Source organism: Curtobacterium sp. Curtsp22 (genome assembly GCF_059492135.1).
In genome coordinates this window covers 2,367,451-2,588,385 of record NZ_CP168519.1, presented here as the reverse complement: position 1 = coordinate 2,588,385, position 220,935 = coordinate 2,367,451, and the positions used below count along the sequence as shown (strand labels likewise).

Annotated in this window: 231 protein-coding genes, 3 tRNA genes and 3 pseudogenes (2 of these 237 cut by a window edge); 102 read left to right on the top strand and 135 right to left on the bottom strand. The window is 71.5% G+C overall.

The features are described 5' to 3' along the window. A protein-coding gene (locus ACEN8D_RS12575; protein WP_309777425.1) for a TetR/AcrR family transcriptional regulator crosses the window boundary here: on the top strand, positions 1-120 show its 3' portion. It extends 426 nt beyond the left edge of the window; 120 of the gene's 546 nt are visible here — the last part of the coding sequence; its start codon lies beyond the left edge, outside the window; it ends in the stop codon at positions 118-120. Here ACEN8D_RS12575 and ACEN8D_RS12570 read toward each other — a convergent pair. Next, positions 102-1,025, bottom strand: a complete 924-nt coding sequence (locus ACEN8D_RS12570; RefSeq protein WP_070419344.1) for a LysR family transcriptional regulator ArgP — start codon at positions 1,023-1,025, stop codon at positions 102-104. The two genes, ACEN8D_RS12575 and ACEN8D_RS12570, sit on opposite strands and share 19 nt — an antisense overlap. A gap of 69 nt (positions 1,026-1,094) precedes the next feature. Between ACEN8D_RS12570 and ACEN8D_RS12565 the strand changes: the two genes are divergently transcribed. Continuing rightward, complete coding sequence (locus tag ACEN8D_RS12565; protein ID WP_309777429.1) at positions 1,095-1,829, top strand: LysE/ArgO family amino acid transporter; 735 nt, start codon at positions 1,095-1,097, stop codon at positions 1,827-1,829. Positions 1,830-1,979: 150 nt separating this feature from the next. On the opposite strand, the gene ACEN8D_RS12560 is transcribed toward ACEN8D_RS12565, so the two are convergent. From ACEN8D_RS12560 to ACEN8D_RS12540, 5 genes are all read right to left on the bottom strand, one after another. Beyond that, positions 1,980-3,455: an APC family permease gene (locus tag ACEN8D_RS12560; RefSeq protein WP_413399235.1), complete on the bottom strand. Its 1,476-nt coding sequence runs from the start codon at positions 3,453-3,455 to the stop codon at positions 1,980-1,982. 144 nt (positions 3,456-3,599) lie between these two features. Further along, positions 3,600-4,481 carry an HAD family hydrolase gene (locus ACEN8D_RS12555; RefSeq protein ID WP_413399236.1) on the bottom strand — a complete coding sequence of 294 codons (882 nt, stop codon included), beginning with the start codon at positions 4,479-4,481 and terminating at the stop codon, positions 3,600-3,602. A gap of 17 nt (positions 4,482-4,498) precedes the next feature. Beyond that, a complete protein-coding gene (locus tag ACEN8D_RS12550) occupies positions 4,499-5,317 on the bottom strand; it encodes an alpha/beta fold hydrolase (RefSeq protein WP_413399237.1) in 819 nt (272 codons plus the stop codon). A gap of 159 nt (positions 5,318-5,476) precedes the next feature. Continuing rightward, complete coding sequence (locus tag ACEN8D_RS12545; protein WP_070417632.1) at positions 5,477-5,989, bottom strand: methylated-DNA--[protein]-cysteine S-methyltransferase; 513 nt, start codon at positions 5,987-5,989, stop codon at positions 5,477-5,479. Further along, positions 5,986-7,545 (bottom strand): Ada metal-binding domain-containing protein, encoded by a 1,560-nt coding sequence (locus ACEN8D_RS12540; protein WP_495601027.1) that lies wholly within the window; start codon positions 7,543-7,545, stop codon positions 5,986-5,988. The genes ACEN8D_RS12545 and ACEN8D_RS12540 overlap by 4 nt, the downstream gene beginning before the upstream one ends. A 110-nt stretch (positions 7,546-7,655) precedes the next feature. Here ACEN8D_RS12540 and ACEN8D_RS12535 point away from each other — a divergent pair, with 110 nt between their 5' ends. Continuing rightward, on the top strand, positions 7,656-8,225 hold the full coding sequence (locus tag ACEN8D_RS12535; protein ID WP_495601026.1) for an MOSC domain-containing protein: 570 nt from the start codon (positions 7,656-7,658) through the stop codon (positions 8,223-8,225). Between the two features lie 127 nt (positions 8,226-8,352). Here the strand turns inward: ACEN8D_RS12535 and ACEN8D_RS12530 are convergent, their stop codons facing one another. The 5 genes from ACEN8D_RS12530 to folE form a co-directional block, all read right to left on the bottom strand. Further along, the gene (locus tag ACEN8D_RS12530; protein ID WP_092385362.1) at positions 8,353-8,895 is read right to left on the bottom strand and encodes a type 1 glutamine amidotransferase domain-containing protein; all 543 of its coding nucleotides are present in this window, start codon (positions 8,893-8,895) and stop codon (positions 8,353-8,355) included. 100 nt (positions 8,896-8,995) lie between these two features. Beyond that, complete coding sequence (locus ACEN8D_RS12525) at positions 8,996-9,649, bottom strand: HAD-IA family hydrolase (RefSeq protein WP_071302454.1); 654 nt, start codon at positions 9,647-9,649, stop codon at positions 8,996-8,998. Between the two features lie 58 nt (positions 9,650-9,707). After that, entirely contained in the window at positions 9,708-10,475 is a 768-nt protein-coding gene (locus ACEN8D_RS12520; protein ID WP_413399852.1) for a pyrimidine reductase family protein, read from the bottom strand. After that, positions 10,472-11,473, bottom strand: coding sequence for a dihydropteroate synthase (gene folP, locus ACEN8D_RS12515; protein ID WP_309777439.1), 1,002 nt, complete (start codon positions 11,471-11,473; stop codon positions 10,472-10,474). Before folP ends, ACEN8D_RS12520 begins: the two co-directional genes overlap by 4 nt. Beyond that, positions 11,470-12,081, bottom strand: a complete 612-nt coding sequence (gene folE / locus ACEN8D_RS12510; RefSeq protein WP_309777440.1) for a GTP cyclohydrolase I — start codon at positions 12,079-12,081, stop codon at positions 11,470-11,472. Before folE ends, folP begins: the two co-directional genes overlap by 4 nt. A gap of 145 nt (positions 12,082-12,226) precedes the next feature. On the opposite strand from folE, the gene ACEN8D_RS12505 reads away from it, so the two are divergent. Further along, positions 12,227-13,699 carry an NCS2 family permease gene (locus ACEN8D_RS12505; protein ID WP_071295179.1) on the top strand — a complete coding sequence of 491 codons (1,473 nt, stop codon included), beginning with the start codon at positions 12,227-12,229 and terminating at the stop codon, positions 13,697-13,699. A 142-nt stretch (positions 13,700-13,841) separates the two neighbouring features. On the opposite strand, the gene ACEN8D_RS12500 is transcribed toward ACEN8D_RS12505, so the two are convergent. Then, positions 13,842-14,309: a hypothetical protein gene (locus tag ACEN8D_RS12500; RefSeq protein ID WP_070417626.1), complete on the bottom strand. Its 468-nt coding sequence runs from the start codon at positions 14,307-14,309 to the stop codon at positions 13,842-13,844. Between the two features lie 74 nt (positions 14,310-14,383). Here ACEN8D_RS12500 and ACEN8D_RS12495 point away from each other — a divergent pair, with 74 nt between their 5' ends. After that, complete coding sequence (locus ACEN8D_RS12495; protein WP_261646728.1) at positions 14,384-14,899, top strand: DUF1697 domain-containing protein; 516 nt, start codon at positions 14,384-14,386, stop codon at positions 14,897-14,899. Then, positions 14,896-15,282 (top strand): VOC family protein, encoded by a 387-nt coding sequence (locus tag ACEN8D_RS12490; RefSeq protein WP_413399536.1) that lies wholly within the window; start codon positions 14,896-14,898, stop codon positions 15,280-15,282. Before ACEN8D_RS12495 ends, ACEN8D_RS12490 begins: the two co-directional genes overlap by 4 nt. Before the next feature lie 30 nt (positions 15,283-15,312). Here ACEN8D_RS12490 and budC read toward each other — a convergent pair whose 3' ends face one another. The 7 genes from budC to hxlB all read right to left on the bottom strand — a co-directional run bounded on the left by budC (position 15,313) and on the right by hxlB (position 22,777). Continuing rightward, complete coding sequence (budC, locus tag ACEN8D_RS12485; protein ID WP_413399537.1) at positions 15,313-16,080, bottom strand: meso-2,3-butanediol dehydrogenase; 768 nt, start codon at positions 16,078-16,080, stop codon at positions 15,313-15,315. A gap of 105 nt (positions 16,081-16,185) precedes the next feature. Then, entirely contained in the window at positions 16,186-18,696 is a 2,511-nt protein-coding gene (locus tag ACEN8D_RS12480; RefSeq protein ID WP_413399538.1) for a glycoside hydrolase family 65 protein, read from the bottom strand. Between the two features lie 79 nt (positions 18,697-18,775). Further along, positions 18,776-19,543, bottom strand: coding sequence for an HAD family hydrolase (locus ACEN8D_RS12475; RefSeq protein ID WP_413399695.1), 768 nt, complete (start codon positions 19,541-19,543; stop codon positions 18,776-18,778). 130 nt (positions 19,544-19,673) lie between these two features. Further along, on the bottom strand, positions 19,674-20,414 hold the full coding sequence (locus ACEN8D_RS12470) for an alpha/beta hydrolase (RefSeq protein WP_413399696.1): 741 nt from the start codon (positions 20,412-20,414) through the stop codon (positions 19,674-19,676). A 14-nt stretch (positions 20,415-20,428) separates the two neighbouring features. Beyond that, positions 20,429-21,499 (bottom strand): GNAT family N-acetyltransferase, encoded by a 1,071-nt coding sequence (locus ACEN8D_RS12465; RefSeq protein WP_413399697.1) that lies wholly within the window; start codon positions 21,497-21,499, stop codon positions 20,429-20,431. 67 nt (positions 21,500-21,566) lie between these two features. After that, entirely contained in the window at positions 21,567-22,205 is a 639-nt protein-coding gene (gene hxlA, locus ACEN8D_RS12460) for a 3-hexulose-6-phosphate synthase (RefSeq protein WP_070417617.1), read from the bottom strand. Positions 22,206-22,216: 11 nt separating this feature from the next. Then, positions 22,217-22,777: a 6-phospho-3-hexuloisomerase gene (hxlB, locus tag ACEN8D_RS12455; protein WP_413399698.1), complete on the bottom strand. Its 561-nt coding sequence runs from the start codon at positions 22,775-22,777 to the stop codon at positions 22,217-22,219. Positions 22,778-22,887: 110 nt separating this feature from the next. Between hxlB and ACEN8D_RS12450 the strand changes: the two genes are divergently transcribed. Beyond that, complete coding sequence (locus ACEN8D_RS12450) at positions 22,888-23,760, top strand: helix-turn-helix transcriptional regulator (RefSeq protein ID WP_413461415.1); 873 nt, start codon at positions 22,888-22,890, stop codon at positions 23,758-23,760. On the opposite strand, the gene ACEN8D_RS12445 is transcribed toward ACEN8D_RS12450, so the two are convergent. Both ACEN8D_RS12445 and ACEN8D_RS12440 read right to left on the bottom strand, forming a co-directional pair. Next, positions 23,744-24,451: a response regulator gene (locus tag ACEN8D_RS12445; protein WP_092385376.1), complete on the bottom strand. Its 708-nt coding sequence runs from the start codon at positions 24,449-24,451 to the stop codon at positions 23,744-23,746. The genes ACEN8D_RS12450 and ACEN8D_RS12445 overlap by 17 nt on opposite strands. 13 nt (positions 24,452-24,464) lie before the next feature. Beyond that, a complete protein-coding gene (locus ACEN8D_RS12440) occupies positions 24,465-26,957 on the bottom strand; it encodes an ATP-binding protein (protein ID WP_413461414.1) in 2,493 nt (830 codons plus the stop codon). Positions 26,958-27,190: 233 nt separating this feature from the next. On the opposite strand from ACEN8D_RS12440, the pseudogene ACEN8D_RS12435 reads away from it, so the two are divergent. Next, positions 27,191-27,664 (top strand): annotated as a pseudogene (locus ACEN8D_RS12435) (Abi family protein); the annotation flags it as partial. A 322-nt stretch (positions 27,665-27,986) separates the two neighbouring features. Here the strand turns inward: ACEN8D_RS12435 and kdpC are convergent. The 5 genes from kdpC to ACEN8D_RS12410 are packed head-to-tail and all read right to left on the bottom strand — an operon-like array spanning position 27,987 to position 32,659. Beyond that, entirely contained in the window at positions 27,987-28,592 is a 606-nt protein-coding gene (kdpC, locus tag ACEN8D_RS12430; protein ID WP_413398476.1) for a potassium-transporting ATPase subunit KdpC, read from the bottom strand. Beyond that, entirely contained in the window at positions 28,589-30,703 is a 2,115-nt protein-coding gene (gene kdpB / locus ACEN8D_RS12425) for a potassium-transporting ATPase subunit KdpB (RefSeq protein WP_413398477.1), read from the bottom strand. Before kdpB ends, kdpC begins: the two co-directional genes overlap by 4 nt. Positions 30,704-30,714: 11 nt before the next feature. After that, complete coding sequence (kdpA, locus tag ACEN8D_RS12420; protein WP_309886532.1) at positions 30,715-32,400, bottom strand: potassium-transporting ATPase subunit KdpA; 1,686 nt, start codon at positions 32,398-32,400, stop codon at positions 30,715-30,717. Then, positions 32,400-32,489: a K(+)-transporting ATPase subunit F gene (gene kdpF / locus ACEN8D_RS12415; protein ID WP_070417610.1), complete on the bottom strand. Its 90-nt coding sequence runs from the start codon at positions 32,487-32,489 to the stop codon at positions 32,400-32,402. Before kdpF ends, kdpA begins: the two co-directional genes overlap by 1 nt. Then, positions 32,486-32,659: a hypothetical protein gene (locus tag ACEN8D_RS12410; RefSeq protein WP_309777464.1), complete on the bottom strand. Its 174-nt coding sequence runs from the start codon at positions 32,657-32,659 to the stop codon at positions 32,486-32,488. Before ACEN8D_RS12410 ends, kdpF begins: the two co-directional genes overlap by 4 nt. A 161-nt stretch (positions 32,660-32,820) precedes the next feature. Here ACEN8D_RS12410 and ACEN8D_RS12405 point away from each other — a divergent pair, with 161 nt between their 5' ends. Next, entirely contained in the window at positions 32,821-33,801 is a 981-nt protein-coding gene (locus tag ACEN8D_RS12405) for an Abi family protein (RefSeq protein WP_413398478.1), read from the top strand. On the opposite strand, the gene ACEN8D_RS12400 is transcribed toward ACEN8D_RS12405, so the two are convergent. Continuing rightward, positions 33,802-34,755, bottom strand: coding sequence for a helix-turn-helix transcriptional regulator (locus ACEN8D_RS12400; RefSeq protein ID WP_413398479.1), 954 nt, complete (start codon positions 34,753-34,755; stop codon positions 33,802-33,804). Positions 34,756-34,816: 61 nt separating this feature from the next. Between ACEN8D_RS12400 and ACEN8D_RS12395 the strand changes: the two genes are divergently transcribed. Continuing rightward, positions 34,817-35,224, top strand: coding sequence for a VOC family protein (locus ACEN8D_RS12395; RefSeq protein WP_092385390.1), 408 nt, complete (start codon positions 34,817-34,819; stop codon positions 35,222-35,224). A 50-nt stretch (positions 35,225-35,274) separates the two neighbouring features. Then, positions 35,275-35,778, top strand: a complete 504-nt coding sequence (locus ACEN8D_RS12390; RefSeq protein ID WP_413398480.1) for a hypothetical protein — start codon at positions 35,275-35,277, stop codon at positions 35,776-35,778. Positions 35,779-35,785: 7 nt separating this feature from the next. Here ACEN8D_RS12390 and ACEN8D_RS12385 read toward each other — a convergent pair whose 3' ends face one another. Beyond that, a complete protein-coding gene (locus ACEN8D_RS12385; RefSeq protein ID WP_413398481.1) occupies positions 35,786-36,595 on the bottom strand; it encodes a putative RNA methyltransferase in 810 nt (269 codons plus the stop codon). Positions 36,596-36,630: 35 nt separating this feature from the next. Between ACEN8D_RS12385 and ACEN8D_RS12380 the strand changes: the two genes are divergently transcribed. The 4 genes from ACEN8D_RS12380 (at position 36,631) to ACEN8D_RS12365 (ending at position 39,635) form a co-directional block, all read left to right on the top strand. Continuing rightward, positions 36,631-37,386, top strand: a complete 756-nt coding sequence (locus ACEN8D_RS12380) for an SDR family NAD(P)-dependent oxidoreductase (RefSeq protein ID WP_413398482.1) — start codon at positions 36,631-36,633, stop codon at positions 37,384-37,386. 18 nt (positions 37,387-37,404) lie between these two features. Beyond that, the gene (locus ACEN8D_RS12375; RefSeq protein WP_413398483.1) at positions 37,405-38,016 is read left to right on the top strand and encodes a CG0192-related protein; all 612 of its coding nucleotides are present in this window, start codon (positions 37,405-37,407) and stop codon (positions 38,014-38,016) included. A 126-nt stretch (positions 38,017-38,142) separates the two neighbouring features. After that, positions 38,143-39,081, top strand: coding sequence for an aldo/keto reductase (locus tag ACEN8D_RS12370; protein ID WP_092385400.1), 939 nt, complete (start codon positions 38,143-38,145; stop codon positions 39,079-39,081). A 23-nt stretch (positions 39,082-39,104) separates the two neighbouring features. Continuing rightward, positions 39,105-39,635 carry a GNAT family N-acetyltransferase gene (locus tag ACEN8D_RS12365; RefSeq protein WP_495601025.1) on the top strand — a complete coding sequence of 177 codons (531 nt, stop codon included), beginning with the start codon at positions 39,105-39,107 and terminating at the stop codon, positions 39,633-39,635. Between the two features lie 273 nt (positions 39,636-39,908). Here ACEN8D_RS12365 and ACEN8D_RS12360 read toward each other — a convergent pair whose 3' ends face one another. The 15 genes from ACEN8D_RS12360 to ACEN8D_RS12290 all read right to left on the bottom strand — a co-directional run bounded on the left by ACEN8D_RS12360 (position 39,909) and on the right by ACEN8D_RS12290 (position 55,921). After that, the gene (locus ACEN8D_RS12360; RefSeq protein WP_139201893.1) at positions 39,909-40,112 is read right to left on the bottom strand and encodes a hypothetical protein; all 204 of its coding nucleotides are present in this window, start codon (positions 40,110-40,112) and stop codon (positions 39,909-39,911) included. 46 nt (positions 40,113-40,158) lie between these two features. Further along, a complete protein-coding gene (locus ACEN8D_RS12355; RefSeq protein ID WP_413399855.1) occupies positions 40,159-40,395 on the bottom strand; it encodes a hypothetical protein in 237 nt (78 codons plus the stop codon). A 34-nt stretch (positions 40,396-40,429) separates the two neighbouring features. Further along, positions 40,430-43,594 (bottom strand): GH92 family glycosyl hydrolase, encoded by a 3,165-nt coding sequence (locus tag ACEN8D_RS12350; protein ID WP_413461818.1) that lies wholly within the window; start codon positions 43,592-43,594, stop codon positions 40,430-40,432. A 47-nt stretch (positions 43,595-43,641) separates the two neighbouring features. Then, complete coding sequence (locus tag ACEN8D_RS12345) at positions 43,642-45,267, bottom strand: serine/threonine-protein kinase (protein WP_495601024.1); 1,626 nt, start codon at positions 45,265-45,267, stop codon at positions 43,642-43,644. Positions 45,268-45,277: 10 nt separating this feature from the next. Next, positions 45,278-46,084 carry a phosphatase PAP2 family protein gene (locus ACEN8D_RS12340; protein ID WP_413399888.1) on the bottom strand — a complete coding sequence of 269 codons (807 nt, stop codon included), beginning with the start codon at positions 46,082-46,084 and terminating at the stop codon, positions 45,278-45,280. A 41-nt stretch (positions 46,085-46,125) separates the two neighbouring features. Next, positions 46,126-47,316, bottom strand: coding sequence for a Fic family protein (locus ACEN8D_RS12335; protein WP_070417600.1), 1,191 nt, complete (start codon positions 47,314-47,316; stop codon positions 46,126-46,128). Between the two features lie 95 nt (positions 47,317-47,411). Next, entirely contained in the window at positions 47,412-49,097 is a 1,686-nt protein-coding gene (locus ACEN8D_RS12330) for a bifunctional 3'-5' exonuclease/DNA polymerase (RefSeq protein WP_413461278.1), read from the bottom strand. A 25-nt stretch (positions 49,098-49,122) separates the two neighbouring features. Continuing rightward, entirely contained in the window at positions 49,123-49,302 is a 180-nt protein-coding gene (locus tag ACEN8D_RS12325; RefSeq protein ID WP_070417598.1) for a YegP family protein, read from the bottom strand. Positions 49,303-49,393: 91 nt separating this feature from the next. Beyond that, positions 49,394-49,636, bottom strand: a complete 243-nt coding sequence (locus tag ACEN8D_RS12320) for a hypothetical protein (protein ID WP_070417597.1) — start codon at positions 49,634-49,636, stop codon at positions 49,394-49,396. Then, entirely contained in the window at positions 49,633-50,457 is an 825-nt protein-coding gene (locus ACEN8D_RS12315; protein WP_413461279.1) for a hypothetical protein, read from the bottom strand. Before ACEN8D_RS12315 ends, ACEN8D_RS12320 begins: the two co-directional genes overlap by 4 nt. A 95-nt stretch (positions 50,458-50,552) precedes the next feature. Continuing rightward, the gene (locus tag ACEN8D_RS12310; RefSeq protein ID WP_071295636.1) at positions 50,553-51,413 is read right to left on the bottom strand and encodes a carbohydrate ABC transporter permease; all 861 of its coding nucleotides are present in this window, start codon (positions 51,411-51,413) and stop codon (positions 50,553-50,555) included. After that, on the bottom strand, positions 51,410-52,399 hold the full coding sequence (locus tag ACEN8D_RS12305; protein ID WP_229084884.1) for a carbohydrate ABC transporter permease: 990 nt from the start codon (positions 52,397-52,399) through the stop codon (positions 51,410-51,412). The genes ACEN8D_RS12310 and ACEN8D_RS12305 overlap by 4 nt, the downstream gene beginning before the upstream one ends. A 10-nt stretch (positions 52,400-52,409) precedes the next feature. Then, on the bottom strand, positions 52,410-53,735 hold the full coding sequence (locus ACEN8D_RS12300) for an ABC transporter substrate-binding protein (protein WP_092385414.1): 1,326 nt from the start codon (positions 53,733-53,735) through the stop codon (positions 52,410-52,412). Positions 53,736-53,757: 22 nt separating this feature from the next. Then, entirely contained in the window at positions 53,758-54,966 is a 1,209-nt protein-coding gene (locus tag ACEN8D_RS12295; RefSeq protein WP_092385416.1) for a Gfo/Idh/MocA family protein, read from the bottom strand. A 166-nt stretch (positions 54,967-55,132) separates the two neighbouring features. Next, on the bottom strand, positions 55,133-55,921 hold the full coding sequence (locus ACEN8D_RS12290) for a DeoR/GlpR family DNA-binding transcription regulator (protein WP_070419335.1): 789 nt from the start codon (positions 55,919-55,921) through the stop codon (positions 55,133-55,135). 132 nt (positions 55,922-56,053) lie between these two features. Between ACEN8D_RS12290 and ACEN8D_RS12285 the strand changes: the two genes are divergently transcribed. From ACEN8D_RS12285 to ACEN8D_RS12265, 5 genes are read left to right on the top strand one after another with little or no spacing between them, the layout of a single operon-like run. Further along, positions 56,054-56,932, top strand: coding sequence for an SIS domain-containing protein (locus ACEN8D_RS12285; RefSeq protein ID WP_070417591.1), 879 nt, complete (start codon positions 56,054-56,056; stop codon positions 56,930-56,932). Next, entirely contained in the window at positions 56,932-57,837 is a 906-nt protein-coding gene (locus tag ACEN8D_RS12280) for an ROK family protein (protein ID WP_413398133.1), read from the top strand. The genes ACEN8D_RS12285 and ACEN8D_RS12280 overlap by 1 nt, the downstream gene beginning before the upstream one ends. Beyond that, the gene (gene nagA, locus ACEN8D_RS12275) at positions 57,834-58,982 is read left to right on the top strand and encodes an N-acetylglucosamine-6-phosphate deacetylase (protein ID WP_413398132.1); all 1,149 of its coding nucleotides are present in this window, start codon (positions 57,834-57,836) and stop codon (positions 58,980-58,982) included. The genes ACEN8D_RS12280 and nagA overlap by 4 nt, the downstream gene beginning before the upstream one ends. Next, positions 58,979-59,980, top strand: coding sequence for a 1-phosphofructokinase family hexose kinase (locus tag ACEN8D_RS12270; protein ID WP_413398131.1), 1,002 nt, complete (start codon positions 58,979-58,981; stop codon positions 59,978-59,980). Before nagA ends, ACEN8D_RS12270 begins: the two co-directional genes overlap by 4 nt. Then, positions 59,977-60,813: a class II fructose-bisphosphate aldolase gene (locus tag ACEN8D_RS12265; RefSeq protein ID WP_413398130.1), complete on the top strand. Its 837-nt coding sequence runs from the start codon at positions 59,977-59,979 to the stop codon at positions 60,811-60,813. Before ACEN8D_RS12270 ends, ACEN8D_RS12265 begins: the two co-directional genes overlap by 4 nt. An 18-nt stretch (positions 60,814-60,831) precedes the next feature. On the opposite strand, the gene ACEN8D_RS12260 is transcribed toward ACEN8D_RS12265, so the two are convergent. After that, on the bottom strand, positions 60,832-62,205 hold the full coding sequence (locus ACEN8D_RS12260; RefSeq protein WP_413398129.1) for an L-serine ammonia-lyase: 1,374 nt from the start codon (positions 62,203-62,205) through the stop codon (positions 60,832-60,834). 34 nt (positions 62,206-62,239) lie between these two features. Continuing rightward, positions 62,240-62,431 (bottom strand): PspC domain-containing protein, encoded by a 192-nt coding sequence (locus tag ACEN8D_RS12255; protein WP_070419334.1) that lies wholly within the window; start codon positions 62,429-62,431, stop codon positions 62,240-62,242. Positions 62,432-62,566: 135 nt separating this feature from the next. On the opposite strand from ACEN8D_RS12255, the gene ACEN8D_RS12250 reads away from it, so the two are divergent. After that, on the top strand, positions 62,567-63,388 hold the full coding sequence (locus ACEN8D_RS12250) for a shikimate 5-dehydrogenase (RefSeq protein WP_413398128.1): 822 nt from the start codon (positions 62,567-62,569) through the stop codon (positions 63,386-63,388). Here the strand turns inward: ACEN8D_RS12250 and trpS are convergent. Next, positions 63,369-64,439 (bottom strand): annotated as a pseudogene (gene trpS, locus ACEN8D_RS12245) (tryptophan--tRNA ligase). The gene ACEN8D_RS12250 and the pseudogene trpS sit on opposite strands and share 20 nt — an antisense overlap. A gap of 201 nt (positions 64,440-64,640) precedes the next feature. Between trpS and ACEN8D_RS12240 the strand changes: the two are divergent. Beyond that, entirely contained in the window at positions 64,641-65,003 is a 363-nt protein-coding gene (locus ACEN8D_RS12240; protein ID WP_070419333.1) for a hypothetical protein, read from the top strand. 107 nt (positions 65,004-65,110) lie between these two features. Here the strand turns inward: ACEN8D_RS12240 and ACEN8D_RS12235 are convergent, their stop codons facing one another. From ACEN8D_RS12235 to ACEN8D_RS12190, 10 genes are all read right to left on the bottom strand, one after another. Next, positions 65,111-65,275 (bottom strand): hypothetical protein, encoded by a 165-nt coding sequence (locus ACEN8D_RS12235; protein ID WP_156794816.1) that lies wholly within the window; start codon positions 65,273-65,275, stop codon positions 65,111-65,113. A gap of 30 nt (positions 65,276-65,305) precedes the next feature. Beyond that, positions 65,306-65,464 carry a hypothetical protein gene (locus ACEN8D_RS12230; RefSeq protein ID WP_156794815.1) on the bottom strand — a complete coding sequence of 53 codons (159 nt, stop codon included), beginning with the start codon at positions 65,462-65,464 and terminating at the stop codon, positions 65,306-65,308. 71 nt (positions 65,465-65,535) lie between these two features. Next, complete coding sequence (locus tag ACEN8D_RS12225) at positions 65,536-65,703, bottom strand: hypothetical protein (protein WP_022905510.1); 168 nt, start codon at positions 65,701-65,703, stop codon at positions 65,536-65,538. Continuing rightward, the gene (locus ACEN8D_RS12220; protein ID WP_413398127.1) at positions 65,700-66,302 is read right to left on the bottom strand and encodes a hypothetical protein; all 603 of its coding nucleotides are present in this window, start codon (positions 66,300-66,302) and stop codon (positions 65,700-65,702) included. The genes ACEN8D_RS12225 and ACEN8D_RS12220 overlap by 4 nt, the downstream gene beginning before the upstream one ends. Then, on the bottom strand, positions 66,299-68,107 hold the full coding sequence (locus ACEN8D_RS12215) for an alpha/beta fold hydrolase (protein ID WP_413398126.1): 1,809 nt from the start codon (positions 68,105-68,107) through the stop codon (positions 66,299-66,301). Before ACEN8D_RS12215 ends, ACEN8D_RS12220 begins: the two co-directional genes overlap by 4 nt. Next, positions 68,104-68,835 carry a class I SAM-dependent methyltransferase gene (locus ACEN8D_RS12210; RefSeq protein ID WP_413398125.1) on the bottom strand — a complete coding sequence of 244 codons (732 nt, stop codon included), beginning with the start codon at positions 68,833-68,835 and terminating at the stop codon, positions 68,104-68,106. Before ACEN8D_RS12210 ends, ACEN8D_RS12215 begins: the two co-directional genes overlap by 4 nt. Positions 68,836-69,083: 248 nt before the next feature. Then, entirely contained in the window at positions 69,084-69,593 is a 510-nt protein-coding gene (locus ACEN8D_RS12205) for a hypothetical protein (protein ID WP_413398124.1), read from the bottom strand. A gap of 122 nt (positions 69,594-69,715) precedes the next feature. Further along, positions 69,716-70,159 (bottom strand): SRPBCC family protein, encoded by a 444-nt coding sequence (locus ACEN8D_RS12200; RefSeq protein WP_413400307.1) that lies wholly within the window; start codon positions 70,157-70,159, stop codon positions 69,716-69,718. Between the two features lie 2 nt (positions 70,160-70,161). Beyond that, positions 70,162-71,607 carry a phytoene desaturase family protein gene (locus ACEN8D_RS12195; protein ID WP_071294161.1) on the bottom strand — a complete coding sequence of 482 codons (1,446 nt, stop codon included), beginning with the start codon at positions 71,605-71,607 and terminating at the stop codon, positions 70,162-70,164. A 365-nt stretch (positions 71,608-71,972) separates the two neighbouring features. Then, a complete protein-coding gene (locus tag ACEN8D_RS12190; RefSeq protein WP_071294162.1) occupies positions 71,973-72,644 on the bottom strand; it encodes a hypothetical protein in 672 nt (223 codons plus the stop codon). Between the two features lie 103 nt (positions 72,645-72,747). Here ACEN8D_RS12190 and ACEN8D_RS12185 point away from each other — a divergent pair, with 103 nt between their 5' ends. After that, a complete protein-coding gene (locus tag ACEN8D_RS12185) occupies positions 72,748-73,023 on the top strand; it encodes a hypothetical protein (protein WP_413399464.1) in 276 nt (91 codons plus the stop codon). A gap of 32 nt (positions 73,024-73,055) precedes the next feature. Here ACEN8D_RS12185 and ACEN8D_RS12180 read toward each other — a convergent pair whose 3' ends face one another. Genes ACEN8D_RS12180 through ACEN8D_RS12170 form a run of 3 tightly spaced genes read right to left on the bottom strand, consistent with a single transcriptional unit; the run spans position 73,056 to position 75,612 of the window. Beyond that, positions 73,056-73,583, bottom strand: coding sequence for a GNAT family N-acetyltransferase (locus ACEN8D_RS12180; protein WP_070417574.1), 528 nt, complete (start codon positions 73,581-73,583; stop codon positions 73,056-73,058). Between the two features lie 26 nt (positions 73,584-73,609). Next, positions 73,610-74,887: an ABC transporter permease gene (locus ACEN8D_RS12175; protein WP_413399465.1), complete on the bottom strand. Its 1,278-nt coding sequence runs from the start codon at positions 74,885-74,887 to the stop codon at positions 73,610-73,612. Next, positions 74,884-75,612, bottom strand: coding sequence for an ABC transporter ATP-binding protein (locus ACEN8D_RS12170; protein ID WP_070417572.1), 729 nt, complete (start codon positions 75,610-75,612; stop codon positions 74,884-74,886). The genes ACEN8D_RS12175 and ACEN8D_RS12170 overlap by 4 nt, the downstream gene beginning before the upstream one ends. Positions 75,613-75,692: 80 nt before the next feature. Here ACEN8D_RS12170 and ACEN8D_RS12165 point away from each other — a divergent pair, with 80 nt between their 5' ends. Beyond that, positions 75,693-76,322, top strand: a complete 630-nt coding sequence (locus ACEN8D_RS12165; protein ID WP_413399466.1) for a TetR/AcrR family transcriptional regulator — start codon at positions 75,693-75,695, stop codon at positions 76,320-76,322. Here the strand turns inward: ACEN8D_RS12165 and ACEN8D_RS12160 are convergent. From ACEN8D_RS12160 to ACEN8D_RS12125, 8 genes are all read right to left on the bottom strand, one after another. After that, a complete protein-coding gene (locus ACEN8D_RS12160; protein ID WP_413461280.1) occupies positions 76,309-77,391 on the bottom strand; it encodes a glycine betaine ABC transporter substrate-binding protein in 1,083 nt (360 codons plus the stop codon). The genes ACEN8D_RS12165 and ACEN8D_RS12160 overlap by 14 nt on opposite strands. Then, the gene (locus ACEN8D_RS12155; protein ID WP_309777509.1) at positions 77,388-78,149 is read right to left on the bottom strand and encodes an ABC transporter permease; all 762 of its coding nucleotides are present in this window, start codon (positions 78,147-78,149) and stop codon (positions 77,388-77,390) included. Before ACEN8D_RS12155 ends, ACEN8D_RS12160 begins: the two co-directional genes overlap by 4 nt. After that, the gene (locus ACEN8D_RS12150; RefSeq protein ID WP_413399644.1) at positions 78,146-79,414 is read right to left on the bottom strand and encodes an ABC transporter ATP-binding protein; all 1,269 of its coding nucleotides are present in this window, start codon (positions 79,412-79,414) and stop codon (positions 78,146-78,148) included. The genes ACEN8D_RS12155 and ACEN8D_RS12150 overlap by 4 nt, the downstream gene beginning before the upstream one ends. Continuing rightward, positions 79,401-80,048: an ABC transporter permease gene (locus ACEN8D_RS12145; RefSeq protein ID WP_070417568.1), complete on the bottom strand. Its 648-nt coding sequence runs from the start codon at positions 80,046-80,048 to the stop codon at positions 79,401-79,403. Before ACEN8D_RS12145 ends, ACEN8D_RS12150 begins: the two co-directional genes overlap by 14 nt. Positions 80,049-80,256: 208 nt before the next feature. After that, positions 80,257-80,952: a DinB family protein gene (locus tag ACEN8D_RS12140; protein ID WP_413399643.1), complete on the bottom strand. Its 696-nt coding sequence runs from the start codon at positions 80,950-80,952 to the stop codon at positions 80,257-80,259. Beyond that, positions 80,949-81,560 (bottom strand): DUF6197 family protein, encoded by a 612-nt coding sequence (locus tag ACEN8D_RS12135; RefSeq protein WP_413399642.1) that lies wholly within the window; start codon positions 81,558-81,560, stop codon positions 80,949-80,951. Before ACEN8D_RS12135 ends, ACEN8D_RS12140 begins: the two co-directional genes overlap by 4 nt. A 60-nt stretch (positions 81,561-81,620) precedes the next feature. After that, positions 81,621-82,499, bottom strand: coding sequence for an aminoglycoside phosphotransferase family protein (locus tag ACEN8D_RS12130; RefSeq protein ID WP_413461281.1), 879 nt, complete (start codon positions 82,497-82,499; stop codon positions 81,621-81,623). 129 nt (positions 82,500-82,628) lie between these two features. Next, positions 82,629-83,291, bottom strand: coding sequence for a ScbR family autoregulator-binding transcription factor (locus ACEN8D_RS12125; protein WP_413399721.1), 663 nt, complete (start codon positions 83,289-83,291; stop codon positions 82,629-82,631). A gap of 90 nt (positions 83,292-83,381) precedes the next feature. On the opposite strand from ACEN8D_RS12125, the gene ACEN8D_RS12120 reads away from it, so the two are divergent. Continuing rightward, positions 83,382-83,807, top strand: coding sequence for a hypothetical protein (locus ACEN8D_RS12120; protein WP_413399720.1), 426 nt, complete (start codon positions 83,382-83,384; stop codon positions 83,805-83,807). Positions 83,808-83,856: 49 nt separating this feature from the next. Here the strand turns inward: ACEN8D_RS12120 and ACEN8D_RS12115 are convergent, their stop codons facing one another. Beyond that, positions 83,857-84,987: a GAF domain-containing protein gene (locus ACEN8D_RS12115; RefSeq protein ID WP_413399719.1), complete on the bottom strand. Its 1,131-nt coding sequence runs from the start codon at positions 84,985-84,987 to the stop codon at positions 83,857-83,859. Beyond that, positions 84,984-85,760, bottom strand: coding sequence for a ThuA domain-containing protein (locus ACEN8D_RS12110; protein WP_309777520.1), 777 nt, complete (start codon positions 85,758-85,760; stop codon positions 84,984-84,986). The genes ACEN8D_RS12115 and ACEN8D_RS12110 overlap by 4 nt, the downstream gene beginning before the upstream one ends. Positions 85,761-85,849: 89 nt before the next feature. Here ACEN8D_RS12110 and ACEN8D_RS12105 point away from each other — a divergent pair, with 89 nt between their 5' ends. Next, positions 85,850-86,305 (top strand): DUF3817 domain-containing protein, encoded by a 456-nt coding sequence (locus tag ACEN8D_RS12105; protein ID WP_413399718.1) that lies wholly within the window; start codon positions 85,850-85,852, stop codon positions 86,303-86,305. Between the two features lie 84 nt (positions 86,306-86,389). Here ACEN8D_RS12105 and ACEN8D_RS12100 read toward each other — a convergent pair whose 3' ends face one another. Further along, a complete protein-coding gene (locus tag ACEN8D_RS12100) occupies positions 86,390-88,600 on the bottom strand; it encodes an NADP-dependent isocitrate dehydrogenase (protein ID WP_092385460.1) in 2,211 nt (736 codons plus the stop codon). 191 nt (positions 88,601-88,791) lie between these two features. Here ACEN8D_RS12100 and ACEN8D_RS12095 point away from each other — a divergent pair, with 191 nt between their 5' ends. Beyond that, positions 88,792-89,157 (top strand): hypothetical protein, encoded by a 366-nt coding sequence (locus ACEN8D_RS12095; protein ID WP_309777522.1) that lies wholly within the window; start codon positions 88,792-88,794, stop codon positions 89,155-89,157. Between the two features lie 28 nt (positions 89,158-89,185). Then, the gene (locus ACEN8D_RS12090; RefSeq protein ID WP_413399451.1) at positions 89,186-90,877 is read left to right on the top strand and encodes a cation:proton antiporter; all 1,692 of its coding nucleotides are present in this window, start codon (positions 89,186-89,188) and stop codon (positions 90,875-90,877) included. Between the two features lie 3 nt (positions 90,878-90,880). Here the strand turns inward: ACEN8D_RS12090 and ACEN8D_RS12085 are convergent, their stop codons facing one another. Beyond that, positions 90,881-91,375, bottom strand: coding sequence for a hypothetical protein (locus tag ACEN8D_RS12085; protein ID WP_070417557.1), 495 nt, complete (start codon positions 91,373-91,375; stop codon positions 90,881-90,883). A gap of 162 nt (positions 91,376-91,537) precedes the next feature. Here ACEN8D_RS12085 and ACEN8D_RS12080 point away from each other — a divergent pair, with 162 nt between their 5' ends. From ACEN8D_RS12080 to ACEN8D_RS12070, 3 genes are all read left to right on the top strand, one after another. After that, positions 91,538-92,527, top strand: a complete 990-nt coding sequence (locus ACEN8D_RS12080) for a M23 family metallopeptidase (RefSeq protein ID WP_495601023.1) — start codon at positions 91,538-91,540, stop codon at positions 92,525-92,527. A gap of 83 nt (positions 92,528-92,610) precedes the next feature. After that, positions 92,611-93,870 (top strand): hemolysin family protein, encoded by a 1,260-nt coding sequence (locus ACEN8D_RS12075; protein WP_261645911.1) that lies wholly within the window; start codon positions 92,611-92,613, stop codon positions 93,868-93,870. A 164-nt stretch (positions 93,871-94,034) separates the two neighbouring features. Beyond that, complete coding sequence (locus ACEN8D_RS12070) at positions 94,035-94,940, top strand: helix-turn-helix transcriptional regulator (RefSeq protein ID WP_070417554.1); 906 nt, start codon at positions 94,035-94,037, stop codon at positions 94,938-94,940. 18 nt (positions 94,941-94,958) lie between these two features. On the opposite strand, the gene ACEN8D_RS12065 is transcribed toward ACEN8D_RS12070, so the two are convergent. Continuing rightward, positions 94,959-95,195, bottom strand: a complete 237-nt coding sequence (locus ACEN8D_RS12065) for a hypothetical protein (RefSeq protein ID WP_413399064.1) — start codon at positions 95,193-95,195, stop codon at positions 94,959-94,961. Between the two features lie 38 nt (positions 95,196-95,233). Here ACEN8D_RS12065 and ACEN8D_RS12060 point away from each other — a divergent pair, with 38 nt between their 5' ends. The 4 genes and pseudogenes from ACEN8D_RS12060 to uraH all read left to right on the top strand — a co-directional run bounded on the left by ACEN8D_RS12060 (position 95,234) and on the right by uraH (position 97,655). Further along, entirely contained in the window at positions 95,234-95,971 is a 738-nt protein-coding gene (locus ACEN8D_RS12060) for a class I SAM-dependent methyltransferase (protein WP_495601022.1), read from the top strand. A 180-nt stretch (positions 95,972-96,151) separates the two neighbouring features. Then, on the top strand, positions 96,152-96,634 hold the full coding sequence (locus ACEN8D_RS12055) for an FBP domain-containing protein (protein ID WP_309886495.1): 483 nt from the start codon (positions 96,152-96,154) through the stop codon (positions 96,632-96,634). 223 nt (positions 96,635-96,857) lie between these two features. Next, positions 96,858-97,316 (top strand): annotated as a pseudogene (uraD, locus tag ACEN8D_RS12050) (2-oxo-4-hydroxy-4-carboxy-5-ureidoimidazoline decarboxylase); the annotation flags it as partial. Then, a complete protein-coding gene (uraH, locus tag ACEN8D_RS12045) occupies positions 97,317-97,655 on the top strand; it encodes a hydroxyisourate hydrolase (protein ID WP_413399071.1) in 339 nt (112 codons plus the stop codon). A gap of 220 nt (positions 97,656-97,875) precedes the next feature. On the opposite strand, the gene ACEN8D_RS12040 is transcribed toward uraH, so the two are convergent. Continuing rightward, entirely contained in the window at positions 97,876-98,862 is a 987-nt protein-coding gene (locus tag ACEN8D_RS12040) for an aldo/keto reductase (protein WP_413399066.1), read from the bottom strand. A gap of 130 nt (positions 98,863-98,992) precedes the next feature. On the opposite strand from ACEN8D_RS12040, the gene ACEN8D_RS12035 reads away from it, so the two are divergent. The 4 genes from ACEN8D_RS12035 to ACEN8D_RS12020 are packed head-to-tail and all read left to right on the top strand — an operon-like array spanning position 98,993 to position 101,974. Then, complete coding sequence (locus tag ACEN8D_RS12035) at positions 98,993-99,580, top strand: thioesterase family protein (RefSeq protein WP_413399067.1); 588 nt, start codon at positions 98,993-98,995, stop codon at positions 99,578-99,580. Then, complete coding sequence (locus tag ACEN8D_RS12030; RefSeq protein ID WP_413399068.1) at positions 99,577-99,813, top strand: hypothetical protein; 237 nt, start codon at positions 99,577-99,579, stop codon at positions 99,811-99,813. Before ACEN8D_RS12035 ends, ACEN8D_RS12030 begins: the two co-directional genes overlap by 4 nt. Beyond that, the gene (locus ACEN8D_RS12025) at positions 99,810-101,348 is read left to right on the top strand and encodes an FAD-binding oxidoreductase (protein WP_413399069.1); all 1,539 of its coding nucleotides are present in this window, start codon (positions 99,810-99,812) and stop codon (positions 101,346-101,348) included. The genes ACEN8D_RS12030 and ACEN8D_RS12025 overlap by 4 nt, the downstream gene beginning before the upstream one ends. A gap of 44 nt (positions 101,349-101,392) precedes the next feature. Further along, complete coding sequence (locus ACEN8D_RS12020) at positions 101,393-101,974, top strand: YdeI/OmpD-associated family protein (RefSeq protein WP_413399070.1); 582 nt, start codon at positions 101,393-101,395, stop codon at positions 101,972-101,974. A gap of 102 nt (positions 101,975-102,076) precedes the next feature. Here ACEN8D_RS12020 and ACEN8D_RS12015 read toward each other — a convergent pair whose 3' ends face one another. Then, positions 102,077-102,997, bottom strand: coding sequence for an endonuclease/exonuclease/phosphatase family protein (locus ACEN8D_RS12015; protein WP_413461915.1), 921 nt, complete (start codon positions 102,995-102,997; stop codon positions 102,077-102,079). Between the two features lie 86 nt (positions 102,998-103,083). Between ACEN8D_RS12015 and ACEN8D_RS12010 the strand changes: the two genes are divergently transcribed. From ACEN8D_RS12010 to ACEN8D_RS11990, 5 genes are all read left to right on the top strand, one after another. Further along, positions 103,084-103,965, top strand: a complete 882-nt coding sequence (locus ACEN8D_RS12010; RefSeq protein WP_070417544.1) for an aldo/keto reductase — start codon at positions 103,084-103,086, stop codon at positions 103,963-103,965. Positions 103,966-104,098: 133 nt separating this feature from the next. Beyond that, entirely contained in the window at positions 104,099-104,677 is a 579-nt protein-coding gene (locus tag ACEN8D_RS12005; RefSeq protein ID WP_309777544.1) for a PadR family transcriptional regulator, read from the top strand. Then, entirely contained in the window at positions 104,674-105,405 is a 732-nt protein-coding gene (locus ACEN8D_RS12000; protein ID WP_413400270.1) for an ABC transporter ATP-binding protein, read from the top strand. Before ACEN8D_RS12005 ends, ACEN8D_RS12000 begins: the two co-directional genes overlap by 4 nt. Continuing rightward, positions 105,402-108,239 (top strand): FtsX-like permease family protein, encoded by a 2,838-nt coding sequence (locus ACEN8D_RS11995; protein WP_495601021.1) that lies wholly within the window; start codon positions 105,402-105,404, stop codon positions 108,237-108,239. Before ACEN8D_RS12000 ends, ACEN8D_RS11995 begins: the two co-directional genes overlap by 4 nt. Positions 108,240-108,370: 131 nt before the next feature. After that, the gene (locus ACEN8D_RS11990) at positions 108,371-109,168 is read left to right on the top strand and encodes an SGNH/GDSL hydrolase family protein (RefSeq protein ID WP_070417540.1); all 798 of its coding nucleotides are present in this window, start codon (positions 108,371-108,373) and stop codon (positions 109,166-109,168) included. Positions 109,169-109,230: 62 nt separating this feature from the next. Here ACEN8D_RS11990 and ACEN8D_RS11985 read toward each other — a convergent pair whose 3' ends face one another. Both ACEN8D_RS11985 and ACEN8D_RS11980 read right to left on the bottom strand, forming a co-directional pair. Then, positions 109,231-109,896, bottom strand: coding sequence for an SDR family NAD(P)-dependent oxidoreductase (locus tag ACEN8D_RS11985; RefSeq protein ID WP_413400170.1), 666 nt, complete (start codon positions 109,894-109,896; stop codon positions 109,231-109,233). Beyond that, positions 109,893-111,128, bottom strand: coding sequence for a multidrug effflux MFS transporter (locus ACEN8D_RS11980; RefSeq protein ID WP_495601020.1), 1,236 nt, complete (start codon positions 111,126-111,128; stop codon positions 109,893-109,895). The genes ACEN8D_RS11985 and ACEN8D_RS11980 overlap by 4 nt, the downstream gene beginning before the upstream one ends. Positions 111,129-111,258: 130 nt before the next feature. On the opposite strand from ACEN8D_RS11980, the gene ACEN8D_RS11975 reads away from it, so the two are divergent. Together ACEN8D_RS11975 and ACEN8D_RS11970 are read left to right on the top strand one after the other, a co-directional pair. Continuing rightward, a complete protein-coding gene (locus tag ACEN8D_RS11975; protein ID WP_309887335.1) occupies positions 111,259-112,410 on the top strand; it encodes a PQQ-dependent sugar dehydrogenase in 1,152 nt (383 codons plus the stop codon). Between the two features lie 82 nt (positions 112,411-112,492). Continuing rightward, complete coding sequence (locus ACEN8D_RS11970; protein WP_413399977.1) at positions 112,493-113,371, top strand: helix-turn-helix transcriptional regulator; 879 nt, start codon at positions 112,493-112,495, stop codon at positions 113,369-113,371. Between the two features lie 78 nt (positions 113,372-113,449). Here the strand turns inward: ACEN8D_RS11970 and ACEN8D_RS11965 are convergent, their stop codons facing one another. Further along, positions 113,450-114,334: an aldo/keto reductase gene (locus ACEN8D_RS11965; protein WP_309887333.1), complete on the bottom strand. Its 885-nt coding sequence runs from the start codon at positions 114,332-114,334 to the stop codon at positions 113,450-113,452. Between the two features lie 87 nt (positions 114,335-114,421). Here ACEN8D_RS11965 and ACEN8D_RS11960 point away from each other — a divergent pair, with 87 nt between their 5' ends. Genes ACEN8D_RS11960 through ACEN8D_RS11950 form a run of 3 tightly spaced genes read left to right on the top strand, consistent with a single transcriptional unit; the run spans position 114,422 to position 116,684 of the window. Beyond that, a complete protein-coding gene (locus ACEN8D_RS11960) occupies positions 114,422-115,294 on the top strand; it encodes a helix-turn-helix domain-containing protein (RefSeq protein WP_309887332.1) in 873 nt (290 codons plus the stop codon). Beyond that, on the top strand, positions 115,291-115,497 hold the full coding sequence (locus tag ACEN8D_RS11955) for a hypothetical protein (protein ID WP_413399393.1): 207 nt from the start codon (positions 115,291-115,293) through the stop codon (positions 115,495-115,497). Before ACEN8D_RS11960 ends, ACEN8D_RS11955 begins: the two co-directional genes overlap by 4 nt. A gap of 14 nt (positions 115,498-115,511) precedes the next feature. Beyond that, complete coding sequence (locus tag ACEN8D_RS11950; RefSeq protein WP_071294342.1) at positions 115,512-116,684, top strand: MFS transporter; 1,173 nt, start codon at positions 115,512-115,514, stop codon at positions 116,682-116,684. Positions 116,685-116,792: 108 nt separating this feature from the next. Here ACEN8D_RS11950 and ACEN8D_RS11945 read toward each other — a convergent pair whose 3' ends face one another. The 3 genes from ACEN8D_RS11945 to ACEN8D_RS11935 all read right to left on the bottom strand — a co-directional run bounded on the left by ACEN8D_RS11945 (position 116,793) and on the right by ACEN8D_RS11935 (position 119,524). Further along, a complete protein-coding gene (locus ACEN8D_RS11945; protein WP_413399392.1) occupies positions 116,793-117,764 on the bottom strand; it encodes an NAD-dependent epimerase/dehydratase family protein in 972 nt (323 codons plus the stop codon). A gap of 102 nt (positions 117,765-117,866) precedes the next feature. Further along, positions 117,867-119,039, bottom strand: coding sequence for an FAD-dependent monooxygenase (locus ACEN8D_RS11940; RefSeq protein WP_413461394.1), 1,173 nt, complete (start codon positions 119,037-119,039; stop codon positions 117,867-117,869). Then, a complete protein-coding gene (locus tag ACEN8D_RS11935) occupies positions 119,036-119,524 on the bottom strand; it encodes a DUF4126 family protein (protein ID WP_070417531.1) in 489 nt (162 codons plus the stop codon). The genes ACEN8D_RS11940 and ACEN8D_RS11935 overlap by 4 nt, the downstream gene beginning before the upstream one ends. 70 nt (positions 119,525-119,594) lie before the next feature. On the opposite strand from ACEN8D_RS11935, the gene ACEN8D_RS11930 reads away from it, so the two are divergent. Genes ACEN8D_RS11930 through ACEN8D_RS11920 form a run of 3 tightly spaced genes read left to right on the top strand, consistent with a single transcriptional unit; the run spans position 119,595 to position 121,732 of the window. Next, a complete protein-coding gene (locus ACEN8D_RS11930; protein ID WP_309887326.1) occupies positions 119,595-120,242 on the top strand; it encodes an SDR family oxidoreductase in 648 nt (215 codons plus the stop codon). 45 nt (positions 120,243-120,287) lie between these two features. After that, a complete protein-coding gene (locus ACEN8D_RS11925; protein ID WP_413399555.1) occupies positions 120,288-121,031 on the top strand; it encodes an SDR family NAD(P)-dependent oxidoreductase in 744 nt (247 codons plus the stop codon). Next, positions 121,028-121,732 carry an alpha/beta hydrolase gene (locus ACEN8D_RS11920; RefSeq protein ID WP_413399556.1) on the top strand — a complete coding sequence of 235 codons (705 nt, stop codon included), beginning with the start codon at positions 121,028-121,030 and terminating at the stop codon, positions 121,730-121,732. Before ACEN8D_RS11925 ends, ACEN8D_RS11920 begins: the two co-directional genes overlap by 4 nt. Here the strand turns inward: ACEN8D_RS11920 and ACEN8D_RS11915 are convergent. The 3 genes from ACEN8D_RS11915 to ACEN8D_RS11905 all read right to left on the bottom strand — a co-directional run bounded on the left by ACEN8D_RS11915 (position 121,680) and on the right by ACEN8D_RS11905 (position 123,673). Next, positions 121,680-122,243, bottom strand: a complete 564-nt coding sequence (locus tag ACEN8D_RS11915) for a DUF6611 family protein (protein WP_413399557.1) — start codon at positions 122,241-122,243, stop codon at positions 121,680-121,682. The genes ACEN8D_RS11920 and ACEN8D_RS11915 overlap by 53 nt on opposite strands. Beyond that, positions 122,240-122,770 (bottom strand): hypothetical protein, encoded by a 531-nt coding sequence (locus tag ACEN8D_RS11910; RefSeq protein ID WP_309777567.1) that lies wholly within the window; start codon positions 122,768-122,770, stop codon positions 122,240-122,242. The genes ACEN8D_RS11915 and ACEN8D_RS11910 overlap by 4 nt, the downstream gene beginning before the upstream one ends. A gap of 201 nt (positions 122,771-122,971) precedes the next feature. After that, complete coding sequence (locus ACEN8D_RS11905) at positions 122,972-123,673, bottom strand: SDR family oxidoreductase (RefSeq protein ID WP_309777568.1); 702 nt, start codon at positions 123,671-123,673, stop codon at positions 122,972-122,974. Positions 123,674-123,759: 86 nt separating this feature from the next. Here ACEN8D_RS11905 and ACEN8D_RS11900 point away from each other — a divergent pair, with 86 nt between their 5' ends. Continuing rightward, positions 123,760-124,146: a MerR family transcriptional regulator gene (locus tag ACEN8D_RS11900; RefSeq protein WP_070417522.1), complete on the top strand. Its 387-nt coding sequence runs from the start codon at positions 123,760-123,762 to the stop codon at positions 124,144-124,146. Between the two features lie 35 nt (positions 124,147-124,181). Here the strand turns inward: ACEN8D_RS11900 and ACEN8D_RS11895 are convergent, their stop codons facing one another. Together ACEN8D_RS11895 and ACEN8D_RS11890 are read right to left on the bottom strand one after the other, a co-directional pair. Further along, positions 124,182-125,129 (bottom strand): AraC family transcriptional regulator, encoded by a 948-nt coding sequence (locus ACEN8D_RS11895; RefSeq protein WP_413400121.1) that lies wholly within the window; start codon positions 125,127-125,129, stop codon positions 124,182-124,184. Continuing rightward, positions 125,126-125,656, bottom strand: a complete 531-nt coding sequence (locus tag ACEN8D_RS11890) for a P-loop nucleotide/nucleoside kinase family protein (protein ID WP_413400122.1) — start codon at positions 125,654-125,656, stop codon at positions 125,126-125,128. Before ACEN8D_RS11890 ends, ACEN8D_RS11895 begins: the two co-directional genes overlap by 4 nt. An 82-nt stretch (positions 125,657-125,738) precedes the next feature. Between ACEN8D_RS11890 and ACEN8D_RS11885 the strand changes: the two genes are divergently transcribed. Beyond that, complete coding sequence (locus ACEN8D_RS11885) at positions 125,739-126,359, top strand: copper resistance CopC family protein (protein WP_413461393.1); 621 nt, start codon at positions 125,739-125,741, stop codon at positions 126,357-126,359. A gap of 19 nt (positions 126,360-126,378) precedes the next feature. Here the strand turns inward: ACEN8D_RS11885 and ACEN8D_RS11880 are convergent, their stop codons facing one another. Together ACEN8D_RS11880 and ACEN8D_RS11875 are read right to left on the bottom strand one after the other, a co-directional pair. Then, positions 126,379-126,618 (bottom strand): hypothetical protein, encoded by a 240-nt coding sequence (locus tag ACEN8D_RS11880; RefSeq protein WP_070417518.1) that lies wholly within the window; start codon positions 126,616-126,618, stop codon positions 126,379-126,381. Positions 126,619-126,658: 40 nt separating this feature from the next. Next, positions 126,659-127,027, bottom strand: a complete 369-nt coding sequence (locus ACEN8D_RS11875) for a VOC family protein (RefSeq protein ID WP_070417517.1) — start codon at positions 127,025-127,027, stop codon at positions 126,659-126,661. 60 nt (positions 127,028-127,087) lie between these two features. Here ACEN8D_RS11875 and ACEN8D_RS11870 point away from each other — a divergent pair, with 60 nt between their 5' ends. Next, positions 127,088-127,537 carry a MarR family winged helix-turn-helix transcriptional regulator gene (locus tag ACEN8D_RS11870; RefSeq protein WP_413399288.1) on the top strand — a complete coding sequence of 150 codons (450 nt, stop codon included), beginning with the start codon at positions 127,088-127,090 and terminating at the stop codon, positions 127,535-127,537. Between the two features lie 6 nt (positions 127,538-127,543). On the opposite strand, the gene ACEN8D_RS11865 is transcribed toward ACEN8D_RS11870, so the two are convergent. Continuing rightward, a complete protein-coding gene (locus ACEN8D_RS11865; protein ID WP_413399289.1) occupies positions 127,544-127,975 on the bottom strand; it encodes a bleomycin resistance protein in 432 nt (143 codons plus the stop codon). A 112-nt stretch (positions 127,976-128,087) separates the two neighbouring features. On the opposite strand from ACEN8D_RS11865, the gene ACEN8D_RS11860 reads away from it, so the two are divergent. The 7 genes from ACEN8D_RS11860 to ACEN8D_RS11830 all read left to right on the top strand — a co-directional run bounded on the left by ACEN8D_RS11860 (position 128,088) and on the right by ACEN8D_RS11830 (position 134,922). After that, on the top strand, positions 128,088-129,638 hold the full coding sequence (locus tag ACEN8D_RS11860; RefSeq protein ID WP_413399290.1) for an MFS transporter: 1,551 nt from the start codon (positions 128,088-128,090) through the stop codon (positions 129,636-129,638). Continuing rightward, positions 129,635-130,603: a hypothetical protein gene (locus tag ACEN8D_RS11855; protein ID WP_413399291.1), complete on the top strand. Its 969-nt coding sequence runs from the start codon at positions 129,635-129,637 to the stop codon at positions 130,601-130,603. The genes ACEN8D_RS11860 and ACEN8D_RS11855 overlap by 4 nt, the downstream gene beginning before the upstream one ends. A gap of 133 nt (positions 130,604-130,736) precedes the next feature. Then, positions 130,737-131,714, top strand: coding sequence for an alpha/beta hydrolase (locus ACEN8D_RS11850; protein ID WP_413399292.1), 978 nt, complete (start codon positions 130,737-130,739; stop codon positions 131,712-131,714). A gap of 8 nt (positions 131,715-131,722) precedes the next feature. Next, the gene (locus tag ACEN8D_RS11845) at positions 131,723-132,682 is read left to right on the top strand and encodes an NAD-dependent epimerase/dehydratase family protein (protein WP_413461392.1); all 960 of its coding nucleotides are present in this window, start codon (positions 131,723-131,725) and stop codon (positions 132,680-132,682) included. A gap of 393 nt (positions 132,683-133,075) precedes the next feature. After that, the gene (locus ACEN8D_RS11840; protein ID WP_495601019.1) at positions 133,076-133,612 is read left to right on the top strand and encodes an RNA polymerase sigma factor; all 537 of its coding nucleotides are present in this window, start codon (positions 133,076-133,078) and stop codon (positions 133,610-133,612) included. Then, the gene (locus ACEN8D_RS11835; protein WP_413398032.1) at positions 133,609-134,391 is read left to right on the top strand and encodes a hypothetical protein; all 783 of its coding nucleotides are present in this window, start codon (positions 133,609-133,611) and stop codon (positions 134,389-134,391) included. Before ACEN8D_RS11840 ends, ACEN8D_RS11835 begins: the two co-directional genes overlap by 4 nt. A gap of 75 nt (positions 134,392-134,466) precedes the next feature. Further along, positions 134,467-134,922 (top strand): anthrone oxygenase family protein, encoded by a 456-nt coding sequence (locus tag ACEN8D_RS11830; RefSeq protein ID WP_413398033.1) that lies wholly within the window; start codon positions 134,467-134,469, stop codon positions 134,920-134,922. A 39-nt stretch (positions 134,923-134,961) separates the two neighbouring features. Here ACEN8D_RS11830 and ACEN8D_RS11825 read toward each other — a convergent pair whose 3' ends face one another. Together ACEN8D_RS11825 and ACEN8D_RS11820 are read right to left on the bottom strand one after the other, a co-directional pair. Then, positions 134,962-135,444, bottom strand: a complete 483-nt coding sequence (locus tag ACEN8D_RS11825; protein WP_413398034.1) for an alpha/beta hydrolase family protein — start codon at positions 135,442-135,444, stop codon at positions 134,962-134,964. Between the two features lie 54 nt (positions 135,445-135,498). Further along, a complete protein-coding gene (locus ACEN8D_RS11820) occupies positions 135,499-135,864 on the bottom strand; it encodes an alpha/beta fold hydrolase family protein (protein ID WP_413398035.1) in 366 nt (121 codons plus the stop codon). Between the two features lie 82 nt (positions 135,865-135,946). Between ACEN8D_RS11820 and ACEN8D_RS11815 the strand changes: the two genes are divergently transcribed. The 4 genes from ACEN8D_RS11815 to ACEN8D_RS11800 all read left to right on the top strand — a co-directional run bounded on the left by ACEN8D_RS11815 (position 135,947) and on the right by ACEN8D_RS11800 (position 139,635). Beyond that, complete coding sequence (locus ACEN8D_RS11815; RefSeq protein WP_413398036.1) at positions 135,947-136,366, top strand: NUDIX domain-containing protein; 420 nt, start codon at positions 135,947-135,949, stop codon at positions 136,364-136,366. 49 nt (positions 136,367-136,415) lie between these two features. Then, positions 136,416-136,733, top strand: coding sequence for a hypothetical protein (locus ACEN8D_RS11810; protein ID WP_413398037.1), 318 nt, complete (start codon positions 136,416-136,418; stop codon positions 136,731-136,733). A gap of 308 nt (positions 136,734-137,041) precedes the next feature. Further along, positions 137,042-137,572, top strand: coding sequence for a hypothetical protein (locus ACEN8D_RS11805; protein WP_413398038.1), 531 nt, complete (start codon positions 137,042-137,044; stop codon positions 137,570-137,572). 1,538 nt (positions 137,573-139,110) lie between these two features. Then, a complete protein-coding gene (locus tag ACEN8D_RS11800) occupies positions 139,111-139,635 on the top strand; it encodes a hypothetical protein (protein ID WP_413398039.1) in 525 nt (174 codons plus the stop codon). Positions 139,636-140,702: 1,067 nt separating this feature from the next. Here the strand turns inward: ACEN8D_RS11800 and ACEN8D_RS11795 are convergent. The 8 genes from ACEN8D_RS11795 to ACEN8D_RS11760 all read right to left on the bottom strand — a co-directional run bounded on the left by ACEN8D_RS11795 (position 140,703) and on the right by ACEN8D_RS11760 (position 147,786). Further along, positions 140,703-140,969, bottom strand: coding sequence for a hypothetical protein (locus tag ACEN8D_RS11795; RefSeq protein WP_413398040.1), 267 nt, complete (start codon positions 140,967-140,969; stop codon positions 140,703-140,705). Positions 140,970-141,002: 33 nt separating this feature from the next. Further along, a complete protein-coding gene (locus ACEN8D_RS11790) occupies positions 141,003-141,308 on the bottom strand; it encodes a hypothetical protein (RefSeq protein ID WP_261645879.1) in 306 nt (101 codons plus the stop codon). A 1,239-nt stretch (positions 141,309-142,547) separates the two neighbouring features. Beyond that, complete coding sequence (dnaB, locus tag ACEN8D_RS11785) at positions 142,548-143,915, bottom strand: replicative DNA helicase (protein WP_413398041.1); 1,368 nt, start codon at positions 143,913-143,915, stop codon at positions 142,548-142,550. Positions 143,916-144,473: 558 nt separating this feature from the next. Next, entirely contained in the window at positions 144,474-144,926 is a 453-nt protein-coding gene (gene rplI, locus ACEN8D_RS11780) for a 50S ribosomal protein L9 (RefSeq protein WP_069712629.1), read from the bottom strand. 14 nt (positions 144,927-144,940) lie between these two features. After that, a complete protein-coding gene (gene rpsR / locus ACEN8D_RS11775; RefSeq protein ID WP_017887834.1) occupies positions 144,941-145,198 on the bottom strand; it encodes a 30S ribosomal protein S18 in 258 nt (85 codons plus the stop codon). A gap of 47 nt (positions 145,199-145,245) precedes the next feature. Further along, positions 145,246-145,815, bottom strand: coding sequence for a single-stranded DNA-binding protein (locus tag ACEN8D_RS11770; RefSeq protein ID WP_413398042.1), 570 nt, complete (start codon positions 145,813-145,815; stop codon positions 145,246-145,248). A 3-nt stretch (positions 145,816-145,818) separates the two neighbouring features. Beyond that, positions 145,819-146,190: a 30S ribosomal protein S6 gene (rpsF, locus tag ACEN8D_RS11765; RefSeq protein WP_022907088.1), complete on the bottom strand. Its 372-nt coding sequence runs from the start codon at positions 146,188-146,190 to the stop codon at positions 145,819-145,821. A gap of 159 nt (positions 146,191-146,349) precedes the next feature. Further along, complete coding sequence (locus ACEN8D_RS11760) at positions 146,350-147,786, bottom strand: CCA tRNA nucleotidyltransferase (protein ID WP_413398043.1); 1,437 nt, start codon at positions 147,784-147,786, stop codon at positions 146,350-146,352. Positions 147,787-147,910: 124 nt separating this feature from the next. Here ACEN8D_RS11760 and ACEN8D_RS11755 point away from each other — a divergent pair, with 124 nt between their 5' ends. The 6 genes from ACEN8D_RS11755 (at position 147,911) to ACEN8D_RS11730 (ending at position 156,509) form a co-directional block, all read left to right on the top strand. Beyond that, positions 147,911-151,912 (top strand): DUF6049 family protein, encoded by a 4,002-nt coding sequence (locus ACEN8D_RS11755; protein WP_495601018.1) that lies wholly within the window; start codon positions 147,911-147,913, stop codon positions 151,910-151,912. Positions 151,913-151,991: 79 nt separating this feature from the next. Further along, positions 151,992-152,990, top strand: coding sequence for a thioredoxin-disulfide reductase (trxB, locus tag ACEN8D_RS11750; protein WP_070417477.1), 999 nt, complete (start codon positions 151,992-151,994; stop codon positions 152,988-152,990). Positions 152,991-153,053: 63 nt separating this feature from the next. After that, positions 153,054-153,380, top strand: a complete 327-nt coding sequence (gene trxA / locus ACEN8D_RS11745; RefSeq protein ID WP_017887828.1) for a thioredoxin — start codon at positions 153,054-153,056, stop codon at positions 153,378-153,380. Positions 153,381-153,549: 169 nt separating this feature from the next. Continuing rightward, entirely contained in the window at positions 153,550-154,854 is a 1,305-nt protein-coding gene (locus ACEN8D_RS11740) for an aminotransferase-like domain-containing protein (protein ID WP_413398045.1), read from the top strand. Between the two features lie 46 nt (positions 154,855-154,900). Continuing rightward, positions 154,901-155,863, top strand: coding sequence for a D-alanine--D-alanine ligase family protein (locus tag ACEN8D_RS11735; protein WP_413398046.1), 963 nt, complete (start codon positions 154,901-154,903; stop codon positions 155,861-155,863). Between the two features lie 97 nt (positions 155,864-155,960). Continuing rightward, a complete protein-coding gene (locus ACEN8D_RS11730; protein ID WP_413398050.1) occupies positions 155,961-156,509 on the top strand; it encodes an ElyC/SanA/YdcF family protein in 549 nt (182 codons plus the stop codon). An 859-nt stretch (positions 156,510-157,368) separates the two neighbouring features. On the opposite strand, the gene ACEN8D_RS11725 is transcribed toward ACEN8D_RS11730, so the two are convergent. The 8 genes from ACEN8D_RS11725 to rpmH form a co-directional block, all read right to left on the bottom strand. Next, entirely contained in the window at positions 157,369-158,349 is a 981-nt protein-coding gene (locus ACEN8D_RS11725; protein WP_309777623.1) for a ParB/RepB/Spo0J family partition protein, read from the bottom strand. Then, entirely contained in the window at positions 158,349-159,242 is an 894-nt protein-coding gene (locus ACEN8D_RS11720) for a ParA family protein (RefSeq protein ID WP_071294225.1), read from the bottom strand. The genes ACEN8D_RS11725 and ACEN8D_RS11720 overlap by 1 nt, the downstream gene beginning before the upstream one ends. A gap of 81 nt (positions 159,243-159,323) precedes the next feature. Further along, a complete protein-coding gene (gene rsmG / locus ACEN8D_RS11715; RefSeq protein WP_092385580.1) occupies positions 159,324-159,968 on the bottom strand; it encodes a 16S rRNA (guanine(527)-N(7))-methyltransferase RsmG in 645 nt (214 codons plus the stop codon). After that, a complete protein-coding gene (locus ACEN8D_RS11710) occupies positions 159,965-160,480 on the bottom strand; it encodes a Jag family protein (protein ID WP_413398047.1) in 516 nt (171 codons plus the stop codon). The genes rsmG and ACEN8D_RS11710 overlap by 4 nt, the downstream gene beginning before the upstream one ends. Continuing rightward, positions 160,481-161,455 (bottom strand): membrane protein insertase YidC, encoded by a 975-nt coding sequence (gene yidC / locus ACEN8D_RS11705; RefSeq protein ID WP_070417471.1) that lies wholly within the window; start codon positions 161,453-161,455, stop codon positions 160,481-160,483. Between the two features lie 8 nt (positions 161,456-161,463). After that, positions 161,464-161,838, bottom strand: coding sequence for a membrane protein insertion efficiency factor YidD (gene yidD, locus ACEN8D_RS11700; RefSeq protein ID WP_413398048.1), 375 nt, complete (start codon positions 161,836-161,838; stop codon positions 161,464-161,466). Then, positions 161,835-162,197: a ribonuclease P protein component gene (gene rnpA / locus ACEN8D_RS11695; RefSeq protein WP_070417469.1), complete on the bottom strand. Its 363-nt coding sequence runs from the start codon at positions 162,195-162,197 to the stop codon at positions 161,835-161,837. Before rnpA ends, yidD begins: the two co-directional genes overlap by 4 nt. 39 nt (positions 162,198-162,236) lie before the next feature. Then, the gene (gene rpmH, locus ACEN8D_RS11690; protein ID WP_058724833.1) at positions 162,237-162,374 is read right to left on the bottom strand and encodes a 50S ribosomal protein L34; all 138 of its coding nucleotides are present in this window, start codon (positions 162,372-162,374) and stop codon (positions 162,237-162,239) included. A 504-nt stretch (positions 162,375-162,878) separates the two neighbouring features. Between rpmH and dnaA the strand changes: the two genes are divergently transcribed. The 10 genes from dnaA (at position 162,879) to ACEN8D_RS11640 (ending at position 174,263) form a co-directional block, all read left to right on the top strand. After that, positions 162,879-164,345 carry a chromosomal replication initiator protein DnaA gene (gene dnaA, locus ACEN8D_RS11685; RefSeq protein WP_070419317.1) on the top strand — a complete coding sequence of 489 codons (1,467 nt, stop codon included), beginning with the start codon at positions 162,879-162,881 and terminating at the stop codon, positions 164,343-164,345. 473 nt (positions 164,346-164,818) lie between these two features. Further along, positions 164,819-165,964: a DNA polymerase III subunit beta gene (gene dnaN / locus ACEN8D_RS11680; RefSeq protein WP_070417468.1), complete on the top strand. Its 1,146-nt coding sequence runs from the start codon at positions 164,819-164,821 to the stop codon at positions 165,962-165,964. Between the two features lie 70 nt (positions 165,965-166,034). Then, positions 166,035-166,922, top strand: a complete 888-nt coding sequence (gnd, locus tag ACEN8D_RS11675) for a phosphogluconate dehydrogenase (NAD(+)-dependent, decarboxylating) (protein WP_092385584.1) — start codon at positions 166,035-166,037, stop codon at positions 166,920-166,922. 30 nt (positions 166,923-166,952) lie between these two features. After that, on the top strand, positions 166,953-168,203 hold the full coding sequence (recF, locus tag ACEN8D_RS11670) for a DNA replication/repair protein RecF (protein WP_413398049.1): 1,251 nt from the start codon (positions 166,953-166,955) through the stop codon (positions 168,201-168,203). Continuing rightward, the gene (locus ACEN8D_RS11665; RefSeq protein ID WP_336696745.1) at positions 168,203-168,703 is read left to right on the top strand and encodes a DciA family protein; all 501 of its coding nucleotides are present in this window, start codon (positions 168,203-168,205) and stop codon (positions 168,701-168,703) included. Before recF ends, ACEN8D_RS11665 begins: the two co-directional genes overlap by 1 nt. A gap of 132 nt (positions 168,704-168,835) precedes the next feature. Then, on the top strand, positions 168,836-170,839 hold the full coding sequence (gyrB, locus tag ACEN8D_RS11660) for a DNA topoisomerase (ATP-hydrolyzing) subunit B (protein ID WP_070417464.1): 2,004 nt from the start codon (positions 168,836-168,838) through the stop codon (positions 170,837-170,839). Positions 170,840-170,956: 117 nt separating this feature from the next. Further along, positions 170,957-173,605, top strand: coding sequence for a DNA gyrase subunit A (gyrA, locus tag ACEN8D_RS11655; RefSeq protein WP_070417463.1), 2,649 nt, complete (start codon positions 170,957-170,959; stop codon positions 173,603-173,605). Next, a complete protein-coding gene (locus tag ACEN8D_RS11650; protein WP_070417462.1) occupies positions 173,598-174,005 on the top strand; it encodes a DUF3566 domain-containing protein in 408 nt (135 codons plus the stop codon). The genes gyrA and ACEN8D_RS11650 overlap by 8 nt, the downstream gene beginning before the upstream one ends. Before the next feature lie 76 nt (positions 174,006-174,081). Continuing rightward, positions 174,082-174,158: transfer RNA gene (locus ACEN8D_RS11645), tRNA-Ile, on the top strand. Positions 174,159-174,190: 32 nt separating this feature from the next. Beyond that, positions 174,191-174,263 (top strand) — tRNA-Ala (locus ACEN8D_RS11640). 463 nt (positions 174,264-174,726) lie between these two features. On the opposite strand, the gene ACEN8D_RS11635 is transcribed toward ACEN8D_RS11640, so the two are convergent. Continuing rightward, complete coding sequence (locus ACEN8D_RS11635) at positions 174,727-175,299, bottom strand: hypothetical protein (protein ID WP_083295136.1); 573 nt, start codon at positions 175,297-175,299, stop codon at positions 174,727-174,729. Between the two features lie 117 nt (positions 175,300-175,416). Here ACEN8D_RS11635 and ACEN8D_RS11630 point away from each other — a divergent pair, with 117 nt between their 5' ends. Both ACEN8D_RS11630 and ACEN8D_RS11625 read left to right on the top strand, forming a co-directional pair. Next, complete coding sequence (locus ACEN8D_RS11630) at positions 175,417-175,956, top strand: peptidylprolyl isomerase (protein WP_070417461.1); 540 nt, start codon at positions 175,417-175,419, stop codon at positions 175,954-175,956. Between the two features lie 8 nt (positions 175,957-175,964). Beyond that, positions 175,965-176,819 (top strand): rhomboid family intramembrane serine protease, encoded by an 855-nt coding sequence (locus ACEN8D_RS11625; RefSeq protein WP_413398452.1) that lies wholly within the window; start codon positions 175,965-175,967, stop codon positions 176,817-176,819. Between the two features lie 340 nt (positions 176,820-177,159). Here ACEN8D_RS11625 and ACEN8D_RS11620 read toward each other — a convergent pair whose 3' ends face one another. After that, positions 177,160-177,414: a cell division protein CrgA gene (locus ACEN8D_RS11620; protein WP_070417459.1), complete on the bottom strand. Its 255-nt coding sequence runs from the start codon at positions 177,412-177,414 to the stop codon at positions 177,160-177,162. 82 nt (positions 177,415-177,496) lie between these two features. Here ACEN8D_RS11620 and ACEN8D_RS11615 point away from each other — a divergent pair, with 82 nt between their 5' ends. Continuing rightward, on the top strand, positions 177,497-178,141 hold the full coding sequence (locus ACEN8D_RS11615) for an anthranilate synthase component II (RefSeq protein ID WP_309777642.1): 645 nt from the start codon (positions 177,497-177,499) through the stop codon (positions 178,139-178,141). 148 nt (positions 178,142-178,289) lie between these two features. Here ACEN8D_RS11615 and pknB read toward each other — a convergent pair whose 3' ends face one another. From pknB to ACEN8D_RS11580, 7 genes are all read right to left on the bottom strand, one after another. Further along, entirely contained in the window at positions 178,290-180,086 is a 1,797-nt protein-coding gene (gene pknB / locus ACEN8D_RS11610; RefSeq protein ID WP_413398453.1) for a Stk1 family PASTA domain-containing Ser/Thr kinase, read from the bottom strand. A gap of 121 nt (positions 180,087-180,207) precedes the next feature. Beyond that, positions 180,208-181,959 (bottom strand): protein kinase domain-containing protein, encoded by a 1,752-nt coding sequence (locus tag ACEN8D_RS11605; RefSeq protein WP_413398454.1) that lies wholly within the window; start codon positions 181,957-181,959, stop codon positions 180,208-180,210. Further along, complete coding sequence (locus tag ACEN8D_RS11600; protein WP_413398455.1) at positions 181,956-183,413, bottom strand: peptidoglycan D,D-transpeptidase FtsI family protein; 1,458 nt, start codon at positions 183,411-183,413, stop codon at positions 181,956-181,958. Before ACEN8D_RS11600 ends, ACEN8D_RS11605 begins: the two co-directional genes overlap by 4 nt. Further along, positions 183,410-184,846 (bottom strand): FtsW/RodA/SpoVE family cell cycle protein, encoded by a 1,437-nt coding sequence (locus ACEN8D_RS11595; protein WP_413398456.1) that lies wholly within the window; start codon positions 184,844-184,846, stop codon positions 183,410-183,412. Before ACEN8D_RS11595 ends, ACEN8D_RS11600 begins: the two co-directional genes overlap by 4 nt. Further along, on the bottom strand, positions 184,843-186,195 hold the full coding sequence (locus ACEN8D_RS11590) for a Stp1/IreP family PP2C-type Ser/Thr phosphatase (RefSeq protein WP_070417453.1): 1,353 nt from the start codon (positions 186,193-186,195) through the stop codon (positions 184,843-184,845). Before ACEN8D_RS11590 ends, ACEN8D_RS11595 begins: the two co-directional genes overlap by 4 nt. Positions 186,196-186,201: 6 nt before the next feature. Next, complete coding sequence (locus ACEN8D_RS11585; protein ID WP_070417452.1) at positions 186,202-186,753, bottom strand: FHA domain-containing protein FhaB/FipA; 552 nt, start codon at positions 186,751-186,753, stop codon at positions 186,202-186,204. Then, the gene (locus ACEN8D_RS11580) at positions 186,750-187,430 is read right to left on the bottom strand and encodes an FHA domain-containing protein (RefSeq protein WP_070417451.1); all 681 of its coding nucleotides are present in this window, start codon (positions 187,428-187,430) and stop codon (positions 186,750-186,752) included. Before ACEN8D_RS11580 ends, ACEN8D_RS11585 begins: the two co-directional genes overlap by 4 nt. An 86-nt stretch (positions 187,431-187,516) precedes the next feature. Here ACEN8D_RS11580 and ACEN8D_RS11575 point away from each other — a divergent pair. Beyond that, positions 187,517-187,603, top strand: a tRNA-Leu gene (locus ACEN8D_RS11575). A 56-nt stretch (positions 187,604-187,659) separates the two neighbouring features. Here ACEN8D_RS11575 and ACEN8D_RS11570 read toward each other — a convergent pair. Beyond that, on the bottom strand, positions 187,660-188,100 hold the full coding sequence (locus ACEN8D_RS11570) for a hypothetical protein (protein ID WP_413398457.1): 441 nt from the start codon (positions 188,098-188,100) through the stop codon (positions 187,660-187,662). Between the two features lie 86 nt (positions 188,101-188,186). On the opposite strand from ACEN8D_RS11570, the gene ACEN8D_RS11565 reads away from it, so the two are divergent. Continuing rightward, complete coding sequence (locus ACEN8D_RS11565) at positions 188,187-188,855, top strand: NUDIX domain-containing protein (RefSeq protein ID WP_413398458.1); 669 nt, start codon at positions 188,187-188,189, stop codon at positions 188,853-188,855. Here the strand turns inward: ACEN8D_RS11565 and ACEN8D_RS11560 are convergent. Together ACEN8D_RS11560 and ACEN8D_RS11555 are read right to left on the bottom strand one after the other, a co-directional pair. Continuing rightward, the gene (locus ACEN8D_RS11560; RefSeq protein WP_413461276.1) at positions 188,821-189,462 is read right to left on the bottom strand and encodes a TetR/AcrR family transcriptional regulator; all 642 of its coding nucleotides are present in this window, start codon (positions 189,460-189,462) and stop codon (positions 188,821-188,823) included. The genes ACEN8D_RS11565 and ACEN8D_RS11560 overlap by 35 nt on opposite strands. A gap of 20 nt (positions 189,463-189,482) precedes the next feature. Continuing rightward, positions 189,483-191,015, bottom strand: a complete 1,533-nt coding sequence (locus ACEN8D_RS11555) for a PucR family transcriptional regulator (RefSeq protein WP_413398657.1) — start codon at positions 191,013-191,015, stop codon at positions 189,483-189,485. A gap of 92 nt (positions 191,016-191,107) precedes the next feature. Between ACEN8D_RS11555 and gabT the strand changes: the two genes are divergently transcribed. The 3 genes from gabT to ACEN8D_RS11540 are packed head-to-tail and all read left to right on the top strand — an operon-like array spanning position 191,108 to position 195,365. Further along, the gene (gabT, locus tag ACEN8D_RS11550; protein WP_413398658.1) at positions 191,108-192,472 is read left to right on the top strand and encodes a 4-aminobutyrate--2-oxoglutarate transaminase; all 1,365 of its coding nucleotides are present in this window, start codon (positions 191,108-191,110) and stop codon (positions 192,470-192,472) included. Further along, positions 192,469-193,998, top strand: a complete 1,530-nt coding sequence (locus tag ACEN8D_RS11545) for an NAD-dependent succinate-semialdehyde dehydrogenase (RefSeq protein WP_413398659.1) — start codon at positions 192,469-192,471, stop codon at positions 193,996-193,998. The genes gabT and ACEN8D_RS11545 overlap by 4 nt, the downstream gene beginning before the upstream one ends. Then, the gene (locus ACEN8D_RS11540) at positions 193,995-195,365 is read left to right on the top strand and encodes a flavin monoamine oxidase family protein (RefSeq protein ID WP_413398660.1); all 1,371 of its coding nucleotides are present in this window, start codon (positions 193,995-193,997) and stop codon (positions 195,363-195,365) included. Before ACEN8D_RS11545 ends, ACEN8D_RS11540 begins: the two co-directional genes overlap by 4 nt. A gap of 57 nt (positions 195,366-195,422) precedes the next feature. Here ACEN8D_RS11540 and ACEN8D_RS11535 read toward each other — a convergent pair whose 3' ends face one another. Further along, positions 195,423-195,953 (bottom strand): GNAT family N-acetyltransferase, encoded by a 531-nt coding sequence (locus tag ACEN8D_RS11535; protein WP_413398661.1) that lies wholly within the window; start codon positions 195,951-195,953, stop codon positions 195,423-195,425. Between the two features lie 54 nt (positions 195,954-196,007). On the opposite strand from ACEN8D_RS11535, the gene ACEN8D_RS11530 reads away from it, so the two are divergent. After that, positions 196,008-196,502: a GNAT family N-acetyltransferase gene (locus tag ACEN8D_RS11530; protein ID WP_413398662.1), complete on the top strand. Its 495-nt coding sequence runs from the start codon at positions 196,008-196,010 to the stop codon at positions 196,500-196,502. A 52-nt stretch (positions 196,503-196,554) separates the two neighbouring features. Next, complete coding sequence (locus ACEN8D_RS11525) at positions 196,555-196,707, top strand: hypothetical protein (RefSeq protein WP_495601017.1); 153 nt, start codon at positions 196,555-196,557, stop codon at positions 196,705-196,707. Positions 196,708-196,731: 24 nt separating this feature from the next. On the opposite strand, the gene ACEN8D_RS11520 is transcribed toward ACEN8D_RS11525, so the two are convergent. Together ACEN8D_RS11520 and ACEN8D_RS11515 are read right to left on the bottom strand one after the other, a co-directional pair. Then, positions 196,732-197,385, bottom strand: a complete 654-nt coding sequence (locus tag ACEN8D_RS11520; RefSeq protein WP_413461275.1) for an HAD family hydrolase — start codon at positions 197,383-197,385, stop codon at positions 196,732-196,734. A 38-nt stretch (positions 197,386-197,423) separates the two neighbouring features. Then, positions 197,424-198,002 carry a TetR/AcrR family transcriptional regulator gene (locus ACEN8D_RS11515; RefSeq protein ID WP_413398666.1) on the bottom strand — a complete coding sequence of 193 codons (579 nt, stop codon included), beginning with the start codon at positions 198,000-198,002 and terminating at the stop codon, positions 197,424-197,426. Positions 198,003-198,079: 77 nt separating this feature from the next. Between ACEN8D_RS11515 and ACEN8D_RS11510 the strand changes: the two genes are divergently transcribed. Then, positions 198,080-198,814 (top strand): SDR family NAD(P)-dependent oxidoreductase, encoded by a 735-nt coding sequence (locus ACEN8D_RS11510; RefSeq protein WP_413398667.1) that lies wholly within the window; start codon positions 198,080-198,082, stop codon positions 198,812-198,814. 120 nt (positions 198,815-198,934) lie between these two features. On the opposite strand, the gene ACEN8D_RS11505 is transcribed toward ACEN8D_RS11510, so the two are convergent. Further along, on the bottom strand, positions 198,935-199,387 hold the full coding sequence (locus ACEN8D_RS11505) for a hypothetical protein (RefSeq protein ID WP_309777674.1): 453 nt from the start codon (positions 199,385-199,387) through the stop codon (positions 198,935-198,937). Between the two features lie 71 nt (positions 199,388-199,458). On the opposite strand from ACEN8D_RS11505, the gene ACEN8D_RS11500 reads away from it, so the two are divergent. Together ACEN8D_RS11500 and glgX are read left to right on the top strand one after the other, a co-directional pair. Next, positions 199,459-199,755, top strand: a complete 297-nt coding sequence (locus ACEN8D_RS11500) for a hypothetical protein (protein ID WP_309777677.1) — start codon at positions 199,459-199,461, stop codon at positions 199,753-199,755. Between the two features lie 57 nt (positions 199,756-199,812). After that, entirely contained in the window at positions 199,813-201,831 is a 2,019-nt protein-coding gene (glgX, locus tag ACEN8D_RS11495; protein ID WP_413398668.1) for a glycogen debranching protein GlgX, read from the top strand. Between the two features lie 89 nt (positions 201,832-201,920). Here glgX and ACEN8D_RS11490 read toward each other — a convergent pair whose 3' ends face one another. The 4 genes from ACEN8D_RS11490 to ACEN8D_RS11475 all read right to left on the bottom strand — a co-directional run bounded on the left by ACEN8D_RS11490 (position 201,921) and on the right by ACEN8D_RS11475 (position 205,487). Further along, a complete protein-coding gene (locus tag ACEN8D_RS11490) occupies positions 201,921-202,325 on the bottom strand; it encodes a PIN domain-containing protein (protein WP_309777681.1) in 405 nt (134 codons plus the stop codon). Then, the gene (locus ACEN8D_RS11485; RefSeq protein ID WP_261645853.1) at positions 202,322-202,552 is read right to left on the bottom strand and encodes a type II toxin-antitoxin system VapB family antitoxin; all 231 of its coding nucleotides are present in this window, start codon (positions 202,550-202,552) and stop codon (positions 202,322-202,324) included. The genes ACEN8D_RS11490 and ACEN8D_RS11485 overlap by 4 nt, the downstream gene beginning before the upstream one ends. Before the next feature lie 119 nt (positions 202,553-202,671). Then, positions 202,672-204,057 (bottom strand): NAD-dependent succinate-semialdehyde dehydrogenase, encoded by a 1,386-nt coding sequence (locus tag ACEN8D_RS11480; protein WP_413399844.1) that lies wholly within the window; start codon positions 204,055-204,057, stop codon positions 202,672-202,674. A gap of 17 nt (positions 204,058-204,074) precedes the next feature. Continuing rightward, positions 204,075-205,487, bottom strand: coding sequence for an APC family permease (locus ACEN8D_RS11475; RefSeq protein ID WP_413399845.1), 1,413 nt, complete (start codon positions 205,485-205,487; stop codon positions 204,075-204,077). 303 nt (positions 205,488-205,790) lie between these two features. Here ACEN8D_RS11475 and ACEN8D_RS11470 point away from each other — a divergent pair, with 303 nt between their 5' ends. Further along, positions 205,791-206,915 carry an alpha/beta hydrolase gene (locus tag ACEN8D_RS11470; protein ID WP_495601016.1) on the top strand — a complete coding sequence of 375 codons (1,125 nt, stop codon included), beginning with the start codon at positions 205,791-205,793 and terminating at the stop codon, positions 206,913-206,915. A gap of 3 nt (positions 206,916-206,918) precedes the next feature. On the opposite strand, the gene ACEN8D_RS11465 is transcribed toward ACEN8D_RS11470, so the two are convergent. Beyond that, positions 206,919-207,938 carry an agmatine deiminase family protein gene (locus tag ACEN8D_RS11465; RefSeq protein ID WP_413398959.1) on the bottom strand — a complete coding sequence of 340 codons (1,020 nt, stop codon included), beginning with the start codon at positions 207,936-207,938 and terminating at the stop codon, positions 206,919-206,921. Beyond that, positions 207,935-208,969, bottom strand: a complete 1,035-nt coding sequence (locus tag ACEN8D_RS11460; RefSeq protein ID WP_413398960.1) for a nitrilase-related carbon-nitrogen hydrolase — start codon at positions 208,967-208,969, stop codon at positions 207,935-207,937. Before ACEN8D_RS11460 ends, ACEN8D_RS11465 begins: the two co-directional genes overlap by 4 nt. A 59-nt stretch (positions 208,970-209,028) precedes the next feature. Between ACEN8D_RS11460 and ACEN8D_RS11455 the strand changes: the two genes are divergently transcribed. The 3 genes from ACEN8D_RS11455 (at position 209,029) to ACEN8D_RS11445 (ending at position 210,660) form a co-directional block, all read left to right on the top strand. Next, positions 209,029-209,469: a VOC family protein gene (locus tag ACEN8D_RS11455; RefSeq protein ID WP_413398961.1), complete on the top strand. Its 441-nt coding sequence runs from the start codon at positions 209,029-209,031 to the stop codon at positions 209,467-209,469. A 70-nt stretch (positions 209,470-209,539) separates the two neighbouring features. Next, positions 209,540-209,752, top strand: a complete 213-nt coding sequence (locus ACEN8D_RS11450; protein WP_413398962.1) for a PLD nuclease N-terminal domain-containing protein — start codon at positions 209,540-209,542, stop codon at positions 209,750-209,752. Between the two features lie 89 nt (positions 209,753-209,841). Then, positions 209,842-210,660, top strand: a complete 819-nt coding sequence (locus ACEN8D_RS11445; RefSeq protein WP_413398963.1) for an SDR family oxidoreductase — start codon at positions 209,842-209,844, stop codon at positions 210,658-210,660. A 12-nt stretch (positions 210,661-210,672) separates the two neighbouring features. Here ACEN8D_RS11445 and ACEN8D_RS11440 read toward each other — a convergent pair whose 3' ends face one another. Continuing rightward, positions 210,673-211,515: a helix-turn-helix transcriptional regulator gene (locus tag ACEN8D_RS11440; protein ID WP_071302268.1), complete on the bottom strand. Its 843-nt coding sequence runs from the start codon at positions 211,513-211,515 to the stop codon at positions 210,673-210,675. 127 nt (positions 211,516-211,642) lie between these two features. On the opposite strand from ACEN8D_RS11440, the gene ACEN8D_RS11435 reads away from it, so the two are divergent. Continuing rightward, complete coding sequence (locus ACEN8D_RS11435) at positions 211,643-212,575, top strand: SDR family oxidoreductase (RefSeq protein ID WP_413398964.1); 933 nt, start codon at positions 211,643-211,645, stop codon at positions 212,573-212,575. On the opposite strand, the gene ACEN8D_RS11430 is transcribed toward ACEN8D_RS11435, so the two are convergent. Next, positions 212,568-213,221: a hypothetical protein gene (locus ACEN8D_RS11430; RefSeq protein WP_413398965.1), complete on the bottom strand. Its 654-nt coding sequence runs from the start codon at positions 213,219-213,221 to the stop codon at positions 212,568-212,570. The two genes, ACEN8D_RS11435 and ACEN8D_RS11430, sit on opposite strands and share 8 nt — an antisense overlap. Positions 213,222-213,305: 84 nt before the next feature. Beyond that, on the bottom strand, positions 213,306-214,388 hold the full coding sequence (locus ACEN8D_RS11425) for a VanZ family protein (protein WP_413398966.1): 1,083 nt from the start codon (positions 214,386-214,388) through the stop codon (positions 213,306-213,308). 136 nt (positions 214,389-214,524) lie between these two features. Here ACEN8D_RS11425 and ACEN8D_RS11420 point away from each other — a divergent pair, with 136 nt between their 5' ends. Continuing rightward, positions 214,525-214,971, top strand: a complete 447-nt coding sequence (locus ACEN8D_RS11420; protein ID WP_413461273.1) for a hypothetical protein — start codon at positions 214,525-214,527, stop codon at positions 214,969-214,971. Between the two features lie 16 nt (positions 214,972-214,987). Here ACEN8D_RS11420 and ACEN8D_RS11415 read toward each other — a convergent pair whose 3' ends face one another. The 4 genes from ACEN8D_RS11415 to ACEN8D_RS11400 are packed head-to-tail and all read right to left on the bottom strand — an operon-like array spanning position 214,988 to position 219,604. After that, positions 214,988-216,325 (bottom strand): flavin monoamine oxidase family protein, encoded by a 1,338-nt coding sequence (locus tag ACEN8D_RS11415; protein ID WP_413461272.1) that lies wholly within the window; start codon positions 216,323-216,325, stop codon positions 214,988-214,990. After that, on the bottom strand, positions 216,325-217,689 hold the full coding sequence (locus ACEN8D_RS11410) for an NAD(P)/FAD-dependent oxidoreductase (RefSeq protein ID WP_309887274.1): 1,365 nt from the start codon (positions 217,687-217,689) through the stop codon (positions 216,325-216,327). Before ACEN8D_RS11410 ends, ACEN8D_RS11415 begins: the two co-directional genes overlap by 1 nt. A gap of 2 nt (positions 217,690-217,691) precedes the next feature. Beyond that, complete coding sequence (locus tag ACEN8D_RS11405) at positions 217,692-219,125, bottom strand: aspartate aminotransferase family protein (RefSeq protein ID WP_413399121.1); 1,434 nt, start codon at positions 219,123-219,125, stop codon at positions 217,692-217,694. Then, a complete protein-coding gene (locus ACEN8D_RS11400) occupies positions 219,122-219,604 on the bottom strand; it encodes an Lrp/AsnC family transcriptional regulator (protein WP_070417426.1) in 483 nt (160 codons plus the stop codon). The genes ACEN8D_RS11405 and ACEN8D_RS11400 overlap by 4 nt, the downstream gene beginning before the upstream one ends. 113 nt (positions 219,605-219,717) lie before the next feature. Between ACEN8D_RS11400 and ACEN8D_RS11395 the strand changes: the two genes are divergently transcribed. Next, positions 219,718-220,935, top strand: partial view of a gamma-aminobutyraldehyde dehydrogenase gene (locus tag ACEN8D_RS11395; RefSeq protein ID WP_413399120.1) — the 5' portion only. The gene runs 225 nt beyond the window's last position; only the first 1,218 of its 1,443 coding nucleotides appear in the window; its start codon is at positions 219,718-219,720; the stop codon falls past the right edge of the window.

Sequence of the window (220,935 nt, the reverse complement as noted above, 5' to 3'; positions counted from 1 at the left end):
GACGCGCAGCAGCTCCTGCACGCGGTGGCCGACCTGTGCCACGGGGCTCCGACGATCGAGCAGAGCCAGCTGCTCGTCGGGCTGCTCGTGGACGGGCTCCGCTACCGCGCGACGGCCTGACCGGCGGGGTGGAGCCGCTCGGCCGCGGTCGCCCGGACGGCCTCGGTCACGCGCTCGAGCAGCGGTGAGGCCAGGTTCCAGCGCTGCCACCAGAGCGCCACGTCCGCCCGACGGCCGGGGGTGAGCTCGACGAGGTCACCCCGGTCGAGGGCATCGAGGCACTGCGCCTCCGGCAGCATCCCCCAGCCGAAGCCGAGCGACACCGCACGGGCGAAGTCCGCCGAGGTCGGGACGAAGTGCCGCGGCCCGGACGGTGCGTGGCCGAGCACCCGCCGCAGGTACCCCTGCTGCAGGTCGTCGTCGCGGTCGTAGTCCACGAGGGGCACCCGGTCGAGGAGCCGTGTCATCCGCTGCTCGCTGTCGACACCCGGCAGGTACCGGGCGACGAACGACGGGGAGGCGACGGCCCGGTACCGGTCGATCCCCAGCGGCACCGAGGAGCACCCCTGCACCGGCTCGGCCTCGGCCGTGACCGCCGCCATCACGGTGCCCGCGCGGAGGAGTTCGGCGGTGCGGTCCTGGTCCTCGCGGTGGAGGTCGAACACGACCTCGGTGTCGGCACGCACGAGGGCGAGCGCGTCGAGGAACCAGGTGCCCAGCGAGTCGGCGTTCACCGCGAGCGGGATCGACGGGACGACCGAGTCGCCGCCGCCGAGCGCCCGGGTGGTCTCCTCGTCGAGCAACCGGGCCTGCCGTGCGTGGCGGAGGACGACCTCGCCGTCGGGGGTCGGGCGGACCGGCGTCGTCCGCTGCAGGAGCACCCGGCCCACCTGCTGCTCCATCGACTTGATCCGCTGCGACACCGCCGACGGCGTGATCGACAGCGCTCGGGCCGCGGCGTCGAGCGTCCCGTGGTCGACCGCGGCGAGCAGGGTCTCGAGGTGTTCGCGCTGCAGTCGTGGCATGCAGCTGAGCTTACGCAGCATCAGGAACGTGAGCTGTCCTACACGTGGCCGCGGCCGTACGGTCGGACCGTGACCACACTCCTCCCCCTGCTCGCCGGCCTCGGTACCGGGCTCGCGCTCATCGTGGCGATCGGTGTGCAGAACACGTACCTGCTCCGGCTCGCGGTGACCTCGTCGGTACGGGTCGTCGCAGCGGCGGTGGTGGTCTGCGCGCTCTCGGATGCCGTGCTGATCCTCGCGGGGGTGCTCGGCGTCGGGGTCGTGGTGGAGCGGTTCCCGGTGGCGCTCGTGGTGATCCGCTTCGTCGGTGCGGCGTTCCTGGTGACCTACGGGGTGCTCGCGGCTCGTCGGGCGCTGTGGCCGTCCGGCGCGGCGATGCGGGTGGAGTCGGCGGCGACGGACGACGGCGTGCCGGTGGCGACCGCGGCGGTGGGACCGGCCACCTCGGCGACGGTGGGTGCGGGGCGGACGCGCACCGCGCCTCCAGGACCCCGACGAACCGACCGCGCCGTCACCATGCGGACGGCCGTCGTGACGATGCTGCTGTTCACGTGGGCCAACCCGCACGTCTACCTGGACACGCTCGTGTTCCTCGGGTCCGTCGCGAACCAGCAGGGGCCGGCGGAGCGGTGGTGGTGGACGGTGGGGGCGGTCCTCGCGAGTTGCCTGTGGTTCGGCGCGCTCGGGTTCGGCGGACGGCTGCTGCGACCGTTCTTCGCGAAGCCGCTGACGTGGCGCGTCTTCGACGGGCTCGTCGCGCTCGTCATGCTCGGGTTCGGCGCGGCGCTTGCACTGGGTGCCTGACGCGGCGCGCGGCGGCGCTCACGCCCGCGCCCACGCCCGCGTGGAACCACGTTCCCGACACCGAACCAGCCCCCGCGCGTGGTTCGGTGTCGGAAACCTGGTTCGACCCGCCCGCCAGCGCCCGCGCCAGCGCCAGCGCGCCCGCCCGCGCTACTGCAGGCCCTTGCCCACCCGGCTGTTGCGACGGCTGTACCCGAAGTAGATCGCGAACCCGACCACGAGCCAGATGACGAACCGGAGCCACGTCTCGACCTCGAGGTTCAGCATCAACCAGAAGCACAGCACCGCCGAGACGATCGGCAGCACCGGCGACCACGGCACCCGGAAGGCACGCGGCGCGTCGGGACGCGAACGACGGAGCACGATGATCCCGATCGACACGAGCACGAACGCGGACAGGGTGCCGATGTTGATCATGCCCTCGAGCTTGTCGACCGCGGTGAAGCCGGCGAGCAGCGCGACGACGACACCCGCGACGACCTGGACGCGCACCGGCGTCTGCGTCTTCTCGTTCGTCTTCGAGAACCAGCGCGGCAGCAGGCCGTCACGGCTCATCGCGAAGACGATGCGGGACAGGCCGAGCAGCAGCACCATGACGACCGTCGTCAGACCGATCAGGGAGCCGATCGCGATGATGCCGGCGGCCCACGGCAGCCCGACGATGTCGAAGGCCGACGCCAGCGACGGCGTCTTCTCCTCGGCCAGGCGCTGGTACGACACCATGCCCGTGATGACGACGCTGACGCCGACGTAGAGCAGCGTCACGATGCCGAGGCCGATGAAGATGCCGCGCGGCAGGGTCTTCTGCGGGTTCTCGGTCTCCTCGGCGCTGGTCGCGACGACGTCGAAGCCGATGAACGCGAAGAACACGAGGGAGGCCGCGGCGAGCAGGCCGAAGACGCCGTACTGGGCGGGCTCCGAGCCGGTGAACCAGGACACGAGCGACTGGGTCCAGACGCTCCCCTCCGAGCCGCGGGCGGGCGACGCCGGCGGGATGAAGGGGGTGAAGTTCGCGGCCTTGACGAAGAACGCTCCGGCGACGATGACGAACACGACGATGGCGACCTTGATGACCGTGATGACGGCCGAGACCCGCGACGACAGGCGGGTGCCGAACGCGAGCAGCACCGTGAAGATGCCGACGATCAGGACCGGGCCCCAGGTGAAGGGGATCGGGCCGAGCTGGATCGTGCTCGGAAGCTCGACGCCGAACACCTCGAACGCGGTGCTGAGGTAGATGCCCCAGTACTTCGCGATGACGGCGCTGGCGGTGAGGGTCTCGAGGATGAGGTCCCACCCGACGATCCAGGCGAGCAGCTCGCCCATCGTGGCGTAGGTGAACGTGTACGCGGAGCCGGCGACGGGGATCGTCGAGGCGAACTCGGCGTAGCACATGATCGCGAGGCCGCAGGTGACGGCGGCGAGCAGGAACGAGATGATGACGCCTGGTCCGGCGAAGTTCGCGGCGGCGTTCGCACCGACCGAGAAGATGCCGGCGCCGACGGCGACCGCGATCCCCATCGCGGCGATGTCGAACGTCCTCAGGGAGCGTTTCAGGGACCGGCCCTGCTCCTCGGAGTCGGCCAGTGAGGCCTCGATCGACTTGATGCGGAGCTTCTGTGCCATGGGGTGGATCCCGTCATCGGCTGGCGGCGGACCCCGCGACATTACTGGTGTACCACCCCGACACGCAAACACCGCGGACGGGCGTGGCCCGGCAGCGCGGCCTCCGACAGCGCGTGGTCCGGGGCCCGGGAGGCGCGGCTCGGCTCAGACGGACCGGCGCCAGTCCGACAGGAACCGCGCTCCGGCGTCGTCGTGGATCACGCCGTCGGGTGCCGTGAGCACCGGGTACGGCGTCGCCGGGACCCCGTCGGACGGGCGGACGTCGACGTGCGCCACCTCGTGGCCGTTCGCGTGCAGCCAGTCCGCCATCGCGTAGTCGCTCCGGGAGTCGCCCATCGTCCGCCACGCCAGAGGCAGCTCGCCGTCCTGCGCGAGGAGCTCGAGCGACCGCTCCGCGCCCATGTCCTTGCCGCTGCGGTCGGACTCGACGTCGGTCGAGATGATCGTCGGGTCGATCCGCCACTGCACGGCACCGTCCGCGTCGGGGCGGACGTCGTCGAGCCGGCGGACCCCGAGTCCGCGGCGCTGGAGTGCGGCCATGGCCTTCGCGTCGAACTCCGGCTGGCGGTCGAGGTACGTGGCGTTCGGCACCTCGACGCGCTGCTCGATCGAGACCATCGCGCGCTTCGTCTCGTCGAAGAAGACCAGGTCGGCGTACTCGTCGCGGACGAGCTCGCGCATCTCGTCGGCGTAGTCCCGCGGCAGCGCCAGGTCCTCGGCGACGGTCAGCTCGCCCATGCCGCCCTCGTACTGCGGGCCGATCGAGCACCAGACGGCGCCCTTCTCGCACACGGCGTGCACGCGGCCGCCCGCGGCGAGACCGCCGGCGAGCAGGGGTCCGACGACCTCCTGCCGGATGAAGGCGTCGCTCCGCCCCGTGTTGAACACGACGGGGATGCCCTCGGCCGCGAGCGCGACGAGGTCCTCGATGATGCTCGGGATCGCGATGGTGCGCGAGACGGGGCTGGCGATGGGCCCGTCGACGTCGAGCAGGAGTCCGAGGCGAGGTGCGTTCACGACGACCATCCTTGCAGCCCCGGTGGTCAGCGCCGTGCGGCCGTCCGCGCGGTGAAGCGGTCGAGCAGCTGGCCGAGGGCCTCGGGCGCGGGCACGTGTCCCTGGCCCGGCACCTCGGCGTACTCCGACCCCGGGACGGCCTCGACGACCGCCCGGGCCGCCTGCCGCATCCACTCGAGGCCGTCACCACCGGCCGCGACGAGGACGGGCACGCCCACGGCTGCGGCCACCCGCTCGGGGATCGCGAGACCGTTGAGGACCCGGACGTCACGGCTCAGCACGTGCGCGTCGACGACCAGGGACCGCCACAGCGCACCCTTCAACCGGAGTGCGGTGATCTGGCCCATGGGGACGCCGAGGACGTGCGCGAGGAACGCCCGGACGGCCTGGGCGCGACGCCCGCCGATGACGTGCTCGTCGAGGACGTCCGCGAACACGACGTCGTCGGCGTGCGGGTCGACGGTGGCGCGGTAGGGCGGCTCCCAGAGCACGGCGGCGTCGAGTCGGACCCCGCCCGCGAGGCCGTGCAGCACCACGCCCGCGCCCACGCAGAGGCCGACCGCCGTGACGGGACCCTCGACGTCGGCGACGACGGCCGCGAGGTCCTCGACCTCGCGCTCGATCGCCCACGGGTCGGTGTCGCCGCTCGCGCCGCGGCCGCGTCGGTCGTAGGTGATGACCCGGTAGCGGTCCTGCAGGGCCGCGGTCAGGCCGGTGACGAACGGGGTGCCGTGGTGGTCGAACGCCCCGCCGACGACGACGAGCGCGGGGCCGGTCCCGGCGTCGGACACGGCGAGCACCGTGCCGTCCGCGGAGACGACCGTGCGGTCGACGTGCTGGTCCATGGGGTCCTCGAAGGTGGGTCGACCGCGGTGCGCCGCTGGCGCGCGTGGGGTCCTTCGGGTCTGGTCCTTGGCGGGTCGGTTGTGTCGAGCATGACAGCCCCGTGCCCCCGCGTCGACACCCGCAACCAGGGGGAGAACGCCGGTCCGGCCGCTCTCGACTCAGACGAGTGCCGTCGTGCCCACCGACTCCCGCTCGAGCAGGGACCGCTTCACGTCGAGCCCCCACGCGAAGCCGCCGAGCGTGCCGTCGGTCCGCAGCACGCGATGGCACGGCACGAACAGCGCCGGGGCGTTCCGCGCACACACGCTCGCCGCGGCCCGGACGGCGTCGGGTCGCCCCATCGCGGCGGCGAACCCGGTGTAGGTCAACGTCCCGCCGGCGGGGATCAGTCGGAGCTGCCGCCAGCCCTCGGCGAAGAGCTCGGTGCCGAACTGGCGCACCGGCACCTGCATCGCGTGCTCGACCTCGCCCGCGTAGAACGCGTCGACGGCGTCCGCCGAGGCCACCCGGCCGTCGACCACGCGTTCCGGTCGGTGCCGGTCGGCGAGGCGCGCGAGGATGCGCTCCGCGTCGTCCGTCCAGCCCGAGGCGAGGACACGGCCCTCGGTGTCCTCGAGCACGGTGAAGGGGCCGTCGGGAGTGTCCAGCGTCTGGATCGTCGCATCGGTCATCGTTCGTCCTTCCGGGCGGCCGGAGCCGCGGTCGTGTGGGTCGCACCGGTCGTCGCCGTCGCGCGGTCGATGATCGGTCGCCAGCAGTGCATCGTGAGGTAGCTCCGCCACGGCGCCACCTGCTCCGACCATAGGGAGAGCTCGCGCGCCGAACCGGGCAGACCGAGTTCCTGTGCACCGTTGCGCACCGCGAGGTCGCTGTGGAGGAAGACGTCCGGGTGGTGGCGGACGCGGAGCGCGACGTAGTCGGCCGTCCAGGGCCCGATGCCCTTCACCGCGAGGAGTCCGGCGCGCAGCTCGTCGAGCGACTGCCCGCCGTCGACCACGAGCGACCCGTCGGCGAGCGCGGCGGCCACCCGGAGGATCGTGTCGACGCGGGCAGCCGGGCCACGGAGCACCTCGTGCCCGCTGGCCGCGATGACGGCGGCGGACGGGAACAGCAGGCCGTCCGGCGCGATCGCGGACGGCACGGGTGCACCGAGCGCCGCGACCAACCGCGTCTGCGCCGTCCGGGCCGCGGCGACGGACACCTGCTGACCGATGAGGGTCCGGAAGACGATCTCGTGCGGGTCCACGGCGCCGGGCAGCCGGATGCCGGGGACCCGGGCGACGGCGTCGGCCAGCTCGGGCACCGCGCCGAGCACGGCGTCGACCGCTTCCGGATCGGCGTCGAGGTCGAAGTACGAGCGCACCCGCGCCACGAGCGTCGGGAGGTCGGAGAGGTCCGTGACCCGCACGCACAGGTCGATCCCGGTCCCCCGCCCGGCCACCCCGGGGACGGCGGCCGAGGCGCTGAACCAGGCCGCGCCTCCTGGCAGGTCGAGCACCCGTCCGTACGACGTGACCCGCCCGGTGTCGTCGACCTCCACCTGCTCCGTGCCCGCCAGGGCGTGCAGCGCGTGCCAGTCGAGGAGCCCCTGCGCGTCGAACGGCGCGCGCGCCGGCAGGTGCACGTGCAGTGCTCCGTCCGCGACCGGTCGGAGCGTGCGGCGTGCGCGGAGCTCGGTCGGCGTGACCGCGAAGACCTCGCGTACGGTCTCGTTGAACTGGCGGACGCTCGCGAACCCGGCGGCGAACGCGACGTCCGCGACGGGCAGGTCGGACGAGGTGAGCAGCGTCCGCGCGGTCTGTGCGCGGTGCGCCCGGCTGAGCGCCTTGGGCCCGGCACCGAGCTCGGCGGTCATGATGCGGTTGAGCTGCCGCTCGGAGTACCCGACGCGGGCGGCGAGGCCGGGCACGCCGTCGCGTTCGACGACGCCGTCGAGGACGAGGCGCATGGCGCGTCCGGCGACGTCCTCGCGGAGGTCCCACTCGGGGCTGCCCGGCGTCGCCTCGGGCAGGCAGCGCTTGCAGGCGCGGAAGCCGGCGAGGTGCGCGGCGGCACTGGTGCGGTAGAAGGTGACGCCGGACTCCCGGGGCGTCCGGGCCGGGCACGACGGGCGGCAGTAGATGCCGGTGGAGTGCACGGCGGTGACGAACTGCCCGTCGAACCGGGCATCGCGGGAGGCGACGACCCGGTAGCGCTCGGCGTGCAGTGCCTCTGGTGCGGTGGACATGCCCACAGCCTGACACGGCTCACCGACATCGACTGGCGGAAATCAGACAGGGCAGCGGACGTCCGTCGGTGCGGGGACGGCGGCCTGGAGGCGCGGCTAGCGTGGGGTGCGTGACCGACGTGGACGACGTGGCCGGCTCCGGCGACCTGCCCTACCGGACCGACGTCGAGATCGCGCTGCTGCTGGTGTCCCGGCGGCACCGCTACGAGGGGCGACCGGCGGACGGGGCGCTGCCCGCCCTGGACGGCGAGCCGGACGACCTGCGCGAGCGCGTCGAGCTGCGCGCGGGACTCGGGATCGTCGGCGACCGGTACTTCGCGTCGCGGGCGCACGTGCACGCCTCGGTGACCGTGATCGGTCTCGAGGGGCTGGACGCCGTCGCCGCCGAACTCGGTGCGGCCGTCGACCCGGTCGCGACCCGGCGGAACGTGTTCCTCCGCGGGGTGGACGTCGAGGCGCTCCGGGGCCAGCCGTTCGCGCTCGACTCCGGGCAGGGGGTGGTCCGCTTCCGCGGGTACCGGCCGGCGAACCCGTGCGCCTGGATGGACCACGAGGTGGCCCCGGGGGCGTTCCGGGCGATGCGCGGGCGGGGCGGGGTGCGGTGCGACCCGGAGTCCGACGGCGTCCTCGCCCTCGGTCCCGCGGTGCTCCGCACGGCCCGCCCCGTCGCGCTCCCCTGACGCGCCGGCGCGCCCTGCGCGCCCTGCGCGCCCTGCGCGCTCGGGGCGCCGAGACTCGGGCCCGCGGACTCTTTCGCGCTGCCGCAGCCCACGCCGAGTCCGCCGAGCCGAGACTCGGCCCAGCCTCCTACGCGGTCAGTGCGGACTCGATCGCGTCGACGAACGCCGGCAGGTCGTCCGGGTTCCGCGAGGTGATGAGCCCGCCGTCGACCTGGACCTCCTGGTCGACCCACTCGGCCCCGGCGTTCCGCACGTCGGTCTGCAGCGACGGGAACGACGTGATCGTCTTCCCCGACACGACGCCGGCCTCGATGAGGGTCCACGGCCCGTGACAGATCGCGGCGACCGGCTTGCCGGCCTCCGCGAACGCCTGCACGAGGGAGACCGCCTGCTGGTCGGTGCGGAGGGTGTCGGCGTTGATCGTGCCCCCGGGGACGACGAGCGCGTCGAACGAGCCGGCATTGACACCGGCGATGGTGGTGTCCGGGTCGACGTTCTTGCCCGGGTCCTTGTCGCCGACGAGGGTCGCGATCGCGCCGGTCTCCTGCGCCGCCACCGTCACGGTCGCGCCGCGCTCGCGGAGCTGGTCGATCGGGACGACGATCTCGTCCTGCTCCACGCCGTAGTTCGTCGCGATGACGAGGATCTTCTTGCCGTCGAGTGCTGCCATGGTCGTTCCTTCCGCGGCCCGGTCGTTCCGGCCGCATGACCAGCGTCGTCGGGGAGCGCTGGAAGCGTCCGCAGGTGGACAGCCGTGGGCGGCGGTCGGGTCAGCCGCGGATGCGGAAGGCCGTTCCCTCGCGCTCCACGGAGATGCCGTCGTAGCCGCCCACCCGGTACAACCCCGCGGTGACGTCGGCCTCGAGCGTCCCCACGACGACCGTGGTCGCCCCGGAGGCGATGGCGGCCTCGAGCCCGGCGGGTGCGTCCTCGAAGGCCACGCAGTCGGCGGCGTCGACACCGAGCAGCGCCGCACCGCGCAGGTACCCGTCCGGGTGCGGCTTGCCGTGCTCGACGTCCTCGGAGGCGACGAGCGCCTCGGGCACGTGCACCCCGGCGGCCTGCATCCGCTCCACCGCGAGGTCGCGGGGCGCACTCGTGACGATCGCGACCGGCACCCCGGCGTCGACCAGGCGGGACACGAACGCCCCGGCGCCCGGGACCTCCGAGATGCCCTCGGTGCTCTCGCGCTCCTCGGCGACGAGCCCGGCGGCGATCCGCAGCTGCTCGTCGTGGTCGAGGTCGGGCAGGAAGCGCTGGATCGTGCTGATCGCCTGGCGGCCGTGCGAGAAGGCGAGGATCTCCGCGGGGTCGATGCCGTGCTCGACACCGAACCGGGTCCAGGTCGCCTCGACCACCGCGGTCGAGTCGACGAGCGTCCCGTCCATGTCGAAGAGGACCCCGGACGCCACGATGTCGATCACGCGCCCGACCCTAGCGTGCCGCCCCGGTCACTCGCCGGGGTCCGGCGCGCGGCCCCGGTCACTCGCCGGGGTCGGGTGCCCGCACGTACCGGGTGAGCAGCACTCCGTCACGCCCGAGGAGCACGTGGGCCGGCCGGAAGCGCCGGAGGTCGGGCGAACCGCCGTGGGTGATGCGTGGGCCGGCGCCACCCTCGAGCGACGGGTCGACCGTCAGCGTGAGTTCGTCCACGAGGTCCGCCGCCACGAGCGCCCCGAAGAACGTCGGTCCGCCCTCGCAGTGCACCGTGCCGAGGCCGCGCGACACCAGGGCGTCCCGCAGGGCGACGAGGTCGACCGTGTCCGGGTCGTCGTCGGAGCTGCACGGCACGACGTCCGCGACCGCCGCGAGCGCCGCGGCCCGGGGCGACGACGACGCGGTCGTCGAGGTGAGGACGATCGGACGCACCGGCGCCTCGGTGAACACCCGGGACGCCGGGTCGAGGGACAGCGAGCCCGAGACGATCGCGAACACCGGGTGGTCTGGCAGCCCGTGTGCCCGCCGCCAGGCCACGTCGGCGTCGTGCAGCACCATCGGCCCGTAGCCCTCGTCACGGACCGTCCCCGCGGCCACCAGCACCGCGTCGGCCACCCGGCGCAGCAGGTCGAACACGCGCAGGTCGTCCGGCCCGCCGAGCGATCCCGAGACCCCGTCACCCGCGGCCGTCGCCGAGCCGTCGAGCGTCGTCACGAAGTTCACCCGCAGCCAGGGCGCGACCGCCCCCGCCGTGTACAGCTCGAGCAGCTCGTCGTCGGACAGGTCGGCGATCGACGGCGGGAGGACGCTCACGTGTTGTGCCGCGCTTCCACCGGTGCCCGCCAGCCGAGCGTCGCCTCGACCATGCGCATCGCGTCCACGCTCTCGGCGACGTCGTGCATCCGGACGATCCGCGCGCCGAGCATCGCGCTCACCGTCGCGACCGCCAACGACCCCGCCAGTCGCTCACCGCGGGGACGCCCGAGCGACTCCCCCACGAAGTCCTTGTTCGAGACCGCCGCGAGCACCGGGTAGCCGAGCGCGACCACCTCGGGCAGGCGTCGGGTGAGCTCGAGCGTGTGCACCGTGTTCTTGTTGAGGTCGTGCCCCGGGTCGACGATGATCCGCGACTCCGGGATGCCGGCCGCGAGGGCCCGGTCGACCCGTTCGCGCAGGAACCCGACGACCTCGGTCGTCACGTCGCCGTACTGCGGCGGGGCCGGCAGCGGACGACGGGGCTCCGCCAGCGAGTGCGTGACCACGATCGTCGCGTCGGAGTCCGCCACGACGGCCGCCATCCGGGGGTCGGACAGCCCGGTCGTGTCGTTCACCACGCTCGCACCGGCCTCGATCGCCGCTGCGGCGACCTCGGGCCGGAAGGTGTCGACGCTGATCGTCACGTCGGACTCCTGCGCGAGCTGCCGGACGACGGGGACGACGCGGTCGATCTCGTCGGCGGCGGGCAGCTCCGGCCCCGGCGCGAACTTCACGCCGCCGATGTCGACCCAGTCCGCGCCCTGCTCGGCCGCGTGCACGGCGGCCTCGACGGCACGGTCGAGTGCGAACGTCGCGCCGCGGTCGTGGAACGAGTCGGGCGTGCGGTTCACGATCGCCATGACGGCGATGCGGTGGTCGAAGTCGAAGGTCCGGCGGCCGATGGTGCGCACGGGCTCGCGCAGGTCGGGGACGACCCACCCGGGTGCGGTGGCAGCAGGGCCCTGGCGCGCCCCGCTCAGCGGCGACGCGAAGCGTTGCGCGGGGCGCGCCGACCGAGCCTGCGAGGGAGGCGACCCGCCTCGCTCGGTCGTCACGCGTCCGCCCCGCGGCCGGCTCCGACATCCGCGCCTGCACCGATCAGGGCGATCGCCTCGGCCCGTCCGGCGGCCTCGGCCAGGGTGCCGGTCGCTGCCACGGTCACGGTCGTCGACCCGGTCTGCCGCTCCCCGCGGGTCGTCACGCACTGGTGCTGCGCGTCGAGGACCACGAGGACGCCGGCGGCCCCGAGCCCCTCGGCGATGGTCGCCGCGACCTGCTCGCCGAGCCGCTCCTGCAGCTGCGGACGGGAGGCCACCGCGTCGAGCACGCGCGACAGCGTGCCGAGGCCGATGAGCCGGTCCCCCGGCGCGTACGCGAGGTGCGCCACACCGAGGAACGGGAGCAGGTGGTGCTCGCAGACGGACCGGAACTTCACGTCGCGCACGATGACGAGCTGCCCGCGGTCGCCCGGTTCGGCGTGGACCGTGCCGTCGCGGGCGATCGCCACCGCGTCCGTCCCGATGCCGGAGAAGAACTCGGCGTACGACTCGGCCACACGAGCGGGCGTGCGGGCGAGCTCCGCACGGTCGGGATCCTCGCCGATCGCGAGCAGGAGCTCCCGCACCGCGGACTCGATGCGCGCACGGTCCAGACGTTGGTTCACCCGTCCATCCAACACCAGCCCTGGCCGCAGAACGCGACCGGCCACCGGGCGTGACGTACCCCGTCGAGGCGAGCCGCGCCTCCAGGAAATCCCCTGGAAGGAAGCTGTGACGTGCCGGAAACCCAGCGCCCTTTAAGCTTGTTCGGTGAGCGCCCCGCAGACCGACACCACGCCCCGGAACCGCTTCGCGACCGGCCTCGACCGCTTCTTCTCCATCACGCACCGCGGATCGACGATCCCCCGCGAGATCCGGGGCGGCCTCGTCTCCTTCGTGACGATGGCCTACATCGTCATCCTCAACCCGCTCATCCTCGGTGGGTTCAGCCAGGACCAGGCGCCGCAGGACGTCCTCGGCGGCTGGCTGCAGAACGCCCAGGTCGCCGCGGCCACCGGACTCGTCGCCGGGCTCATGACGATCGCGATGGGCCTCATCGCGAACCTGCCGTTCGGCATCGCCGCGGGGCTCGGGATCAACTCGTTCCTCGCCGTCAGCGTCGTGCACCAGGTCACCTGGGCCGAGGCGATGGGCCTCGTCGTCATCAACGGCGTCGTGATCGTGATCCTGGCGTTGACCGGCATCCGGACGATGATCTTCACGGCCGTGCCCGCGCAGCTCAAGGCGGCCATCACCGTCGGCATCGGCCTGTTCATCGCGTTCATCGGCCTGGTCGACTCCGGGTTCGTCCGCACCACGAAGAACGCCTCCCCGCCGCTGCAGCTCGGCGAGGACGGCTCCATCGCAGCACTGCCGACCATCGTCTTCCTGATCGGCCTCGTCATCATCGGCACGCTGATGGCCCGCAAGGTCCGGGGCGCCCTGCTCATCGGCATCGTGGCGACCACGGTCATCGCGATCATCCTGCAGGCGATCTTCAAGGTGCCGACCTCGGTCGACTCGCCCACCGGCTGGAACCTCAACGCGCCGGGGCTGCCCTCCGCGCTGTTCGCGGTGCCCGACCTGTCGCTCGTCGGCCACGCGGACGTCTTCGGCGCCTTCACCCGCATCGGTCCCATCGCCGCGTCGATGCTCGTCTTCACGCTCGTCTTCACGAACTTCTTCGACGCCATGGGCACGATGACAGGCCTCGCGAAGGCCGCCGGTGTCGCGAACCCCGACGGCACCTTCCCGCGCCTGAAGTCGGCGCTCGTCGTCGAGGGTGCCGGTGCCATCGCCGGTGGTGGCGCCTCGGTGTCGTCGAACACCGTGTTCATCGACTCCGCCGCCGGCATCGGCGAGGGCGCCCGGACCGGCATGGCCTCCGTCGTCACGGGCCTGCTGTTCCTGGCCTCGATGTTCCTCACGCCGCTGACGCAGGTCGTCCCGCTCGAGGTCGCCGCCGCCGGGCTCGTGGTCGTCGGTGCGCTCATGGTGGCGCAGGTGAAGGACATCGACTGGACCGACTTCGGGGCGGCGCTGCCGGCGTTCCTGACGATCGTGATCATGCCGCTGACCTACTCGATCGCGAACGGCATCGGTGCGGGCTTCATCAGCTGGGTGCTCATCAAGCTGCTGTCCGGCCGCGGCCGTCAGGTGTCGTGGCTGCTGTACGTCGTGGCGGCGGGCTTCCTGCTGTACTTCGCGCGGGGGCCGCTCGAGGTGCTGCTCGGCGTCGGCTGAGGCGCGGCGCGGGCGCGCTGCGCGGCGCGGCGCGCTTGCGTTCGCTCGCGTTTCGCACAACGAAAGTCGCCCCGAACCACGGACAGTCGTGGTTCGGGGCGACTTTCGTTGTGCGCGGGCGCAGGGCCCGGGAGGCGCGGCCTCAGTCCGCCAGGTCGGCCGGCGTCGCCTCGTGGTGGCGTCGGCCCCGGGAGCGCCGGTCCTCCTTCATGCCCGCCTCGAACAGGTGCTTCCGTCCCTGCACGAGCTCGTCCCGCGCGGTCCGTTCGAGCTCCTTCGCGAGGGCGTAGTACCCGTCGTCGTAGTCCTCGACGACCTGGAACGTCCACCGGCCGGCGATGACGTTGCGTCCGACGAGCTCCGAGTCGATGCGGTCCGCCAGCTCGGTGTGGCCCGCGTCCCGGAGCTGCTCGACGGCCTCGCCGAGGTTCAGGTCCGCCATCCCGGTCAGTCGGTGGAAGCCGTAGAGCAGTCCGCGGGCGTGCTCGATCACCTCGACCGCTGCCGACAGGGTGCCGAGCGCCTCGACCGTGGCGTCCGAGACCCCCTCGGGCACGCGGTGCTGCTCGTCGGGGCCCTGTGCGTCGTCGTGCGGTGCGTCGTTCGTCATGGGTCCCGTCTACCGGACCACTGCTCCCACCGCTCCGAGGTGCCGGGGTCGGCCGCGGGCGGTACGGTTCGGGCATGACCAGGTGGGTCGCGCTGCTGCGCGGGGTGAACGTCAACGGGATCACGATCAGGAGCGCCGAACTCGCGGCGCTGTTCCGGGAACGCGGCTACCAGGACGTCCGGACCGTCCTCGCCTCGGGGAACGTGGTGTTCGGCTCGGACGGCACGGCCGCCGCCCTGAAGACCGACATCGAGCAGTCGCTCCGGGACCGCTTCGGCTACGACGCCTGGATCGTGCTCGTCCCCCACGACGACCTCGCCGCCGTCGTGGACGGCTTCCCGTTCCCCGCCGCCGAGGACCGCCACGACTACGTCGTGTTCGGCTCCGACGAGGACGCCCTCGACGACCTGCTGGCCGATCTCGAGGTCGACGAGTCCGTCGAGCGCGTTGCCCGAGGTGCGGGAGTCGTCTACTGGTCGTGCCCGAAGGGGTCGAGCACGGACACGGTGTTCGCGAAGCGGGCCGGTGCCGCACGCTTCAAGCGGACAACGACGACCCGCAACGCGAACACGCTCCGGAAGCTCCTGTGAGCCGGGGTGGTCTGCACCACGTCGAACTGCGCACCGCCGACCTCGACGCGTCCGGTCCCGCGTGGGACTGGCTCCTGACCGAGCTCGGCCACGAGCCCTTCCAGCGCTGGCCCGACGGGCGCAGCTGGCGGCTCGGCGACCTGTACGTCGTGCTCGAGACCGCTCCGCTGCCGGGCGAGCACGATCGACGACGCCCGGGCCTGAGCCACCTCGCGTTCCACGCCGGTGGCACCGACGACGTTGCCCGGATCTGGGCTGCCGCGACCGCGCACGGATGGCGACGCCTCTACGAGGACCGCCATCCGCACGCCGGCGGGCCGGACCACCACGCGGCGTTCCTCGAGGACGCCGAACGGTTCAAGGTCGAACTCGTCGCCGACTGAGCGGCGACGACCGGCCGCGGACTGCCACGGTCAGGACTGCGGCGGCTGCCCGTTGCTCGCGGTGGTGCCACCGTCGACCGGCAGGATCGCCCCGGTGATGAACGACGCCGCGTCACTCGCCAGGAACAGCACGGCCGCCGCGACCTCGTACGCACGACCCGCGCGGCCGAGGGCGATCCGTTCCTCGAACTTCTCCTGCAGTTCCTCGTCCTCCGCCTGGTCCTGCGTGAGGTCTGTCCACACGAGCCCCGGCGCCACGGCGTTCACGCGGACGCCGAACTGCCCGTTGTCGAGCGCGGCGGCCTTGGTGAAGTTCGAGACCCCGCCCTTCGCCGCGTTGTAGGGGCTCATCCGCCAGTCCGCGTCCTCGCCGGACACCGACGAGGTGTTCACGATCGACCCCTTCGTGGCACGGAGGAACGGCAGCGCCGCGCGCGTGCCGTAGAACACGCTGGAGAGGTCGGTCTCGATCACGCGGTGCCACTCGTCCGGCGTGATGTCCGTGATGTCGCCGGAGCTGAAGGTGCCGGCGTTGTTCACGAGCACGTCGATGCGGTCGAACCGCTCGATGGCCGTGTCGACGACCCGCTGCCAGTCGGCGGGGCTCGCGGCGTCGGCGTGGAGCGCCACGACCCGGTCGCTCGGCAGGCTGTCGCCCACCGCTCGCACCTTCTCGTCGACGCTGTCGGTCAGGACGACGGACGCGCCCTCGTCGACGAACGCCCGCACGGTCGCCTCGCCGATGCCGGACCCGGCACCCGTGACGATCGCCACCTTGCCCTCGAACCGGTTGCCCATGGTGTCTCCTCTCGTTGCACGATCCGTGCCCGGGGAGACGCCATCGGCCCGGCGGGGCACGGCGAGCCATGGTGCCCGCACCCGCCTGGGCGCGTTCGGAGGGACTCAGGCGGTCGCTTCGTCCGGCTCCAGGTCGCGGTCGAGCGAGATGGTCGGGATCGACGCCGTGATGACCGATCCGTCGGCTCGGAGGGTGCCCTGGATGTCGGCCGTCGTCGGCGTGCGCCCGGACATCCGCGGGCCCTGGTGCGGCAGTCGCACGACGGTCGGCTCGCCGGCCGTGACGTCCCACTGCTGGTTGTGCACCCACGCCGTGAACCCGGAACCCGTCTCGACCGTGAAGGTCATGGCGTCCTGCTCGAGGTCGACGCGCACCCGTGACCCGCGCACGGTGAGCCGGTAGGTGATCCGCTCCCAGTCCTTCGGCAGCCGCGGGTTGAAGGTCATCCGGCCGCCGTGGTCCCGCATGCCGCCGAACCCGTTCACGACCGCACCCCAGATGCCGCCCGTCGAGGCGATGTGCACCCCGTCGGTCGTGTTGCCGTGCAGGTCGGCGAGGTCGACGTACAGCGCCGTCTGGAAGTACTGCAGCGCGAGGTCGTGGTACCCGACCTCGGCCGCCATGATCGACTGCACGACGGCCGACAGTGTGGAGTCGCCCGTCGTGAGGGCGTCGTAGTAGTCGAAGTCGCGACGCTTCTCGGCAGCGGTGAACTCGTGCCCCTGCAGGAACAGCGCGAGCACGACGTCGGCCTGCTTGAGCACCTGGAACCGGTAGATCACCAGCGGGTGGTAGTGGAGCAGCAGCGGTCGCTTGCTCTCGGGGGTGTTGTCGAGGTCCCAGAGTTCCTTGTCGAGGAACTGGGCGTCCTGCGGGTGGATGCCACGGTGCGGGTCGAACGGGATCTCCATCGACTCGGCCGCGTGCTCCCAGTCGGTGACCTCTTGCGCCTGCAACCCGGTCCGCCGCACCATGCGGTCGTACTCTTCCGGGTCGTCGGCTGCGAGCTCGCGGCAGGCGTTCACGGCGAACCACAGGTTCGCCCGGGCCATCACGTTCGTGTAGAGGTTGTCGTCGACGACCGTCGTGTACTCGTCGGGGCCGGTGACGCCGTCGATGTGGAACTTCTTGTCGCCGTTCGACCGCCAGAACCCGAGGTCCTCCCACAGGCGGGCGGTCTCGACGAGGATGTCGATCGCTCCGCGCTTGAGGAACTCGCGGTCGTCCGAGGCGCGGACGTACTGCATGAGCGCATGCGCGATGTCCGCGTCGATGTGGTACTGCGCGGTGCCGGCGGCGTAGTAGGCGCTGGACTCCTCGCCGTTGATCGTCCGCCAGGGGAACAGCGCGCCGTGCTGGTTCAGCTCGCGGGCGCGGGACCGTGCTGCGTCGAGCATGTTGTAGCGGAACCGCAGGGCGTTCCGGGCGACGATCGGCGCCGTGTACGACAGGAACGGCAGGACGTAGATCTCCATGTCCCAGAAGTAGTGGCCGCCGTACCCGGAGCCCGTGACGCCCTTCGCCGCGATGCCGTGCCCGTCGGTCCGGGCCGTGGCCTGCGCGAGCATGAACAGGTTCCACCGGACGGCCTGCTGGAGCGCGGGCTGCCCGACGATCTCGACGTCGCTCCGCGCCCAGAAGTCGTCCATCCACTCGGCCTGCCGCGCGAAGGCCGCGTCGACGGACTCGGCCCGCGAGCGGTCGAGGGTCCGCTCGCAGCGGTCGGCGAGTTCGCGCGCCGGGACCCCGCGGGACGTGTGGTAGACCACGTGCTTCGTCAGGCGGATCGGTTGCCCGGCGCGCGCCTGCACGCGGTAGACGTGCTTCGCCAGGTCGTCCTCGATCGACGAGGACTCGTCCCAGCTGTTCTCGGTCTCGAGGTGGTGCTCGACGCCGACGCAGATCGTCATGCCCGAGCTCGCCGCCTGGTAGCCGAGCAGCGAACGGCCGCCGGTGCTGCGCTTGAGCTTCGGCTCGAGCACCCGCTCGGTGAACGCCTCGGCCTTGCGCGGGTCGAACGCGTTCGCCGCCGCACGCATCCCCGCGTGGTACTCGTCCTGCACGTCCTGCCGGTTGAGGATCTGGCTCGACAGCAGGATCGAGGCGTCCGCGTCGAGCACGGTCACCTCGTAGTCGATGACCGCCAGGTGTCGGTCGGTGAACGACACCAGCCGCCGCGACCGGATGAGCACGCGCTTGCCCGAGGGTGTCGACCACTCGGTCTCGCGGAACAGGTACCCGCCCCGGAAGTCGAGCCGCCGGGTGTGCCGGAGGATGTCCGCCTCGGCCAGGACGAGCGGTTCGTCGTCGACGTAGAGGCGGATCACCTTGGCGTCGGGCGCGTTGATGATCGTCTGCCCGGTCTTCGCGAAGCCGAAGGCGTCCTCGGCGTGGCGGATCGGCCAGGTCTCGTGGAAACCGTTGATGTACGTGCCGTACTGCACGCCGCCACGACCCTCGTCGAGGTTGCCGCGCAGGCCCAGGTACCCGTTGCCGACGGCGAAGTTCGTCTCGGCGACGCCCTGCTCGTCGGGCGCGTACTCGGTCTCGACGAGGGCCCACTCGTCGATCGGGTAGCGGACGCGGTCCAGCGGGTCGGAGGTGATGGGGTTCATGGTGCTCCGTGGGGGAGGAGGGTGTTCGTGGGGAGGGTCGGGAGGGCCTGGAGGCGCGGATCGCCTCGGCCGCTGGCGCCTACGTCGTGCTCGTGGCCGGTTCCGGCAGCTCGTCGACGAGGTCGTCGAGGTCGCCGACCACGACGTCGGCACCGTGCGCCCGGAGCGCGTCGGCCCCGGCTCCGCGATCGACGCCGATCACGAGCCCGAAGGCACCGTTCCGTCCCGCCTCGACCCCGCTCGTGGCGTCCTCGACCACGACGCACTCGGCAGCGGTCAGGCCGAACCGGCTCGCGGCGTCGAGGTAGGTGTCGGGCGCGGGCTTGCCGGCCAGACCGTCTTCGCGGGCGACGAGGCCGTCGACCACCACGGGGAAGCGCTCGAGGATGCCGGCCGTGCGGAGCACCTGCACGGCGTTGGCGGAGCTCGACACGACGGCGACGGACAACCCGGCGTCGATGGCGGCGACGAGGAACCGGAGCGAACCGGGGTAGGGCTCCACCCCGTGCTCGGTCAGCTCGGCCGTGAACTCGGCGTTCTTCCGGTTGCCGAGCCCGCACACCGTGTCGGCGTCCGGCGGGTCGTCCGGGGTGCCCTGCGGCAGGTCGATGCCGCGGGACTCGAGCAGGGAGCGCACCCCGTCGTACCGGGGCTTGCCGTCGACGTACGCGAAGTAGTCCTGTTCCGTGTACGGAGCGACGCCGTGCTGGGCGAGGTAGGGCGTGAACAGCCGGCTCCACGCACGCATGTGGACGTCGGCGGTGGGGGTGAGGACACCGTCCAGATCGAACAGGAGCGCTCGCTGGTCAGCGAGTCGCGCGGGTGTGAGCCGGTCCGGCGTCGTCATGTGCTGCCCTCCGGGGGACGGGGTCGTCGACGTTGCTTCCGGACGAGTCTAGGACCGCTCCAGGACCGATGTTCAGGCGCGCCGGGCCCCTGTGGAAAGAGTTCACACACTCGTTCGCTGTGCAGGAGGTTCAGCGCAACGCGGCGCCCGACGGCAGCGTCCGCACCCACTCCTCGATCGCCGAACCGATCTGCTGCCGGGCGTCGGTCCGCGAGATCGTCGCGGTGTCGTCCCCGGGCTGCGCACCGTACGCGCCGAAGTCGGCGTGGTTCGCGCCCTGCACCTCGACCGTCATCGCGTTCGACGGCAGCAGGTGCCGCGCGGCGTCGACCTTCTCGGGGGTGGACAGCCCGTCCCGCGACCCCGAGACGCTGAGCACGCTGATGTACGACTTGCTGATGTCGTTCGCGCAGTAGCTGCCGAGCAGGAGCAGCCCGTCGGCGTCCGGCGCGAGCTGGCACGCGCGCACGCCACCGAGCGAGTGACCGCCGACCGCCCAGGACCGGACGTCGGGGGCGTGGGACTCGAACGTCGACAGCGGGCGGGTGTCGAAGAAGGCGAGGTGCAGCGTCGGCTTGGTGATGACGACGGTCGTCCCGCCGGCGACCACCTGCCGGAACGTCGCCATGTACGCGTACGGGTCGACCTTCGCGCCCGGGATGAACACGATGCCCGCGCCGTTCGCGGTGCCGGTCGGCGTCATCACCACGGCGTTCCCGGCGTCCCGGACCGCCACACGGTCGTCCCGCCAGACCTGCAGCGCCGCGCTCCGGGTGCCCTGCATGACGATGTTCGCCCAGACGAGGAACACCACCGCGATCAGCACGACCACGGCGACGACCCAGGCGGTCCAGCGGAGTGCTCGGTTCATGGTCTTCCTGCTTCCTACGGGCGTCGGGCGGTGACGGTGAGCCAGCGCTCGTCGGCACCCGGGCGCGTGGTCTCACGGACGTCGACGTCGGTCCAGCCGGAACCGGTGACGACCTCGGCCAGGGGTCCCGGCGTCCAGTAGGTGAAGTGTCGCGCGAGGTCGAGCTTCCGCGTGCTCCACGCGTCGCCGTCGCCGAGCTTCACGGTGGCGGCCAGCACACCGCCGGGGTGCACGGCGTCGCGGAGCCGCACGAGGACGCTCTCGAGTTCCGTCCGCCCGACGTGCAGCAGCACGGCGTTCGCGAACACGGCGTCGTACGGGCCGCCGAACGCGTCCGAGCGCACGTCGACGAGGCGCGCCTCGTGCCCCGCCGACCGCAGCGCGTCGACGAACGTCCGCGCTCCGTCGGTCCGGTCGACGACGAGTCCGGCCGCCTCGAGCGCGAGGGCGTCACGCCCCGGGCCCGACCCGAGCTCGAGCACCCGCGCCCCGACCGGGACGAGTGCGAGCAGGTCGTCGACGAGCCCGGCACGGTGGTCGACGGTGCGCTCGGCGTAGCGGTCGGCCGCACGCTCGTAGGCGTTCAGCGTGCGCTCGGCCGTGAGGTCACGACGCATCACGACCTCGTGCCGACCGTCGGGCAACGGGTCACCGGGCTCGTCGGCCGCGGTGAAGCCACAGCGCTCGTACGTGCGACGGGCCGTGGCGTTGTCCGGCATGACCGACAGTTCGAGGGTGTCGGCCCCGGCGCTCGCGGCCCAGGTCGCGACCGCACGGATGAGCGCGGCCGCGACCCCTCGGCCGCGGGCGGCGGGGTCGACCCACATCGAGATGAGTTCGGCGGTGCCGGGGTCCTCGCCCGGGACGCCGCTGGCCATGCCGACGACGGACTCGTCCTCGGCGTGGGCGAGCAGGTCGAGCGCTCCGGGGATCGAGAGCCGTGTCCGCCACCGGTGCTCGGGCGCGTCGGCCCAGTCGGCGAGCGTGGACCCGAAGGCCTCCGGTGCGTCCGCGAGCGCCGCGAGTCGGACCGGACGCCAGGTCTCCCAGTCGTCCGCCGTCACCCGGCGCAGCGCGATCGTCACGCCCCGACGCTACCGCCCGCGGGTGCGAGCCGACCCTGCCGGGCCGACCCGCGCCTCCTGGATCGGATCAGACCGCCGCAGCCTCCGTGACGGCCGCACGCAGCTCCGCCGCCGCGGCTGCGACGTCGTCCGCACTGTAGATGGCGCTCCCGGCGACGGCGATGATCGCTCCGGACGCCTGCACGGCCGCGATCGACGACGCGTTCACGCCGCCCGCGATCGAGAAGGGGACGCCGGAGGCCTCGCCGGCCTCGAGCAGGGTGGAGAAGGTGAAGCCCTCCTCGGCCTGCTCGTCGAGCCCCGCGTGCACCTCGACGAACTGCGCGCCGAGGGCGACGACCTCACGGGCCCGTGCGGGCTTGTCCGCGACGCCGATGAGGTCGACGACGACGCCCTTGCCGTGCTTCTCGGCAGCGGCGACCGCGCCCGCGATGGTGGAGTCCCCGGCGACGCCGAGGACGGTGACCAGGTCGGCGCCCGCGGCGAACGCGATGTCCGCCTCGAGCTCGCCGGCGTCCATGGTCTTGAGGTCGGCGAACACGGTCTTGTCCGGGTGCGCCTCCTTCATCGCGGTGATGACGGAGAGCCCGGCGCTCTTGATGAGCGGCGTGCCGAGCTCGAGGACGTCGACGCTCGGGGCGGCCTTCGCGGCGAGGTCGAGCGCGGCCTCGGTGGTGAGGGTGTCGATGGCGAACTGGATCTGCATGGGTGTGCCTTTCACTCGAGGTTGGCGTGGCTGGGCCACAGGTCGTCGGCGGAGCGTCCGCTCCGGGTCCACAGGGCGTGGAAGAGTGCGTCGCCGAGCAGGACCACGGCCTGCTCGAAGCGGCTGCCCGCGTACTGCTCGGAGGCGCTGCCCGATCGGTCCGTCTTCGTCGCGGCGGGCACGACGAGGGTGACCGCGGCGAGCGCGCCGAGCGGCGAGTCGTCGGTCGTCGACACGGCGAGCACGTCAGCGCCGACGTCGACCGCGGTGCGCGCCGCCTGGACGATGCCGGTGGTCGTGCCGGAGCCGCTCGCGACGAGCAGGACGTCCCCCGTCCGGATGGCCGGGGTCGTCACCTCGCCGACGACGTGCACGTCGAGTCCGAGGTGCATGAGCCGCATGGCCGTCATCCGCAGCGCGAGGCCGGAGCGGCCGGCCCCGTGGACGAACACGCGCTCGGCACCGCCGAGCAGCTCGAGCGCGGCATCGGTGTCGCCCCGGACCGTCTCGGCGAGGTCGGCGGACTCGCGGACGATCAGGGCGAGGGCGTCGGTCACGGAGTCAGCGGGCATGCAATCGATCGTCGTCGGGACGCGGGTCCGCCGCCGCTACCCGACACGGCGGGGTCCCCATCCGATCGGGTGGCCCCACCCGCTCGGGTGGGAGTCGTACGGTTGGTCACGTGACCGACAACGTGCGCGACGACGGGACGGCGGCTCCGTCGGCCGTCCAGGAGGCGCGGCGCGACCCCGCAGGACGCCTCGCCGCCGCCGACCACGCGCGCACCGTCGCGGAGCAGGCGGACCGGCACGCACTCACCCTGGAGTCGGTGCTCGCCGTGCTCCGGTCGCCGCGCGTGGGCGACGCCGCCGCCCGTGCCGAGGCCGTCGAGATCGCGTCGGCAGCGCTCGTCGACCTCCGGACCGTGACGGACCGGCAGCGCGGCGCGTTGCTCGAACCGGTCACGGGGGCGTTCTCGCGGCTGCGAGCCGACCTCCGTCCGCTCGTCCGGTTCGGGGACCTCGACGTGCAGTTCGTGGAACCGCCGGCGACCGGTCGAGCACTCCCCGGCGACGTCGCCCACAGCGCCCGGGCGATCGTGCGGACGGCGGTGCTCGCCCTCGTCGACGAGGGAGCTGCGCGGCGCGTCCGGATCCAGTGGGACTGCGACGGCCGGAACCTGCTCATGCAGCTCCGCGACGACGGAGCCGGCACGCTCGACGTGCACGACGACACCGTCCGGCCGATCGCCGAGCGGGTCGCGACCCTCGACGGCGAACTGCACGTGGCGTCCACGGCGGGCTGGGGGTCCGTGCTCGACATCGCGATCCCGCTCGACCCGCCGGCGGGGAAGCCGGTGTCGTCGGAGGCGTCCGACCTCACGCCGCGGGAGCAGGACGTGCTGCGGCTCGTCGCCACCGGGATCGGCAACCGGGAGATCGCCGACGGACTCGGGATCAGCCCGAACACGGTCAAGTACCACGTGGCGAACCTGCTCCGGAAGCTCGGCGCGCGGACCCGGGCGGAACTCGCCGCGGTCAGTTCCCGGGCGTGATCCCGGCGGGGCTGAAGCGGTAGCCCATGCCCGACTCGGTCACCAGGTAGCGCGGGTGTCCCGGGTCCGGCTCGAGCTTCCGCCGCAGCTGGGCCATGTACAGCCGCAGGTACCCGGAGTCGTTGCCGTGCGACGGTCCCCACACGTCGGTGAGGAGCATCTCGCGCGTCATGAGCCGGTCGGGGTTCGTCACGAGGACCTCGAGCAGCCGCCACTCGGTCGGGGTCAGTCGGATGGCCGGACCGGACGGCGGCGTGACCTGCTTCGCGACGAGGTCGACGACGAGGTCCCCGATCGACACCGAGGGCGTCGCACCCGCGGCCGACGCTGCCGCGACCTGCCGCCGTCCGAGCGCCCGGAGCCGAGCGAGCAGCTCGTCCATCTGGAAGGGCTTCGTGACGTAGTCGTCCGCGCCGGCGTCGAGTGCGTCGACCTTGTCCGACGAGTCGGTCCGACCGGACAGCACGAGCACCGGGACCTGCGACCAGGCCCGGATGCCCTCGAGCACCCCGATGCCGTCGAGCCGGGGCATCCCGAGGTCGAGCAGCACGAGGTCGGGCCGCTCGGTGATGACCGCGTCGATCGCGGCCCGGCCGTCCCGGGCGGTGACGACGTCGTACCCGCGGGCGGCGAGCGTCACGGCGAGCGCCCGGACGAGCTGCACGTCGTCGTCGGCGATCAAGACCTTCATCGCGCACGGACCTTCATCGGATCTCCACTCCCAGGTGTCCGGCGATCGGCAGCCGCACCACGACGGTGAGTCCGCCGCCGGGGGTGTCGTCGACCTCGATCGTGCCGCCCATGCCCTCGGTGAACCCGCGAGCGAGGGCCAGTCCGAGTCCGAGTCCGGTGTCGTTGTCGGTGTCGCCGAGTCGCTGGAACGGCTGGAACACCTCGTCGACGCGGTCCGACGGGATGCCGGGACCCCGGTCGGCCACGCGGAGCTCGACGCCGCCGCCGAACGCGCTCGCGGCGATGCGGACCCGGGTGTCCTCCGGGGCGTACCGCACGGCGTTGGCGAGGAGGTTCACGACGACGCGCTGCAGCAGCACGGCGTCGGCGAGCACCGGCGGGAGGTCGGCGGGCAGGTCGAGGTCGACGTCGTCCGGACCGAGCTCGAGCTCGTCGAGCGCGGGGGCGACCACCGTCTCGAGGGCGAGCGGCACCGGCGTCACGGCGAGCACCCCGGCCTGCACGCGACTGACGTCCAGCAGGTCCGCCAACAGCACCGCGAGCTGACGCAGGCTCTCGTCGGCGGTGGCGAGCAGCGCCTCCTGGTCGTCCGCCGACAACTCGATGTCCGGCGCCCGCAGCGTCTGCACGGCCGCCGAGGCGGCCGCGATCGGCCGCCGCACGTCGTGGCCGACGGCCGCGAGGATCGCGCTCCGCACCCGGTCCACCGCCGCGATGCGCTCGGCGTCGACGGCCGCGCGGGTGAGGTCGCGGTGCTCGACGGCGGCGTCGAGCTGCTGCTCGACGACGCGCAGCAGTCGGCGCTGGGTCGGGTCGTCGGGGGCGCCCGCGAACTCCAGGACGGCGCCGGACGGGAGGGACGTGGCGGCGTCCGGCGTCTCGCCGAACGTCCCGGACGTGGCCGGCACCTCGTCGCCCTGCCGGATCCGGACGCCGGCGAAGCCGAAGGCCTCGCGCGTCCGGTCGAGCAGCGCCTGCAGGGCGTCGTCGCCACGGAGCACGCTGCCGGCGATCCCCATGAGGAGGCCCGACTCGGCGGCGGCGCGGCGGGCGGCTCGCGAGCGACGGGCCGAGCGGTCCACGACGAAGCTCACGAGCACGGCACTGATGACGTACATGACGAGGGCGACTAGGTGCCACGGCTGCTGCACGGTGACCCGGTGCAGGGGTTGCACGAAGAAGAAGTCGAGGCTCAGCCCGGACAGCACGGCGGCGAAGACGGCCGGCCACATCCCTCCGACGAGCGCCACCACGAGCACGAGCAGCTGGTAGGCGAGCACGTCCACGGTGATCGAGTCGGGGTCGGTGCTGAACGACAGCAGCCAGGTGAGCAGTGGACCGGCGACGAGGGAGAGCACGAACGCGGCGACGATCCGGCCGCGGGACAGGCTGCCGCCGAGCCTCGGCAGGGCGAAGCCACCGCCCGCCCGCTCGTGGGTGACGACGTGGACGTCGATGTCGCCGGACTCGCGGATGACGGTGTTGCCGATGCCCGGGCCCGTGATCGCCGCGGCGAGCCGACTGCGGCGGCTCACCCCGATGACGATCTGCGTGGCGTCGATCGACTTCGCGAACCGCACCAGGGTCGTCGGCACGTCGTCACCGACCACCTGGTGGTACGTCCCGCCGAGCTGTTCGAGCAGGGTGCGCTGCTTCCCGAGTGCCCCCGGGTGGCGCTCGCGGAGGCCGTCGTTCGTCGTGACGTGCACGGCTGCGAGCTCGCCGCCGGCGCTGCGGGCGGCGATCCGGGCGCCGCGGCGCAGCAGGGTCTCGCCCTCGGGGCCGCCGGTCAGGGCGACGAGGACGCGTTCCCGGGTCTCCCACCGGTGGTCGATGCCGTGCTCGGCGCGGTAGGCCTTGAGCGCGTCGTCGACCTCGTCGGCGAGCCAGAGCAGGGCGATCTCGCGCAGGGCGGTGAGGTTGCCGAGCCGGAAGTAGTTCGACAGCGCCGCGTCGATCCGGGTCGCCGGGTAGACGAGCCCGTCGGACAGCCGCTCGCGCAGCGCCGCCGGGGCGAGGTCGACCACCTCGATCTGGTCCGCGGCGCGCACCACGGCGTCCGGGACGGTCTCGCGCTGGACGGTGCCGGTGATCTCGCGGACGACGTCGCCGAGGGACTGCATGTGCTGCACGTTCACGGTGGAGATGACGTCGATCCCGGCGTCCCGCATCGCCTCGACGTCCTGCCAGCGCTTCTCGTTCGTGCTGCCGGGCGCGTTGGTGTGGGCGAGCTCGTCGACGAGGGCGATGTCGGGCCGGCGGGCCAGCACGGCCTCGAGGTCGAGGTCGTCGAGCTGGACGCCGCGGTGCTCCACGATGCGTCGGGGGACGACCTCGAGCCCGTCGACCAGTGTGGCCGTGGCTGCGCGGCCGTGGGTCTCGACGACGGCGACGACCACGTCGCGGCCCTCGGCGCGCAGTCGGTGCCCCTCTTCGAGCATCGTGAACGTCTTGCCGACACCGGGCGCCGCACCGAGCAGGACCCGCAGCTTCCCGCGCTTCACGTGCTCATCCTCTCGCGTCCACCCTTGCTCCACGACCGATCGACTGATATTCTCCTCACAACCGTTCCCACCAAGGCTCGAGCATCAGCTTCCTCAAATCGGGTGGGACTGTCCCGTCCCGCGCCCGTCTCGGACGCGGGACGGTGTTCTTCCCCGCTCACGTTCGTTCCCTGCGCTGTAGTTGCTGCCGGCTTGCCCGAGATCACACGTTCCCCCGATCTCGGAGCCGATCGATGCCAGACCCAACGGTCGCGATGTCCCGCTACCGCCACGCGCAGTTCCGGCAGGCGTTGCACGCGCAGGGGCTCGATGACTCCGCGTCCTCGGTCTGGCGGGTGCACGACTTCGACAGCTCGCTGCGATCGGTCACGCTCGGTCTGGTCGAGCAGGTCGAACTCGCGCTCCGTGGTCGGCTCGACGTCGCAGCCGGAGCCCGTTTCGGATCGCGCTGGTACGTCGACCCGCGGTCCTTCCGCGCGACGTTCGACCACGGTGCGATGCTCCGCCGCGTCCGATCGGCACTCGAGCACGCGGCCGATCCCGCCGTCGGGTCGGCTTGGCGCGAGCGGCGGTTCGAACGCGTCCCGTTCGGGATGCTCGCAGAAGCGCTCAGCCTCGGCGAGCTGTCCCGGATCGCCGCAGGTGTCGAGCCGGCGACCCGCGACGAGATCGCCGCAGCGTTCCGGCTCCCACCCGCGACGCTCCGCCCCTGCCTGCAGCACCTGACGCACGTGCGCAACTGCTGCGCGCACCACACGCGGATCTGGGCCCGGAAGTTCCGGATCCCGCCGCCGACGTTCGGCTCTCCACCCGACCTCGTCGCACGACTGTCGGGCCTGCCGAAGCGGACCCCGGTGCACTCGCTCGAGCTCCTGGCCCACCTCGCCGAGACGGTCGGACCGTGCGACCGCCACGCCGCAGCCGTCCGGCGCCTCGTCGACGAGCACGACGACCTGGTCGTCGGCATCGGCGGGCGGCCGACCTGGGCATCGGCGGGCGGCCGACCTGGGCAGCGGCGTGACGGCACGGTCAGGACGCCTTCGCGAGCGCCAGGTTCAGCTCGAGCACGTTCACCACGGGCTCGCCGAGGAACCCGAGCTGCCGCGCCTCGGTGTGCTGCTCCACGAGCGTCCGCACCGCCGACTCCGACATCCCCCGCGCAGCGGCCACGCGGGACACCTGCTGCAGCGCGTACTCCGGGCTGATGTCCGGGTCGAGGCCGGAGCCCGACGCCGTCACCGCGTCCGCCGGCACCTCGGAGGCGGGGACCCCGTCGGCCTTCGCGACGGCGGCCTTGCGCTCCTCGATCGCCTTGCGGAGGTCGGGGTTCGACGGCCCGAGGTTCGACCCGCTCGACGACCCGGCGTCGTAGCCCTTCTTCCCCGCGGCGCTCGGCCGCGACTGGAACCACCGGTCGGCTCCGCGGCCGTCGAACGACTGCCCGATGAGCGACGACCCGACGACGGTGCCGTCCGACGACGTCACCATCGAGCCGTTCGCCTGGTCGTGGAACGCGGCCTGGCCGACGCCCCACACCGCGAGCGGGTAGGCGATGCCGAGCACCACGGTGCTGAGGATGGTGAGCCGGACGGCCACCCCGATTGAGCGGAAGGAGGAACGAGATGCAGACGTCATGAGGAGAACCCCGGGATGAGACCGACCACGAGGTCGATGAGCTTGATGCCGATGAAGGGGACGACCACACCGCCGAGCCCGTAGAGGAGCAGGTTCCGGCCGAGGATCGACGATGCCGAGGCGGCGCGGTAGGCGACGCCGCGGAGGGACAGCGGGATGAGCGCCACGATCACGAGCGCGTTGAAGATGACGGCGCTGAGGATCGCGGACGCGGGACTGTGCAGCCCCATGACGTTGAGCGCGGCGAGCCCGGGGAACGCCATCTGGAACATCGCGGGGATGATCGCGAAGTACTTGGCGATGTCGTTCGCGATCGAGAACGTCGTGAGCGCCCCGCGGGTGATGAGCAGCTGCTTGCCGATCCGGACGACGTCGATGAGCTTCGTCGGGTCCGAGTCGAGGTCGACCATGTTGCCGGCCTCCTTCGCCGCGGTCGTCCCGGTGTTCATCGCCACGCCGACGTCCGCCTGCGCCAGGGCCGGGGCGTCGTTCGTGCCGTCACCGGTCATCGCGACGAGGTTCCCGCCCTCCTGCTCCTTGCGGATCAGGGCGAGCTTGTCCTCCGGCGTGGCCTCGGCGAGGAAGTCGTCCACACCGGCCTCGGCGGCGATCGCCTTCGCGGTGCGCGGGTTGTCGCCGGTGATCATCACCGTGCGGATCCCCATCTCGCGCAGCTCGGCGAACCGCGCCGCCATGCCGTCCTTGACGACGTCCTTGAGGTGGACGACCCCGAGCAGCGTGACCGCACCGGAGGGTGCGCGACGGCCGACGACGAGCGGGGTACCGCCCTGGTCGGAGACCTCGACCACCGTGGCGTCGATGGCCTGCGCGACCGCATCGGGAACACCGGTTGAACCGGTTGCAGCCCAGGCGAGCACTGCCGACGCGGCACCCTTGCGCACGGAGCTCCCGTCGGGCAGGTCCACGCCGGACATGCGCGTCTGTGCGGTGAAGGGCACCTCGACGGCACCGGCGGGGAGGTCCGGGGCGACGCCCGCTCCCGCGGCGAGGTCGACGATGGACCGCCCCTCGGGTGTCCCGTCCGCAGCGGACGACAGGGCAGCCGCCTCCATCAGGGCCGGCTCCGTGACACCGGGGACCGGCACCACGCGCGACGCCCGACGGTTGCCGTACGTGATCGTCCCGGTCTTGTCGAGCAGCAGGGTCGTGATGTCCCCGGCGGCCTCGACCGCACGGCCGGACATCGCCAGGACGTTGTGCTGCACGAGTCGGTCCATGCCCGCGATGCCGATGGCGGAGAGCAGCGCGCCGATGGTGGTCGGGATGAGGCAGACGAGCAGGGCGATGAGCACCGGCACGCTGACGGTCGCACCGACGAGCCCGGCGATCGGCTGCATCGTCAGGCAGACGATCACGAACACGATCGACAGCGAGGCGAGCAGGATGTTCAGCGCGATCTCGTTCGGCGTCTTCTGCCGGGCGGCACCCTCGACGAGCCGGATCATCCGGTCGATGAAGGTCTCACCGGGGGTCGACGTGATGCGCACGACGATGCGGTCCGAGAGCACCCGGGTGCCGCCGGTGACGGCACTCCGGTCGCCGCCGGACTCGCGGATGACCGGGGCGGACTCACCGGTCACGGCCGACTCGTCGACGGACGCGATGCCGTCCACGACGTCGCCGTCACCCGGGATCACCTCGCCCGCGACCACGACCACGACGTCGCCCTTGGCGAGGTCGACGGACGCGACCTCCTCGGTCTCGTTGCCGGTCGCCGCCGCGTCGGACCGGTCGTACCGGAGCACCCGACGGGCACTCGTGGTCGAGCGGGTCTTCCGCAGCGTGTCGGCCTGCGCCTTGCCCCGGCCCTCGGCCACCGACTCCGCGAGGTTCGCGAAGACGACGGTGAGCCAGAGCCACACGGCGATGGCGATGGTGAACGGGGACGGCTCGACGACGGCTGCTGCCGTCGTCAGCGCGGCGCCGACCTCGACGATGAACATGACGGGGTTCCGCCACATCAGTCGCGGGTCGAGTTTGCGCAGGGCACCCGGGAGGCCCGCCACGAGTTGACGGGGTCCGAAGGCGGACGAGCGTGTGGCCGGCCTGGAGGCGCTGGTCGCCTCGTGCTCGGAGGTCGCGGTGGTCATGGTCTCGGCTTTCATCGGGCGAGGGCTTCTGCGAGCGGTCCCAGTGCGAGCACCGGGAAGTAGGTGAGTGCGGTCACGACGACGGCGACGCCGCCGAGCAGGACGATGAACAGCGGCCGGTGCGTGGGCAGCGTGCCGACGGTCTCCGGCACCCGGTCCTGGGTCGCGAGGGACCCGGCGAGCGCCAGCACGAACACCATCGGGACGAACCGGCCGAGCAGCATCACGACGCCGAGCGCGGAGTTCATCCACGTCGTGTTCGCCGTCAGGCCGCCGAACGCCGAGCCGTTGTTGTTCGCGCCCGAGGTGAAGGCGTAGAGGAGCTCGGACAGGCCGTGGTTGCCCGGGTTGAAGATCGACGTGCCGACGACCTGCTCGCGGACGCCCGGGAGCACCAGGGACAGGCCGGTGCCGAGGAGCACCAGGGTCGGGGTGACGAGGATGTAGAGCGACGCGAAGGTCATCTCGCGGGCCCGGATCTTCTTGCCGAGGTACTCGGGGGTCCGACCGACGAGCAGCCCACCGATGAACACCGTGATGACCGCGAGCACGAGCATCCCGTACAGTCCGGAGCCGACACCGCCGGGGGTGACCTCGCCGAGCATCATGTTGACGAGCGCCATCATCCCGCCGATCGGCGTGAAGCTGTCGAACATGCCGTTCACGGCGCCGGTCGACGTCGCGGTCGAGGTCGTCCCGAAGAGCGTCGTGCCGAGGATGCCGAACCGCACCTCCTTGCCCTCCATGGCGGCCCCGGCGGCGTGGGTCGCGCTGCCGCCGCCACCGAGTTCGGCGATCGACATCACCGAGAGCGAGACGAGGAAGATCGCGCCCATCACGGCGAGGATCGCGTAGCCCTGACGGTCGTCGTCCACCATGCGGCCGAACGTGCGCGGCAGCGAGAACGGGATGACGAGCATGAGGAAGACCTCGACGAGGTTCGTCCACGCCTGCGGGTTCTCGAACGGGTGCGCCGAGTTCGCGTTGAAGTAGCCGCCGCCGTTCGTACCGAGTTCCTTGATGGCCTCCTGCGAGGCGACGAACCCGTCTGGGATGTGCTGCGTCCCGCCGACCAGGGTCGTGACGTCGGTGCCGCTCCCCCACGACTGGATGACACCGCCGGCGACGAGCACGATCGCGAACACGAACGCTCCCGGCAGCAGGAGCCGGCCGGTCCCGCGGACGACGTCCACCCAGACGTTGCCGAGCGTGCCGGAGCGTCGACGGGCGAAGCCGCGGACGAGCGCCACGGCGACGGCGAGCCCGACCGCCGCGGAGAGGAAGTTCTGCACCGCGAGGCCGGCCATCTGCACCGTGTACCCGACGGTGACCTCCGGCGAGTACGACTGCCAGTTCGTGTTCGCGACGAACGACGCCGCCGTGTTGAACGCGAGCGACGGACCGACGTTCGGCAGCCCGAGGTCGCCGGGCAGCACGACCTGGATGCGCTGCAGGAGGTACACGAGCAGCAGCCCCACGGCGCTGAAGAGCAGCACGCCGCGCAGGTACGCGGGCCACGACTGCTCGGCATCGGGGTCGACGCCGATCACCCGGTAGACCCCGCGCTCGATACGGCTGTGCCGCGTCGGCGTGAACACCCGCGCCATCCAGTCGCCGAGCGGCCGGTAGGCGACGACGAGCAGCAGCACGAGGGTGGCGACCTGGACGATCCCGGCCCAGGTGTCCGCGGTGCTCATCAGAACTTCTCCGGGCGCACGAGGGCCCAGACGAGGTACACGAGCGAGGCGACGCCGAGGACGGCGGCGGCGATGGTGATGACGATCACAGCCGTTCCACCGCCTTGGCGATGAGTGCCACCACGCCGAACACGGCGAGGACACCGGCGACGACGAAGACGTCGAACACGAGGGACTCCAGAGGTTCACGGGGTCCGCGCCGGGCGACGCGGACGGCACCACGTGTGGTGCCGAACCGATGCTGGATCCGGCACCGCACCTCCAGACCCGTCCCTAACGGTTTCCTGACGCGCTCCTGACACACGCATGCGCGTCACTAACGCCCATTGCTCGGTGTCCGCTGGATCTGCTAGCGTTGATACATCACGATCGGCCCGCTCGCCTCACGGCTCGGGCCGATTTTCTGTTCGCGGGAGGGCGATGGAGTACGGGAAGCCGTGGCTCTCGGTCGAGGAGCAGATCGACAAGCTCCGCGGTCGCGGATGTCACATCGACGACGCGACCTCCGGATCGTCGGTGCTCCGTGAAGTCGGGTACTACCGACTGACCGGCTACCTGTACCCGTTCCGAGAGTCGTGTCCCGTCGCGGACGACGACGGACACCGACGTGTCGTGGTGCGCGATCAGTACCGGACGGGGACCGACATCCGTCACGCCGAGGCGCTCATCGACTTCGATCGTCGACTCCGGCTCCTCGTCATCGAGGCGGTCGAGCGGGTGGAGGTCGCCGTGCGGACACAACTCGGCCATGTCCTCGGGGCTCACTCCCCGTTCGCTCATGAGGACTCGACGTTGTTCACCGAGGCCTTCACGACACCGCGCCCGACGGACGCCGACGGTGTCAGCGCCCACACCGCATGGCTCGTGCGCGTCGCTGAACGCCAGAACTCGTCCGACGAGGCGTTCGTCGGACACTTCCGCACGAAGTACGACGGCCGGATGCCGATCTGGGCGCTCACCGAGATCCTCGAGCTCGGGCATCTCGCGCGTCTCTACGGAGGTCTCAGGAACGACGTCTCGACCGAGATCGCCCGGTCGTTCGGCGTCCCGACGAAGAAGACGATGCTGAGCTGGCTGTCGTCCGTGAACTACGTGCGCAACGTCTCCGCCCACCACGCCCGCCTGTTCAACCGGAAGTTGGTGGCGGCCCCGAAGCGGCCCCGACCGTCGGAGGTCCCCCTGTTGGGGCATCTCTCCGACGGCACCGCGCCGAAGGAGTTCGGCGTCTACAACACTCTCGCTGTGCTGGCGTACCTGCTGCGGTCGATCCCGTGGGACCGCGACTGGGCACCGCGCGCAGCGGCGCTCGTGCGCTCCTTCCCAGCCGCCGGTCCGGTGACGGTCGCATCGATGGGCGTCGCAGCCGGATGGCTCGACGAAGCCCTGTGGGCGGACGCCTGATCAGACCCGGCGGCGCCCGCTCGCTCGCCCCAGCCGCTCGGCGAGCACGGCCGTCGCCGCCCGGAGTTCGTCGGGCCCCTCGACGGTGAAGTCCGCGGTGGCACCGGCGAACGCCGCCGCGAGGCCCTCCCACGACCAGGAGCCGCGCGTGAGACGGCACCGGTCCGGGCCGAGCGGCTCGAGCACGGCGTCGTCGGGGAGGTACGGCGCGACGGTCTCGGCCGGCACCTCGAGGACGGCGGTGCCGGTGCAGGGCCAGACGTCCTCGCGGTCGGACCCCTTGAACCGCGCGGCCACGAACGCTGCCGGATCGCCACCGGGCACGGGACGCGGCGTGAACGGCACGCGCGTCCGCATCCGCGGGGTGATGCGGTCGACGCGGTGGGTACGCCAGTCGTCGCGGTCGAGGTCCCAGTCGAGCAGGTACCAGCGGCCGTTCCGGGCGACCACCGCGTGCGGCTCGACCCGGTGGGGCGTCTCGTCGGGGCCGTACCCGAAGCGGAGGACCTCGCCGAGGTGGACGGCCTCGCTCACCGCGACGAGCACACCCGGGTCGACGGGGGTGCGACCGGCCGACGTGACCGCGTCGATCGCATCCACCCGTGTGCGCAGACGCGCGGGCATCACCTGCCGCACCGTCGCGAGCGCCCGGGCGGCCGATTCGGCGATGTCCGCGCCGGATGCGGGTGCCACGGCGAGCGCGATGGCGATCGCGACCGCCTGGTCGTCGTCGAACAGCAGCGGGGGCAGGTCCGCACCCGCTGCCAGCCGGTACCCGCCGGCCGGGCCACGCAGTGCCTCCACGCGGTAGCCGAGGCCGCGGAGCCGGTCGACGTCGCGGCGGAGCGTGCGCGGGCTGACCTCGAGCCGTCCGGCGAGCTCGTCGCCGGGCCAGTCCCGGTGCACCTGCAGCAGCGAGAGCAGCGCGAGCATGCGCGAGGACGGTCCGGACATGCCCCCAGTATCGGTGGAGAAGCGGACAGGATCTGACCGCAATGCCCGGGATGCTGGTCCCATGAGCATCGAAACGACAACCCACCTCAACTTCGACGGACAGGCCCGCGCGGCCCTCGACTTCTACGCCTCGGTCTTCGGCGGCGAGGTCGCGTCCATGACCTACGGCGCGATGGGCGCCTCGGACGAGCCGGACTGGGCCGACCGCATCGTCTGGGGTCAGGTCGCCACCGACGCCGGGCTGCGCGTGATGGCCTTCGACGTCTGGCCGGGGCAGCCGTACGACCAGGGCACGAACGCCTTCTACGTGTACGTGCACGGCGACGACGCGGCCGAGCTCGAGCGGTACTGGGCGGCGCTGTCCGAGGGGGCCGAGATCCGGCAGCCGCTCGGTCCGTCGGCCTGGGCGCCGCTGGCCGGGCAGCTCCGCGACCGCTTCGGCGTGATCTGGGCGCTGGACGTCGCGTGACGTTTCCGAGCCACTTCCCCACGAAATCCGACCGCCGGTAGCGTGCCGGCATGCCCGAGTTCCGTCCGATGCCCGGCTACGAGCTCGGCGACGGGTGGGTGGCCGCGCGTCGACGCCGCTCCCGGTTCGGCCGGGTGTGGCGATGGGCCGGGCCGCCGGTGGCGCTCCTCGCCCTCGTCGCGGCCGTGCTGCTGTTCCGCTGGTACGGGGGCGTGGCCGACCAGGTCCGGTGGGAGTGCGCCGTGTCCACCTGCGGGACGAACGACCCGCGGTCCTTCGCGCCGGAGGGGTGCTGGGCGCTCCTGGTGCTGTCCACGCTCGGCGTCGGACGGCTGCCGGGGCGCTGGTGGTGGCGAGCCGGACTCCTGCTGGCGTTCGCGGTCGTCGCCGCGTGGTCGATCGACTGGTGGCGGCTGCCGGGAACGGACCTCGGCCTGTTCGTGACCCCGATCGGCGCGGGTGGTGTCGGCGCCGTGCTCCTGCTCGCCCGGATCGGGATCGCGGTCGATCGTGCACGTGGGCGAGCCCACACCGCCCGGCGACAGGCGCGGTGACGGGCGGTCAGCGCGCGGGACTCCACGTGCTGACCGTCACGGCAGCGGTGACGCTCGTCGGCGCGAACACCTGCCCCGGGTCGACGTGGTGGTGGCTCGGCCCCATGTGCACCACGTCGTGGACGTCATCGGCGGACAGCTCCATCGTCCACGTGAGGTCCTCGGCCGACCGCTGCGCGAACGCGGGCGTGAGGGAGTCGTGCAGCCGCCGTTCCTTCTCGGGGTCCACCGTGATCGTCGCCTCGGCCAGCTCCGCCAGGTGTCCGGTGCGCGGGGTCACCACCACGAGGAGGCCGTCGGGGTGCAGCACCCGCGCGTACTCCGTCTGGTTGCGTGGCGCGAAGACGTCCAGCACGACCGCGGCTGCGCCGTCGACGACCGGGAGGCGCTCGGTCACGTCCCCGACGACGGCCACCGCACGCTCGTGGATGCGAGCGGCCCGTCGGATCGCGACCGCGGACAGGTCGAGTGCGACCCCGAGCCGCGGGACGGCCTCGAGCGCGTGCGCGAGGTACGTGCCCGGCCCGGACCCGACGTCGAGGACGACACCGGGCACGTCCACCGACGCGACCGCCCGGGCCACGGCCTGCTCCACGGGCGCGTAGTGCCCCCGCCCCAGGAATCGGAGTCGGGCGTCGACCATCTCCGGGGTGTCCGCCGTCAGCGCACGACGCTTCGCGGGCAGCAGCGTGAGGTGACCCTGCTTGGCCTCGTCGAACCGGTGGCCCGTGGCGCAGCCGACCTGGCCACCGTCGACACGGCCGAGGGGCTCGGCGCAGACAGGGCAGGCGAGCATCGGCAGCAGGTCGTCACGCACCGGCCCAGCGTACGGGGCCTCGCTAGCCTGGCCGGATGTCGCTGCAGCAGCTCTTCGGCCTCGACGGACGCACCGCCCTGGTGACGGGAGGCAGTTCCGGCATCGGGCGAGCGATCGCCACCGCCCTCGCGGACACCGGCGCACACGTGCTCGTCGCGGCCCGGACCGCGGCGACCATCGACGCCACCGTCGCTGCGATCCGGCAGGCGGGTGGCTCGGCCGACGGCATCGTCGCAGACCTGTCCACGCGCGCCGGAGCCCATGCCCTCGCCGACACTGCGGGCGATGTCGACGTGCTCGTCAACTCCGCGGGGATCAACCTGCGGCCGCCCATGGCCGACCTCGACGAGGACACCTGGGACGCCACGATGGCCGTGAACCTCGACGCGCCGTTCGTGCTCGGGCAGCGGCTCGCGCCCGGCATGGCGGCCCGCGGGTACGGCCGGATCATCGGCATCAGCTCCCAGCAGGCGCACCGCCCCTTCGCCGCCAGCGGCGCGTACGGGGTCTCGAAGGCGGGCCTGGAGGCGCTGGCCCGGTCCCAGGCAGAGGCCTGGTCCGGGCACGGGGTCACCTCCAACGTCCTCGTCCCCGGTTTCGTCCGGACCCCGCTCAACGAACGGCTCAGTGCCGACCCCGCGACCGTCGCCGCCCTCGCGGCACGGACCCTGGTCGGGCGGAACGGGCTCGCCTCGGACTTCGCCGCCGCCGCGGTGTTCCTCGCCGGCCCCGGTTCGGCGTACGTCACGGGGCAGTCGATCGCGGTCGACGGCGGGTTCTCCGTGCACTGACCCCGGTACGGTCGGGGCATGGCCGTCATCCACCGTGCAGAACTCCGCCCGTCGAAGCTCGAGGCGCTCGCCGCCTGGCTGCCGGACCAGCCCTGGAGCGGGGTCTCCGCCGGCGACGACCTCGCGATCGCGGGGAAGTTCCGGTTCGACGACCCCGCGGGCGAGGTCGGCGTCGAGACGGTGCTCGTGCGCACTCCGGACGGTCGGGTGCTCCAGGCACCGCTGACCTACCGCGGCGCACCGCTCGACGGTGCCGAGGCCTTCCTCGTGACCGAGATGGACCACTCCGTGCTCGGACGTCGCTGGGTCTACGACGCCGTGGGCGACCCGGTGTACGCCGACGTCCTGCGCCGGGCGATCGCCACGGGCGGGCACGAGGCCACCCTCGAGCGCGCCGACGGATCCGGGGCGTGGAACGCCGAGGGGACGGCATCGGGCAGCGGGTCCGACGCCGACTGCCCCACCGTGACGACCGTGGACGCGCAGACCTCCGGCGGCCTGACCTCCGTCGCGACCGACCACGGGACGCTCGTCGTCGCCCGTGCCGTCGGGGCGGAGCTGCCCGCTGGTCGCACGCTCACCGGCAGCTGGGCCGACGGGACCGGCGTGCTCGCGGTCCTGGTGCCCTGAACCGGATCACCTGACGGCCGCGATGCCCGTGGCGGGGCCGAGCCGCGCCTCCCGTCCGTCGCTCGCACCGATGCCGGTACGGACAGGGCCTGCCTGGCCGGGCACGCCGATGGCAGGATCGAGGGCGTGAAGACACTGGAGTTGCCACAGACGGACCTCACCGCCTCCGACGTCGTCGTCGGCCTGATGCGGATCAACGACATGAGCGACGAGGACATCCGCGCGCTCTACCGCGCCTCGCGCGACGCGGGCGTGACCATGTTCGACCACGCCGCGGTGTACGGCGGGTGGCACGGCTGCGAGGAGCGCTTCGGCTCGGCCGTCACGCTCTCCCCCGCCGAGCGCGCCGAGATCGTGCTGCAGACCAAGGTCGGCATCCGCCCGACCCCGAACGGCGCGTACTTCGACTTCTCGTACGAGCACATCATCGAGTCCGTGCACGAGTCGCTCACGGCGCTGCAGACCGACCACATCGACGTCCTCCTGCTGCACCGTCCCGACGCCCTCGTCGAGCCGGAGGAGGTCGCGAAGGCCTTCGACGAGCTGCACGCCGCCGGCAAGGTCCACCACTTCGGCGTCTCGAACCACACGCCGGGGCAGGTCGACCTGCTGCGCCGCTCGGTGCGGCAGCCGCTCGCGTTCAACCAGGTGCAGCTGAGCATCACGCACGCGAACGTCATCGCGCAGGGCGTCACGGCGAACATGGGCGGCCTCGACCAGTCGATCGACCGCGACAACGACATCCTCAACCACTCGCGCAGCAACGACATCACGCTGCAGGCCTGGTCGCCGTTCCAGAAGGGCTTCTTCGACGGCGTCTTCCTCGGCGACCGCGAGCACTACGCCGAGCTGAACGACGTGCTCGAGGAGCTCGCGGCCGCGCACGGGGTCACCCCGACGGGCATCGCCGTGGCGTGGATCACCCGCCACCCGGCGCACTTCCAGGTCGTCCTCGGCACGACGAATCCGCAGCGCGTCCGGGACTCGGCCGCCGGGTCGGACGTCGTGCTCTCGCGCGAGGAGTGGTACCGCGTGTTCACCGCCGCGGGGCACACCGTCCCCTGAGCGGATCGGGCAGGGTGGGACCCGTGCTCCACGACCTCACCCTGCCCGTCCCCCTCGTCGCCCGCTCCGGCCCGGTCACCGTCCGGGACGCCTCGCCCGACGACCTCGACGCCCTGATGGCGCTGCTGTCGGACGACCCGATCAGTGCCGCACGCGGGGACGTCGCCGCGCCGGAGGACGAGCCGCTGTACGCCGCCGCGCTCCGGGCGATCGTCGAGGACCCGGCGAACGCGCTCCTCGTCGTGACGGACGAACGGGACGTCGTCGTCGGCACGCTGCAGCTCACGCGGATCCCCGGGATGGCCCGGCGTGGGTCCGCCCGGCTGCTCGTCGAGGCCGTCCGGGTGAGCAGTGCCGTGCGCTCGGGCGGGATCGGCAGCGCGGTGATGCGGTGGGTGGTCGACGTCGCCGCCCGGGAACTCGGGACGCCGCTCGTGCAGTTGACCTCGGACGCGCACCGGACGGACGCGCACCGGTTCTACGAGCGCCTGGGGTTCACGGGCTCGCACGTCGGGTTCAAGTACCGCGTGCCCGGCGGGCCCGCCGGGCGCTGACGCGGCGCGCGGCCCGCGGTCGCGGCGCGCGGCCCGCGGTCGCGGCTCGCGGCCCGCGGCGCGCGGCCCGCGGCCCGCGGCGTCGCTTGCCATCGCACAACCGAATGCGCGTCGAACCGCGGTTCCCTGCGGTTCGTGGTGCGTTTGGTTGTGCGCAGCACGAGCGCTGCCGCGCGGGCGGCAGCGCGCGGCGCGGGCAGCGCGCGGCGCGGGCAGCGCGCGGCGCGGGCAGCGCGCGGGGCGCGGGCAGCAGCGCAGCGCGCGGGGTGCGGGTCAGTCGGCGCGGGTCGGGGCGCTCGGGACCGCCACGTCCACGGGCGACACCCCCGCGGGGTCGGCCGACGCTCCGCCGACGACGTCGAACGTGATGCCGAGCTCGGCCGCCGACTCCTCGTCGAGCTCGAGGCCGTCTTCCTTCACCTGGTCCTCGGGGATGGCACGGCCACCGGACGGGTCCCACGAGTTCGCGATCGACATGCGCCCGAGCATGCCCGGTCCGCTTGGCAATCGCCCTGGAAGTCCGTCAGAGATCGTCCGGGTGCAGGCGGTCTCCGGCCTGCGGTCGGCGGAACACCGGGCCGCCGCCGGCCTCGTCCTCGTCGTCGTCGTCGTGACGGACCGGCGAGACGCTCGGGTCGGCGGAGTCCTCGCCGACGTCGGCGCCGCGGTCCTCCTCGATCTGCAGCTCGTCCTCGTCGGAGCCGTCCACGGGGATCGAGCGGCCGTCCTGTTCGGGATCGAAGGGTGTGCTCATCGACATGGGCCGAGCATGCCCCCGCCCGGTGAACGGCGGGTCAACGCTGTCCGTCCGCCGCGATCAGCTCGAGCTGGGTGAGCGGCAGGTCGGAGACGGCCGTGAACGTGAAGGCCGTCCCGGAGCCCTGCAACCGGAACACCCGGGTCTGCCCGGCCCAGTCGAACACGGCGTCCTGCACGGCGACGCGGGTGTCCCCGAGCGCGGCCTCCCACGAGTGGACCCCGGGTTCCGCCGCGGTGACCGTGTAGAGCGAGGTCGGGACGTCGGGGACGTCGAACGACACCGAGGTCCCCGCGGCGAGCGCCGTGACCGTCCGTCCGGTGTCGTCGACGAGCGAGGAGGCGGGCGACGGGAGGTCGGCGGACGACAGGCCGACCGGCAGCAGGTCGACGGGGGTGTCCCGGTACCCGTGCACGTCGGACGCGGACACCGGGCGGGTGTCCGATGCCCAGCCCTGCGGCTCGGGCGACAGCGTGAACACGATCCGCGACGCCGACACCACCACCGAGTGGGGGATGCTCACCGACGTCCAGGGTGAGCCGTCGACCGTCACCGACGCGACGTACGCGCCCTCGGAGCCGTCGGCGACCTCGATGACGGTGGGCGCGCCTCCCGGCTGCTGCAGCACCGTCCTGCGGACCGACGGCGGCACGAGGACGTAGGTGCCCGTGGACGGCGCCAGCGGGTAGAGGCCGATCGTCGCGAAGACGTACCAGGCGCTCATCTCGCCGTTGTCCTCGTCGCCGGCGTAGCCCTGCCCGAGGTCGGACCCGACGAAGAGCCGTTGCAGCGCCTCGCGGACGATGCGGTGCGCCTCGTCGTGCCGCCCGGTGAACATCGGGAAGAACGGGATGTGATGCGCGGGCTGGTTGGAGAGCCCGAGCATCCCCATCCGCACGTCGCGGGCCTCGGTCATCTCGTGGATCGGGAAGCCGTACGAGCCGGAGCGGACGGTCGCGCCGGTCTCCGGGGTGGTGAAGAACGCGTCGAGCGCGGCGTCGAAGCGGGACGGGCCGCCGTGCAGGTCGACGACGCCGGACCCGTCGTGCGGAGCGGTGAAGGCGGTCCCCCACGCGTTCGTCTCGGTGTAGTCGTCGCCCCAGTCCCGCGGGTCGAACTCGGTGCCGACCCGCCACGACCCGTCGGGGTCGCGCCCGATGAAGAAGCCCCGTTCGGAGTCGAACACGTTCCGGTACTGCAGGGAGCGACGGGCGAACCACTCCGACTCGGCCTCGTAGCGGGCGAGGTCGGCGGGTGTCCGGGCGCGCGAGGCGAGCAGGCCCGCCATGACGGCGAGGCCCCAGTCGTTGATGGCCGCGTCGAGGGTCCAGCTCATCCCCTCGTGGGTCGCGGTGTCGACGTGGCCGCGGAAGGCACCCGGGAGGCTCCCCTTGCGTCCGACACGCTCGTCGCGCGGCGGGACGGTCGCGTTCCGCAGTGCGCTGCGGTACGCCTGCGCGAGGTCGAACCCGGTGACGCCCTTCACCGCGAGGTCCGCGAAGACGGTGTCGCTCGTGGTGCCGGTCATGCAGTCCTCGGCGCCGGGGGCACTCCACCGGGGCGTCCACCCGCCGTCGTGGTGGTGCTCGACGAAGCCCTGCGCGAGGTCGCCCGCCGTCTCCGGGGTGAGCAGGGCGAGGAGCGGCCAGGCGGTCCGGTAGGTGTCCCAGAAGCCGTTCGTGGTGGTGAACGGCCCGTCGACGACCTCGGGTCCGGGCTCGTCGCGGATCGGCTCGGCCTGCACGGAGCCGTACGGGGAGCGGTGCCGGGGGACCCCGTCGCGCGCGGTCTCGCCGGCACGGTTCGGGTAGAGGAACAGGCGGTAGAGCCCTGAGTACAGGGTCGTCAGCTGGTCGGGGGTCGCACCCTCGACGGAGAGCGTGGCGAGCTCGTCCGTCCAGAGCTGCTCGGCACGGGCGCGCATGGTGTCGAACGGGCCGGCGGCGTCGAGGTTCGCGCGGGCGTCCTCGAACGAGACCGTGGAGATCCCGAGCAGCACGTCGGTGCCCTCGGGCTGGTCGGACAGCGACAACCAGCCGCGGAGCTGCTGCTCGCCGACGGTGGTGTGGTCGGCGGTCACCCCGGGGACCCGGAGGTGCACGAAGTGGGGCGGGGTGCCCGGACGGTCGTCGAGCAGGGCCTCGACCACGGCGGTGCCGTCCGTGACCGTCACCGAGACGTCCGAGACCCGGCCGTGGTGGTCGAGCACGATGCTCCGGGTGCCGGTGAACCGGAAGCCGAGGGCGAACTCCCCCGCGGTCATCTCGGCCGTGACGCCCTGGTCGAGGGCGACCCGGTAGCGGTGCGGACCGTCCTGCTCGTCGTCGTGGTCGAACCCGAGGGCACGGGCGGCCCGGTCGGGATCGGGGGTGTCGAGCGGGGAGGGCATGACCTGGAAGACGCCCCGGTCCCCCATCCACGGTGACGGGATGTGGCTCGTCGCGAAGGCCTGGATCGCCGGGCGGACCCGGCCGGTCGCGTCGGTGCGGTCGTGCTCCTGGTAGGCGTACGGCCAGCGGTTGCTCGAGGCGTCGGTCATGGGCAGGCCGAAGACCCCGCCGTGCGGGATGCCGACCAGCGGGGCGTTGTTGCCGCGGGAGAACCGGGAGGACGCCTGCGTGCCGCGGGTCGTGCGGACGTGGTCGAGCGGGGTGCGCGGGACGGGGCGCGCGGGACCGATGCGGACGGCGTCGAGCCAGCCGCGGAGGTGCGGGCGCGACCCGTCTGCGGTCGTGGGGTGCGGGCCGGAGCCGAGCCGCGCCTCCAGGCGGTCCACGACCCGGCCCGCGAGCGGCGTGAGGTCCACCGCCCGACGGTTCCACTGGTCAACCCACTGCTTGCGCGCGGCGTCCTGCGCCTCCGGCGTGAGCGTGTCGCCGTACTGGTCGCGCGCCGCGTCGCTCAGCCGCGTGCCGTCGGTGCAGACCAGGTCGAGCGCGAACGCCGTCGCGTCCCAGAAGTGCGGCAGGTCGTCCTCGGTGGGTTCCGTCGCACCGTCCGGCAGCACGCGCTCCGGGAACCACACCCACGAGAGTTCGTCACCCGACTCGATCGTCCGACCGGCGAACCCGGGGACGACCGCGGCGGCGACGTGCTCACCCGCGGGTCGTTCGACCAGCCAGCCCTCCGCCGAACCGAAGCCGACACCGTTCCGCGCGGCGACGGCCGTCGTCGGGCCACCGCTCCGTTGCAGTTCTCGCACCGGCCCAGCGTATTTGGTCCACCGTCTGGAGGAAAACCCCCGGCGTGTCAGCCCCGGTTGTGCCCCGGGGCGTTCGCCGAGTTCCCGGGACCGGAGCTGCCCGGGCCGCTCGTGTCGACGGCCGGGTCGGCGCCGTCCTGCGGAGCCTGCACGGGGTTGGACGCCGGGCTCGACGGCTGCGGCCCCACCGAGGGGTCGTCCGCCGGGTCGCTCGGCTGTGCCGGCTCGGACGGCTGCTCGGCCGGTTCGGACGGCTGCTGTGCGGGCTCGGACGGCTGCTCGGCCGGTTCGGAGGGCTGCTCCGCCGGCTCGGACGGCTGCTCCGCCGGCTCGCTCGGCTGCTGGTCGTCGGTCGAGGGCGAGCTCGACTGGGTCGGTGCCGGCGTCGACCCGTCGTCCCCGTTCAGGGCGAACACGGCGACGACGATGCCGGCGAGCACGAGCACACCGATCACCACGGCGGCGATGATCGGCCCGCGTCGGCGCCGGGGTCGGTCGTCCGGCGCCGGTGCCGGGGGCGCCGCGACCGGGCCACGGGGGCCTCCGGCACGGCCGACCGCTCCGGGCGCGCCGTCCGCACTGCGGCCCGCCTGCGCGCCGAGCACCGTGGTCGCGACGTCGTCGGCGGCGTTCGGCCGCTGCGCGTCCAGGACGCGCGTCGCGTCGTCGGCGCCGCCGGGCTGCGCGGTCGGCATGGCTCGCGTGGCGTCGTCGGCCCCGGAGGCGCGACTCGCCGGCATCGCCTGCGTCGCCTCGTCCGCACGGGCGGCACCCGCAGCGCCCGCCGCCGCGGCACCGGCCGCCGCACCCGCCACGGCCGGCGTGACCGTGCCGGGACCGCCGGGGAGGAGCTGCGTGGCCGGAGCGGCGTCGTCGTGGCCGAGCGCACGGAGTCGCTGTGCCGCCTCGGCCGCGGAGGGCCGGTCCGCCGGGTCCTGCGCGGTCATGACGTGCAGGAGCGTGCGCCAGGCAGTGGGCAGGTGCGGGTCGATCTCCGGACCGCGGGTGAGGCGAGCGGTCGCGGACTCGACCGCGCTGCCCGGGAACGGCTGCTTGCCGGTGAGCGCCTCGAGGAGCATGAGGCCGAGCGCGTACACGTCGGCCTTGCCGGTGATCGGCTGCGCCAGGACCTGCTCCGGTGCGATGTACGCCGCCGTGCCCATCACCGTGCCGGTCTGGGTGGCCCGGGCGCCGTCCCGCAGCAGGGCGATGCCGAAGTCGGCGAGCTTGACGTGGACGCCGTCGCTCTCGAGCAGCACGTTCGCCGGCTTCACGTCGCGGTGGACGATGCCCTGCGCGTGCGCCGCCGCGAGGCCGTCCGCGACCTGCGCCCCGACACCGGCGGCGGTGGCACGGTCGAGCGGCCCCTCGCGCAGTCGCGTCGCGAGGTCGCTGCCCGGGACGAGTTCCATCACGAGGTACGAGTCGCCGTCGACGTCGTCGAGCGCGGCGTCGTACAGGGTCACGAGTGCCGGGCTGCGGAGCGCCGCGAGGGTCTGGATCTCCGCCTCGGCACGGGCGCGTTCGCCGTGGTCGACCGCTCCGATGCGGAAGACCTTGACCGCCACCTCACGCCCGAGCTGCTCGTCGACCGCCCGGTAGACGGAGGCCATGCCGCCGTGCCCGAGCGTTCCCGTGACGCGGTACCGACCGCCGAAGACCCGTTCTTCCATGCGGGGCAACCTACCGGGACGACCTGACGGGTCGCGCACCGCGGCGGAGCGCCGTGAGGTAGAGGCGGTGCGCCGTGATCACCAGCGCCAGCCAGGCGAGCCCGAGCGCCCACGCCGCCAGGACGTCGGTCAGCCAGTGGTGGCCGAGGAACACCCGCGAGATGCCGACCGAGACGACGAAGAAGGTGCCGGCGACGATCGTCAGCACCCGGGTCACGAGCTTCGACTGCCGGAGGAGCAGCAGGTACACGATCGTCCCGACGATGACGGTCGCGTTGAGCGTGTGCCCGGACGGGAACGACGGCGAGTGCTCGTACGGCGGGACGGCATCGCGCAGCGGCGGGCGGGCACGGCCGATGAGGTCCTTGCCCGCGATCGTCATGAGCAGGGACCCGCCCGCGGCCGCGACGAGCAGCACGAGGGGCGTCCAGGCACGACGCTGGATCGTGAACCCGACGAGGAACCCCAGGGCGACGATCGGCATCCCGATGGTGCCGGCGACGTCCGTCCACCAGGTCACGAGGGTGTCGGCCGTCGGCGACCGGAGCGTGAGCATCCAGTCGAGCACGGGGCGGTCGAGCACGGCGACGTCGTCGGCCTCGCGCACGGCGTCGTAGACCTCGGAGGCCGCCCAGGTCGCGGTCACGGCGACCCCGATGCCGATCGCGAGGGTGACCACGAGCAGCGGGAGCGCGCCCCATCGGTGGCCGAGCGCTGCCCACCGGTCCGCGGACGCCCGGCCGGCGCGGGTGCGCCACGTCGTGAGGTCGACGTCGCCGACGCGTTGGTCGGGGGCCTCGGGGTGATCGGTCTGCATCGACCCACCCTGCCCGAGTCCCGGTGTGCGGGTGCGGGAGGTCAGCGGAGTGCCGGTGGACGCATCGTGACGGCCACGACGTTCGACGCGCGGAAGACCCTGATCCCCTGGCGCTCCACCTCGCTGAGGATGCCCAGCTCGCACAGCTTCGCCACGGCGTTGCTCGCGGCCTGGTACGTCCTGCCCGTCGCCGCTGCGAGCATCGGGATCGAGACGAACGGCGTACCGATGAGGAAGTCAGCGATCTCCAGCACCATCCCGCGTCCGCCGCTCGCGCGGATGCGCTCGCGGTACTCGGCCTGGACGGCGAGCAGCTCGGTCATGCGCGTGCCGGTGTCGATCGCCGACTGCTCGATGCCATCGGCGAAGAACCGCACCCAGGCGTCCCAGTCCCCGGACGCGCTGACCTCGGCCAGGTGGTCCTGGTACCGCTCTCTTCGCGCCTCGAACCACGGGGACACGCTCAGGAGCGGCTCGGTCAGCACTCCCGCACGCATCAGCTGCAGGACGATCAGGAGCCGACCGAGCCGACCGTTGCCGTCGTTGAACGGGTGGATGGTCTCGAACTGGTAGTGCGCCATCGCCGTTGCGAGGACCGGATCCTCCTGCCGATCGCCGGCATCCTCGATCCAGTGCACGAGGTCCGTGAGCGCCGCGCGCAACCCAGTACCGGGTGGCATCGGGACGAACCGCGCGTCCTCGATGCCGCCACCACGGGTGCCGATCGCGACCGGGACCTCACGGACGCGTCCTGCCTGCCCGGTGTCGGCAGCCGTGCCGCGGACGAGCAGCCCCTGGAGTTCCTCCAGGAGACCGAGGGTGACCGGCGCGGTCGCGACCCAGTCGAAGGCCCGCTCGGCGGTCTCGACGTAGTTCAGCACCTCGGACAGGGCAGCCGAGCGCCCGCTCCCCCCGACCGCCTCGGCTGCGAGCACGTCGTCCAGCGGCGCGAACGTCCCCTCGAGCGCTGACGTGCTCTGTGCCTCGCGTCGGAGGGTCGGTTGGCGGAGGATCCCGGGGTTCGGAAGCAGGACGGCGCCCTGTTCGAGCCGGCCCAGCGCACGGTTCGCCCGCGAGACAGCGGCCCAAGTACTCCCGCTGAGCGGTGGGGCATCCCCGAGCGGGTGCGGCGAGAAACCGAAGTGGTCGTACCGCAAGCCGGTGCGACCGTCGACACCGCCGACCGGTACGAGCGCACCGAGCGGGCTGTCGCGGAAGCGGGCGATGTTCACCTGACGAGTTTAGGCGCCAGGACTTGAATCACGAGAGAACATGTTCAATCAACAAGCCTGGTACTTGCATCGTCGCCAGGTGGTTCAAGTCTTCGTCAGTCCTTCGCGGCGCCGTAGTCGTCGACGACCGCCACCGAGAGCGGGAACACCACCGGGAAGTCGCGGAACAGCAGTCGCCCGGCGTCGGCGGCGGCGGCCCGGATCTGCTCGGCCACCCACTCGGCGTGCTCGGCCGGGGTGTGCACCACGATCTCGTCGTGCACGAAGAACACCAGGTGCGGGCCGTCCGTCACCGGCCCCCGGAAGCGCTCGGCGAGCCGCGAGCGCAACGACCCCATCCACGCCAGCGCCCACTCGGCAGCGGTGCCCTGCACGATGAAGTTCCGGGTGAACCGCCCCCAGCTCCGTGCCCGCGACTCCACCGCCCGCTGCATCGCCGGCGTCCCCTCGACCGTGTAGGCCTGGTTCCGCGCCGCGAACCACGAGGCGTCCGGCACCGGTGACGTCCGGCCGAGCAACGTCGTCACGGGTTCGCCCCGCTCCCCCGCCCGGGCTGCCCGGCTGACGAGTCCGAGGGCGGCCGGGAACGCCCGCTCGAGCCGCGGGACGAGCCGCCCGCCCTCGCCCTGGGTCGCCCCGTACATCGCGCCGAGCATCGCGCCCTTGGCCTGCTGCCGGGTCTCGACCGCTCCGGAGGCCACGACGCCGTCGTACAGGTCGCGCCCGTCGCCGGCCGCCGCCATCGCCCGGTCGCCGGCCATCGCCGCGAGCACCCGGGGCTCCAGCTGTGCCGCGTCGGCCACCACGAGCTTCCACCCGTCGTCCGCGACCACGGCGGCGCGGATGCCCTTCGGCAGCTGCATCGCTCCCCCGCCGTCGGCCGCCCAGCGCCCGGTGACGACCCCTCCGACCAGGTACTTCGGGTGGAACCGACCGTCGTGCACCCACTCGTCGAGCCAGGTCCAGCCGTTCGCGGTCAGCAGCCGGGCGAGCCGCTTGTACTCGAGCAGCGGTTCGATGACCGGGTGCTCGATCTCCTGCAGCTCCCACTTCCGTGTGCTCGTGACCATCAGGCCGGCTCGGCGCAGGGACTTCAGGACGTCGGCGGGCGAGTCCGGGTTGAGCGACGGGTCACCGAGCCGCTCGCGCACGACGGCCGCGATCTCCTCGAGCCGCCGAGGTCGCACGCCGTACGGCACCCGCGGTCCGAGCGCGTCCTCGAGCAGTCGTTCGTGCACGTCGGCGCGCCAGGGCAGCCCGGCGTGGAGCATCTCCGCCGCCACGAGCGCGCCGGCGGACTCCGCCGTCACCAGGAGCCGCAGCGCACCCGGCGCGGTTGACGACGCGACCGCGTCGAGCTGCGCCCGCAGCTCTGCCACCGGGTCCAGCTCGTCGTCGGGAGGCGACACGTCGAAGAGCGCGTCGTCGAAGAGGCGGGCGTGCGTCGGGCGGGTGACCCGCGCCTCCTGGACGGCGGCGTCCCACGCGTCGACGGGCGCGGCGGCGAGCGCGGTGTCCCGTGCCGCGAGGGCCGATCGCAGGATGCGGCGGCACAGGCGCAGGTCGATGCAGCGCCCGACCCGGCCGCCGGCCGCGAGCACGGCCGGGTACCAGCGCGCGGTGTCGTCCCACACCCAGCGCACGTCGGGCGCGTCCCGGGACGCGACGAAGGCCGGGAGGCGCGGCTCGTCCACCCGGATCGGCTCGCCGTCTGCGGTCCCCGCGTCGGTCAGGGGCGTCGCGAGGACGCCGCCGTCGACGCGGCGGAGGACGAGGTGCACGGAACGATCATGCCGTGCGCCACCGTCAGTCGAGCTCGACGACCTCCGCGCCGGGCGCGTTCTGCTGCACGGAGGCGATGCCGTTCTTCGCACCCGCCTTCGAGGCGTACCCCTCGGACGTGGCGATGACCTCGCCGTTGCCCGCCTTGAGGTGGAAGCGGTACTCCCCCTTGGCGTCGGTCCAGATCTCGAACTTGCCGGCCATGTCGACTCCTCGCGTCGATCCGATGGTGCCCGTTGTCCGCGGAACGCGGTCTGCTCCGCACGCTACTGGCCGGGCCCGGATCGCGGAAGCCTCAATCCGCGGTGTTCGCGTCCCCGTCACCGCGGGGTCGCTGCGAGGTCCCGCCGCCGGGGCGGACCGCGGCGCTGTCGGAGACGTCGATGCGGACGTCGCCGTCCTCGGCGCGGGAGACCTCGACCCGTGGGTCGGCGTCGTGCTCGTCGGAGCCGGACATGCGTCGGAAGGTGTCCTGGCGGCGTTCTTCGAAGGACATGTCGACACCGTCGTCGAGGTGGTCGCGGTCGGGCTTCGTCATGGGTGGGACGGTACGCCCGGGGTGCTGGCACCGGGTCGGGCGGCTCCGGACGATCGCACGGGCGGTCGCCCCGGGTCGGCGACCCGGATCGTCCCGGTGCGGGCCGTCCAGTGCTCGCCCGACCGCCACCGGGCTGCGACCCCGGCGGCGAGGCGGCCGGAGGGGATCGACCCGCGTGACACCGCCGCGCGGGCGTCGGGCAGCGTCGTGCCGAGGACGAACTTCGCGACACCGCCGTCCCCTTCGGCGGCGTCACCGGACGAGGGCGGTCCCAGGTCGAAGCGGCGGGCGAACCGTACGAGGTTCGCGTCCGGGCCGAGCACGTCGGCGAGCTCGGGGTCGAGGATCCACGAGCGGCACTGCCACCAGCCGGCCACGTGCGCCGGTGCCACGGCACGGAGGAGCGCGGGCGCTTCGTCGAACGATCGGTCGCACGCGGGGGCGTCGAGGGGACCCGTCTCGGGGACGTGGACGCCCCAGGCCGCGGAGCCGTCGGCCGCCGTGTCGCCGATCTCGAACTGGAGGCGCCCCACCGTCACCACGCGGGCGGTGAGGACCGCGCAGAACCAGTCCAGACCGGTTCCCCGGAGGCCGTACCGCGCGAGCTTGCGGTCGACGTCCGCGATGCTGTCGGCCGCCTGGTCGGCCGAGGCGCCGTGGGCACGGAGCCAGGCGGCCGTCCGGGGTCGGACGGCGCGGAGGACGTCGACGGTCGCGCTGTCGGGCAGGCCGCGGACGATCGACTCGAGTGCGGCGGCCAGCTCTCCTGGGTCGGGGACGGTCCCGATCGCCGCGGCGAGGAGCTCGGTCCCGTCGTGCACGATCCGATCGTGGTCGGGCCGGTCGCGGTCGGGCCGGTCGTGGTCGGGCCGGTCGTGGTCGGGCCGGTCGGGGTCGGGCAGGTCGGGGTCGGGCGTCACTTCAGTCCGGACGCGGCCAGGCCGTCGATCACGCGGCGTTGCAGCACGACGAACATGATCAGCACCGGTGCCATGGCCATGAGGCTCGCGGCCATGAGCACGGGGTAGTCGATCGTGCGGTCGCTGGAGAGGGTCGCGAGGCCTGCGGCGAGCGGCATGTCCTCGGCACGGGTCGACACGACGAGCGGCCAGAGCAGCTCGTTCCACGACCAGAGGACCGTGGTGATCGCCAGCACGCTGATGGACGGTCGGGCCAACGGCAGCATGATGCGCCAGAAGGTCTGGAACGGGTTCGCGCCGTCCATCCGAGCGGCTTCCTCGAGCTCCGGGGGGAGGTTGAGGAACGCGGTCCGCATCAGGAACGTCCCGAAGGCACTGAACAGCCCCGGTGCGACGATGCCCATCAGGGTGTCCAACCATCCGAGCCCCTGCACGATCTGGTACTGGGAGATCAGGTACACCTGCGACGGGACGAGCAGGATCGACAGGACGATCGCGAGCAGGATCGCCCGGCCGCGGAACCGCATGCGGGCGAACGCGTAGCCGGCGAGGGTGCAGAGCACGATCTGCGCGAGCGTCCGGATGATCGTGACCATCACCGACGTCCCGAGCTGGCTCAGGAACGGCAGGCGTTCGAACACCTGCGCGTAGTTCTGCCACTGCAGCTCCCCCGGCCAGAAGGTCGGTGTGACGGACTGCACCTGCGCGTTCGTCGACAGGGACATGATGATCTGCCAGAGGAACGGGAACGCCATGACGAACCCGCCGACGCCGAGGACGACGTGGATCCACCAGTGGCTGCCGCCGCGGCGCCCCGGCCGGCGGCCGGTCCTGGTCGGTGTGACGGTGGCGGTCATGCCTGGACCCACTTCCGCTGGAACCGGAACTGCACGAGCGTGACGATGCCGATGAGGACGAAGATCACCATCGCGATCGCCGCCGCGAAGCCCTTGTCGTTGTCGATGAAGCCGGCGCTGTAGAAGTAGAAGACGAGCGACATCGTCTTCGGGATCACCGGGTTGGTGCTGCCGAGGATCGCGTAGAGCAGGTCGAACAGCTGGAAGCTCGAGATGGTCGTGACGATCACCACGAAGAAGATGCTCGGGCTGAGGAGCGGCACCGTCACCGATCGGAACTGCCGCCAGCGAGAGGCGCCGTCTAGCTCGGCTGCCTCGTACAGCTCGGGCGGGATGTCCTTGAGGCCGGCGCCGAGGATGATCATCGAGAACCCGAGCGAGGACCACAGCCCGACGAGGCTCACCGCGACGAGTGCGAAGCCGGGCGTCGAGATCCAGTACGGCCCGTCGATCCCGAACAGCCCGATGAACCAGTTGACGATGCCGTAGTCGCCGTTGAACATGATCCGCCAGACGAGTGCGATCGCGGCGGGCATGGCGACGTAGGGCAGGAAGAAGAGCACACGGTAGAACTGCGCGAACCGCAGGCCCGGGGTGTTGAGCAGACTGGCGAGCCAGACCGCCACGGGGATGCCGAGCAGGACGATCACGGTGTAGATCACCGTGTTGAGCAGCGACTGGTAGAGCTGCGGATCGGAGACCAGCCGGACGTAGTTCGCGATGCCGGAGAAGGTGGCGCCGCCGAACACACCCCAGGTGGTGAAGGAGTACCAGAACGTCTGGATGATCGGCCAGATGTAGAACGTCCCGACGCCGACGAGCAACGGGAGGACGAACAGCCACGGCCAGAACCCGTCGGTCCGGTGCGCCCGAGGTCTGGTCGTGCCGGCGGTCGGACGCCGGGAGCCCGGGGCCCCGGGCCCGGACGCGCGCTGCGTCCGGGCCGGGGCGTCCGAGGTCGGGTGTCGCTCGGTGTGGATCGTCACGGTGTGGGGCTCACTGTTCCTTGGTGAGGGCGGCGTCCATCTTCTGCGCGAGCTGCTTCGCCACGTCGTCGACCGGGGTCGATCCGTCGAAGGCACTCGGCAGCAGGTTCGTCTCGAGGGTGTTCCACGCCGCCGTGTTCTTCGAGACCGGGAGCGGCTTGGCGTAGTCCACCGCGTCGAGGAAGACCTGCAGGTCGGCGTCCGGCATCGTCTTCGTGAAGGCGCTCTGCGTGCCCTCGTACGCCGGGATCACCGCACCCATGTCGCCCTGTTGCTGCTGGGCCTGCTTGCTCGCGAGGTAGACCTGGAGCGCCTGTGCGGCGGCCTTGTTCTTCGTGTTCGCGGACACGACGTTGGAGACACCGTGGATGACCGTCGCCTGCTCCTTGCCCTTGGGGAGCGGGTACACGACGACGTCCTTCTCGAGGTCGGTGCCAGTCAACGCGGAGCGGAACCAGCTGCCGCCCTGGTACATGGCGAGCTTGCCCGAGGTGAACCACTGGTCGGCGGTGGTGTCGGTCAGCTGCTTGATCGAGGGCGACGCCCCGGACGCGATGAGGTCGGTCCAGAACTGCAGCCCGGCCTCGGCGGCGGCGGTGTCGTACTCGGACTTCGTGCCGTCCGCGTCGATCACGTTCCCACCGGCCTGGAAGATCGTGTCGTAGTAAGTGGTCTGTCCGTCCATGCCGCCGGCCGCGCCGTACGCGCCGTCGGCCGTGAGCTTCTCGGAGAGCTCGGCTCCGGTCTTCTGGAAGTCGTCCCAGGTCCAGTCCTTCGAGGGCATGGCGACTCCGGCCTTCTCGAAGAGCGCCTTGTTCATCCAGACGCCGATGGTGTCGAAGTCCTTGGGGACGCCGTACTGGGTCTTGTCGTACGTGTACAGGTCGTTGAGGGCGGACGAGTACTTCGCGGGGTCGATCGCGCCGGCCTCGACCTCACCGGTGATCGGCGCGAGCTTGCCGTTCGCCGCGTAGAGCTGGAAGTTCGGGCCGTTCATCCAGAACACGTCGGGCAGGGTGTTGCTCGAGCCCTGGGTCTGCAGCTTCGTCCAGTAGCTGGCGAACGGGGTCACGTCCACGTTGACCTTGATGTCCGGGTACTCCTCGTTGAACCCTTCGAGGTTCGCCTTGATCGCCTTGACCTGGTTCTCGTCCCAGACGGCGTACGTCAGGGTCGCCTTGGTGTCCTTGGCAGCCTTCTCGTAGTCGCCACCGGCGCTGGAGGCGCCGGAGGACGTGCTGCAGCCGGCGAGGAGCACGGCTGCGCCGATCGCGGCGACGGCGCCGAGGAGCGCACGGCGACGGCCGCGGCCCTTGGCAGAGGTGGGTGCGTGCATCGGGTGTCCTTTCGCGAGTCCGTCAGCGGGTGACGGCCGGGGTGGGGTCGGTGAAGTGGGCGATCGTCGCGGCCGCGAGCGGCGGGACGTCGATGGGGACGGATCCGTTCCGGAGCGACCGGGTCGCGAGCGCTCCTGCGGCGACGGCGGCACGGGCCGCGATCGGCGAGAGGGTCGTCGGCTCCCCCAGCGCGACGTGCCGGAGGAACTCGGTCATCGTGAGGAGGTCCGCATCGGCGTGGCCGGCGGCGACCCCGTCGATCGGGTACTCGCGGTCCCCCGCGACGTCCCAGCCGCGACGACGGCTCCAGACCTTCACGACGCCACCGCCGGTGTCGCCGATGTTCTCGAGCCGCCCCTCGGTCCCGATGACCGTGTAGTTGCGCCAGTAGTCCGGCGTGAAGTGGCACTGCTCGTAACTCGCCTGCACACCGTTGTCGAGGGTCATCATCACCATCGACACGTCCTCGACGTCGACGACGGGGTTCAGCCCGGTCTGCTCGAGGGGCGGCCAGTTGTCGAGGGAGAACCAGTCCCCCATGAGCTCGCCGCTGCGGTCGCGACGGTCGGTGACGTCGCCGTAGACCGACAGCGACCCCATACCGACGACCCGCGCGGTGTCCCCACCGCCGAGCGCGTGGATGACGTCGAGGTCGTGGCTGGCCTTCTGCAGGAGCAGGGAGTTCACCTTGGTGCGGTCGGCGTGCCAGTCCTTGAAGTAGTAGTCGCCGCCGTTGCCGACGAAGTGCCGGCACCAGACCGCCTTGACCTGGCCGATCTCCCCGCGGTCGACGATCTCGCGCATCAGCCGCACGACCGCGGCGTGACGGAAGTTGTGCCCGACGTACAGCGGCGTGCCGGTCTCCGCAGCGGTGTCGAGGACGGCGTCGGCGTCCTCGACCGTGATGGCCATGGGCTTCTCGAGGTAGACCGCGATGCCGGCGCGGAGCAGGTCGATCGCGATCGCGGCGTGCGTCCAGTCGGGGGTCGTGACGATCGCCGCGTCGACGACCCCGACGAGTCCCCCGTGGTGCTCGACGACGAGGGCGTCCGGGTACTCGGCCCGGGCACGCTCGCGCCCCTGCTCGGTGACCTCGGCGACGGCGACGACCCGCGCCTCCAGGTCGGGAGCGGCGGCAGCCGCCTCGGCCACGTGGCGGGCGATCGCCGCACGCTGCCCCATGCCGACGATGCCGACCCGTAGTGGTCGTGCTGTGAACGCGTCACCCATGCTCATCTCGCTCCCTTGCGTGATTGTGACGCCCATGATGCCGAATCGATCATGAATGCACAATAGGCGCTCAACGAACGCTCATGGGGAGGGTGTGGATGGTTTTACACGATCGAAACGTCGTGCACAGACCTGCGCCGGGGAGTCCCCCGGAGGACTCGTCCGCTCAGTCGGCGACGACGAGCTCCACACCGGCACTGGCGAGCTCCGCGGCGAACGCGGACGGGACGGGCTGGTCGGTGACGAGTGCGTCGATCCGGTCGAGCGGACAGATCCGCGCGAAGGTCGCCCGTTCGATCTTCGTCGAGTCGGCGACCACGATCACCCGGCGCCCGACGGACGCGAAGTGCCGGCTGACCTCCGCCTCGCCCTCGTGCATGGTCGTGGCGCCGTACTGGCCGCTCAGCCCGTCGACACCGAGCACGACGACGTCGAGCGCGAACTCGTCCAGGGTGTCCCGGACGAGCGGGCCCACGAGCTCGTAGGACTGCCGCCGCGCGACGCCGCCCGTGACCACGATCTTGACGTTGGCGCGGACCGACAGCTCGTACCCGATGTTCAACGCGTTGGTGACGATCGTCACCCCGTACTCGCCGTCCGCCCGGGTGAAGCGCTCGCTCTTGCCGAGCTCACGGGCGACCTCGGTCGTCGTCGTCCCCCCGTTCAACCCGACGGTGTCGCCGGGCTGCACCAGCCGCGAGGCGGCGCGGGCGATCGCGGTCTTCGCCTCGGCCTGACGGGCGATCTTGTACTGCAGTGGCAGTTCGTAGCCGGCCCCGAGCGCCGCGGCGCCGCCGTGGGTGCGGGTGACCAGGCGCTGGTCCGCCAGCGTCGCGAGGTCGCGTCGGGCGGTCGCGGGCGAGATCCCGAGCAGCTCCCCGATCTCGGCGATCGACACGTTGCCGCGTTCGCTCACCAGTTCGAGCAGGGCGTTGAGCCGCTGTTGAGGGGTCATGTCGGCCATCTTATGGCGTCACCGCGCGCACCCGATGATCGGGAATGACGTTTTGCTCTTCCATCGCGCACGATCGCTCGCTACGCTTCCTCATCATCGATCACCCGGATCGAAGCGGACCGGAAGGCACCCATGACCGACACCTTCGTGAGCGCAGAACTGACGTCGCAGCCGGAGACGTGGCGCGCTGCCGCCGCGCTCCTCTCGTCGTTCGAGGCGTCGCTCCCCCAGCCCGGAGAACGCGTGGCCGTGGTCGGCTGCGGGACGAGCTGGTTCATCGCGATGAGCTACGCCGTCGCCCGTGAGCAGGCGGGCCTGGGCGTGACGGACGCCTTCGCCGGCTCGGAGTACCCGATCGGCCGCGACTACGACCGGGTCGTGACGATCAGCCGGTCCGGCACCACGACCGAGATCGTGGACCTGTTGCAGGCCCTGCGCGGTCGACGCACCGTGCTCGTCACCGCGGTCCCGGACAGCCCGGCCGCCGCCGTCGCCGACGTCGTCGTGGCACTGCCCTTCGCCGACGAGCGCTCGGTCGTGCAGACGCGCTTCGCGACGACCACGCTCGCGCTCCTCCGTGCGTCGATCGGTGACGACGTGGACGCCCTCGCAGCGCAGGCCGAGACCGCCCTCGGCCTCCCGATCGACGACCTCCTCGACGCCGAGCAGGTCACCTTCGTGGGCCGCGGTCCGGCGGTCGGCCTCACGTTCGAGGCCGCCCTGAAGACGCGCGAGGCAGCGCAGTTCTGGGCGGAGTCCTACCCCGCCATGGACTACCGGCACGGTCCGATCGCGATCGCCCAGCCCGGCCGACTCGTCTGGTCGCTCGGAACCGCGCCGGAGGGGCTCGCGGACGAGGTCGCTGCGACCGGTGCGCGCTTCGTCCAGCACGACCTCGACCCGATCGCCGGGCTCGTCGTGGTGCACCGGTTCGCGGTCGCCCTCGCCGAGGGACGCGGCCTCGACCCGGACAACCCCCGCTCGCTCACCCGTTCGGTCATCCTCACCTGATGCGCGGTGCAGGCGCGGTGCTCGGGGTCGACGTCGGCGGCACGGGCATCAAGGCCCGACTGACCGGCGCCGACGGACTCGTCCTCGACGAGACCCGCGTCCCGACGCCGCGCGGCGACACCGACGCGACGATGCTCGCCACCGTCGTGGCGGAGCTCGCCGAACGGGCGCTGCGCCGTGGCGACCTCGATGCGGTGGGCCTCGTGACGCCGGGCGTCGTGGACGACCGGGCCGGCACCGTCGTCCTCGCGGTGAACCTCGGGTGGCGGGACGTCCCGGTGCGGGACCGGGTCCGGGCCGAGTTCGCCGCACGGGGGATCGACGTCCCGCTGGCCTTCGGACACGACGTGCGTGCCGGCGCCCTGGCGGAGACCTCCGGCGCGGCACCGGCGCTCACCCGTGGTTCCGTCGCCTTCGTCCCGGTCGGCACCGGACTCGCGAGTGCCCTCGTCGTCGACGGCGTGGTCGTCGCGGGCGGCGGTTGGGCGGGGGAGATCGGACAGGTCCGGATCCCCGCCGGGCCGCACGCGGGGCGCCGCGTCGAGGAGATCGCGTCCGCAGGGGGAGTCGCCTGTCGGTCGGGCTCCACCTCGGCACACGAGGCGATGCTCCGCGTCCGCGCCGGGGACCCGGTGGCCACCACGGTCTGGCACGAGTGCATCGACGTGCTCGCGGACGCCCTGGCGTGGACCACGACGGTCGCCGGCTGCCACACGATCATCGTGGGCGGGGGACTGGCCGAGTCCGGCCCGCTGCTGTTCGATCCGCTTCGGACGGCCCTCGTCGAACGGCTCCCGGGGTTGCGCGTCCCGGTCCTCGCCCCGGCACGGCACGGCGATGCGGCCGGTGCCATCGGTGCCGGGCTGTTGGCGCGCACGGCGCTCGACGCCGAGGTGCACGCATGAGCACCCTGGTGCGTGCGCGGCGGATCCTCACCGCGACGCACGACCTCCACGACGGGTGGTTGGCGGTCGACGACGCCGGTACGGTCCTCGAGAGCGGATCCGGGACGCCCCCGCGGACCGACACCGCGGTGACGATCGAGGGAACGCTGCTGCCGGGGGCGGTCGACCTGCACGCCCACGGGGCGCTCGGGCACGACTTCGCCACGGCCACGACGGACGGTGCCGCGCTCGCTGCGGGCCACCACCGCGCACGCGGGACGACGTCGCTCATCGCGTCCGTCGCGACGGGCCCGGTCGCCGAGACGCGCGCAGCACTCGGACGCCTCCGTGTCCTCGTCGCCGATGGCACGCTCGCCGGGCTCCACCTCGAGGGACCGTGGCTGTCACCGGCGCGCCGCGGTGCCCACCGGTCGAACCTCCTGCACGCACCGGACCCGGCGGAGCTCGACGGCTTCCTCACAGCGGCGGACGGCGCGCTCCGGATCGTCACGCTCGCACCGGAACTCCCCGGAGCGATCGACGCCGTCGGCCGCCTCGTCGACGCCGGTGTCGTCGTCGCGATCGGTCACACCGATGCCTCCGCCGACGAGACGCGCGCGGCGATCGACGCCGGTGCCACCCTCGTCACGCACCTCTTCAACGGCATGCCCCCACTGCACCACCGCCGGCCGGGCCCGGTCGGCGTCGCCCTGACCGACGACCGCGTCCTGGTCGAGTGCATCGTCGACGGGCACCACCTCGACCCCGCGGCGGTCGAACTCGTGCGGCGAGCCGCGCCGGACCGCCTCGTGCTCGTCTCGGACGCGATGGCCGCCACCGGCTGCGGCGACGGCGAGCACGCGATCGCGGGTTCGGCGGTCTCGGTCCGTGACGGCGTCGCGCTGCTCGCCGACGGATCGTCCCTCGCCGGCAGCACCATCACCGTGCAGGACGCCGCCCGACGCCTCCTCGACGGTGGCACCCCGCTGCCCGAGGTCGTCGCGGCGACGTCGGCGCGACCGGCACGCCTGCTCGGCCTCCCGGCGCCGCTCTCGGTCGGCGCTCCCGCCGACCTGCTCGTGATCGACGAGGGCCCCAGCAGTGCCGCGCGGTCGGAGCCGTGGCGCGTCCTCGACCTGCGGACGACCGCGGCGGTGCTCCGGTGATCCTCATCGTGACGCCCAACCCGGCGGTGGACGTGACCTACCGTGTCGCCCGTCAGCGCGTCGGGACGACGCAGCGCGTCCTGGACGTCGCCCGTCGTCCGGGTGGCAAGGGCCTCAACGTCGGGCGGGTGCTCGACGCGGTCGGGATCCCGTCCCGCGCCGTCCTGCCGCTCGGTGCGGCTGCCGGCCGGTGGATCGCCGACGGCCTCGACGCCCTCGGTCTCGCGCACGTCGACATCGCGGTGACGGCGGAGACCCGCACCACGGTCACCGTCGTCGACGACGTCGCGCACCCGACGATGTTCGGCGAGCCCGGACCCGAGGTGACCACCGACGAGTGGGTCGCCGTCACGGACGTGATCGGTCAGCAGCTCGACGGCGACGTCGAGTTCCTCGTCGTCTCGGGGTCCCTGCCGCACCGCGCCGATCCGGGCGTCGTCGCGGACTGGGTGGCCGCCGCTCGGATGCGCGGGGTGCCGAGCCTCGTCGACTGTCCGGGTGGTGCGCTCCTCGCGGCCGCCGACGCCGGGGCGACGATCTGCAAGCCCAACCGCGACGAACTCCTCGAGGCGACCGGCGCCGACGACGAGCGGAGCGGTGCCCTGCAGCTGCTCGACCGTGGCGCGGGCGCCGTCGTGGTGTCCCGTGGCGCGGACGGTCTGGCGGCACACACACGCACCGGGGTCACCGAGGTGCGCGCCGTCCCGGGAGTGTCCGGGAACCCCACGGGTGCCGGTGACGCGGCCACCGCCGGGCTCCTCGCCGCGCTGCTGCGCGGGTCGTCCGACGGCCCGACGAGTCCGACCACGACCACGACCGCGCCGTCCACGCCCCGCGTCGACCACGCCGCGCTCCGATCCGCTGCCGCGTTCGGCGCCGCCGCCGTCCTCCGGCCCGTCGCCGGCGAGGTCGACGTCGACGCCGTCCGCCGGTTCCTCGCGGACGACGACGCCCGGTCCGGCGCACGACCCTCCGACCCGACCTGGAGCCACGCATGATCACCGACCTCGCCCTCACCGGACTGCTCGACGCCGCACGGACCGCACACCGCGGCGTCGGGGCGTTCAACGTGGTGCTGCTGGAACACGCCGAGGCGATCGTCGCCGGCGCCGAGCGAGCGGGGCTCCCCGTGGTCCTGCAGATCAGCGAGAACTGCGTCCGCTACCACGGCGGCCTCGCCCCGATCACGACGGCGACCGCGGCGATCGCGCGGTCCGCGGACGTCGAGGTCCTCGTGCACCTCGACCACATCGAGGACCCCGAGCTCGTGCTCGCCGGCATCGACCTCGGGGTGGACTCGATCATGTACGACGGATCGCACCTCGACTTCGCCGCGAACGTGGAGGCCACCCGTCGACTCGCGGTCCGGTGCCACGACGCCGGGGTCGCGATCGAGGCCGAGCTCGGTGAGGTGGGCGGCAAGGACGGCGTGCACGCTCCCGGTGTGCGCACGGATCCGCACGACGCCGCTGCCTTCGTCGCCGACACCGGTGTGGACGCACTGGCGGTCGCCGTCGGGACGTCCCACGCGATGCAGACGCGCGAGGCATCGGTGGACCGGACGCTCGTCGAGCAGCTCCGCGCCACGGTGCCGGTCCCGCTCGTCCTGCACGGCTCCTCGGGGCTGTCGGACGACGAGCTGCGGGCAGCCGTCCGGGCGGGCATGACGAAGATCAACATCTCCACGCACCTGAACGGCCTCTTCACCCGGGCCCTGCGAGCGGTGCTCGACGAAGGTCCCGAAGTGGTCGATCCCCGCATGTACGTCTCCGCGGGGCGCGACGCCATCGCCACCGAGACGGCCCGACTGCTGACGCTGCTGCACGGCTGACCCGCCCGAGGGCGGAGCTCAGCAGAGCGGGACGTTCACCGCGAGCCCGCCCATCGCGGTCTCCTTGTACTTCGTGGACATGTCGGCGCCGGTCTGCCGCATCGTCTCGACGACCTGGTCGAGCGACACGTGGTGCACGCCGTCACCCCGCAGCGCCATCCGCGCCGCGTTGATCGCCTTGTTCGCGGCGATGGCGTTCCGCTCGATGCACGGGATCTGGACGAGCCCGCCGATCGGGTCGCAGGTGAGCCCGAGGTTGTGCTCCATGGCGATCTCGGCGGCGTTCTCGACCTGCTCGGGCGTTCCTCCGAGCACTTCGGCGAGCCCTGCGGCGGCCATCGACGCCGCCGATCCGACCTCGCCCTGGCAGCCGACCTCGGCACCGGAGATCGAGGCGCGCTCCTTGTAGATCGAACCGACGGCGCCCGCGGTCAGCAGGAAGCGCACCACGGTGTCGTCGCGGTTCGCCGTCGTGACCGTCGGCACGTAGGTGAGCGCGTAGTACAGGACGGCGGGGATGATGCCGGCGGCACCGTTCGTCGGCGCGGTGACCACCCGTCCACCGGTGGCGTTCTCCTCGTTGACGGCCATCGCCATGAGGTTCACCCACTCCATCGCGAAGAGCGGGTCGTGCCCGGGGTCGTCGGCGGTGAGCTGCTCGAACCAGTTCGCGGCGCGGCGTCGCACGGTGAGTCCGCCCGGAAGCGTGCCGGAGCGCTCGACGGACCGTTCGACGCAGGACTCCATGACGCCGTGGATGCGGAGGAGGCCGGCGCGGACGTCGTCGGTGCTGCGCGTGGCGGTCTCGTTGGCGAGTGCGACCCCGCTGACCGGCAGCCCGCTCGCCGCGCAGGCCGCGAGCAGCTCGGCGCCGCTCGAGAACGGGTACGGCACGGCGTCGTCGACGGGGATCGCGGTCTCGGCGACGTCACCCTCGGAGTCGTTCGTGACGAAGCCGCCGCCGATCGAGTAGTAGGTCTCCTCGGCGATGGTCGCCCCTGACGCGTCGGCGGCGCGGAGGCGCATCGCGTTCGGGTGGCGGGGGAGCATCGTCAGCGGGTGGAGCACGATGTCGGCGAGCCGGAACGGGACGCTCGCCCCACCCTGGAGCCGGAGCACGCCGGTCTCCTCGAGCTCGGCGAGCGATCGGGTCATCGCGTCGGGGTCCACGGTCTCGGGGTCCGACCCCATCAGGCCGGCGACGACCGCGCCGAGCGTCCCGTGGCCCTGGCCGGTCGAGGCCAGCGAGCCGTAGAGGTCGACGGCGATCGTCGCGACGGGAGCCTCGGCCACGCGGGCGGCGAAGGCGCGTCCGGCCCGCATCGGTCCGACGGTGTGGGAACTCGACGGACCGATCCCGATGCTGAACAGATCGAAGACGGAGACCGGCACCCCGCCACACTAACCCGTCCGGACGGGTGGGGGATCAGCGCCGGGAGCCCTGGTTCGGCATGAGGATCCAGAGGACGACGTAGGCGATCCAGAGGGGCCCCGGGAAGAGGCTCAGGATGACCCAGGCGATGCGGACGAGGGTGCGGGACCAGCCGAACCGGTCGGCGATGCCGGCACAGACCCCGGCGAGGAGGCGGCCGGTGCGGGGGCGGATGAGTGTGTTCATGTCTTCGACGGTACGGAGGATCGATCCGACATCGAATCCGGGGGACACCCGCATCCGTGGTGGGGACAACCCCACCCCCTCCACATCTGACTCTTGTGGACCGCTCCATCCCTGCTGCCATGGGAGACTGACGACATGCCCATCCTCAACAAGGACATGCAGGTCTGCATCTCACTCGCCGCTCGACCGAGCAACATCGGCACCCGCTTCCACAACTTCCTCTACGACGAGCTCGGGCTGGAGTTCGTCTACAAGGCGTTCACCACGACCGACCTCCCCGGCGCGGTGACCGGCATCCGGGCACTCGGCATCCGCGGCTGCTCGGTCTCGATGCCCTTCAAGGAAGCGATCATCCCGCTCGTCGACGTCGTCGAGGAGTCCGCGGCGGCGATCGAGTCGATCAACACCGTGGTGAACGACGACGGCGTCCTCACGGCGTCGAACACCGACTACGAGGCAGTCGCGTCGCTGCTCGCCTCGCACGCCGTCGATCCGTCCGCAAGCGTGCTGCTCCGCGGCTCCGGCGGCATGGCCAAGGCGGTCACGGCGGCGTTCCGGGGTGCCGGGTTCGACGACCTCACCGTGGTCGCACGCAACGAGCAGTCGGGGCCGGCCCTCGCGGCGCAGTACGGGTACGAGTGGGTCGCCGACGAGCGGGACGCGCCGGTCACCGACGTCCTGGTGAACGTCACGCCCCTCGGCATGCGCGGCGACCAGCAGGACACGCTCGCCTTCGACCAGGATCGCGTCAGGGCGGCGACGACCGTGTTCGACGTGGTCGCGTTCCCGTCCGAGACCCCGCTGATCCGCGCCGGTCGCGCTGCGGACAAGCAGGTCATCACCGGTGCCGAGGTGATCGCGCTGCAGGCGGCGCGGCAGTTCGAGCGGTACACGGGCGTCGCGCTGACGGACGACCAGGTCCGCCGGGCGAGCGAGTTCAGTCGCAGCGAGGCCTGATCGGCTCGTCGGTGTACCGCATGCCCATCCGGGTGCGGACCTCGTCGAGGGTCGCCTCGGCGATCTCGTTCGCCCGACGGTTCCCGGCCGCCAGCACCGCGGTGACGATCGACGGGTCGCGAGCGAGTTCGGCACGACGGCGTCGGTGCGCGGCGAAGCGCTCGTTGACCGCCTCGACCGCGACACGCTTCACCGCCGCCGCGCCGGCTGAGCCGATCCCGTCGGCGATCGTCTCCGGGGTCGAGCCCGTGCAGAGTGCCGCGGTCGTGAGGAGCGCTGCGACCCCCGGCCGGCGCTCCGGGTCGAAGGTGATGTGCCGATCACCGTCCGTGCGTGCCCGTCGGATGACATCCGTGGTCTCGTCGTCGGTCATGCCGAGCGCGATGGCGTTGCCTTAGCTCTTGCTCATCTTCCGGCCGTCGACACCGGGGACCTCGGGGGACGTCGTGACGAGCGGTTCCGGCTCGGGGAACAGCGCGCCGAACCGGTCGTTGAACCGCCGAGCGATCGTCCGTGTCATCTCGACGTGCGGCAGGTTGTCCTTCCCGACCGGGACGAGGTTGCCCTTGCAGAACAGGATGTCCGCGGCCTGGTGGACGGGGTAGGTGAGCATCAGGCCGCTGAGCGCGCGACCGGATGCCGCGACCTCGGCCTTCACGGTCGGGTTGCGGTGCAGCTCCGCTTCGGTGACGAGGCTGAGGAACGGCAGCAGCAGCTGGTTCAGCGCCGGCACCGACGAGTGCGTGAAGACCGTCGTCGCGGCCGGGTCGAGTCCGGCCGCGAGGTAGTCGAGCACCGCCTCGCGGACGTTCGAGGCGACGTGGTCAGCGGTGTCCCGATCGGTGATGACCTGGTAGTCGGCGAGCACCAGGAAGGTCTCGACGCCGCGCCGCTGCAGCGCGACGCGCTCGGCGATCGTGCCGAAGAAGTGCCCGAGGTGCAGCCGACCGGTCGGCCGTTCGCCGGTCAGGACGCGGAACCGGTCCGGTCGCGCCCGGATGCGGGCGTCGAGGTCGTGCATGCGGTGTTGTGTGGCGGTGAACGTGTCCACTGGAGTTGCCCTCTCGAGAGAAAGGGCTGCACGACGGTCCTGCGATCTGCGAGCTGCCGTGCAGCCCGCGACCATGCGTCAGGAGGCTGCTACCGCAGCCACCACGAAGAACGAGGAGAACGCATGTCGGGATCGTAGCGCGAGCGTCGGCGCAGCGACACCCGTCCCCACCGCTCGATGTCGGCGCTCTACGCTGGTCGGATGCTCTCCCGACGTGACGCCGCCGTCCGGCTCGACATCTCCCTCGAGATGGCGACCCGGCACGGGATCCCCTCGCACCTCAGCGAGGCCGAACTCACGGCGATCGAGCAGGACCCGCCCGCCTGGCTCGTGCAGTCCCGAGCCAACCGCACCGGCACCAAGAAGGTCTGGGTCCGCCTCGAGTGCGTGGTCTGCGGCTTTGCCGAAGAGGCACGTCCGAAGAAGTGGTGGCCCGACTGGGACCACCTGATGTGCGACTACCACGAGCCCTACCAGGCGCCGGACCCCGTCGCGGGCTTCACCCGGCACGAGGTCGAGGGCATCGGCAGCCGCTTCGTCGCGCTCGTCGACACCCGGCCGTAGCGCGGAGCACACCCGCACCGTCCACGACGGAAGGCACGGCGCCGACTGGCACCGCGCCTCCCGTCCTGCCCGCACACGGCGCCCACCGGCGCCGTCACGCGGCTCCGTCAGTCGACGGCGTCCCCGATGGCGGCACCGACCCCGGCCGCCGCCACGACGGCGCCGGCCCAGGCCACCGCTGCCGGGGTGGCCGCGACGGGACGGAGACCTCGGAACGTGGTCGCCTCGTCACTGTCGAACGGGACGGCGTCGAGCTGTCGTGTCTGCTGCATGCGCTGCTTCCTTCCTCGATGTCCTGCTGATCAGTTCCCGACGGCCTCTTCGACCGCGTACGCGGCGACCGCACCCGTGAAGACCGAGGTGGCGGCGAGCGCTGCGAGCGGGGTCGCGGCGAGGGGCTGCTCCGGTGCGAACCGCTGCCCGCGGTCGCTGTCGAACGCGATGTCGGCGATGGTGGTCATGCTGGATTCCTTCCGTTCTGCGATGGTGATGGTCGGGCGCTGGGCCCGGTTCCCGGCCCGGTGGGCCGAGGTCACTCTCGTCGTGCCGAGACGACGAAGACTGCGGCTGCGATGCCGAGCACGACCAGGACCGACAGCCACGCGAAGCCGGGCAGGTCGAACAGGAGTATCGCCACCGCGATGGCGATGAGCACGACGGGTGCTGCGAACCACAGCGCGGTCCGTGTGTTGGCGTTCATCTGGTCTCCTCCTTCGGTCGTGCGGACGCTGCGGAGGCGGCGTCCGGCTGCCGACGGGGGCCGTCCCCGTCGTGCATGGGTTCCCGTCGGGATGCGAAGAGCTCCTCGACGGGCACGGTGTCGTCGTGACCGCCCGTGCGGACGATCGCGAACTGGACGGCATCGGCGCGACCACCGGTCTGCGCGGCGACGACGCGGCGGACGAAGGCGAGCAGCGCGCGGTAGTCGGCACCCGTCTCGTACCCGTCCGGCAGCTGTTCCGCTGCCACCAGGAACCGTCCGACCACGTCGAACAGGCCCTTGTCGACCCGCCGGTCCGGGAACCACAGCATGTGCCGGAGCCGGCGTGCTGCGACGTCCTTGGTCCGCGTCCACTCGCTGACCACGTCGTCCTGCCGGTAGCGGTGCAGCAGCTCGAAGTCCATCGAGGCGGGGATCGGTGCGAAGAAGCGCCAGTTCGGGATGAGCAGCGCGGCGGTGTCGACCTGCCGGACCCGGTCGAACCGACGGTTCGGGTGCTGGCCGATGACCGTCGCGATGATCCAGAGCGCGAGGCCGATCGCGAGGGGCAGGGCCCGACCGTCAGTGCGGCGGCTCATCGGTCCACCCCGATCGCCTCGCGGACGAGTGCGCCGACCCGTCGGACCGGTCCGGGGTGGACGAGCAGGCCGTCGTGGGTGGACCGGACGACCTCGCGGCGACCGTCGTGCTCGTGCGCGACGCGTTCGTGCGCGGCGCTCACGGCCGGTTGGAGTTCGTCGCTCGTGCTCGCCGTGACGACGAGCACGTCGGCACCCTCGGGGATGCGGCGTCCGGGTCGGTCGGCGACGAGGTCCGGCTCCGCGGCCTGCCACTCCGCGCGGCCGGTGCGCCACAGTCGGGCGTTCCGGTACACGGGGCTCAGGTCGTCGGACCGTCCCTGGCGTGCGGGGATCGCCCAGGTCGTGGTGTCGAGCAGCCATCCCCAGCCGGTCCGCAGGGACCACTCCATCAGCGGGAAGCCGTCGGTGAGCGACCGGACGGCGGTCAGGACGTCCTCGTCGGGTCGGTCCACGAAACCGGTGGTCGGGTCGAGGAGGACCACCCCGGCGACGTCGCGCCCGAGCTCGGCCGCGTGGCGTCGGAGCAGGTGCCCGCCGAACGAGTGCCCGACGAGCCAGAGGGGTCCGTCGTCGGCGTGGCGGCCGACGAGGAAGCGGAGGTCCTCCGCGTAGGTGGCGAGCGTCGCGCCGGGAGCCGTGCTCGCGCCGGTACCGGGACGGTCGTACGTCAGCGTGGCGACGTCGCCGCCGAGCTCCGCGATGATCGGGTCCCAGTACTCCTGGACCGCGACGAGCGAGTTCTCGAACACCACCAGCGGTGCGCCCGGGCCCGAGGTCGCCGGTCGGTACCGCACGGCCAGACGCGATCCGGCGGGCGTCTCGACCACGGTCTGCCCGGCACGGGGACGTCGACTGCGCCGGGCGTCCACGACCTGCCGGACCACGGCCTGCGTCGCGACCGCAGCCCCGATCACGCCGAGGACCCACGGGAACCCGTCGTGACGACGCGGCACGACCGATCGACGGTCCGCGGTGACGTAGAGCACCGCGGGCTGCAGTGCGAGGAACGCGGGGAGGAACCGACCGAGCCCCATGGTCGCGGCGATGGTGAGGTGCATCCCGGCGATCGCGCCGAGGTACGCCACGCGCATCCGCGGGCCGAGCACGAACACGATCGGGAACGCGCACTCGAGGACGAGCGTGGCGACCTCGCCCACCCGCGCCAGTGCCGGCCGGTCGCGCAGGACCCGCCACACCCACTCCGAACCGTAGGTCCGCGTGCGCATCACCCCGAGCAGCGCCGAGCCGTTCCGCCAGGGCTCACCCATCAGCTTCACCCAGCCCGAGACGAGGTACGACAGCGTCGCCTGGCTCGCGACCGCCCACAGCGCGGTGTCCACCGTCGCGGGTCGTCCGGAGGCCCGGGCCACACCCGACAGCGCCTGCGTGAAGAACGCCGCCTGGTCGCTGCCGTCGCCGCCGTTGTGGTGCAGCGGCCCGAGTGCGTAGCCGGTGAGCACCGTGACGGCGGACGCCGCGGCGCGGACGCGTCGGTCGCGGACCGGGGACAGGTGGACGAGGGCGGCGGCCACCCGGAGCCCGTGCATCGCGGTCACCACCCGGGGGCGGTAGACGCGGTCGAGCACGCGGCGCAGTCGCTCGTTGCGGACGAGCGCGGAGCCCCGCAGCAGGGTCCAGTCGTTCAGGCCGCCTGTCCGGCGGTTGTCCGCGTTCGCGAGGTGCTCGAGACTCCCCATCAGCACCACGAGCGCGGAGGCCCGCTCGGTCGCGGCGAGCACGTTCCCGCGGTCGGCCGACCGGTCGACGACACCGCGGACGACGCGGTCCACGAACCCGATCACGATGCCACCTCGAACTCGACCGTGTACGTGGGGGACTCCGGCGTCACCGGACCGCCGTCCCGGTCGCCCGTCACGGACCGAACGGCGAGCCCGAGCTCCGCACCGAGGCCCGTCAGGACCTCGACCGGTGTGAGGAGGCTCACCTCGTTCCCGATGGTCGTCCGTCCGCCGTCGTGCCACAGGTGACTGACCTGCCAGAGTCCGGTCGGCTCGTCCAGGGTCGCGTAGGTCTGCAGACCACGGCCGGCGCCCGGGTACGGGACGAACCAGGTCTCACGACGACGTCCGCCGTGCAGGCCGAGCACCGCATCCGGGTTGTGCGTCTCGACGACCAACCGGCCGCCGTCGGCGAGGTGGTCCCGCGCGGTGGCGAGCGTCTCGCGCTGGTGCTCGCGGGTCAGCAGCATCGAGATGGACGCGCAGACGCAGAACACCAGGTCGAACCGCCGTCCGAGGCGGAGGTCCGTCATCGAGCCCTGCACCAGGTCGAGGTCGACGCCGGCGTCGTCGGCGCCGTCGCGGCACCGGTCGAGCATCTCGGCGGACAGGTCGACGCCGGTGACGGTGATGCCCCGCTGCGCGAGCGGGATCGCCACGCGGCCGGTCCCCACGCCGAGCTCGAGCGCCGTCGCCGGTGCGCTGGAAGCGAGTACCTCGACGAGGCCCGGGTCCGGCGGGAAGACGTCGTCGTAGATCTCCGCGAACTGCTGCCCGTACGTGTGCTGCACGACCCGACCCCCCTCGGCGCCGGGCTCCCTCGGCCCGACACCGAGGGACGGTAGGCCTGTACGTCCGCTCAGTCACTCGAGTCCCGACGATCGCTCAGGCCGCTCGGAGGCGTTCGTCAGGTCCGGTCGGCACCCCGCCCCGGCGCGTGCGCCGCGTCGATCCGCACCGGCTCGGGGAAGCAGGCGGATGCGCACTGGATCGGGTCGGTCGGGCACGCGGTGGACCGGTGTGTACCCCGGCCCCCCGGTCAGTCGGCCGCTGTCGCCGCGAGGTCGCTGTAGGTGGCCGCGTACCAGCCGACGGTCGAGTCCCCGGACGTCGGACCGATGGTGACGTACTCGCTCCGGGTGCGCAGGTACAGGTCCTCGTCGTGTCCGCACCGGATCTCGCCCGAGGCGAGCCGCTTGCCGCTCTCGGCCCCGTCCACGATCCGGCCGGCCCACACCGCCATGTGGACGGTGCCGTCGCCCTGGCACGTGATCGAGACCCTCACCCGGGCAGGTGCCCCGTCCTCGCCGGTACCGAGGGACAGTCGGCTCGACGAGTCGTTCGAGCCGGTGCCGCTGCCGAGTTCGCCCGGCTGTCCCGCCCAGCGGTCCTGCACGCCCTTCGCCCAGTCCGGGAACGCATCGTCGAGGCCCACGGGCTCGGCTCGGTGCGAGCACCCGGAGACGGCGGTCGCGGCGATCAGCGCCAGGCCGACCACGAGGGTCGTGCGTCGGGGCGGGAGGGGGCGGTGGTCGGGTGCAGCGAGCATGTCCCGGTCAGTCTGGCGGACCCAGGACCCCGCCACAGCGTCCCCGTTCGCGGGGCCGGTGCCGAGGCGACCACAGGACGGACGGGAGGCGCGGTGCGGGCCCGCACCGCGCCTCCCGTCCCTCAGGACGTCGCGACGCGACCCGCGGCCACCCAGCCGAGCCGCCGCAGCGTCTCGCGGTTGCGGATCCAGATCATCGGCTGCATCAGGAGGTCCGGCACCCAGGCGCCCGGCCCCGCCACGGCGTTCTCCACGATGGTGACCTTGCAGCCACGGCGGTGCTCCTCGACGACGAGCTCGACCCGGGCCTCGCCGAGGGGCCACCCCTTCGGCTGGATGACCATGCGGTGCGGGGCGTCCCACTCGAGGACCGTCGTCACGTCGTCGATCACGAGCGGCCAGACGCCGAACGAGTGGTGCAGGCGGGTGCCGACCGCCGGCCAGCCCGGGTCCTGCCCGCGCATCCGCGAGGCGCCGACGACCCACGTCGTGAAGAGCCAGCCGTCCGCGAGCACGTCGAAGACGTCCTCCGGGCGGCAGCGCAGGATGCGGACGTTCTTCGCCATGGTCAGTCCTCCGGTGTGAGATCGACGTGCTCGGGCAGCCCGAACGTGTGCCGCAGGGCGCTCCGGGCCGCGTGCCAGCCGGCCATGCCGTGCACACCGGGGCCGGGGGCGGACGCTTCGGAGCAGAGGTACATGCCGCCGCCCATGCGCCACGGGTCGGACGACAGCACCGGACGCTTGACCAGCTGCCAGAAGCTCGCGGCACCCGCGGCGATGTCACCGCCGACGTAGTTCGGGTTGTACGCGCCCATCTCGACCGCGGTGCGGCTGCTCGACTGCAGGACGGTGTCGCGGAAGCCGGGCGCGAACCGCTCGATCTGCCGCGTGATCGCCTCGGTCTGGTCGACGTCCGACCCGGCGGGGACGTGCGCGTACGCCCAGAAGACGTGCTTGCCCGCGGGCGCGCGGCTCGGGTCGACCACGGTGGGCTCCGAGCCGAGCACGTACGGACGCTCGGCGTGCTGGCCGCGTGCGACCGCGCCCTCGGCGGCCGCGATCTCGGCGCGGGTCCCGCCGATGTGCACCGTGCCGGCGCGGCGGAGTGCCTCGTTCGTCCACGGGACCGGGTCGGAGAGCGCGAAGTCGACCTTCGCGGCGGCGTTGCCGAACCGGAAGCGCCGGAGGGCACCCCGTCGCGGCGTCGGGATCTGCTTCCCGGCGATCCGCAGCATCCCGGGGACGCTCGTGTCGAACAGCACCGCCTTGGCCGGGGTGAGGTCGGCGAGCGAGCGGACCTCGCGCCCGGTCTCGATCCGGCCACCGTGCGCGACGAGGTCGGCGGCGAGCGCGTCGACGATCGCCTGGCTGCCGCCGATCGGGACGGGCCAGCCCCGCGCGTGCGCGTAGGCGCCGAGGGACAGCGCGGCGGCGGCCGTGGCGAGGGACGGCATGTGCTGGATCGAGTGGGCCGCGACGCCGGAGACCATGGCGGGGGCGACCTCGTCGCGGAAGCGGAGGTTCCACGCACTCGTGCCCTGCTCGAGCGCCCGCAACCCGAACCGGAGGACGCTCAGCGGGTGCCGCGGGACGTGCAGCAGGGCGCCGGTGGCGAAGTCGGCGACCTGGTCGGCGTTGCCGGACAGGGGGGCCATGAGCTGCCGGAACGCCGGGCCGTCGATGCCGAGCGACTCGGCGGTGCGCGCGAGGTCCTGGTACGCGATCCCGGCACGGCCGCCGTCGAGCGGGTGCCCGTACTGGACCTCGGGCAGGCGGAGCTCGATGCGGTCCTCGAGGCGGAAGCGCCGGAAGAACTCGGACTGCAGCGCCATCGGGTGCACGGCGGAGCACACGTCGTGCAGGAACCCGGGCAGCGTGAGTTCGGCGGTCCGGGCACCACCGCCGATCGTGTCGGCGCGTTCGACGACCTCGACCGACAGCCCGGCACGCGCGAGCGTCACCGCCGCCGCGAGTCCGTTCGGTCCGGCTCCGACGACCACCGCATCCACCATGCCCCCGAGCCTAGGGACCGCTGCTGCGCGCCGTCTCGGGCAGCGCGCCCGCATCCCCCTCACGGCGAGCGGTGATCGAGGCGCGCTCCGCACCGTTCGGTGCCCTGGAGGCGCGGGTCTGCGACGCCCCCCGCGTGCAGCCCGTCATCGCGTCCGTTCCAGGGCCGTTCCCGGTTCTGCAGATGATCGTTCCGGTTCGCGAACCCCGTGATCCGCGAACCGGAACGGTCACGGCGCGGACGACTTCAGCAGATCCGCTCCGAGCCGCAGCGCGTGGACCGAGGTGCCGGGCATCAGGCGCGGGCCGGTTGCCGGCGACGGGCCGCAACGCCGTCGAGATCGCTGCGCTCCGACGGCCGGTCCGGTCAGACGCGCGCCGCGTCCGGGTCCGCCGGGTCCGACCCGTCGTCGCCCGCGTCCGCTGCGTCGGGCTCGTCGGCGTCCACCGGGGTCGATCCCACCGGGTGCTCCGCCAGCAGCGCCGCGAAGTCCTCGTCGAGCATCTGCTGCAGCCGGTCGTCCCGCCCGACCTCGTAGTCGTCCGCCGGACGCTGCGCCCACCCGAGCCGCCCGACGACGGTCGTGCCGATGTCGTCCCAGGCGCGGGCACGGGCGGCGAGGACGATGCCGTCGACGAAGCCCTGGTCGTCCCGGCGCTTGTCGAGCATCGTCGCGAGCTGCTCGTACGTCGCCTCACGCGTGCGGAGCTTGAGGTCGTCACCGCGGCGGTAGTCGTGCTGGTGCCGCGAACGGCCCTTTTGCTTGCTCGACCTCGAGCGGATCTCGCGCATCCGGGCAGCGTCGCCGCGCTGTTCCTCGGCCATGCGGTGGAGTTCCTCGCGCGCGGCGTCGGCGATGACGGCGTGGTCGAAGTACCCCTCGTCGCGGAGGGCGTTCGTGATGATCCGGTTGCCCACGGCGATGGTGACCGCGGCCTTCGCGATGAGGAAGCCCTCGTCGACGGCGCGCTTCAGTTCGACCTGACTGACGGGTCGGTCGCGCACGTCGTGCTTGCTGCGTCGTCCGAACAAGGCCATGCAGTCGACGATACCGGCGTCCGGTGACCATCCGTCCGCAGGTGGACCCGGATCAGGCCCTGGAGGGACGACCCGCCTCCCACGGACCCGTAGCGTCGGGTGCATGGTCACGTACTCGGAATCCCCCCGCACCGGGCTCGGCACGGCGAGTCTCGTCCTCGGCGTCTGCTCGTTGCTCGCCGGCTGGACGTTCGTCGCGCCGATCGTCGGGCTGTGCCTCGGCATCGCCTCGCGAAGCCGCGAACCGTTCGCCCGCGGGCGTGCCGGGTGGGGGATCCTCCTGAACCTCGTCGCACTGGCGGTGTGGATCCTGCTGCTCGTGCTGCTCGTGGTGGGCGGCGCGTTCGCCGTGTGGTCGGGCGCGACGCAGGGCCGCTGACCCGGTCGGCCCTGGGCCCCGGAGCTGCCCGCTCAGAACACGAGGCCGTACACGGCGACGTCCACCCGCACCGGCCCCAGGGGCATCGCGCTCCGCAGGGTGCCCTCGTGCGTGAAGCCGAGCCGCTCGGCGAGGCCCCGGCTGCGCACGTTGTCGACCGCCGTCCGGATCTCGGCACGCGCGGCGCCCCGCGCCCGGGCCACCCCGACGAGGACGGTGGCGGCGCGCCGGGCGACACCCCGTCCCTCCTGGCCCGCGTCCACCCAGTAGCCGAGCGATGCCTGCCCCAGGTACGGGTCGAAGGCGAGCGAGGCGGCACCCACGACCCGGTCGTCCTGCCGGATGACGCAGGGCAGCGCGCGGTCCATCGCGTACTGGCCGAGCAGGTGCTCGGTGTGCAGGCCGATCGTCTCGACGGTCTGCTCCTGCCACGCCCACGGCTCCGCGGCACGGAGCCGGTCGGCGTTCGCGACGACGAGCTCGTGCAGCGGCCGGACGGTGGTGAGGTCGCGCAGCGTCAGCGTGTACCCGTCCCCGAGGTCCCGTCCGAACGCCGCCACCCCTCAGAGACTAGGCACGCGTGCGCCTACTCGTACCGGAGCGCCTCGATCGGGTTCTGCCGGGCCGCCCGACGCGCCGGCAGCGTGCCCGCGAGGAAGGCGATGAACATCACCACGAGGATGATCGTGATCACCGAGGACGGCGCGAACTGCATGATCTGCAGCCCGGGCAGGTCCTTGAGGACGGTCCCGGCGAGGACGTTCGAGATCCCCGTGCCGAGCAGGATCGCCACGCCCGCACCGATCGCGCTGCCGAGGAAGCCGATGAACACGGCCTCGAGCGAGAACAGCGTGTAGACCTTCCCGCCGCCCATGCCCATCGCCTTCATCAGCCCGATCTCACGGGTGCGCTCCTGCACGCTCATGAGCAGCGTGTTGATGATGCCGAACCCGGCCGCGACGAGCGCGATCACGGCGAAGGCGTTGAGCACGCCGACGATGCCGTTGATGACCGTCTGGAACTGGCCGAGCTGGTCCTGGATGGTCTGCCCGGTGTAGCCGTCCTTCGACAGGGCGCTCTTCACGCTGCTGGCCGACGCACCGCTGTCGAGCGTGGCGGTGGCGCTGGCGTACGAGGTGGCGATCGACGAGGGCTTGCCGGTCTCCTGCGCGGCCTGCATCGCGTCGGTGAGCGCGGCGTTCGCACCGGCGCCGCCGCCGAACAGCGACTCGTTCTGCACCCCCGCGATCGTGGCGGTCAGGGTGTGCTCCTTGCCCTGGTAGTCGTCGACCGCGACGGTCAGCTCCTTGCCCACGGCGGCCTTCGCGCTGCCGAGCCCGAGGTTCTCCAGGTAGTTCGTGGGCAGGAGCACCTGGTTGCCGGCGGAGGACGTGTCGTCGAGCTGCTTCCCGGCGGCGAGGTCGGCGTCGAGCTCCCCGGCGTTGGCGGCGATGTCGACGACGTACTTGCCCTTCCCGTCGTACTCGACCCACTTCGTGCTCAGGGCGACGGCGGGGCGGACGCTCTTCACCCCCGAGACGTCCGTGATCTTGTCGACGTCCGACTGGGACAGGTACGCGAACGAGGCCGGCCCGCGGTCCACGCTCTGGCTCGACTCGTCGGGGTCGTACTTCGCCGGCCCGGAGTCGGTCGACGACTCGACGGCCTTGGTGATCGTCAGCGACCCGGTGTCGCCGATGGAGGCCACCTGAGTGTCGATGTAGTTGCTGACGCCCGTGCCGATGGCCGAGGTCAGGGTGATCGTGAACGCGCCGATGAAGATCGCGATGACCGTCAGCGTCGTGCGCAGCTTCGACCGGAAGGTGTTCGCGACCGCGGTGCGGAAGAGGTCGAGGACGTTCATGCGGAGTGCCTTCCGTGGGTGGCCGGCGCGTCGACGGCGTCGTCGCTCCCGCCCACGATGAGTCCGTCGCGCACGTTGACGCGCCGGTCGCAGCGTTCGGCGAGTTCCTCGTCGTGGGTGACGACCACGAGGGTGATGCCCCGGTCGCGCTGCAGCCCGAAGAGCATGTCCTCGACCACCTGCCCGGTGTTCGTGTCGAGGTTGCCGGTCGGCTCGTCCGCGAAGATGACGCTCGGCTCCCCGACCAGTGCACGCGCGATGACCACGCGCTGCTTCTGCCCACCGGACAGGTCGTTGGCGTCGTTCTTCGCCTTGTCGGCCAGGCCGAGGGCGTCGAGTGCGGCCATGCCCCGGCGCTTCCGCTCGGCACCGGAGACGCCGGCGATCTTCAACGGGAGCACGACGTTCTCGAGCACCGAGGTCTTCGGCGTGAGGAAGAACTGCTGGAAGACGAACCCGAAGGTGCTGTTCCGCGTGCGGTTCACCTGCCGCGCGCTGAGCGTCGCGGCGTCGGTGCCGTCGAGGAGCACCTGGCCCGCCGACGGCTTGTCGAGCAGCGCGAGGAGGTGCATGAGCGTGGACTTCCCGGAGCCGGACTTGCCGACGATCGCGAGGCTCTCGCCCTGGTTCACCTGCAGCGACACCCCCTTGAGCGCATCGAACCGCGTCGCGCCGCGGCCGTAGGTCCTGGCGAGGCCACGGGCCTCGAGCACGGGAGTGGTCATGCGCCCACCGTACTGTCCGCTGCACGACTGCAAGTTTGCGTTTGCTGTAAACGATGTGACGTTCCGGTTACAGTCGGGCCATGCCCGACACCGCGCCCGCCTCCGAGATGGGCCTCCGCGACCGCAAACGCCTCGAGACCCGGCACCGCATCGCCGAGGCGGCACGCTCCCTCGCACTCGAACAGGACATCGACCGCACCACGATCGAGCAGATCGCCGCGCGCGCCGAGGTCTCCCCGCGCACGTTCTTCAACTACTTCGAGAGCAAGGAGGACGCGGTCCTCGGGCACACCGAGCTCGACCTCGCGCCCGAGACGCTCGACGCCCACCTGGCCGCCGTCGCGGGGGAGCCCGCGGCACAGGCCGTGGTGGACCTGGCGTTCCTGGTGTTCGGGCAGTCCTTCGGTGACGAGCACGAGCGGCTCGCCCGGAAGGAGGTGATCGTGCGCTTCCCGCAGCTCATGCGCCGCCAGGTCTCCCGGATGACCACGGTCGCCGAGGCGATGACGGGCGCGGTCCGGACGATCCTCGAGCGGGACCCGGCCTGGGGTCCGGACGCGGCCACGCCCCAGGCGGCCGAGATGCTGCTCGGCATGTGCATGACCGGGCTGCGGAGCTCGGCGCGCCACGAGGGGTCGGACCCGGAGGAGGTCCGCGCGCGGGTGGTCGCCACGATCCGCGACACCGCCGCGCGCATCACGGCTTCGTGATGAAGCCCTCCTTGACCATCCAGTCGAAGGCGACGTCGGCGGGCTCCCGACCCTCGACGTCGACCTGCCGGTTCAGCTCCTGCAGCACGGCGTCCGTGAGCTTCGGCGAGATCTGGTCGTAGACGTCCTCGAGCTGCGGGTACTCCTTGAGCGTCGCCGAGTCGAGCACGGGCGCGACGTTGTACGCCGGGAAGAAGCCCTTGTCGTCCTCGAGCACGGTGAGCCCGAGCGACTTGATGCGGCCGTCGGTGGTGAAGACCTCACCGAAGTTGCACTTGCCACGATCGGTCGCGGTGTAGACCGTGCCGGTGTCGAGGATGCTGACGTTCTTCGTCGGGATGCCGTTGTCGCCCGAGCCGCCGAGCTCGAGCCCGTACTTCTTCAGCATCGGCTTGAAGCCGTCGGCACGGGAGTTGAACTCGGACTCGACGCAGAACGTGCGATCGCTGACGGGGAGCTTCGTGATGTCGGAGAGCGTCTTGATGTCGCCGAGCTCCGACACGGCCTCGTCGCGGACGGCGAAGGCGTACGTGTTGTTCATCGGCGCCGGCTCGAGCCAGGTGAGGCCGTTGCCGGCGTCCTCCTGCTTCACCGCTTCCCACTGCTCGGTCTTGTCCGGGATGCCCTCGCTGTGGCCCATGAAGGTCAGCCAGGCCGTGCCCGTGTACTCGTAGGTGAAGTCGGCGCCGTGCGAGGTCATCAGCTCGCGGACGGCGACACTGCCCGGCACGTTCGTCTCGTCGGTGACGTCGAACCCGGCGGCCTTCGCGGCGAGCACGGCGATCTTGCCGAGCACGAGCTGCTCGGTGAAGTTCTTCGAGGTCACGGTGATGTGCGCGCCGTCCGGCAGGTCGTCGATGCGCTGGATCGAACCGGGGTCCGCGGCGGGGACGAAGGACGTCGCCGGCTGCAGGCCGCAGCCGGTCAGCACGAGGGCGGCCGCGCCCGCCACGGCGGTGGCGGTCGCGACCCGGCGACGGACGGTCGGACGGGAGGCGCGGCGTGCGCCCCGCAGATCGGCGCGCGGCGCGTCGTGGGTCGCGTTCAGGGCGTGGGTCCCGTGGGTCATCGGAGTCCCTTCGGTCGTGCGACCGTCTCGACCACGCGGCCGATCCAGTCGATGGACAGGGCGAGGAGCGCCACGAGGAGCGCCCCGGAGACGAGGACCTTCGGCAGGAACAGGTTCACGCCCGTGGTGATGAGCAGCCCGAGGCCACCGGCGCCGACGAACGTCGCCAGGCTCGCGGTGCCGACGAGCAGCACCAGCGCGGTGCGGATGCCGGAGAGCATGACCGGCACGGCCAGCGGCAGCTCGACCTTCACGAGCACGCTGAACGCGCTCATGCCCATGCCCCGCCCGGCCTCGACCAACCGCGAGTCGACGCTCTGGATGCCGATCATGGTGTTCCGGAGCACCGGCAGGATCGCGTAGAGCACGAGGGCGACGACGGCCGACCACGAGTTCAGGCCGAGCCACGCGGCGAGCAGCACGATGAGCCCGACGGCCGGTGCCGCCTGCCCGAAGTTGGCGACGGCGAGCACGTACACGCTCGCCCGGCGGAGCGGCCCGCGGGTGAGCAGGACGCCGAGCGGGATGCCGATCACGAGCACGAGCACGGTCGACTCGAGGGTCAGCACGAGGTGCTGCCCGGTGAGCGCGAGGATGTCCGCCGGGTTGAGCGTGGTGCGCTCGGTCGGCGTGAGGTCCGCCGTGGCGAGCCAGACCGCGAACCCGGCGAGGACGACGAGGATGGCGATCGGCTGCACGAGCAGCCCCTTCCACCCGGTGCGGCTGCCCGTCCCCGTCCCGGCGGCGACCGCGCTCACAGGTCCTCCCCGCTGGTCGCCACCACGGGCGACGACGGCATGGTCTCGATCGGGTTCGTGTTCGTCCCGACCGGCGTGTACGCCTGGTCCTGGGCGGCGGCGGCACGCGACCGGGTGATCGCGTCCATGACCGTCTCGACGGTGATGACGCCCTGGAACGCCTCGCCGCGGCCGGTCACGAGTGCGGCGCCGGCACTCGACACGAGCATGGTGTCGAGCGCGTCGTTCAGGGTGGCGGCCCCGCCCACGACGGGCAGGTCGGGCTCGACGCCCTCCGGGATCCGGTCGAGTCGCTCGAGCTGACGACGCGTCGGCCACCCGATCGGACGCTGTCGGCGGTCGACGACGACGGCGTGCCCGTGGCCACCGGCCTCCTGCATGCGCTGCAGCACGGCCTTCGCCTCCTCGCCCGGCGAGCAGGTCACCGCGGGGGCGAGCTCGACGTCGCGGACCCGGTTCAGCGTGAGCTGCTTGAGCCCGGCGCCGGACCCGATGAAGTTCTCGACGAACTCGTTCGCCGGCTCCGCGAGGATCCGCTCCGGGGTGTCGTACTGCACGATGTGGGCGCCCTCGGTGAAGATCACGATCCAGTCGCCCAGCTTCACGGCCTCGTCGAAGTCGTGGCTCACGATGACGATCGTCTTGTGCAGCTCCTCCTGGATGCGGAGGAGCTCGTCCTGCAGGCGCTGGCGGGTGATCGGGTCGACCGCGCCGAACGGCTCGTCCATGAGCAGGACGGGCGGGTCCGCGGCGAGCGCCCGGGCGACGCCGACGCGCTGCTGCTGTCCGCCGGAGAGCTCGCGGGGGAACCGGTCGCGGTAGGTGTCGGGGTCGAGCGAGACGAGGTCGAGGAGCTCGTCGACGCGGGCCGCGATCTTCTCCTTCGACCACCCGAGCATCTTCGGGACGATCGCGATGTTCGCCGCCACGGTCATGTGCGGGAAGAGCCCGCCGGCCTGGATCACGTAGCCCATGCGGCGACGGAGCTCGTCCGCGTCGATCCCCGTGACGTCGTCCTCACCGACGACGATGCGTCCCTCGGTCGGCTCGATCAGGCGGTTGATCATCTTGAGCGTGGTCGTCTTGCCGCAGCCGGACGGGCCGACGAGCATGACGATCTTGCCGGCCGGGATCTCGAGCGTGATGCCGTCGACCGCGGGCTTCGTCTGACCGGGGTACCGCTTCGTGACCTCGTCGAGCAGGATGCGGCGGCCGGTGACGTCGCCGGCGGGAGCGGTGGTGGTGGCGGAGTCAGTGCTGGACACGGATACCTCTCGAGATGGTCAGACGGCCGAGGCCGAGGAGGAGCAGGTCGAGGACGAGGGCGAGCAGGACGACCCCCACCACCCCGACCGTCACGGAGAAGAGGGCGTTCGCACCGCCGAGGCGGGACAGCCCGGAGAAGATGAAGCCGCCGAGCCCGGGGCCGAGCGCGTAGGCAGCGATCGCGGCGATGCCCATCACCATCTGCGCGGACACCCGCACACCGCTGAGGATGATCGGCCACGCCATCGGCAGCTCGACCTGGAGCAGGGTCCGGAACCGGCTCATGCCGATGCCCCGCGCCGACTCGACGACCGTCGGCGGGATCTCGGCGAGGCCGACGACGGCGTTTCGCAGGATCGGCAGCGTCGCGAAGAAGACGACCGTCACCACGGACGGCACGACGCCGAAGCCGAGCGGCACGATGAGCAGACCGATGACCGCGAAGGACGGGAGCGTCAGGCCGATCGCCGAGACCCCGTTCGCGACGGAGGTGAGCCGTTCGCTGCGGTAGACGAGTGTGGCGAGGACCACGGCGATGAGCGTCGCGAGCACCGTGCACTGGACGACCAGTGAGAAGTGCTGCCACGACGCGAACCAGATCTGGTCCCACCGCTCCCCGATGTACTGGAACACGCGCAGAACGCTCCCCTCCGGTCGGCCGAACTGCCCACGGGTCGGGGCACAAGTGGGTTCGAACCTACGCAGGGGGCAGGGTCACCGCACAACCGAGGACGGGCACCGGAGCGACTCCCTGCGGATCCGCGAAGCCGGAAACACCCGGTCAGGACAGGTGCAGCGCCCCGACCCTGGGAGAACGGTAACGATCCCGAGCAGTCGTCGGCTATGCGCCGAGGTCGCGGAGTCCCGACCGCTCGGCGACGTCGACGAGGTGCTCGCGCCAGAGGACCCACTCGTCCGGGGTCTTCTCGGCGAGGTTGCCGTCCCCGTCGCCCGCGAGCCCGTCGAGCATCTCGCGCACGATGTCGGCGTGCCCCGCGTGCCGGGCCGTCTCGTACCCCATGTGCACCAGGATCCGGTGCAGGGTCACCCGCCGGCGGTCCTCGGGCCACCAGGGAACGACCCCGCGGGCGTCGAGGTCGAGCGCCTCGATCGTGGCGTCCGCGTGCGCGGCACTGCGGTGGTGGAACGCGACGACGTCGTCCAGGGTCTCGTCGAGCGTCGCGTACATGTCGTCGCCGTCCTCGGACTCGAGCCAGGCGGGCGCGTCCGGCAGCGGGCGTCCGAAGACCTCGCCGAAGTACACGGCCTGCACGCCCGCGACGTGCTTCACGAGTCCGAGCACGTTCGTCCCGGTCGGCGTGACCGGCCACCGCGCCTGCCGTTCGGCGAGCCCGTCGAGCTTGGCGACCAGTGCCGCGCGGTGCTTCTGCAGGTACCGGTGCAGCGTCCGCTTGAGGACCTCGGCGTCGATGCCGGTCGTCGACCCCTCGTCCGACAGCATCGAGCCGCCGCTCGAGGCGATGGTCGGTGCTGCCGGTGCGGGGTGGACCTCGGGGACCGGGTCGGCGCTCGTCATGCCCTCGATCGTGCCACCGAACGCTCGCGGACGCGCTCCGACTCCTGCACGGCGACCCGTTCGGCGGTGAGCAGGAGCCCGGCGACCTCGCCGGAGTTCCGCGCCGGGGCGTCGTTCCAGCTGGTGAGGTCGCGGACCCGTCCCATCCGGACGTCCGGCGCCGGGCACCAGAGGACCGGCTGTCCCTCGTCGACGGCGAGGGCGTGCCACACCAGGTCGAGGGCGCGCTGCACCTGCTGCGAGTGCACGGCGTGCGGGCCACCGGCAGCGGAGACCACGGAGCCGACCAGGCACGCGGCGACGAGGGGGCGGCCCTGCACGTCCATCGCCGCGGCACTGGAGGCCTTCCGCATCCGACCGTGCTCGTCGACGTACGCGAACCACGCGTGCTGGATCCACCCCCGTTCGATGACGCCGCGCGCCCCGGAGAGCAGCCGGGCGAGGTCGTCCAGCTCCTGCGACCGGGCCTCGACGCGACGGTCGCGCGCAGCGGAACGGCGTGCGGAGAACCGGTCGAGGAGCCCGCGGAAGCCGGTGCGGGTCGGGGTGGACGGGACGGGAGAGGCGTCGGTGGCGACGTCGTGCTGGACGCGGAACTCGAGGGTCATGACGGCCCCTCCGATCTTCACGTGCACGGATTGGTGCGGTCACGATAGCCCCGCGCGGACTCAGTCGTCCAGCACTTCTCCGATCACCCGGCCTGCGACGGCGCGGAACGCGCGGTCGTCGGACAGGTGGAGTGCCGAACCGATCGAGACGGCCCAGGCACGCGCCCGCTCCCAGGTGTCGTCGTCGGCCGCGACGCGCGCGCGGAAGGTGCGCCGCGCCTCCCGGTCGAGCGTGAGCCACGCGGTGGCGAGGTCGACGGCCGGGTCGCCCGCGGTCACGTCGCCGAAGTCGACGACCGCCGCCAGGCGGGTCCCGCCGTCCGGTGCCGTCTCGAAGAGCACGTTGAAGGGGTGCAGGTCGCCGTGCACCCAGACGGGAGGCCCGGCGTACGCGGGCAGCGCCGCCGCGGTCCGCCAGACTGCCGCGAGTTCACGGGCCCGGGGCACGTCCGCCGTCGCGAGTCGCGTCAGGACGCTGTCGCTGCGCGTGGCGAGCGGCACCGCACGGACGGGGTTCACGGGGGCGTCCGGCGGCGCGGGGACGTGCAGCAGCTCGACGAACGCGGCGAGCGCCTCGGCCACCCGCACGCCACCGGCGCGTTCACCCGCCGGGGTACCGGGCAGCCAGCGGACGACGCTCCACGACCATGGGTACCCGAGGGCCGGGCGTCCGGTGCGGACCGGATCGGGGACGGGCACGATCGCCGCCACCCGGTGCGCGATCTCCGGCAACCACCGCTGCTCGTGCTCGATGAGCGCCGCAGCGGCCGCCCGGCGGGGGAGCCGCACGGCGAGCAGCTCGCCGAGCCGGACCACGACGTTGTCCCAGCCGCTCGCCACGATCGCGAGCGGGAGGTCCGCGAGGTCCGGGTGCTGGTCGCGGAGCAGGGCGGCGACGAGCGGGACGTCGACGTCGACCTCGGCGGCGGGGGTGGCCATCGGGTCAGGGTAGCCGGGGGCGCGCACACCCGTGAACTGGGGAGAGCCGGGCGGGGCGGGCGCTCGGTAGCCTCGAGGGACCAGCGACGTGGGTGTCCATGGGGGGACCCGCGTCGCGTGGCGGTCGGGTCAGGCGTCGTCGGGCAGCGGGGCGATCAGCGCGACGAGCCGGGGGATCTCGGGGCGCACCCGGTCGGAGACGATGGCCGCGAGCAGGACCGTCCAGAGCTCACGGAGCCGGAGGTACAGGTCCGACCGGTCGGCGAGGACGTCCGAGACGGTCTGCACGCCCGTGTACGCGGGGATGACGACGCGGCCGACGAGTTCCGGGTCCCACGCGGGGTCGACCTCGCCGGCGTCGATGCCCTGTCGGACGAGGTCGGTCACCACGGCGATCCAGTCGGCGTACGGGTCCTGCCGGGCCACGTCCGCCGTCGCGGCCTCGGTGGACAGACGGATGCCGGCGCTCACGACGGTCTCGTGGATCATCTGCGACGCGAGGCCCTGGGACATCCACATGAGCACCTCGAGCGGGGTCGTCCCGCGGGCGGCCGCCGCCTCGCCGTACCGCCGGGAGACCTCGTGCTGCCGGGCGATCACCGCGCCGGCGAGGTCGGCCTTCGACGTGAAGTGGAAGTACAGCGCACCCTTGGTGAGGCCGGCCCGCTCGGCGACGGCGTCCATCGAGGTGCCGAGGTACCCGCGGTCGTCGAACTCGCCCGCCGCCGCGTCGAGGATCGCGGCACGGGTGGCGACCGCCCGCTGCTGCCGCGTGCCACCGTCCTGCGCCATGATCCTGCAAGCGTACCGATGCGGCCGTCCCAGGCGGTGTCCGGGTGACGTCCGGGAACCTCCCCGGCGGGCTGTCGTACGGTTCCCGGCATGGACGGATGGCGGAACCCGGTGCGCTGGGCACGGACGGGTCGGTGGCTGCTGCTGCCGATCGCCGTGCTCGACTGGGTCGCGCTGGCGCCGCAGACCGTCGTCGTGCTGGCGTTCGCGATCGCCGTGGTCGGGCTGGCCGGCATCGCCGCGGCACTCGTCGCCCGGATGCTCCGACGGTCGCGCGGCGCGATGGCGGCGCTCGGGGTGGTGCTCCTGCTCGGCGGGCTCGTCGTGTTCGGCCTCGATCCGTTCCCGGGGTCGTTCCCGCTCATCGACGGCTGGTGGCCGGAGTCGATCACGCAGCCGCAGGTCGTGGGGAGCGCCTACTGGCAGCTCGCCGGCCTCGGGATCGAGCTCGCCGGGTTCGGGATGCTCGCGACGCTGCTGGTCGTGTCCCTGACCGCGAAGCCCGCGCAGCGCTGACGACCGCGGGCGCGGGCGGTCGGTCGCGGGCGCTGGCGGCCCGTCGTGCTCAGTCGCGCGTGAGGACGAGGAGCGTGCCGGCCGTGGCGACGCCCCGGACCCGGTCGACCAGGCTCGCGGTGTCGTCGGCGCCTCGCACCCATCCGATCAGCGTGTCGAGGTCCCCGACCGCGGCCAGCAGTCCGTCGGTGCACAGCACGACGCGGTCTCCCGACGCGAGTTCGAGCGCACCGGGGGTCCGCGGCGTCCCGTCCGGTTGCAGGCCGATCGGCAGGTCGTGCGACCGGAGCACCGCGGCACCGCCGTCCGCGCGCACGACCGCCGCGAGGCCGTGCCCGGCGTCCCGGTGCACGACGTGACCCGTCGCGGGGTCGAGCCGCAGGTGGAACAGCGACCCGACGGTCTCCGCAGCCGACAGGTCGGCGGCGACCTGCGCCTCCAGGCCGACGATCGCGGTCTCCATGTCAACGTCGGTCCGCGCGATCACGGCTGCCCGGACCGCTGCTGCCAGCAGTGCCGAGGCGCGACCGGCCGCCGGGACGGCTCCGACGGTGCAGTGCAGGCGGCCGTCGGCGGCGACTCGCCAGTCCGCGACGTCACCGGAGTCCTCGCGGGGGAGCGTCAGCACCTCCAGCGAGTACCCGGGGACCTCGACGGGTCCGGGGACGAGGCCCTCCACGACCCGCCGGACCCGGTCGCGCTCGATCGTGTGCCCGAGCTCCCGCTCCGCCCAGCGCGCGAGGTCGCGGAGCAGGTCGATGTCCTCGGCCGTCAGCGAGCGCGGCGTCGCGTCCATGATGCAGAGCGTGCCGACGCGCGTGCCGTCGAGCATCGACAGCGGTGCGCCCGCGTAGAACCGGATGCCGTGCTCAGCCACCGCGGGGGTGTGGGCGAACCGGGGATCGAGCGTGGTGTCCGGGATGACCATCGGCTCGGGGCTCAGGACGGTCGTCGCACAGAACTGCTCGCTCGCCGGCACGCTGGAGCCCTGTTGCCACCCGAAGGTCGACTGGGACGTGACGAGTCCGTCGTGGACGAGGTTGAGGAAGGTCAGCGGGACCCCGAAGGCCTCCTGCGTCATGCGGGTGATGCGGTCGAAGCGCTCCTCGGGGCCGCTGCCGAGGACGCCGAGCGCCTCGACCACGGCCGACCGGTGCGCTGCGGCGTCGAGGTGGGTCACCCGTCCTGTCTACCCGCACCCTCGCCCAGGAACCAGTCCCGCGGGTGGGGGTCGGCGGTCAGTTCGCGTCGCTCGGACACCGGCGCCGCCCACGCGGCCGCGTTCGACAGCACCCGCTGGACGTCCGGGTGGTGGTACACCGGGTACTCCTGGTCACCGGGGGAGAAGTAGAAGACCTTCCCGAGGCCCCGGCGGTACGCGACGCCCGAGCGGAAGACCTCGCCGCCGGCGAACGTCGACAGGAACACCTCTTCGTCGGGGCGCGGGATGTCGAAGTACTCGCCGTACATCTCCTGGCGGTCGATGACGATCGGGTGCGGGACGCCCGCGGCGATCGGGTGCTCGGGTGCCACGGTCCAGACGAGCTCGCGCTCCCCGTCGTTGCGCCACTTCAGGGAACAGGTCGTGCCCATCAGGCGCTTGAACGGCTTCGAGTAGTGCCCGGAGTGCAGCACCACGAGGCCCATGCCCGCGTGCACGGCATCGACCACGAGGTCGACGACGGCGTCGCTGACCTCGTCGTGGGCGGCGTGGCCCCACCAGAACAGGACGTCGGTGGTGGCCAGTCGCTCGGCGGTGATGCCGTGGTCGGGCTCCTGCAGGGTGGCCGTGCTCACGGTCGCGTCGGAGTGGTGCTCGCGGAGCGCGGCGGCGATCACGGTGTGCATGCCGTCGGGGTAGTGCCCGACGACGGTCTCGTCACCCCGGCTCTCGTGCACGTTCTCGTTCCAGACGACGATGTTCAGGGGACGGGATTCGGTCGGCGTCGACATGGCTCCCACGCTAGTCCGCCTGGTCGTCGAATCGATACGACCACCGGAGTGTCGGGGGTTTCCCGGGAGGCGTCCGCGACGATGTCCGCATGACTCCCCGCTCCCTGTTCCGCGCCGCCGCGGTCGCCGAACTCGTGACCTGGACCATGCTCATCGCCGGGATGGTGCTCAAGTACGGCCTCGGTGCCGGCGACTGGGGCGTCCGGATCGGCGGCGGGGTGCACGGGTTCGTGTTCCTGGCGTACCTCGTCGTGACGACCGTCGTCGCGGTGAACCAGCGGTGGCCGGCCGGAGCGCTCGTGCTCGGGTGGGCGAGTGCCGTCGTGCCGTACGCGACGGTGCCGTTCGAGGTCGCCGTGGCCCGGCGCGGGATGCTCGAGGGCCCGTGGCGCCAGGGTGCCGAGGGGCGCGTCGGGTTCTGGGACCGCCTGCTGTTCTTCGTGGTGCGGCACCCGGCGGTGTCGATCCTCGTCGGCGTCGTCGCCGTCGCCCTGGTGTTCGTGGCGCTGCTGGCCGCCGGCCCGCCGGTCCCGTCCCGGAACTGACGCGACAGCGGTGGTCGCGACCACACGACGAACGGGAGGCGCGGTGCCAGTCGGCACCGCGCCTCCCGTTCGTGCGTCCCGCGTCTACAGCGCGGCGAGGATCCCGTTCAACGTGGCGGACGGGCGCATCACGGCGCTCGTCTTGGCGTCGTCCGGACGGTAGTAGCCGCCGATGTCCGCCGGGTGCCCCTGCACGCTGTTCAGCTCCTCGACGATCGTCGACTCCTGCTCGTCGAGCGTCGCCGCGATCTCGGCGAACGCCGAGGCGAGCTGGGCGTCGGTCGTCTGCGCCGCGAGCTCCTGGGCCCAGTACTTCGCCAGGTAGAAGTGGCTGCCGCGGTTGTCGATCGACCCGAGCTTGCGCCCCGGCGACTTGTCCTCGTCGAGGAACGTGCCGGTCGCACGGTCGAGCGTCTCGCCGAGGATCTTCGCCCGCTCGTTGCCCGTCACACCGGCGAGGTGCTCGAGGCTGACCGCGAGGGCGAGGAACTCACCGAGGCTGTCCCAGCGCAGGTAGTTCTGCTCCACGAGCTGCTGCACGTGCTTCGGCGCCGAACCACCGGCACCGGTCTCGAACAGGCCGCCGCCGCCGAGGAGCGGGACGACGGAGAGCATCTTCGCCGAGGTGCCGAGCTCCATGATCGGGAACAGGTCGGTGAGGTAGTCGCGGAGCACGTTGCCCGTGACGGAGATGGTGTCCTCGCCGCGGCGGATGCGCTCGAGCGAGAAGCGCATCGCGTCCTCGGGGGAGAGGATCTCGATCTGCAGCCCGTCGGTGTCCTGCTCGGCGAGGTACGTCCGCACCAGGCCGATGAGGTTCGCGTCGTGCGCACGGGTCTCGTCGAGCCAGAACACCGCGGGGGAGCCGGTCGCACGGGCACGCGTCACGGCGAGCTTCACCCAGTCGCGGATCGCGACGTCCTTGGTCTGGCAGGCGCGCCAGATGTCGCCGGCCTCGACTTCGTGCTCGATGACCGTCTCGCCGCCGCTCGTGACCACGCGGACGCGGCCGGCTGCCGGGACCTCGAAGGTCTTGTCGTGCGAGCCGTACTCCTCGGCCTTCTGCGCCATCAGGCCGACGTTCGGCACCGAGCCCATGGTCGCCGGGTCGAACGCACCGTTGGCGCGGCAGTCCTCGATCGTGGCCTGGTAGATGCCGGCGTAGCTCGAGTCCGGGATGACCGCGAGCGTGTCGTGCTCCTCGCCGTCCGGACCCCACATGTGGCCGGACGTGCGGATCATCGCGGGCATCGAGGCGTCCACGATGACGTCGCTCGGGACGTGCAGGTTCGTGATGCCCTTGTCGGAGTCGACCATCGCGAGCTCGGGGCCCGCGTCGATGCCGTCCGCGAACGCCTGCTTGATCTCCGCACCGTTCGGCACGGCGTCGAGCCCGGCGAGGATCGAGCCGAGGCCGTCGTTCGGGTTGAGCCCGGCGGCGGCGAGGTCGGCGCCGAAGCGCTCGAAGACGCTCGGGAAGAACGCGCGGATGACGTGGCCGAAGATGATCGGGTCGGAGACCTTCATCATCGTGGCCTTGAGGTGCACCGAGAACAGGATGCCCTGCTCCTGCGCCGCGCGGATCTGGTCCTGCAGGAAGGCCTCGAGCGCGCGGACGTGCAGCACCGTGCCGTCGACGACCTCGCCCGCGAGGACGGGGATCGACTGCTTGAGGACCGTGGTCTCGCCGTCGGCACCGACGAACTCGATCGTCAGGACGTCGTCGGCGGGGGCGATCCAGGACTGCTCGTTCGAGCGGAAGTCGTCCGTGCCCATCGTCACGACGTTCGTCTTCGAGTCGTGGCTCCAGGCGCCCATGCGGTGCGGGTGCTTGCGGGCGTAGTTCTTGACGGAGAGCGGTGCGCGGCGGTCGGAGTTGCCCTCGCGCAGGACCGGGTTCACGGCGCTGCCCTTGGTGCGGTCGTAGCGGGCGCGGGCGTCGCGCTCGTCGTCGGTCGTCGGCTCGTCGGGGTAGTCCGGCAGGTCGTAGCCCTGCGCCTGGAGCTCCTTGATCGCGGCCTTGAGCTGCGGGATCGACGCCGAGATGTTCGGCAGCTTGATGATGTTCGCCTCGGGGGTCTTCGCGAGGTCCCCGAGCTCGGCGAGGGCGTCGTCCAGGCGCTGCTCGGCGGTGAGCCGCTCCGGGAACTGGGCGATGATCCGGCCCGAGAGCGAGATGTCGCGGGTCTCGACGTCGACACCTGCGGTGCCGGCGAAGGCCTGGATGACCGGGAGGAAGGAGTGGGTGGCGAGGAACGGCGCCTCGTCCGTGAGGGTGTAGATGATCTTGGCCATGCTGGCGGGTACTCCCTTGTTCGACCGTCGGTACGTCCACGCTACTCGCGCAACGGGATGTCTCGACATCAAGATACATGGTGCCGCCTGCGTGGAGCAGATGCTCGGATGGCTTCCTGGAGGCGCACTGTCGACTCATAGGAACGTCGCGTGGAGTGGTCTTCCGCACCACACGACCGCAGGAGGCGCGCATGTCGACGACACGGCAGACACCGGAGGACTTCGGGTGGTCCGCGGAGGACCTCCGTTCGGCGTACGCCGTGGACGGCAGCGGGCCGTACCGGTACGCGCCGGACGGGTCCGGGCCGTTCTCGTACGACGAGGACGGCTCCGGGCCGTGGTTGGTCGGTCCGACGCCGCGTCGTGGGCTCGCCCGCTTCGCGCCGCGGGACCGTGGGTCGGGCTCGCGGTTGCGGCGGATCGGGACCGCCGTGACCGCGGGCACGCTCGCGCTCGTCCTGGCCGCCGGCAGTGTCGCGGTCGTCGCCCACGTCCTTCCTCCACACCACGCGGTCAACGCCTCGGCTGTCCACAGCGCGGAGCCGGACCGGGACTGATCGCCCGGAACGGTGCCACGCTGTGGGAGTGAACGAACTCCTCGTCATCGGTGTGGTCGCCCTGGTCGCCATCGCGGGCGCCGCCGTGCTCGGCCCGCGCATCGGGGTCGCCGCGCCGCTCGTCCTCGTCGCGGTGGGGGTCGCCGCGAGCCTCGTGCCGTGGATCCCGCACGCCCGGATCGAACCGGAGTGGATCCTCGCGGGGGTGCTGCCGCCGTTGCTGTACTCGGCGGCGGTGTCGATGCCGTCGATGAACTTCCGGCGGGAGTTCGGCGCGATCAGCGGCCTGTCGGTCTTGCTCGTCGTCGCGTCGAGCCTGGTGCTCGGGCTCTTCTTCGCGTGGGTCGTCCCGGGGCTGGGCTTCTGGTGGGGCATCGCGCTCGGGGCGATCGTCAGCCCCACCGACGCCGTCGCGACCTCGATCGTCAAGCAGACCTCGGTGTCACGGCGGGCGATCTCGATCCTCGACGGCGAGTCGCTGCTCAACGACGCGACCGCGCTCGTGCTGCTCCGCACCGCGATCTTCGCCGCGGGCGCGTCGTTCTCGTTCTGGGGCGCGCTCGGGGACTTCGCCCGGGCGGTCGCGATCGCCGTCGTCATCGGCTGGTTCGTCGGCTGGCTCAACGTCTGGGTGCGGTCCCGGGTGCCGAACGCCGCGGTGAACACGGCACTGTCCTTCGCGGTGCCGTTCGTCGCCGCGATCCCGACCGAGCACTTCGAGGGGTCCGGCCTGGTCGCGGCGGTCGTCGCGGGGCTGTTCACAGGCATCGTCGGCCCGCGCAGGCTCCCCCCGGGGCACCGGCTGTCGGACGCCCAGAACTGGCAGACGATCGAGCTCGTGCTCGAGGGTGCCGTGTTCCTGACGATGGGGCTGCAGCTCGCGTCGATCCTCGGCGACGTGCAGGACCAGCACGCCGGGATCGGGCCGGCGCTCCTCATCGCCGTCGGCGCCCTCGTGCTCACCGTCCTCGTCCGGGCCGCCTACGTCGTGCCACTGCTGCTCGCCCTGTCCGCCAGCGCCAAGCGCGGCGAACGGATGCAGACCCGCTTCGCGGAGATGCACGCGCAGGACCGCGACGCCATGAGCGAGGTGATCCGCGAACACCGACCGGGCAACCGGGCGCCGTCCAAACGGGAACTCGACCGGTTCGCGGTGCGGGTCCGACGCACCCTGGCGGACATCGCGTACTACACGAAGGCGCCGCTCGGCTGGCGGGAGGGCACCGCGGTGGTCTGGGCGGGGATGCGCGGCGCGGTGACCGTCGCGGCGGCCCAGACGCTCCCCGAGGGCACGCCCCAGCGGTCACTGCTCGTCTTCGTCGCGTTCGCCGTGGCCCTGCTGTCGCTCGTGGTCCAGGGCGGGACGATCGGGCCGCTCCTCCGTCGCATCGCCGCGCCGACGACGGACACCGCCGCGCAGGACACCGAGGAACGCAAGCGGCTCCTCGAACTCATGCGGGCAGCGGCGGAGCAGGTCCCCGGGACGAGCGAGGCCGGCCCCCGCGCGCGGGAAGAGCTCGAAGCCGCCGACCCCGCCGAACTCCGGGCGTGGATGGGGCGCGAGAAGGCCCGGCGCCTGGCGGTGCTCGAAGCGCAGCGCGCCGCGATCCTCGACGCCCGCGACGACGGCAGCTTCGACGCCGAGGTGCTCGAGTCGATGCTGCAGAACCTCGACGCCGAGCAGATCGCCCTCGAGCTCAGGGGCGCTCCCGCACGGTGACGGTCACTCGCCGATGCGCACCCGGAAGACCCGGACGCCGGCGGTCTTCAAGGCCGCGAGTCCCACGCGCATCCGGAAGTTCCGGAACGGCCGCTCGAACCCGGACGGTGCCGACGCCGCGCCGATCTGGTGGAGCACCTCGGACGTCAGCGTCCGCTCGACCTTCGGCGCGAGCCGGGTCAGCCCCGAGACCGTCACGACGATCCGGACCGCGTGCGGCGCGAGCAGCGGGTCGATCATCTCGGCGGCTTCGTGCGCACGGTGGAACGCCGGGTCGTCACCGGGTCGACGGATCGCGATGACGGCGAGTTCGGCGTCCCAGGTCTCCTCGGGATCGGGCAGGTCGTCCACCCCGACCACGCGCATCCGGGCGGCGTCGACCCCGGCCCGGACGGCAGCGGTCCGGAGCACCGGCAGGAGCTCCTGCGTCCCGGCGAGCACGACGTGCGCCGACGCCAGGTCGACCGGTTCGTGCCGCTCGCGCGGTGTTCGGGCCATGTGGAGGGTCCTTTCCGCTCGCTCACTGCGGACACTACTGATCGGGCGGCCTCCGAGGCCGGGGCGGGCTGTGGGATCAGCAGCCTCCCAGCACTTCGGTAACGATGAGATCACGAAAGGACCTGTACAAAGCGACAGAGTCGTGCAGAATGGTGGGCGGCCATGACGACTGCACGCGAACTCGACCAGCACCCGGACACCCCGGTGGTGCACCTGTCCCGTCGCGCCGCGCTCGAGGCCGAGCGCGCCGCAGCGCGCAAGCCGGCCCGCCGCGAGCGGACGCCGAAGCCCGAGCGCGCACCGAAGCCCGAGCGCACGCCGGCGCCGCCTCGCGCGCCGAAGCCCGAGCGCACCGGTCGCCGAGCGGCCGCCGCGCGTGCGACGACCGAGCACGTCGACGCCCGCATCCAACGCGTCGTCCGCCGCCCCGCGCCCGGCGTGACCGCCGTCGCCCGGGCGACCCGCGCCTCCAGGTCCCGCCGCGCCAGCCGCGTGACGCTCACGAGCGCCCTCGCCGCCCTCGCGATGTTCGCCGCGTCCGCGATGCCCGCGCACGCCAGTGCCGGCACCTCGATGGCGACCGCGACCCTCGCACCCTCCGTCCGCACGCAGGACTACGCCGTGACGCAGGCGATCTCCGCCTCCGCCCTCGACCGCGACGGCTTCACGGTCGGCGGCGGTTCGGCCGGGGCCCCGGGCACGTCGGTGTCCTACGGCGGCGAGGTCCGGTCGCCGTTCCCCGGGCCGGTGCGGATGAGCTCGGGCTTCGGCTACCGCTCGGCTCCGTGCGGCGCCTGCTCGTCGCTCCACCAGGGCCTCGACTTCAACCCGGGCATGGGCGCGCCGATCGGTGCCGTGGCCGCGGGGACCGTCCGGGTCTCCGGCACGTACTTCTCGTACGGCACCGCGGTGATCATCGACCACGTGATCGACGGGCGCGAGGTCTCGACGCTCTACGGCCACATGATCCCCGGCTCCTCGCCGCTGAAGGTCGGCGACACCGTCGAGGCCGGGCAGTTCATCGGCAAGGTCGGCTCCTCCGGGGTCTCGACCGGGGCGCACCTCCACCTCGAGGTCCTGATGGACGGCGAGACCCCGATCGACCCGGAAGCCTGGCTCGAAGCGCGCATCGGGCGTTCCCTCACCGCCTGATCAGGTTTCCTGTGCATGCTCACAGGCATGGACGACTGTCACAGACCGCCCGCCCGTCGCCGATCTGAGCCGGCAGCCCGCTGATGGGACCCGACACCTGGATCGCCTTCGGGCTCGTGGTCCTCTTCGTGCTCGTCGGTGGCGTGTTCGCCGCGGCCGAGATCGCCCTCGTCTCCCTCCGTGAATCCCAGCTGCAGCAGCTCGAGCGCCGAGGGTCCCGGGGGATGCGGGTCGCCGAGCTCGGCCGCGACCCGAACCGCTTCCTCTCCGCCGTGCAGATCGGCGTGACCGTCGCCGGGTTCTTCTCGGCCGCGTACGGCGCATCGTCGATCGCTCCGGACGTCGCTCCGCTGTTCACGGGCCTCGGGCTCGAGCAGGGTGCTGCCGAGACGGTGGCTCTGGTGCTGATGACCCTCGTGATCGCCTACCTCTCGCTGGTCTTCGGCGAGCTCGTGCCGAAGCGGCTCGCCCTGCAGCGGGCCGAGGGCTTCTCGATGGCCGTCGCCCCGACGCTCGACCGGTTCGCCACGCTCATGCGCCCGGTGATCTGGCTGCTCTCGAAGTCGACCGACACCGTCGTGCGGCTGCTCGGCGGGGACCCGAACGCCCGGAGCGAGTCGATGAGCACCGAGGAGCTCCGCGGTCTCGTCGAGGACCACGACGCCATCGACGCCCAGGGACGCCGGATCGCCCGGAGTGCCCTCGACGCGGGCGACCGGATCCTCCGCGAGTCGATGCGGCCCTGGTACGACGTGTCCACGATCGACGCGGGCACCTCGATCGCCGCAGCCACCGACCACGCCATCGACCTCGGGCACACCCGGTACCTCGTCACCGACGGCACGCGGGACCACGTCGACGGGTTCGTCCACCTGCGGGACCTGCTGCGCCCGGAGGACCCCACCGCACCGGTGTCCACCCTCGTGCGTCCGGTGCTCGCGCTGCCCGAGACGAAGTCGCTGTCGAGTGCGATCGCGGACATGCGCACCGAGGGACACCAGATCGCCCTGGTCGTCGACGAGTACGGCGGCTCCGCGGGCATGGTGACGCTCGAGGCGCTGCTCGAGGACCTCGTCGGACGCATCCGCGATGAGTACGACGAGCCCGCGGCCGAGCACGACGGCGTCGACGGAGCGACCGTGCTCGAGGACCTCGTGGCCGACGGCGGCCCGGCCCTCCCCGACGGCGACTACGAGACGGTGGGCGGCCTGGTGCAGGTGGCGCTGGACCGCGTGCCCGAGGTCGGGGACGTCGTCGAGGTCGGCGGCCACCGGCTCGAGGTGACCGCCATGGACGGTCACCGCGTGGCGCGCGTCCGCATCACGGCCGACGTCACCGCCTGACGCGGGCGCGCCCCGCTCGGCGGCAACGCGGAGCGTTGCGCGGGGCGCGCCGACCGAGCCTGCGAGGGAGGACGGTGCGGACCCGCCCCGCGCCTCCCGTCCGTCCCGTCCCGGGTACGGGCAGGGCCTGCCGCGGTACCAGCCACGGGACGTACGCTCGTCGCATGGGTATCGACGTGCGCAACGAGATCCGCGACTTCCTGTCCTCGAGGCGGGCGCGGCTCACCCCCGAGCAGGTCGGCATGCCGTCGTTCGGCGGCGGTGTCCGACGGGTGCCGGGACTGCGTCGGCACGAGGTCGCCATGCTCGCCGGGGTCAGCGTCGACTACTACACGCGGCTCGAACGGGGTTCGCTGAAGGGCGTCTCGGACAGCGTGCTCGAGGGGCTCGCCGGTGCGCTGCAGCTCGACGAGGACGAGCGCGTGCACCTGTGGGACCTCGCCCGCCTGGCGAACGCCGGCGTGAAGGTCATGCACCGCAACGTCCCGACCCGCGTGCGCCCCGGCGTGCAGCGGCTGCTCGACTCGATCACGGGAGCGCCCGCCTGGGTGCGGAACGAGCGCGGTGACGTGGTCGCGACGAACGAGCTCGGTCGCGCGCTGTACGCGCCGATGTTCGCGGGCCCCGGTCGCCCGGTGAACACCGCGCGCTTCACGTTCCTCGACCCCGCGGCGAAGGAGTTCTTCGCGGACTGGGCGCAGACCGCTCGGGACGCGGTGGCGATCCTCCGTGCGGCCGCGGTCTCGAACCCGTGCGAGCCCGGACTCGTGACCCTCGTCGGCGAGCTGTCGACCCGGAGCGAGGAGTTCCGCACGTGGTGGGCCGCCCACGACGTCCGGATGCACCGCACCGGCAAGAAGCGGCTCGTGCACCCCATCGTCGGTGAGCTCCGGCTCGACTACGAGGCGCTGGAACTCGTCGCGGACCCGGGCCTGGTGATGTTCTCGTACTCGGCCGAACCCGGCAGCGAGTCCGAGCGGTCCCTGGCGCTCCTCGGTTCGTGGGCTGCGACCGAGCGTGCGGAGCACTACGCGGCGCTGCGCGAGTCGGAGACCGAGTCGGTCGACTGACCTCCCGCGCGACGGGCGTCAGACGGTGGGGGTCGCGGGACCCGTCTCGTCGGGGCTGGCGCCACCGTCCTCGATGCCGTCGACGGCGGCGTCGTACCGCAGCCGCTCGATGCGCAGCTGCCGCTCCGTCGTGGACAGCCGCAGCACGCGGATCGCCGCGAACACGAGCACGATGAGCGCGACCGTCAGCACGGCGAGCGCCACGACGAACGCGATGTACAGGACACTGACGACGGCGAATCCCCCGGAGACCATGGCCCGACCGTAACAGGCCCGGTCCGTAGGCTGGGGCCGTGACGAGGACGACGGACGGTTCAGCGGGGGACGCCGACTCCGCCCGCATCGGTCAGGACCACCGCAAGTACCGTCGGCCGGAGCCGTCCTTCGCCCGGGCGATCGCGAAGGCCCTCGGCGACGCCCGGACGGTCCTCGACGTGGGCGCCGGCGCCGGCGCCGGGTCCTACGAGCCCACCGACCGCGAGGTGACCGCGATCGACGCCACCGCCGAGGACCTGCCGTTCGCCGACGACACGTTCGACGCCGCGATGACGACCTTCTCCGTGCACGAGTGGGGCGACCTCGAGCGTGGGCTGGCCGAGCTGCGCCGGGTGACGCGGGGCCCGATCGTGATCCTGACGTGCGACCCCGACCGTGTCGAGGACTTCTGGCTCGCCGAGTACGCCCCCGAGGTCCTGGCAACCGAGGCCCGGCGGTACCCCGCGCTCGCCCGGATCGCGGCGGCCCTCGCCGACGACGAGGTCACGACCACGCGCCTGCCGATCCCGTTCACGTGCGTCGACGGGTTCTCCGAGGCGTACTACGCGCGGCCGGAGCGCCTCCTCGACCCGGGCGCACGACGGGCGGACGCGGCGTGGAGCTCCGTCGACGAGATGACCGCGCGGCGGTCCGTCGCCGCGCTCCGCACGGCCCTCGAGTCCGGCGAGTGGGACCGAGCCCACGGCGCGCTCCGCACGCAGCCGACGTTCGAGGGCTCGCTCGTCCTCCTCACCGCGCAGCCGCGCCCGGCTTGACACGTCGACGTAGGCTGGTCGGGTGAGCTTCCAGGAGGTGGTCGGCGCCCGTTTCGCCGACATCAGGGCGTGATGCCCCCGGTCGCACCGTTCGGTGCGGCCGCCGTCATCGAACCCTGAACCCTCCGCCCGGTGCGGCATGCGTCCGCGTGCCCCGGGCCCGTCCGAGAGCGAACCACCATGCTGCCCATCAGCGAGAAGACCATCCGCACGTCCTTCGTCAACGCGTCCCGCAAGGAGACCGGCGACCTCACCCTGCCCGCCGACTTCGAGACCGTCGACTGGGACGCGCTCGACTACCTCGGCTGGCGCGACCCGAAGCTCGCCCGGCGCGCGTACGCCGTCGTGCCGACCCTCGAGGGCGACCTCGTCGGCATCCTGTTCCGGCAGGCCGAGGCCTCGCCCCGTGCCCGGGCGCAGTGCTCGTGGTGCCAGGACGTGAAGCTCCCCAACGACGTCGTGTTCTACAGCGCGAAGCGGTCCGGCACGGCGGGTCGCAACGGCAACACCGTCGGCACGCTCGTCTGCCAGGACTTCCAGTGCTCGCGCAACGTCCGGCGGACGCCGCCGCTCGCGTACGAGGGCTACGACGTCGAGGCCGCACGGCTGCAGCGGATCGAGGACCTGCAGCTCCGCGCGGCGTCCTTCGCCGCGGAGGTCTAGCCGCGAGTGCGCACGGGGACGACGAGTGCGCGGCGTGCAGCGCGCGCAGACGTCGTCGAGGTGCGCACCTGCGGTTCGGGAGGCGCGGTGCGGGCCCGACCCGCGCCTCCCGTCCCACAGCGGCGACCGTCCAACAGCGGCGACCGTTCCGGGACCGTGGGTCACGTCGCGCGGGTAACCACGGCGTAACCCCCGTGAAACGGGCGTTCCGTAGCGTGGCGGCATGGACATCGGCGATCTCGACGACGCGACCGTCTCCGACGCGGTCGCCACGGCCACCGGGTGGGCGGCCGTTCCGGCCTGGGCCGACGCACTCGCCGCCGGACGGCCGTACGGCTCCGTCGCCGCGCTCCTGGAACGTGCCGCCGCCGAGGCACGTGGGTGGGGCGCCGCCGAGCTCGACGCCGCCCTCGCGCAGCACCCGCGGATCGGTGAGCGCGGCAGCGATGCCTCGTCAGCCCGGGAGCAGTCGGCCATGCGCACCGCGGACGATGACGTCGCCCGGGCGATCGCCGCGGGGAACGCCGAGTACGAGCGGCGGTTCGGCCGGGTGTTCCTCGTGCGCGCGGCCGGCCGGACGCCCGAGGAGCTCCTCGCCGAACTCCGACGGCGGCTCGGCAACGATCCCGACGTGGAGGTCGCCGAGGCCGCCGGTGCCCTCGCGGACATCGCACTGCACCGCATCCGCGCGACCTTCGCCGTCGCCCAACTGACCACGCACGTCCTCGATGCGACCCGGGGCACACCGGCCGCGGGGGTGGGCCTGGTGCTGAGCACCGTCGACGGCGACGTCCTCGCGACCGGTACGACCGACACCGACGGGCGCGCTGCCCTCGGGCCGGACGTCCTGCGACGAGGCGACCTCCAGCTGCGCTTCGACACCGGCGCGTACCACCGCGCCGCCGGCGTACCGACGTTCCACCCGTTCGTCGTCGTGGCCTTCACCGTGCGCGGGACCGAGCACCTCCACGTGCCGCTCCTGCTCAGCCCGTTCGCCTACAGCACCTACCGAGGCAGCTGATCCCATGCCGCGCGGGGCATGTGTCCGCCCCCGCAGCGCGCGAGCGGGCGAAATACGCACGGCTCCCATGGCGAACGGCGCATGTCCGCCCGCTCGCGGAGCCGGGCTGTCGGGCGTGGGTCGCGTCCGTCACCGGACTGACGCACTGGACGCACGCCGAGACGGCCTGGAGGCGCGGTGCCAGCTGGCACCGCGCCTCCAGGCCGTCATCCGGTCCCGTCTACCGACCGATGGTCGACATGTTGGGGTAGCGGTCACCCGTCGGCACCGGCAGCGCCGACAGGCGCGCGATCTGGTCCGCGGTCAGGGTGAGGTCGGCTGCGCCGACGTTCTCCTCGAGTCGCGAGACCCGCTTCGTGCCGGGGATCGGCACGACGTCGTCGCCCTGCGCGAGCAGCCACGCCAGCGCCACCTGGGCCGGGGTCCCGCCGACCTCGGTCGCGATCTCCTTGACGGCGTCGACGATGCGCATGTTCTCGGCGAAGGCCTCCTCCTGGAAGCGCGGGTTCGCCAGGCGGAAGTCGTCGGCGTCCAGGTCGGACGGCTTCGTGATCGCTCCCGTCAGGAACCCGCGGCCGAGCGGCGAGTACGGCACGAGGCCGATGCCGAGCTCGCGGAGGGTGTCGAGCACGTCGCCCTCGGGGTCCCGGGTCCACAGCGAGTACTCGCTCTGCAGCGCCGTGATCGGGTGGACCGCGTGGGCCTTCCGGATCGTCGCGGCGCTCGCCTCGGAGAGCCCGATGTGGCGGATCTTGCCCTCCTGCACGAAGCCGGCGAGCTGCCCGATGACGTCCTCGATCGGGACGGCCGGGTCGACGCGGTGCTGGTAGTACAGGTCGATGTGGTCGGTGCCGAGGCGGCGGAGCGAGCCCTCGAGCGCCTCGCGCACGGACTCCGGTGCGGAGCTGATGCCGCGGCCCGTGGCGGGCGTCTCCTCGCCGGCGGTGTGCGTGATGAGGCCGAACTTCGTCGCGATGACGACGTCGTCGCGGCGGTCTCCGAGGGCCCGGCGGAGCAGGTCCTCGTTCGTGTAGGGGCCGTACGCCTCGGCGGTGTCGAACAGGGTGACGCCGAGGTCGATCGCACGGTGGATGGTGCGGATCGACTCGTCGTCGTCGGTGCCGGCGCCCGTGTAGAAGGCGCTCATGCCCATGGTGCCGAGGCCGACGGGGCCGACCTCGAGGTCTGCGAGCTTGCGTGTCTGCATGGGTGCAGGTCTACTCCGGGTCCCTCGGTTGGAGGGAGGCACTGACCGGACCCGTCAGCCGGGAATGCCGGTTCGTGCGGTTCCTCCAAGGTTCCGCACGTTCGTGGCCCGACCCTGGTGTGATCGTGGCGTGAACCTGTACTTCCGGCTGTTCCTGCTCCAGTTGCGCGTTCGGCTCCGCCCCGCGATCGGCGGACGACGACCGACGCTCTGGGACGAGGTCCGCACGCCGTTCCGGGTGACCCTGACCGACCTCGACCCGCTGCGGCACGTGAACAACGGGAAGTACCTGTCGATGCTCGACCTCGGGCGGCTCGACCTCATGCTGCGCTCGGGGTTCTGGGGTGCGATCGCCGAGCGCGGCTGGTACCCGGTCGTGTCGGCGCAGACGATCACCTACAAGCGGTCGTTGACGCTCGGCCAGCGGTTCGAACTCGTGACCCGGGTGCTCGGGATGGACGACCGCGCGGCCTACCTGGAGCAGACGTTCGTCCGCCGCGGGACCGTGGTGGCACGGGCCGTGGTGCAGGCGCGGTTCCTGCTGCGCACCGGCGGGACGGTGTCCCCGTCGGAGCTGCTCGAGGCCGCGGGCGCGTCCGATAGAGACCTGTCGGTGCCGGAGTGGGTGCACGAGTGGGCCGGGGCCACCCGGATCAGCAGCTCGGGTACGCTCGCGGGCACGGGGTCCGAGACCCCGGGACGAGAGGGGACGTCATGACCATCGTGTGGATCGTGATCGGCGTCGCGGTGCTGATCGCCGCCGTCATCACCGTGCTCGAGGTGCAGAACCACCGACGAGCGAAGTGCCTCGCGCACCTCGGACCGGCCGACCCGCGGCTCGGGGCACAGGCGCGAGCGGACGCCGAGGCCGCGCACTCGGTGACCGAGGGGCTGTCGAAGGCCGCGCACCCGGGCATCACCGGCGCCGGCGGCGGGGTCTCCGGACCGTGACCGGTCCCGCCACCAGGCGTGCGGTGCTCGCCGGGGGAGTCGGACTCGGGATCGCCGGGGTGCTCGCCGCGTGCAGCCGACCGGCGCCGTCCCCGTCCCCGTCGGCCACGAGTACGTCCGGCCCCACCGGGACCCAGACCGCGTCACCGACACCGGGCGGCCCCGACTCGTGGGACGCCCTCGCCGCCGCGGTCTCCGGACGGCTGCTGCGCTCCGGGTCGAACGGATGGAACAGCGCCCGGCTCGTCGAGAACCCCCGGTACGACGACGCCGACCCGCAGGGCATCCTGCGCGCGGCCGGCACCGCGGACGTCCAGGCCGGGCTGGCCTTCGCCCGGAACACGAACACGCCGGTGGCGCTCCGTTCCGGCGGGCACTCGTACACGGGCTGGTCGGCGGGCGGCGCGAGCGGCACCGACGTCCCGCGGTCGCTGGTGATCAGCACGCAGGACCTCGACGGCATCGACGTGCACGACGACGGCACCGTGACGATCGGTCCCGGTGCCCAGCTCGGCGACGTCTACGCCACGCTCGCCGCCGCCGGACGGGCGATCGGCGCCGGCTCCTGCCCCACGGTCGGGATCGGCGGCCTGACGCTCGGCGGCGGGGTCGGTGTGCTCGTCCGCTCCTTCGGGCTGACGTGCGACCAGCTCACCGGTGCGACCGTCGTCACGCCGGACGGCAGTGTGCACGAGGTCTCCGCGACCGCCGAGCCCGACCTGTTCTGGGCCTGCCGCGGCGGGGGCGGTGGGACCGTCGGCGTCGTCACCGCACTGACGTACCGGACCCAGGCCGCACCCGGCGTCCTGCTCTTCTCGATCACCTTCGCGTGGTCGGCCGCCGCGGCGGTCGTGCGCGCCTGGCAGGACTGGGCGCCCACCGCCGACCCGGAGCTGTGGTCGACGCTCAAGCTGCTGAACGGGAGCCGGCACACCGCCCCGACGGTCACTGTGACGGGTGTGTGGACGGGTTCGAAGACCGGCGCTGACACCACCGTCGACGGTTTCATCGCCGCCACCGGAGCGAAGCCGCTCGCCCACAACGCGCGACAGCTCACCTACGGTGCCGCGATGTCCGCGTTGGCGGGGAAGCCACAGCGGGTGTCCGAGGCGGCGACGTCCTCGATCGGATCGGTGAAACTGTCCGACGACCAGATCGACGTGCTCGTCGCCCACGCCGAGGCCGCCGGTGACGTGGCGGGGAACCTCGAGGGCGGGGTCGCGCTCGACGCCCTCGGCGGTGTCGTCTCCGACGTCGGACGGACCGACACCGCGTTCCCGTGGCGGTCGGCGCTCATGACCGTGCAGTACACCGCCGTGTTCGCGGACGGATCGGACCCGGCACCCTTCGACGCCTACGTCCGGGGGTTCCGGAAGGCGATGCGGCCGGCGTGGGGTGACGCGGCGTACGCGAACTACTGCGACGCGGCGATCACGGACCCGGCGGACTACTTCGACGTGAACACCTCGCGGCTGCACCGGATCGCCGAGCAGGTGGACCCGGACGGGGTGCTGGCGCAGCCGAACTGGGTGTGAGCGGTGGCCCTCCGGACGACGGTGGGCCGCCCTACGATGACCGCATGGACGCGGACGACCTGGTACTCCCCGACGCCGCTGCCTGGCGCGCCTGGCTCGGCGCGCACGAGGACGACCCTGACGGCGTGTGGCTCGTCCTCGCCAAGAAGGGCACCACGGAGCCGACGACGCTGACCTACGACCAGGCCCTCGACGAAGCGCTCTGCTCCGGGTGGATCGACGGCCAGAAGCGCGGGCGGGACAACACGACCTTCCGCCAGCGGTTCACTCCGCGGCGCAAGGCGTCGATCTGGTCGCAGCGGAACATCGGACTCGTCGCCACCCTCGAGTCCGCGGGGCGCATGCGCGACCGGGGCCGGGACGAGGTCGAGCGCGCGAAGGGCGACGGCCGGTGGGACCGCGCCTACGCCGGTGCCGCGACGGCCACCGTGCCCGACGACCTGCGGGCAGCGCTCGACGCCGCTCCCGCGGCCGCAGCATTGTTCGCCGAGCTCGACGCCACGAACCGGTACGCCGTGCTCCACCGGATCACGACCGCGCCGAGTGCGACGGCTCGGGCGAACCGGCTCGCGAAGCTCGTCGGCGGGCTCGAGCGGGGCGAGACCCCGTACCCGCGCAAGCCCTGACGGCCGCGTCGAACCACGAAGACGACGTCGAACCAGGCGCGCGGGCTGGTTCGACGTCGGAAACGTGGTTCGACGCACCCACGCCGGCGCCGGCGCCCGCCGTCAGCGCCGCAGGCCGACGAGCACGCCCCGGTGGTCGCTGCCGTTCGCGGGCAGGACCTCGGTCGACGTCGCCCCGAGCCCCCGGGTGAAGAGGTGGTCGATCCGCACGACGGGCAACTGCGCCGGCCAGGTCGCCCCGAACCCGCCGCCCTCGTCGAGCATCCGGGTCAGCGGGAGCATCTCCGGGTCGGCCGAACCGCCGTTGAAGTCCCCGGCGACGACGAGCCGCTCCGATCCGTCGTCGCGGACCGCCTCGGTGAGCGACGCCAGCATCCGCGGCCGACCGTCCTCGCCACCCGGTCGCAGTGAGTCCATGTGCACGACGTACAGCCGAACGTCGCCGACCCCGGTGTCCACCGTCACCCGGAGCGCCCGGGCCCAGCCCAGACCGAGCGTGAGGGGTTCGCCGTCGCGCAGGGTCGTCCGGCTCCACACCCCGATCGACCCGACCCGGTAGTGGTGCAGGTACCGCTCGTCGAGCACGCCCGCGACCGCCGTGCCCGAGGTCTGGGTGAGCTCCTCGAGCGCGATGACGTCCGGATCGCGCGCCGCGATCGACCTCGCGGTGGCGGCCGGGTCGGGGTTGTCGGCCTCGATGTTCTCGGTGACGACCGTCAACTGCGGCGAGCCCGAGGTGCCGGGAGCGAGCACGCCGGGCAGGACCGCGACGGCCCACGCGGCGGCGAAGGCGAGGGACAGCACGGCGAGCCGCTTCGACCGGGTGCCGAGTGCCGCACCGGCGACGGGGACGAGCAGGAGCGCGAGCCACGGCAGCAGCGAGCCGATCACGGACCCCGAGCTCCCGAGGACGCCCAGGACGGCGGGGACGAGGAGGACGACGATCCCGGCGAGCAACGCGATCCCGACGACACCGATGACGAACGAGCGGCCGGGACTCCGTCTGCGGGAGCGGAGGGGCACGCCGAGGAGCATAGGAACCGCTTCTGACAGATCCCGGGGGACACCGGTTCACCAGACCTGCAACGAAGCAGGCGTAGACCGGGGACATGACCACTGGCACCGACACCACGAACCGTCCGGCCGCCGCCTCCGGCACCTTCCGCATCGGTGGTGACCTCGAGGTCCACCGCCTCGGCTACGGCACCATGCAGCTCACCGGCCCCGGCGTCTGGGGACCCCCGAAGGACCACGACGAGGCGATCCGCGTCCTCAAGCGCGCCGTCGAGCTCGGCGTGGACTTCTTCGACACCGCCGACTCCTACGGCCCCTACGTCGCCGAGGACCTGCTCCGCGAGGCACTGCACCCCTACGGCGACGACATCGTCATCGCGACGAAGGCCGGTCTCACCCGCACCGGGCCGAACGAGTGGCCGCCGGTCGGCCGCCCGGAGTACCTGCGCCAGGAGGCCGAGATGAGCCTCCGCCGCCTCGGCCTCGAGCGCATCGACCTGTTCCAGCTCCACCGCATCGACCCGAAGGTCCCGCTCGAGGACCAGGTCGGCGAGCTGAAGAAGCTGCAGGACGAGGGCAAGATCCGCCACATCGGCCTGTCCGAGGTGTCGGTCGACGAGGTGAAGGCTGCGCAGGAGATCGCCACGATCGTCTCCGTCCAGAACCTGTACAACCTGCAGAAGCGCGACGCCGAGGAACTCCTCGACTGGTCGACCGAGCAGGGCATCGGCTTCATCCCGTGGTTCCCGCTCGCGACCGGCGGTCTCACCGGCAGCGACTCCCCGCTGACCGAGATCGCCGAGCGCAAGGGTGCCACCCCGGCCCAGCTCGCCCTGGCCTGGCTGCTCAAGCGCTCGCCCGTGGTGCTGCCGATCCCCGGCACGTCGAGCGTCGCCCACCTCGAGGACAACCTCGCGGGCGCGACGGTCGAGCTGACCGACGACGAGTTCGAGGAGCTGTCGAAGCTGGGTCACTGACGCGACGCGGTGACGGACCGGAGGCGCGGTGCCAGCTGGCACCGCGCCTCTAGTCCGTCATGGGGTTGCGCTCGCATACGCGGTATGTGCATACTCGGTATGTCCAAGCGGACGGAACGAGGGGGAAGACGTCATGAGCGTACGGATGGGCGTACTCGCGCTGCTGGTGGCCGGGCCCGGCTACGGGTACCAGCTCCGGGGGGAGTTCGAGCACCGGACCGGGGGCAGCTGGCCGCTGAACATCGGCCAGGTCTACACGACGCTCGACCGCCTGGAACGCGACGGCCTCGTGGCCCGCGGTGACGCCGACGACGACGGACACGTCGTCTACACGGCAACCGACGCGGGTCACGAGGAGGTCGCACGCTGGTTCAGCGAGCCGGTCCCGCCGAAGCGCGGTCGTGACGAGCTCGCGATCAAGTTCGCCCTCGCGGTGACGGTGCCCGGCGTCGACGTGCCGCGCCTCGTGCAGGTCCAGCGCGCCGCCGCCGTGCGGAACCTGCAGGACCTGACCCGCCTGAAGCGCTCCTCGGACCCGGCTGACGACCTGGCCTGGTCGCTCGTGCTCGAGTCGATGCTCTTCCAGGCCGAGGCCGACGTCCGCTGGCTCGACCACGTGGAGTCGAGCGTCGCGCGCCACCGACCGTCCCCGACACCGGACTCGACGGTCGCTGCCGAGTCGTCCGACGCCACCGTGCGGAGCGCCCGGTGAACGCCGCCGCCCCGCTCCTCGAACTCGACGCCGTGAGCGTGCAGTACGGCTCCGGCGCGAAGGCCGTCACCGCCCTCGCCGGCATCGACCTGCGCATCGCCCGCGGCGAGATGGTCGCCGTGATGGGGACCTCGGGCTCGGGCAAGTCGACGCTGCTCGCCTGCGCGGGCACGCTCCTGCCGCCGACCAGCGGCGAGGTCGTCATCGACGGCGACTTCGTGTCCGACCGGCCGGCCAAGGACCTCGCCGCCCTGCGTCGGCGTCTCGTCGGGTTCGTGTTCCAGGACTTCAACCTCATCCCGTCGCTGACCGCGGTCGAGAACGTGGCGCTGCCGCTCGAGCTCGACGGCTGGAAGGCGAGCCGTGCCCGGCGCGCAGCCGAACTCGCGCTCGAGAACGTCGAGCTCGGGCACCGCGCCGACGCCTTCCCGGACGACCTGTCCGGTGGCCAGCAGCAGCGGGTCGCGATCGCGCGCGGGATCGTCGGCGAGCGCCGGCTGGTACTCGCCGACGAGCCGACCGGTGCCCTCGACTCGCAGACCGGCGAGGTCGTGCTCCGCATGCTGCGCCGGCACGTCGACTCCGGGGCGGGCGCGCTGCTCGTGACCCACGACGCCCGGCACGCGGCCTGGGCGGACCGGATCGTGTTCCTCCGCGACGGCCGCGTCGTGGACGAGACCGTGTACTCGGGCGTCGAGATGGCGCTCACGGACCGGACCGCCTCGTGAACGCGCGTCGGCGACGCGCCGACGCCGGGGCCCGCGCGGGGCGTGACCGCCGCACGCGCTTCGCGCTGCGACCGGCGCTCCGGCTGGGCCGCCGGCTGGCGTTCGCGAAGGCCGGCCGCGCGGCGCTGATCGTCGCCCTCATCGGCATCCCGACCGCCGGGTTCGCCGCGGTGTCGGTCGTCGTGCAGTCGACGCAGCCGACCCAGGCGGAGAGCCTCCGGTACGACCTCGGGCACGCGGCAGCGCAGATGCAGGTCGTCGGCCCGGACCTCCCGGGCATGCGGCAGGACCCCGTGCAGTGGCAGTACACCGAGTCCGCGAAGGACAGCCCGGTCGCGGAGTCCGACGGCGAGGCCCGGTTCGCCGACGTCCTCGACCACGTGCCCGCCGGTGCCGTGTCGATCCCGGTCACCTCGGCGCAGATCGTGCTGACCGGGCCGAAGGGGCCGATCGGGATCCAGGCGGTCGAGGGAGCGGTCTGGTCGCGGGTCCTCGACGGGCACTGGCACGTGCTCGACGGCGCCGTACCGACCAGCCGTGACGAGCTCATGGTCACCCCGGCGACGCTCGAACGTCTCGGCGCGTCGATCGGCGACACGGTCGACCTGACCGGCCCGGTGACGAAGCGCTTCACGATCACGGGCACCATGCGCGACGCCGCGTCCGACCCGGGCGTGCAGGGCGTCTTCGTGCCGTGGGGCACCACGCAGCCGACGACCGGCACGGCCGCGGCGCCGTTCGACGTCACCGTGTACCTGGCCTCGGACGCCCCGACGTGGTCCGAGATCCGCGCGCTCAACGCCCACGGGATCACCGTGCAGTCGCGTCCCGTCGTGCTCGACCCGCCCGACGAGCGGTTGCACGGCGCCGGGCTCAGCAGCCCGATCGGCTGGTTCCTCGGGGCGATGGCGCTGCTCGGCGTCTTCGCGATGTTCGAGGTGGCCCTGCTCGCCGGCGCCGCGTTCCTCGTCGGGACCCGGGCGGACACCCGCTCGTACGCGATCGTCACGAGCGTCGGCGGGGACCGACGCTTCGTCCGGTCGATCGTCGCCGGCTCCGGGCTGGTGCTCGGGCTCACCGGCGCCGTCCTCGGGGTCGCGCTCGGCACGGGGGTCGGCGTGCTCGCGTTCCACCTGGCCGACAACGGCAACGTGGGCTCGTGGCCCGGGCTGCACGTCCCGGTCGGCCTGGTCCTGTCGATCGGTGCCGCCGCCGTCCTCGCCGGGCTCGTGTCGGCGCTCGTCGCGGCCCGTGCGGCCACGCGGGTGAACGTCCTCGCCGCACTGCGCGGCTCGCTCCGGCCCGCGGCGGTGAACCCGCGCGCCGAGCGCCGCCGCCGGATCTGGGCACCGGTGCTCGTCGTCGCGGGCACCGTGATGACCCTGGCGTGCGGTGCGGGCGTGCTGCTGCTCAACGACCGCCCGGTGCAGCAGGACCACCTCGCCTGGATCGTCGGCGCCGGCGTCGCGATCGGCCCGTGCCTCATGCAGCTCGGGGTCGCGATGTCGTCGCCGTGGTTGCTCGCCCTCGTCTCCCGGACCGCGACGCGGCTCGGGCTCTCCGCCCGCATCGCCGCCCGCGACGCCCGGCGCAACCCGGTGCGGACCGTGCCGGTGCTCGCGAGCGTGATGAGCGTCGTGTTCGTGGCCTCGGTGGCGATCACGTGGAGTGCGTCCGAGCACGCGCAGTTCGTCCGCGACTACGAGTACCGCACCGCCGTGGGCGTCGCGACGGCCGACGTCTGGCTCTCGAACGAGGACGGCAGCGATGGCGGCTACGACGCCTCCGTCACGGCGAAGGCGGCGAAGATCGTCTCCGGTGTCCTCGACCACGACCAGGTGCGTGTGCTCGGCGTCGCGCCCGACGTCGCCGGCGACCAGCCGTCGACGCTCTCGCTCCTGCACTCGTGGGGGCGGACGGACTGCCGCGCGAACGACACCACGTCGTGCTCGCGCTACCTGGAGTCGCAGGACACCTCCGCGCCGAAGATCTGGACCGGCACGGTGGACGACTACGCGGTCCTCACCGGACACCGTCCGTCCGCCACCGTGCGCGACGCCCTCACCTCGGGCCGCGCCGTCGCCCTGTGGCCGGAGTACGCGCACGACGGCCAGGTCCGGATCGACGCGTTCCGCGACCAGACGTCGAACAGCCCCGCGATCACGGCCAAGACCCGTCCGGACGCCACGACGACGATCCCCGCGGTGCTCGACGTGCAGACCCCCCGCATCCAGGTCGGCGTCTTCATGACCCGCGAGACCGCCGAGCGGTACCGGGTCCCGGCGGTGGACGGCATGCTCGTCACGGAGCAGTCCGCGGACCTGACCCCGGCACAGTCCGACGAGCTGACCTCGGCGTGGCAGAGCCTCGGCGGCGAGGACCGCGAACGGTGGGGCGGCCCGTACTTCCAGTACGAGGCCGGTCCGGTCGACGCGCAGGGCATCGTCAAGGCGATCGTCCTCGCCCTCGCCGCGGCGGTGACGATCGGCGCGACCGCCGTCGCCATCGGGCTGGCCCGCTCGGACGGCCGACGCGACGACGAGGTCCTCGACGCGGTCGGTGCGGCACCCGTGCTCCGTCGCCGGGTGTCCGCGTGGCAGGCCGCGATCCTGACGACCGTCGGTGCGGTGATCGGCACGCTGCTCGGGCTGCTGCCCATCCGGGCGCTCACCCTCCGCTTCTCGGCGGGACCAGCCGGCACCACGCACCTGCCGTTCGTGGCGGACTGGCCCGTGCTCGCCCTCCTCGGGCTCGGGCTGCCGCTGCTCGTCACCGCGGGGACGTGGGTCTTCGCGGGCCGCCGCCACCGCGTGGCACTGCGGCGCACACCGTGACCGGACGCGGCGGGTCCCGGACCCGACCGGGGCGGCCGGCTGGGAACGGCCGCGAAGACCCACAGCCAGCGGCGCGGTTCCCCAGGTCTGGGGACTGGTACGGCAGGCCGATCCGGGGGATACCTGATGTCGTGTCCCGCACCCGTCGTCTCGCCCTCGTCGCGAGCATCGTCACCGCCGCCTGCCTCGTCGCCGGCGGATCCCTCGTCGTCGGCACGGCCGTCGTGTCGGCGAGCACCGCCGCAGCCGAGCGCGCCCCGTCCGTGGGTCGCGCCTCCGCCGCGCCGGTCGAACGTGCGGACACCCGAGCCGCAGCCGGCGGAACAGCTGTCCGTGCCGCCACACCGGACGACGCCGTGACCGGGGCGCTCGGCTCCGGCGACCGATCCGGCGCGGTCACCTTCGCGTACGCGGGCGACTCCATCACGGCACGGCCGGACTCCTGGCTCCACGACCTCGTGCCGGACACCCGGTTCCACGCCGTCGGCGGCTACGCGCACAGCGGGTACCGGTCCGACGAGGTCCTCCACGAGATCGGCCCCGTGCCGGACGCGGACGTCCTCGTCGTCGAGCTCGGCACGAACGACGTGAACCAGGCGATCCCGACCGCGACGACGATCGCGAACGTGGACGCCGTCGTCCGGAAGGTCGGTGCGCGGCACGTCCTCGTCGTCTCCGGCCCGCCGTCGAACTGGACCTGGAGCCAGTGGGGCGCCGACCGCCGCGCGGGACAGCTCGTCCTCAGCCGGGCGCTGGAGCGCGACGCGGCGGAGCACGGCTGGTCGTACGTCGACCCGTTCGCCGGGTTCCGGCAGGCGGATGGCGCGTGGGTCCGGGGTGCGTCGGCGGACGGCATCCACGGCGACGCGGCGACGAACGTCGTCGTCGCGCGCGTGATGGCGACGGCGATCACGCGAGCCGCTCGCTGATCGCGACGCGACCAGGGGCGGACGGGAGGCACGGGTCGGGCGCGCTCCCGTCCGTCAGTCGGTCACTCGGGCAGCGGCTCGGCGTACGTCCGGAACGCACCGCGCTCGGTGTGGATCGCCCACAGGCGGTCCGCGATCGACGCACCGGAGTGCTCGGGCTGCCCGTCGTCGATGCCGAACGGGATGATGAGCTGGCCGACGTGGACGTCCTCGTCACGGACGGCGTCGTGCAGCAGCTGCGCGTAGGCGCTCTCTCCCGCGAACGCCACGGACGTGCCGGTGACCCGAGCACCCGGGCGCACCGCGCTCCCGCCGTTCACGAACAGGATCGTGCCGCGCCCGATCGCGCGCATGCCGGGCAGCACCTGGCGGACGGCGTTGACCGAGCCGTAGACCGAGAACTCGATCGGGCCGACCAGGTCCTCAGCCGTGGTCTCGAGCACCGGGCGCATGTACTCCTTGGCAGGCAGCGGGCTGTACTGCAGCACCTCGATCGGCCCGAGCTGCTCGGTCGCACGCTCGAGAGCGCCGCGGAGGGAGTCCCCGTCGCGGACGTTCGCGGCGAAGCCGGCGGCGGTGTACCCATGCTCCCGGAGGCCGGCGGTGAGGGAGTCCAGGCGGTCCTGGTTGCGGGAGAGCAGGGCGATCGAGAAGCCCTCGCGGGCGAAGCGCTCGGCGACGGCGAGGCCGAGGCCCTTGCCGGCTCCGACGATGGCGATGGTGGTCATGAGGTGGTCCTTCCGGTGGTGTGGGGTCGTGCGAGGACGAGCAGTCCCCAGAGCGACACGAGCGCGCCACCGAGGACGAGGACGGCCATCGGGACGGTGGTGTCCGAGCCGCCGAGTCCCGCGATCGGAGCGGTCACGCCGGCCGTCGTCCACTGAACCAGACCGAGCACGGCTGAGCTCGTCCCGGGGTGTGCGGGGACGGCGGACGATGCGAGGGCCCCACCGTTCGTGACGACCAGCCCGTTGCCGATCATGAGCACGAAGAAGCCGATCAGGGCCACGATCAGCGGCATCCCGAACCAGATCGCGCCGATGAGCATGCCTGCGCCGGCGACGCCCATGCAGGCCTGTCCGACGAGGATGATGCGTCTCGTGGACACCCGGCCGGCGAGTCGGGCGGCCACGAGGGACGCGATCGTCATCGCGCCCGCGTTCGCCGCGAAGTCGATCGCGTACGCCGTCGGCGACAGTCCGTTCATGGTCTGCAGCACGAACGGCGAGGTCGCGACGTACGCGAACACCCCGACGAACGCAGCACACGCGGTGACGACGTAGCCGACGAACCGTCGATCGCCGAGGACCTGCCGCGCCGCGAGCCGGAACGTGCGCAGGCCACCGGCGTGCCGTCGGTCCCGTGGGAGGGACTCGGGGACGACGACGGCCGCGGTCACGCACATGAGCACCCCGAGGCCGGCGAGGACCCAGAACGTGGTCCGCCAGTCACCGAACCCCAGGATCGCGGCGCCGAACAGCGGCCCGAGCACCGGTGCGATCCCGCCGATGCCCATCACGACGTTGAGGACGCGGACGAGCTGGGCGCCGTGGGCGAGGTCGACGACCACCGACCGGGCGATCACCATCACCCACCCGCCCGCGAACCCCTGCACGAGGCGCGCCGCCGTGAGCACGCCGATCGACGGGGCGAGCGCGCACACGACCGAGGCCGCGACGACGAGCAGCGTGCCGGCGAGCAGTGGCAGGCGGCGCCCGCGCTGGTCGGAGAACGGTCCGCCGACGAGCTGCCCGAGGCCCATGCCCGCGAAGAACGTCGTGAGGGTCAGCTGCACGGCGGAGGCGCTCGTGCGGAACTCGGCCTCGACGGTCGGGAACGCGGTGACGTACATGTCGGTCGCGAGCGGCGCGACCGCGGTGAGGAACACGACGGCGGCGACGAGGGCCGTGGGCACGGCGCGGGCGGTCGGGGGAGCGGGCGGGGTCACGGTGGCGGGCACGGACCCATCGAACGGCTGGTCGGTGCGCTGGTGGGAGTCCCTGCCGACAGGGGTTCCACCGCAACCCCCGTCACCCAGGGGATTCCCGACCGCCGCGTGTGCAATCGACCCACGACCCGGGAGGACCACCGTGCACACCACCGCTCGCACCCGCCGCACCCTGTCCGCCCTCGGCGCCTTCGCCGCCGCGGCCCTCGTCCTCGCGGCCTGCACCGACGACGATGCCCGCACGCTCGAGGGTCGGGCGACCGCCACGAGCAGCCCCTCGTCGAGCGCCACCACCCCCGCGGCGAGCGCCGCCGGACAGCTCGAGCCCGGGGGCGAGACGACCGACATCGCCACCGGACTGGACGCCCCGTGGTCGGTGGTCCGCACCGGTGACGACGGCGACGCCCTGATCAGCGAGCGGGACTCGGCGACGGTGCTCGAACTGACCGGCGCCGGGAAGACGCGCGAGGTCGGCACGATCGCGGGCGTCCGGCACGGCGGTGAGGGCGGCCTGCTCGGACTCGCGCTGCACGAGGGCGACCTGTTCGTGTACTCGACGGGCGACGACGGCAACCGCATCCAGCGCTACGAGCTGTCCGGGAGCGCCGGGTCCTACGCGCTCGGGGACGCCACGACCGTGATCGACGGGCTGCCGTCGAACAGCTTCCACAACGGCGGGCGGATCGCGTTCGGCCCGGACGGCATGCTCTACGCGAGCGTCGGCGACGCCGGTACCGGTTCGGACGCGCAGGACCGGGACTCGCTCGCGGGCAAGATCCTGCGGCTGACCCCGGACGGCCAGGTCCCCGGCGGCAACCCGTTCCCCGGGTCCCCGGTGTGGAGCCTCGGCCACCGGAACGTGCAGGGCATGGGGTGGACGGCCGACGGCACGATGTTCGCGTCGGAGTTCGGGCAGGACACCTGGGACGAGCTCAACGTCATCGAGAAGGGCCGGGACTACGGCTGGCCGGAGGTCGAGGGCACCGGCGGCACGAGCAAGGGCTTCGTCGACCCCGTGCAGCAGTGGGCCACCGACGACGCCTCGCCGAGCGGCCTGGCGGTGATCGACGACACCGTGTTCATCGCGAACCTCCAGGGCGAGGTCGTCAGGGCTGTGCCGGCTGACGCCCCCTCGACGTCGACCGAGTACTTCGCGGGGGACTTCGGCCGCATCCGCACGGTGCTCGAGGGTCCCGAGGGTGCCCTGTGGTTCGTCACGAACAACACCGACGGGCGTGGCGACCCGACGGACGGCGACGACCGGATCGTGTCGGTGCCGCTCGCGACGAGCTGAGCCCGAGCGACGGACCCCGACCAGCACGGGGGTTCCGGCAGCACCTCACTCGCCCCCGCCCAGCCGAAGTACCGTGACCGGCATGTACCACCGCGACGAAGCCCGCGACTTCCTCTCCGGTCGCCGCGCCCGCATCACACCGGAGCAGGCCGGCGTCGAGACGTTCGGCACCCGCCGCCGCGTCACCGGGCTGCGCCGCGAGGAGGTCGCCCGGCTGGCCGGCGTGAGCATCGACTACTACACCCGGCTCGAACGCGGGAACCTGCAGGGCGTCTCGGACAGCGTGCTCGACGCCATCGCGGGCGCGCTCCACCTCGACCCGGCCGAGCACGAGCACCTGCGCGACCTCGCCCGCCACCAGAACGCCACGCCCCGCCGTGCCGCCGCGGTCACACCGGTGGCGGCAGTGCGCCCGGAGCTCCAGTACCTGCTCGACGCCATCGCCGACGCCCCCGCGATGATCGTGAACAACCGACAGGACATCGTCGCCGCGAACACGCTCGGCTGGGCGATGCACTCGGACCTCGTCGCGGCGAGCGCACGGCCCTGCAACTTCTCGCGGTTCATCTTCCTCGACCCGCAGGCACGGAACTTCTACCTCGACTGGCAGCGCGCGGCGCACACGAACGTCGCGATCCTCCGGCGCGAGGCCGGGCGGACGCCGAACGACCCCGGGCTCGCGGCGCTGATCGGCGAGCTCTCGATGCGGAGCGACGACTTCCGCACGCTCTGGGCGGCGCACGACGTCCGGCGGCACTACGCGGGGGTGAAGTCGTTCCGGCACGCGGTGGTCGGTCCGCTCGAGCTGCACTTCCAGACGCTCGAGCTCACCGAGGACCCGGGGCTCGCGCTGACGATCTACCCGGCGACGCCCGGGAGCCCGACGGCGGACGCGCTGCGGCTGCTCGCCTCGTGGGCGGCGACGGAGCGCATCGTGGAGCGTGCGCGCGAGCGCGCCTGACGCGGTGGTCGCGACCGCCTGCGGGACTGGAGGCGCGGTGCCGGCCCGCACCGCGCCTCCAGGCCCCACCGGGTCGCGTCAGGCCTCCGGGATCACCCGTTCGAAGCGGCTCGTGTCGGTCCCGTCCGGGTCCGGCCCGCCGCGACGACCGGTGTCGAGGGCGTCGAGCGCTGCGAGTTCGTCGTCGGAGAGCACGAAGTCGAACACGTCGAAGTTCTCGGCGATGCGCCCGGGGTTCGTTGACTTCGGGATCGCGTTGCGGCCCTGCTGCACGTGCCACCGGAGCATCACCTGCGCCGGGGTCTTGCCGTGCGCCTCGCCGATGGTCCGGATCGTCCAGTCGTCGAGCACGCTGACCCGCTCGTCGCCCCAGCCCGGGTAGAAGGTGATGCCACCGATCGGCGACCACGCCTGGTCGAGGATGCCGTGCTCGGCGTCGGCGCGCTGCACGTCCGGCTGCGTGAAGTACGGGTGCAGCTCGACCTGGTTGAGCGCCGGGATCACGTCCGTGGCGTCGAGGAGCGACCGGAGGTGGTGCGGCATGAAGTTGCTCACGCCGATCGCGCCGACACGGCCCTCGGCGTACAGCCGCTCGAGCGCCCGGTACGCCGCGATGGTCCGCTCGAAGCGGTCGGGTGCGGGCTGGTGCAGGATCAGGACGTCGACGTGGTCGAAGCCGAGCTTGCCGGTCGCCTTGTCGAACGCGTGCAGGGTCTCGTCGAGGCCGTAGTCGGAGACCCAGATCTTCGTCTCGACGACGATCTCGTCGCGGTCGACACCGGAGGCGCGGATGCCCTCGCCGACCTCGCGCTCGTTGCCGTACGCGGCGGCGGTGTCGATGTGGCGGTACCCGGTCTCGAGCGCGGTGCGCACGGCGTCGACCGTGTCGGCCGGCGCGCTCTGGAAGACGCCGAACCCGATCGCGGGGATCTCGAGTCCGTTGTTGAGGGTGAGTGTGTCCATGTCCACGACGCTACGACCGCCCGGACCGACCTGACGGGTACCAGCAGCCCCTGCTCCGACCCGTCGATCGGACCTACCGTGGAGGACATGGACACGAGAGACGAAGTCCGCGACTTCCTCCGCACCCGCCGCGAGCGCGTCACGCCGCAGCAGGTCGGGCTTCCCGACTTCGGCGGCGCGCGACGGGTGAAGGGCCTTCGCCGCGAGGAACTCGCCCTCATCGCGGGCATGAGCGTCGACTACTACATCCGCCTCGAGCGGGGGAACCTCACCGGGGTGTCCGAGAGCGTCCTCGGATCCCTGTCCCGGGCGCTCCGGCTCGACGACGCCGAGCACGCGCACCTGTTCGACCTCGCCCGTGCGCAGAACGCCTCGGCGACGACGCGTCGGAAGACCCCGACGTCGAAGGTCCGGCCGAACGTGCAGCGGGTGCTCGACTCGATGACCGCTCCCGCGTGGGTGCGGAACGGCCGGTCGGACTTCCTGGCCGGCAACGCTCTCGCCCGTGCGGTCTACGCACCGCTCTTCCTCGACCCGTCCGGTACCCCGAACACCGCGCGCTTCGCCTTCCTCGACCCCCGTGGTCGCGAGTTCTGGCGCGACTGGGACAGCGTGACCGGGGACATGGTCGCCGTGCTCCGTGCCGAAGCGGCCCGGTCCCCGTACGACCGCGGGCTGACGGACCTCATCGGGGAGCTCTCCACCCGCAGCGAGGAGTTCCGCCAGCGCTGGGCCGCGCACGACGTGATGCGGCACCGGTCCGGCATCAAGCGCGTGCACCACCCCGAGGTCGGCGACCTCGACCTGACGTACGAGACGATGGAGCTCGTCACGGACACCGGTCTGACCTTCGTCGTCTACAGCGTCGAGCCCGGTTCGCCGTCCGAGGAGCGCCTGCAGCTCCTCGCCAACCTGGCGGCGACCACCGTCGCCGCCGTCCCGGAGACGGAGGACGCATGAGCGAGACCGACTCGATCCGGACCACCCGCCCCGCGGAGCCCCTGACGTTCCTCGAACGGGTGCGGTTCCGGCTGCGCGCCGAGCGCGAGATCGAGGAACTCACGCGCGACCGCGCGCGCGAGGAGCGCATCCGCGCCGAGGCTGCAGTGCGCCTCGCACCGGGTCCGTGGCACCTCGCGGAGCTCTTCCGGCGGCGTCCGTGACCGCCCGTGCGGGGATGACGCCTGCCCGCACACTGCTGTTCGCGGTCGCCGGGGGCGCGGCCGTCGGCAACCTCTACTGGGCGCAGCCGCTCCTCGACGACATCGCGTCCTCGCTCGGGACGTCCGCCGCGGTCGCCGGGCTGCTCGTCACGCTCACCCAGGTCGGGTACGCGCTGGGCATCCTCCTCGTGGTGCCGCTCGGCGACGTGCTCGACCGACGACGCCTGATCCCCGGGGTGCTCGTCGCATCCGCGGTCGCGCTGCTGTTCGCCGCCGTGGCCCCGTCGTTCGCCGTGCTGCTGGTGGCGCTCGCGCTCGTCGGCCTCACCACCGTCGCCGGGCAGCTGCTCATCCCGCTGGCCGGGGACCTCGCCGATCCCTCGTCCCGCGGGCGGGTCGTGGGCACGATCGCCTCCGGGGTCCTCACCGGCATCCTCGTGTCGCGGACGGTCAGCGGGCTCGTCGCGGACGCGTTCGGCTGGCGCGCGATCTACGTGGTCGCCGCCGTCGCGGCCCTGCTGTTCGCCGTGCTGCTCCGGCGGGCGATCCCCGAGCTCGACCGGCGCGATCGGGTGCGGTACCCCACGCTCATCGCCTCGGTGTTCCGTGCCGTCGCCGCGCACCGGGCCGTGCGGGTGACCCTCGTCATCAGCTCCGCGATGTTCGCCGTCTTCACGATGTTCTGGACCGCGCTGACGTTCCTGCTCAGCGCCGAGCCGTTCGGGTACTCCACGAGCGCGATCGGGCTCGTCGGTCTGGCCGGGCTCGCCGGGGCGGTCGCCGCGCAGCGGGTCGGTCGGCTGCACGACCGCGGGGTCTCCGTGCCGGTGACCGGTGCGGCGATCGCCGTCGTGCTCGTCTCGCTCGTGGTCGCGGGCCTCGGAGCGCGGTCGATCGTGGTCGTCCTCGTCGCGGTCGTCCTGCTGGACGTCGGTGTGCAGGCGACGAACGTCCTCAACCAGACCCGGCTCTTCGCGATCGACCCGGCGGCGCGCAGCCGACTCAACACCGCGTTCGTCACCGCGAACTTCATCGGCGGGGCGATCGGCTCGGCACTCGCCTCGGTGCTGTGGAACGCCGGCGGGTGGACCGCTGTCACCGTGGGCGGAGCGGTCCTCGTCGGGTTCGCCCTGACGGTCTGGGCGGTCCACCGCCGCCGCGGGCTGGTGGTCACCGCCCGCGCCTGACCCTGCGCCCTTGCCGGTGCCGAGACTCGGCTGGGCGGACAGAACCCGGGCCGCGACGCCGCGGAGATGTCCGCCCAGCCGAGTCTCGCGGCCCGCACGGGCACCACTTCAGACGACGAGGGGGCCCGCGACGTCCACTTCGCCGTGCTCCACCAACCAGCGGAACGCGTCGAGGACCGTCGCCTCGGCCGTCCAGGCGGGCTCGTAGCCGAGCAGCCTCCGCGGCTTCTCGGTGCTGAACACCTGGCTGCGCGACAGGTGCTCCCAGCTCGCACCGGCGTGCTCCGGAACCGTGGTCTCGCGGAACCGGTCCCACGAGACGGGCTCGAGCCGCGCCTCCTGGCCGAACCACGACGCGACCAGGTGCGCGTACCCGCGTGCCGTGAGCGCCGTCGGAGCCGTGACGAAGAAGTCCTCGCCGGCCGCGGCGTCCCGGTGCTCGACCGCGAGCTGGAAGGCCTGTGCGACGTCGTCGGCGTGCACGTGCGCCATCGTCTCGGCACCGAGGCCGGGGACCTCGACGGGCTCGCCGGCGGACAGCTTCGTCCACACCGTGGGGTCGAGGTTGCCGAGCGGACCGATGGGCATCCACCCCGGTCCGCTGATGTGACCGGGGTGCAACGAGGTCGTCACCAAACCCCCGTTGGCAGTTTCACGCTTGAGCATCCGCGCGATCGCGTCCTTCTGCACGCCGTAGTCGCCGAACGGCTCGGTCGCGTTCTCCTCGGTGACGGGCAGCACGTGGGAGACCCCGGCACGCCAGATCGACCCGCAGTGCACGAGGTGGGTGCCGCTGCCGCGGAGGGCCGTGACGAGGGCCTCGGCGGACGACGGCGTGAAGCAGAGAAGGTCGACGACGGCGTCGGCGCGGAGTGCGGCGATCCGGTCGCCGAACGTACCGTCGCGGTCCTCCTGCTCGCGGTCGGCGGTGACCCGTTCGACCTGCTGCCACTCGGGGGAGTCGGCGTACGGGGTGCTGCTGCCGCGGGTGACGGTCACGACGCCGTGACCGGCGCGGACGAGACGGGGGACGAGGAACGTGCCGATGTGGCCGGTGGCTCCGATGACGACGATGCGCATGCCGGTCACGCTAGGCGCACGCGACTGGGCGTGGCAGGCCCGGACGGAACCCCTGTGACAGACGGGAGGGACGGTGCGGGCTGGCACCGCGCCTCCCGTCCGTCAGCGGGTCGGCTCCAGGGCCGGGAGCGGCTGGTCCGAGTCCGCCGTGTGCGTCAGTCGCGCCATCAGGGGCGCCACCGGGCGCGAGGTCAGGACGTGGTGCGCGGCGCGCTGCGCCGCGAGACCGAGCTTCGTCTGCGGGTACGCGAAGTGCTTGATCCCGGACGGCATGGTCTGGATCCGGTCGACGAGCGGCCGCATCCACGCCTCGAAGGCCCCGAGTGCCGCGGTGGTGTCGGACTCGTCGGCGAGGGACGCAGCGAGGACGTACCCGCCGGTGAGCGCCAGCGAACTCCCGCCGCCGCCCATCGGTGTCACGCACCAGGCCGCGTCGCCGAGCAGCACGACGGAACCCCGGTGCCAGGTCGGGGCGTGGATCTGCGTGAGGTCGTCGACGTAGACGTCGTCCGACTGCTCGAACCCGTCGAGCACACGATCGGTCTGCCATCCGGCGCCGGCGTAGCGGTCGCGCCGGTCGGGGACTTCGCCGTCGTCGTTCGTGTACGCGAGCATCGCCCTCGTCGTGCCGTGGTTGTCGGGCCGCAGGTGCACCTGTCGACCCTCGACGGCGTTGTACCAGCGCCAGGTGTCGTCGTCGGACGGGATCCGTGGGATCGTCCCGAACTCCATCGTGATGCCGAGCCGCCGGGGCTCGACGGTGAAGAGCAGGTCGCGTGTGCTCGAGCGGACACCCTCGGCGACGACGAGGAGCTCGGCCTGGAGCGTCGCGCCGCTCCGGGTGCGGACGGTGACGGGTCGTCCGTCCGAGCCGTCCTCGTCCACCGCGACCACGGCGTCGTCGAAGACGAGGCGCACGCGGTCCGGCAGCGCCTGCCGGATCGCGTCCGCGAAGTCGCCGCGCAGGACCTCGAGCTCCGCCGTCGCCCCCTCACCGGAGTCGTCGTCGGGCAGCCGGACGATGGTGCCCCCCTGCTCGTCGACGATCACCGTGCCGGTCTCGCCCGTGTTGGCCGAGCGGATCGCCTCGGTCAGCCCCATGCGGTCGAGGACCTCGCGGGCGACGCCCCGGACGTCGACGTTCTGGCCACCGGTGCGGAAGCCCGCCGAGCGCTCGAGGACGGTGACGTCCCAGCCGGTCCGGTCCAACCAGTAGGCGGCGGAGAGCCCGGCGATGCTGCCGCCGGTGACGAGGGCTCGACGCGGTGCCGTCACGAGGTGGTGATCACCTTGACGGAGCCGGCGATGGTCGCGGCGTCCTCGGCGAGCGCGACGACCGGGTCGGGGAGGCGGGTCGTGGCGCCGACGAGCTTGCGCGCACCCCAGCCGACGAAGCTGCCAACGATCGCGCCGACGCCACCGAGGATCGCGCCCTCGATGCGCAGGTCGCGCCTGCCCGTCGTGCCGAGCGCGGCCCCGACGAGCGCTCCGGACGCCACGCGCCCGGCGAGGCCCGCGGGGGAGATCCGGTTCGGCGTCCCCGGCAGCTTGTCGCCGATGAGCTCGCCGACGGCCGATGCGACGAGGACGCCACGGCCGAGGGGCGTGCTGAAGACCTTCCAGTCCTGCCACGAGCCCTTCAGTGAGGAGCGGTCGTGGTTCAGTGCCATGACGGCGAGCGGGGTGGCGCTCCGGCCGCCGCTGAGGATGCCCAGGACCAGGGTGCGGACCAGGGTGTGCTGCTCGTTCTTCGTGCTCATCGGTGCTCCTGTCGTGTCGGTTCGGACGCTACTCCCGGAGCGCTGAGCCACCACGAGTACCGTCCGGCCCATGAGCAACGTCATCGTCCTCGGCGGCCACGGCAAGGTCGCACTCCTCGCCACCCGCATCCTCACCGACCGCGGCCACACCGTCACCTCGGTCATCCGCGACCCCGACCAGGCCGACGAGATCCGCGCCCACGGCGGGCAGCCGCACGTCGCCGACATCCAGCAGCAGACCCTCACCGACTTCGCCGAGCTCATCCACGGACACGACGCCGTGGTCTGGTCGGCCGGTGCCGGCGGCGGATCGGCGGACCGCACCTGGGCGATCGACCGCGACGCGGCGATCCTGTCCGTGCAGGGTGCCGCGAAGGCCGGTGTCGACCGCTACGTCATGGTCTCCTGGTCCGGCTCGCTCCTCGACCACGGGGTGCCGCAGGACGACGACTTCTTCGCGTACGCGCAGTCGAAGATGATCGCCGACGCCGTGCTCCGCGACTCGGGGCTCCGCTGGACGGTCGTCGCGCCGAGCACCCTCACCGACGACGAGCCCACGGGTTCGGTCGACTGGGACGGCTCCTCGACGCAGGTCCCGCGCGGCGACGTCGCGCACGTGGTGGCCGACTCGGTCGAGGGCGACGAGACGATCGGCCGGACGATCCGGTTCAACACCGGCTCCACCCCGATCGCCGACTTCCTCCGCACGGCGGGCTGAGCGGTGGCGCGGAACCCCGAACCGTTCCGGGGCCGACTGGCCCTCGTGACCGGTGCGAGCGGCGGCATCGGCGAGTCGCTGGCGGAGGGCCTCGCCGCGGGTGGCGCCGACCTCTTCCTGGTCGCCCGGTCGGCCGACAAGCTCGACACCGTCGCCTCGGGCATCCACGCGCGCCACGGTGTGCGCGTGCGGGTGCTCCCGGCCGACCTGGCCACGGCCGACGGCGTCGACGAGGTGATCACGGCGCTCGACGGCACCCGCGTCGACGTCCTGATCGCGAACGCCGGGGTCGGGTGGCACGGCACCTTCGCCGAGCAGCCCGAGGACGGCATCGTGCAGCAGATCGCGCTCAACGAGACCGCGCTGGTCCGGCTGACGCGGGCGTTCCTGCCCGGCATGCTCGCCCGCGGCGTCGGCGGCGTGATGACCGTGGCCTCGACCGCGGCGTTCCAGCCCACCCCGCACATGGCGCTCTACGGCGCGACGAAGGCGTTCGTCCTGTCCTTCACCGAGGCCCTCTGGCAGGAGACGCGCGGGCAGGGCGTCCGGGTGCTCGCCCTGTGCCCCGGCCCGACCGCGACGGGCTTCTTCGACGCCGCGGGCGGCGGGTCGTTCCTCGAGGGCGGTCGGCAGTCGGCGGAGGAGGTCGCACGCGTCGGTCTGCGGGCGTTCGCCCGTGCCGGCGGACCCACGGTCGTCTCCGGCGCGCGCAACGCCGTGCTGGCGAGTGCGCACCGCTTCGTCCCCCGCGGCCTGATGACGCGCATGTCCGCGATGGTGATGGAGTGACGAGCCCGACGGTCCTCTTCGTGCACGGCGCCCTCGTCCGTGACGCGGACTGGTGGTGGGCTCCGACCGGCGACCTGCTGCGCGAACGGACCGGGATCGTCAGCCGCGCCGTGGCCCTGCCGTCGTGCGGCGAGACCGACGCCGGCGGCGGCCTGCAGGAGGACGCCGCCGCACTGCGCCGCGCCCTCGACGAGGTCCCCGACGCCATCGTCGTCGGACACTCCTACGGCGGGACCGTGATCGCCGAGGCGGGCCCGCACCCCGCGGTCCGACACCTGCTGCTCGTGTCGAGCTACCTGCCGCCCGTCGGGGCGTCGCAGGGGTCGATCATGTCCGGCGAGCCGGACCCCGTCGCGGTGCGTCCGGACGCCGACGGGCGGATCGTCGTCGACGGGTACGACGAGCGGTCGTTCGGCGCCCGGTTCCTGCAGGACGCCGACGCCGCGACGCGGCGGGCGGCGTGGGACCGGGTCACCTCGCAGGACGTCCGGGCGTTCGGCACCCCGACGAGCGCCGAGGGGTGGGCCGGCGTGGACTCCACCGCGGTGGTGTGCGCCGAGGACCGCTCGACGACCGTCGCACTCCAGCGGGAGCACGCGGCGCGGGCCACCCGGTCGGTCGAACTCCCGACGGGGCACCACCCGTTCATCACCCGACCGGACCTCGTGGCCCGGCAGGTCGAGGCGTTCCTGCGCGACTGACCCGGGACCGCGGGCCGCTCGGCAGGTCGTCCCAGACGTCGGCCCAGATCGACTCGAAGTCCACCGGTCGGATCGCACCGGCACGGAGGGCCCGCTCCGGCACGGTCAACGCGTCGAGCGAGGCGCCGAGCAACCGGACGTCCCCGTGCACCTCGGGTCGCCCGGTGCCGTGGAAGGTCGTCACCGTCAGCGTCCGGACCCCGGGACGGAGTCGGCGAGCGGCCCGCCCGAGCACCAGGAAACCGCACGCGTACACCCCGACGGCGGCGACGGTCCCGAGGGCGGCGCGGGGAGCGAGCGCGGCCATCACGGCGATCGCCAGCAGTGCCCCCACGGCCGGCCACGCCGACCACGCACGGAGCACCGCACGCTCGCGGCGGGTCGTACCAGGCGGGTAGACGACGAGGGTCCTCGTGCTCCACATCGTCCGGTCGACGGGGCGCACGGAGTACCGACCCCACACGTGCGGGCCGTCGACCACGCGTGCGCGCAGGTCGGAGACGGCGCTCACCGGACGACCTCGGCGCGGACCGGCACCACGACGTCGCGGTGCCGGATCGCGGCCACGCAGGGGAAGCAGAGCAGGTCGCCCTCGCGGACGTCCGCGGGCAACGGGGCCGGGAGCCGGTGGAAGGGACCGTCCTCCGCGCCGGCGCACGGGGTGAGGACGTACGTCCCGGTCGGGGGCGCCGTGCTCACCCGGCCGATGAGCCGCACCTGGTCGAGGACGGCGAACCGGGGGAGCACCGCGTCGAGTTCGAGCAGGACGACACCGGTCCGGGGGCGCCGCACGCGCAGCACCGACGCCACCGCGACGCTCACCTCGCCCGGCGTCCACGTGCGGGGTCGGTAGCGGGGCGGTGCCTGCTCGGCGGTGTGCACGCACGGGGTGCCGGCGAGTTCGGCCAGCCGGACCATCGACACGGCGGCGACCAGGACGTCGCCGGTCGTGGGTTCGGTGTGGGCGGGCCAGAGGGTCTGGTCCACGGGGTCGGGGAGGGACGCGCGGAGCGTCGGGAGGATCGCGGTCAGGGTCACCACTCCACGATCCGGCGGGGGCGGCCGTGCGGACAGTGTCCTGACGGATCGCTGACGCCGTCGGTCCGATCCCGTGCGCGGTCCTGACGCGGCGAGCGCGGAGGACGCGACGAGCGCGCGGACCGTGCGGAGCGGCGGACGGGAGGCGCGGTGCGGGTCCGCACCGTCCCTCCCGTCCGTCTCTTGGTCACGCTGGCCGCATCACGCGAACTGCGCGTAGAACCGCTCGGGCGCCTCGGCGAGCGACGCCTTGACCCCGGCGCTCCAGTCGTCCACGACGACCTCCGCCGCGCCCCGCTCCACACCGTCGAGGGAGAGGCGCGCGACCTCGGCCGGGTCGACCTTCGGCCCCTCGTACCCGGCCATCATGTCGGTGTCGGCGGCTCCGAGGTGCAGCCCCTGGACGCTGATGCCCCGGCCGGTCAGCTCGAGGCGGACGGCGTTCGTCATGTTCCACTCGGCGGCCTTGGCGGCGGCGTACCCGCCCGAGCCCGGGTACGCGAACCAGGACAGCGCCGACAGGACGTTCACGATCGCGCCCCCGCCGTTGCGTTCGATCACCGGCGCGAACGACCGGACCATCCCGAGGTTGCCCCAGAAGTGCGTGTCCATCTCACGCCGCACGTCGGTCAGGTCGTCCGTGAGCAGCGAGCCCTGCGTGGTGATGCCGGCGTTGTTGACGAGCAGGGTCACGTCGGACGCCACCGCCGCTGCCGCCGCGACGGACGCCTGGTCGGTGATGTCGAGCGGGAGCACCTCGACCCCCTCGATGTCGACCAGTTCGGGGCGCCGGGCCGTGGCGTAGACCTTGGCGGCGCCGCGCTCGAGCAGCTGCTGCACGAACCGTCGTCCGATGCCCCGGTTCGAGCCCGTGACGAGTGCGACCGATCCAGCGATGTCCATGGTGTTCCTCCTGCCGAGCGGGCACCTCCCGCAGCGGCTCGGCTACGCTAAGACCTCACATCGATGTCAGGTGCAAGGAGGAGATCGTGCGCATCGGAGACCTCGCTGCGGCGACCGGCGTGAGCGTGCGGTCGCTCCGGTACTACGAGGAGCAGGGCCTGCTGCCGGCCGGACGGACGGCGAGCGGCCAGCGCTCCTACGCCGTGCCCGCCGTCGAGCGGGTCCAGCTCATCCAGCAGCTCTTCGCCGCCGGGCTGCCGAGCCGCACCATCGTGCAGCTGCTGCCCTGCGTGGACGCGGGGGTGGCGACGCCGGAGTCGTTCGCGCTCCTCGTCGCCGAGCGGGACCGGATCACGGCGCAGCTCGCCGAGCTCGAGGCCGCTCGGGACCGGCTCGACGAGGTCATCGCGATCACCGAGCACCCGACGCCGGAGCACTGCCCGGCGCTGCGGGACCAGCCGCTGGCGGCCTGACCGGCGCGGCGCGCCGTTCAGCGGCGGCGCGCGGATCAGCGGCGGCGCGCGGCCTGCCAGGTCTCCCGCGGCAGCACCCCGAACTCGTCGCGGTAGCTGCCGGCGAACCGTCCGAGGTGCGCGAAGCCCGAGTCCCGCGCCACGTCCCCGACGCTCCGGTCGTCCCCGGACTCCAGGCCCTCACGGGCGAGCAGCAGTCGGATGCGCCGGAGGTAGGTGGTCGGCGTGATGCCGTGGTGGCGCCGGAACGCGTCCTGCAGCCCGCGGATGCTCAGCCCCGCGGCCGCCGCGACGTCCTCGATGGTGATCTGCTCGGTCGCGTGCTCGAGCAGGTACGCCTCGGCCCGGGCGAACCGTGCCGCCGCTGCCGTGCGGGGCTGGTCCTGCCCGACCGGCCAGTGCGGGATCGCCGTGAGCAGGCCGCCCGCGGCGAAGCGGGTCAGTTCGCGCTCGTGCTCCTCGGTGACCTCCTCCGGACCGCGCAGCACGTCGGCAGCCACCGCGCGCACCATCAACCACCAGGCGGCGAGCGTCGGCCCCTCGGGGATGTGGTGCGGCTGGAACTCGATCGGCCCCGGCTGCCAGGCGCCGCGTTCGGCAGCGACCTGCTCCACCGTGGTCCTGTCGATGCGGATGAGGTCGAGGTGGAACCCGTCCCACCGGACCTGCTGCGGGTCGTGGCGGAACAGGACCGGACGGCCGGTGCGCACCCCGTCGCCGTCGACCGCACCGCTGCCGGACTTCAGCCAGAAGAGGACCATCGCGGACTCGGCCTCGACCGTTCCCTCGACGACGCCGGTGCTCGCCATCGACACGAGCGACAGCAGCTCGGAGCCACGTCGCCGTTCCTCGAACGAGAACCCGGAGGGCGCACCCTCGACCGTGGCCCGTCGGACGTCGGGGATGCGCGTGACGAGCTCCGCCGCGTCCGCCGGTTCCGACGTCACGACCGACCACTGCGACCGCTGCACGAAGGCGCTCACCGTGTGACCTGCAGCACCGCGTCGGCGATGTCCCGTGCCACCTGCTCGGGCGGGGTGTCCGTCGTGTCGACGACCTCGGCCGCGGCGTGCAGCCAGGTACGTGCCGCCTCGGCGTACGGCTCGACGCGGCTGTACCGGAACGTGGACGGCCCCATCACGGCGTCGTTCTGGATCCGGTCCCGCAGCGTGTCCTCCTCCGCGTGCAGCACGAAGTGCCGGACCGGGATCCCGTGCGCCGCGAACCCGTCCGCGATCTCCCGCCAGTACCGCTCGACGAGGACCGTCTGCGGCATCACGAGCGTGCCGCCCGCGAAGGCCAGGACCTGCCGCGCGGTCTCGACGACGAGCGGTCGCCAGGGGTCCCAGTGCTGGAAGTCGCCGGACTCGGGCAGCGGGGGCCGGACGTCCATGAGGGTCTCGCCGACCTTCTCCGGATCGAGCACGCGAGCGTCCGGCAGGAGCGGCTGCACCAGCCTGCTGGTGGTCGTCTTGCCGACGCCGTGCGTCCCGTTGATCCAGACGATCATGATCGGACCGTAGCGCATGCCGGCGTGCGAGGGCAGTACGGCACGGTCCTGTGCGTCCGGTCAGGATCGGCGACAATGGACCGTGCCCTTCCGTGCCCTGCTCGCCACCGCCGCGTCGGCCGTCGCCCTGGCGTTCGTCCTCGTCACGGCGGCCCCCGCATCCGCCCACGACGTCCTCGCCTCGACCGCACCCGCTGCGGACGCGACGGTCGGGGGTGACCTCGACCAGGTCGCCCTCACGTTCTCGGAGCCGCCGCTGGCCGGGCTCGAGTCCGGGATCGTCGTCAGCGTGACCGGCCCGGACGGCGCCGAGGTCGGCGCGGGGAGTGTCGACGTCGACGGCAGCACGCTGCGCACGGCGGCCGACCTCACGGCTGCCGGGTCGTACACGGTGACCTGGCGGAGCGTCTCGGTGGACGGACACCCGATCTCGGGGAGCTACCGGTTCACGTCGACCGGAGCACCGGCCCCGACTCCGACGGCGACAGGACCGTCGCAGAGCCCGAGCGCGGGCATCTCGACGCCGAGCGCCACAGCCGGGGCCGGTGCCGGTGCCGGTGCCGGTGCGACCAGCGCCACGGCCGGGTCGTCCGGGCCCGGGGCGACGCCGTGGGTCCTCGGCGGGATCGCGGTCGTGGTCGCCGCCGCGCTCGTCGCCGTCCTGCTGGTCGCCCGTCGCCGGACCACCCCCGACGACGACTGACACGAGCCGCGCCGCCGCCTCAGCGCCCGGCGTACCGCCCACGGTGGTGCCGCCGGTCCCAGACCGCGACGGCGATCCGGCCGACGCCGAGTGCGATCCAGACCGCACCGATGATCCACCGCCACGCGTCGTCGCCGCCCTCGACCGCGGCGAACACGAGCCACACCACGCCCAGGGCGGTCCACGCCACGGCCATCCAGAGCGCCGGCCGCCCGACGATCGACCGCCACAGCTGCTCGTCCCCGGCGTCGTCGCTCATGGCGACACCGTAGACCGTCCGGTCCGCCCGTGCCAGGGCGTCAGGCGCGGTCGTGCAGCGTCACCTGGTACCCGTCCGGGTCGGCGAAGGTGAAGGTCCGACCGAACGGGCCGTCGATCGGCGCGGACACGATCCGGTGGCCGTCGGCGACCAAGGCGTCGTGGATCGCCTGGACGTCGGTCGCGTGCAGCCAGATCGCCGCGCCGATCCCCGGCTGCGCCACGGCGTCGAGGTCGGTGCCGGGCACGAGGTCGCGCAGGGCGAACGCGATCGGCGTGGTCTCGAAGACGACCGCGTGCGGCGGACCCGCCTGCGACCGGACGAGGCCGAGGTACTGCTCGTAGAACGCCTGCGACGCATCGAGGTCGCGGGTCTGCAGCGAGATGAAGTCGGGGCCGGTGACGGGCATGGGGTCTCCTTCGTTGGTGTCAGTTATCTGACACGGACGAACCTATGTCAGACTACTGACATGCGTCAAGACGGACACGGCATCGACCTGGACACGTCCCTCGGGTACCTGCTCAAGGAGGCCGCGAGCGCGCTCCGCACCGCGATGGAGTCGGTCCTCCGCCCGCTCGGCATGACCGTCACGCACTACTCGTGCCTCGAGCTGCTCGCGCAGCGCCCGGGGGCGTCGAACTCCGACCTCGCTCGCGGGGCGTTCGTGACGCGGCAGTCGATGAACGTCCTGCTGCAGGCGCTCGAGCGGGACGGATCGGTGTCGCGCGCGTCGGAGGCACCGGTGGGCAAGGCGCTGCCGGTCCAGCTCACCACGCTCGGGCGGGAGCGTCTCGCCGAGGCCTCGGCAGCCGTCCGCGGCGTCGAGGTCCGGATGCTCAGCGGGATGTCGGCCGACGAGCAGGGCGCGGCACTCCGGGCACTGCGGAGCATGGTGCGGTCGCTGCGCGACGACGCGTGAGTCGCGTCAGGGCGCGACCGGTCGACGCCCCGTGGACGACTGGAAGCGCAGCAGGTACCCGTCGGGATCGGTCACCAGGAACTGCCGCACCCCGGCTTCCTCGTCGCCCACGCGGTACCAGCGCGTCTCCGCCGGCATGAAGAGCTCCACACCGCCGGCACGGAGTGACGCCGCGACGACGTCCGCGTCCGGGACACCGATCTGCAGGTTGATCCCGCGGCCGAGTGGTCGATCGAGCGGCCCGGTGAGCCAGTTCCGACCGACCCCGGCCTGCTCGAGCATGACGTGCGCCGACCCGAGCGTCAGGTAGGCGAACCGCTCCTCGGGACGCGCATAGGCCACGGTGAACCCGCACAGGCCGGACCAGAAGCCGATGCTCGCGTCCAGGTCGGCGACGAGGAGCTCGGGGACGAGGGCGGGTTCCGGATCGGTCGTCACCAGGCCATGCTGCCAGCCGGCGTACCGGACCCGCACCGCGCCTCCTGAAGGTGTGGACAAGATCCGTGCTCGCCGGACCTGCGCCGTATCCGCGGCCTAGCGTGAGAGCGTCATGGCACCCGAACACCGACTCCCCGCCGAGCCCGACGCGGCTCCCACCGTCGCGCACCACGATGCGCACCACGCGGCCACCGCCGCGCCCCCCGAGCGATCCGAGCACTCCGACGCCGGATCCGGCGACCAGCCGGACCCGAACCGGTGGAAGGCCCTCGTCATCTGCCTGCTCGGCGGCGGCATCGTCCTGCTCGACGTGTCGATCGTCAACGTCGCACTGCAGTCGATCTCCTCCGGACTCCCCGGGGCCACCCCGGAGGCCGTGCAGTGGATCCTGTCCGGCTACGCACTGTCGTTCGGGCTCCTGCTCGTCCCCGGCGGTCGACTGGGCGACGCCTCCGGCCGCCGGCGCATGTTCGTCATCGGGGTCGGCCTGTTCACCCTCGCGAGCGCGCTCTGCGGCTTCGCCCCGAACGGGATCGTGCTGGTCGTCGCTCGGCTGGTGCAGGGCCTCGCCGGTGGTCTGCTCACGCCCCAGGTGACGGCGCTCATCCAGCAGCTGTTCCGCGGGAAGGAGCGCGGCACCGCCTTCGGGCTGTTCGGCGCCACGGTCGGAATCGCCACGGCGATCGGCCCCCTCGTCGGTGGTCTGCTCATCACGGCCTTCGGCACCGAGAACGGCTGGCGGTTCGTCTTCTTCGTGAACCTGCCCGTGGGACTCGTCACGATCCTCCTGGCCTTCCGCTACCTGCCGGCGGCGAGCCGGGCGGAACGCGGCCGGAAGCACGACTTCGACCCGGTCGGGATCGTCCTGCTCGGCGCCGCGGTGGTCGCCCTGCTGCTGCCGTTCGTGCAGTCGCAGGAGTGGAAGGGCACGGCGAAGTGGTGGCTCGTGGTCGCCGCCGTCGTGCTCGGCGCGCTGTTCGTCCTGTGGGAGCGGCGGTACGCGCGGTCGAAGGAGCCCGTCATCGACCTCGGGCTGTTCCGCCGCCGGTCGTTCTCGCTCGGTGTCGGGCTCGCGACGCTGTACTTCGCCGGGTTCACGCCGCTGTTCTTCGTCCTGACGCTGGCCCTGCAGTCCGGCCTCGGGTACTCCGCGCTGCTCGCCGGCCTGTCGTCCGTGCCGTTCGCGATCGGGTCCGGGGTCGCGTCGACCATCGGCGGTCGCGTCGTCTCGCGGTTCGGCCGGCAGCTCATCGTCGTCGGGACCGTGCTGGTCCTGATCGGTCTCGGAGGGGTCATCTGGGTCGTCGCGAACCACTACCGGTCCGACCTCGGGTGGTGGCTCGTCGTGCCGCTCCTCGTCGCCGGTGTCGGCTCCGGCCTGACGATCTCGCCGAACCAGACGCTCACGCTGTCCGAGGTGCCGGTGGAGCAGGGCGGCTCGGCCGGTGGGCTCATCCAGGTCGGTGCGCGCGTCGGGTCCGCGATCGGGATCGCCGCCGTCGGCAGCGTCTTCTACTCGGCGCTCGCGAGCTCGAAGGGCGACTACGCGCAGGGGTTGCCGCTCGGACTGGGCGTGGCGCTCGGGTTCGTCGCGGCGGCGTTGCTGGCGGGGATCGTCGACGTCGTCGTCGGGCGGATCCGGGGGACCGAGGCGACGGTGTGATCCGGGTCCTGCTGTACATCGCCACGATCGTCGTCGCGACGGCGCTGTCCCTCGGCGGCGGGCTGCTCGTGGCGCTCGAGCTCGGGAGCGCGGCGCACGGGTGGCTCGTCGCCGCGGCCGTCTGCACGCCGCTCGTCGTCATGGGACCGGTCCTCGTCGGGGCCTTGGCCGGCTACTACGACCACCGCTCGTCCCCCGAGAGCCAGCGCTCCCTGTTCCGGGTCTCGGCGGTCGTCGCCGCCGTCGACGTCGTGGCCGCCGTGGTCTTCGTGCTGACGGCGCTGTCGGCGCAGGCGCCCCTCTGGGTGCCGGTGCTGCTCGTCGTCGGGGCCGGGGTGCTCCTCGCCGTCGCCCGCCCGCTCGGAGCGCTGTTCCGGCGCACCGAGGCGCCCATCACCGACCACGGCGAGGACGTCCCCGGCGTCGAGGTGGTCCGACGCGGGGTGCGCTCGATCGTGACGACCTTCGTCATCGCCGCGGTGGTCTGCACGATCGGGGTGACGCTCCTTGCGGCCTTCTCGGACCGGGGCGGCGCGCTCCTCCAGGTCGTCCTGCTCGGGGGCCAGTTGACCTTCACCGCGACGGCGATGGCCGCGATCGTCGTGGCGCTCCCGCTGAACCGCGCGCTCCGCGACAGCGGTGGGCGGGACCTCGGCCGCCTGCAGCGGTACGCGAAGGTGGTGCTGCGGGGCAAGGAGCTCCCCCTCGACGAGGCCGACCGCGCGGGAGCGGTCCGGTACGCCCGGATCGTCCCGCTCGCCCTGCAGTTCCAGCTGGTGTTCACGGGCCTGCTGTACGTCGCCATCGCGTTCCAGTTCGTGTCGTCCGCGGTCCGCGGCGACCTGGGGCTGCTGCCCGTGGTCTTCCTGGTCGCGATGGTCGTCGTGCTCGCCTGGGCGATCCCCCTCTCGGTCCGGCGGATCGGTCGTGCGCGTCGGTACGCGGAGCAGCACCGACCGACCTGATCGGCGTGGGTGGGCACCCGTCGGGGATGCGCTATCGTCGGGCGCAGAGGGAAAAGGCCCGCGCCCCATCGGCTGCCGGGCACGCACACGCGGCTCACGGGGGTCGCCACTTCTTCATCGAAGGAGTGCACCCGTGTCCGAAGTCACCACCCGCCCGCCGTTCGACCCCGAACTCGTGCCGTTCCTCGACGCCCTCGCAGCGCGCGGTCCCGTCACCATCACGCCGGAGGTGTTGCCGCACATGCGGCAGCTCGACGTCACCGAGGCCGAACTCGATGCACGGCTGCACGCCCGCGGGTACGAGCGTCGACGCATCACCGTCCCCGGTCACCGCGGCGACCCGATCGACCTCGCGGTGATCCAGCGCATCGGTCGCACCGGAGCGACCACGGGGGTCTACACGATCCACGGAGGCGGCATGGTGTTCGGCCACCACCTCGGGAACCTCGACTCCTACGACGACTGGCTGCTGGTCCACGACGTCGTACTCGTCAGCGTGGACTACCGCCTCGCGCCCGAGTACCCGGACCCGTTCCCGGTCGAGGACTGCTACGCCGGGCTCGTGTGGGTGTCCGAGCACGCCGAGGAGCTCGGCATCGACCCGGACCGCATCGTCATCGCCGGGCAGAGCGCCGGCGGCGGCCTCGCAGCGGGCACGGCCCTGCTCGCCCGCGACCGACGCGGGCCGTCGCTGCTGGCCCAGATCCTCGTGTCGCCGATGCTCGACGACCGCGACGAGACCGTCTCCACCGTGCAGATCGACGGTGTCGGCGTCGCCGACCGCCAGCTGACCCGGTTCGGCTGGGACGCCTACCTCGGCAGCCGACGCGCCACCGACGACGTGTCCGTGTACGCCGCTCCCGCGCGGGCGACGGACCTCGCCGGACTCCCGCGCACCTACATCGACTGCGGCAGCGCCGAGGTCTTCCGCGACGAGACCGTGGCCTTCGCGAGCGGACTCTGGGCAGCGGGCGTCGACGCCGAGCTCCACGTGTGGCCGGGAGCCTTCCACGGCTTCACGAGCATGCTCCCCGACGCCACGATCTCGAGGACGGCGACCGCCGCGCTGGCCGGGTGGACGAGCCGGACGCTCGGTGTCGACCACGGTTGAATGGGTCCATGCGGGCACTGGTGCTGGGTGGGACCGGATGGCTCGGACGTGCGATCGTCCGGGACCTCCTCGAGGACGGCGTCGAGGTCACCTGCCTCGCTCGCGGTGCGACGGGTGACGTCCCGGACGGCGCCCGACTCGTCCGCACCGATCGTCGCGCGGACGGCGCCTACGAACCCGTGCGTGGCGCCTGGGACGAGGTGGTCGAGCTCTCGTCCGATCCGGAGCTCGTCCGTCCCGCGCTCGACGCGCTCGCAGACTCCGCCGCGCACTGGACGCTCGTCTCGACCACCTCGGTCTACGCCCGGAACGACGAACCGGGCGCGGACGAGACCGCCGAGGTCGTCGAACCCGTCGACCTGACGCAGTACGCGGACGCCAAGGTCGCCGCCGAGCGGAGCAGCGCCGACCGACTCGGGTCGCGGCTCCTCGTCGCCCGACCCGGCCTCATCGTCGGCCCGGGCGACCCGAGCGACCGGTTCGGGTACTGGCCCGCCCGACTCAACCGACCCGGGCCGGTGCTGGTCCCCACGTCGGAAGGGCGTTCCGTGCAGGTCATCGACGTCGCGGACCTCGCAGGGTGGGTCGGACGTGCGGGGCGGACCGGCCGCACCGGGGTCGTGAACGCCGTCGGCGAGATCGTGCTGATGCGGGACTTCTTCCGCCTGGTCGTCAACGCCACGGGGTTCGACGGCGAGCTCGTCGAGGTCGAGGACGACGTCCTGCTCGACCACGGCGTGCGGTACTGGGCGGGGCCGAGGTCGCTGCCGCTGTGGCTTCCGCACTCCGATGCGGCGCTGATGCACCGGTCTGCGCGGGCGTTCCGCGATGCCGGGGGTCGGAGTCGTCCGCTGGCGGAGACCCTCGCCGGGGTGCTCGACGACGAGCGGGCGCGTGGGGTGGAGCGGCCGCGGCGGGCGGGGCTCGGGGCGGCCGAGGAGGCGGCGGTGCTCGCAGCGGTGCGCTGACGTCTCGCTCCGGCGCCGTCCGACCACCCCTGACCGTTTTCGCGACCGAAGGGGACGTGCCCTCGGCCGACTCGGTCCGGCTGCCTGCCGAGAGCACGGTGGTCGACGAGCAGAAGGCGTGCGCTTCCGGCGGGTGCTGGACGGCGCTCTCCGTCCGTCCTGCGGACGGGACGGTCCGGGGGAGCTCCTGGTCATCCAGGCGGATCACTGTTCGCGTCCGGCCGCGCCCTGACGGTGACCAGACGGCGGACGGGAGGCGCGGTGCCAGCCCGCACCGCGCCTCCCGTCCGTCACTGGTCGCGTCGCGCAGTCGATGTGTAACGCTTCGAGGGTGACTGGACACTCCTGGTTGTGACGAACGAACAGGACGACGGTCCGCTCTGGACCGACGCGTTGGGCAACGACGGGACCGCGTTCGCCGCGCTCTTCGATCGCCATCGGCCGCGCGTGTACCGGCGAGCGGTGAGCCTGACTGAGAGCATCCACGACGCCGAGGACATCACCGCAGCTGCGTTCTACGAGCTCTGGCGGAAGCGTCGGAGCGTCACGCTTGTCGCCGGCTCCGTCGTGCCCTGGCTGCTCGTGACGACCGTGAACCTCGCGCGCAACCATCGACGCGCGGCGATCCGGTACCGCACGCTCATCGCCAGCCTCCCGCGCGACGAAGCGTCCTCGCCGCCGGTCGACGCGGCGGACGTGGAGACGCGCGATCGGCTGCGCGCATCTGTGCGGGGCCTCAGCCCGATCGACGCGGCGCTGCTGATCTTGACCGGCGTCGAGGACGTCCCGGTCTGGCAAGCCGCGCAGGCGCTGGGTCTCAAGCCACCTGCGGCGCGTGTCCGTCTGCACCGCATGCGGAAACGCCTGCAGGACGAGCTCCGCGACCTTCGTCCGAACATCCGCACCGCCACGGAAGGTACCTCCTCATGAGCCTCGACATGCACCCCGGAGCAGCGACCTCGATCCGTTCGGAGCTCGCGGCGATCGGCACGCGGGGGAGCCGTCTGCAACGACAGCAGCGCCGGGCCCGCGTCACCGCCTCCCTCGTAGCGGTCGCGGCGGTCGCCGTCACGACGAGCGCCGCTGCGCTCCTCGCCACCGGCCTTCCGGGCTCCACCGCCACCGCGGCACTCGGCGCGTCGACCACCGCGACGCACACCGGACCCGCTCGGATCGAGATGGGCGATGCACCCGCGGGCGCCGGAGCCGTCATCGTGGACCTCACCTGCCTGAACACCACCGGCATGGTGCAGGTCCCGACGCGGAGCGGGGAGTCCGGGACGAGCTGTCGGGACCTCGGAAGGATCCACGTCGTGGACGGACGGCTTCCTGCCTCGGGAACGACCACGTTCAGCATCGACGCGTCCCCGGGTACGAAGTGGAGGGCGACCGTGCAGTACGCGAGCGCTGTGACCTCAGAGTGGAGCGTGAACGCGAACGGTCAGACCTACGGCGTGGAGAACGCGTCCGGTCACCCGGACCTCGTGCCGGCCAGGGCGGACAACGGCCGGTGGGGGTGGGCGCGCTGGGACCAGTGGTCCGCGGCCGAGAAGACCGCGACCGTGGACGTGTACGAGTCCGACGGCACCACGGTGATCGGGCACGCCGAGGTCGTCGTCGGGGTGGACGAGGTGCCGCTCGACCGTGGGCTCATCGATGATCTGGAGTCGGTCCAGACCACCGAACCCGATCCTGGTCCGGACCGGTGAGTCGCGCCGCGGTGTCGGCGGGCGCGTCAGCACCGTGTGAGCGTGGCGTGAGCGGCACGGACGAGGCTGTGGTCCGTGAACGTGATCCTGGTCGTGCAGCTCGTCCTCGTCGGTCTCCTCGCCGGCGAGGAGTTCATCGTGCGGTGGGGCGTCCAACCGGCGATGGCCTCCCTGCCGGACGATGCCCACCTCCGCACGCGGATCGCGCTCGTCAAGTCACTCAAGGTCGTCGTACCGATGCTGATGGTGCCGGCCGTGCTCGCCACGGTCGCGGTCCTGGTCGTCGCCGGCGCGGGCGACGGGCTCGGATGGCGAGTGGCAGCCGCTGCGGCGCTCGGGGTGTTCGTCCTGGCGTCGTTCCTCGGCACGGTCCCGATCAACATCGGGGTCAACGACTGGGATCCGCTCGACCCGCCGGCGGACTGGAAGCGGGTCGTGGTGCGGTGGGAGCGGATCGACGTGGTCCGGTCGAGCGCGGCGATCTTGGCGTTCGTGCTGTCCGCGATCGGGGCCGTGCAGATCGGGGCGTGACGGAGGGCCGGTCGATCGACGACCGGACGGGCGAGGAGGTCAGTCTGCGTTCCGCTCTCGGAGCAGATGCCGGACGGCTGCGTCCAAGACGTGCGCCGGCATCGCGTGTCCGCCGTTGAACACCTCGGCGGTCAGGATGCCTGGGCGGAACGCTTCGAGGACCTGCTGCACGCCGTGGAGCGGGAAGAGGCCGTCGTCGCGTCCGGCGGCGACGAAGACCGGCTGATCGACGGCGGAGGCGACGAGCGGAACGTCGCCGGTCGCGGTGAGCCCCGGGACGAACCACGCGGAGTTGTGGCGAATGCGTTCCGACTCGAACGAGGCCAGCGTCCCGATGCCGCAGCTCACGACGCCCCGCGTCAGGCGGGGGTCGACAGCGAGGGAGAACAGCGCAACCTGACCGCCGAGCGAGTGCCCGATGATCTCGAGGTCGGTGCCGACCGCACCCGTGGCCTGCATCCAGCTCGTCACCGTTGCGATGTCGCGCGTGTGCTTCGCCTGCAGACTGCTGCCGTTCGACACCCGGAACAATGCGTCGAGCCGTTCGTCCGCGGCGGGGTCGTCGGTCCAGTCGCGTCATCGCTCCTCGAACCCGACGAGGTCCGGCAGGATCACCCGCGCTCCGGCACTCGCGAGCGCTGCACCGTAGGCGAGTGCCGGGTCGCCCGTCAGCCCCGCCGGCTCGCTCTTGCCGACCGTGAACGCCCCCGAGTGTTGGTGAACGGCGATGACGTCCGCGCCGGCGGGATCGTCCGGCGTGAGGAGGAGGCACGGGATCGTGTCGCCGTCGGGGGTGTCGAGCTCGATGCGCTCGCTCCGGACTGAGACCTCGTGGCGGAGCAGCAAACGGCGGACCGCCGTCGGGTGGATCGACTCCGGCGCCGGGATCGCGAGCAGCTCGCGGACCTTCGAGCGAGCCGAACCCCCGATCGCTTGCGCCATCTCTGGACGCTACCAGCGCTCAGAGGCCGATCGGACGTCGTGACGCCTGCCGGATCGAGGCGGTGGATGGTGAACTGAGATCATGCGTATTCGGTCAGCCGCAGTCGTCGTGCTCGATGAGCAGGTGCTGGTGATCAAAAGACGCAAGGACGGTCGGAGCTACTGCGTGCTCCCCGGAGGCGGCGTCGAAGAGGGCGAGAACCTGCGCGACGCCTGCTTCCGTGAACTCCTCGAAGAGACCGGGCTCGAAGGGGACGTGGGCGATCTGCTCGACGTTCCCGTGGACCGCGACGTGCCCGCCGCCTACTTTGCGGTGCGAGTGACCTCCACGGAGGTGGCGCTCGGAGGGCCTGAGCTGCGCCGTGCGTCGGCCGGTAACGAGTACGACCCGAGCTGGATCGCCGCAACGTCACTCGACGAGGAACGGCTTGTTCCTGACGAAGCGCGACAGGCAGTACACCTCGTCTTGAGCGCGCAACAGCCGCCCCGATCCGTCTCGTGAGGCGATCCCTACCTGGTCACCGGCCTCGAAGAGCGAGGAAGCTCGAGCAGTGCAAGCGAACATGATATCGGTGACGGTGCACGGCCGAACTCAAGATCGTGACGCCGACCTCGACCACGTACAGCAGTTCGAAGTTGAGACCGACACGGGACACCGTTATGTCGTTACCTGCGAAGGCCCACCGGTCGGATCTCCTTCGGATTGGAAGGTAACGAGCGCCGATGATGGTCACCTCGTCGGCAGTGTTCGATTGCTCAGCGCAGGCATGCCTGGCGCGACCAACTACCGGTACAAGAAAGCCGGCGCGCTCTTCGCGGGCGGTAAGCAGTTCGATCTGTGGAACGCGGTGCAGTCGCTGTTGCGGTGACGCCTCGCAGTTGGCCGGGGGCGCAACTAGCACTCGGCCATTTGCGGCGCAGTCGAGCGTGCCCGATAGCCGATCGGGTATTGACGGCGTCCGGAGCGACCCGCATCCCGGTGGGCCGGTGGGCCGGTGGGCCGGTGAGCCGGTGAGCCGGTGAGCCGGTGAGCCGGTGAGCCGGTGAGGCAGGAGAGGCCAGCGGTGGTGTACTCGCGGTACGCGTCGATGGTGGAGTCGATGTCGGTGCACCAATCGGCAGGCCCGGGGGACATCAACCTGTCAAAGCAGAGCGCTTCCCAAGTACGTTCCAAGGCATGACCAACGCCACTCTTCGACGCGCCGCAGCAGTCGCGTCAGCGGCTGCCCTCAGTATCGGACTCGTCGGTGTTTCCAGCCCCGCGAACGCCTCAACCACCCCAGGCACGAACCTCCGGCTCAGCTGGACCGGTACCACCGACGTGTACGACAAAGCCCCCATCAAGTACACGTTCACAGTCACCAACAAAGGCCGAGTCGCAGCGAAAACCTCGACCCTCCGCTGGTACTACCAACTGCCGGTCCAGCCGAAAGCGCCCACCAACGGCGGCTACATCAACCTCAAAGCCACCGCCGGCAACAAGTCCCACTGCAGCGTCGACGTCAAAAAGCACATCGCCACCTGCCAACTTGGAGCACTCGCCTCCGGAGCCAGCACTCAAGTCACCTGGACCGGCTCCGCGGACAGCAAGGGTGCTGGCCCCCGCGGACTCAGCGGCGCCTACCTCATGACCGTCGAAAGCAGTCCCGCCGGCATCTACGGCAACGACCAGAACACCGGCGGATGGGCGATCTCCACCCCACGCTGACTGCAGCCCCACCGAGCCCGGCCCCGGCTATAGGGGCCGGGCTTCACCAGGTCTTCCGCCTCCGACGGCTTCCCCACCCGCGAAGCACCGCCAACCCATCCGCCGCCGCGACGAGAAGACCGAGCACGGCGGGGATGACCTAGAACACGGCAGTCGAAGCAGTCATAGGAGCACCGTAGGCAGCCCCTCTCATAGGGGCGCGTCCTTGTCGTCGGTTGCACGAGAAGTGTCCCCTTTCGAATTCAGGTCTTCGCAGCGGCCCTGAGCGAGGGTGGGTTCGCGCAGCTACTCGACGGCGCGATCGTCCAATCAGCACAGGGAGACGGCTTGGGTTCTACTTCACGAACCTGTTGTCCGCGGGGTCTCAATCGTCGATCGGCCATCGAGACGGCCAAGGACCGCTGCAGCGGGCGGATCTCATATGCTCCGAGCATGGGGGTGAACAAGGACCAGCAGTTCACGGTCATCGTCGGAGCCCTTGTGGCAGTGTTCGCCGGCGTGGGCGTGATCGTCGCGTGGGCGACGGAGTTCATCAGCCTCTAGTCGCTCGCTGAGCGATCGGCTACCGAACGTCATGCTGCGCCGGTAGCGTTCGAGTGGTGACGTCCTACCGGGCTGAGCCACCCGGGCCCGGTGGTTCGTTGAGTCACCGGCTACGGCGGCGTGCTCGGCGTAATCAGTCCGACCAGCGCGATCCGCTAAGCGTCAGTTGTGACGCCTTCTATTGGCTGCGGTCGCTGTGGCGTAGCCAGAGAGGACCAACGCCACGAACACGATGATGATCAGCCCTACGGCAATGTCCAGGCCCGTATCTTGCGAGAGCGTTATCCATATTCGGGCAACTGCGACTACGACCGCGACGGCCGCGCCGAGGAACAAGACGAGTGCGATGACGAGCAGACTCAGTGCGAAGCCACGCCATGGCGCAGCCTGACCCTTGTTGGGCGGCGCTGGACGGCGGTCTCCGTACGGCGAGGAGGAGTCGGACACCATCTGAATCTAGTCGGAGACCGCGACGAACCTAGCGGCCGGCAGAGGATGTTTGCATCTCGTGCCGATCGCCCAGCACTTCGTCGCGGCGCAGCGACGTCGACAAGCCCCGGTGTGAGCAGCTTCGCTCGTGTCGTGATCGCGTTCCGGAAACCGATCGGCTACCGGGCAGACGCTTACACGATCCCTACGGTCAAGCAGGCGACAGCGCCGCAGTAGATGACAGTGACGGGAACGAGTGTGAACCGACTCCACCACTGCTCGGTCTTGACCAGCCTCCGCGCGCCAAGCTGCGCCCACGCCGGTGGGCGTAGCGACCGAGCCTCTTGCGCAACAAGAGTTCGACCGTGGCGAAGATCGCCAGCGTTATGCCGAGGCCCATCCAGCTACTCGTCGGCATCATGACCCTTCATTCGTCCGACGCTAGAGCGTAGGCGAGCGTTTCGTTAGCCGATCGGGTATCGGACCCCCTGGTCAGGACGGGATCCGCTGCGAGCGGCATGCGCGGCCAAGAACGACTGTCGCTTTTGCCCGATAGCCTCCTCCGCGTGAGCATCTCCGACTTCGACGTCGAGCCCAGATCCGGGTTGCGCGTTGGGGTGGTCCTGCTCGGCATCGCAAGTGCGATCGCCGGGGTTCTCGCGATCATTGGATGGCCGTTGCCCGTCATCTCGTCGACGCACGGCCGAGGCCGGCATGCCTGGGCACGGACCATCCACGAAGTCCAAGACTGGTTCACACACGACGGCTGGCGGATGTCCGGAGCATCGTGGATCTACGGTGCTCTCGCGGTCGTCGCGGCGGCCGCCGTGGTCGTTCTGCTTCATCCTTCTTGGAGCGGCCGCCGAGCCTTGCTCATCGTCGTCGTACCGGCCGGAGCGCTGCTCGTGGTGGGCCCTGTACTGCAGTGGGCTCTCGGACTGCCTTGGACGAACTACGGAAGCGGGTCGGCCAGCAGCACGGCGATCGGCATCGTTGCGACGGTTGCGTGCGGCGCCGTGCTCATGGCCTCACGTCGGGCAGCGAGGCGAAAGGCCCGACGCGATACAGATCAGGGCACGCTCGCTCACTGACTTGGTGACCCGGCGGAGGAGCCCCGCGGGCACAGGCGTGACACTGGCGCGCCGACCCGTCTCGTAAGCCGATCCTCGTCCTTCACACCCACCGGTACCGTCAGCATTATGACGCAGCGCGGGGAACGTGGATGGAACTACCTGATGTGGACGCAGACCGGCACAGCGGTCATCGTCACAGTGGGAGGGTTCGCCATACTCTTCACTGACCCTGCCTCCGTCTGGGGCGGTGTCGCCCTGGTCGTCCTCGGCGCTGGTGCACTCGGGCTTCTCGCTTTCGTACGGCGCCGCGGCCGTTACTAGCTGCCACTTCCACCCGAACTGTGTCGTCCCAGTCGTGGACCTGCGGCCCTCTCGGTATCGGATCGACTACCGGACACCGGCACCAGCGCTGCTGTAGTTGCCGAGGACGCCGTCCGCTTCGCACTCGGGTGCCGCGTCTGCCCTGTCTTACAACTGTCCACCATGACGCGTGAGCCACCGAGCTCCTACGAGGCGTGGCAAGGTGACCCCATGAACACAGGAGCCGATCGGTGGGGTGTCCCAGACACGATGTTCGGCGGCCCCATCCCCGACGAGTTCGCCGCAGCGATCGCCCGCGTCGCGCTCCTGTCCGCACTCGTGGAGAGCAAACTTCACGGGCTGCTCTCGACCGTCGGAACCGACCCGCAGAGTACGTGGGCCGGACGTCCCGCTGGCGCTGTCCTCGACGAGCTCGACCAGATCGCACGAGCGGGCATACCCGCTCGACGGTCAGCACCTCCGAAGCTCATTCACGCTCTCCGATCAGAGGTCGCAGCCGCCCGTACGGACGCTCACACCCGCAACGAACTCCTCCACGCCGTCTGGCCTCTCCCCCTCGTCGATGGCGGTGTGGGGTGGAAACCACTCCCCCCCCTAAACAACGGGAGAACCCCGCCGCCTGGACCCGGTCCGTGACGGGCGAGTTCAAACCCCTCATCACCCGGCTCGTCAACCACGTCAGCACCATCGAGACGCTCCGAGCCAGGACCGAGGAACTCCCTCGAAACCAGAATCCCCCGACCCAGTAGTGAGTGCCGAGTCAGCTATGGGGCAATGATGCGTCGGTACGGGATCTGGATGGCGTGAACCATCGGCTCGCGTACGGCGGCCCTGATCGTGCTGGCGGTCCTGGCGGCATCCACGCGCTCATGCCTTGGCCACCGCTGCTCGCTGCGATCGCCGTCGCCGTTGCCGTTGCCGTTGCCGTTGCCGTTGCCGTTGCCCGGACGATTCTGATCACGCTGGGGCCGCGCGTCGCCCGTCAGCAGAAACGGGAGCGCCGTGAGGAGCAGAACCAACGTGTCCGTCAACCGATCCTTCCGGACCCACGGCGCTGGACACATCTACGGAAGCGGCTGCCGTCGGATCCAGACGGTGACGCTCACATGAGCGAGCCCGCTCCCAGCAGCACAGATCATTGCCCATCCGATGAGGCTGCGTCCCGTGGCGATGAAGCCGATCCCGAACGCGAAGACGAGCGCGACTAGGAGTGCACCGAGAACGAGCATCACTAGGCTGATCACGGGACTGGCGTTCTGAGTGAGCCGTGCGTCACGCACCCACGTTGGATTCCGCACACGCCATAGGAAGAGCGCGACGGTCCCCACCAGGATCACGACGCTCGCCGCGAGGAGGATCGCTTCAGCCACGACGAGATGCTAGCTCGCCCTCAGTCCCACGTAGGCGACGTCCAAAATCGCCAGACTGCTTGCCCCGCGAACCGATCCCCAGCCGGACGGCCTGGATCAGACAGCCTGGATCAGGACGAGGGTGCGCCGCCACCGAGACATTCACCGACCTCCGCCACCCCACCCATCGAGGCCGAGCACTCGCCGTGCTCCGCTCGACCGGTGCCGTCGGAGTCGTCCACATCACAGCCCGTTCCGCCCGACACAGCGAAGCCCACAACGAGCTGCACTTCAACGCATGGATTCCGATCGTCGTCGTCGTGATCGTCGCAGCGGTCATCCTGTTCCTCCGGCGGAGCCGCTGGTGTTGTCTTACTAGCCGATCGGCCAGCGGACAGTCGATGAATCAGCGGTCCGCGGTCAGCGGTCCGACCGGCCAGCTCGCCCGGAGACGATCAGCACCGCGCACGCCACGACGATGAGTACTGCCCCGAGAATTCTTTGTTGGCACCCCCGGGGGCACTACGAAGAGGCCAACTCCGCAAGCCGCGAGAACGATCAGAAGCGTGAGCGTCCTAGGCCGGATGTGCATGCGTCCGATCGGCTACCGAGACGGTGCGGGCGGCGCTGGCGGTGATAGACAGAGACATCCGACCCACGAAAGCGACGCCAAGCTCGGAAGCTGACAGACCCTGAGCAGCGAGCCGTGACGTAGGCAATCGAGCGACTCAATCGCGATCTCGTGATCGGCCGATCAGCGCGTCGGCCCACAGGCCCACGCCGCCGATTAGAAGGACGATGCCGATGATCCAGGTCGGGAACCCGTGCGTCGTAGTCACAGTCCGTACCGGCGTCAGTACGCAAATCAAACCCAGCACAAGGGAGGCCGTTGCAACGCTCGCCCGTCGCCAGAAATTCGACCTCTTCATGAGACGAACTTAGCCAGCGCCAGGAAGCGAGATCGCACAATCATCCTGTCCGCTAGCCGGTCGTCGACCGGACTCGGCGACGCCGAGGACGCGGAGGTACTTGCCGTAGGCGAGGGCGGTTCGTTGCTGAGGTGCCTGCTAGCGCGACCTGTCGGGAGCTCTTGTCTCAGATAGGTGGTCCGCGATCCTTCTCGGCGGAGGTGCGTCATGCGGACGCTTCGCGCGCGCTCCCGGGTCCCGGGGTGAGCGACGGACCGTCGCCCCCGCCCGCGCGCATGGCGACAAGTTGTGTGCGGAGGACACAAGTTGTAAGCGCAGCGACAAGAAGGCCCTACTGCGGCATGTCCACGAACCTCGAGAACATCCCGTGGAACGCCACCGTGATCGTGTCCGTCGGCCCGTTGCGGTGCTTCGCCACGATGAGGTCCGCCTCACCCTGCCGCGGGTTGTCCTTCTCGTACGCCGACTCACGGTGCAGCAGGATGACCATGTCGGCGTCCTGCTCGATCGACCCGGACTCACGCAGGTCGGAGATCTGGGGCTTCTTGTCGGCACGCTGCTCGGGGCCACGGTTCAGCTGCGACAGCGCGACGACGGGGACCTGGAGCTCCTTCGCCATGAGCTTCAGCGCACGGGAGAACTCGGAGACCTCTTGCTGGCGGGACTCGACCTTCTTGCCGGACGTCATGAGCTGCAGGTAGTCGATGACGACCATGCGGAGGTTGTGCTGCTGCTTGAGACGCCGGCACTTCGCCCGGATCTCCACGAGCGTCATGTTGGGGGAGTCGTCGATGAAGAACGGCGCGTCGTTGATCCGCCCACGGGTCTGCGCGATCGTCGTCCAGTCGCGGGAGTCGACGGTGCCCTTGCGCATGTTCTGCAGCGGCACGCTGGACTCGGCGGAGAGCAGACGCATCGCGATCTCGGCGCGACCCATCTCGAGCGAGAAGAACGCGGCGGTCTCGTTGTGCTTGATCGCGGCCGAACGGCAGAGGTCGAGCGCGAGCGTCGACTTCCCGAGGGCCGGGCGGGCGGCGATGATGATGAGCTGCCCGGGGTGGAAGCCGTTCGTGAGGCCGTCGAGCTGGGCGAACCCGGTCGGGACGCCGGTCATCTGCCCGTCACGCCCCTTCGCGGCCTCGATCTCGTCGAGGGCGGCGGAGATGGCGTCGGTGAGGGGCACGTAGTCCTCGGTCTGGACACCACCGGCGACGTTGTAGACCTCGGCCTGCGCGCTGTTGACGAGGTCGGTGACCTCACCCTCGGACGCGTAGCCCATCTGCACGATGCGGGTGCCCGCGTCGACGAGGCGGCGCAGCACGGCCTTCTCCGCCACGATCGCCGCGTAGTACCCGGCGTTCGCCGCGGTGGGCACCATGCTCGTGACGCTGTGCAGGTACTCGGCGCCGCCGGCGCGGGACAGCAGGCCGGTCTTCGTCAGCTCGTCGGTGACGGCGATGACGTCGGTCGGTTCACCGTGCGAGTAGAGGGACAGGATCGCGTCGAAGATGACCTCGTGCTTGGGGATGTAGAAGTCCACGCCACGTGCTGTCTCGATGACGTCGGCCACGGCGTCCTTCGACAGGAGCATGCCGCCGATCGTCGACTGCTCGGCGAGCATGTCGTGCGGGGGAGTGCGTTCCGCGCCACCACGATCCGCGTAGTCCTGCGGCGCGGGTTCGAGATGCGCGATCGACACACTTGCTCCTCTTGTTCAGTGGCGGCTCGTCCAGTGGCTGGGACGGGTCCGCCGACGGCGGCCGTGACGAACCGACCGTCCCTGTTCTACCCCGGGCGACCGACATCGCCGAGTCGCTGGGCCAAGCTACGGGGACAGAGTTATCCCCAGCAAACGGCCCTGTGGATAACTCTGTGGAGAGCCTGCGGAACACGCCGGGATGCTGTGTGGACAACTGTGGACAGGGGTGTGGACAAGTGGCCTGGGGAACACACTTTCGACCGCTTGACCTGGGGTTTCGTGTTCCACACCATGTGTGGAGAAGTGGGGTTCAAGTACGCATTGAAGGTTGCCGATCCGACCGTTTCGCCTGTGTAAAAACAGTTGACAAACGGAAACCTGAGGACAACTTTCCCAAGCCGTTCCCAGCAAGCGCGACCCTGTCTGAGAAGTAACCGGTCAGCGCGGGACGAGCCGCGCCTCCTGGGTCGGAACCGCCACCGACGACCCCGGAACGCGACGACGGGCGGGCCTCCCGGAGGAGACCCGCCCGTCGTGAGCGGAAGACCGCAGCCAGTGTTACTTGGCGGCGACGACCTGGAGCGAGATCACGGCAGTGATGTCCTCGCGCAGACGCACGGTGGCCTCGTGGTCACCGACGGTCTTGATGGTCGCGGGGACCTCGACCTTGCGCTTGTCGAGCGAGCCGACGCCCTGCGCCTGGACGGCGTCAGCGACGTCGCCCGGACGGACGGAGCCGAACAGACGACCGTCCTTGCCGGCCTTGACGGTCAGCTTGATGGTCGCGTTCTCGAGCTTCATCTTGAGGTCCTGTGCCTCTTCGATGGTGGCGAGCTCGCGAGCGGCACGTGCCGCACGGATCGACTCGACCTGCTTCTCGCCGCCCTTGGACCACGCGACAGCGAAGCCCTGCGGGATCAGGTAGTTGCGGGCGTAGCCGTTCTTGACGTCGACGACGTCACCGGCGGAACCGAGGCCGGAGACCTCGTGGGTGAGGATGAGCTTCGACATGTGTCGACCTCCGATCAGCGGCCGGAGCCGGCGTAGGGGAGGAGCGCCATCTCACGGGCGTTCTTCACGGCACGGGCGATGAGGCGCTGCTCCTGGACGGAGACGCCGGTGATGCGACGGGCGCGGATCTTGCCACGCTCCGAGATGAACTTGCGAAGGGTCGCGACGTCCTTGTAGTCGATGACGCCGACCTTGATCGACTTCGCGGGAGCGGCGTTCTTGCCGCCCTTACCGCGAGGCTTCCGGCGATCGCCGGTGCTCTTTCCAGCCATTGTTTGTCCTTAAGAAGTGGAAGTTGTGTCCGTTGAACCGCGGAGGATCAGAACGGGGTCTCGTCGTCGTACGTGCCGCCCGGGGTGCTCCACACGTCGTTCGACTGTGCGTTGCCGCCCTGCTGGCCACCCTGGGGGGACCAGGGCGCGTCCGACTGACCGCCGCCGTTGTTGCTCCAGCCGCCGCCGTTGCCGCCGTTGCCCGCCGGGGCGTTGCCGCCACCGACCTGGCCACGACCGCCGCCGGAGCCACCCGCAGCACGGGTGATCTGCGCGGTCGCGTAGCGGAGCGACGGGCCGATCTCGTCGACCTCGAGCTCGATGCTCGTGCGCTGCTGGCCCTCACGGTCCTGGTACGAGCGCTGACGGAGACGACCCTGCGCGATGACGCGCGAGCCCTTCGTCAGCGAGCCCGCCACGTGCTCGGCGAACTCGCGCCAGACGCTCGCACGGAGGAACAGCGCGTCGCCGTCCTTCCACTCGTTCGCCTGACGGTCGAACGTGCGAGGAGTCGACGCGATGGTGAAGTTCGCCACGGCGAGCCCGTTCTGCGTGTACCGCAGCTCCGGGTCCGCGGTGAGGTTGCCCACCACCGTGATGACGGTTTCGCCGGCCACGGGTTACTCGGCGCTCGCGGTCGCGTTGGCGGCCTTGCGGGCCGCGCGGGCCTCGTCGCGCTGCTTCTGGGCGGCGACCTGCGCGATGCCCTCTTCGGCGCGGAGGACCTTCGTGCGGAGCACGGCCTCGGAGAGGCCGAGCTGACGGTCCAGCTCCTTGGCGGCCTCGGGGGTGGACGTGAAGTCCACGACGGCGTAGATGCCCTCGGACTTCTTCGCGATCTCGTAGGCGAGACGACGACGGCCCCAGACGTCCACGTTGTCGACGGTGCCACCGTCGTTGCGGATCACAGCGAGGAACTTGTCCAGGCTGGGAGCGACGGTGCGCTCGTCGATCTCGGGGTCGAGGATCGCCATCAGTTCGTACTGGTGCATGCGGAACCCACCTCCTCTGGTCTCAGCGGCCCCGAGCAGTTCTCGGGGCAGGAGGGTTGATGCATGTGTCCCGCCACGCAGAGTGCGTGCGGACAACCCGGCAAGCTTAGCGGACGGCCTGGAGGCGCGCCACCGGCTGTGCAGAACCGATCGCGTCCGTCAGGCGGTCGCGTCGCGGGCGGCCCACCAGTCGCGCAGGCGCGCTTCGGCATCGTCGGGCCCGAGCGGCCCCTCGTCCATCCGCACCTCGAGGAGGAAGCGGTAGGCCTCGCCCACGGCACGCCCCGGCGGGATGTCGAGGATGCGCATGATGTCGTCGCCGGAGAGGTCCGGACGGATCGAGTCGAGCTTCTCCTGCTCGGAGAGTTCCCGGATCCGGTCCTCGAGGTCGTCGTACGCGAAGGCGAGCCGGTCGGCCTTGCGGCGGTTCCGGGTGGTGACGTCGGAGCGGGTGAGCTCGTGCAGGCGTTCGAGCTGGTCGCCGGCGTCGCGGACGTAACGACGGACGGCGGAGTCGGTCCACGCGCCGTCGGTGTAGCCGAAGAAGCGGAGGTGCAGCTCGATCAGGCGGCTGACGGCGGCGATCGTGTCGTTGTCGAAGCGCAGGGCACGGAGCCGCTTCTTCGCGAGCTTCGAGCCGACGAGGTCGTGGTGGTGGAAGCTCACGGCGCCGCCGGGCTCGAGCTTGCGGGTCGCGGGCTTCCCGATGTCGTGCAGGAGCGCTGCGAGTCGGAGCACCGTGTCGGGGGCGTCGCCGGGGTGCCGCTCGGCCTCGTAGCCGATCGCCTGCGTCAGGACCGTGAGGGAGTGCTCGTAGACGTCCTTGTGGTGGTGGTGCTCGTCGATCTCGAGCCGCATCGCCGGCAGTTCGGGGAGGAACCGCTCGGCGAGCCCGGTGTCGACGAGCAGACGCACGCCGTCCACCGGTTCGTCCGTGTTCAGCAGCTTGACCAGTTCGTCGCGGACCCGCTCGGCGGAGACGATGTCGATCGAGTCGACCAGATCCGTCATGGCCTCGCGCACCTCGTCCGACACCGTGAAGCCGAGCTGCGCGGTGAACCGGGCGGCGCGCATCATCCGCAGGGGGTCGTCGCGGAAGGAGACCCGGGCGGCCTGGGGCGTGTGCAGGCGCTCGGCGAGGAGGTCCTCGACGCCCCCGTGCACGTCGACGAGCTCCCGTGCGGGCAGACGGAGCGCCATCGCGTTGACGGTGAAGTCGCGGCGGAGCAGGTCGTCCTCGATGGTGTCGCCGAACGCGACCTCGGGCTTGCGGGTCTCGCCGTCGTAGACGTCGCTGCGGTACGTGGTGATCTCGACCTGCTCGCCGGCCACCCGCGCGGCGATGGTGCCGAACTGCCGACCGACATCCCAGGTGTTGCTCGCGATCGGTCCGACGATCCGCAGGATGTCGTCCGGACGGGCGTCGGTGGTGAAGTCGAGGTCGGTGACCGCTCGCCCGAGGAAGGCGTCGCGGACGGGACCGCCGACGAGGGCCAGTTCGTGTCCGGCGTCGGCGAAAGCCCGAGCGAGGATGGCGACGGGCTCGGTGGCGGCGAGTGCGTCGAGTCGCTCGACGGCCTGGGCAACGGACTGCATGACGGTCCTCATCCTCCCAGATCGCAGGCCTGAGTTCTCCACAACGTGCGCGCGCACGGGAGCGTTCATGGTCGGGCCTCATACACTCGTGGACGGCCCGAACCGACCCCGTGGCCCCTCCCGCATGCAGATCTTCCGCACCACGCTCGCCGCCGCCGCGTCGGCCCTCGTCGCGCTCGGCCTCGTCGTCGCGCCCGCTGCGGCCGATGGTGCACTCGCCACGACGGCCTCCACGACCACGACGCACGCCGCACACCCCGCGGCTGCCGAGCAGGGCCGGACGACGATCACGATCGCGCCGGCGAACCGCGGGATCGTCCAGCGCGACGAGGACCTCGAGCTCTCCGTCACGGTCACCAACGACACCGACGCGGACGTCCCCGCCGGCACCGCGGAGCTCGACATCTTCCGCTCCGTGAGCACGCGCGACGTCCTCTCCGACTGGCTCGCCGACACCAGCACGACCGGTTACCTCGGCGCCCCGATGGACTCCGTGGATGTCCCGGCGGTCCCGGCACACCGATCCGTCACGCTCGGCTCGGTGAAGATCGTCTCGGGCAACGTCGCCCTCGGCGGGTACTCGTCGTTCGGTGCCCGACGCATCGCCGCCGAGTACACGGCGGGTGACACCTACGCCGTGGCGCGGTCGGCGATCACCTGGTACCCCGAGACGGACCAGACGCCGGTGAGCGTCTCGGTCGCGATGCCCATCACCGTCCCGGCGACGAACCAGGGCGTCCTGACGGCCGGCGTCCTGGCCTCAGCGACCGCCGTCGACGGCACGCTCACCCAGCAGCTCGACGCCGCCGAGGACCACAACGTCGCCGTCGCGATCGACCCGCGGATCATCGCGTCCATCCGGATCCTCGGCGAGAACGCACCGTCGTCGGCGACCGCGTGGTTGGACCGGCTCGAGTCGCTCCGGAACGAGACCTTCGCGCTCCCGTACGCCGACGCCGACGTCATCGGCCTCCGGCAAGCGGGAGCCGACGGGGTCCTCTCGCCGATCTCCCTCGACCAGGAGATCAAGCAGCAGAACTTCCCCGGCGCGTCCACCCCGACCCCGACCCCGACGTCGGATCCGCAGAGCCCGACGGCCGACCCCTCCGCCTCGACGTCACCGACCGACGACGCCACCGCCGACCCCGGGACGGACGACGAGGCACCCGCGACGCTGCCCACCACCGATTCCCTGCTCGACTTCCCCTACTCGATGGACGGGATCGCCTGGCCGTCGGACGGCACCGTCACCGCGGCGGACCTGCCGGCGCTCGCGAAGGCCGGCTCGAAGACGACGATCGTGTCGAGCGGCAACACGTCGGCCGGCGCGGACACGACGATCGCCGCGTCCGAGCAGATCGCCGGGCAGCACGTCCTCGTGTCCGACCAGTCGATGTCCGCCCTGCTCCGCACCGCCGCGACCGCATCGAGCCAGCAAGAGTGGTCGACGGCCATGTCCGAGCTCACCGCGACGCTCGCCACCTCCGCCCGGGCGGGCACGGCCGAGGCACCGATCCTGCTCACCCTCGGTCGCGACTGGCCGACGAACTCCGCACGGCTGAGCCAGGCCCTCGACGCGCTCGAGGACACCGCCTGGGTCGCCCCGGCGGACCTCTCCACCGCGGCCTCCGCCACGGCCGGCTCCCTCACGCTGTCGGCCGGGACGAACGGCGACGCCCGCATCGACCAGCTGCAGCGACTGGTGGACGGCGAACAGGACCTCGCCGGGTTCGCGTCCGCGCTGGACACCCCGACCGACCTGACCGCGCCCGCCCGACTCCGGCTGCTCGCCCTGGCCTCGAACGCCTGGCGCACCGACACGGACGGCCTCGCGACCGCCGTCGACGCCCAGGTCGCGAACTGGGCGGGCAAGACCTCGCAGATCAGCATCCCCGACTCGAGCAGTCTCACCCTGCTCGGCGACCGGTCCTCGCTGCCGATCTCCATCCGGAACCGCTCCGACTTCCCGGTCACGGTGCTGTTGTCCGTGCAGCCGTCCAACTCCGCGCTGCGGGTGGTGCGGAACGACATCGAGGTGAAGATCCAGCCGGACTCCTCCACCCGCACGACGGTGCCGGTCCAGTCGGTCGCGAACGGCAAGGTCAACCTGACCCTCTCCCTCACGAGTCCGACCGGGGTGAAGATCGCGACCCCGGCCACCGTCGAGCTGAACGTCCAGGCGCAGTGGGAGACCGTGATCACCGCGGCCGCAGCAGTGGCGCTCGTCGCGATCTTCGGGTTCGGCATCTTCCGGAGCATCCGGAAGCGTCGCCGTCGCCGGAACGGCGACGTCGACGAGGACGACGAGGACCCGAACCGGCTGCTCGAGGTCCAGCCGGTGGTCGGTGGGGACCCCGTGCCCGCCGCATCGCCGCACGACGGGCGTGCATCCTTCCTCCAGTCCGACACCGCGGTGCGCGACGCACCGACAGCCGACCCCGAGGAGCCGACCATCAGCGCCACCCAGCCCGAGCCGTCCGTCGACGCGGAGCCGGCCGCCGAGCGCAATCTCGGCCGTGCCAGTGCGATGCTCGCCGCCGGCACCATGCTGTCGCGCATCCTCGGCTTCGCGAAGACCTTCGTCCTCGCCTTCGCGATCGGCAACACCGGCTCCGACGCCGCGAACGCCTTCGGCATCTCGAACCAGCTGCCGAACAACATCTACGCGCTCATCGCCGGCGGCCTGCTGTCCGCCGTGCTCATCCCGCAGATCGTGCGGTCGATGAAACAGCACACCGACGGCGGCGTGGCCTACGTCAACAAGATCGTGACGCTCGGCGGGTCGGTGTTCGTCGTCATCGCCGTCGTCGCGACGATCCTGGCGCCGTTCCTCGTGTGGGTGTACAGCCAGCAGGCGTCCGGCGACAGCAAGGGCTTCACGCCCGCCCAGACGGACCTGGCCGTCGCCTTCGCGTTCTGGTGCCTGCCGCAGATCCTCTTCTACGCGATGTACTCGCTCCTCGGCGAGGTCCTCAACGCGAAGCAGGTGTTCGGGCCCTTCACCTGGGCGCCGCTGCTCAACAACGTCATCGCGATCGCGGGACTGATCGTCTTCATCGCGCTGTTCGGCGGTCGCGACGTCAACTCCTCCACCGAGGGGTGGACGGCGATCAAGATCGCCGTCCTCGCCGGCAGCGCGTCACTGGGCGTGTTCGCGCAGGCCGCCTTCCTGCCGTTCTTCTGGCGGCGTGCCGGACTGACCTTCCGACCGGACTTCCGCTGGCGCGGGGTGGGGCTGCGCTCCACCGGGACGGCTGCCGGGTGGCTCTTCGCGATGATCCTCGTGACGCAGCTCGCCGGCATCGTGCAGTCCCGCGTCGCTTCGCTCGCCGGGGGCGCCGGCATCGCCACCCTCGGCACGACGTGGCTGCTGTTCATGCTCCCGCACTCGATCATCGCGGTCTCCATCGCGACGGCGTACTTCACGCGGATGAGCCACGACGCCGAACGCGGCGACCTCGGAGCAGTGCGCCGCAACCTCTCGCTCTCGCTGCGGATCGTCGGCCTCTTCACCGTGTTCGCGAGCGTCGCGCTCATCGTGCTCGCGATGCCGTTCGCCCGGATCTGGGAGAACCGGTTCGACCACACCCAGGCGATGGCCGAGGTCCTGTGGGCCTACATGCCGGGTCTCGTGCTGTTCAGCATGCTCTTCATCATCCAGCGGGTGTTCTGGGCCCTGCACGACCACCGCACGCCGTTCCTGATGCAGTGCGTCCAGTCGGTGCTCTTCGTCATCGGTGCCCTCGCCGTCGCGACCTTCCCCGGCAACGTGATCGGCGTCTCGATCGCGGTGTGCACGACCGTCGCGGGGACCGTGCAGACGATCATCGCGCTCGTCCTCGTCCGCAAGCGTCTGAACGGCATCGAGGGGCCGATCGTCACCCGGTCGCACGTGCAGTTCGTCATCGCCGCGCTCATCTCCGGCGTCGTGGGGCTCGTCGTCGTCAACTTCTTCGGCGGCTTCTCGGCCGACGGGTTCGCGATGTCCGACGTCTCCGGCGCACTGATCACCATCGCCCTCACCGGTGCCGTGATGGTGCTCGTCTACTTCGGGGCGCTCGTCGTCGCGAAGAACGGCGAGATCAGGGGCGCCGTCGACATCCTGCGGAAGCGGCTCGGTCGCTGACGCGCTCCCGGGCGATGCGGAATGCCACGCCGGTAGCATGTGTTGACCCGGTCAGCTATCTACGGAAGGGCAGCGAGGCATGCGCCAGCTCATCATCATCGGTTCCGGCCCGGCCGGGTTCACCGCCGGCATCTACGCGGCACGCGCGGAGCTCAAGCCCCTGATCGTCGCCTCCAGCGTCGAGACCGGCGGCGAGCTCACGAAGACGACCGAGGTCGAGAACTTCCCGGGCTTCCCCGAGGGGATCCAGGGCCCGGACCTCATGATCAAGATGCAGGAACAGGCCGAGAAGTTCGGCGCAGAGGTCCTGTACGACGACGCCGTGTCGGTCGACCTCACCGGTGACGTCAAGAAGGTCACGGTCGGCTCCGGCGAGACGTACGAGGCCCTCGCGGTCATCTACGCGACCGGTTCGGCGTACCGCCACCTCGGCCTCGCAGACGAAGAGCGGCTGTCCGGCCACGGCGTCAGCTGGTGCGCCACCTGCGACGGCTTCTTCTTCCGCCAGAAGAACATCGCCGTCGTCGGCGGTGGCGACTCCGCGATGGAAGAGGCGACGTTCCTCACCCGCTTCGCCGACAAGGTGACGGTCATCCACCGCAAGGACACCCTGCGCGCGTCGAAGATCATGCAGGACCGGGCGATGAACGACCCGAAGATCGAGTTCGCGTGGAACAAGGAGGTCACCGGCATCACGGGTGACTCCGCGGTGACCGGCGTCACGCTGCGCGACACGGTGGACGGCACCGAGAGCGAGCTGGCCCTCGACGGCCTCTTCATCGCGATCGGCAACGACCCGCGCACGCACCTGATCCACGGGCAGATCGACATCGCCCCCGAGGGCACGATCGCGGTCCAGGGTCGCTCCTCGAAGACGAACCTGCCCGGCGTGTTCGCCGCCGGTGACGTCATCGACCCGACCTACCGCCAGGCGATCACGGCCGCCGGCTCCGGCACCGTCGCGGCGCTCGACGCGGAGAAGTACCTCGCCGAGCTCGACGACGCGCTGACCGGCCCTGCCGAGGGCGTGACCCCGGAGTCGCCCGTCACGGTCGACGTCGAAGCCGCCCACGCCTGATCCACGGAATACCGCAGCGCCCCGGGCGTTGCACCCACTGATCGACTTCTCGAAGGAGCACACATGTCCAACGCCAAGGCAGTCACCGACGCCACCTTCTCGGACGAGGTCCTCAAGTCCGACAAGACGATCCTCGTCGACTTCTGGGCCGAGTGGTGCGGCCCGTGTCGCGCGGTCTCGCCGATCCTCGACCAGATCGCCGAAGAGCACGCCGGCAAGATCGAGATCGTGAAGCTCAACGTGGACGACAACCCCCAGTCGGCCATGAACTACCAGATCACCTCGATCCCGGCGATGAAGGTCTTCAAGGGCGGCGAGGTCGTCAAGACCGTCATCGGCGCGAAGCCGAAGCCGGCGCTCGAGGCCGACCTCGCAGAGTTCCTCGCGTAGGCACCTGCCCCACCGAGCGGCCCCGCACCCCACCGGGTGCGGGGCCGCTCGCGTCTTCCAAGCCACTGGTTCAGGATCGGCCCCGTCGCGGGGCCCGGGTTTCCGGGGTCGATGTCGTAGTGTGGCGGGAATGTGAGTGGCGGGCAGGTCCCGCTGGAACGGAGCCAAGATGACGAACGGCAACAGCCTCGACCCCTGGTACGACTCCTACGCCCAGCGCACCGCCGGGCTGAGCGCCTCCGAGGTCCGAGCCCTGTTCGCCGTCGCGTCGCGGCCCGAGGTGGTCTCGCTCGCCGGCGGCATGCCGTACGTCTCCGCCCTGCCGCGTGAGCTCGTCACGGGTTCCCTCGACCGTGTCATGGCCGAGGACGCCGCCATGGCGCTCCAGTACGGCGGGGGACAGGGCCTGCGGTCCCTGCGCGAGCACATCGTCGACGTGATGAGCCTCGAGGGCATCCGTGCCAGCGCCGAGGACGTCGTCGTCACCACCGGTTCGCAGCACGCGCTGGACCTCGTCACGCGGCTCTTCATCGACCCGGGTGACGTCGTGCTCGCCGAATCGCCGTCCTACGTCGGCGCGATCGGGGTCTTCCGGTCGTACCAGGCCGAGACCGTGCACGTCACCACCGACGAGAACGGTCTCGTCCCCGAAGCGCTGCGCGAAGCGATCGCGAACCTGCGGACCCAGGGCAAGCGGATCAAGTTCCTCTACACGATCCCGAACTTCCACAACCCCGCCGGTGTGACCCTCAGCCGCGAGCGTCGCATCGAGATCCTCGACATCTGCCGGTCGAACAACATCCTCGTGCTCGAGGACAACCCCTACGGCCTCCTCTGGTTCGACGAGCCGGCGCCGCAGGCGATCCGATCGATCGACGAAGAGGGCGTGGTCTACCTCGGCTCGTTCTCCAAGACGCTCGCGCCGGGCTTCCGTGTCGGCTGGGCCCTCGCACCGCACGCCATCCGCGAGAAGCTCGTCCTCGCCAACGAGTCGGCCGTCCTCGCGCCGAACTCCTTCGGCCAGTACGTCGTGAACGCCTACCTCGACGCCGCGGACTGGAAGGGTCAGGTCGACACCTTCCGGGGCCTCTACGCCGAGCGTCGTGACGCCATGCTGTCCGCGCTGGGGGAGTTCCTGCCGGACCTGTCCTGGACGAAGCCGAACGGTGGGTTCTTCGTCTGGCTGACCCTGCCCGAGTCGCTCGACTCCAAGGGGATGCTGCCGCGGGCGGTCAAGGAGCTCGTCGCCTACACCCCGGGGACGGCCTTCTACGCCGACGGACGCGGCGGCGGGCACATCCGCCTGTCGTTCTGCTACCCGACGCCGGAGCAGATCCGCGTCGGCGTGAAGCGGCTCGCGAACGTCGTCAACGACGAGCTCGAGCTGGTCGAGACCTTCGGGTCCGCGACGCGGCCCAACGCCGTCGTCCGACCCGCATCGGCGGTGGGCGCACCGCCGCCGAACATCTCCTGATCAGCATTTTTCACCGTTCCACCCGCAGTACCGGAGGTCCATCCGCATGGCCGAGCTCACCCGCCGTCACGTCGTCGTCGTCGCGGGAGGGATCTCGCACGAGCGTGACGTCTCCCTGCGGTCCGGTCGCCGTGTGGCCGACTCGCTGACCGGGTACGGCTGGCAGGTGGACCTCCGCGACGCAGACGCATCGTTGCTGCCGACCCTGCGGGAGAGCCGCCCGGACGTCGTGTGGCCGGCTCTGCACGGCGCCTCCGGTGAGGACGGCGCCCTGCGGGGCATCCTGGAGGCGCTGGACATCCCGTTCGTCGGCTCACGTTCGACGTCGGCCCGGCTGGCATGGGACAAGCCCACCGCGTCGGCGCTGGTCGCGCGGGCTGGCGTTCGGACCCCTCGCTCGGTCACGCTCTCGCACGACGTCTTCCGGGAGCTCGGAGCGGTCGGCGTCCTCGAGAGCATCGCTGTCGAGCACCCGGTCCCACTCGCCGTCAAGCCGGCCCGAGGCGGCAGCGCCCAGGGCGTCACACTCGTCGACGACGTGAACGACCTGCCGCGCGCGATGGTCACCGCGTACACGTACTGCGACGACGTCGTGGTCGAGCAGCTCATCCGTGGGACCGAGGTCGCGGTCGGCATCATCGACACCGGCGACGGTCCGGTGGCGCTCTCCGCCGTCGAGATCGTCCCCCGCAACGGCATCTACGGGTTCGAGGCGCGGTACAACGCCGGCGAGACCACGTTCTACACGCCGGCCCGCCTGTCCGAGGAGTTCGCGGCTGCTGCGTCCTCCGCCGCCGTGGCAGCCCATGAGGCCCTCGGTCTGCGACACATCTCGCGCGTCGACCTCATCGTCGATGCTGCTGGGACGCCCTGGTTCCTCGAGGCGAACGTCCTTCCCGGGCTCACCGAGACCTCCCTCGTGCCGCAGGCCCTCTCCGCGTCGGGCTTCGACCTCGGGTGGACCTACGCCGAGCTCGCGGAGCAGGCGATCCGCGACCACCGGGCCTGACACCGCGATCGTGGGGTGCCGACACGTTCCACGTGGAACATCCCTTGCCGTCGTCCTGGCGGCCGTGGACCTCGCGACACTGGCCGTGGGCGAAGCCATGCATTGGCGGGCCGCTCGTCGGGCAGGACGGCTTCCACGACAGACGAAGGGCTCCACTGGGCTCGTCGTCGTCCTGGGGTTCGGCAATCGGGGTCGTCGCATCAACGTCGTGAATCGGTGGCGGGCTCGGATCGCTGTCCGCACAGCACGTTCGGCTCGCGCGGCCGGCGCTTCCGTTCAGATCCTCTGCAGTGGGGGAGCCGTGCGCGGAACGGTCGCGGAGGCTATCCTCCTCCGCGACCACATCGAGAGCACTCTCGGGTGGGATGGTCCGATCGGGATCGAGTCGGAGAGTCGTTCGACGTGGGAGAACGTTCGCAATGCGCTGCCGTGGATCGAGGCCGCTGACTGGGTCGCCTTTGCATCGAACGGGTTGCACGCTGAGAAGGCGCGTGTCTACCTCGCGCGTCAGCGACCGGAGCTCGCTGACCGGCTCGCGGCTGCCGATGACTACCGGTTCGGAGAGATGATGCTACTGAAGCCTGTGTTCGCTGCAGTCGGGCTGTGGAAGCTTCGTGCCGTGTTCCACGTGAAACCTCCGGCCTAGTTCGCTCGTTCCACGTGGAACATTCGCCCAAACCTGCGCGGAAGGCACTTGAGAGACATCGCGGAGCGAGCAGGTCCGGAGCCACAGCCCTCACTTCCATGCATCCCGGGACGCTATGGGATCCCTGCGTGCGGCCGTGATGCATGATGGAGACGGCGCCTTCGGTTAGCCCGCACCCGTTTCATCGCACTCGAACAGGTGCCCCTCGCAGCGGCTCGCAGACCAAGGGCTCCATGCCAAGCGCCGAGGAGATCCTTCGCAGCTCATCGTCCAACGGGGGAGCGGCCCGGCCCGAGTGCCCCGCCCATCACCGATCGCGCCGTTGCCGCGAAGGAACCGCGGGGACCAACTCTTCCTCGTATCGTGCGGGTCTTCCGACATTCCGCCTCAACGTCTCCCGCCACCCACACGCGTGCGAACGTGCAGCCGGGGTCGAGGCCGGAATCGAAACGCGCCGCAACCGCTCGGTCACCCCACCGCGAATGCGCGGCCCGGATCACCGCCACGGCGGAGACACGCGAGCCACTGGTTTCGATGCCTGGCCGCTTTTGGTCGCTCCGTGCAGAGGCGAGATCGCTCGGTCTGACGGCTCCGGTGGGCGCGAGCACGGCGCCACGATCGGACAGAGCGGCGTCTGCTGGCCCACACGAACCACCCTCGGCGCTTCGACTCGATGTTCCACGTGAAACGCTACCTGCACGATCAGTCCCCTGAACAACGGGGTAGGCGAGAGGCCACAGCAGGCTCACTCAGGGCCCAGTAGACCCGCCGTCAAACCCGCGACCCGACGACGCTGTCGAGCCGGCAGGCGGCCGCACAGCGCCGTACAGAGACCTCCGCGGCAGAAGACGGCCGAACGTCAGCCCGCGACGTCCTCGATCCCAAGCTCCCCGAGGATCCGGTTGAGGTCATCCCCGTTCGCGAAGTCGATCGTCACCGAGCTCTTCCGCGCCCCGACAGCGATCTTGACCCGCGTGTTCAATCGATCCCCGAGCCGCTCCGCCAGGTCGTTGAAATGCACCTGCCGCTTCGACGGCTCCGCCTTGGGCTTCACCGGCGTCTTCGCCGCGAGCTGCTGCGCGATCGACTCGGCGGCCCGAACGGACAGGTCCTCGTTGACGATCTTCTCGGCGAGGTACTCCATGGCCTCGGCGTCAGGCGCAGCGAGGATCGCACGTGCGTGCCCGGCCGAGAGCACGCCAGCTGCCACGCGCCGCTGAACGGGGGAGGGGAGTCGCAGGAGACGAATGGTGTTGGTGATCTGCGGGCGCGAACGGCCGATCCGCTGGGCGAGCTGCTCCTGCGTGATCCCGAAGTCCGCCAGCAGCTGCTGGTACGCCGACGCCTCTTCGAGCGGGTTGAGGTTCGCGCGGTGGAGGTTCTCCAGCAGGGCGTCACGGAGCATCGCATCGTCGGGGGTGTCCTTGACGATGGCGGGGATGGTGCTGAGCCCGAGCTCCTTGGTGGCGCGGAGTCGGCGCTCACCCATGATCAGCTCGTACTGCGGCTCCGTCCCAGCGGCGCCGGCAATCGGGCGCACGACGATGGGCTGGAGGACCCCGATCTCGCGGATCGAGTGGACGAGTTCCTGCAGTTCCTCTTCGCGGAACTCCTTGCGCGGCTGGTGCGCGTTCGGCACGACGTCGAGGGGGTTCAGGTTCGCCAGACGCGCGCCGGGAACCGCGACGAGCTCCTCTGCGGTCGCACCGTCGACGAGCGGCGCGGACGCCGGCGATCCACCGGTCGGGAAGAACACGTCGACGGGACGGTCCTGCTGCTCCGACGCCGTCGGGATGAGGGCTCCGATGCCCCGTCCGAGTCCAGTTCGCTTCGGTGCCATCAGTGCTGCGCTCCTCGTGCTGCGATCTCGGCTGCCGCCTCCAGGTAGGAGAGCGAGCCGGTTGAGTTGACGTCGTACGCAACGACGCTCTGCCCGTAGCTCGGGGCTTCGCTGACGCGGACGGATCGGGGGATCACGGCCTCGAGTACCTGCTCGCCGAAGTGCTCCCGCACGTCTGCTGCGACCTGGTTGGAGAGGTTCGTCCGGCTGTCGTACATCGTCAAGAGGATGGTCGACACGGCGAGGTTCGGGTTCAGGTGCCGCTCGATGAGCTCGATGTTCCGGAGCAGCTGACTCAGCCCTTCGAGCGCGTAGTACTCGCACTGGATCGGGATGAGGACCTCGCGCGCTGCGACGAAGGCGTTGATCGTGAGCAGTCCGAGCGACGGCGGGCAGTCGATGAAGACGTAGTGGTACGGCTCATCCAGCGACTCGAGGTACTGGTCCAGCGCGGTCCGCAGGCGCTGTTCGCGGGCGACGAGCGACACCAGTTCGATCTCGGCGCCGGCGAGGTGGATCGTGGCCGGTACGCACCAGAGCGTGTCCGACTCGGGGGAGCGCTGGACCGTGTCGGCGATCGGTGCCTCGTCGACGATCACGTCGTAGATGCTCGGGACCTCGGCCTGGTGGTTGACGCCGAGCGCCGTGGACGCGTTTCCCTGTGGGTCGAGGTCGATCACCAGCACGCGCGCTCCACCGTGCGCCAACGCAGCGGCGAGGTTGACCGTGGTGGTGGTCTTGCCGACGCCACCCTTCTGGTTCGACACCGTGAAGACACGCGTCTTCGGCGGCAGCGGGAACTGCTGCGTCGCGATCGCACGGCGACGACGGTTCAGATCAGCGATCTCACGGGCGAGCGGTGTCGACGCGTCGTAATCGGTCGATGAACTCAACGAGTGCCTCTTCCCCGGTTCGGTGTTTCACGTGGAACGCGGAGCCACTGGTGGCCGGTCGAACCGGCCCGAGCCGCAGCGTCAGTCAACTGTAGCCCGGAAGACGCGCGTGGTCTCCTCGACCACACCGACTCCGAGCTCGAGCACCTCGACATCGGCGAGACGCTTCCGGAGGATGACCTTTCGGGCCTTCTCCATCTCGTCCTCGACGCGGGCGCCCTTCATGAGGATGAGCTGGCCACCGGATCGAACCAGGGGCACGGTCAGGGGGATCAGCTTCGACAAGGCGCTGACGGCCCGCGCAGTCACCTGGTCGACGACGATGTCGTCGGCGACGTCCTCAGCACGGGCACGGACGACCTCGACGTTGTCGAGGCCCAGGCGCGAGGCCTCTGACGTCAACCAATCCACTCGCCGTTCCATCGGTTCGATGAGCGTGAGGTGCACGTCGGGCCGGGCGATCGCGAGCACCAGGCCGGGGAGTCCAGCACCGGAACCGACGTCGGCGACCCGGCCCCGTTCCTCCAGGAGTGGAGCGAGCACCGCAGAATTGAGGATATGTCGCGTCCACAAGCGCGGCAGCTCGAGCGGGCCGATCAGGCCGAGCTCCTCACCGCGTCGAGCGAGCTCGTTCGTGAAGGAACGCGCCAGATCCAGGCGATCGCCGAAGAGCGTCGCAGCAGCCGCCGGCTCCGTCTCGAGGACGGGAGGTGCGGTCTCGGTCATCGGGTGACGACCGTGTGGCGGTCCCGACCCTCACCCTCGGACTCCGAGTGGAAGCCCTTCTCGGCGACCAGGTCGTGGACCAGCTTGCGCTCGTACGACGACATCGCGGGGAGTGCAGCCGTGGTCGAACCCGCCCCGATGCGCTCGATGGCGGTGTCGACGAGCCGCTGCAGTTCGGACGCACGAGCATCGCGTGAGCCGCCGACGTCGAGGATCAGCCTGCTGAACTCGCCGGTCTCCGCCTGGACGGCGATGCGCGTGAGCTCCTGCAGGGCCGAGACGGTGTCTGGCTTCGACAGCACGCGGAGCGCGTCGCCCTCGTCCGTGACGGAGAGGTACACGCGGCCCGCACGCTCCTCGATCTCGATGTCACCGTCGAGGTCGCAGATGTCGAGGAGTTCCTCGATGTAGTCCGCCGCGATGTCGGCTTCGTCGCGGGCGTCGTCGTCCACGGTCGCGGTCGAGGTGTCGACGGTGGTGTCCACGGCGTCCGCGGTGTCCTGCTCGGTCACTTACTTCTTCCCGTTCTTCTTGGCACGGTTCTTGCCGACAGGCTGCTGCCGCTGGGTCGTCACACGGACGGCCTCGATCTCGGCGGCACCGGCCCCGGCGCCAGCCTCGGCGAGGACCGGGGTGGCGGCACCACGACGCTGCGCCTTCTTCGCGAGACGTGCCTCACGAGCGAGTGCGGCCTCGGAACCGGGGGTCGGCATGCTGCGGATGACGAAGTACTGCTGCGCCATCGTCCAGACGTTCGAGGCGAGCCAGTAGAACATGACACCGAGGGGGAACGACAGACCGGAGATGACGAAGACCAGCGGGAGGATGTACAGCATCATCTTCTGCTGGCGGTACATCGGAGACTCCTTGGTCTCCGGCGACATGTTCTTCGCGACGAGCTGCAGCTGGGTGATGAACTGCGAGGCGGTCATCACGACGATCATGACGCCGGCGATGACCCGGACCTCCCAGCCGGAGGCGTTCGTGAACGTCTCGTGCAGGGGAGCGCCGAAGAGCGATGCGTTGCCGAACGACGCGGCGAGGTCGTTCGTGAGCAGGCCGATGCCCGTCTTGTTGATCTGCGCCTCGTGCAGCACCGAGTACAGCGAGAAGAAGATCGGCATCTGGATCAGCAGCGGCAGGCAGGAGCTCAGCGGGTTCGTCCCGGTCTCCTTGTACAGCGCCATGGTCTCGCGGCTCATGGCCTCACGCGAGAACTGGTCCTTCTTGCCCTTGTACTTCTCTTGGATCTTCTTGAGCTGCGGCGCCACCTCGAGCATGCGGCGCTGCGACTTGATCTGGCGCACGAAGATCGGGATGAGCGCGGCGCGCACCACGAAGGTCAGGAAGATGATGGAGAGCACCCAGGTGATGCCGGCTCCGGGGTCCATGCCGATGCTCTCGAAGATCCAGTGGAAGCCCACGAGGATGGCCGAGACCACCCACTTGAGCGGCCAGAGGATCGTTCCGATGAATCCGAGGTCCATGGGGACTGTCACGCCTTTCGAGTGCGCTGGGGGAGCAGGACCGGCAGGGTGGAACCACCCGTGGGCTGCGGCTGGGTCGGTGCGAGCACGAACCCGAACCGGTTGACGTCGTAGGGGCGACGCCGTGCACGGACGTCGTCGATGCCCCCGGCTGCCCAGGGGTTGCACCGTGCGATGCGCCATGCACCCATGGCCGATCCGCGGACGACGCCGTACTGCTGGATCGCCTCGAGCGCGTACCGGGAGCACGAGGGGTGGTACCGACAGACGTTGCCGTAGAGCGGTGAGATCACGGCACGGTAGGCGCGCAGCACGATGACGCACACGTTGCGCGGGAGCAACGCGACGGCCCAGGCGAGCCGGGTCCACAGGTTGCGGTTCATGCTGCCTTCTCCACACCACGCGCACAGGAGCGCGAGACGTCTTCGAGCAGGGTAGGCCATCCGGCCTGCGCAGCGGCTGGCAGTGCGCGGACCACCACGTCGTAGCCGACGGGGATGTCGGCGAGCAGCCCGTGCGCGATCGCCTTGAGGCGACGCCTGACCAGGTTCCGGGTCACGGCGTTGCCCACCGTCTTCGCGACGATGAACCCGAACCGTGTCGGACCGGTACCGCTCGATGGGTCGTCCGAGGTGCGACGGACCACCGATACGACGGCGTGCGCCGTGGCGCTTCTGCGACCACGACGCACGACGGACCGATAGTCGTCACCTCGGACGATCCGGTTGGCGCGGGCCAACACGAGTCGGTACCGGAGGACGAGATCAGGCGGGGAGCCTGATCAGGCGCTGAGCTCGGTGCGGCCCTTGGCGCGACGTGCGGCCAGGATGGCGCGGCCGGCACGGGTGCGCATGCGGGCGCGGAAGCCGTGCTTCTTGGCGCGGCGGCGGTTGTTCGGCTGGAAGGTGCGCTTGCTCATGATGTTCTCCACACGGCTGCTCGCGGCGAGCCGTCACGTATGTGTAGTCGCTCGGTGCCGAACGACGCAGATGGGCGCGACCGAACGGCCGCAGTCAACTGGTTAACGGTACGTGACAGGGGCGAGCAGGTCAAACGCCGTCGTTGACCCGACCGCGGGAGCGGTGCGCACGTTCATTATCCACATTGGGGAAAACGTGCGTTCGGTACGACGCGCTCGAGTCCTTTACAGTGGGGTGATCGACCGGCCAGCGGCCCGGTACGACGGGGGATTCCCCTCGTCGTGCGGCTCGCGCCGGTCGTGGACAAGACTGTGGACAACCCTGTGGACCACCATGCGGGACGACACGCGTCCGGGACGTCGACGATGCCACCCGGACTCACGACGACTCGCCAGGAACGTTCCGGCGGTCGACGCTGCGCCGGTCCGTCCGGCGGCGGTGGACACCCAGTGCAGACGAGCACCAGCGACGAGCACGACACGACATCAGGAGACGAGCGCGACATGACGATGCCGGCCGACCCCGTCGAGGACCTCTGGTCATCCGTCCTCGGACTCCTCTCGGAGGACGACCGCATCACCCCGCAGCTGCACGGCTTCCTCAACCTGGTCGAGCCGAAGGGCGTGCTCGCCGGCACCCTCTATCTCGAGGTGCCGAACGACCTCACCCGCGGCATGCTCGAGCAGCGGATCCGCATCCCGATCACCGAGGCCGTCTCCCGCATCGGAGACGACACGGTCGCGAACTTCGCCATCACGGTGAACCCGGACATGGCGTCCGAGCCGCGGGTCGACACGCAGGTCACGAGCAACGTCCCCGAGTACGCCGAGCCGGTGCAGGAAGCCGTCGAGCAGAGTGCGGCCCCCCGCCAGTACATCGAGGCGCCGTTCGTCCCGAGCCAGATCGACTCCCCGGGGACCAGCGGTCGCCCCGAGTCCCGGCTCAACCCCAAGTACAACTTCGACAACTTCGTCATCGGCTCGTCGAACCGCTTCGCCCACGCGGCGGCGGTCGCGGTGGCCGAGGCGCCGGCGAAGGCCTACAACCCGCTCTTCATCTACGGCGACTCAGGCCTCGGCAAGACCCACCTCCTGCACGCGATCGGCCACTACGCCGAGAGCCTCTACCCGGGGATCCGGGTGCGGTACGTGTCCAGCGAGGAGTTCACGAACGACTTCATCAACTCCATCGCGAACAACCGGTCGAACCAGTTCCAGCAGCGGTACCGCGACATCGACATCCTGCTGATCGACGACATCCAGTTCCTGCAGGGCAAGGACTCCACGCAAGAGGCGTTCTTCCACACCTTCAACACGCTGCACGACCACAACAAGCAGGTCGTCATCACGTCGGACGTCGCGCCGAAGCACCTGACCGGGTTCGAGGACCGGATGCGCTCCCGCTTCGAGTGGGGCCTCATCACCGACGTCCAGGCGCCCGACCTCGAGACCCGCATCGCGATCCTCCGCAAGAAGGCGCAGTCCGACCACCTGCAGGTGCCCGACGACATCCTCGAGTTCATCGCCTCGAAGGTGTCGAGCAACATCCGCGAACTCGAGGGCACCCTGATCCGGGTCACGGCGTTCGCGAGCCTCAACCGGACGGCCGTCGACATGGCCCTGGTGCAGACGGTCCTCAAGGACCTCATCACGCTCGACGACGACAACGTGATCGCGCCGACGGACATCATCAACCACACCGCGGAGTACTTCAAGCTCTCCGTCGACGACCTCTACGGGTCCTCCCGCTCGCAGGCGATCGCCACTGCCCGGCAGATCGCGATGTACCTCTGCCGTGAGATGACGAGCCTGTCGCTGCCGAAGATCGGACAGCTCTTCGGCAACCGGGACCACACCACGGTCATGTACGCCAACAAGAAGATCGCGGAGCTCATGAAGGAGCGTCGCTCGATCTACAACCAGGTCACGGAGCTGACCAGCCGCATCAAGCAGGACCGCCGCTACCGCTGACGCACGTCGCGTTGCGTCGCGCTGCGCACATCTGGTACGGCCCTGGAGGCGCGGCTGACGACCGTCAGATCGGCCTGCTTCCGCGCGCATCCACCATCTGAGACGGTTCCATGGGCCGGACTTCACACAGTGTGGAAAGCCTGTGGATAACTGTGGAGGACACGCCGGTCGGTTGTTCACAGCGGAGGGGCCACCTGTGGAGACTGGGGATGGAAGTGGATAGATGAGATTCATTCATCCAGACGCCGCCCACACACCGCTCACAACTCACACGTGTGTAGTTCCCTGTGGACAAGCGGTGTTAACAGGGTTATCCACAGTGTGCACAGGCGTTAACACCATTACTCCTGGTTAACGATTGATCTCAGCGGGCCAACCTTGTGGACGGCGGGATGACAAGAAATCCGGGCCTCGCCGGGCTGTGCCACAATGGGGCGGCCGGACAGTCCAACCGATCGACAGGGGTTCCAGCTGTGAAGTTCGAGGTCAACCGGGACGTCTTCTCCGAAGCCGTCTCCTTCGCGGTGAAGCTCCTCCCACAGCGCACGACCCTCCCGATCCTCTCGGGCGTCCTCATCCACGCCGACGGCGATCGACTCACGCTCTCGTCGTTCGACTACGAGGTCTCGGCGCAGACGTCCATCGCCGCGCAGATCGACGACCCCGGCACGGTGCTCGTCTCCGGCCGGCTCCTCAACGACATCGCGAGCCGCCTGCCGAACGCCCCGGTCACCTTCACCACCGAGGACTCCAAGATCTCGGTCACCTGCGGTTCGGCGCACTTCACGCTGCTGTCCATGCCGGTCGAGGAGTACCCGACGCTCCCCGAGATCGGCGAGCAGACCGGCGTCATCCCCGGCGACGCCTTCTCCGAAGCCGTGTCCCAGGTCGCCGTCGCCGCCAGCCGCGACGACGTCACCCCCGTGATCACCGGCGTCCAGCTCGAGGTCGGCGACAACGACCTCTCGCTCATCGCGACGGACCGCTACCGCGTCGCCGTCCGCACCATCGCGTGGGACTCCGGCCGCGTCGGGTCGGACCCGCTGCACGCGCTCGTCCCGGCCCGCACCCTGCAAGAGGTGGGCCGCACGTTCGGCTCGGCGTCCACCGTCTCGGTGTCGATCAGCGGCTCGTCCGACCGCGAGCTGATCGCGTTCCACGCGGACGACAAGACCGTCACCTCGCTGCTCATCAAGGGCAACTACCCGCCGGTCCGCCGGCTCTTCCCCGAGACCGTCCAGGACCACGCGGTGATCAACACCGCGGAACTGGTCGAGGCGGTCCGACGGGTCTCCCTCGTCCTGGAGCGCGAAGCCGCCCTCCGGTTCTCCTTCACGGTCGACGGGCTCACGCTCGAAGCGATCGGTTCCGAACAAGCGCAGGCGTCAGAGTCGATCAGTGCGTTGCTGACCGGTGAGGAAACGGTGGTCTCGCTGAAGCCCGCCTTCCTCCTGGACGGGTTGAACGCGGTGCACTCCGAGTTCGTCCGGATCTCCTTCACCAAGACGGAGAACCCCAACAAGCCGGGCCCGGTGCTCATCACCGGCCAGACCTCGCAAGAGGCCCCGGCCGCGGACGGATACCGGTACCTGCTGCAGCCCAATCTCCTGCTGCGGTAAGCGCAACAGCCGAACACTGCGCTGACGCGCCATCCCTGCATCAGCGCGACGACGAACAGAAGAGGAAATCATGCACATCGGTCTTGTCGGCCTCGGTCGCATGGGCAACAACATGCGTGCCCGTCTCCGCAACGCAGGCATCGAGGTCACCGGCTACGACGCGAACCCCGCCGTCTCGGACGTCGCCGACCTCGGCGCACTCGCCGCGGCGCTCCCCGAGGGCAAGAAGCTCGTGTGGGTCATGGTCCCGCACGGCAAGATCACCGACGACGTGATCACCGACCTGTCGAACGTCCTGAGCGAGGGCGACCTCGTGATCGACGGCGGCAACTCGAAGTGGCTCGACGACGAGGTGCACGCCAAGCAGCTCGACGCGAAGGGCATCCGCTACATGGACGCCGGCGTCTCCGGTGGCGTCTGGGGCAAGGAGAACGGCTACGGCCTCATGGTGGGCGGCGCCCCCGAGGACGTCGAGTTCGCCATGCCGGTCTTCGACGCGCTCCGTCCCGAGGGCCCGCGCGAAGAGGGCTTCTCGCACGCCGGCGGCGTCGGCGCGGGCCACTACGCGAAGATGGTCCACAACGGCATCGAGTACGCGATCATGCAGGCCTACGGCGAGGGCTACGAGCTCCTCGAGGCGAAGGACATCGTCCACGACGTCCCGGCGGTCTTCGCCGGATGGCAGCGCGGCACGGTCGTCCGCTCCTGGCTGCTCGACCTCCTCGTCCTCGCGATCAACGAGGACCCGAAGCTCGACGAGCTCGAGGGCTACGTCGACGACTCGGGCGAGGGTCGCTGGACCCTCGAAGAGGCGATCGAGCTCGCGGTGCCGATGCCCGCGCTCTCCGCGGCGATGTTCGCCCGCTTCGTCTCGCGTCAGGGCAGCGAGTCCCCGACGATGAAGGCCGTCGCGGCGCTCCGCAACCAGTTCGGCGGCCACGCCGTCAAGAAGGCGTAGTCCAACCGGGGCAACCCGGCCACGGCCCGCGTGCACGTCGACCACCTGCAACTCACGGACTTCCGGAACTACCGGGAGGCCGAGGTCGACCTCGCACGCGGGCCGAACCTGTTCGTCGGCCGGAACGGACAGGGCAAGACCAACCTCGTCGAGGCGATCGGCTACCTCTCCACCCTGGGATCGCACCGGGTCCCGACGGACGCGGCACTCGTGCGGCAGGGCTGCGACGCGGCGATCGTCCGCGCTCGGCTCGCGCACGAGGACCGCAGCATCCTCGCCGAGGTCCAGATCAACCGCACCGGCGCGAACCGGGCGCAGGTGAACCGCTCGGCCATCAAGCCCCGCGAGCTGCCGCGCTACTGCACGAGCGTCCTCTTCGCTCCCGAGGACCTCGCGCTGGTCCGGGGCGAACCGGCCGGCCGACGCCGGATGCTCGACGAGCTCCTCGGGCAGATCGCCCCGCGCATGCAGGGCGTCCTCGCCGACTACGACCGGACGCTCCGGCAGCGCAACACCCTGTTGAAGTCGGCCCGGGCGACCGGTGCGAAGGCGGGTCCGCTCGCGACGCTCGACGTCTGGGACGAGCGACTCGTGGCGTTCGGCGCCGAGATCATCGCCGCCCGTGACCACCTCACCCGGCGGCTCGCCCCGTTCGTGGCCGAGGCCTACGCGACCGTCGCCGGCGAACGGCACGAGGCGTCGATCACCGGAGTCCTGAGCGTCCGCGGCGGCGACCCGGAGGACGCGGCCGCGACGGACCCCGTCCTCGGGACACCCGACGAGCCGGTCACCGTCACCGCGGCTGCCGATGCGTTCCGCGCGGCACTCGAACGGCGTCGACGCGACGAGCTCGACCGCGGCCTGACGCTCGTCGGTCCCCACCGGGACGACGTGCTCTTCCAGCTCAACGGGTTACCTGCGCGCGGGTACGCCAGCCACGGGGAGTCGTGGTCGTTCGCGCTCGCCGTGCAGCTGGCCAGTGCGTCGATCCTCCGCGCGGAGTCGAGCCTGGGGGATCCGATCATCATCCTCGACGACGTGTTCGCCGAACTCGACGAGTCGCGCCGGGAACGCCTGGCCGGGGCGGTCGCCGACTACGAGCAGGTGCTCATCACCGCGGCGGTGTTCGGTGACGTGCCCGAGCAGCTGGCCGCGCACACGGTCCGGATCGAAGCGGGCACGATCGTGACCGACGAGGCGGAGCCGAGCCGCGCCTCCAGTCCGACAGAAGAACCGGAAGACCACCGGGCAGAAGCCGACCCGACCGGAGCGGGCGTCTGATGCCGAAGCCGTCGAAGCCGACCGAGCCCTCGCGGGTCTACCGGCACCTCCGCGCCGTCTTCGGCGACCCCTCGAAGCGCGGCGTCGACGCGCGCCGGCGCCGCATGAAGGGACTCGATCCCGACTCCGTGCCCTACGGTCGCGGTCGCGAGCCCGCCGGACTCGGCGACGTCGTCGGTTCGCTCGCGCAGGAACTGGGCTGGACCGAGCCCCTCGCCCGGTCCGAGCTGTTCGTGGACTGGCCCGCCGTGGTGGGCGAGGAACTCGCGAAGCACTCCCGACCCATGACCATCGACGACGGTGCACTCGTCATCCGGTGCGACTCGACGGCCTGGGCGACCCAGCTCCGACTGATGCGCAGCACCGTCACGACGACCATCGCCGAGCGGCACCCCGAGGCGGGGGTGCAGTCGATCCGGGTTTCGGGCCCCGACGCCCCCACCTGGAAACGCGGTCCCAGGACGGTTCAGGGGCGCGGTCCCCGCGACACTTACGGGTAGGGCGACGAAATCGTCCGGGAGGACGAAAAAAGGCCGTCCACGGCCGGAATCCGCCCTCGGAGGAGGGGGTCCTGCGGTAGACTGAGAGGTGCAGTGCGCGGGTGTTCCGCGCGCAGGCAGGAGCACCTTCGAATGACATCCGGATCTGACGACGACCGACAGAACTCGTCCGGCGAGGCGACCCCGCAGAGCGATCCAGCGTACGGCGCAGACCAGATCCAGGTGCTCGAGGGACTCGAAGCCGTCCGGAAGCGTCCGGGCATGTACATCGGGTCGACGGGTCCCCGCGGTCTGCACCACCTCGTGCAGGAGATCGTCGACAACTCCGTCGACGAAGCACTCGCGGGCTACTGCGACACGATCAACGTCACCATCCGCGAAGACGGCGGCGTCCGCGTGGTCGACAACGGCCGTGGCATCCCCGTCGGGATCCACGCTGCCGAGGGAGTCTCGACCGTCCAGGTCGTGCTCACCGTCCTGCACGCCGGCGGCAAGTTCGGCGGCGGCGCGTACGCGGTGTCCGGTGGTCTGCACGGCGTCGGTTCGTCGGTCGTCAACGCGCTGAGCTCCGAGCTCGACGTCGAGGTCCGCCAGCAGGGCCACGTCTGGCGCCAGAGCTACACCGACGGCGTCCCGGTCGCGCCCCTGTCGAAGGACGAGGAAGACGACGGTCACGGCACCACGATCACCTTCTGGCCGAACGCGGACATCTTCGAGACCGTCGTCTTCGACTACGAGACCCTGCGCACGCGCTTCCAGCAGATGGCCTTCCTCAACAAGGGCCTGCGGATCACCCTGACCGACGAGCGCACCCCGGCCGAGGGTGAAGAGGCACGGCACGACTCCTTCCTCTACGAGCGCGGGCTCGCCGACTACGTCGAGTACCTCAACGCCCAGAAGAAGGCCGACCTGGTGCACCCGGACGTCATCGGCTTCGAGGCCGAGGACCCGGAGCGCAAGATCGCGCTCGAGGTCGCGATGCAGTGGAACACCTCCTACCAGGAGAGCGTCCACACCTTCGCGAACACGATCAACACGCACGAGGGCGGCACCCACGAAGAGGGCTTCCGCGCGGCGCTGACGTACCTGGTGAACAAGTACGCGCGCGAGGCGAAGATCATCAAGGAGAAGGACGACAACCTCACGGGTGACGACATCCGTGAAGGGCTGACGGCCGTCATCTCCGTGAAGCTCGGCGAGCCGCAGTTCGAGGGGCAGACGAAGACCAAGCTCGGCAACACCGAGGCGAAGGGCTTCGTCCAGCGCGTCGTCGGCACCGAGCTCACCCACTGGTTCGAGAGCAACCCGACGCAGGCCCGCGACGTCGTGCGCAAGGCGATCCAGGCCTCGCAGGCCCGTCTCGCCGCACGCAAGGCGCGCGAGACCACCCGTCGCAAGGGCCTCCTCGAGTCGGGCGGCATGCCCGGCAAGCTCAAGGACTGCCAGTCGAAGGACCCGACGGTCTCCGAGATCTTCATGGTCGAGGGTGACTCCGCCGGTGGTTCCGCCGTGCAGGGTCGCAACCCGATGACGCAGGCGATCCTGCCGCTGCGCGGCAAGATCCTCAACGTCGAGAAGGCCCGCCTCGACCGTGCCCTGGCCAACCAGGAGATCCAGTCGATGATCACGGCGTTCGGCGCCGGTATCGGCGAGGACTTCGATCCGGACAAGGCCCGGTACCACAAGATCGTGCTGATGGCCGATGCCGACGTCGACGGCCAGCACATCACGACCCTGCTCCTCACCCTGCTGTTCCGCTACATGCGGCCGCTCATCGAGCGCGGCTACGTGTACCTCGCGCAGCCGCCGCTCTACCGCCTGAAGTGGTCGAACTCGGCGCACGAGTACGTGTTCAGCGACCGGGAGCGCGACGCCCTGATGCAGGCCGGCCTCGCCGCCGGCAAGCGCATCCCGAAGGACAACGGGATCCAGCGCTACAAGGGTCTCGGCGAGATGGACTACAAGGAGCTGTGGGACACCACGATGAACCCGGACACCCGGACGCTCCTGCAGGTCACGCTCGAGGACGCCGCCGCGGTGGACAGCGTCTTCGCGACGCTGATGGGTGAGGACGTCGAGTCCCGTCGCCAGTTCATCCAGCAGAACGCGAAGGACGTCCGGTTCTTGGACATCTGATCCTGGCCTGGAGGCGCGGCGTGAGTCGCGCGGACCAGTCCTGACCACCTGTGGTCGCGCCCGGCGCGACTGACGGAACCACAGCCTCCAGGCTGTCCAGAAAGGGAACGAAGCCACATGGCTGACGACAACGAGAACGGCGCCGACGAGCAGCCCGAGATCGTCCACGGCGACAGCGGGGACATCGTCGTCTCCGGTGACCGCATCTCGCAGGTCGACCTGCAGCTCGAGATGCAGCGCTCGTACCTCGACTACGCGATGAGCGTCATCGTCGGTCGTGCCCTGCCCGAGGTCCGTGACGGACTGAAGCCGGTGCACCGCCGCGTGATCTACGCGATGTTCGACGGCGGCTACCGTCCCGACCGGGCCTTCTCGAAGTGCTCGCGCGTCGTCGGCGACGTCATGGGGCAGTTCCACCCGCACGGTGACAGCGCGATCTACGACGCCCTCGTCCGCCTGGTGCAGCCGTGGTCGCTCCGGTACCCGCTCGCGCTCGGCCAGGGCAACTTCGGTTCCCCGGGCAACGACGGTGCCGCCGCCCCGCGGTACACCGAGACCAAGATGGCGCCGCTCGCCATGGAGATGGTCCGGGACATCGACGAGGACACCGTCGACTTCCAGGACAACTACGACGGTCGCACGCAGGAGCCCGCGATCCTGCCGGCACGCTTCCCGAACCTGCTGGTCAACGGCTCCGTCGGCATCGCGGTCGGCATGGCGACGAACATCCCGCCGCACAACCTGCGCGAGGTCGCTGCGGGCGCCAAGTGGGCGCTCGAGCACCCCGACGCCACGCGTGAAGAGCTCCTCGGCGCGCTCATGCAGCGGATCAAGGGCCCGGACTTCCCGACCGGGGCGCAGATCCTCGGCACGAAGGGCATCCAGGACGCCTACCGCACCGGTCGTGGCTCGATCACGATGCGTGCGGTCGTCAACGTCGAGGAGATCCAGGGCCGCACCTGCCTCGTCGTCACCGAGCTCCCGTACCAGGTGAACCCCGACAACCTCGCGATCCGCATCGCCGAGGGCGTGAAGGACGGCAAGCTCGCCGGCATCGCGGACATCCGCGACGAGACCTCCGGGCGTACCGGTCAGCGCCTCGTCATCGTGCTCAAGCGCGACGCCGTCGCCAAGGTCGTCCTCAACAACTTGTACAAGCACACGCAGCTGCAGGAGAACTTCGGCGCGAACATGCTCGCGATCGTCGACGGCGTGCCCCGCACCCTCGCGCTCGACGGGTTCATCTCGGCGTGGGTCGACCACCAGATCGACGTCATCGTCCGCCGCACCCAGTTCCGGCTGCGCGAGGCCGAGAAGCGCGCCCACATCCTCCGTGGCTACCTGGCCGCGCTCGACGCCCTCGACGAGGTCATCGCGCTCATCCGCCGGTCACCCGACGTCGAAGAGGCCCGCACCGGCCTGATGGACCTGCTGTCCGTCGACGAGATCCAGGCGCGCGCGATCCTCGAGCTCCAGCTCCGTCGTCTCGCCGCCCTCGAGCGGCAGAAGATCCACGACGAGGCCGAGGAGCTCGAGCGCAAGATCGCCGACTTCCAGGACATCCTGGCGTCGGAGACCCGTCAGCGCACGATCATCGGCGACGAGCTCGAGGAGATCGTCGAGCGGTTCGGCGACGATCGCCGCAGCGAGATCCTGCTCGGCTTCGACGGCGACATGTCCATCGAGGACCTCATCCCCGAAGAGGAGATGGTCGTCACCATCACCCGCGGCGGGTACGTCAAGCGGACGCGCAGCGACAACTACCGCTCGCAGCACCGCGGCGGCCGCGGGGTCAAGGGTGCGCAGCTGCGCGCCGACGACATCGTCGAGCACTTCTTCGTGACGACGACGCACCACTGGCTCCTCTTCCTCACGGACAAGGGGCGGGTCTACCGTGCCAAGGCCTACGAGCTGCAGGAGGCCAGCCGCGACGCCAAGGGTCAGCACGTCGCGAACCTGCTCGCCATGCAGCCGGACGAGCAGATCCAGCAGGTGCTCGACATCCGCGACTACGAGGCGGCCCAGTACCTCGTGCTCGCCACGGCGCACGGTCTCGTGAAGAAGACCCCGCTCACCGAGTACGACACGAACCGCACCGGTGGCATCATCGCGATCAACCTGCGCGACGGCGACACCCTGGTGCAGGCACTCCTCGTCGACGAGCACGACGACCTCCTGCTCGTGTCGAAGCACGGCATGTCGCTGCGCTTCACCGCGACGAACGACACCCTGCGCCCGATGGGTCGATCGACCTCAGGCGTGAAGGGCATGTCCTTCCGCGACGACGACTCGCTGCTCGCAGCCCGGGTCGTCTCGGACGACGGCTACGTGTGGGTCATGACCGAGGGCGGCTACGCCAAGCGCACGTCGGTCGACCAGTACCGCGTGCAGGGCCGTGGTGGTCTCGGCATCAAGGTGGCCAAGCTGGCCGCTGACCGAGGCGACCTTGTGGGTGCTCTCATCGTGGGCGAGGACGACGAGGTGCTCGTCGTGCTGCAATCGGGCAAGGTGGTAAGGTCTGCCGTGGCCGAGGTGCCCGCCAAGGGTCGCGACACGATGGGTGTGGTCTTCGCGAGGTTCGCGGAGAACGATCGGATCATCGCGGTGGCCCGGAACACAGAGCGGAACCTGGACGACCAGGACGACGCCGAGATCGAGCCTGCGGGCCCGGTGGAGACGGTCAGCCCGGACGAAGCGGCCGCCGACCCCGCCGACACAGTGCCCACGGACACCGTGGCCGGAGAGGACCAGTCAAGCAATGAGTAGTGTCGCCGAGAAGCTCCAGAAGAAGGCGAAGCGGCCCGTCGGCACCCGTCAGGTGCGGCTGCGGCTCGTGTACGTCGACTTCTGGTCGATGGTGAAGCTCAGCTTCCTCATCGCCCTGGCCGGCTCGATCGTGATCGTCGTCGCCACCGCGCTGGTGTGGGTCATCCTGAACCAGACCGGTGTCTTCACCCAGATCGACGCCCTGCTGAAGGACGTCACCGGGCAGAACAACTACTCGATCATGGACCAGTTCTCGCTGGGCCAGGTGCTCGGGTTCTCCATCGTCGTGGGCATCCTCAACGTGGTCGTCGGCACCGTGCTCGGCGCCATCGTGAGTGTCCTCTACAACCTCAGTGTGCGGATCACCGGCGGCTTGCTCGTCGGCTTCACGAACAACTGACACACCCGGGCCGGATGGGCCGACCGCCTCGATTTCGTTCTGCGAGATCCGTACGGTAGGCTTTCATCCGGTCTGAGGGGCTATAGCTCAGGCGGTTAGAGCGCTTCGCTGATAACGAAGAGGTCCAAGGTTCAAGTCCTTGTAGCCCCACCACTTCCTCCGACACTCCGTACGATGGGTGTCACGGGGCCTTAGCTCAGTTGGTAGAGCGCCTGCTTTGCAAGCAGGATGTCGGGAGTTCGATTCTCCCAGGCTCCACTCCCTCGGCGTGAGCGATGCTCCGCTCGTTCCTCGCTTCGCCTCACTCGGTCGTCGTGTTCGTCTGCGCCTTCGGCGCGCCGCTCCGCGATCGGTTCCGTTGATCTGGGGCTCGAGGTTTGCCGATTGTGGCATCTCGCGCCGGTTCGCCGGCAGTTCGCGAGACCTCGGCGGACGCGAGCGGCGCGTTGTGCGACCGCGACACGGCTCCGGGTGGACCCGGCGGACGTGCGTGGCGTGTCGTGCGACCGCGCCGCGTGGCGGGGTGGGCTGAACGCGACGGCGAGCCGGTGAGCGGGCACGACATGCCGTGCGTCGGGCGCCGAGTGGGCACGAACGGCCGCTTCGGCGGGGTGAACGGGACGCTGCCCGCTCGCCGCTCCGGCCACGGCCGGCGAGCCGCTGGCCCACGGACGACGAAGGGCCCCGGCACGCGCCGGGGCCCTTCGTGCGAACCGGGAGGTCAGGCGGCAGGCTTCTCCGCCGTGTCAGCGTCGTCGGCGACCCAGAGGTCGTCGTCCGCGCGGAGCGTCTGGTACGCGGCGTAGGCGGCGCCCGCCACGGCGACGACACCAACCACAATCAGCGCGACACCGCCGAAGCCGATGCCCTTCTTCTGGTGCGGCACGTACTTCTCCGCAGCCTTCTTGGCCTTCTTGCCCTTCTTCTGGGCGTTCTTCACGATCTTCTTGACGCGGGGGTCCTTCGCGAGGTCACCCACGCTGAGGACCGAGCCCGCCGTCGCGACGAGTCCGGGGACGACCTCGGACTGGAAGCGGTGCGAAGCACTCTGCGCTGCGCTCGTGGCAGCGTGCACCCCCGTGGCGACAGCCGGACGGATGCCGTTGTCGATCGCGTTCTGCACTCGCGGAGCGATGTCCTTGCGAGCGGTGTCCACGGCGTGGGACCGCGCCTCCGCAAGGATCGCGTTCGCGTGCTCGAGGACCTTGCGCTGCTCGCCGAGGAGCGAGGCGGTCTGGCCCTTGAGCTTCTTGATCTGCTTCCGGCGCTTGCGCGGGATCTCGATCGTCGTCATCTGGTACCTCCATCGGAACGGCGTGACCCCCATCCTGCCACCGCAGTGCCTGACAGGTCACGGAGCCTCACCTGTGTGATCCGTCTGACCGTCAGCAGTACATGCGAGAATCGGAACATGTCTCTGCACACCGCTGTCGCAACGATCCACACGAACAAGGGCGACATCCGCGTCAACCTGTTCGGCAACCACGCACCGAAGACCGTCAAGAACTTCGTCGACCTCGCGACGGGCAAGCAGGAGTGGACCCACCCCGGCACCGGCAAGGTCTCGACCGACAAGCTCTACGACGGTGTCGTCTTCCACCGCATCATCAAGGACTTCATGATCCAGGGCGGCGACCCGCTCGGTCAGGGCATCGGCGGACCGGGCTACCGCTTCGACGACGAGATCCACCCGGAGCTCACCTTCCAGAACCCGTACATCTTCGCCATGGCGAACGCCGGCATCCAGGGCGGCCGCGGCACCAACGGCTCGCAGTTCTTCATCACCACGGTGGCGACGCCGTGGCTGCAGGGCAAGCACACCATCTTCGGCGAGGTCGCGGACGACGAGTCCCGCGCGGTCGTCGACGCGATCGAAGGCGTGGCGACCGACGGCCGTGACAAGCCGCTCGAGGACGTCGTCATCCAGAGCATCGACGTCGAGGACGTCTGAGCCACCACGTGACCGATCAGGCGTACAACCCGAACAACACCTGCTACCGGCATCCGGACCGGCAGAGCTTCGTGCTCTGCCAGCGCTGCGGGCGGACGATCTGCCCGGAGTGCCAGACGCCGGCGGCGGTCGGGGTGCACTGCCCTGAGTGCGTGCGCGAGCAGCGTGCGCAGTTCCAGGCGAACCGTCGGGCGTCCGGAGGCCCCAGCGGCCTGACGGTCGCCCGGCGGCGCTTCGCCATGCTCGACCAGAAGGCGACGGTCGTGATCGTCGCCGTCTCGGTCGCGATCTGGTTGCTCGACCAGGTCTCGGGCGGGTTCTTCACGAACCTGTTCGCCTACAACTCGCTGCTCCTGCCCTCGCAGCCGTGGCGAGCGGTCACGGTGCTCTTCGTGCACTCGGGCCTCTTCCACATCCTGTTCAACATGTGGGCGCTGTGGATCTTCGGCCGGATGCTCGAGAACATGCTCGGGGCGTGGCGGTTCCTGGCGCTCTACTTCATCACCGGGATCTTCGGGTCGATGCTCGTGACGTTCCTGGCCCCCGGCACGTGGGTGGTCGGAGCGTCCGGCGCGATCTTCGGGCTGTTCGCGGCGTTCTTCGTCCTGCAGCGCAGTCTCGGCAACAACGCCGTGCAGCTGCTCGTCATCATGGGACTCAACCTCGTCGTGGGGTTCCTGCCCGGCACGAACATCTCGTGGCAGGCGCACGTCGGCGGGATCATCGGCGGCTTCGTGGTCGGGTTCGTGTTCGCACGGACCCGCAACATCCGCCAGCGTCCGCTGCAGATCGCACTGCTCGTGGCCGCCGCGGTCGTGGGCAGCGCCCTGACCGCGGTCGGGTACGCGGTGACGATCGGCTGACAGCCGCACAGCAGCACCACCGAACGCCCCGTCGCTCAGCGGCGGGGCGTTCGTGCGTCCGCGGGGGCTTTTCCACACGTGCACGACCAAGTTGTCCACAGCTGTGGAGAACGCGGTGAGTTACACGCGTGTGATTATCCCCACTGTGGACTTCGCTGTGGATAACTCTGGGACGAGGGTGTGGATGGGTGTGTGGAGAGTGTGGAGAACTGTGGAGAACGCACTCGGAGGTGGGGACAAGCGCCAGGGCGGGGCGAGTGCACTGTGGACAACGGCACGTACGACGACGCCCGCCGCACCAGCAGGTGCGACGGGCGTCGGGAGGTGTGTGGCCGGGGTGCTACCGCCAGCGCGTGGTCATCAGGAAGCCGACGAACATGATGCCGAAGCCGATCAGGATGTTCCACGAACCGAGGGACGGCACCGGCAGGGTCGTGTTCGAGATGTAGAAGACGATCACCCAGGCGAGGCCGATGAGCATGAAACCGAACATGACCGGCTTGAACCACACGGGGTTCGGCTGGTCCCCCGCGGTGTCGACCGAGTCGGCTCGGGTCGTCCGGGCGGGCTTGGTGCGGTCCTTGTCCTTGGCCATGGCCGGTATCCTACCGTGACCGCGGGTGTGGGAAGCCTCTCAGCCCGCCGCACACATCCCCCACGAGTACGGTGAACCGACCATGACCAAGATCCTCGTCGTCGACAACTACGACAGCTTCGTCTACACGCTGAACGGCTACGTGCAGCAGCTCGGGGCGGAGACCGACGTGGTCCGGAACGACGCCTTCCCCGCGTCCGAGATCGCCGACCGCATCGCCGAGTACGACGGTGTGCTCCTGTCTCCCGGCCCCGGGACGCCCGCGGACGCCGGTGTCTCCGTCGAGACCGTGCACGCCGCCATCGCCGCGGACAAGCCCCTGCTCGGTGTGTGCCTCGGCCACCAGGCCATCGCCGAGGCGCTCGGTGCGACGGTCACCCACGCCGAGGAACTCATGCACGGCAAGACCTCGCAGGTCGACCACGACGACAGCCCCCTCTTCACGGGCGTGCCGCACCCGTTCACGGCGACGCGGTACCACTCGCTCGCGATCGTCGACGGCACCGTCCCCGACGAGCTCACCGTGACGGCCCGGACCGGTGGTGGCGTCATCATGGGCGTGCAGCACCGCGAGCACCCCGTGTACGGCGTGCAGTTCCACCCGGAGTCGGTCCTCACCGAGGGTGGCTACCGGATGGTCGGCAACTGGCTCGAGACGACCGGCCTCGCCGGTGCAGCGGAACGCGCTGCGGGCCTCAACCCGCTCATCGCGGCGCACCGGGCCTGACAGCGGCGCGCCACTGACGCGACCGCCCTGCGGGACGGTGGGGACGTGGCGGGCTCGAGCCGCGCCTCCGGGAACGCAGGCCGACACGACGCCGGACAGGAGGCGCGGCGCACCCCCGTCATGGAGCATCCGTCAGGACGCGGTCAGGTCACTGACCGTCGTCGCCGCCGTCCTTGCCGCCGTCCGCGGGTGCATCCGTCGCCGGCGGCTGCGAGGGCTGCGCGGAGCCGGCGCAGTACGTGAGCGTCACGGTGCTGCCCTGCGCGATGTCGCCGGCGGGGGCGCTCTGCTGCGTCACGGTACCGCCGATGCACGAGTAGGACGGCGCCGGCGTGACCTTCAGCCCCAGCTGTGCGAGGGTCGCGTTCGCCGTGGAGAACGGCTGCTGGGTGACGTTCGGCAACTCGACCTTGCCGTTCGACACGGTCAGGTTCACCACCGTGCCCTTGGTGTGCTGCGAGGAGGCGGCGGGGTCGGTGCTCATGACCGTCCCCTCGGGCACGTCGGGCGAGTAGTCGGAGTTGATCGCACCGACGGCGAAGCCCGCCTGCTCGAGGGTCTTCTGCGCTGCGTCCTGCGCCTGCCCCGCGAGGTCCGGGACGGCGACCTGTTCGGGGCCGAGCGAGACGATCACGCGGACGTTCTGCTTGCGCGCGACGTTCGTGCCGGAGCCGGGCTCGGTGCGGATGACCGATCCCCGGTCGACGTCGTCGGAGTTCTCCTCGACCTTGACGGGGACGAGGTCCTTCTTGCCGAGCGCGGAGGCCGCGGAGTCGTAGGTGGCACCGACGACGTTCGGCACGCTGACCGAGGACGTGACGGGAGGCTCGCCCGGACCGAGGTTCGCGACGAAGAACACGACCGCCACGATGACCGCCGCGGTCAGGATGATGCCGACCCAGATCCAGGCGACGGGCGGACGGTTCTGAGTGCGCTGCGGACGGTGCTCGGCGGTGTCGTCGTCGAGCTCGCGGAAGGCCACCGCGGGGTTCGAGGTCGTCCGGGGGTTCACACCGAACAGCACCGTCGAGGCGTCGTGGGCGGCCTGCTGCTGGAGCTTGCGGGTCGACGCGGGGACCTTGCCCGCCGCGGCCTGCTGCAGTTCCGTCCGGAACTCCGCCGCGTTCTGGTAGCGGCGCGTGCGGTCCTTCACCAGGGCGTGCAGCGTGACCGCGTCGAGCGCCGGCGAGACCTCGGGCGTGAGGGACGACGGCGCGACGGGCTGTTCGCTGACGTGCTGGTACGCGACGGCGACGGGGGTGTCGCCGAGGAACGGCGGGCGGCCGGTGAGCAGCTCGAAGAACACGACACCGGTGGAGTAGACGTCGGTACGGGCGTCGACGGTCTCGCCGCGGGCCTGTTCCGGGGAGAAGTACGACGCGGTACCGAGGATCGAGGTCGTCTGGGCGACCGTTGCGGAGGTGTCGGTGATGGCGCGGGCGATGCCGAAGTCCATGACCTTGACCTGGCCGGAGTGCGTCACCATGACGTTCGCAGGCTTGATGTCGCGGTGCACGACGCCGGCACGGTGCGAGTACTCGAGCGCGGTGAGGATGCCCTCGGTGATGCGCACGGCTTCGTCCGGGGCGACCGGGCCCTCGCCGATGATGTCGGAGAGCGGACGGCCCTCGACGTACTCCATGACGATGAAGGGCACCTGCACCTCGGCACCGGAGGTCTCGGTGACCGTCTCTTCGCCGGCGTCGTAGACGCGGACGATGGTGGGGTGGGCCATGCGGGCGGCCGCCTGGGCTTCCTGCCGGAAGCGCGTGCGGAACGCCGGGTCGTTGGCGAGGCTGGGCTTCAGCAGCTTCACCGCCACCTTGCGTCCGAGCCGGGTGTCGTTGCCCAGATGCACAGTGGCCATGCCGCCCCGACCGATGACGTCACCGATCTCGTAGCGGTTGGCGAGGAGGGTGATCCCCGCGGTCACACCTTCTGGCACGTACTCCTCCGAATGTCCGTCCGGGCAAGTGTACGGCAGGCTTCGCTGGTGAGACGCTGGTGACGGGGGGCTCGACCGAACCGTTACGCAACGGTGTCGCGAGCCCCCGTCCGGGGGTCGATCAGTTGCCGTCCTGCGGTGCCTGGCTCGGGTTGTTGCCGTCGGTCGGGTCGGTCGTCGGCTCGTCCGTGGCCTGCCAGGCGTCGCTCGACGCGGCCTCGGACGCCGCCGACGCCGCGAGGTTGCCGCACGTCACGGTGTAACTGAGTGAGGCCGAGGTGTCGATCTTGTCGATCTGCACGGTGACCGATCGGTGGTCGGCGTCGAGCGTGCCCGAGGTCTGGCTCGAGGCGTCCTTGCCGCCCGTGATCGTGTACGCGTACGACGACACGGTGTACCCGGTCGGGCACGTCGCCGCCGCCCAGCTGAAGGTCACCACGCCGTCGGCGGACACCGCACCCGGGGACGCCGAGTTCGGCTGGTTGACCGTCGGCTGCGCCGTGTACTGCTGCAGCACGACGAGCGAGCCGGGAGCCAGGCTGCCGGTGGGGCTGATCGACTGGACGGTGTTCGCCTGCTCGGGCTTCGGGGCGGGGTCGCCGTCCTCGACGCGGGAGGTGAGGTTCAGGGCATCGAGCTTGGCCTGCGCGTCGGCGACCGACAGCCCGACGAAGTCCGCCGAGTTCACGGTCACGCGGGTCTCGGTCGGAGACGGCGTCGGGGTGTTGGACGGCTTCGGCGTCGCGCTGCGCGTCGTCGCGGACTTTGTCGGCTCCGGCTGGTCGTTGCTGTTCAGGGCGAACGCACCGACGACAGCGGCGATGATGAGCACCGCGACGATGCCCACGACCCACCAGATCCAGGCGCGCTTCTTCTTCGGCTCCTCGTCCTCGCCGTCGACCGGCGAGCCCGGGGTGCCCGGACCGCCCGCGACCGCACCGGCCTGGGTGCCGATGAGCGCCGTCGCGGCGTCGTTCCCCGGCGTCTGCGGCGGGTTGAACGCCACGGTGCCGCCAGCCGCGATGGCCGGGACGGCGACGGTGGCGGCCGCGACGTCCCCACGGCGGAGCGCCTGCGCCGCACGGGCCAGGTTCGCCGCCGTCGCCGGACGGTCGGCCGGCTTCTTGGCGATGCACGACATCACCAGGGCGGAGACCGGCTCCGGGATGTCCCCCGGGAGCGCAGGCGGCTGCTCGTTGATGTGCGCCATGGCGATCGCGACCTGCGACTCGCCCGTGAACGGGCGACGGCCCGCCAGGCACTCGTAAGCGACGATGCCGAGCGAGTAGATGTCGGTCGACGGCGACGCCGGGTGCCCGCTCGCCTGCTCCGGCGAGAGGTACTGGACGGTGCCCATGACCTGTCCGGTCGCGGTGAGCGGCACCTGGTCGGCGATGCGCGCGATGCCGAAGTCGGTGATCTTGACGCGGCCGTCCGGCGTGATGAGCAGGTTGCCCGGCTTGATGTCGCGGTGCACGAGCCCGACGGCGTGCGCGGCCTGCAGGGCGTTCGCGGTCTGCGCGACGATGTCGAGGACCTTGTCGACCGGCAGCGTGTGCTCCCGCTCGATCATGGTCGAGAGCGCCTCGCCGGGGACGAGCTCCATCACGAGGTAGGCGCTGCCGTCCTCCTCGCCGTAGTCGAAGACGTTGGCGATGCCCTCGTGGTTGACGAGCGCAGCGTGACGGGCCTCGGCGCGGAAGCGCTCGAGGAAGCCCGGGTCGCCGAGGTACTCGTCCTTGAGGATCTTGAGTGCGACGGTCCGGCCGATGACGAGGTCGGTGGCCTGCCACACCTCTCCCATGCCGCCGATGGCGACGCGGGACGAGAGTTGGTACCGCCCACCGAAGGTGAGTCCGCTGGTGGGTCTCATTTGTTCAGCACCGCCTCCATGACTTTCTTCGCGACCGGGGCCGCGACCGTGTTGCCGACTCCGGACTGCCCGAGTCCGCCGCCGTTCCCGACGACGACCGCGACGGCCACCTCCGGGTCCTTCGCCGGGGCGAAGCCCGTGAACCAGAGTGTGTAGGGATCGCCCGTGCCGCCTTCGGCCGTGCCCGTCTTCCCTGCGACGTCGACACCGTCGATCTTGGCATTGGTGCCGGTCCCCGAGCTGACGACGCTCTGCATGGCCTCGGTGAGGTCACTCGATTCGGAGGCCGAGAGCGGGTCGCTGTACTGCTTCGGGGAGAAGGACTCGACGGTCTTCAGGTCGCTCGTCGTGATCGAGTCGACGAGCGAGGGCTGCATGACCTTGCCGTCGTTCGCGATGCCGGCGGAGACCATGGCCATCTGCAGCGGGGACACCCGGACGCTGGCCTGGCCGAACGAGCTCAGCATGAGCTGCGCGGTGTCGTCGCTGACGTCGGGGTACTGGCTGGCGGTGGCGCGCATCGGGACCTCGATCGCGTCGCCGAAGCCGTACTTGTCCGCCATGCTCTTGATCGCGTCGTAGCCGAGCTTCTGGCCGAGCTCCGCGAAGGGGATGTTGCACGAGTACTGGATCGCCGTGCGCAGCTTGACCTTGTCGCCGCCGCCGCACGAGCCGCCCTCGGCGTTGTTGATGTACGTGCTCGTCCCGGGCAGCTGCAGTCGCGACGGGTTCGGGAACTCGGAGTCGAGGTTGTACTTGCCGCCCTCGAGCGCCGCGGACGCCACGACGAGCTTGAAGACCGACCCGGGCGTGTACAGGTCGCCGCCGATGGCCCGGTTCTGCAGGGGCTTCGCGGCGTTCGACTCGAGCGCCTTGTACTGGTCGATGACGTTCTGCGTGTCGTGCGACGTCAGCGTGTTCGGGTCGTAGCTCTGCTTCGACACCATCGCGAGGATCTTGCCGGTCTTCGGCTGGATCGCGACGACGGCGCCGGTGTTGTCGCCCAGTGCGTCGTACGCGGCTTTCTGGACGTCCGGGTCGATCGTCAGGTTGACGTTGTCGCCCTGGACGTCCTGGCCGGTCAGGATCGCGTTGAGGTTCTGGAAGAACGAGGCGTCGGAGTTGCCGGAGAGCACGGTGTTCTCGGCGCCCTCGATGCCGGAGTTGCCCTGGCCGATCGTGAAGTACCCGGTGACGGCCGAGTACAGGTCGCCGTTCGTGTACTTCCGCTGGTACTGGTACTGGTCGTCCACCGGGGTCGACTCGGCGATGGGACTGCCGTTGACGAGGATCGCGCCGCGCTTCGTGGAGTAGCTGGCGAGGATCGTCCGGGAGTTCCGCGAGTCCGCGCGGAGGGAGTCGGCCGAGAAGAACTGGATGGAGGTCGTCGACACGAACAGTGCGACGAACATGAGCACGATGACGGTCGAGACACCGCGGAGCTGTCGGTTCACCGGCTGCGCTCCTTCCTGGTCGTCCCGCGACCACGAGCAGCCGGGATCGCACCCTGCTGCACGCGCTGTTCGGCGGGGATTGCATCGGTCAGGCGCAGCAGCATCGCGGCGATGATCCAGTTGGCGACGAGGGACGAACCACCGGCCGCCATGAACGGCGTGGTGAGGCCGGTGACCGGGATGACGCGGGTGATGCCGCCGACGACGACGAACACCTGCAGCGCGATGATGAAGCCGAAGCCCACGCCGAGCAGCTTGCCGAAGTCGTCCTGCGCCATGAACCCGACGCGGAGGCCCCGGGACGCCAGGATGATGAACAGGGCGAGGATCGCGAAGACGCCGATCAGGCCGAGTTCCTCACCCAGCGACGCGATGATGTAGTCCGCGTTGGCGACCGGGGTGATGTACGGACGCCCCTGGCCGAGACCGGTGCCCGTGATCCCGCCGTTCGCGAAGCCGAACAGGCCCTGCACGAGCTGGTAGCTGCCCTGGGTCTGCCGGGTGAAGATCTCCTGGTCGAACGGGTCGAGCCACTGCTCGAACCGGCCGTGCACGTAGACGAGCACGGACTGGGCGACGAGCGCGCCACCCACGAACAGCACGAGCCCGATGAGGACCCAGCTCAGCCGCGCCGTCGCGACGTAGATCATCACGAGGAACAGGCCGAAGTAGAGCAGTGCGGTGCCGAGGTCGCGCTGGAAGACCAGGACGCCCATGGCCGCGGCCCACATCACGAGGATCGGCCCGAGGTCGCGCGCCCGCGGGAACGTCATGCCGAGGAACTTCCGGCCGACGATCGACAGCGAGTCCCGCGCGGTGACGAGGTAGCCGGCGAAGAACAGCGCCATCGTGATCTTGGCGAGCTCGCCCGGCTGGAAGGTGAACGAGCCGAGCTTGATCCAGACCCGCGCGCCGTTCACGTTGAGTCCGATGCCCGGCAGCATCGGCAGCAGCAGCAGCGCGATCGTCAGGAACATGAAGATGTAGCGGTACCGCTGCAGGAACCGGTGGTTCCGGACGACCGAGACCGTGATGATCGCCAGGACCATCGCGAGCATCGTCCAGACGATCTGCTTCACGCCGATCGCGCCCCAGCCGGTCAGGCCGTTGTGGACGTCGATGCGGTAGATCTCGGCGATCCCGATGCCGTTCAGCACGAGTGCGACCGGCAGGATGAACGGGTCGGCGTTCTTCGCGACGATGCGCAGCACGACGTGCATCACGAGCGCGAGCCCGAGGATGCCGGCGCCGACCCAGAGCACCGAGGTGTCGAACAGCTTGCCCTTCGTGCCGAGCTGCACGAGGACCATCGCGCCGGCGCAGATGCCGCACGCGATGACGAGCAGCACGAGCTCGAGGTTGCGGGCGCGGGCGGGCTCCCGCAGCTTGATCGTGATCGCCTGCGTGAAGGACTGGGCGGTGGCGCTGCTCATCGCTTCGCCCCTGGTGACGGCGACGGCGACTTCGTCGGGGACGAGGAGGGCGTCGGGGACGGTGATCCGCCGTCACCGCCGGTGCCCGCCTGGTCCTGCCCGGTCTCGGCGGCCTTCCGGAGCCGGTCGACGATGTCACGGGCGTCGTCGAGCGACTGCGCGTTGATCGTCGAGCGGACGTTCTCGCGGGTGTACTCCGGCAGCCCGGACACCGAGATGTCGGTGTCCTCGTACACGTCGGACAGCGCGATCGGCCCGATCGACTGCTGCACGCCCTTGTAGATCGCGACGGTGCCGCGATCGGTCCCGACGTAGTAGTGGTCCTGGATGATCCGCCAGCCGAGGAAGACGGCGCCGACGAGCGCGGCGACGGCCACGACGAGCGCGATTGTCCACGAGACGCGGCGGCGGATCCGGCGACGGCGGTCCTCGGCGATGAGCTCGGCGAAGAACTGGTCGGACTCGGGCTCGAAGTGCGAGTCCTCGGGGGCGGTCGTGACCTTGAGCGGGTGGAGCAGGATCGTGGGGAGGCGGATCGGCTTGCGGCCGGTCGACGCCTCGAACGTGAGCGGTGCCGCCGCGGAGCCGACCGTGGTGGCCGCATCGTCGTCGTCGTCGGGCTCGGTGTCGGTGACGTCCATCACGACGACCGTCACGTTGTCGGGCGCGCCGTGGTCGAGCGTCTCCTTCACGAGGCGCTGCGTGACCTGGTTCGCGTCCATGTTCGACGCGAGCGCGTGCCGGATGCGCTCTTCGGCCAGGTACGACGAGAGTCCGTCGGAGCAGAGCAGCCAGCGGTCGCCCGGCTGGATGTCCATGATGGCGGTGTCGACCTCCGGCGCGGCGTCGACGTCGCCGAGCACCCGCATGAGGACGGAGCGCCGCGGGTGCACCGCGGCCTCTTCTGGGGTGATCCGGCCGCTGTCCACGAGCCGCTGCACGAAGGTGTGGTCGGACGTGATCTGCTGGAGCTCGCCGTCGCGGTGCCGGTAGATGCGCGAGTCGCCGATGTGCGCGATGGCGATCTGTTCGCCGACCCGGATCATCGCGGACACCGTGGTGCCCATGCCGGTGAGTTCCTGGTGCTCGAACACCGTCTCGGTGATGAGCTGGTTCGCCGCGATCAGCGCCGACTGCAGTGCGAACTCGGCGTCGTGCGCCGACGGGAACTCGCGGTCGACCTCCCGGATGCGGCGGATCGCGATCGCCGAGGCGACGTCACCGCCCGCGTGCCCGCCCATGCCGTCGGCCACCGCGAACAGGTGCTGTCCGGCGTAGCCGGAGTCCTGGTTGTTCGCGCGGATGCGTCCGACGTGGGACACAGCGGCGCTCAGCGTGCGAGCGGTCATCCCGGGTTACCGCCGCAGCTCGAACGTCGTCGTCCCGATCGTGATCGGCGTCCGCTCCGCGATGATCACGGGAACGGTCACCTTCTGACCGTTGACGAACGTGCCGTTCGTGGACTCGAGGTCGGTGAGGAGCCAGCCGTCGGCCCGGAGGTCGAGGCGGGCGTGGTTGGTGGACGTGTAGTCGTCGCGGATGACGACGTTGGACTCGCTCGACCGGCCGATCGTGATCGGGCCGCCACCGAGCGGCATCTCCATGCCCTCGCGCGAGCCCTCGGTGATCACGAGGCGGGTCGCAGCCGGCGTGGCGGACTGCTGCGCCCCCGTCGCTTGACCGATGAGGTCCGTGAAGGCACCGGCCGACGCGGCCGCCGGGGCCGCTGCTGCCGGCACCGCGGGGGTCGTCGGACCCGACGCACCGGCCTTCGGATCGGTGGGGATCGTGCGCACGCGTTGGCCGAACAGATCGCTCCGCAGCGCGAAGACGATCACGAACACGAACAGCCAGAGCACCGCGAGGAACGCGAAGCGCAGGACGAGCAGGGTCAGCCCTGTGGTCACCTGGTACCTCCGTCGTTCTCGGGTATCACCCGGAACACCATACGGGTACGACCGATCTCGATCGTGGAATCCGGCTCCACGATGGCCTGCTGGAAGCGCTCACCGTTCAGTTTCGAGCCGTTCGTCGACCCGAGGTCGTTGGCCTGGGCGTGCTTGCCGTCCCAGATGACCTCGACGTGCTTGCGGCTCGTGCCGGTGTCGGCGACGGTGATGTCGGCGTCCGTCCCGCGACCGATCACGGTGCGACCGCGCTGCAGCTTGTGCCGCTGCGAACCGATGTCGAGCACCGCGACCCAGGCGACGTCGCGCTGGACCGTCGTCGAGTCGATCTGCAGGATCCCGGTGGAGAGGGTGCCGTCCTGCTGCAGGCGGATCGTCACCGGTCCGGAGAAGGAGTAGTTCTGCGCGACCGCGTGCTGCTGCACCATCTGCGAGAGCTCGTCGACGAGCGGCCGACCGATGTCGTTCATGCGCGTGTAGTCCGGCGGCGCGAGTCGCACCGTGAACTCGTTCGGCACGAGGATGCGTTCGCGGGAGACGACGGCTGCCTTGGTGTCGAGCTCGCGGCGGAGGGCGCTCGAGATCTCGACGGGCTGCACGCCGGAGCGGAAGGTCTTCGCGAACGCGCCGTTCACGGCGCGCTCCAGCCCTCGCTCGAAGCTGTCCAACAGGCCCATGGGTCTCCAGTGTTCTCGGTCGTCGACCTCTGCATGGTAGTGGTTGGCGTCTGGCAGCGTCTGTGCGTGGTAGTGTTCTCGGGCTGGCGCGAGTGGCGGAATTGGTAGACGCGCACGGTTCAGGTCCGTGTGCTGGAAACGGCGTGGGGGTTCAAGTCCCCCCTCGCGCACCAGACAACGCAAGAAGCCCCCGGAGAGATCCGGGGGCTTCTTGCGTTGTGCAGCGGCGTCAGTTCCGAGGGTGGTCGGGATCCGTCGGCCTGGAGGCGCGGCTCGGCTCCGACACGTCGGTGCGCCGGAAGAACGGGCGTGCGCTGGGCAGGAAGAGCAGCACCGCGGCGACGACCGAGACCAGGATCAGGACGGTGGACAGGCCACCGTCGGTGATGCTCAGGACGGCACGGAGCGCTGCGATCGCCACGAGCACGATCCGGGCCACCGCTGAGCCGCGGAGCACCAGGATCGTCGCAGCGGCGACGGCGGCCCAGACGACGAACGACAGCACGACCGCGAGGACGGCGCCGACACCGGTCAGCTCCGGATCGGACACCGAGAGGACGACCGTCGAGACGACCCCGACGACCAGCCAGACGGCCCAGAGGACGACCGCCGTCCGGACGACCGGAGGCGGGGTCGGTCGGGAACGTCGCAGGTCGTCCGTCGTCGTCATGTGCTCCCCGTCCCCGCCGCTCCCTGGTGCGCCGTGACGATCGTACCGGCGGCCTGCCCGCGCCGGCGGGACGCTAGCGTGACGACGTGGACGACGCGCGCACGACCGACCCCCGACCCGGCACCACCGTCCCGGACGCCCGTGGTCGCACCGGACTCGACGCCGTCGGCCGTGACCTCGACCGCAACCCGGACGTGGTCGTCCGTGACGTCGAGGTCGTCTCGGACGGCTGGCACGTGCTCCGCCGGACGACGCTCGACGTGCGGCGCCGTGACGGTCGTTGGGACCGGCAGCAGCGCGAGACCTACGACCGCGGCAACGGTGCTGCCGTGCTGCCCCACGACCCCGAGCGCGACACCGTGCTGCTCACCCGGCAGTTCCGCTGGCCCGCCTACGTCAACGGCCACCCGGACGGGATGCTCGTCGAGGCGGCGGCGGGACTCCTCGACGAGGACGACCCGGAGACGGCCGTGCGGCGCGAGGCGGCGGAGGAGCTCGGCATCCGGCTCGGCAGCCTCACGAAGGTGTTCGACGCGTTCATGAGCCCCGGGTCCGTGACCGAGCGCGTGCACGGGTACGTGGGTGCCTACACGCCCGCCGACCTCGTGCACGTCGGCGGCGGGCTGGAGGACGAGGGTGAGGACATCGAGGTGCTCGAGCTCCCGTTGGACGAGGCCCTGGCGATGGTCGCCGACGGGCGCATCGCCGACGGCAAGACGATCATGCTCCTGCAGTGGGCGGCGCTGCAGCGCTGAGGGCAGCGGCGTCCAGCCCGACGGCGTGCGCGATCGTCGTGCGGACGAGACCCTCGCGCGTCGGCCGGTCGAGGTAGTCCACGAGGGCGTACCCGTTCGTGGCGTCCACGAGCGCGAACAGCAGCCGGCCGACCGCGTCCGGGTCGTCGGTGTGCATGACCCCGTCGCGGACGCCGTCGCGGACCACCCGGGTCGCGAGCGCCTGCCAGTCGTCCATGACGTCGCGCGCGGCGGTGGCGAGTGCACCGTTGGTCCGGCCGAGGCTCCACGCGTCGGCCCAGAGCGCGGCGACGTCGTCGCGGGTGGGGTCGGCGATGCAGGCCAGCAGGGCCTCCAGGCGTGCGGTCGAGTCGGACCGTTCGTGGACGATCCGGCGGACCTCGGCCACCTCGGCGCTCGCGACGGTGCGGAAGGTGTCGCCGACGAGGTCCTCCATCACCGGGCGGTAGTGCGCCACGAGCGAGGGTGCCACGCCGATCGCAGCGGCGACACCGCGCAGGGTCACGGCGGCGAGGCCCTCGGCGCGGGCGACGGCGACGGCCGCGTCGGCGATCTGGGCCTCCCGCTCGGCCGGGCTCAGGCGCCGGCGGGTCGGAGTGGTCGGCACGACGCCAGCCTAGGCGCGCCTCACGCGCCCTCGACGACGAACGCCGCCCAGAGGTCGGCGCGGGTGGCGAACACCGACAGGTCCCGTTCGAGCAGCCGTCCCGCGTGCTCGACCCGCGCGCGGGCGGTGTGCCGGTGGATGCCGAGTGCCTGGGCGGTGCGGTCGTACTCGCAGTTCTGCTCGAGCCAGGTGCGTACTGTGCGGGTCAGCTCGGTGCCGGCCGTCCGGTCGTGGTCGAGCAGGGGTGCGAGGAACGCGCGGGCGACGGCACCGGCGTCGACGTCCACGTGGGCGAGGTGGGCGAGCACCCCCTCGCGGGCGAGGTCGCCGAACTCGGTGGTGCCGGGTCGCCCCTCGCGCCGGCGGTCGAGAGCCTGCACCGCCTCGGTCCGCGCACGGCCGAAGTACCGGTACGAGGCACCGTCGGAGAGCCCGGCGTGCAGGTCGAAGCGGTCCACGAGTTCCTCGACGATCGCGGTGTCCTCCGCGCCGACGCAGAGGAACAGCTCGTCGTCCGCCGCGAAGAAGAGCCGGCCGGGGCGGTCCAGCACCCACAGCTCGAGCCAGTCGACCACGGTGTCGAGGTCCTGGTCGGGGACGTCGACGGCGGCGATCCGGACGGGTTCGGCCGGCAGCGGTCCCCACACCTCGCGCGAGGTCGTGTCCACGACGGCGGGGTCGCCCACCGACAGCATGGTGAGGAGCCCGGTGCGGAGGAGCCCGCGCGCACGGGCGAGTTCGCGGTTCTGCTGCAGTGCGAGTCCGGCCAGGGCGATCACGGCGGTGACGACCTCGCGGCCGGCCCGGTCGAGCGCGCCGCCGTTCGCGATGGCGAGCACGCCGCTGAGGTGGCCGCCGCTGCCGAGGGTCTGCAGCGAGAAGCCGGTGCGGTGTTCGGTCGTCACGGGCAGGCTCGCCCGCTGGCCGGCCCGGAGGAGCCGGAGCGCCTCGGTCCGGAGCACCTCGAGGTCCTCGGCGGGGACACCGTCGGCCGGGTGACCGCGGTCGAGTCGTCCGGAGACGTCGAAGAGGCCGACCCACCCGTCGAGCTGCCGGGACAGCTCGGCGATGGTCGCCCCGAGGCCGTCGGGGCGCATGGCCGCGAGCGAGATCGCCCGCTGCGCGGCGAGGGCCCAGGCGTTGCGGGCGTTGGCGTCACGGGCGACGGCGTCCGCGTTCGCCTGCGCGACGGCGATGAAGGAGGTCTCGTACGGGACCTCGAAGAGTGCGAGCCCCTGCTCGGTACAGGCGTCGACGAGCTGCGGCGGGGTGCCGGTGCGCACGACCTCGTCCCCGAAGCCGAGCGCGACGACGCCCCGGCGCAGCAGTCGGGCGACGTAGGCGTCCGCGACCGCCGCCGTGACCTCGGTGTCGTCGCCGAACTGCGTGCCGGTGGTGAGCAGCCCCTGCCCGTCGGCGAGGAACGGCGTCGGGTCCTCGAGGTCGGAGCTGTGCAACCAGGAGAGCGGCGCATCGAGGGCTGCGTCGGTGGCCGTCAGGAGCCGGAGTCGCAGGTCGGCGCGGTGGAGCAGGGAGCGCAGGGTCGCGGGCATGGGTGCACCCTATCCGCTGCGTCGATCGAGGTGGCCGCCGGTGTACACGGTGGACAGCGGCACCGCGGGGGGGTGGCTCCTACGATCGCGGCATGTCCTCCACCGTCGCACCCTCGACCAGCGCCGCCGCGGGCGGCCCCTCGCTGCCCCAGGAACGGCGGCTCGTCACGGAGGTGCCGGGCCCCCGCTCCCGAGCGCTCTTCGAACGCAAGGCCGCCGCCGTGGCGTCCGGCGTCGGGGTCGCGGTACCGATCGCCGTCGTCGCGGCGGGTGGCGGCGTGGTCGTCGACGCCGACGGCAACTCCTTCGTCGACCTCGGCTCCGGGATCGCCGTGACGAGCGTCGGCAACGCGCACCCGGGCGTGGTCGACGCCGTGCAGCAGCAGGTCCAGGCGTTCACGCACACCTGCTTCACCATCGCCGCCTACGACGGGTACGTCGAGGTCGCCGAGGCGCTCAACCGGCTCACCCCCGGCGACCACGAGAAGCGGAGCGCGCTCTTCAACTCCGGGGCCGAGGCGGTCGAGAACGCGGTGAAGATCGCCCGCAAGCACACCGGTCGGCAGGCGATCGTGGTGTTCGACCACGCCTACCACGGGCGGACGAACCTCACGATGGCGCTCACCGCGAAGAACCAGCCGTACAAGAACGGCTTCGGTCCCTTCGCGCCCGAGGTGTACCGCGTCCCGATGTCGTACCCGTTCCGCGACGGCGGACTGTCCGGTGCCGAGGCGGCGAAGCGCGCGATCAGCCAGATCGAGAAGCAGGTCGGCGCGGAGAACACCGCCGCGGTGCTCGTCGAGCCGATCCAGGGCGAGGGTGGCTTCGTCGTCCCGGCGCCCGGGTTCCTCGCCGCGCTGTCGGAGTGGACCACCGCGAACGACGTCGTGTTCATCGCCGACGAGGTGCAGACCGGGTTCGCCCGCACCGGCGCCATGTTCGCGAGCGAGCACGAGGGCATCGTCCCCGACATCGTCACCACCGCCAAGGGCATGGCCGGCGGGATGCCGCTCTCCGCCGTCACCGGGCGCGCCGAGATCATGGACTCCGCCAACGTCGGCGGACTCGGCGGCACGTACGGCGGCAACCCCGTCGCGTGCGCCGCAGCACTCGCCGCGATCCACGCCTTCGAGCACGACGGCCTGGTCGAGCGCGCTGCCGAGATCGGCGACGTGCTGCTCGGACGACTCCGCGCCGCACAGGCGACCGACCCCCGCATCGGCGACGTCCGTGGCCGCGGCGCCATGATCGCGATCGAACTCGTCGACCCGGCGACCGGGGAACCCGACGCCGCGCTCACCGGACGGGTCGTACGGTACGCGTACGAGCACGGCGTGATCGCCCTCACCGCGGGGACGTACGGCAACGTCCTCCGCTTCCTCCCCCCGCTCGCGATCGACGACGACCTGCTCCACGAGGGGCTCGACATCGTCCTGGAAGGACTCGCAGCAGCATGACCGACACCCAGCAGACCAGCCAGCAGACCACCCAGCGCACCGACGCCGAACGCGAGCTGCTCGCGAAGGTCCCCACGGGCCTCCTGGTCGACGGCACCTGGCGACCGGCAGCCGACGGCGGCACGTTCGGCGTCGTCGACCCCGCCACCGGAGAGACGCTCCTCGAGATCGCCGACGCAACCCCCGAAGACGGTGTCGCGGCCCTCGACGCCGCCGAAGCGGCGAAGCACGGCTGGGCCGCGACCCCGCCGCGCGAGCGAGCCGAAGTCCTGCGCCGCGCCTTCGACCTGCTCCAGGAACGCCGTGCCGACTTCGCCCTCCTCATGACGCTGGAGATGGGGAAGCCGCTCGCCGAGGCGAACGGCGAGGTCACCTACGGCGGTGAGTTCCTCCGCTGGTTCTCCGAGGAGGCCGTCCGCATCGGCGGCTCCTACGGCACCAACCCCGAGGGCACCGGCCGTGCGATCGTCAGCCACAAGCCCGTCGGCCCGGCGTTCCTCATCACCCCGTGGAACTTCCCCCTCGCGATGGCCACCCGCAAGATCGCCCCCGCGCTCGCCGCCGGGTGCACGGTCGTCGTGAAGCCCGCCGAACTCACCCCGCTCACCACCCTGCTGTTCGCCGACCTGCTGGTCGAGGCGGGCGTGCCGGCCGGGGTCGTCAACGTCGTGCCCACCACGCACGCCGGTGCGCTGTCCGAGCCGATCATCGCCGACTCGCGACTCCGGAAGCTCTCGTTCACGGGATCGACGCCGGTGGGCCGGACCCTCCTCGCCCAGGCGGCGCAGAACGTGCTGCGGACGAGCATGGAGCTCGGCGGCAACGCCCCGTTCCTCGTGTTCGCCGACGCGGACCTCGACCTCGCCGTCGAGGGGGCGCTCGCCGCGAAGTTCCGGAACACCGGGCAGGCGTGCACCGCGGCCAACCGGTTCCTCGTGCACGAGGACGTCGCCGAGGAGTTCGCCAGCCGCCTCACCGACCGCGTCGCAGCCATGTCCGTCGGCCGCGGGACCGAGGACGGCGTCGCCATCGGCCCGCTCATCGACCAGCGTGCCGTCGACAAGGCGCACCGACTCGTCACCGACGCCCTCGACCGCGGTGCGACCCTCCGGACCGGCGGCCACCCCGTCGACGGCCCCGGCACGTTCTACGCGCCCACCGTGATCACCGACGTGCAGCCCGGCAGCGACCTGCTCCGCGACGAGATCTTCGGACCGGTCCTGGCGATCCGGACGTTCTCGACCGAGGACGAGGCGATCGACGCGGCGAACGACACCGAGTACGGGCTCGTCGGCTATGCGTTCACCGAGGACCCCGCGCGCGGACAGCGCCTCACGGAACGGCTCGAGACGGGCATGCTGGGGCTCAACACCGGCGTCGTCTCGAACGCGTCGGCACCGTTCGGCGGGGTCAAGCAGTCCGGCCTCGGACGCGAGGGCGGCGGCGAGGGCATCGCCGAGTACCTCGAGACCATGTACACGCTGACGCCCGACCCGTTCGGGCGCACGAAGGGAGCGCAGCGATGACCATCGAGAAGGACGTCGTCGTCATCGGCGCCGGGGTCACCGGCCTCATCGCCGCGAACCGCCTCGTCGCCGAGGGGAAGCGCGTGGCCGTGCTCGAGGCCCGCGACCGCGTCGGTGGCCGCACGTGGACGAACGACATCGAGGGCGTCACCCTCGAGATCGGCGGCCAGTGGGTCTCCCCGGACCAGACCGCCCTGCTCGAGACCCTCGACGAACTCGGACTCGAGACGTACGACCGCTACCGCGAGGGCTCCAGCGTCTACATCGACGAGCACGGCACCCGGACCGAGTACACCGGCGACATCTTCCCGCTGCCGGAGGCCACCGCCGCCGAGATCGAACGGCTCGTCGCCGTCGTCGACGAGTACGTGGCGACGGTCGACCCGGCACGCCCCTGGGAAGCACCCCACGCCGCCGCGCTCGACGAGACCTCGTTCCGCGCCTGGCTGCACACGCTGAGCGACGACCGGGTCGCGACCGACAACGTCGAGCTCTTCATCGCCGGCGCCATGCTGACCAAGCCCGCGCACGCCTTCTCGGCGCTGCAGGCCCTGCTCATGGCCGCCTCGGCCGGGAGCTTCTCGAACCTCGTCGACGCCGACTTCATCCTCGACAAGCGCGTCGTCGGCGGCATGCAGCAGGTGTCCGAGCGGCTCGCCGCCCGGCTCGGTGCGGACGTCCACCTGAACGCCCCGGTGCGCACCCTGCGCTGGGACGACGAGGGCGTCACAGCGCTCGCCGACGGCGGCATCGAGGTCCGCGCCCGCCAGGCACTCGTGGCCGTCCCGCCGCCCCTGTACTCCCGCATCTCGTACGAGCCGCCGCTGCCGCGTCGCCAGCACCAGCTGCACCAGCACCTGTCGATGGGGTTCGTCATCAAGGTGCACGCCGTCTACGACCGGTCGTTCTGGCGCGGCGCCGGGCTGTCCGGCACCGCGTTCAGCCCGTACGAACTCGTGCACGAGGCGTACGACAACACCTCGTACGGGCAGGAGCAGGGCACCCTCGTCGGGTTCGTGTCCGACCAGCACGCCGACGACGTCTTCGCGCTCTCCGCCGAGGAGCGCAAGGCCCGGGTGCTCGACTCGCTCGCGCACTACTACGGCGACGAGGCGCGCCGACCGGTCGTCTACTACGAGAGCGACTGGGGTACCGAGGAGTGGACCCGTGGCGCCTACGCGGCGAGCTTCGACCTGGGCGGCCTCGTCCGGTACGGCGCCGACCAGCGCGCTGCCGTCGGCCCGATCCGGTTCGCGTCGAGCGACCTCGCCGGGCACGGGTACCAGCACGTGGACGGGGCGGTGCGGATGGGCCGCGAAGCGGCGGCCGAGATCCTCGCCTCGTTGCCGCAGCCGGCGGTGCAGTAGACCCACGCCGAGACGGACGGGAGGCGCGGTGCGGGCTGGCACCGCGCCTCCCGTCCGTCATCGGTGTGGGTCCAGGCCGTCCGCCTCCGTCAGGGAGGCGACCATCTGGACGCGGCGACCGTACCGGTCGAGCCCGAGCCGTGCCTCGGTCGCCACCAGCCCGTCGTCGAACGGCGACGACGGTGCTTGCTCGACGAACCCGGCGGTCGCGTAGAAGGGGGCGTTCCAGGGCACGTCCGCGTAGGTCCGGAGCGTGATGGCCTCGTGACCGCGCGCTCGGGCCTCGTCCTTCGCCGCCTCGACCAGCGCTCGACCGAGACCCTGCCGCGCGTGTCCGGGCGTCACCGAGAGCTGCTCCAGGTGGCAGACGCCGTCCCGCTCGCGCACGTGGACGAAGCCCGCCGGCCCGCCGTCGTCGCCCTCGACGACCAGCAGGAAGCCCGGCTCGGCGAGCCGCTCGGTGCCGGTCGGTGCCGGAGGCCACGTCTCCGGACGGAAGCGGTCGTCGAACAGCCGGTCGGCCTGGTTCTCGATCTGCTCGACCGCGGGAGCGTCCTCAGGTCGGGCGAAGCGGATGCGTCGGTGCACGAGGCGAGCCTACGGTCCGGGTCGGCCTCCCTGCGCTGCCGGTACGGTCGTCCCATGGGAGACCCGCACGACGAGGCCGTGGCGATCCGCCCGGCGACGACCGCCGACGCCGAGGGCATCGCCAGGGTGCACACCGCATCATGGCGCGAGACCTACGGCCGGTTCGTGGACGACCCGGACACCGACCCGTGGTTCGACCTCGGCCGGCGACTCGACATGTGGCGCGCGAACCTCGCCCAGGGGACGTTCGCGACCGTGGTGGCCGACAGCGCTGACGGGATCGTCGGCTTCGCCGCGGTGGAGGCGACGACCGAGCCCGACGCCGTCCGACCCGAGGAACTCACGATGCTGTACGTGCTCGGGCGCGCCCACGGCGACGGCAGCGGTCAAGCGCTCCTCGACGCGGTCCTCGGTGACCGTCCGGCATCGCTGTGGGTCGCCGAGGACAACCCGCGCGCGCACGCCTTCTACCGACGGAACGGCTTCGCTCCGGATGGTGCCACGTCGAGCTTCGGCCCGATCGGCTCCACCGTGCGGCTCGTCCGCTGACCGACGCCCGTCCTGGACGGACACCGGACGCAGCGCGCGTACGGTCCGGGACATGAGCGACACCAGCGGAACCAGCGACCCCACCGACACCGAACGTCAGTACACCGAGGACCTGCCGGACGGGTCGCCCGCGGGCGACGCCACGCAGGACCCGGAGCAGGACAGCGACCACGACTCGGGCGGCGAGCCGGCCGACCCGCAGTAGTCCGCAGGCCGACGACGGCGTCGATCAGTCGAGTGCGCGCTCCCAGGCGTCCAGCCACGGCAGGACGTCGCGGAGGTCGTTCGACTCGATCGATGCCGTCGCGGCCGCTCGGGCACGTGGGTCGGCGTTGAGCGCGAGGGCGCTGGGCAAGGCGTCGAAGAGCGGCACGTCGGATCGACTGTCCCCGACGGCGCAGCACCGAGTCCTCGGTACGCCCCGGTCGGCCGCCAGCGCCAGTGCACGGTCGCGCTTGTCGTACTCGTCGAAGTGCGCGCCGACGGTGCCGTCGTAGGTCGATCCGGAGACCGCGACCCGCGGGCCGCCGTTCGCGGTGAACCCGTACCGTCTCGCGATCGCTTCACTCACGGGTGCCCAGGCGAGGGAGGCGAGGACGGGTTCGACCCCTCGGCCGAGGCACCATGCGACCACGTCGTCGACGCCGTCGATCATCGGGAGCTGCTCGAGCCAACCGGCGACGGTGTCGACCTCGACGCCGCGCCACCCAGCGGCGTCGACCACGCTCACCTGCTCGTTCGTCATGCTCCCTGCCGCGTAGCGCGCCTCCGCCGCATCGAGCTGCTCCTGGTGGCCGAGCCGTGCAGCGAGGAAGCTGGCGGTCGAACCCGACGGGACAAGGGTGCCGTCGATGTCGAAGAAGACGATGCTCCGCGTCCGCATGCTCGGAGCGTAGCCGCCGGTCCGGCATCGGGTGGACGTCAGGCCCGGATCACCCGCTCGGCCGCCGCACGCGCCGCTGCCGCCCAGGGTCGCGAGGGGTCGGCCTGCGCGCTCGCCATCGCGCCGTCGTAGAGCACGCAGAGCTGGAGCGCCGTGCCGCCCGGGTCGTCCACGCCTGCCTCGGCGAGGAGCGTCTCGAAGAGGGAGCGGACCCACGTGCGGTGCTCGAGCGTCACCTCGTGCGTGGGGTGCCCGGCGCCGTACTCCGCCTCGACGTTGATGAACGGGCAGCCCCGGTAGCCCGGGGCTACGAACCACTCCCCGAGCAGGTCGAACACCGCCAGGACGCGGTCGCGCGGCGTGCTCCCGCGCCCGGGGAGCTCGGCGGCGACGTGCTCCTGCCACGACCGGCTCCGTCCTTGCAGGTAGCCGAGCACGAGGTCGTCCTTCGTCCGGAAGTGCGTGTAGAGGCTCGCCTTCGAGATGTCCGCCTCGGCAGCGACCTGGTCCACCCCGACCGCGTGGATCCCCTGCTCGTAGAAGAGCCGGTCGGCCGTGGCGACCGCGCGCTCGTACGCGGGTCGGCGGCGGGTTCGGGAAGTCGACGTGTCGGACATGGTTTGACTTTACTGCACTGATCTGTACAGTTACCAGCGATTCAACCAAACCGATCTGTTCAGTTAGGACATCGACCATGACCACCACCGCCCTCGTCACCGGGTCCACCAGCGGCATCGGCCGCGCCACCGCCGAACGCCTCGCCGCGGAGGGGATTCACGTCGTCGTCTCCGGCCGGAACACCGAGCGGGGTGACGAGGTCGTGCGGGGGATCCGCGCTGCCGGCGGCACGGCCGACTTCGCCCGGGCAGACCTGCGGGACGCCACCAGCGCGAAGGAGCTCGCCGAGGCGGCACTCGCGATCGGGGGCGGCCGGGTCGACGTGCTCGTCAACAGCGCCGGGATCTTCCCCTTCGGCGCGACGGCTGACACCACCTCGGAAGGTTTCGACGAGGTCTACGACGTCAATGTGAAGGCGCCGTACTTCCTGGTCGCTGCTCTCGCTCCGGGCATGGCAGAGCGCGGCACGGGCGCCATCGTGAACGTCACGACGATGGTCGCCGAGTTCGGTGCGGCCGGCATGGGGCTGTACGGCTCGACGAAGGCGGCGCTCGTCCTGCTGACGAAGTCGTGGGCGGCTGAGTTCGGCCCCGCCGGCGTCCGCGTCAACGCCGTGAGCCCCGGTCCGACCCGCACCGAGGGCACGGCGGCGATGGGCGAGAGCCTCGACCAGCTCGCCGCTGCCGGTCCGGCCGGACGGCCGGGCACGGCCGGGGAGATCGCCGAGGCGATCGTCTTCCTCGCCACCGACGCGGCCTCCTTCGTGCACGGCGCGGTCCTGCCGGTGGACGGTGGCCGGATCGCGGTCTGACGCGACCCGCTGACGGACGGGAGGCGCGGTGTCAGCTCGCACCGCGCCTCCAGTCCTCCTGCGCCTCGTCCAGTCGCCACGAAGGACCCGGAGCAGGACAGCGTCTGGTCCGCGCCCTCGTCAGTCTGCGGCGCGGATGGGTTCACCGGTGTCCGGGTCCCAACCGACCACCCGCGGCTGCGCGACCCGGGCAGCAGGGCGCTGGCGTGGCGGGAAGTACCCGCGGGCAGCGGGCAGGTACGGCAAGAACGCGGCGACGGCACCCAGTACGCCGTTCGCGGTGGTGAGTCCGTACGGCGGCAGGAGGGCGCTGATGGCTCCGACCACACCGAGCACCGCCATCCAGAACCGTGCGCGTCCGGAGCCGCGGCCGACGCGCAGTGCACCGAACACGAACCAGCCGAGGATCGCCAGGCCGATGGCGACCGGCACGAGGCCCCAGGGGCCACCGGACGACACCGTTCCGGGCAGGTCCACGAGCCGTGTGACCAGGTCGCACGCGAACAGCACGAGCCACAGCACGACGGCAGCGGTCACGAGGACGGGGCGGGAGCGCGGGACACCGGTGGTCACGTGGTGATCCTAGGACCGGAGTTGCGCTGCGCACCACGCGTGGACGGTGCCGCTCGCACTACGATCGCGATGTGGACCCGAACGCGACCCCGCTCCGGAGCGGCCCTGCTGCGCCGACCCGGCTGACGGGCCAGCACGCCCTGCTGCTCGCGCTCGTGGCCATCGTGCAACTCGCGAGCAACGGTCTGTTCCCCGGCCTCGGGCTCGTGTTCCTCGCGCTGCTCGGGACGCCGTGGTTCCGTCGCCGGCCCGACCGGGTCGTACTGGTGCTCGGCGCTGCGCTGAGCCTCGCCCCCGTGGTGGTGATGCTGGTCGACCTCGTGTCCGGCGTCCAGGTCGGCGTCGAGTTCGGGTCGAGCCCCCGGTAACCGGAAGGGGTACGTCGGCGAGCCGGGGACACAGTCGCCGACCGGTAGAACGACGACATGACCACTTCTTCCCGCACCCCGCTCGGCGTGACACTCGTCGACGGCGGCGCGAACGTCGCTCTCTTCTCCAGCACCGCCGAGCGCGTCGAGTTCTGCCGGTTCGACGAGGACGGCACCGAACACCGCACCGAGCTCACGAACCGCACCGGCTACACCTTCCACGACGTCGTCCCGGACGTGACCGTGGGGACCCGCTACGGCTTCCGCGTCCACGGCGCATGGGACCCGGCGAAGGGCCTCCGCCACAACCCGGCGAAGCTGCTGCTCGACCCGTACGCCACCGCCGTCGACGGCACGTACGAGTGGGGCCAGGCGCTGTTCGGCCACGACATGCAGCACCCGGACCAGATCGACGAGACCGACTCGGCCGCTGCGATGCCGAAGTCCGTCGTCGCCGACCGCGACTTCGACTGGGGCGACGACGCGCGGCCCCGCACGGCCCTCGCCGACACGGTCGTGTACGAGGTCCACGTCAAGGGCTTCACGAAGCAGCACCCGGACGTGCCCGAGGAGATCCGCGGGACCTACGCCGGACTCGCGCACCCGGCGGCGATCAAGCACCTCACCGACCTCGGGGTGACCGCCGTCGAGCTGCTGCCGACGCACCAGTTCGTGCAGGACTCGACCCTCGCCGACAAGGGCCTCCGCAACTACTGGGGCTACAACAGCATCGGGTTCTTCGCCCCGCACGACGAGTACTCGTCGTCCGGCACCGCCGGCCAGCAGGTCGCCGAGTTCAAGGCGATGGTGCAGGCCCTGCACGCCGCCGGCCTCGAGGTCATCATGGACGTCGTCTACAACCACACGGCCGAGGGCAACCACATGGGCCCGACGCTCTCGTTCAAGGGCATCGACAACGAGTCGTACTACCGACTGGTCGAGGGCGACGAGGCGAACTACTTCGACACGACCGGCACGGGCAACAGCCTCAACGTGTCGCACCCCGCGGCGCTCGGCCTCGTCATGGACTCGCTCCGGTACTGGGTCGAGGAGATGCACGTCGACGGCTTCCGCTTCGACCTCGCGACGACGCTGACCCGTCAGGGCGGCGAGGCGGAGAAGCACTCGGCGTTCCTCGACATCATCCACCAGGACCCGGTGCTCCGCGAGGTGAAGATGATCGCCGAGCCGTGGGACACCGCCGGCTACCAGGTCGGCGGCTTCCCGGCGGACTGGTCGGAGTGGAACGGCAAGTACCGCGACGACCTGCGCGCGTTCTGGCGCGGCGACGCGGGCACCCTCGGTGACGCCGTGCAGCGCGTGCTCGGCAGCCCGGACGTCTACGAGGGCTCTCGGCGCTCCCCGCTGTGCTCGGTCGACTTCGTCACCGCCCACGACGGTTTCACCCTGGCGGACCTGACGATGTACGCCGAGAAGCACAACGAGGCGAACGGCGAGGACAACAACGACGGCGAGAGCGACAACACCTCGTTCAACGGCGGTGTCGAGGGCCCGACCGACGACGGCGTGGTGAACGACTACCGCAACCGGCAGCGCCGGAACTTCCTCGGCACGCTGCTGCTCTCGGCGGGCGTCCCGATGATCCTCGGCGGCGACGAGATCGCCCGGTCGCAGGGCGGCAACAACAACGCCTACTGCCAGGACGACGAGATCTCGTGGTTCGACTGGGCCGCGGCCGACCGGGACCTGCTGGCCTTCACGACCGAGGCGATCGCCTTCCGTCGGGAGCACGTGTCACTGCGTCCCGAGTGGTACCGCACGGCTCCCGGCGACTCGGAGTCCACGGTCGACGTACTCCGTGCCGACGCGAAGGGATTCGACGACGCCGACTGGGCGGACGGCGGCAACCGGGCGGTCATGCTCGTCCTGCAGCAGCGCGACGACGTCGTGGCGGTGTTGCTCAACGCCTCGGAGACCACCGTCGAGTTCACCCTGCCGGAGAAGCCGGGTGGCGGGCGCTGGTCCCTCGGGCTGTCGAGCGACCCGGACCAGGCCGTCGGCGACGACGCGGCGACGGTGCTGGTGCGCGACGCGTCGTTCACGGCGCTGGTCTGATCGCTCGGGCGACCATCTGACGGATGGGAGGCGCGGTGCCGGCTGGCACCGCGCCTCCCGTCATGCGGGAGCAGTGCGGTCGCGCCCGCTCACCGCTCCGGCAGGTACTCGTGCCGGAAGTCCGGCACGACGGCAGCGATGTGGTCGTAGTCGCGGTCAGCCGTGAGCACGATCGCCTCGTTCGCGATCGCGTACGCGGCAATCAGCGAGTCGACCGCTCCGGCGCCACGGACGTACCCGCCGTTCCACAGTGCGCTCTGCAGCGTGAGGACGTCGGCTGCGCTCGGGTGCTCCTCGGCGGGGAAGAACACCTCCATGTCGCGTCGGAACTCCGCGTGCTCAGCCGCATCGCGTGCGGAGAAGCAGTACTCGAGCACCTGCGGCGGGCACGTGAGGATGAGGTCCTGCGTCGACACCGCACGGAGTCGTGTCGCGATGGCGGGATGACGCCCGGCCTTCCACCACACCGAGTTGTCGACGATGTACGCGCTCACGCCTCGTCCGAGGGCACTCCCGGTGCGGAGTAGTGCTCGACGGGGGCACCCGTCTGTTCGTCGGTGAACGTCCGGCCCACGATCCGCTCGACGGCGTCGGGCTGGCGCCGCACCGCGATGAGCGTCTGCAGCGCGCGGTTCACGACGTCGCGGTTCGTGCGTGCGCCCGTGAGCTCCTTGGCGGTGTCGAGCACCGCCTGGTCGAGGTCGATCGTCGTGACGGTCATCGTGTCCGCTCCTTCCGTGCGTGCAGACCACGACTATACACCCGCTTATATAACGGACGGGAGGCGCGGTGCCGGCTGGCACCGCGCCTCCCGTCCGTCCGTGGGCCGGGTCCAGGGTGTCAGCCGCCGATGCGGATCAGCTTCTTGTTGACGAACTCGTCGGCCCCGAGCGGGCCGAGCTCGCGGCCGAAGCCGCTCGCCTTGACGCCGCCGAAGGGGAGCTCCGGGCTGTCCGCGCCGACGATGTTCACGTAGACCATCCCGGCCTCGATGCGATCGGCGACCCGCAGTGCCTGCTCGGCGTCGGTCGTGAAGAGGTACGAGCCGAGGCCGTACGGGGTGTCGTTCGCGATCGTGATCGCGGCGTCCTCGTCCTCGACCCGGTAGACGGCGGCGACGGGGCCGAAGAACTCCTCGCGGTACGCGTCGTTGTCGGGCGTGACGCCGGTCAGGATCGTCGGAGTGAACGCGTTCCCCTGACGCTGGCCGCCGGTGACGACGGTGGCGCCCTGGGCGGTCGCGGCCGCGAGCTGCTCCTGCAACCGGTCGGCTGCGGCGGGGGAGGACAGCGGACCGAGCTCGGCACCGGGCGTCGTCGGGTCGGTGGGCGAGACCGCGGCCATCGCGTCGGTGAACTTCGCCAGGAAGTCGTCGTGAAGGTGGTCGGCGACGAGGAAGCGCTTCGCGGCGTTGCAGACCTGGCCGTTGCCCTCGAGGCGGGTGGCGACGGCTGATTCAACCACGGCGTCGAGGTCGTCGGTCGACAGCAGGATGAACGGGTCCGAGCCGCCGAGCTCGAGGACGACCTTGGTGAGGTTGCGGCCGGCGATCTCGGCGACGGCGGCACCGGCGCGTGCGGAGCCGGTGAGGGAGACGCCCTGGACGCGCGGGTCGGCGATGACGTCGGCCGCCTGGTCGTTCGTGGCGAAGACGTTCGTGTACGCGCCCTCGGGGAAGCCCGCGTCGTGGAAGACCTGCTCGATCGCGAGTGCGGACTCCGGGCACTGCGGGGCGTGCTTGAGCAGGACGGTGTTGCCGATGACGAGGTTCGGACCGGCGAACCGGGCGATCTGGTACGCGGGGAAGTTCCACGGCATGATGCCGAGCAGGACGCCGATCGAGGACTTCCGGATGAACGCGCTGCCCTCGCTGCCGTCCGCCAGGGTGATCGGCTGGTCGGCGAGGAACTCCTCGGCGTGGTCGGCGTAGTAGTCGTAGATGTCGGCGCAGAAGTCGACCTCGCCCACGGCCTGGTCGATCGGCTTCGCCATCTCGCGGACGATCGTGGCGGCGAGGTCGTCCCGACGCTCCCGGTACAGCTCGGCGACGCGGTGCAGCAGCGCGGCGCGGTCGGCGACGGTACTCGTGCGCGACCACTGGGCGTGCGTGCGGTCGGCGGTGTCGATCGCCGCGCGGAGCTCCTCGTCGGTGATCGTCGGGAACGTGGCGAGGGTCTGGCCGGTGGCCGGGTCGGTGACCGCGTAGACGGTGGCCGTGTCGTTCATCGTGTCTCCTGTGTGGTTCAGACCTGGTCGGTCAGCTGCTTGTTGACGCCGGTGACGGGCTGGTTCTCGTCGAAGCCCTTCGGCTGGATCCGGAACCCCTTCGTGATCACCAGCAGGTACACGAAGCCGATCGCGGCCCAGACGCCGCCGGCGATGAGGGCGTCGGCGTGCAGCTGAGACCAGAGAACACCGGTCAGCAGCATCGCGACCCCGGGGAGGACGATGAAGGTGAACCGGTCGCGGGCGGTGTGCCGGCGGCCCTCGCGCCAGGCGAAGTGCACGATGACCGTCAGGTTGACGAACGTGAACGCGATGAGGGCGCCGAAGTTGATGTACGCCGAGATGGTGTCGAGCGAGAACGTCATCGCGAGGAGCGTGACCGCCCCGACGATGACGACGTTCGGGATGGGTGTGCGGGTCCTCGGGCTCACGTACCCGAAGACCTTCTTCGGCAGGACGTTGTTGCGGCCCATCACGAGCAGCATGCGGGCGACGCTGGCGTGCGAGGCCAGGCCCGAGGCGAGTGCGGCGACGAACCCGGCGGCGACGAGGATCGCCTGGAACACCTTGCCGCCGACGAGCAGCCCGATCTGGGGCAGCGGGTCGTCGGTGAACTCGCCGAACGGGGCGTTGGTCGGGAAGCGGAGCTGGGCGAAGTACGCCGAGACGAGGAAGATGAGCCCGCCGATGAGGACGGTCAGCAGGATCGCCTTCGGCATGATGCGGATGCTCTTCGCCTCCTCCGTGTACATCGTCACCGCGTCGAACCCGATGAACGAGAAGCACACGACGGTCGCGCCGGTGAGGAGCGCCGACATCGTCACGCCGTCGTGCACGAAGGGCTCGGCGCTGACCACCGTGCCGGCACCGGCACCCTCGACGAGTTCGATCACGGCGAAGACGACGAACGCGACCATCGCGAGGATCGCCCCGATGAGCAGGACCATGTTGAGGTTCGACGTCCCGCGCATCGACAGGCAGATCACCGTCGTGACGAACAGCGTGTAGACGACCACCGTCACCCACGCGGGCAGTGCCGGGAAGACCTGCTCGAGGTACAGACGGATGATGAGCGCGTTCACCATCGGCAGCAGCAGGTAGTCGAGCAGGGACGCCCAGCCGACCATGAAGCCGGCGTTCGGGTGGATCGACTCCCGCACGTACGTGTAGGCCGAACCCGCCGCCGGGTAGACGCGGACCATCTTCCCGTAGCTGATCGCCGTCAGGAGCATGATCACGAGGGCGATGAGGTACGCACTCGGCACGGCGCCGTTCGTCTCGCCGGCGACGATGCCGAAGGTGTCGAACACCACGGTCGGCGTCATGTACCCGAGGCCGAGTCCGACGATCGCCCACAGCCCGAGACTCCGCTTCAGGGACCCACCACGCGCGGTGCCGGGTGGGGCGGTGACGATGGTCGGTGACGCCATGGGGGTTCCCTCCTGCTCGCAGCCGGAGCTGCGGGGGCCGGGGTCCGCGCGGCGGTGCGCGGACCTGATCGGGTGGACCGATCCGCTGACGATACCGACGCCGCGGGCAGCGTCGGACCCGCCACGGAGTACACGATGCGACGCAGGGATGTACGCGGTGTCGCTTGCCGATCGGAGCCTGGGACCGGCCGGGAAGATGCTCAGCCACGGGGCCGGAACCGCGGGCGCACTCCCGGCACGGCTCCCTACGATCGGCTCGGCACGACCGGCACCGGGCCGGACGCCGACGGACGAGGACGACCGATGACACGGACACGAGGGTTGATCGCCGCGGGGCTGGTGGTCGGCCTCGCGCTCGGCGCGGCCGGTGGGTGGGGCGTCGCCCACGCGACCGGTGCGGGTGGGACGGGCTCCGCCGCTGCCGGGCGGGCCGTCGCTGCGGAGCCGAGCCGCGCCTCCACGGCCCGCGCGACGACCGTGCCGAGCGTCCGCCCCTCTGCGCACGCCCCGATCGCGACCGCGGCCGGCGGGATCCCCGCTGCCGAGACGCCCGGGTCCACTCCCGCGCCGGCGAGCGTCGACCTGGCGAGGACGTGGACCGCACCGGCCGACCTGCCGACGCAGGGGCGGCTGCTCCGGGTGACCATCCCGGCCACGCGATCGCACTTCGTCGCACGCCAGGCCCTGCTGTACCTGCCCCCGGCCGCGCTCACCGCCGACCCGCCGGCGCTGCCGGTCGACGTGCTCCTGTCCGGCCAGTCCCGCGGTGCCGGTCCCGAGGACGTGCAGACCGGCGGGGCGATCGAACAGACGATGGACGCGCTCGCGACCGTCGACCGTGGCCTCGCACCGATCGTGGTCGTCCCCGACCAGCTCGGCCCGCGGTCGGCGAACCCGATGTGCGTCGACGGGGCGCTCGGCAACAGCCGGACCTACCTCACCGAGGACGTCCCGGCGTGGGTGACGAGCCACCTGCGGGTGCAGACGGCGGCCTCCGCGTGGACCATCGGCGGGTTCTCGCAGGGTGGGACGTGCGCGATCCAGCTCGGGGCGGGGGACCCCTCGCGGTTCGGCAACCTCATCGACGTCTCCGGCGAGGACGGGCCCACGCTCGGCAGCGAGACGAAGACCGTCGACGAGGGGTTCGCCGGGAACCGGGCGGCGTGGGCGGCTGCGCAGCCGGCGGCGCTGCTGCGTGCCGGTGCGCCGTTCCGGGACTCGAACGCGTTCTTCGCGGCCGGGGCCCTCGACACCACCTACGGGCCCGTGATGCCCGTGATGGCCGAGCGGGCGCGGGCAGCGGGGATGCACGTCGCCACGTGGGTGGTGCCGGGTGGGCGGCACAGCTGGGTGACGGCGCGGGCGGCGCTCGCCGCGGGGCTCGACTGGTTGCAGCCGCGGGTGGGGCTCGGGGTGCCGGCGGCCTGACGTCTACTGCGCCGCGGGCTCCTGCTGCGTGATGCAGTGCAGCCCACCGCCCCGCGCGAACACCTCGCGCGCGTCGATCGTCCGCACCTCCCGCCCCGGGTACACGTCCGCGAGGATCCCCCGCGCCCGCTCGTCCGCCGCCGGCTCCCCGAAGCCGCACGCGATCACCGCGCCGTTCACCACCACGTGGTTCACGTAGTTCCAGTCGACGGGTCCGTCGGCGTCGGCGAGCGTCGCGGGTGCGGGCAACTCGACGATGGTGGCGTCCGTCGCCTCCTCGATCGCCCGTCGGACGATCGGCATCACGAGGTGGTCCGGGTGGCCGGGGTCCGGCTGGGCGTGCAGCAGGACGGTGTCCATCGCGGCGCCGGCGAAGGTCGCCACCATGTCGACGTGCCCCCGGGTGCCGAAGCCGTCGTAGTCGCGGGTGAGACCGCGGGGCAGCCAGACCACGTCGGTCGCGCCGATCGTCCGCGCCAGCTCCTGCTCCACCCGCGCGCGGTCGGCGTAGGGGTTCCGGCGGGGATCGAGCTGGACCGTCTCGGTGACGAGGACGCGCCCGGACCCGTCGACGTGGATCGCGCCGCCCTCGTTCACGAGCAGTGACGGGATCCGTTCCACGCCGGCGGCCGCGGCGACGGTGGCGGCGACCTCGGCGTCGCGCGTCCACGTCGACCACGGGTTCGCACCCCAGCCGTTGAAGACCCAGTCCACCGCGCCACGGGCCCCGGTCACGTCGTCGACCACGAACGTCGGACCGATGTCGCGCATCCAGAAGTCGTCGAGGGGCGCCTCGAGCACGTCCACGGCGCCGGACAGGAGGCGTCGGGCGTCGTCGCGCGCGACCGGGTCGACGACCACGGTGACGGCCTGGTACTCGCTGATCGCGTTCGCGGTCGCCGCCCAGACGGTACGCGCCGCCTCGGCGCTCGCCGGGTCGTCGCCGAGCGTCAGCCCGGGCCGCGGGAACGCCATCCAGGTGCGTTCCTGCGGGGCGGTCTCGGGAGGCATGGCCCACGTCATGCGCGCACCTCGCGTCCGGTGGGGGTCGCCGCCACGGCGATGGCCGCGTCGATCGCGTCGCGTGCGCCGTACGCGTGGCGTTCCTCGTCGACGGGGGCGACGAGCGTGCCGTACAGGTCCGGGCGGCGCGTGACGTAGAAGGGGAAGAGCCGGAGCCACTCCGTGCGGGCGTCGAGGTCGAGGTCCGCGACGAGCACGACACTCGCGTCCCGCGGTGCCTCGACGAGGACGCGGCCGAACGGGTCGGAGATGAACGAGGAGCCGTAGAAGGTGATGTCGCCCTCGTCGCCCCAGCGGTTCGGGACCACCATGAACTGCCCCGAGGTGATGCCGTTCGCCACGATGACCTGCCGCCAGATCGGCGCGGTGTCGAACGCGGGGAACGAGGGCTCGGACCCGATCGCCGTCGGGTACGCGAGGACCTCGCTGCCGGCGAGACCGTACGACCGCGCGACCTCGGGGAACCACTCGTCCCAGCAGGTCGGCAGGCCCACACGGGCGCCGAGTCCGGCCGGCTCGTACACCGGGAACGCGTCGGCGTCGGAACCTGGGCGGAAGTACGTGTCCTCGTAGTAGCCGGCGCTGATCGGGATGTGCGTCTTGCGCGTCCGTCCGACCAGCGTGCCGTCCGGGGCGACGAGGACGGCCGTGTTGTAGCCGCGCGGGTCATCGGGTCGGTCGTCGGCGGCCGGACGCTCGTACAGCGAGGCGTGCACGAACACCCCGTGCTCCGCCGCCTGGGCGCGGGCGAAGGCGACCGTCGGGCCGTCCTCGAGCGACTCGGCCGATTCCTTCGGTGTACCGGTCGCGGGGGTGTCGCCCGGGTAGCGCGAGAGCGTCAGTTCGGGGAGGAACACCGCGGTGGCACCGTTCGCCGCTGCCGTCGCGATGCCGTCCGCGAGCTGGGCACGGTGGGCAGCGGGATCCTCGAGCCACCGGGACTGCACGAGGCCGACGCGCACCCGGCGTCGGGGTCGGCCGTTGTCCTCGTGCAGGGGAGACGGCTGCGGTGTGCCGGTGATGACGTCCATGACGCCATTGTTGATCGCCCGATCAACGAGCGCAACCCCTCGAGGTGTTGTGTGGACGCATGAGCGAACCCATCGTCACGCCGCTCGGCTTCTCGCACGTCCGATTGACGGTCACCGACATCCGACGCAGCAAGGCCTTCTTCGAGCGGTTGTTCGGGATGCCGCCCGGCAGCGACTTCAGCGACCAGATCGACGACCCGACGATCCACGACGACCCGTGGCGGACCTACGGCGGGTGTTCCTTCACGTTCGGCGGCCAGACGCTGGGCCTGCGGCCGGTCGCGCCGGCGGGGGACCGGTTCGACGCCGACCGGGTCGGCCTCGACCACGTGTCGTTCCGGGTGGCCTCGGTCGACGAGCTGCACGCCGCGGTGGGCCGGCTCGACGCGGCGGGGATCGAGCACGGCGAGGTGACCGACTTGCCGCCGTTCGGGCTCGTGATCCTGTCCGTGCAGGACCCGGACGACGTCAACCTGGAGTTCGCGGCGCCCCGACCCTGACGGTCGTTCGGCGGGTGTGTCACGCCAAGAGGGGCTGTCCGCGCCGTCGCCGTCCTGGGAGCATCACGGCATGCTCGACAACCTGATGGGGACCGGGGCCTCCCTCTCCCTCGTCGCCCTGCTCGTCGCACTGGTGTGCCTGTGGGTGGCTGCGGTCCGGTCGATCCTCCGTGACCCGAACCTGTCCGACGAGGGCAAGGTCGGGTGGGTGATCGCGGTGTTCGTCGCACCGTTCCTCGGCGTGATCGCCTGGTACGCGACGCGGAGCTGGACCCGGTCGTGACTGTCCGGTCGGCGCGCGCGTCCCCCGGGCGTCGAGGTGACACCCGTGCCCCGGGCGTTGGCTGATCCGGTCAGACAACAGGAGGACACATGAGCAAGACCTGGTTCATCACCGGCGCGTCCAAGGGCTTCGGCCGCGAGTGGACGGAAGCGGCACTCGAGCGCGGGGACTCCGTCGCCGGGACCGCCCGCAACCCCGACGACGTGCACGACCTCGTCGACCAGTACCCGGACACGTTCCTCGCGCTGCAGCTCGACGTCACCGACCGTGCGGCCGACATCGCCGCGGTCCAGCGTGCCGCCGAGCACTTCGGCTCCCTCGACGTCGTCGTCAACAACGCCGGCTACGGCCACTTCGGCATGGTCGAGGAGCTCACCGAGGACGAGGTGCGCGCGCAGCTCGAGACGAACCTGTTCGGTGCGCTCTGGGTCACCCAGGCGGCGCTGCCGATCATGCGCGAGCAGGGGTCCGGACACATCATCCAGGTGTCGAGCATCGGCGGGATCAGTGCGTTCCCGACGGTCGGGGCGTACCACGCGTCGAAGTGGGCGCTCGAGGGGATCTCGCAGTCGCTGTCCCAGGAGGTCGGCGGGTTCGGCATCCACGTCACCCTCGTCGAGCCCGGTGGGTTCTCGACGGACTGGTCCGGTCCGTCCTCGAAGCACAGCGAGGAGATCGCCGCCTACGCCGATGTGCGTGAGGCCGCGTCCAAGCGCCCGTCCGCTGCCGATCCGGGCAAGCCGGAGGCGACCCGGGCGGCGATCCTCAAGGTCGTCGACGCGGACGAGCCGCCGCTGCGGGTGTTCTTCGGGAAGGCGCCGCTCGGCATCGCGGAGCGGGACTACGAGTCGCGGTTGGCGACCTGGCGCGAGTGGCAGCCGGTGGCCGAGGAGGCACACGGCGCCTGACGACCTCCGAGGTCAGGCGCGACCGACCGCCGAGCCGACCACGGCGAGCAGCCGGAGTCGCTCGGCGGTCTCGCTACCGGGTTCGGCGGTGTACACGAGCAGGTTCTGCGAGCTGTCGGGGTCCTGCAGCACCTGGCACTGCAGGGTGAGCAGCCCGACCTCCGGGTGGCGGTAGGTCTTCACGTCACGCGGGCGGATGCCGACCTCGTGGCGCGCCCAGACCTCGCGGAACTCCTCGCTCGTCGCGAGCAGCCGTTCGGCCAGGTGTGCGGCCCGGGAGTCGGGACCGCGGCGAGCGATGACGGTGCGGAGACCCGAGGCGTACATCCGGGACAGGAAGGGGTGGTCCTCGACCGGGTGGACGTCCCGGGACGCCGGGTCGGCGAACCACCGGTACCCGATGCTCCGGTCGTCGCCCCGTCGGCCGCTGGCGTCACCGGTGAGTTCGGCGGCGAGGGAGGTCTGCTGCAGCGTCTCGCCCAGCTCGGTGACGATCTCGGCCGGGCTGTCGGCGAGTCGGTCGAAGATGCGCATCATGCCGGGGCTGACGTGGTCGCCGCCGGACGCCGCGGTCGGGGGCTCGTGTCCGGCGAGGCGGAAGAGGTGGTCGCGCTCCGCGATCGTGAGGCGCAGGCCCTGCGCGATCGACGCGAGCATCTGGTCGGACGGCTGCGGTCCGCGCTCCCGCTCCAGCCGCGCGTAGTAGTCGACGGACATGTTGCTCAGCAGCGCCGCCTCCTCGCGCCGCAGCCCGCTCGTGCGACGGCGCTGGCCCCGGGGCAGGCCGACGTCCTCGGGCTGCAGGGCCGTCCGACGGCTGCGGAGGAAGTCCGCGAGGGACGCTCGGTCGATCATGCGCCCATCCTCTCCCGGGGCGTCGACCGCAGCCACGGATCGTCAGGCCGTGGTTGCGCGTCCACGACACGGCGACGATCGTCTCGGGTGCCGGATCGGGTGCTCACCACGACGGAAGAGGCGGACCATGGCACGGAACGAACGACTCACCCTCCCGGACCTCGGCGGGCGCCGGGTCCTGGTGACCGGAGCGAGCGACGGCATCGGACTGGAGATCGCCGCGCGCTTCGCCGGCGCCGGGGCGGAGGTGGTCGTGCCGGTGCGCAACCGCGACAAGGGAGCGGCGGCGGTCGCCCGGATCACCGCGCAGCACCCGGATGCATCCGTGCTGCTCGAGGACCTGGACCTGTCCTCGCTGGAGTCCGTGTCGACGCTCGGGGAGCGGATGCGGTCCGAGGGCACGCCGATCGACGTGTTCGGGGGGAACGCCGGCGTGATGAACCCGCCGGAGCGGCAGACGACCCGGGACGGCTTCGAGCTGCAGTTCGGCACGAACCACCTCGGGCACGTCGCACTCGTCGGCGCCCTGCTCCCCCTACTCCGTGCCGCGAACGGTCGGGTCGTGATGCAGTCGAGCGTGGCGGCGCAGCGTGCCTCGATCCGGTGGGACGACCTGCAGTCCGAGCGGGACTACGACGTCGCGCGGGCGTACGGGCAGTCGAAGCTCGCGTGCGCGCTCTTCGCCCTCGAGCTCGGTCGGAGGAGCCGGGCCGGTGGGTGGGGGATCACGAGTGCGGTCAGCCACCCCGGCGTCGCACCCACGAGCCTGCTCGCCGCACGCCCGGAGATCGGACGCTCGGGCGACACCGTGGCCGTCCGGCTGATCCGCTGGCTGTCGGCGCGCGGGCTCCTCGTCGGGACACCGGCCTCGGCGGCGGAGCCGGCCCTGCTCGCGGCGACCGACGCGGACCTCGACGGCGGTTTCGTCGGTCCGACCGGACCCGGGCAGCTCGGCGGACCGGCCGGCCGCCGGAAGCCGTGGGCGCCGTTGCTCCGTGACGACGACGCCGCTCGGCTCTGGGACGTGTCGGAGTCGCTCGTCGGAAGTGGGGTCAGCTGATGATGTTCACCGCGCGAGAGATCACGAGCGCCAGCAGGATGAACCCGCCGATCGACTGGTAGGCCATGATCATCTTCGCCCGGATGGTCATCGGCATCGTGTCCGTCGGGCTGAACGCCATCATGTTCGTCAGCGCGACGTAGAGGTAGTCGAGGTACACCGGCCGCCAGGCCGCCGTCTTCGGGTCGGTCTCCTGCGGGAACTGGAAGTCGGCGCGGTCGGTCCCCCACAGCCCCGGCTGTCGTCGGGCGACGGGGCCGCCCCGGTCGAGCTCCCAGTACACGAGCCCGAACGCGATGATGCTGCTCACCCAGACCTGCAGGGCGGTCAGGAGCACCGCGCCGCCGTCGGGGTGCCCGTGCAGCAGCTCGTCGATCGTGCGGACGACGGTCAGCTGGTTCGCGACCGTCAGCAGGACCGCGAGGCCCGTGGACAGCCACCGCGACCAGGTGGTCTCACGGGTCAGCCGCCGGGGGTTGAACACGATGAGCGGGGTGAGGAGCAGCACCCCGAGGAGCGGGACCACCCAGGACGGGAAGAACAGGACCTCGTCGGGCAGGAACAGGCTCAGCGCGAGGTTCACCAGCACGGCGACGGCGACCGGCCCGCGGTGCTCGTGCCGGGGTGTGGTCCGCGTCGTCGTCACGGCTCCGAGTGTGGCACTCGAACACCGTTCCGGGCCCGTGCGACCCGTGAGCGTCCGGTCAGTACGACACCCGTCGGGACCCGCTCAGCCGACGCGCACCGGCACCCGGTCGTCCTCGACCTCCGCCCGGATCACCGCGAGCGCGAACCCACGCCGGCCGCGGGTCGCCCACACCGCGACGATCGACGTCACCGCGAGCACGAACGCGAGGAACGCGGAGAACGGGACGTCCAGGGCGAGCAGTGCCGCCCACCCGCCGGAGCCGAGCGCCCAGCGCACCACGCGCCTCCCGGTCCCCGGTGTCGGCACCGGACGGAGCCGGACGACGTGCTCACCGAGGGTCCGGCCCGTCGCGAGCACGACCACGAGCTGTGCGAACGGGGCGACCAGTGCACCGGCGGTGATGAGCGTGCCGAGCACCGGCTCCTGGTCGTCCCGCCCAGCGATCGCCCACACCAGGGCGGTCCCGACGCTCAGCGTGCCGGACAGGAGCCAGATCGCCAGCGCGTCGGCGAGCATGCCGGAGAACCGTCGTGCCGCGGTGACCGGGCGCGGGGCGTCCGCGTCGGTGGTCCGCCCCGACCCGGCGAGCAGTCCCACGAGCGGGGCGAGGAGCGTGCCGACCACGGCGCCGGTCGTGTTCGCGAGCAGGTCGTCGACGTCGAAGAGACGGTACGAGCACGGGTAGAGGAACCAGTCGCCGGTGAGCTGCGTCGTCTCGATGAGCAGGGACACCACGAACCCGGCGCCGAGCCCGACGAGCAGGCCGGCGAACACGCGCCTCCGGGCGACCGCGTGCCGGGCGAGTGCACCGAGGGGCACGAAGAGCAGCACGTTGAACAGGACCTGCGCCGACGCCGGGTTGGACAGCAGCGACCGGGGTCCGGAGATCCCGCCCTCCTTCGCGACGTCCCCGAGGAACGCGAACGGCGTCAGCTGCGGCGAGGCCGCGTTCCGGCACATCGTCGCGACGTCGTCGGGCAGGGGCAGCAGCGTGTAGGTGACGAGCGCGAGGGCGTAGACGAGCGTGCCGAACGCGACGAGCGAGCGTCGGAAGCCGAGCTGCCCGTGACGGCGGTACTCCCACGCCGTCCACGGCACGAGCGCCCCGACGGCGAGGACGACCCCGACGACGAACGCGATCACGCCTGGCAGCACGGTTCCCATGCGGTCGACGGTACTGACCGCGCGGGCGCACGGAGCCGATGTCAACCGCTCGGAGGACCCGGGATCGATCCGTCGTCGCACGGGGTCGAGTCGCCCGGGGGACGATCCGCTGGCGCTCGCTGCGCAGGCTGGTGGCATGTCCGATTGCAACCGTCCCACCGTCCGTCTCCTCGCCGCCGCCGTGGTCGCTGGCTCCGTCGCGGTGCTCGCGACCGGGTGCAGCTTCGTCCAGCAGCAGACGGGCGATGCCTGGTCCGTGACCTACGAGGTCCGCGTCGACCAGCCGAGCGGGGCCGCCCTCACCGACGTGCGGTTCGAGGGCGCCGAGCGGCGCGGCGAAGCACCCGAGGTGCACCGGCTCGACGCGCAGGAGACCGGGTCCTCGGACGGCGACGGGTCGCGCTGGGAGCACGACGCGATCGTCCTCGCCGAACAGCGGGCCTCGGTGCGGGCGACGCCGGGCGCCGGGGCCACGGCGACGTGCCGGATCCTGCTCGACGGGAAGCGCGAGATCGCGAGCGAGACGTCGGCGCGGCCGGGCGACGCGGTGCGGTGCTCGGCGGACACCCCGGCCTTCGACTGACGGAGCGTCACGCCCGTCAGCCGGGCAGCGGCCCCGCCAACGACCCGGCCGACACCTCGTGCCCGAGCACCCGGGCCGCCGCCCGCAGCCCGGAGAGCAGCGCCCCGTGCACGGTCGCGGGGTCGTCGCCCCACGTGGCCTCACCGGCGAGCTGCACCCGCCCGGACGGGGTGCCGAGCAGGTCGTGGTCGTCCGGTGACGCCCCCACGTGCAGGTACGAGTACGACCCGCGCGCGAAGGGGTCCGCCGCCCATCGGGTGATCCGCACGCCGTCCGGCTCCGGGACCGTGGGCCCGAACATCCGGCGCAGCGCCTCGACCGCCTCGTCGACGATCAGGGCATCGGGCAGCGACTCGATCCGCCGCGCACCGGCACCGCCCACGAGCGCCGCGAGCACCGGTTCGCCGGTCACCCGGGACATGTCGTACCAGGAGTGCCAGTCGACCCCGGCCGGACCCTGCTGCCGCACCACCCAGTCGTCACCCCAGAACCGCTCGGGGAACCGCAGGAACACCTTGTCGTAGACGCCCATGCCGAGTCGGCCCATCGCGTCGAGCACCGCGGGCTCGAGTGGTGGCTCGAACGTGATCGCGCCGGCCTGCAGCACGCCGAGGGGTGCCGTGACGACGACCTCCGCAGCGGACACGGTCGTCCCGTCGGCGAGCCCGACGACCACGCCCGAGGACGACGAGCGCACGGCGGCGACGACGGAGGACAGCCGCACGTCGAGCCCGGCCGCCAGGGCGTCCGCGTACTGGGCGTAGCCGCCGGGGAACACCACCTCGTCGCCGGCGACGTGCTCCTCGTCGAGCCCGTGCGCGTCGAGCACGGTGACCGGGGCGCCGCAGAGGTCCTCGGAGCGGTGCGCCGTGTACTCGCGGATCCGCGCGGCCCGGTCGCCCTGCCACTGCAGGGACCGCAGCGCGGTGTCGACGGCGGACGCGTAGGTCGCTGGCGGCGGGGCGTCGGCGACCACCGCGGCGAGGGCGCCGTCGACGGTGTGCAGGTCCGCGACGAACGACGCGGCCTCGGGCGCGGTCAACCGCCGTCCGGACGGGGCGTGCCAGCCGATCGGCCGCCCGTCGAACTGGAAGCTGCCGACGGTGAACTCGACGGTCTCGATCCCGAACGCGGACGCCAGGGACCAGAGCGGGTTGCCCTCGATGCCGTGGATCCACGAGGCGCCGAGGTCGACCGGCACCCCGATCTCGTCGTCGGTCCAGGTGCGGCCACCGATGCGGTCGCGGGCCTCGAGCACGACGACGCGCTGCCCGCCCTGCACGAGCGCTCGAGCAGCGGCGAGCCCGGCGACCCCGGCCCCCACGACGACGACGTCGGCATCGAGTGCAGCCATCAGTGTCCTCCGGTCAGCGGTGCCATCAGGCGGGCGGCGAGGCTCGGCCGCCCGGTCAGTGCTTCCTCGCGGTCGGCCAGGTCGGTGGCCACGAGCCCGGCGTTCGCCCCGAGGAACCGCAGCGGCTCCGGCTCCCAGTCCGGCGACCGGTGGTTCACCCACGGCAGCGCGGTCAGCGGCGAGGACACACCCCGCACGAGGTCGGCGAGCGTCCGCCCGGCGAGGTTCGTCGTGGACAGGCCGTCGCCGACGTAGCCGCCGGCGGTCCCGACGTGGCCGTCCCACGTGACCGAGGCGCACCAGTCGCGGGGCACCCCGAGGGGTCCGCCCCACGTGTGGGTGACCGGGGCGTCGGCGACGGCGGGGAACAGCTCGACCAAGGACCGCCGCAGGTGTTCGAACACGCGTGGTACCCGGTCGTAGCCGGGGGTGATCGCGGACCCCCAGTGGTAGCGGGCTCCGCGCCCGCCGAACGCCAGTCGGTCGTCCGCCGTGCGCTGCCCGTACACGAGCAGGTGCCGGTAGTCCGAGAAGGTCTGGCCGTGCTCCAGGCCGATGCGGTCCCAGACCGCGGCGGGCAACGGTGCCGTCGCGATCATGAGCGAGTACAGCGGCAGGATGCGCCGTTTCGTCTGCTCGAGCTGCGCGCCGTAGCCCTCGACCGCGATGACCACGGCACCGGCCGTGACGGTCCCGCGCGACGTGACCACGTGCCCTGGACCCCACGACACGGCGGGCGTGTGCTCCGCGATCCGGACGCCCCGCGCCTCCAGGGCCGCCGCCAGGCCGCGCACCAGCGCTGCGGGCTGGACCCGCGCGCAGTCCGGCGTCCACGCGACACCGGCCGATCCGGCGGCATCGCCGGGGCGTGCGTCGCGGTACGTCATGTCGTCGCCCCACGCGGCTGAGGCGGCGACCTCGTCGCGGGCCGCGCGTTCCTGCACGGCGGAGCGCGCGTAGAGGACGGTGCCGCCCTTGACGTAGTCGCAGTCGACTCCGGCCTCGGACGCTGCGCGCCCGACCTCGTCGACGGTGTCGCGCATCGCCCGACGCAGGGCGAGGGCCGCGTCGCGGCCGTGCTCGCGGGCGATCGCCTCGGCGGACCGCGGGAACAGTGCGGAGCACCAGCCGCCGTTGCGTCCGGACGCGCCGAAGCCCGCGATCTCGCGTTCCACGACGACGACCTGGAGGCGCGGGTCGGCCTGGTGCAGGTACCACGCGGTCCAGAGACCCGTCAGTCCACCGCCGACGATGCAGACGTCCGCGGTGGTGTCGCCGTCGAGCGGCGGCCGGGGCGTCAGGTCGTCGCGGCCACTCGTGACGAGCGCGTCGAGCCAGAACGAGACGCCCCGGTAGCCGGTCACGGTCAGATCTTCGTCCAGGCCTCGGACAGGACGCTCCGCAGGATCGAGGTCATCTCGCGGAACTCCGGCTGCCCGATGGTGAGCGGCGGCGCGAGCTGCACGACGGGGTCGCCGCGGTCGTCGGCCCGGCAGTACAGCCCGGCGTCGAACAGCGCCTTCGACAGGAACCCGCGGAGCAGGCGCTCCGACTCGGCGTCGTCGAAGGTCGTCTTGGAGGCCTTGTCCTTCACGAGCTCGATGCCGTAGAAGTACCCGTCACCACGGACGTCCCCGACGATGGGCAGGTCGCGCAGCGTGTCGAGCTCGGCCTTGAAGAGCGGGGCGTTCTGCTGGACGTTCTGCAGGAGCCCCTCTTCCTCGAAGATGTCGAGGTTCTCCATCGCGACGGCGGCGGAGACCGGGTGCCCGCCGAACGTGTACCCGTGGTAGAAGGTCGTGTCGCCCGTGGAGAACGGCTCGAAGAGCTTGTCGCTGATGATCGTCGCGCCGATGGGGGAGTAGCCCGAGGTCATCGCCTTCGCGCACGTGATCATGTCCGGTACGAAGCCGTAGGTGTCGCACGCGAACATCGTGCCGATCCGACCGAACGCGCAGATCACCTCGTCGGAGACCAGCAGCACGTCGTACTCGTCGCAGATCTCGCGGACCCGCTGGAAGTACCCGGGCGGCGGGGTGAAGCAGCCGCCGGAGTTCTGCACCGGCTCGAGGAAGACCGCGGCGACGGTGTCCGGTCCCTCGAACTCGATCATCTCGCGGATGCGCTCGGCCGCCCAGAAGCCGAACTCCTCCTCGCTCTCGCCGGCGAAGCCCATCTCGGCGGCGCGGTAGTAGTTGGTGTTCGGCACGCGGAAGCCACCCGGTGCGAGCGGCTCGAACATCTGCTTCATCGCCGGGATGCCCGTGATCGCGAGTGCTCCCTGCGGGGTGCCGTGGTACGCGACCGCGCGGGAGATCACCTTGTGCTTCATCGGCTTGCCGCGGAGCTTCCAGTAGTACTTCGCGAGCTTGAACGCGGTCTCGACGGCCTCGCCGCCGCCGGTCGAGAAGAACACCTTGTTGAGGTCGCCGGGGGCGTGGTCGGCCAACCGGTCCGCGAGCTCGATCGCCGCGGGGTGCGCGTACGACCAGATCGGGAAGAACGACAGCGTCTCGGCCTGCTTGGCGGCCATCTCGGCCAGGCGCTTCCGGCCGTGGCCCGCGGCGACGACGAACAGGCCGGAGAGCCCGTCGATGTACTCCTTGCCGTGGCTGTCGTAGACGTGGTGCCCCTCGCCGCGCACCATGATCGGCACGTCGGCACCGGCCTGGTTCGCACCGTGCCGGGCGAAGTGCATCCACAGGTGGTCGCGCGACTTCTGCTGCAGCGCGGCGTCGTCCACCGGTGCGAACGGGTCGTACGAGCCGAGACGGGTGGTGGGTCGTTCGGAGATGGTCATCGCGTTCCCCAGTCGTAGAGCTGTTTGCGGAGTTGCAGGTAGACGAAGGTCTCGGTGCCGGCGACGCCCGGGATCGCCCGGATGGTGCCGTTCAGGAGTTCGATCAGGTCGTCGTCGTCCTCGCAGACGACCTCGACCATGAGGTCGAAGCTCCCGGCGGTCATGACGAGGTAGTCGACCGCCGGGAGCCGTTCGAGTTCGTCGGCGACGGTTCGGGTGTCGCCGCTGACCCGGATGCCGATCATCGCCTGGCGGTGGAACCCGAGTTGCAAGGGGTCCGTCACCGCGACGATCTGCATGACGCCGGTCTCGGTCAGCTTCTGGACGCGCTGCCGGACCGCCGCTTCGCTGAGACCGACCGCCTTGCCGATCTCGCCGTACGGACGGCGCCCGTCCGCCTGGAGTTGTTCGATGATCCGCTTCGAGGTGTCGTCGATCGGTCCCGGACGTCGTGGTGCTGCCGCCATGCCGGACAGCATTGCAGCGCCATCGCCCAGAAAGCAAGGGAATCCGTTGTGAACACCGTGTTTCACGACGATTTCCGTTGTTACAAGTCTTCCGAACCGGCATTTTCCGTGCCAGTATCGCCGCCATGCGGGAGACCACGAAGACGAGCGAGGTCCGGAACTTCGTCGGGGGCGCGTCCGTCGAGGTCCGCGCCGACGCGGCCTTCGACCTGATCGACCCGACCGACGAGCACGTCTACGGCACGTCGCCGGTGTCCAGCGCCGCCGACGTCGACGCGGCCTTCCGTGCGGCGAGCACCGCGTTCGGGACGTGGGGCCGCACCACACCCGCGGAACGACAGCTCGCGCTCTTCCGGATCGCCGACGCGATGGAGCAGCGGGCGGAGGAGTTCGCCGACCTCGAGTCGCTCGACACCGGGAAGCCCCGCGCCACCCTCGTCGAGGACGAGATCCTGCTCTCCGTCGACCAGATCCGCTTCTTCGCCGGCGCCGCCCGGAACCTCGAGGGGCGGAGCGCCGGCGAGTACATGACCGACCACACGTCGTTCGTCCGCCGCGAGCCGATCGGTGTCGTCGCCCAGGTCACCCCGTGGAACTACCCGCTCAACATGGCGGTGTGGAAGGCCGCGCCGGCGCTCGCCGCGGGGAACACGACCGTGCTCAAGCCGAGCGACACCACCCCGCTGTCGACCCTGCTGCTCGCCGAGGTCGCCGCGGAGTTCCTGCCGCCCGGCGTCCTCAACGTCGTCGTGGGGGACCGGACGACCGGCGCCGCGATGATCGACCACCCCACGCCGCAGCTCGTGTCGATCACCGGCTCCGTCCGCGCCGGCATCGAGGTCGCCCGCGCCGCCGCCGGTGACCTCAAGCGGACCCACCTCGAACTCGGCGGCAAGGCCCCGGTGATCGTGTTCGACGACGCCGACGTCCCCGCCGCCGTGGCCGGCATCGTCGCCGCCGGGTTCTTCAACGCCGGGCAGGACTGCACCGCCGCCACCCGCCTGCTCGTGCAGGACGGCGTCCACGACGAGTTCGTGGCGGCGCTCGCCGAGGCGGCGCAGACCGACGCGCAGACCGGGCCGGACGCACCGACCCCGTACTTCGGCCCGGTGAACAACGCGGCCCAGCTCGCCCAGGTCCGGTCGTTCATCGACTCCCTCCCCGACCACGCGTCGATCGAGCTCGGCGGCCACCGCCTGGGCGACCGCGGCTTCCACCACGAGGCGACGATCGTCTCCGGGCTCCGGCAGGACGACCGCGCCGTGCAGCAGGAGATCTTCGGCCCGGTGCAGACCGTCCAGCGTTTCTCGACCGAGCAGCAGGCCATCGCGTGGGCGAACGGC

What these genes read in the sequence shown, in the direction of transcription:
- ACEN8D_RS12570 (WP_070419344.1), bottom strand. Translation starts at nt 1,025, where the DNA reads ATGCCACGACTGCAGCGCGAACACCTCGAGACCCTGCTCGCCGCGGTC.
- ACEN8D_RS12560 (WP_413399235.1), bottom strand. Translation starts at nt 3,455, where the DNA reads ATGGCACAGAAGCTCCGCATCAAGTCGATCGAGGCCTCACTGGCCGAC.
- ACEN8D_RS12555 (WP_413399236.1), bottom strand. Translation starts at nt 4,481, where the DNA reads ATGGTCGTCGTGAACGCACCTCGCCTCGGACTCCTGCTCGACGTCGAC.
- ACEN8D_RS12550 (WP_413399237.1), bottom strand. Translation starts at nt 5,317, where the DNA reads ATGGACCAGCACGTCGACCGCACGGTCGTCTCCGCGGACGGCACGGTG.
- ACEN8D_RS12545 (WP_070417632.1), bottom strand. Translation starts at nt 5,989, where the DNA reads ATGACCGATGCGACGATCCAGACGCTGGACACTCCCGACGGCCCCTTC.
- ACEN8D_RS12540 (WP_495601027.1), bottom strand. Translation starts at nt 7,545, where the DNA reads ATGTCCACCGCACCAGAGGCACTGCACGCCGAGCGCTACCGGGTCGTC.
- ACEN8D_RS12530 (WP_092385362.1), bottom strand. Translation starts at nt 8,895, where the DNA reads ATGGCAGCACTCGACGGCAAGAAGATCCTCGTCATCGCGACGAACTAC.
- ACEN8D_RS12500 (WP_070417626.1), bottom strand. Translation starts at nt 14,309, where the DNA reads ATGACGAACGACGCACCGCACGACGACGCACAGGGCCCCGACGAGCAG.
- ACEN8D_RS12495 (WP_261646728.1), top strand. Translation starts at nt 14,384, where the DNA reads ATGACCAGGTGGGTCGCGCTGCTGCGCGGGGTGAACGTCAACGGGATC.
- budC (WP_413399537.1), bottom strand. Translation starts at nt 16,080, where the DNA reads ATGGGCAACCGGTTCGAGGGCAAGGTGGCGATCGTCACGGGTGCCGGG.
- ACEN8D_RS12480 (WP_413399538.1), bottom strand. Translation starts at nt 18,696, where the DNA reads ATGAACCCCATCACCTCCGACCCGCTGGACCGCGTCCGCTACCCGATC.
- ACEN8D_RS12475 (WP_413399695.1), bottom strand. Translation starts at nt 19,543, where the DNA reads ATGACGACGCCGGACCGGCTCACACCCGCGCGACTCGCTGACCAGCGA.
- ACEN8D_RS12470 (WP_413399696.1), bottom strand. Translation starts at nt 20,414, where the DNA reads ATGAACCGAGCACTCCGCTGGACCGCCTGGGTCGTCGCCGTGGTCGTG.
- hxlA (WP_070417617.1), bottom strand. Translation starts at nt 22,205, where the DNA reads ATGCAGATCCAGTTCGCCATCGACACCCTCACCACCGAGGCCGCGCTC.
- hxlB (WP_413399698.1), bottom strand. Translation starts at nt 22,777, where the DNA reads ATGCCCGCTGACTCCGTGACCGACGCCCTCGCCCTGATCGTCCGCGAG.
- ACEN8D_RS12445 (WP_092385376.1), bottom strand. Translation starts at nt 24,451, where the DNA reads ATGAAGGTCTTGATCGCCGACGACGACGTGCAGCTCGTCCGGGCGCTC.
- kdpC (WP_413398476.1), bottom strand. Translation starts at nt 28,592, where the DNA reads ATGACGTCTGCATCTCGTTCCTCCTTCCGCTCAATCGGGGTGGCCGTC.
- kdpB (WP_413398477.1), bottom strand. Translation starts at nt 30,703, where the DNA reads ATGACCACCGCGACCTCCGAGCACGAGGCGACCAGCGCCTCCAGGCCG.
- kdpA (WP_309886532.1), bottom strand. Translation starts at nt 32,400, where the DNA reads ATGAGCACCGCGGACACCTGGGCCGGGATCGTCCAGGTCGCCACCCTC.
- ACEN8D_RS12405 (WP_413398478.1), top strand. Translation starts at nt 32,821, where the DNA reads ATGGAGTACGGGAAGCCGTGGCTCTCGGTCGAGGAGCAGATCGACAAG.
- ACEN8D_RS12400 (WP_413398479.1), bottom strand. Translation starts at nt 34,755, where the DNA reads ATGTCCGGACCGTCCTCGCGCATGCTCGCGCTGCTCTCGCTGCTGCAG.
- ACEN8D_RS12395 (WP_092385390.1), top strand. Translation starts at nt 34,817, where the DNA reads ATGAGCATCGAAACGACAACCCACCTCAACTTCGACGGACAGGCCCGC.
- ACEN8D_RS12390 (WP_413398480.1), top strand. Translation starts at nt 35,275, where the DNA reads ATGCCCGAGTTCCGTCCGATGCCCGGCTACGAGCTCGGCGACGGGTGG.
- ACEN8D_RS12380 (WP_413398482.1), top strand. Translation starts at nt 36,631, where the DNA reads ATGTCGCTGCAGCAGCTCTTCGGCCTCGACGGACGCACCGCCCTGGTG.
- ACEN8D_RS12375 (WP_413398483.1), top strand. Translation starts at nt 37,405, where the DNA reads ATGGCCGTCATCCACCGTGCAGAACTCCGCCCGTCGAAGCTCGAGGCG.
- ACEN8D_RS12360 (WP_139201893.1), bottom strand. Translation starts at nt 40,112, where the DNA reads ATGTCGATCGCGAACTCGTGGGACCCGTCCGGTGGCCGTGCCATCCCC.
- ACEN8D_RS12355 (WP_413399855.1), bottom strand. Translation starts at nt 40,395, where the DNA reads ATGTCGATGAGCACACCCTTCGATCCCGAACAGGACGGCCGCTCGATC.
- ACEN8D_RS12345 (WP_495601024.1), bottom strand. Translation starts at nt 45,267, where the DNA reads ATGGAAGAACGGGTCTTCGGCGGTCGGTACCGCGTCACGGGAACGCTC.
- ACEN8D_RS12340 (WP_413399888.1), bottom strand. Translation starts at nt 46,084, where the DNA reads ATGCAGACCGATCACCCCGAGGCCCCCGACCAACGCGTCGGCGACGTC.
- ACEN8D_RS12325 (WP_070417598.1), bottom strand. Translation starts at nt 49,302, where the DNA reads ATGGCCGGCAAGTTCGAGATCTGGACCGACGCCAAGGGGGAGTACCGC.
- ACEN8D_RS12320 (WP_070417597.1), bottom strand. Translation starts at nt 49,636, where the DNA reads ATGACGAAGCCCGACCGCGACCACCTCGACGACGGTGTCGACATGTCC.
- ACEN8D_RS12310 (WP_071295636.1), bottom strand. Translation starts at nt 51,413, where the DNA reads ATGACCGCCACCGTCACACCGACCAGGACCGGCCGCCGGCCGGGGCGC.
- ACEN8D_RS12300 (WP_092385414.1), bottom strand. Translation starts at nt 53,735, where the DNA reads ATGCACGCACCCACCTCTGCCAAGGGCCGCGGCCGTCGCCGTGCGCTC.
- ACEN8D_RS12295 (WP_092385416.1), bottom strand. Translation starts at nt 54,966, where the DNA reads ATGGGTGACGCGTTCACAGCACGACCACTACGGGTCGGCATCGTCGGC.
- ACEN8D_RS12290 (WP_070419335.1), bottom strand. Translation starts at nt 55,921, where the DNA reads ATGACCCCTCAACAGCGGCTCAACGCCCTGCTCGAACTGGTGAGCGAA.
- ACEN8D_RS12285 (WP_070417591.1), top strand. Translation starts at nt 56,054, where the DNA reads ATGACCGACACCTTCGTGAGCGCAGAACTGACGTCGCAGCCGGAGACG.
- ACEN8D_RS12280 (WP_413398133.1), top strand. Translation starts at nt 56,932, where the DNA reads ATGCGCGGTGCAGGCGCGGTGCTCGGGGTCGACGTCGGCGGCACGGGC.
- nagA (WP_413398132.1), top strand. Translation starts at nt 57,834, where the DNA reads ATGAGCACCCTGGTGCGTGCGCGGCGGATCCTCACCGCGACGCACGAC.
- ACEN8D_RS12265 (WP_413398130.1), top strand. Translation starts at nt 59,977, where the DNA reads ATGATCACCGACCTCGCCCTCACCGGACTGCTCGACGCCGCACGGACC.
- ACEN8D_RS12255 (WP_070419334.1), bottom strand. Translation starts at nt 62,431, where the DNA reads ATGAACACACTCATCCGCCCCCGCACCGGCCGCCTCCTCGCCGGGGTC.
- ACEN8D_RS12250 (WP_413398128.1), top strand. Translation starts at nt 62,567, where the DNA reads ATGCCCATCCTCAACAAGGACATGCAGGTCTGCATCTCACTCGCCGCT.
- ACEN8D_RS12240 (WP_070419333.1), top strand. Translation starts at nt 64,641, where the DNA reads ATGCTCTCCCGACGTGACGCCGCCGTCCGGCTCGACATCTCCCTCGAG.
- ACEN8D_RS12235 (WP_156794816.1), bottom strand. Translation starts at nt 65,275, where the DNA reads ATGCAGCAGACACGACAGCTCGACGCCGTCCCGTTCGACAGTGACGAG.
- ACEN8D_RS12230 (WP_156794815.1), bottom strand. Translation starts at nt 65,464, where the DNA reads ATGACCACCATCGCCGACATCGCGTTCGACAGCGACCGCGGGCAGCGG.
- ACEN8D_RS12225 (WP_022905510.1), bottom strand. Translation starts at nt 65,703, where the DNA reads ATGAACGCCAACACACGGACCGCGCTGTGGTTCGCAGCACCCGTCGTG.
- ACEN8D_RS12220 (WP_413398127.1), bottom strand. Translation starts at nt 66,302, where the DNA reads ATGAGCCGCCGCACTGACGGTCGGGCCCTGCCCCTCGCGATCGGCCTC.
- ACEN8D_RS12205 (WP_413398124.1), bottom strand. Translation starts at nt 69,593, where the DNA reads ATGCTCGCTGCACCCGACCACCGCCCCCTCCCGCCCCGACGCACGACC.
- ACEN8D_RS12200 (WP_413400307.1), bottom strand. Translation starts at nt 70,159, where the DNA reads ATGGCGAAGAACGTCCGCATCCTGCGCTGCCGCCCGGAGGACGTCTTC.
- ACEN8D_RS12195 (WP_071294161.1), bottom strand. Translation starts at nt 71,607, where the DNA reads ATGGTGGATGCGGTGGTCGTCGGAGCCGGACCGAACGGACTCGCGGCG.
- ACEN8D_RS12190 (WP_071294162.1), bottom strand. Translation starts at nt 72,644, where the DNA reads ATGGCCTTGTTCGGACGACGCAGCAAGCACGACGTGCGCGACCGACCC.
- ACEN8D_RS12185 (WP_413399464.1), top strand. Translation starts at nt 72,748, where the DNA reads ATGGTCACGTACTCGGAATCCCCCCGCACCGGGCTCGGCACGGCGAGT.
- ACEN8D_RS12175 (WP_413399465.1), bottom strand. Translation starts at nt 74,887, where the DNA reads ATGAACGTCCTCGACCTCTTCCGCACCGCGGTCGCGAACACCTTCCGG.
- ACEN8D_RS12170 (WP_070417572.1), bottom strand. Translation starts at nt 75,612, where the DNA reads ATGACCACTCCCGTGCTCGAGGCCCGTGGCCTCGCCAGGACCTACGGC.
- ACEN8D_RS12165 (WP_413399466.1), top strand. Translation starts at nt 75,693, where the DNA reads ATGCCCGACACCGCGCCCGCCTCCGAGATGGGCCTCCGCGACCGCAAA.
- ACEN8D_RS12160 (WP_413461280.1), bottom strand. Translation starts at nt 77,391, where the DNA reads ATGACCCACGGGACCCACGCCCTGAACGCGACCCACGACGCGCCGCGC.
- ACEN8D_RS12140 (WP_413399643.1), bottom strand. Translation starts at nt 80,952, where the DNA reads ATGACGAGCGCCGACCCGGTCCCCGAGGTCCACCCCGCACCGGCAGCA.
- ACEN8D_RS12135 (WP_413399642.1), bottom strand. Translation starts at nt 81,560, where the DNA reads ATGACCCTCGAGTTCCGCGTCCAGCACGACGTCGCCACCGACGCCTCT.
- ACEN8D_RS12130 (WP_413461281.1), bottom strand. Translation starts at nt 82,499, where the DNA reads ATGGCCACCCCCGCCGCCGAGGTCGACGTCGACGTCCCGCTCGTCGCC.
- ACEN8D_RS12125 (WP_413399721.1), bottom strand. Translation starts at nt 83,291, where the DNA reads ATGGCGCAGGACGGTGGCACGCGGCAGCAGCGGGCGGTCGCCACCCGT.
- ACEN8D_RS12120 (WP_413399720.1), top strand. Translation starts at nt 83,382, where the DNA reads ATGGACGGATGGCGGAACCCGGTGCGCTGGGCACGGACGGGTCGGTGG.
- ACEN8D_RS12110 (WP_309777520.1), bottom strand. Translation starts at nt 85,760, where the DNA reads ATGTCGACGCCGACCGAATCCCGTCCCCTGAACATCGTCGTCTGGAAC.
- ACEN8D_RS12105 (WP_413399718.1), top strand. Translation starts at nt 85,850, where the DNA reads ATGACTCCCCGCTCCCTGTTCCGCGCCGCCGCGGTCGCCGAACTCGTG.
- ACEN8D_RS12100 (WP_092385460.1), bottom strand. Translation starts at nt 88,600, where the DNA reads ATGGCCAAGATCATCTACACCCTCACGGACGAGGCGCCGTTCCTCGCC.
- ACEN8D_RS12095 (WP_309777522.1), top strand. Translation starts at nt 88,792, where the DNA reads ATGTCGACGACACGGCAGACACCGGAGGACTTCGGGTGGTCCGCGGAG.
- ACEN8D_RS12085 (WP_070417557.1), bottom strand. Translation starts at nt 91,375, where the DNA reads ATGGCCCGAACACCGCGCGAGCGGCACGAACCGGTCGACCTGGCGTCG.
- ACEN8D_RS12080 (WP_495601023.1), top strand. Translation starts at nt 91,538, where the DNA reads ATGACGACTGCACGCGAACTCGACCAGCACCCGGACACCCCGGTGGTG.
- ACEN8D_RS12075 (WP_261645911.1), top strand. Translation starts at nt 92,611, where the DNA reads ATGGGACCCGACACCTGGATCGCCTTCGGGCTCGTGGTCCTCTTCGTG.
- ACEN8D_RS12070 (WP_070417554.1), top strand. Translation starts at nt 94,035, where the DNA reads ATGGGTATCGACGTGCGCAACGAGATCCGCGACTTCCTGTCCTCGAGG.
- ACEN8D_RS12065 (WP_413399064.1), bottom strand. Translation starts at nt 95,195, where the DNA reads ATGGTCTCCGGGGGATTCGCCGTCGTCAGTGTCCTGTACATCGCGTTC.
- ACEN8D_RS12055 (WP_309886495.1), top strand. Translation starts at nt 96,152, where the DNA reads ATGCTGCCCATCAGCGAGAAGACCATCCGCACGTCCTTCGTCAACGCG.
- ACEN8D_RS12040 (WP_413399066.1), bottom strand. Translation starts at nt 98,862, where the DNA reads ATGCAGACACGCAAGCTCGCAGACCTCGAGGTCGGCCCCGTCGGCCTC.
- ACEN8D_RS12030 (WP_413399068.1), top strand. Translation starts at nt 99,577, where the DNA reads ATGACCATCGTGTGGATCGTGATCGGCGTCGCGGTGCTGATCGCCGCC.
- ACEN8D_RS12020 (WP_413399070.1), top strand. Translation starts at nt 101,393, where the DNA reads ATGGACGCGGACGACCTGGTACTCCCCGACGCCGCTGCCTGGCGCGCC.
- ACEN8D_RS12010 (WP_070417544.1), top strand. Translation starts at nt 103,084, where the DNA reads ATGACCACTGGCACCGACACCACGAACCGTCCGGCCGCCGCCTCCGGC.
- ACEN8D_RS12005 (WP_309777544.1), top strand. Translation starts at nt 104,099, where the DNA reads ATGAGCGTACGGATGGGCGTACTCGCGCTGCTGGTGGCCGGGCCCGGC.
- ACEN8D_RS11985 (WP_413400170.1), bottom strand. Translation starts at nt 109,896, where the DNA reads ATGACCACCATCGCCATCGTCGGAGCCGGCAAGGGCCTCGGCCTCGCC.
- ACEN8D_RS11970 (WP_413399977.1), top strand. Translation starts at nt 112,493, where the DNA reads ATGTACCACCGCGACGAAGCCCGCGACTTCCTCTCCGGTCGCCGCGCC.
- ACEN8D_RS11965 (WP_309887333.1), bottom strand. Translation starts at nt 114,334, where the DNA reads ATGGACACACTCACCCTCAACAACGGACTCGAGATCCCCGCGATCGGG.
- ACEN8D_RS11960 (WP_309887332.1), top strand. Translation starts at nt 114,422, where the DNA reads ATGGACACGAGAGACGAAGTCCGCGACTTCCTCCGCACCCGCCGCGAG.
- ACEN8D_RS11955 (WP_413399393.1), top strand. Translation starts at nt 115,291, where the DNA reads ATGAGCGAGACCGACTCGATCCGGACCACCCGCCCCGCGGAGCCCCTG.
- ACEN8D_RS11950 (WP_071294342.1), top strand. Translation starts at nt 115,512, where the DNA reads ATGACGCCTGCCCGCACACTGCTGTTCGCGGTCGCCGGGGGCGCGGCC.
- ACEN8D_RS11945 (WP_413399392.1), bottom strand. Translation starts at nt 117,764, where the DNA reads ATGCGCATCGTCGTCATCGGAGCCACCGGCCACATCGGCACGTTCCTC.
- ACEN8D_RS11935 (WP_070417531.1), bottom strand. Translation starts at nt 119,524, where the DNA reads ATGAGCACGAAGAACGAGCAGCACACCCTGGTCCGCACCCTGGTCCTG.
- ACEN8D_RS11930 (WP_309887326.1), top strand. Translation starts at nt 119,595, where the DNA reads ATGAGCAACGTCATCGTCCTCGGCGGCCACGGCAAGGTCGCACTCCTC.
- ACEN8D_RS11905 (WP_309777568.1), bottom strand. Translation starts at nt 123,673, where the DNA reads ATGGACATCGCTGGATCGGTCGCACTCGTCACGGGCTCGAACCGGGGC.
- ACEN8D_RS11890 (WP_413400122.1), bottom strand. Translation starts at nt 125,656, where the DNA reads ATGATCGTCTGGATCAACGGGACGCACGGCGTCGGCAAGACGACCACC.
- ACEN8D_RS11880 (WP_070417518.1), bottom strand. Translation starts at nt 126,618, where the DNA reads ATGAGCGACGACGCCGGGGACGAGCAGCTGTGGCGGTCGATCGTCGGG.
- ACEN8D_RS11875 (WP_070417517.1), bottom strand. Translation starts at nt 127,027, where the DNA reads ATGCCCGTCACCGGCCCCGACTTCATCTCGCTGCAGACCCGCGACCTC.
- ACEN8D_RS11870 (WP_413399288.1), top strand. Translation starts at nt 127,088, where the DNA reads ATGCGTCAAGACGGACACGGCATCGACCTGGACACGTCCCTCGGGTAC.
- ACEN8D_RS11860 (WP_413399290.1), top strand. Translation starts at nt 128,088, where the DNA reads ATGGCACCCGAACACCGACTCCCCGCCGAGCCCGACGCGGCTCCCACC.
- ACEN8D_RS11845 (WP_413461392.1), top strand. Translation starts at nt 131,723, where the DNA reads ATGCGGGCACTGGTGCTGGGTGGGACCGGATGGCTCGGACGTGCGATC.
- ACEN8D_RS11835 (WP_413398032.1), top strand. Translation starts at nt 133,609, where the DNA reads ATGAGCCTCGACATGCACCCCGGAGCAGCGACCTCGATCCGTTCGGAG.
- ACEN8D_RS11820 (WP_413398035.1), bottom strand. Translation starts at nt 135,864, where the DNA reads ATGGCGCAAGCGATCGGGGGTTCGGCTCGCTCGAAGGTCCGCGAGCTG.
- ACEN8D_RS11815 (WP_413398036.1), top strand. Translation starts at nt 135,947, where the DNA reads ATGCGTATTCGGTCAGCCGCAGTCGTCGTGCTCGATGAGCAGGTGCTG.
- ACEN8D_RS11805 (WP_413398038.1), top strand. Translation starts at nt 137,042, where the DNA reads ATGACCAACGCCACTCTTCGACGCGCCGCAGCAGTCGCGTCAGCGGCT.
- rplI (WP_069712629.1), bottom strand. Translation starts at nt 144,926, where the DNA reads ATGTCGAAGCTCATCCTCACCCACGAGGTCTCCGGCCTCGGTTCCGCC.
- rpsR (WP_017887834.1), bottom strand. Translation starts at nt 145,198, where the DNA reads ATGGCTGGAAAGAGCACCGGCGATCGCCGGAAGCCTCGCGGTAAGGGC.
- rpsF (WP_022907088.1), bottom strand. Translation starts at nt 146,190, where the DNA reads ATGCACCAGTACGAACTGATGGCGATCCTCGACCCCGAGATCGACGAG.
- ACEN8D_RS11760 (WP_413398043.1), bottom strand. Translation starts at nt 147,786, where the DNA reads ATGCAGTCCGTTGCCCAGGCCGTCGAGCGACTCGACGCACTCGCCGCC.
- ACEN8D_RS11755 (WP_495601018.1), top strand. Translation starts at nt 147,911, where the DNA reads ATGCAGATCTTCCGCACCACGCTCGCCGCCGCCGCGTCGGCCCTCGTC.
- trxB (WP_070417477.1), top strand. Translation starts at nt 151,992, where the DNA reads ATGCGCCAGCTCATCATCATCGGTTCCGGCCCGGCCGGGTTCACCGCC.
- trxA (WP_017887828.1), top strand. Translation starts at nt 153,054, where the DNA reads ATGTCCAACGCCAAGGCAGTCACCGACGCCACCTTCTCGGACGAGGTC.
- ACEN8D_RS11740 (WP_413398045.1), top strand. Translation starts at nt 153,550, where the DNA reads ATGACGAACGGCAACAGCCTCGACCCCTGGTACGACTCCTACGCCCAG.
- ACEN8D_RS11735 (WP_413398046.1), top strand. Translation starts at nt 154,901, where the DNA reads ATGGCCGAGCTCACCCGCCGTCACGTCGTCGTCGTCGCGGGAGGGATC.
- ACEN8D_RS11730 (WP_413398050.1), top strand. Translation starts at nt 155,961, where the DNA reads ATGCATTGGCGGGCCGCTCGTCGGGCAGGACGGCTTCCACGACAGACG.
- ACEN8D_RS11725 (WP_309777623.1), bottom strand. Translation starts at nt 158,349, where the DNA reads ATGGCACCGAAGCGAACTGGACTCGGACGGGGCATCGGAGCCCTCATC.
- rsmG (WP_092385580.1), bottom strand. Translation starts at nt 159,968, where the DNA reads ATGACCGAGACCGCACCTCCCGTCCTCGAGACGGAGCCGGCGGCTGCT.
- yidC (WP_070417471.1), bottom strand. Translation starts at nt 161,455, where the DNA reads ATGGACCTCGGATTCATCGGAACGATCCTCTGGCCGCTCAAGTGGGTG.
- yidD (WP_413398048.1), bottom strand. Translation starts at nt 161,838, where the DNA reads ATGAACCGCAACCTGTGGACCCGGCTCGCCTGGGCCGTCGCGTTGCTC.
- rpmH (WP_058724833.1), bottom strand. Translation starts at nt 162,374, where the DNA reads ATGAGCAAGCGCACCTTCCAGCCGAACAACCGCCGCCGCGCCAAGAAG.
- dnaA (WP_070419317.1), top strand. Translation starts at nt 162,879, where the DNA reads ATGACGATGCCGGCCGACCCCGTCGAGGACCTCTGGTCATCCGTCCTC.
- gnd (WP_092385584.1), top strand. Translation starts at nt 166,035, where the DNA reads ATGCACATCGGTCTTGTCGGCCTCGGTCGCATGGGCAACAACATGCGT.
- ACEN8D_RS11665 (WP_336696745.1), top strand. Translation starts at nt 168,203, where the DNA reads ATGCCGAAGCCGTCGAAGCCGACCGAGCCCTCGCGGGTCTACCGGCAC.
- gyrB (WP_070417464.1), top strand. Translation starts at nt 168,836, where the DNA reads ATGACATCCGGATCTGACGACGACCGACAGAACTCGTCCGGCGAGGCG.
- gyrA (WP_070417463.1), top strand. Translation starts at nt 170,957, where the DNA reads ATGGCTGACGACAACGAGAACGGCGCCGACGAGCAGCCCGAGATCGTC.
- ACEN8D_RS11650 (WP_070417462.1), top strand. Translation starts at nt 173,598, where the DNA reads ATGAGTAGTGTCGCCGAGAAGCTCCAGAAGAAGGCGAAGCGGCCCGTC.
- ACEN8D_RS11635 (WP_083295136.1), bottom strand. Translation starts at nt 175,299, where the DNA reads ATGACGACGATCGAGATCCCGCGCAAGCGCCGGAAGCAGATCAAGAAG.
- ACEN8D_RS11630 (WP_070417461.1), top strand. Translation starts at nt 175,417, where the DNA reads ATGTCTCTGCACACCGCTGTCGCAACGATCCACACGAACAAGGGCGAC.
- ACEN8D_RS11620 (WP_070417459.1), bottom strand. Translation starts at nt 177,414, where the DNA reads ATGGCCAAGGACAAGGACCGCACCAAGCCCGCCCGGACGACCCGAGCC.
- ACEN8D_RS11615 (WP_309777642.1), top strand. Translation starts at nt 177,497, where the DNA reads ATGACCAAGATCCTCGTCGTCGACAACTACGACAGCTTCGTCTACACG.
- ACEN8D_RS11605 (WP_413398454.1), bottom strand. Translation starts at nt 181,959, where the DNA reads ATGAGACCCACCAGCGGACTCACCTTCGGTGGGCGGTACCAACTCTCG.
- ACEN8D_RS11595 (WP_413398456.1), bottom strand. Translation starts at nt 184,846, where the DNA reads ATGAGCAGCGCCACCGCCCAGTCCTTCACGCAGGCGATCACGATCAAG.
- ACEN8D_RS11590 (WP_070417453.1), bottom strand. Translation starts at nt 186,195, where the DNA reads ATGACCGCTCGCACGCTGAGCGCCGCTGTGTCCCACGTCGGACGCATC.
- ACEN8D_RS11580 (WP_070417451.1), bottom strand. Translation starts at nt 187,430, where the DNA reads ATGGGCCTGTTGGACAGCTTCGAGCGAGGGCTGGAGCGCGCCGTGAAC.
- ACEN8D_RS11570 (WP_413398457.1), bottom strand. Translation starts at nt 188,100, where the DNA reads ATGACGACGACGGACGACCTGCGACGTTCCCGACCGACCCCGCCTCCG.
- ACEN8D_RS11555 (WP_413398657.1), bottom strand. Translation starts at nt 191,015, where the DNA reads ATGCCCGCGACCCTGCGCTCCCTGCTCCACCGCGCCGACCTGCGACTC.
- gabT (WP_413398658.1), top strand. Translation starts at nt 191,108, where the DNA reads ATGTCCTCCACCGTCGCACCCTCGACCAGCGCCGCCGCGGGCGGCCCC.
- ACEN8D_RS11545 (WP_413398659.1), top strand. Translation starts at nt 192,469, where the DNA reads ATGACCGACACCCAGCAGACCAGCCAGCAGACCACCCAGCGCACCGAC.
- ACEN8D_RS11540 (WP_413398660.1), top strand. Translation starts at nt 193,995, where the DNA reads ATGACCATCGAGAAGGACGTCGTCGTCATCGGCGCCGGGGTCACCGGC.
- ACEN8D_RS11530 (WP_413398662.1), top strand. Translation starts at nt 196,008, where the DNA reads ATGGGAGACCCGCACGACGAGGCCGTGGCGATCCGCCCGGCGACGACC.
- ACEN8D_RS11525 (WP_495601017.1), top strand. Translation starts at nt 196,555, where the DNA reads ATGAGCGACACCAGCGGAACCAGCGACCCCACCGACACCGAACGTCAG.
- ACEN8D_RS11520 (WP_413461275.1), bottom strand. Translation starts at nt 197,385, where the DNA reads ATGCGGACGCGGAGCATCGTCTTCTTCGACATCGACGGCACCCTTGTC.
- ACEN8D_RS11515 (WP_413398666.1), bottom strand. Translation starts at nt 198,002, where the DNA reads ATGTCCGACACGTCGACTTCCCGAACCCGCCGCCGACCCGCGTACGAG.
- ACEN8D_RS11510 (WP_413398667.1), top strand. Translation starts at nt 198,080, where the DNA reads ATGACCACCACCGCCCTCGTCACCGGGTCCACCAGCGGCATCGGCCGC.
- glgX (WP_413398668.1), top strand. Translation starts at nt 199,813, where the DNA reads ATGACCACTTCTTCCCGCACCCCGCTCGGCGTGACACTCGTCGACGGC.
- ACEN8D_RS11485 (WP_261645853.1), bottom strand. Translation starts at nt 202,552, where the DNA reads ATGACCGTCACGACGATCGACCTCGACCAGGCGGTGCTCGACACCGCC.
- ACEN8D_RS11480 (WP_413399844.1), bottom strand. Translation starts at nt 204,057, where the DNA reads ATGAACGACACGGCCACCGTCTACGCGGTCACCGACCCGGCCACCGGC.
- ACEN8D_RS11475 (WP_413399845.1), bottom strand. Translation starts at nt 205,487, where the DNA reads ATGGCGTCACCGACCATCGTCACCGCCCCACCCGGCACCGCGCGTGGT.
- ACEN8D_RS11470 (WP_495601016.1), top strand. Translation starts at nt 205,791, where the DNA reads ATGACACGGACACGAGGGTTGATCGCCGCGGGGCTGGTGGTCGGCCTC.
- ACEN8D_RS11465 (WP_413398959.1), bottom strand. Translation starts at nt 207,938, where the DNA reads ATGACGTGGGCCATGCCTCCCGAGACCGCCCCGCAGGAACGCACCTGG.
- ACEN8D_RS11460 (WP_413398960.1), bottom strand. Translation starts at nt 208,969, where the DNA reads ATGGACGTCATCACCGGCACACCGCAGCCGTCTCCCCTGCACGAGGAC.
- ACEN8D_RS11455 (WP_413398961.1), top strand. Translation starts at nt 209,029, where the DNA reads ATGAGCGAACCCATCGTCACGCCGCTCGGCTTCTCGCACGTCCGATTG.
- ACEN8D_RS11450 (WP_413398962.1), top strand. Translation starts at nt 209,540, where the DNA reads ATGCTCGACAACCTGATGGGGACCGGGGCCTCCCTCTCCCTCGTCGCC.
- ACEN8D_RS11445 (WP_413398963.1), top strand. Translation starts at nt 209,842, where the DNA reads ATGAGCAAGACCTGGTTCATCACCGGCGCGTCCAAGGGCTTCGGCCGC.
- ACEN8D_RS11440 (WP_071302268.1), bottom strand. Translation starts at nt 211,515, where the DNA reads ATGATCGACCGAGCGTCCCTCGCGGACTTCCTCCGCAGCCGTCGGACG.
- ACEN8D_RS11435 (WP_413398964.1), top strand. Translation starts at nt 211,643, where the DNA reads ATGGCACGGAACGAACGACTCACCCTCCCGGACCTCGGCGGGCGCCGG.
- ACEN8D_RS11425 (WP_413398966.1), bottom strand. Translation starts at nt 214,388, where the DNA reads ATGGGAACCGTGCTGCCAGGCGTGATCGCGTTCGTCGTCGGGGTCGTC.
- ACEN8D_RS11420 (WP_413461273.1), top strand. Translation starts at nt 214,525, where the DNA reads ATGTCCGATTGCAACCGTCCCACCGTCCGTCTCCTCGCCGCCGCCGTG.
- ACEN8D_RS11415 (WP_413461272.1), bottom strand. Translation starts at nt 216,325, where the DNA reads ATGGCTGCACTCGATGCCGACGTCGTCGTCGTGGGGGCCGGGGTCGCC.
- ACEN8D_RS11405 (WP_413399121.1), bottom strand. Translation starts at nt 219,125, where the DNA reads ATGACCATCTCCGAACGACCCACCACCCGTCTCGGCTCGTACGACCCG.
- ACEN8D_RS11400 (WP_070417426.1), bottom strand. Translation starts at nt 219,604, where the DNA reads ATGCTGTCCGGCATGGCGGCAGCACCACGACGTCCGGGACCGATCGAC.